Here is a 227,553-nt window from a genome sequence, read left to right as displayed (position 1 = left end):
AGGCCGCCCGGGTCACGGCCCGGGAGGAGGATCTTCGCGACCGCTCCTGCCAGGAGGCCGAGGATGATCCAGCTGATGATGCCCATGTGCGTCCCACTCCTGATCGTTTTGCTTTCGGGGGGCTCTACCCACAGGGACGTACGTGATCACCTGCGAGGTTGACGCGAAGGTGTCACGGTCGTGTCACTGCCCGCGCGGCCGCTTCCCGATCGCGCAACAAAGCAGGCGCACGGCGCTTGGCGGCGTCCTCCGGGTTGGTAGAGGTGGGGGGACGAACCCCGGCCTCGGGACCCGGAACGGATGCGGCACGGACGCGTCACCGATCGAAAGGCACAAGGCGACCTCGTGAAACTGATCAATCTCGTGCTCAACCTGCTGTGGCTGATCTTCTGCGGAATCTGGATGGCCCTCGGCTATCTGCTCGCGGGCATCATCTGCTGCGTCTTCATCGTCACGATCCCGTTCGGGATCGCTTCCTTCCGCATCGCGGGCTATGTGCTCTGGCCCTTCGGGCGCACCACGGTCGAGCGCCGGGACGCGGGGGCGCCGTCCTTCATCGGCAACGTGATCTGGGTGATCTTCGCCGGCTGGTGGCTCGCGCTCGGGCACCTGCTGACGAGCATCCCGCTCTTCCTCTCGATCATCGGCATCCCCTTCGGCTGGGCGAACCTCAAGCTCATCCCGATCTCGCTCATGCCGCTCGGACGCGAGATCGTCTCGACCGACCAGCCGTTCGCCGCGCGCCCCGGCGAGGCGCGGAGCTGGTGACACCTCCGGGTGGGGCGGCGCTCAGGACTGCCCGCCCCCGCCCGCCATCCGCTCCAGTCGCGCGATGCGCTCCGCCATCGGCGGGTGTGTGGAGAACATGTTCGTCAGCCCCTGACCTGGGCGGAAGGGGTTGGCGATCATCATGTGGCTCGCCGTCTCGATGCGTGGCTCGGAGGGCAGCGGGAGCTGCTTCGTCCCCGCGTCGAGCTTGCGGAGCGCGGAGGCGAGGGCGAGCGGGTCGCCGGTGAGCTGGGCCCCCGAGGCGTCCGCCTGGTACTCGCGTGAGCGGCTGATGGCGAGCTGGATGAGCGAGGCGGCGAGCGGGCCGAGGAGCATCGTCAGGAGCAGGCCGATCAGGCCGGGGCCCTCGTCGTCGTCCGAGCGGCCGATCGGAATGAGCCACGCGAAGTTGACGAGGAACATGATCACGGAGGCGAGGGCCCCCGCGACCGAGGAGATGAGGATGTCCCGGTTGTAGACGTGGCTCAGCTCGTGCCCGAGCACACCGCGCAGCTCGCGCTCGTCGAGGATGCGCAGGATGCCGTCGGTGCAGCACACGGCGGCGTTGCGCGGATTGCGCCCGGTGGCGAAGGCGTTGGGGGCCTCGGTGGGCGAGATGTACAGGCGCGGCATGGGCTGGCGGGCCTCGGTGGACAGCTCCCGGACGATCCGGTAGAGCCCGGGGGCCTCGAACTCGCTGACGGCCCTGGCCCGCATGGCGCGCAGTGCGAGCTTGTCGCTGTTCCAGTACGCGTAGGCGTTGGTGCCGACGGCGACGAGGAGCGCGATGATCAGCCCCATCCGGCCGAAGAAGGAGCCGATGACGAGGATGAGCGCGGAAAGACCCCCGAGGAGTACAGCGGTCTTCAAGCCATTGTGCCGGCGGTGCACAGTACGCCCTCCAAGTCGTGCGGCGGGGAACCCTTCCTGACGCCTTCCGCGGTCAGCGTCCGGTGGACCTGGGTCAAGTGGACCCTTCGTTACTGGTCAACGCCAGGCGAGCGCCTCAGGTTCCCCGTCCGGCCGGGGTGCGGCTGCCCTCCGTACGGGTGAGGCGGCTCAGAAGAGCGTGGCGTCAGCGAGGCGGAGGATCAGCTGCGGTGCCGCGGAGAGGGCGACGGCGAGGAGGCCGCAGACGGTCAGCACGGTGAGGAGGGCGAGGGGGCGCCCTGCCGCGGTGACGGGCGCGGCTGCCCGTACGGGGGCCTTCTCGCGTACGGGGGCCTTCTCGCGTACGGCCGTGGCGGTGCCGCCTCCCGCGGTCGGGACGTCGGCCGCTTCCGTGGCCGGTTCCGGTGTCGCACGGAAGAGGGACGCCGTCCAGCGGAGGTAGTAGACGAGGGCGATCGCGACGTTGACGGCCGTGACGACGGCGAGCCAGCCGAGGCCCGCGTCGATCGCGGCCTCGAAGACGGCGAGCTTCGCGAAGAGTCCGGCGAGGCCCGGCGGGAGCCCCGCGAGGCAGAGCAGGAAGAAGGCGAGGAGGAGGGCGAGGGCCGGGTGGCGCGCGTACAGGCCCCGGAAGTCGGCGAGGCGGCCGCGCGCGAGGAGGGCCACGGCGGCGAAGGAGCCGAGGTTGACAGCGGCGTACATGAGCGCGTACGCGAGCGTCGCGCCGATCGCGTGCTCCGGGCGGTCCGTGTACGCGGCGGAGGCGAGCGGGACGAGGAGGTACCCGGCCTGTCCAACCGAGGACCACGCGAGGAGGCGCACGGCGCTGAAGGGGCGCGTGGGGTCCTGGCGCAGCGCCGCGGCGTTGCCGAGCGTCATCGTGAGCGCGGCGAGGACCGCGAGCGCGGGGCCCCACACGTTCCCGTACGAGGGGAAGGCGCGCACCGTGACGAGCGCGAGGCCCGAGAAGCCGACCGCCTTGCCGACGACGGAGAGGTAGGCGGCGACCGGGAGCGGGGCGCCCGTGTAGGTGTCGGGGACCCAGAAGTGGAAGGGGACGGCCGCGGTCTTGAAGGCGAAGCCGACGAGCGTGAGGACGACGCCGACGCGCGCGAGGGTGCGGAGCTGGGGGTCGACGTCGCCGAGGGCGGCGGCGACGGCGTCGAGGTGGACGCTGCCGGTGCTCGCGTACACGAAGGCGGTGCCGAGGAGGGTCACGGCGGTCGCGGTGACCGAGGAGAGGAAGAACTTGAGGGCCGCTTCGGCGGAGCGGCGGGCGCCGTGGCGCAGGCCGACGAGCGCGAAGGACGGGAGCGTCGCGACCTCCAGGGCGACGACGAGCGTCGCGAGGTCGCGCGCCGCCGGGAGGAGCGCCGCTCCGGCGGCGGAGGACAGGAGCAGGAACCAGTACTCGCCCGCGGGGAGGCGCTGTTCGCGTACGGCGGTGAAGGAGAGGAGCGCGGCGAGGAGCGCGCCGCCGAGGACGAGGAGCTGGACGGTCAGCGCGAAGTGGTCGGCGCGGTAGCTGCACCCCGCCTCGGCGACGCAGAAGGTCGCGCGGTCGCCGTCCAGGAGCGGGAGGAGGCTCAGGAGGGCGAGGGCGAGGCCCGCGACGGCGCCGATGCCGAGGAGGGGTTTGCGGGCCTCGGGGGTGAAGAGGTCGGCGACGAGCACGGCGAGCGCGACGAGCGCGGTGAGGGCGGGCGGGGCGACGGCGAGCCAGTCGACGGACTGCACGAGGGTGGTCATGCCGCGCCTCCGGTGAGCAGCTTGTGGACGGCCGGGTCGCTCAGGCCGATGAGGAGCGCGGGCCACAGCCCGGCGAGGACGGTGAGGGCGACGAGCGGCGTCCAGGCGACCGCCTCGGGGGCGCTCAGCTCGGGGAAGGGACGCTCGGCGAGGGCGGGCGGCTCGTAGGGCGCGGCGGGCGTCGGCGGGGCGTCGAGGAGGAGGGGGGCGGGGTCGGCGGCGGAGGGCGCGGAGGTGGTGCCGGGGGTGGTGGCGGAGGTGGTGGCGGAGGTGGCGACGGGGTGCGGGGACTCGGGGGTTTCCCCTAGGGGGGAATTCACTGGAAGGAGTGAATTGTCCCGGAGGGGGGCCGGGCCCATGCACAGGCGGCGGACGACGAGCAGGAGGTACGCGGCGGTGAGGAGCGTGCCGAGGCCGGCGACGGCCATGCAGCTCAGGAACGTGGCGCGGTGGAGGCCGCCCGCCGGGTCGAAGGCCCCGTACATCGTAAGCATTTCGCCCCAGAAGCCCGCGAGGCCCGGGAGGCCGAGCGAGGCGACGGCGGCGAAGGCGAGCAGCACGGCGTAGCGCGGGGCGCGGCCGTAGAGCGCCGCTCCCGCGGAGCCGCTGAGGCGGTCCAGGACGGAGGTGCCCGCGCGGTCCTTGACGCCGCCGACGAGGAAGAAGAGCAGCCCCGTGATGAGGCCGTGGGCGATGTTCGCGAAGAGCGCGCCGTTGAGGCCCTGCGGGGTCATGCTCGCGATACCGAGCAGCACGAAGCCCATGTGCCCTACGGAGGAGTACGCGACGAGGCGCTTGAGGTCGCCGCCGGAGCCGCGCCGTACGAGCTGGAGGCACGCGAGCGAGCCCCACAGGATGCCCGCGGCGGCGAAGACCGCGAGCCAGGGCGCGAAGACCTTCATGCCCTCGGGCGCGACCGGGATGGCGACGCGGACGAAGCCGTACGTGCCCATCTTGAGCAGGACCCCGGCGAGCAGCACGGAGCCGGCCGTGGGCGCCGCGGTGTGCGCGGCGGGCAGCCAGCTGTGGAGCGGCCACATCGGGGACTTGACCGCGAGGCCGAGACCGATCGCCAGAACGGCCGTGACCTGCACGGATTTACTGAGCCCTGAGCCGTTGTCAGTGGCGAGTGCCACCATGTCGAACGTGCCCGCCCTCAGGCCGATCAGGAGCAGCCCGAGGAGCATGACGGCGGAGCCGACCAGGGTGAAGAGGATGAACTTCCAGGCGGCCTGTTCCCGCTTGGCGCCGCCCCAGCGGGCGATGAGGAAGTACATCGGGATCAGGACGGTCTCGAAGGCGACGAAGAAGAGCACCAGGTCGAGCACGGCGAAGGCGGCGAGCGCGCCGCCTTCGAGCAGGAGCAGGAGCGCCACGAAGGCGCGCGGGGTGCCGCCCTTGGGCGGCCGGAAGTAGCTGTGCAGGGCACAGAGGAAGGTGAGGAGGGCGGTGAGGACGAGGAGGGGGAGCGAGATGCCGTCGACACCGAGGTGGAAGCGGATGTCGTACGCGGCGATCCAGCTGACGTCCGTGCTCGCCTGGATGTGGGCGGCGTGGCCGCGGTCGAAGCCGAGGGCGAGGAGCAGCGCGGCGGCGAGGATCGCGGCGCTGACGGTGACGCCGTGGCGCAGTACCGCCTGCTCGGGGTTGCGGCCGCGCAGTCCGGGCGGGGCGGGGAGGAGGGCGGCGAGCGCGCCCAGGAGGGGGCCGAGTACGACGATCAGGAGCAGCACGGACCGGGTGGTCTCGCCGAGGCCGATGAGGGCGCCGCTCGCGAGGTGGTCCGCGGGCGCGGGGAGCGGGGCGGGCGGGGTCCCCGCGATACCGGGGGCGCTCGTGCCGGTCGCGAGTGCGTGCGCCGTGAGGGCGCCGAGGATGTGGGCCACGGTTCAGGCTCCCGCCGCGTAGAGGACGACCGCGCAGGTCAGGAGGGCGGCCGCGGCGATCAGCGCGCCCAGGTACGTCTGGATGTTGCCGGTCTGGGCGCGCCGGACGGCCGTGCCCAGGAGCTTGGGGAGGGCGGCGGCGCCGCGTACGTAGGTGTCGACGACGGCCGCGTCGAGGAAGCGGACGAGCCGGGCGCCCGCGCGGACGGGGGTGACGGCGAGGGCCGCGTAGAGCCTGTCGACGTGGAAACCCGTGGCCGCGTGCCGGTGGAGGCCGCCGAGGAGGAGGCGGCCCGGGTCGGCCGGGTCCTCGGTGCCGCCGGGGGCGCCGTAGGCGGCGGGACGGCTCGCGATGGCCTGGGCCTCGGTGCGGCCCGCGTCGCCGTCGGGCCCCGCGGCGACCGCGCCGAGCGGGTAGCGGGCGGCGAGGGCCTTGGTGTGGCGCCAGGCGCCGTAGGTGAGGACGGCGCCGACGAGGGCGACGCCTGTGCCGAGGACGGAGGTGGTGAGCGTCGGCGCGAGTTCACGGCCGTCGAACCAGTCGGGGAGCGTCCAGGCGGTGAGGCCGAAGAGGAAGGTGGGGATCGCGAGGAGCCAGAGGACGGCGTTCATGACGCGGGGGGTCGCGGGGTGGTCGTGGGCGGAGGTCTCGTCGGCGGCCTGCGCGCGGGCTGCCGGGGCAGCCGGGGCCTCGCGGGTGCCGAGGAGGAGCCAGAGGCGGGTCGCGTAGGCGCCGGTGAGGAGGGCGGTGGCGAGACCGGCGACGAGGACGAGCCAGCCGGCGGCGGTGGGGATGCCGTGGGCGTGTCCTGTGGCGGCGTGCTCGGCCGCGCCGAGGACGGCTTCCTTGGAGAAGAAGCCGGTGAACGGGGGGATGGCGGCGAGTGCGAGGAGCGCGACCGTCATCGTCCAGTAGGCGTCGGGGACCGCGCGGCGCAGGCCGGGCATACGGGACATGGCCGCGAGCGAGTTCGTACCGGCCGCGTGGATGACGACACCCGCGGCGAGGAAGAGGAGCGCCTTGAAGGCGCCGTGCGAGAGGAGGTGGAAGACGGCGGCGCCCCGGTCGCCGACGGCGAGGGCGCCGGTCATGTAGCCGAGCTGGCCTGCGGTCGAGTAGGCGAGGACGCGCTTGATGTCGTCCTGGGCGAGCGCGGCGAGCCCGGAGCCGACCATCGTGACGGCGGCGAGGACGGCGAGGACGACGAGCGCGGCGGCCGACGCGGTGAAGACGGGCAGGAGGCGCGCGACGAGGTAGACCCCGGCAGCGACCATCGTCGCCGCGTGGATGAGCGCGGAGACGGGCGTGGGCCCGGCCATCGCGTCGGGCAGCCACGTGTGCAGCGGGAACTGCGCGGACTTGCCGACGACGCCGCACAGCAGGAGCAGTGCGATGAGCGTGGGGTGGTCGAGTCCGCCGTGCGTGACGGTGTGCAGGACCTCGGTGATGCGGAAGGACCCGGTGTCGGCGGCGAGGGCGAAGAGACCGAAGAGGAAGGGGACGTCGCCGAGCTTCGTGACGAGGAACGCCTTGAGCGAGGCGGAGCGGGCCTCGGGGGTCTCCCAGTAGTGCCCGATGAGGAAGTACGAGCAGATGCCCATGACCTCCCAGCCGACGAGCAGCACCATGAGGTCGCCGGAGTAGACGACGAGGAGCATCGCGGAGGTGAAGAGCGAGACGAGCGCGGCGTACGAGGAGTAGCGGGGGTCCTCGCGGAGGTAGCCGGTCGAGTAGAGCTGGACGCACGTCGAGACGACGGTGACCAGGACGGCGACGAGGGCGGCGAAGCCGTCGATGTGGAGCGCGAGGTCGACGGGTGCCGCGCCTGTCGGGGTGAGGCGGGTCGCCGCGTCGATCGTCGCGCCGCCGCCCTGGCGCACGGCGACGAGGACGGCGAGGACGGCGCTCGCGAGGGCGGGGAGCACCGCGAGCGGGCGGACGAAGCGGGGCGCGCCGCGACCGGTGAACAGCCCGGCGATCCCGGCGAGGAACGGCAGGAGGGGGACGAGGACGGCGAGGGTCGTGGTGTTCACGCGGCTGCTCCGGGGGTGCGCGTGCCGGGGGCGGCCGGGTCCGTGCTGCCGGGGCCTTCGAGGGCTTCCGGGTCCTCGGGGCCGTACGGGGGTTCGGCGGTGTCGCGCAGGGCGTCGACGGCGATCGTGCCCCTGGCCCGGTACACGGCGAGGACGACCGCGAGGCCGATACCGATCTCGGCGGCGGCGATCGCGATGGTGAAGAGGGTGAGCGCCTGCCCGGCGTGGACGGTGTCGCGCAGCCAGACGTCGAAGGCGACGAGGTCGAGGTTGACGGCGTTGAGCATCAGCTCGACGGACATGAGCACGAGGATCGCGTTGCGCCGCGCGAGCACCCCGTAGATCCCGGTGCAGAAGAGGAGGGCCGACAGCACGGCCGGATAGACGAGATGCATCAGCGCGGGTCCTCCGGGTGCGGGGCCTCACCGGTGGCGGCGTCGGCGGCGGGGCGGGGAGCCTCGGCGGCGGGGCGGGCCTCGGCGGTGGCGCGGCGGGCGTCGCTGGCCTCGGTGGCGGGGCGGGCGTCCGTGGCCTCGGTGGCGGGGCGGGCCTCGGCGGCGGGGCGGGCCTCGCCGGTGACGCGGCGGGCGTCGGTGACGTCGGCGGCGGGACGGGCCTCGGCGGCGCGGCGGGCGTCGGTGACGTCGGTGGCGCGGCGGGCCTCGGTGGCGGGACGGGCGTCCGTGGCCTCAGCGGCGGGACGGGCCTCGGTGACGCGGCGGGCGTCGGTGACGTCGGCGGCGGGGCGGGCCTCGGTGGCGCAGCGGGCGTCAGTGGCGCGGCGGGCGTCGCTGGCCTCGGTGGCGCGGCGGGCGTCGGTGACGTCGGCGGCGGGGCCGGCCTCGGCGGCGGGGCGGGCGTCGGCGGCGGGGCGGGCGTCGCTGGCCTCGGTGGCGGGACGGGCCTCGGCGGCGCGGCGGGCGTCCGTGGCCTCGGCGGCGGGACGGGCCTCGGTGACGCGGCGGGCGTCGGTGACATCGGTGGAGGGGCCGACCTCGGTGGCGAGGCGGGCCTCGGTCGCGCGGCGGGCCTCGGTGGCGGGGCGGGGGGCATCGTCCGTATTCGGCGCGCCGGTGCGTGCGCTCGCGCGGGTACGTGCATCCGCGCCGGTACGTGCGACCGCGCCCGGGCGCCCGGCCGTGCCTGTGCCCGTGCGCGGGCGGGGCTTGGGCCTGGGCCCGGGGGTGTTGCCTCCGTTCCGCCTGCGGGAGAGGACGATCGCGCCGACCAGGGCGGCGAGGAGGAGGACCGAGAGGGCTTCGAAGGGGAGGACCCAGTGGCGGAAGAGGAAGGCGCCCGTGACGGCCGTCGTGCCCTGCGGGTGGTCGCCGTCGAGGTGGATGTACGTCGTGCGGAACGCGTCCGTGACGACCCAGACGAGTCCGGCTGCCGCCACGACGGCGACCGCCGCGGCGAGGGGGCGGCCCGGGGAGTCGGCGTCGTCGGAGCGGCCGATCGGGGCGCGCGTCAGCATGAGGCCGAAGAGGAGCAGGACGACGACCGAGCCCACGTAGATGAGGACCTGCACCCATGCGATGAACTCCGCCGTGAGCAGCAGGTACTCGACCGCGAGGGCGCCGAGCGTCACGACGAGCCAGAGCGCCGCGTGCACGAGCTGCTTCGTGGTGACGGTGACGAGCGCGGCCCCGAAGGCCAGGAGGCCGAAGAGGACGAAGGCGATCTCGACGCCGGTCGGCGAGAGGAAGCCCTGCGGCGCTGTGCCGGTCGCCGGGGCGGCGGCCAGGAGCGTGATCACGACTGCGGCTCCTCACCGGCGGCGGGGTGCGCGCCTGCGGCGGGGGACTGCCTGTCCGTGGCGGAGGACTGCCCACCGGTGGCAGAGGACTGCCCACCCGTGGCAGAAGGCTGCCCACCCGTGGCAGAGGACTGCCCACCCGTGGCAGAAGGCTGCCCACCGGTGGCAGAAGGCTGCCCGCCCGTGGCAGAGGACTGCCCACCCGTGGTCCGTACCGCCGCTGCCGACCCCGCTGCCGACCCCGCTGCCGCCGCGGCTGCCGCCGCCTCCGCTTCCGCCTTGTCGGCGGCCTTCCGTGCCGACGCCAGTTCCTTCGGCTCCTCCGCCGCCGGGTCCACCGCGGGGGGCTCGGGCACCGTCCACATCCACTCGCGGAGCTTGTCGCGCTCGTGCGTGAGGTCGTGGATGTCCGTCTCGGCGTACTCGAACTCGGGGGACCAGAACAGCGCGTCGAAGGGGCAGACCTCGATGCAGATGCCGCAGTACATGCAGAGCGAGAAGTCGATGGCGAAGCGGTCGAGCACGTTGCGGCTGCGCTCGCGGCCGCCGGGCGCGGCCGGGGGCACCGTCTCCTTGTGCGAGTCGATGTAGATGCACCAGTCGGGGCACTCGCGCGCGCACAGCATGCAGACCGTGCAGTTCTCCTCGAAGAGCCCGATGACACCGCGACTGCGCGGGGGCAGCGGCGGGAGCGTGTCGGGGTACTGCGCGGTGACGGACTTGCGCGTCATCGTGCGGAGCGTGACGGCGAGGCCCTTGGCCAGACCCGTGCCGGGAATCGGGGGCATCTAGGAGATCACCACTTTGACGACGCCGGTGAGGGCGATCTGGGCGAGGGCGAGCGGGACGAGCAGCGTCCAGGAGAGCTTCTGGAGCTGGTCTTCGCGGAGGCGGGGGTAGCTGACGCGGAGCCAGATGACGACGAAGGCGAGCAGCGCCGTCTTCAGGAGCGTCCACAGCCAGCCGAGCCCGTCGCCACCGAAGGGGCCGTGCCAGCCGCCGAGGAAGAGGACGGTGGTGAGGCCGCACAGGATGACGATCCCGGCGTACTCGGCGAGCAGGAAGAGCGCGAAGCGCAGCCCCGTGTACTCCGTGTACGCGCCGAAGATGATCTCCGAGTCGGCGACCGGCATGTCGAACGGCGGGCGTTGCAGCTCGGCGAGCCCGGCGACGAAGAAGACGAAGCCGCCGACGATCTGCCACGGGACCCACCACCAGTGGAACGCGCCGAGGATGCCGGGCAGCGAGACCGTACCTGCCGCCATCGCGACGGAGGCGGCGGCGAGGAGCATCGGGAGTTCGTAGGCGAGGAGCTGGGCCGCGGTACGGAGGCCGCCGAGCAGCGAGAACTTGTTCGCGGAGGCCCACCCGGCCATGAGCGAGCCGAGCACGCCGACGCCCATGACGGCGAGCGCGAAGAAGATCCCCGCGTCGACGACGGTCCCGACCGCGCTGTCCCCCGGGCCGACCGGGATGACGAGCAGTACGAGGAGGTACGGGATCAGCGCGACGGCGGGCGCGAGCCGGAAGATCCGCCGGTCGGCGTCGGCCGGGACGATGTCTTCCTTCTGCGCGAACTTGACGCCGTCGGCCATGAGCTGCGCCCAGCCGTGGAACCCACCGGCGAACATGGGCCCGAGCCGCCCCTGCATGTGCGCCATGACCTTGTGCTCGGCCTGCCCGACGGCGAGCGGCAGCACGAGGAACCCGACGAAGACGAGCACGAGTCGCAGGGCGTCACCGAGGACGTCATTCACGCGGGCTCGCCTCCGGCGGGGTTCTCGGGACGGTGGATCGGTCGGTGGGTCGGTTCGGTATCGGGCACGGGGCCGCTACGTGGCGGCCGGTCGGCCGGGGAGTCCGGGTCGGCACGCGGCACAGGGTCGGCACCGGAGTCCGGGTCGGTACGCGAGGGCCGTTCGGCCGGGGCGGCCGGATCGGCACGCGGCGCCGGGTCAGCCCCGGGGACCCGCCTCGCCCCGGGCCCGGGCGCCTGGTCGGCCTCGGAGGCCGGGGCCGTACGCGGCGCCGGATCGGCGTCGGGGGCCGGATCGGCGTCGGGGGCCGGATCGGCGTCGGAGGCCGGATCGGCGTCGGGGGCCGGAGCAGTACAAGAGGACTGGCCAGCCCCTGACGTCGGGTCCGTGCGCGGGGACCGGTCCGCCCCGGCGGCCGGATCGGCACGCGGCGCCCGGTCGGCCCCAGAAACCTGCCTGGCCTCAGGCGCCCGGTCGGCCCCGGGTGCAGGGTCGGCGCCGGAGGACGGGTCGGCCTGAGACGGCGGGTCCGCTTCGGGTGTCTGGTCGGCCTCGGGCGGCTCGGCGGACCGGGGTTCCTGCTGGTCGGGCGTGTCTTCGGGGGTCTCGGCGGGGGCGGCGCCGCGCGCGGTGCGCTGCGGGGCCGAGCCGTCGGAAGCGGTACGGAAGCGGCGCGCAGGGTCGGCTTCGGCCTCGGCACGGCCCGGAACGGGCTCCGGCTCCGGGCGCGCCGAGACGGCGTCGGACTCCGCAGGCACCGGAGCGGCTTCGCCCTCCGCACGGCTCGGAGCGGCCTCCGACTCCGCCTGCGCAGGGGCAGCCTCGGACTCCGTACGGGCCGGAGCGGGCCCCGGCTTCCCTTGCCGCGTCGCCGAACCCTCCGGCGTCGCAGGGGGCGCGTCGGCACCAAGGGTCTCCTCGGCCCGGGGCTCCCGCTGGTCCCGCGTGCCCTCGGGGGCCCGGCGACTCGCGTCCTCCGGGGCGGGTGCGGGGGGTGACGTCGCTTCCTGGTCGTCGAAGGCCGGGCGGGCGTGGTGCCAGGGGGCGTCGGAGCTGCCCGCCCGGGTCGCGCGCCCCTCGGGGGCCTCGCGCCGCGAGGCGCGCTGCGAGGCCGAGCCCTCAGAGGCGGTACGGGAGCGGCGGGCCGAAGCCGCACCCGGCTCCGCACCCGCCGAAGCAGCCTCGGCCCCCGGGCGCACCGAAGCGCCACCCGACCCCGAGCCCGCCTCCGACTCCGACTCCGCACCATCCCCGGCGCCACCCGACCCCGAGCCCACCGGACCCGCCTCCGACTCCGCACCGTCCCCGGCGCCGCCAGGCGCCCGGCGCACCGAAGCCGCGCCCGGCTCTCGGCGCGCGGAGGTGGCCTCGGCCTCCGGGCCCCCAGAAGCCGCATCCGGCGCCGTACCCCCCGGGCCCGTCTCCCGCTCCGTGGCCCGCGCGGGCGCTTCGGGCGTGCGTTGTGTCGCCGAGCCTTCCGAGGCTGTGCGGGCGCGGCGCGGGCGGGTGGGGCCCGGCTCCTCGCGTTGCGATGCCGAGCCGGCCGAGGCCGCGCGGGTGCGGCGGGCCGGGGCGCCTTCCGCCGCGCCCGTACCCGTACCCGCGCCCGTACCCGTACCCGCCGCCCCCGCCGTTCGTGTGCGGCGGGCCGGGCGGGCCGGGGCCTCGGGGAGTTGGCCCTTCAGGGGGCCCCACTCGTTGGGGTCGGGGACGCCGGGAGGAAGCATCTGGCGGCGTTTGGGGGTGCCGTGGCCCGATTCGCCCGGTTCCTTCGCGCCCGGCCATGCCTTCGCGACGCGGGCGGCGAGGACGAAGTCCTTGCGCAGCGGGTGGCCCTCGAAGGTCTCCGGGAGGAGGAGCGGGGTCAGGTTCGGGTGGCCGTCGAAGCGCAGGCCGAACATCTCGTGCGTCTCGCGCTCGTGCCAGGCGGCGCCCGCGTAGACCCCGATCGCCGAGGCGAGTACGGGCGACTCGTGCGGCACGGTCGTACGGAGCAGCAGGCGCCGTACGGGCGCGAGCGCGACGACGTGCGCGCAGACGCGGAAGCCCGTGCCGGGCTCGTCGACGGCGGAGAGCCAGTCGAAGTACGTGCAGCCGAGGACGCGGCGGGCCGTGTCGAGCGAGGCCGTCCACGTGTCCGCGGGGACGTCGACGGTCAGCAGCCCGTACGCCTCCTCGGCGCTCGCGCCCGTACCGAAGACCTCTTCGGCCGCTCCCGGAAGCCAGCCGGTCACCGCTCCCCCTCCGGGGGCTTGACCAGGCCGCTGCGGAGCGCGGCGGTCGGGGTGCGCCGTCCGTGCGCGTACCGCTCGGCGGGCGACTCGTGCGCGATCTTCTCCTGGAGCTTGAGGATGCCCTGGAGCAGCGCCTCGGGGCGCGGCGGGCAGCCGGGGACGTAGACGTCGACGGGGATGATCTGGTCGACGCCCTTCGTGACGGAGTACGAGTCCCAGTACGGGCCGCCGCAGTTGGAGCAGGCGCCGAAGGAGATGACGTACTTCGGCTCGGGCATCTGCTCGTACAGGCGCTTGACGGCGGGGGCCATCTTGTCCGTCACCGTGCCCGACACGACCATCAGATCGGCCTGCCGGGGGCCGGGCGCGAAGGGGATGACGCCGAGGCGGATGAAGTCGTGGCGGGACATCGAGGCGGCGATGAACTCGATCGCGCAGCAGGCGAGGCCGAAGTTGAAGACCCACAGGCTGTAGCGGCGGCCCCAGTTGAGGACGACCTTCATGGGCTGCGGGGCGAGGCGCGAGAGCACGCCCGTCGTCCCGGCGGGCGGCGCGGTGGGGTCGGGGAGGTCCACGGGGGCCGGAACGGCGGTGGTGGGCACGGGGGTCACGTCCATTCCAGGACGCCCTTCTTCCAGGCGTAGAGGAGTCCGATGGCGAGGAAGCCGAGGAAGACGAACATCTCGACGAGCGTCGTCGCCCCGTAGCCGGGCGCGGCGAAGACCGTGGCCCAGGGGAAGAGGAAGATCGAGTCCACGGCGAAGATGACGTAGAGGAACGCGTAGACGTAGTAGCGGACCTGGGTGTGCGCCCAGCCCTCGCCGACCGGGTCGACCCCGCACTCGTACGTCAGGAACTTCTCGCGCGTCGGCACGACGGGCCGCAGCAGGCGCCCGGCGGCGAAGGCGAAGGCCACGAAGAGCACGCCCGCGGCGGTGATGACGCCGACGAGGGTGTACGCGTGGAAGTAGCCGGAAGCGGCGAGCGGGACGACGTCCCCGGGGAGGCCCTCGGGACTCAGGGGTTCCGCCACGTCCGTCCTCCGCTCCGCCGGGTCTCGCCTTGCTCGGTCTGGCTCACGCCGTCCTGCGCCGTGCCCGCACGGGCACCCACGGGAGTCTAGGGCCTGCTAAAGAAACGGTAAGCAGTGAGGTCCGGGGCGGAGCCGCGCGGGCGCGGGGGACGGTGGGGACGACGGTGGGGATTTCCCCCCTGCCTCAGTCAGGGCGACCTCATGGCGTCGGCCACGCCGAACGGGCAGGCTGGGGCCATGACCGCATCGGTGACCCCTCAGGACCAGCGCGCCCCCGGCGCTCCGCCCCCCGTGGGCCTCGCCTTTCCGGGGGCGACGTGGAAGGAGTTCGCCCATCTTCTTTCCAACTTTCCGGCCACCCTCATCGGTTTCGTCTACAGCGTCCTGTTCGTCTCGCTCGGCGTCGGCCTCGCCGTGACCGTCATCGGGCTGCCGGTGCTCGTACTCGGGCTGCGCGGGGCGCGGCTCCTCGGACGGTTCGAACGGGGCAGGGCGCGCCGGTTGCTCGGCGTGCGGATCGACGAGCCGAGCCCGATCCCGCGCGGCGACGGGGGCGGCGGCGGGGTGCTCGGGCGGCTGTGGGACGGCGTGAAGGACCCGGTGGGATGGCGCACGGCGCTGTACTCCGTGATCCGGCTGCCGTGGGGCATCGTGACGTTCACGGTGTCGCTGGTGTCGTTCTTCGTGCTGTGGCCGGTGCTCGGTTATCTCGTACGGGGGCTGGCGAACGCGGACCGGGCGATGGTCAGGGGGCTGCTCTCGCCCTCGGACGAGCTGGAGCGCCGTATCGCCGAACTGGAGTCCGGGCGCGGGGTCGTGGTCGACACGGCGGCGGCCGACCTGCGGCGCATCGAGCGGGATCTGCACGACGGGGCGCAGGCGCGGCTCGTGGCGCTCGCGATGGGGCTCGGGCTCGCGAAGGAGAAGGTCATCGAGGACCCGGAGGCGGCCGCGCTCATGGTGGAGGAGGCGCACGGCGAGGTGAAGCTCGCGCTCCAGGAGCTGCGCGACCTCGCGCGCGGCATCCACCCCGCCGTCCTCACCGACCGGGGGCTCGACGCGGCGCTGTCCGCCGTCGCGGCGCGGTGCACGGTGCCGGTACGGGTCGAGGTGGACCTGCGACAGCGGCCCGCCGAGGCGATCGAGGGCATCGCGTACTTCACCGTCTCCGAGCTGCTCCAGAACGTGAGCAAGCACAGCGGGGCCCGGACGGCGGCCGTCGAGGTGTGGCGCGCGGGCGACCGGCTGCTCCTCCAGGTGCACGACGACGGGCACGGGGGCGCTTCGCTCGACGGCGGTACGGGCATGGCGGGCCTCGCCGAACGCCTCGGCGCGGTCGACGGCCTCTTCGTCATCGATTCCCCTGCGGGCGGCCCGACCACGATCACGGCCGAACTCCCCTGGCGGGACCGGGGCGACGACCGCGCCGGACGGAGGGTGACGGGGAAGCGGGGCGGTATGTGAGGAGGGAGCGGCGTGTGCGGAGGGGGCGGTACGTGAAGAGGGGGCGGTAAGAGAACCGCGAAGGTCCCCATGCGCCTGCCCTTCCTCACCCTCCTCCCTCGCCGCCCTCGTCACGGCGGCCGCCGTGAGTCGCCGCCGCGGGGGGACCGTCACCGGGCGGGACGTCCTCGCCGCTGACGGGCCGCGGCTGGTCGCCGTGCGGGCGCGGGCGGACGGTGGCGCCGACGCCAAGCACCCCGCCGCGTCCGGCGCCCTCTCCCCCACCCGGCTCTCCGGGGTCGCGCGCCCGGCGGGCGTGCGCGAGGTCGTGCCGGACCACGTGGCGGCCCTCCGCCCCGCCGATGGCGGCTACCGCCTCACGAGCCACACCCTCACGCCCGCCGAGGCCCCGCCTCTCACCGGCGGCGGCCTCCCCGCGCGCCTCGGCCCGCGCGAGTCGTGCTCCCCGAGCGCGCCGGTGGCACGGACTTCAGGCGGCACGCGGGCCACGGCCTCGCCTTCCGCGAGACGCCCGCGCTGCGCGCCGTCGCCGTCGACGACCCGCGCCGACGCCCGAAGGGCCCGGGGGCGGCCTCCCGCGCCGGACACGGGCGGCCTTCCTCGCGCCGGGCACGGTGGTCGGCCTCGCGGCGGCGGCCTCGCCGCTCCCGGGGGCGCGCGGCGCCGTCGTCGTGGTCGACGGCGACGGGCCCGGGCGGGTGGACCCCGTGACGCGGAAGCCGCGCGCCGAGGGCTTCGCGGCCGCGCCCGCGACGGACCGGACCGGGCGCGGGAGCTGCCGGGGCTCTTCGCCGGGGCGGGTCCGCTCGTGCCGATCGGGCTCGTGGTGCTGACGTCCGCCGCCGCGGCGATCGCGGCGATCGGCGGGGCGCGCGCGGCGGAGGGCGGGCAGGCGCGGCGCGGCGACTTCGTGGTGCCGCGACCGCCGGGGCGCCCCGCCCGGCGCTGCTCGGGGCCGGGTCACGGAGGCGGTGGCGGGGCTCGTGGGCTTCGGGGCCGGTGCGGGGATCGCGTGCGCGCCCGCCGGGGCGCCCGGCGACGGGCCCTGGCTGCCCGTGGCGGCGGGGCGGAACGGGGTGCCAGGGGCCGCTGTGGGCGGCGCTGACCGTGCTCCTGCCGGTCCTCGGGCGCGCGCTCGGCACGGTGCTCGCGCGCCGTGACCTGCTGGGCGGGGAACCCGCGAGCGGCCGAGCGGCCCCCGGGGTGGGGATAACCCCCCTCCCGAGAGACCGATCCCCCACATGTCACCGGACGCCTCCGCTCGCCATTCTGGAAGGGAGCGAGAGGAGGCGTCCGGATGACGGCAGGGACGTGGTACGACAAGGGCGGGCCGGGCGGAACCCGCGAGGCGCACGGCACGGGCCCGCACGCAGGCGGCCCCGGCACATCCGCACGCGGCACGGGCGCGCCCGCGGGCCGCCCCGGCACGTACACCCGTGGCCCCGGCACGTACGCCCGCCCGGGCGGCCCGCAGGCGCGCGGTTCCGGTACATCCGCACGCGGCGGCGCCCCGTACGGCCCCGTCGACCGCTACGACCGCGACGGCTGGCCCCTCGTGCCGCCGCCCGCCCCCCGCCCGGACGACCGCTCGCCCCTCGCCCGTGTCCTGCTCGCCCCCGTGAGCCCCCGGTTCTGGCGCGAGCTGCTGTACCTCGCCGTGAGCCTGCCGCTCTCGATCGCCGTCTTCACGTGGTCCGTGGTGATGTTCTGGCTCGGCGCGGGGCTGATCGTGACGTTCATCGGGGTGCCCGTGCTCGCGGGGCTGCTCGCGTCGGCGCGCGGGCTGGCGCGGGTGCAGCGGGGGCTCGCCCGGGGGCTGCTGGGGACCGAGGTGCCCGAGGCGCGGCCCGTACGGCACAAGCGGCACTCGCCGTTCGGGTGGATGGGCGCGCTGCTCAAGAGCGGCGAGTCCTGGCGCAACCTCCTCTTCGCCTTCCTGCACTTCCCGTGGAGCGTCTTCGCGAGCGTCCTCGGGCTCGCCGTGTGGAGCAACGGCCTGCTGATGCTCACGTACCCGCTGTGGATGTGGTGCGTGCCGAACGACGTCGGCCGCGACGGCATCCAGATCTACGGGGACACGCACCGCACCGAGTACCTCGACCGCCCCTGGGAGATCGCTCTGACCTGCGCGGCCGGGCTCGCGCTCACGGTGCTCGCGCCGTGGCTCGTACGCGGCCTGACGGCCGTCGGCAGTCTCCTCGTACGCGGGCTGCTCGGGCCCTCGCGCCTGGAGAGCCGCGTCGACGAGCTGGAGTCGGACCGGGGCGTCGTGGTCGACACGGCGGCGGCCGACCTGCGGCGCATCGAGCGGGATCTGCACGACGGGGCGCAGGCGCGGCTCGTGGCGCTCGCGATGGACCTCGGAATCGCGAAGGAGAAGATGCTGGAGGACCCGGAGGCGGGGGCGCGGCTGGTCGCCGACGCGCACGGCGAGGTGAAGACGGCGCTCCAGGAGCTGCGCGACCTCGCGCGCGGCATCCACCCCGCCGTCCTCACCGACCGGGGGCTCGACGCGGCGCTCTCCGCGGTCGCCGCGCGCTGCACGGTCCCCGTGTCCGTCGAGGTGGACCTGCGGGAGCGGCCCGCCGAGGCGATCGAGGGCATCGCGTACTTCACCGTCTCCGAGCTGCTCCAGAACGTGAGCAAGCACAGCGGGGCCCGCATGGCGGCCGTCGAGGTGTGGCGCGCGGAGGGGCGGCTGCTCGTGCAGGTGCGCGACGACGGTACGGGGGGTGCCTCGCTCGACGGGGGTACGGGGCTCGCCGGGCTCTCGGACCGGCTCGACGCGGTCGACGGCGTCCTCCTGGTCGACTCGCCACCCGGCGGTCCCACGACCGTGACGGCCGAGCTGCCGTGGACGGCGAGAACGGGCCCGGCCCCCCACAAAGCCGCCCGTTCCTGAAATGCTGTCCCCGGCAGCAGTGACACCGATTCCGGGGGAACGTGGCAGACGTGACAGAGACAGAGGCGGCGAAGGTGCGGGTCGTCATCGCGGAGGACTCGGTCCTCCTGCGGGAGGGCCTGACCCGCCTGCTCACCGACGCCAGGCACGAGGTCGTGGACGGGGTCGGGGACGGGGACGCGCTCGTGAAGACGGTGCGGGACCTCGCGGAGCAGTCCCAGCTCCCCGACGTCGTCGTCGCGGACGTACGGATGCCCCCGACGCACACGGACGAGGGCGTGCGCGCCGCCGTCGCGCTCCGCAAGGCGTACCCGGCGCTCGGGGTGCTCGTGCTCTCGCAGTACGTCGAGGAGCAGTACGCGACCGAACTGCTGGCGGGGTCGAGCCGGGGGGTCGGCTATCTGCTCAAGGACCGGGTCGCCGACGTGCGGGAGTTCGTGGACGCCGTGGACCGGGTCGCGAGCGGCGGCACCGCGCTCGACCCGGAGGTCGTCGCCCAGCTCCTCGGCCGCTCCCGCAAGCAGGACGTCCTGGCGAACCTGACCCCGCGTGAGCGGGAGGTGCTCGCGCTGATGGCGGAGGGGCGGACGAACTCGGCGGTCGCGAAGGCGCTCGTGGTGAGCGACGGGGCGGTCGAGAAGCACGTGAGCAACATCTTCATGAAGCTGGGGCTCTCGCCGAGCGAGGGCGACCATCGCAGGGTGCTCGCGGTCCTCACGTACCTGCGGTCGTAGCGGCCGACCGGCGGCCGGGGGCGGACGGGCGGCCCACGTGGCGCGACGGGCGGCCCGCGTGGCGCGACGGGCGGCCCGAGCGGCATGACGGGCGGTCCGGGCGGCATGACGGGTGGTCCGGGCGGCCGAGCGGCGGTCCGGGTGACCCGGGTGGTCCCGGTGGCCGAGCGGTTCGGGCGGCTGCCCAGTCCTTCGGGCGGGTGCCTAGGCCAAAAGAACCAGACATTTCCGCCTCGCGTCCCCCGCCGGGAGCGGAACCCCGGAAAACAGCCATGAAACGGGCAGATTTGGCCGCGCCATGATCGGAAGAGGGCTCCTCGGGGTGCTCCCCCGGCCTCCGCGAGGTGTTCGGGATATGACCCGTCCCGGGAAGGGGACCCTTACCGACGTAGGCTGTTCCGCAGGAGACAAGGCACAGAAGCAACGGCCACGAAACGCCCCCGCCGGCCCCCGGCGGGAGCCGCCACCGCCTCGACGGGAGGTCCACTTCCAGTGACCAGCCAGGTCAGCAGCCCAGCCGGGCCGTCCGACGGTGCGGTCGTCGGCGAGCCGCGCCCCACGGACGCGCCCCAGGCCGCCGCAGCCGCCACCAGCACGGACGCGTCGCAGGCCCCCGCCCCCGTGACGGACGTACTCGAAGGCCCCGCGCCCGACACCGAGCGTCTCGCGGCGCCCGCGCAGTCCGGCGCGAAGGAGGTCCGCAAACTCGACCGGGTCATCATCCGTTTCGCGGGTGACTCCGGGGACGGTATGCAGCTCACCGGTGACCGTTTCACCTCCGAGACCGCCTCCTTCGGCAACGACCTCTCGACGCTGCCGAACTTCCCCGCCGAGATCCGTGCCCCCGCAGGCACCCTGCCCGGCGTCTCGTCCTTCCAGCTCCACTTCGCCGACCACGACATCCTCACGCCCGGCGACGCCCCTGACGTCCTGGTCGCGATGAACCCCGCGGCGCTCAAGGCGAACCTGTCGGACGTGCCGCGCGGCGCGGAGATCATCGTCAACACGGACGAGTTCACCAAGCGCGCGATGCAGAAGGTCGGCTGGGACGCCTCGCCGCTCGATGACGGCACGCTCGACGGCTACAGCGTCCACCCCGTGCCGCTCACGACGCTGACGGTCGAGGCGCTCAAGGAGTACGACCTCTCGCGCAAGGACGCCGGGCGCAGCAAGAACATGTTCGCGCTCGGCCTGCTGAGCTGGATGTACCACCGGCCCACCGAGGGCACGGAGAAGTTCCTGCGCGCCAAGTTCGCGAAGCGCCCCGAGATCGCCGAGGCGAACCTCACGGCCTTCCGCGCGGGCTGGAACTTCGGCGAGACGACGGAGGACTTCGCGGTCAGTTACGAGGTCGCCCCCGCCACGACCGCGTTCCCCACCGGCACCTACCGCAACATCTCGGGGAACCTGGCGCTCGCGTACGGGCTCATCGCGGCATCCCGGCAGGCGGACCTGCCGCTCTACCTGGGCTCGTACCCGATCACCCCGGCCTCCGACATCCTGCACGAGCTGAGCAAGCACAAGAACTTCGGCGTGCGCAGCTTCCAGGCGGAGGACGAGATCGCGGGGATCGGCGCGGCGCTCGGCGCGGCCTTCGGCGGCAGCCTCGCGGTCACGACGACGTCCGGGCCGGGGGTGGCGCTCAAGTCGGAGACGATCGGGCTGGCGGTGTCGCTCGAACTGCCGCTCCTCATCGTCGACATCCAGCGCGGCGGCCCCTCCACGGGACTGCCGACGAAGACCGAGCAGGCCGACCTGCTCCAGGCGATGTACGGGCGCAACGGCGAGGCCCCGGTGCCGATCGTGGCGCCCCGTACCCCCGCCGACTGCTTCGACGCGGCGATCGACGCGGCGCGCATCGCGCTCACGTACCGCACGCCCGTCTTCCTCCTCTCGGACGGCTACCTCGCCAACGGCTCCGAGCCCTGGCGCATCCCCGAGGCCGAGGAGCTGCCCGACCTGACGACCCCGTTCGCGACCGGGTTCAACCACGAACTCGCGGACGGCACCGAGGTGTTCTGGCCCTACAAGCGCGACCCCGAGACGCTCGCGCGCCCGTGGGCCGTGCCGGGCACGCCCGGTCTCGAACACCGCATCGGCGGCATCGAGAAGCAGGACGGCACGGGCAACATCTCCTACGACCCGGCCAACCACGAGTTCATGGTCCGCACCCGCCAGGCGAAGATCGACGGCGTGCGCGTCCCGGACATCGAGGTGGACGACCCCGGGGACGAGGCGCGCACGCTCGTGCTCGGCTGGGGCTCCACGTACGGGCCGATCACGGCGGCGGTACGGCGGCTGCGCGTCGCGGGCGAGAGCATCGCGCAGGCCCACCTGCGCCACCTCAACCCCTTCCCCGCGAACCTCGGCGAGGTCCTGCGCTCGTACGAGAAGGTCGTCGTGCCCGAGATGAACCTCGGCCAGCTCGCGACCCTCCTGCGCGCCAAGTACCTCGTGGACGCGCGGTCCTACAACCAGGTCAACGGAATGCCGTTCAAGGCGGAACAGCTCGCGACGGCGCTCAAGGAGGTCATCGATGACTGAGACCACGCAGGCGCCCGCGGGTCCGCTCTCGCTCTCGCTCGTGCCCAAGGCCGAGGCGAAGCAGTCGATGAAGGACTTCAAGTCGGACCAGGAGGTCCGCTGGTGCCCCGGTTGCGGGGACTACGCGGTGCTCGCGGCCGTGCAGGGCTTCATGCCCTCGCTCGGGCTCGCGAAGGAGAACATCGTGTTCGTCTCCGGGATCGGCTGCTCCAGCCGCTTCCCGTACTACATGAACACGTACGGGATGCACTCGATCCACGGCCGTGCCCCGGCCATCGCGACCGGGCTCGCCTCCTCGCGGCAGGACCTGAGCGTGTGGGTCGTCACGGGGGACGGCGACGCCCTCTCGATCGGCGGCAACCACCTCATCCACGCGCTGCGCCGCAACGTGAACCTGAAGATCCTGCTCTTCAACAACCGGATCTACGGGCTCACCAAGGGCCAGTACTCGCCGACCTCCGAGATCGGCAAGATCACCAAGTCGACGCCGATGGGCTCGCTCGACAACCCCTTCAACCCCGTCTCGCTCGCCCTCGGCGCCGAGGCGACCTTCGTCGCGCGCACGGTCGACTCCGACCGCCAGCACCTGACGAGCGTCCTGAAGGCGGCCGCCGAGCACCCGGGCACGGCGCTCGTGGAGATCTACCAGAACTGCAACATCTTCAACGACGGCGCCTTCGAGGTCCTCAAGGACAAGGAGCAGGCGGCGGAGGCGGTGATCCGCCTGGAGCACGGGCAGCCGATCCGCTTCGGCACCAAGGGCGTCGTACGGGACCACGCGTCCGGCGACCTGCGCGTGGTCGACGTGACGCCCGGGAACGAGGCGGACGTCCTCGTCCACGACGCCCACCGCGAGACGGCCACGACGGCGTACGCGCTGTCGCGCCTGGCGGACCCGACGACGCTCCACCAGACCCCGATCGGGATCTTCCGGGACGTCGAACGCCCGGTCTACGACACGCTGATGGCCGAGCAGCTCGACGCGGCCGTCTCCGAGCAGGGCAAGGGCGACCTGTCCGCGCTGCTCGCGGGGAAGGACACCTGGACCGTCGTGGGCTGAGCCGTCCACGGAGCCGATCGCCAAAGGGGCTGAATTTCTTCAGCCCCTTTGGCGTTTGAGGGGCGGAGGACGGGGCCGGTGCCGGGTGCTGGGGCCGGAGGCCGGTGCTGGGTGCCGGTGCCGGGTGCTGGGGCCGGAGGCCGGTGCCGGGGCGGTGCCGGGGGGAGGAGCCTCCCGAGGGGCTCCCGAGGGGCTCCCGGGCGGCGGCTGCTCCGCGTCAGGAGGGCTCGGCTTTCCGCAGGTCGTAAGCCCGCCTGGCCTCCTCCACGGCGGACACCTGCCGCTCGCTCCACCTCGCCAGGTCGAAGACCTGCCTGGCCGCCTCCTCGCCCGCCTCCGTCAGCGAGTACTCCACGTGCGGCGGCACGACCGCCTTCGCGTCCCGCAGGACGAACCCGTCCCGCTCCAGCGTCTGAAGCGTCTGCGCGAGCATCTTCTCGCTCACGCCGCCCACCGTCCGCCGCAGCTCGCTGAACCGGAACGTCCGCGTGAGCAGCGCGGCGAGCACGAGCACCGCCCAGCGCGAGGTCACGTGCTCCAGGATTCCCCGCGAGGGGCACATCGCCCGGTTCACGTCGGGCGTGCCCTCCTCGGTCCCCTCGCTCCCGAGCAGCCTCGCCATCTCCACACTCACCGTCATGCCAGTACCTTACGCCAAAGTGGGTACTTTCCTCTGGTTAGTGTGCAGCCTAGGGTGGTCTTCGTGCACAGACGGCACAAGCACCCCATGCAGCGCGAAAGGCACATTTCATGAGCATCGTCGTCACCGGCGCCACCGGGCAGCTCGGCCGCCTCGTCGTCGCGGGCCTCCTGGAGAAGGTCCCCGCGCGCGAGATCGCCGCCGTGGTCCGCAGCGCGGAGAAGGGCGCGGAGTTCGCCGCGCAGGGCGTCGAGCTGCGGATCGCCGACTACGACAAGCCCGCGACGCTGGAGGACGCCTTCCACGCGGGCGACCGGGTGCTCCTCATCTCGGGCAGCGACATAGGCAGGCGAGGGCCGCAGCACACCGCCGTCGTCGAGGCGGCGAAGGCGGCGGGCGTGGCGCAGCTCGCGTACACGGGCGTGCTCGGCGGCCCCCAGGCCGACTTCACGCTGGCCGACGAGCACAAGATCACCGAGCAGGCGATCCTCGACTCCGGCCTCCCGTACACCTTCCTGCGCAACGGCTGGTACGCGGAGATGTACACCGGGCGCGTCCCGCAGCTCTTCGAGCACGGCGCGCTGATCGGCAGCTCCGGCGAGGGCGGTCTCGCCGCGGCGCCGCGCGCGGACTACGCGGCGGCGGCCGTCGCCGTGCTCACGGACGAGGGCCACGAGAACAAGGTCTACGAGCTGAGCGGCGACGTCGCGTGGACGATGAGCGAGTTCGTGGCAGAGGTGACGCGCCAGTCGGGCAAGCAGGTCACGTTCCAGAACGTCTCCCCCGAGGAGCACAAGCAGGCGCTGCTCGGCGCGGGCCTCCCCGAGTTCCTGGCGGACATCCTGGTGGACGTCGACGCGGCCATCGCACGCGGCTCCCTCGCCCACACCCCCGGCGACCTCGCCCGCCTCATCGGCCGCCCGACGACCCCGGTCGCGGACACGATCGCGGCGGCCCTGAAGGACCTGGAGGGCTGAGCGGACCCGCACCCGGCCACCGGCGGCCGTTCCCGCACCGGGCGGCGCCCGGTGGCAGGGCCCGTACCGTCCCCCAGCGGCCCTGTCCGCACCTGCGCCCGGTGCCTGGCCGGGAGCCGTCAGGACCGTAGGGCGATACGGGAATGACAAGCCGCGCCGCTCCCGTTACCTTCCCGGACGGGGGCGGCGGCAGGTCGTCGGCCCGTGACGACCGAACGGGGACCGCGATGGCCGCACCGCAGGACACCACTCCAGCCGCCCAGGGCACGTCACGTGCCGGGCTCTCGTACGGCTTCGGCGCCTACGGCATCTGGGGTCTCGTCCCCCTCTTCTGGCCGCTGCTCAAGCCGGCCGGGGCGGGCGAGATCCTGGCGCACCGCATGGTGTGGTCGCTCGGCGTCGTCGCGATCCTGCTCCTGTGCATACGCCGGTGGGCCTGGATGGGCGAGTTGCTGCGCGACCCGCGCCGTCTCGGGCTCGTGACGGTCGCCGCGGCCGTGATCACGGTCAACTGGGGCGTCTACATCTGGGCGGTCAACGCGGGCCACGTCGTGGAGGCCTCGCTCGGGTACTTCATCAACCCGCTCGTGAGCATCGCGCTCGGCGTGCTGCTCCTCGGGGAACGCCTGCGGCCCGTGCAGTGGGTCGCCGTCGCGACGGGCGTGGCCTCGGTGCTCGTCCTCGCGATCGGCTACGGGAAGCCGCCGTGGATCTCGCTGGCGCTCGCGTTCTCGTTCGGCGCGTACGGGCTGGCGAAGAAGAAGGTCAACCTGGGCGGGATCGAGTCGCTGGCCGCGGAGACCGCGCTCCAGTTCCTGCCCGCGCTCGGCTTCCTGATCTGGCTCTCGGCGCGGGGCGAGGCGACGTTCACGGGCGAGGGCGCGGGACACGCGGCGCTCCTCGCGTCGACGGGGATCGTCACCGCGGTGCCGCTCGTCTTCTTCGGCGCGGCGGCGATCCGCGTGCCGCTCTCGACGCTGGGCCTGCTCCAGTACCTCGCCCCGGTCTTCCAGTTCGCCCTGGGCATCTTCTACTTCCACGAGGAGATGCCGCCCGCGCGCTGGGCGGGCTTCGCGCTCGTGTGGATCGCGCTCGTCCTCCTGACCTGGGACGCGCTGCGCACGGCGCGCACCAACCGCCGCACGGCCGACCGCCTGCGCACGGCGGTCCGCGAGGCGGAGGCGGTACGGGACCCGGCGGGCGCGGAGGCGCGGGTACGGGACGGGGCCGAAGCGCCCGTACGGGAGGCGTGAGACGGCGCCGCGCGGGAGGCGTGAGACGGCGCCGCGCGGGATGAGCGGCCCGAAGCCGGGAAGACTCGACGTCATGGCTGATCACGACATCGACGCGGCGCACGCGAACGGCACCGCCCACGACACCGTCCCGGCCCCCGCCGCGGACCCGGCCCGCGGCATCGACACCCGCGGCATCGACGCCCTCGTCTTCGACGTCCTCGGCACGCTCGTCGACGACACGGCGGGAATCCGCGCGGGCATCGGCGAGCTGACGGCCGACCCGGCGGAGGCGGAGCGGCTCTTCGCGCTGTGGCAGGAGCACACGGACACGGAGCAGCGCCGGATGATGGCGGGCCAGCGGCCCTACCTTCCCGCCGACGCGCTGGACATCGAGACGGCGGGCGTGGTCGCCGCGGCGGCCGGGGTGGACGACGACGCGGCCGCGGTGGCCGCGCTCGCGCGCGCGGCGCACACGCTCGCGCCGTTCCCGGACAGTGTCGCGGGCCTCGACCGGCTCGCGCGCCGCTTCCCGGTCATCGCGCTGTCGAACGCGAGCCGCGCGGAACTGCTCGGCATCACGGTGCGGGCGGGGCTGCGCTGGCACCTGGCCCTCTCCACGGAGGAGGCCCGCACCTTCAAGCCCGACCCGCCCGCGTACGAGCTCGCGCTGGCCGCCGCGGGCCGTCCCCCTGAGCGGGTCCTGATGGTCGCGGCGCACGCCTGGGACCTGCGCGGCGCGCAGAGCCTCGGCATGCGCACGGCGTACGTGCACCGCGAGGACCGCGAGGCGCCCGGCCCCGAGGACCGCTTCGACTTCACCGCGCCGGACTTCGGTGACCTGGTGACGCGGCTGACGGGCGTCGCGGAAACCCCCTGAGAGACATCCGCGAAGTCCGGTACGGACACGGGGCCAGCGACACCGGCGGGCACGCACGCGGGCCAACGGCGCGAGCGGGCACGACCACGGGCCAGCGGCGCGGGCGGGTACGGACACAGGCCAGCGGCGCGGGCGGGCACGACCACGGGCCAGCGGCGCGGGCGGGTACGGACGCGGGCTAGCGGCCCGGGCGGGTACGGTCCCGGGCGGCGCCCCCGCCGTCCTGCCCCCCGCCCCCCACCGCCCAGCTGTGTCCCTCGTCCCCCAGCCAGGCCCGCGCCCCCTCGGGGCCCACGGTGAGCCCGAACTCCCCGTACCCGGGGCGGCCCGCCGACTGCCACCACCGGTAGGCGGCCTCCACCTCGTGCCACAGCTTCCGCTCCCCGTACTGGAGGACGGTCGACTCCGCGTCGGGCCGCAGCACCAGGCACGCCCACGAGCCCGTGCCGCCCGTGTCGTGGAACCACACCGGGCGGCTGCCGTCGAGCTGCACCGTCGGCGCCACGGCGGTCGCGCAGCGCGGCACCCGCAGGCCCAGCGCGAAGCGGGCACTGCCGAGCAGGTCCGAGTCGAGGATGTCGGTGCCGATCCACGCCGAGGAACGCTGCGCCTTGGCGCCCGTCTCGCGCAGGTACTCGGCCCGCGCCCCGAGGCGCCACCGCTGCCCGCGCGCCCGCGTGCACTCCAGGGGCCGCAGAAAACGTCCGCTCGCCGAGCGCCCGTCCTGGCTCACGCGCAGCGCCACGAGCACGTCGGCGGAACAGAAGTGCGTGCCCCACGGCAGCACGATCAGCGCCCCCGGCGCGCTCTGCTCGATCCACGCGTACGGGACCTCCCGCAGGCCGCAACAGGCCACGATCCTGTCGTACGGGGCCTGCACGGTGTAGCCGGAGAGACCGTCGCCCACGCGCACCTCCGGCGTGAGGCCGAAGCGGCGCAGCCGCTGGCGGGCGAGCGCGGCCACGGATTCGTCGATCTCGAAGCTCGTCACCGCGGGCACGCTCAGCCGGTGCGCGAGCAGCGCCGTCGTCCACCCCGTCCCCGTACCGACCTCCAGGACCCTGCCCACCCCTTCGCTCAGGCGGAGGTCACCGAGCAGTCCGAAGACGACCGAGGGCCCGAGCGCGGTCGAGGTCGCGAAGCGGCCGGGAGTCAGCCCCGTGTGGTCCCCGTCATCCCACTGGGTGACAATCGGCGCATCGCTGTCGGCGTACGCGTACCACGTGGCAGGGTCCCTGCTGCGCGACACCGGTACGTGCGACCGCTGTTCGGCGTCCCACGGCCACATGAGCGGCGGCAGGAAGGCCGCGCGCGGCACCTCCTCGTACGCCGCCCGCCAGTCCGGCGCGAGCGCGCCCGCCGCGCTCATCCGCCGCCCGAGCCGCAGTCTCGCGTCCCGCTCCGCGCTGCCCCGCTCGCTCGTCACCACGTCTGCTCATCCTCCTGCTTCTCGTACGGGCCGTTCACACCGCCGCGCGGCGTACAACGCCCGGGACCGCGGTACGGGCACGGGGGCCGCCGCTCGCCGTACGTCACCCGGGTCCCGTGCGCCCCGGGGCGCTCCGGGGAATCATGCGCACCCCGCGCGCCCCCCATGCGGACGACCTGCGCGCGTCCGGGCGCTTCCGCCAAGCGCGGGACCTGCGCGGACGACTCCCTCCCTGCGCGGCGAAGGACGGGGGGTGGGGGCATGACGGCACCTCTGTCTCTGGCTGAAGGGCACCCGTGGGGGATGTGAGTCAAACGCCGGAAAGGGCTTCCGGGGCACGGCACGGCCGAGGAACCACCCACCCCGGGGGCCGTTGACACGCGGCCCGGGATTTCACCCGGGGAACGGACGTACGGAGGCGGGGTGGCGGGGCGGTAGTGGCGCGCCCCGTGGGCCACCCCCGCGCGGCCCCCGCGCGGAAAGTCACAGCCGTACGGGCCGCACATACCCAACCCCGTGCGGAGGCAGAGGCGTTCGGCACCGTGCCCGCATCCCACCGGGGCCCCGACCTGCGCGACTCACCGCCGCGAGAACCCGTGCGGGTGCCGTGCGACGAGGACGCGGCAGTCGACGGCACGGGAGTGGTCACCGGCGGCGACGGCCTCCCGCTCCTCGGCGCGGAGGCGGTCGCAGAGGCGGCAGGGGAGGTCGGGTTCGGGGGACGCGGGCGGGCGTTCGTGGACGAGGTGCAGGGGCATGACGGTTCCTCTCCGTGTCGGTTTGGCTACCGGGGAGGTACACGGTGGCCTAGCGTGGAGAACTACTCAACGTTGTGCCAACGGGTGGAAGGTGGAGGGGAACGCCCCTTGAACATCAAGAAGTTGAACCCGGACGCGGGGCCTTACGCGGCCTACGGAGCGCGTTTGCGCAAGGTACGGCAGGAGTTGGGGCTGCGACAGAAGGACGTGGCGCAGCGAGTGGGGTACGCCGAGTCGCACATGTCCGGCGTGGAAATCGCCGCGAAGAAACCAACACTCAATTTCTCAGTGGCGCTTGACACCGCACTGGGGCTGACGAACACCGAGCGGTCGTTCGAGCGCGAGTGGCGCAACATCACGTTCGGGGCGCTCCTGGAGGGGTTCCCCGAGTACTTGAAACTCGAAGCGCGAGCAGTGGAGATCCGGGTCTTCGAGAACGGCGTCCTCCCGGGCCTCCTCCAGACGCCCGAATACGCACGGGCCCTCGCTGAAGCCGCAGTTCAGCGCGGAGCCATCACAGAGGAACTGGCCGAGCAGCGCCTTCGCGCGCTTGCCGAGCGACAGCAGGCCGTGCGGCGCGAAAGCGCTCCGATGATCTTCGCCGTACTCGACGAGAGCTGCATCCGCCGTTCTATCGGGGGTTCGGCAACGATGAAGGCTCAGCTGGGTCATCTGGTCGACTTCGCGGCACTGCCCAACACCGTCCTCCAGGTCGCCCCCTTCGCCATAGGAGAACGGCGGCCGCTCAACATGCTCACCAACCTGCTCACGCTTCCGGATCGCGGCATCGTCTCCTACGTTGAGTCACAGACGCAGGGACACCTTGATCGAGAAATCACGTCTGTCGCCGCGCTGATGACCGCCTACCATCAGGCGCAGGCCGAATCGCTTTCCCAAGCGGAGACTGTGGCCTTGATCGAACAGGCTGAAAGGGAACACCCGTGAGTAACGCGCCCCGCTGGTTCAAGTCCTCGTACAGCGACAACGGCGGCAGCTGCGTCGAGGTCGCCACCAACCTCGTCCCCGCACACGGCATCGTCCCGGTCCGCGACTCCAAGAACCCCGGCGGCCCCACCCTCACCCTCAACACCACCGCCTTCACCGGCTTCGTCACCGGCGTGAAGCACGGCGAGTTCGACGTCTGAGCCAACATTCCGCGTCCCGAAGCCCCGTCCAGCAGACGGGGCTTCGCGCTGTTCGGGTCCGGGCATACCTCCGGAACAGACAGCACGGTACGCGGTCGGCGGGGACCCGCAGGTCCCGCAGCTTCCCGGCCGAGGGCCCAGTATCGAACAGGATGAAAGGGAACACCCGTGAGCAACGCGCCCCGCTGGTTCACGTCCTCGTACAGCAACAACGGCGGCAGCTGCGTCGAGGTCGCCACCAACCTCGTCCCCGCACACGGCATCGTCCCGGTCCGCGACTCCAAGAACCCCGGCGGCCCCACCCTCACCCTCAACACCACCGCCTTCACCGGCTTCGTCACCGGCGTGAAGCACGGCGAGTTCGACGTCTGAGCCAACCTCCGCGCCCCGAAGCCCCGCCACCCACCCGACGGGGCCTCGCTCTGCCCAGGGCGGGCATACCTCCCGGCAGGGGCACAACTCAGCGAGGGGACGGACGAGATGGCGGAATGGCGCGACTCCAGATACAGCGAAAACGGGGGCATCTGCATGGAGGCCGCCGCCACCTGGCGCAAGTCCTCGTACAGCAACAACGACGGTACCTGCGTCGAAGTCGCCACCGGAATCCCCCGCACCATCCCCGTCCGCGACTCGAAGAACCCCACAGGCCCCCAGCTCCACCTCACTCCCACGGCCTTCACGGCGTTCGTGGCGGCGGTGAAACAGGACGGGCCCGGGGCCCCGCTCGGGACAGCGCGCCGAAGCCCTTGTACGGGCGCCCCCGTTCCTAGAGGGTGTGGAGCCATGACGGACACAACTGGCAGCCCCTCATGGCCCACTGGCATCAGCGCGATCACCCTGTTCGTGGAGGATCTGGACGCCACGAAGACGTTCTACCGGGAGGTCTTCGGGCTGCCGGTGGAGTTCGAGGACGAGGCCTCGGCGGTCTTCGGGTTCGGCAATACCCTTATCAACCTGCTGCGGAGCACGGCGGCGACCGGGCTGATCGATCCTGCCCCCGTCGCCCGGCCCGACTCCGGCTCCCGCGTCCAGCTGACGCTGCCGGTGGACGATGTGGACGCGATGTGCGAGGAACTCACCGCGCGCGGCGTGACACTGCTCAACGGCCCGATGGACCGCCCCTGGGGCATCCGCACCGCGAGCTTCCGCGACCCCGGCGGCCACATCTGGGAAATCGCCAAGTGAGACGCGGGCAACGGCGGGCCCGGCACGTCCGATGCGTTCAGGACCGGTGTGAGGGTCCGGCCGCAGCGTGGCCCGCCTGACCCCTCGACCGGGCTTCGGCCTCATCGGCCTCGCCGTCACCGGCATGGCGGCCTCGCTCGCGTTCCACCGGCGGCTCGGGGCCGGCATCCCGCCGGAGGGGGACGGCGAGGGGCCCGTCGCTGTCGTGCCGCCCGGGGCGCTTCGGCTCACCTGGGACACCGTCGAGACCATCCACCTCTTCGAGCCGGAGTGGGCGCCGCCGGTGGGTGGGCACCGTGTGGCCCTCGCCGTCGCGCGCGGGCGCCCGGCGAGGGCGACGAGACGTACACGGCGCTCCTCGCGGACGGTCGCACGGGTCACCTGGCGCCGTGGGACGCCGACCGGGGCATGCGCTCAGCGGTCCTTCTGGACCCGGACGGCAACACCGTGGAGCTGTTCGCCCGGCTGTCCGGCTGACTCCTCGGCGAGCAGGCGGCCGAGCGACACCCCTGTCAAGGCCCGTACGTCGCGGGTGAGATGGGCTTGGTCGGCATAGCCCGTACGGTGTGCCACCTCGGCGAACGGGAGCCCGGCGCGGGCACGGGTGGGTCGGCTCGAACCGGCCGATCTTGACCAGGGTGCGCCCGTACCGTTCCGCTTTGTACTCCAGCATGTGCACGAACGCCGACCATCCGGCGTCGTGCACGGACTTCGCCAGCCTGGTGCGCGCCAGTCCCGCCACGGACAGGTCTTCCACGGAGATCCCTTGGTTCTCGGAGATCAGCCTGGTGGAGAGCTGGTGGTGGAACTCACGGCGGGCGTCGGCGACCTTGGCGTGGACGCGAGCGACCTTGCGGCGGGCCTTCTCCCGGTTCTTCGATCCCCTCTGTGTGCGGGACAGCTCGCGCTGGGTCTTCTTCAGCTTCTTCTCCGCCCGGCGCAGGAACCTGGGGGAGGTGATCTTCTCGCCGGTGGACAGGACGGCGAAGGAGGTCAAGCCGGGATCGATGCCGATGGTCTGGTCGGTTTCGGGCATCCGGGCCCTGTCGGTGGCGGGGTCGGTGGTGATGACGAAGGAAGCGAAGTACCGGCCCGCGCTGTCCTTGACGACGGTGACCGAGGTGGGGGTGGCGGGCAGGGTGCGGGACCATTTCACCTTCACCGCCCCGATCTTCGGCAGGTTCAGCCGGCCGCTGCCGGTGAGGTGCCAACGGGCGTTGGCGGTGAACCGGATCGACTGCCGCCTGTCCTTACGCGACTTCAAGCGCGGCGGGCCGGTCCTGGGACCCTTGCGGGTGCCCTTGAGGGAGGCGAAGAAATTGCGGTACGCGGCCTCGGCGTCGCGCAGGGACTGCTGGAGGACGACGGAGACCTCGCCCCCCGCCAGGACCGGGCCTCGGTCAGCTCGCCCGGGTGATCAGCCTCTTCGACAGCTCCCCGGCCCCGGGGAAGGGTGCTGATCACCGATGCCCCGTTGAGGCGCATTGAGGAGACCACGCGACCCGTGAGCACGGACTTCGAGCGCGAACTGATGAAGCTCCACGGCGAGGACAACCACGTCCACCTGCTGGCGGACTTCCCGCCCGAGGTCGCCGTCACCAAGCTGGTCAACTCCCTCAAAGGCGTCTCCTCACGCCGCCTGCGCCAGGAATTCCCCGACCTGGCACGCCACTACTGGCGAGCCAACAAGCCGTGGCCCGGTCCGGCTCCTCCTTCGCCAAAACCGTCGGCGGCACCCCGCTCTCCAAAATCAGGCAGTACATCGAAGCGCAGAACCGGCCGGCATGAGCGTTCCCCGGCTCCGCCGCCGCGAGCCGTCATGACGCTTCACGCCATGAACAACGCACGCGCCATCTCCGGCTCCGCCGGAGCAGACGCGACGACACTCCGCGTCGCCACCATCAGACTCGCTTCACCCCCGGCGTAAACGCCGGAGCACTGCGAATGAAGCCCGGTAGCCGAAGGCGTCCACGCAGCGGCGGTGCAACTGGCGTTCGCTGATGTGGATTTCGCCCGCGATCCCGCGTACCGCGAGGCCGCGCCGAGCACCCGCGAGCACCGCCGCCGTGTCGCGGTCGCGCGTGCTCGGTCCGTACGCGGCTGCCATCGCTTCCCGTTCGGCTGTCCGGTCCGCCGACTCGGCCACCCGCTCGGCCAGTTCCCGCTCCCTGCGCTGGGGCCACGACTCCGCCAACGGCACCCGCAGGTCCCGCAACTCCCTTGCGGGGACGCCCAGTACGGACGGCGCCGTCCCGGGAGGGAACCGTACGGCCGCGTACTCCTCGCCAGCCCGTACCGCCGTGACGTGCGCCGTCGTGTCCGGGCCCGCGACGAGCAGGCGGCCACCGGTCCACATCAGGTCCATGCACGCGTCCGGCGGCACACGGACGTGCGCGCCGAGGGGCGCCCCCCTGCCGCCGCGTCCACAACACGACGCCCGGCACGACCGACGACTTCCGCTCCTCGTACACGCCCCAGTATCGGCCGGGGGAACGGCGGACGGTGGAGACGATGCTCGACGGCCGGCCCGTCCTCGTCGACCTCGGACGCCGGGACATCTCGGTTCGGTGGAAGCCGCCTGGCTGACACGCCCGCGGCCGGGCCCTTAAGCTGCGCGGAATGACCGACTTCATTTCCCAAGTCCCCGACATACGCGCCGTGTTGTTTGACTCCGGCGGAGTGCTCATGCGGCCGGTCGGCGGGCGGTGGAATCCGCGAGCCGACTTCGAGGAAACCGTGTCGCGGCACATGCCCTCGATCACGCCCGAGCGGTTCGCGGAAGCCATAGCCGTGGGGGACCGATTCCTCGCCGAGGCGGCGGGAACACCCGATCGCGACGACTACCACCGCGTACTTCTCGGCGAGTTGGGCGTACGTCCGGCCCCCGAGCTGCTCGCGGCGCTGCGCCGGGAGGTGCCTCCGGCGGTGATGCTGGAGCTGTATCCGGACGTGCTGCCGACGCTCGCGGAGCTGAAGCGGCGCGGGATTCGGCTCGCGGTGGTCTCGGACGCGTGGCCGGACCTGCCCGAGCTGCACGAAGGGCTGGGCATCCGGGGCTACTTCGAGGTGTACGCGATCTCGGCGGTGCTCGGCCGCGAGAAGCCCGATCCCCGCATGTACCACCACGCGAGCGAGGGCCTGGGCCTGGACCCCGCACACTGCCTTTTCGTGGACGACACCCCGGCTCTCGTCACGGCGGCGCTCGCGCTCGGCTACGAGGGCCGCTTCCTGGACCGTGAAGGAACGGGGAGTACGGTCCCGTCGATCAGCTCGCTCCGCGAACTCAGCGCGCTCGTCTGACATGTGGGCCACGCGCGGTCACTGCGGCGCCGCAACCAGCCCCACTTCGTAGGCGAGTATCACCAACTGCACACGGTCACGCGCGTCGAGCTTGGCGAGGAGGCGCGTCAGGTACGTCTTGGCGGTGGCGACGCTGATGCACAGCTCCGCCGCGATCTCCGTATTGGTCAGGCCCCTGCCGACCAGCGTCAGCACCTCGCGCTCCCTCGCGGTGATGCCGGTGAGTCCCTCCCGGCGGGGCGAGGGCCTGGCGCCCCGGGCGGTGAAGTCCCCGATCAGGCGGCGGGTGACGGCCGGGGCGAGGAGAGCGTCCCCCGCCGCCACGACCCGGATGGCGGCGAGGATGTCGTCCAGGGCCATGTCCTTGACGAGAAAGCCGGACGCCCCGGCGTGCAGGGCCCCGTAGACGTACTCGTCGTCGTCGAATGTCGTCAGGACGACGACGCGCGCCGACCCCGCACCGGTGGTGATGAGGCGCGTGGCCTCGATTCCGTCCATGCCGGGCATCCGCAGGTCCATCACGACGACATCGGGGGCGAGTCGGCCCGTGAGCCGTACCGCTTCCGCGCCGTCCCCCGCCTCGCCCACCACGTCGATCCCGGCGGTCTCGGCGAGGACCATGCGCAACGCGGCCCGGACCAGGGGCTGGTCGTCGGTGAGCAGGACGCGGATGGTCATCGGGCAGCCGCCACGGCCGGTGCGGGCAGCGGCAGTACGGCCGCGACGCGGAAGCCGCCCCCGGGACGGGGTCCGGCGGTGAACGTGCCGTGCAGCAGCGCGACACGCTCGCCCATGCCGAGGAGGCCGTACCCCTCGCCCGTACCGGCGCCGGTACCGCCGCTCGTGGCCCCGGCGCCGCCCCGCCCCCGGTCGGCGACCTCGATCGCGAGGGCGTCCTCGCGGTGGTCGAGGCGCACGCGGCAGGCGGCCACCCCCGCGTGCCGTACGACGTTGGTGACCGACTCCTGGACGATCCGGAACGCCGCGAGGTCGATGTCCGTGGGCAGGCGGCGGGGCGTGCCGTGCCAGGACACGTCGACGCGGACGCCCGCGGCCTCGGCCGTCGCGGCGAGTCCCGGCACGTCCGCCAGACCGGGAGCCGGTCGCGACGGCGGGGGCGCGGCGTCCGGGCGCGGGGACGCCGCGCCAGGCGCGGACACCCGCTCCTCGTACGTGCCGCGCCCGCGCTCTTGCGACCCGAACACGCCCTCCCTGTCCGCCTGTTCCCCGTCGTCCTGGCGCAGTGCGCCGAGCGTGCGCCGGAGGCCGGCGAGGGTCTCGCGTCCCGCTTGCTCCACGACGAGCATGGCTTCTCTGGCGCTGTCCGGCCTGCTTCCGACGACCCGTGCCGCCGCTCCGGCCTGGAGGGCGATGATGCCGATGCTGTGGGCGACGGTGTCGTGCATCTCGCGGGCGATGCGCAGCCGTTCGGCCGTGACGGCCTGCACGGCGGCGCGCGCGTACAACTCCTCGCGGTGCGCGCGGGCTTGGTGGACCGTGTGCCCGATGAGCCAGGCGAGGGCGGCGGTCAGGGCCAGGAAGGGTTCGGGGGCGACCCCGGAGTCGTCCCCGAGGAGCGGCCGCAGGAGGTAGTAGCAGGCGAGCACGGCGAGTGTCCCCGTGGCGGCCGTGAGCGAGGCCCGCCGGGAGCGCACGGCGGCCACGTAGGCGAGGACCGCGCCCGTCGCGAGGAACTGGAGCGGCGGGATCTCGTCCTGGCGCCAGGCAGCCGTCGAGACGACCGTACCGGCGAGCACGAGCGCGTACGCGGGCGAGGGGGCGCGGCGCAGCAGCGCACTGCCCGTCAGGGCCAGCGCGAAGGCGAGCGCGAGCAGCGCCTTCGCGAGGGACGCGTCGAGACCGTCCTCGGGGTAACTGAGCGAGTACTCGGGGCCGTGCGGCAGCACGACGTACTCGACGAGGGGATACACGGCCGCGACGAGCCACGCCCCCGCCGTCCACAGACCTGGCGGGAGGCGCTTGAGCAACGGCGAGGACACGGAGACGGACACACGGCGAGCGTAGCCAAGCACGACCGTAGGGGCATCAACCCTCGGTTGTACGACTGGGGTTGGAGTCCGCCCCGGATGATTGTCGGCCCCGGTCCGACGACCGGCGGGGGCCCCGGCCCGCACCGTGGTCCTCGTGATCGAAGTCAACGCACTCACCAAGCGATACGGCGGCGCGACCGCCGTCGACGACCTGACCTTCACCGTACGGCCCGGCCGCGTGACCGGCTTCCTCGGGCCGAACGGCGCGGGCAAGAGCACGACGCTGCGGCTCATCCTCGGCCTGCACGCGCCGAGCGGCGGCACCGTCACGGTCGAAGGACGCCCCTTCCGCGAGCGCCCGCGCGGGCTCCGCCACGTCGGCGCGCTCCTCGACGCGCACGACGTGCACGGCGGGCGCAGCGCGCGGGCGCACCTCTCGGCCCTCGCGCGGAGCAACCGCCTCGCACGGCGCAGGGTGGACGAAGTACTGGACGAGGTCGGCCTCGCCGGGGCCGCCCACCGCCGTATCGAGGGCTACTCGCTCGGCATGAAACAGCGGCTCGGCATCGCGGCGGCCCTCCTCGGCGATCCGCCCGTACTGCTCTTCGACGAACCCCTCAACGGCCTCGACCCGGAAGGCGTGCGCTGGGTGCGCGCCCTGTTCCGGCGGCTCGCGGGCGAGGGGCGCACAGTGTTCGTCTCCAGCCACCTCATGTCGGAAACGGAGCACACGGCCGAGGAGTTGGTCGTCGTCGGGCGCGGCCGTCTCATCGCGGCGGAGAGTCTCGCGGCGTTCTCCGCACGCGGCACCGGCGGGTGCGTCCTGGTGGGCACGACCGCCACCGAGGCCCTGCGCGAACTCCTCACGGCGAACGGCGCAGTCGTGCGCGCGGAGGGCGAATCGCTCGCCGTGACCGGGACGGACGCGGAACGCCTCGCGGCACTGGCCCTCGAACACGGCATCCCGCTGCACCATCTCAGCACCCGCACCGCGTCGCTGGAGGAAGCATTCATGCAACTCACCGCTGACAGTGTGCAGTTCCAGGCGGGAGAGGGCCGATGACGGCGGGAGAGGCCAGGGCGGCCAGGGCGGCGGGGGAGGCCAGGGCGGCAGGGGAGGCCAGGGCGGCGGGGAGGCGCGAGGCGCGGACGCCAAAGGGGCTGCGCAACACACTCGTCGCCCCGGAACCCCGCGCCCGGTTCGCCGACGTCGTGGCCGCCGAGTGGATCAAGCTCCGCTCGCTGCGCTCGTCCTGGATCTCGTACGGGGCCACCGCGCTCGCCGTCCTCGCGCTCAACATCGGCACGGCGTACGACACCTACGCCAACTGGAGCGAGCGCGGCGCGGAGAGCCGGGCGAGGTACGTACGCGAGGGACTGCCCCTCCAGGTCGCGTTCACGGCGAACGCCACACTCGTCATGATGCTCGCCCTCGGGGCCATCGGGGCGGTCGCGCTGGTCGGCGAGCACAGTACGGGCACGATCCGTACGACCTTCGCCGCCGTCCCCGCGCGCGGGACCGTCCTGGCCGCCAAGACGGTCGTGGTGGCGGCGTTCGCCACGGTCTTCGGGGCGGTCCTCGCGGTGGTCTCGTTCGCGGTGACGCAGGCGGTGCTCGGCGGGCGGGGCGCGGGCATGTCGATCGGCGACCCGGCCGCCGCGCGGCTCGTCCTCGCCTCCGCCCTCCTCGCGCCCCTGAGCGCGCTCGCGGGACTGGCGGCCGGCGCCCTCGTACGGCGCACCTCGGCGACCCTGGTCCTCACGGTCGTGGTGCTCCTCGTCCTCCCCGTCGCCCTCAGCGACGGCCGCCACTGGTCCGCCGTGGCCGGGCACGCCACGCTCTTCCAGGCATGGTCGCGGCTCACGGAGATCGCCCCCTCGCGGACGGCCTTCCCGTGGACGACCGGCGGCGCATGGACGGTCTACGCGGCCTGGGGACTCCTCGCGGGGTCGCTGGCCGTGGTCGCGGGACGGGGGCGGGATGTGTGAACGGGACCGGCTCCGGGGTGTTGTCGAGGCCCGGCGTTTCGGCCGCGGCATCGCGGGGCGAGTGGGCGGAAATCCCCTTGCGCGGTACCGGGGTTGCTGAGAGGTTCCCCCGGTGGACGAAAACGTGATCACGCTGCGCAGGGCCGGGGAGCCGGACGCGCGAGGGGCGGCGGAGGTGTGGCTGCGGTCCTTCGCCGCGGCGCTGCCGGGGGTGCGGCGGGCGCACTCGGACGACGAGGTGCGGGAGTGGTTCACGCACGTCGTGGTGCCGGATCTGGAGACGTGGGTCGCGGTGACGGGAGCGGGCGCGATCGTCGGCGTACTCGCGCTCTCCGACGACGAGTTGGAGCAGCTCTACCTCTCCCCCGAGGCGCGCGGGCAGGGGCTCGGGGACCGCTTCGTGGCGCTCGCCAAGGAGCGGCGTCCGGCCGGGCTCGACCTGTGGACGTTCCAGGTGAACGCGCCCGCGCGCCGCTTCTACGCACGGCACGGCTTCGCCGTGGCCGAGGAGACGGACGGGGCACGGAACGAGGAGAAGGAGCCGGACGTGCGGTACGTGTGGCGGCCGTGAGCGGACGGCTCCCGCCGGACGGCGTCCCGATGGACGAGGAGCGGATCGACGCCGGGTGGGCGGAGCCCTGGCGGCCCGCGCAGGCGGCGGAGCGCTTGCGGGGCCTCGCGGCGCCGTGGTGCGTCGCCGCCGGGTGGGCGCTCGACCTGTTCAGGGGCGGGGAGCCGTCGCGGCCGCACGGGGACCTCGAAATCGCCGTGCCCGAGGCGGGCTTCGCCGAACTCGCCGCGCGCTTCCCCGCGTACGTGTGGGACGGCGTCGGGGACGGATGGGTCCGGCCGGGTGCGGGGCCGCTCCCCGGCTCCCACCAGACGTGGCTGCGCGATCCCGCGCAGGACCGGTGGCTCCTCGACGTCTTCAGGGAGCCGCACGAGGGCGGCACGTGGATCTGCCGCAGGGACCCGGCCATCCGCCTCCCGTACGGCGAGATCATCGCGCACACGGCGGACGGCATCCCGTACCTCGTACCCGAACTGGTGCTGCTCTTCAAGGCGAAGGCGGCACGGCCGAAGGACGAAGCGGACTTCGCGCGGGTGCTGCCGCTGCTCGACGAGGCGCGGCGGGAGCGGTTGCGGGGGTGGCTGGAGCGCGTCCACCCGGGACACGCGTGGCGGGAACGGCTCGGCTGAGGCGGCGTCGGCGGCTGGGGGGACGGGGGGCGTGGGGGCACGGTGGGGGTGGGGCGCCGCGTGGCTCGGGTGGGCGGCGCGGCTCGGGTGGGGCGCCGCGTGGCTCGGGGCGGGGTCAATCCCCGCGTGACACCTCCACCTTCGAGTGAAAGATCACCCGTCGGGAGCAAAAGTCGGGTTACCGGGCATTGTCTCGGTAGCACTGTCCGTAGCCATTCGATGGCACCGAGCTACCACAAGGGACCCCGTGGGACTGTCACGCGCGTACGGAGGCCCCCTCACCGAGGGCCCCACACCCGCCTCCGCATCGGCCGAAGCGCCACCGCTCCCGTACCCGAGCGGCTGGGCCGCGCTCGCCTTCTCGGAGGAGCTTCCGGTCGGCAAGGTCCTCACCCGGCCCCTCGCGGGCGAGGACGTCGTCCTCTACCGCCTGCGCTCGGGCGAGCTGCGCGCGATCCGCCCCTACTGCCCGCACCTCGGCGCACACCTCGGGCTCGCGAAGCTCGAAGGCGACGACCTCGTCTGCCCTTTCCACGCCTTCGCCTTCGGCCCGGACGGCACCTGCGTGCGTACGGGGTACGACACCCCGCCACCCCGCTCCCCGCTCAGCTCCCGCCCCGTCCTTGAGGCGAACGGCGCGATCTTCGTGTGGCGCCACCACGAGGACCGCGAGCCGTACTGGACGATCCCCGACTGGCACGAGATCGGCCACCGCCCCGCCAAGTACGCGGCCTTCGAGTTCTCGGGGCACGCGCAGGAGGTCATCGAGAACTCGGTGGACTACGGGCACTTCGCGACGCTCCACGGCTGGAAGAAGGCGGAGGTCCTGGAACCCCTGACCTACGAGGGCGACACCTTCCACCTGACGATGCGCGCGACCGAATCGGCCCCTCTCCTCGGCGACTTCACGGTCGACGTGGACGTGCACGGGTACGGGCTCGCCTGTCTGCACGCCGACATGTACACCCCCCGCATGGGCATGCGCATGTGCACGATGATCCTGCCGACGGCGATCGGCCCGAACCGCATGCAGTTCCGCCAGCGCAACCGCCTCGCCTTCTCCGAGCCCGCCCACCTTCCGGCCCCCGTGGCGAAGGCGGTGAGCCGCACGGCCGCGCGGCTCTTCGACGGCCTGCTCTTCAAGTCCAACATCGAGTTCACCGCCGCCGACTTCCCCATCTGGGACACGAAGAAGTACGTGCAGCCGCCGAAGCTCGGCCAGGGCGACGGCCCCATCGGTCCCTTCCGGCGCTGGGCCAAGCGCTTCTACCCACCCGAGCCCGCCTCCACGGTCGTCGCCGCGCGGGAGCCGGGCACGCGCGAGGAGGCGGGCCGCGTGATGCGGTAGGCGTCCCGTACGCAGAGGTTGAGCAGCGTCGCGAGCAGGATCAGGCCCGCGCACACGCACAGGACGACACCCTCGCTCCACAGGTGGGCGGCGAGCGCGACAAGGAGGTAGCCGAAGGGGATCGCGAGGCGTTCGCCGATGTTGTTGAAGGCGGACATGCGGCCGATCTCGTCCTCGGGCACGTGGCTCTGGAAGGCCGTCGTCCAGGTCACGACACCGATGTCGAGCGCCACGCCCGCGAGCACCGTCGCCCCGAGTACGCACCCGAGCGGAAGCCCGGCGGCGAGCGCGGCGAGCGGGACGGCGAGTCCCGCGCTCGTGACGATCGCGACGACGAGCGGCCGCCGGGGCCGCCACCGCAGGCACACGAGCGTCCCCGCGAGCAGCCCGCCCGCGAGCGCCGCCTGCACGAGCCCCCAGTCCCTCGCCCCTTCGTAGCGCGCGGCGGCGACGAGGGGCCCGAGCAGCTGGAACCCCGCGAGCCAGGCCGCGACGACGACCGTCCCCGAGAGCGTGTACGTCCACAGCCACGTACGGTCACGGAAGGCGCGCCAGCCCGCTCGCAGTGCGGCGAGCGGGGGCCCGGCCGCGAGCGGCGCGGGGAGGCGGAGCCCGCGCAGCAGTACGGCGGCGAGGGCGAAGCTCACCGCGTCCCAGCCGAGCGCCCACGCGGGCCCGCCGGCGGCGACGAGCAGCCCGGCGGCGACGGGGCCGACGAAGCGTACGGCGTTGGTGGGGAGGCGGAGCAGGGCGTTGGCACGCTGCCGCTGCCCGGGCGGCACGAGCTGCGGTACGGCTCCCTGGGCGGCGGGCACGCGCAGCGCGGTGGCCGTACCGGAGACGAGCCCGCACACCGCGACGGTCGCCGTCGTGGCGTACCCCGCCCCGACGAGCACAGCGACCACGCCCTGCGCGGCGGCGGCGAGCGCGTTCCCCGCGAAGAGCAGCCGGCTGCGCGACATCCGGTCGGCGAGCACACCGCCGAGCAGCACGAACACGATCGTGGGAGCGGAGTTCGTCACCAGTACGGCCCCGAGCGACCCGGCCCCTCCTCCCTGCCCGATGACGGCGTACGCGAGCGCGAGCGGCGCCATCGCCGTACCGGTGGCGGAGACGATTTGCGCGAGGAGGAAGCGGCGGAAGGGAGCGAGACGGAGGGGCGAGCCGGAGGTGGTGGGCATGTCCTCGGAAGACGGGCGGCGGAGGCGAGAGGGCGGACTGCGGGGGCGTGCGGGCAGGGGCGACGTGGCGTGCTCGGGTGTGTGCGTCACGTATGCGGGGCGCACCTTACCCGCCCCCCGCGCTCCACACCCGTTCCGGATGCCGCTCCCGCCCCCGCGTGCTCCCCTGGAAGCGGGGTACCCGGCGCACAGGACCCTCGGCCTCAGGGAAGGAGCCTTGTCATGGGCGAGCCCGACGAGACCCGCGAGCGGCTCGACGCGATGCGCGAGAAGGCACGCGAGCTGCACGACAGCGCGGAACAGGCGAGCGACCCGCAGGAGCGCGAGCGGCTGGCGAAGAAGGCCCAGCGCCTGGAATCGCTGAGCGAGCAGGAGAGCGACATGCGCAGCGGAGACATCTACCCCATCGAGTGAGCCCCGACCTCGCCGAGCCGAGCACCGGCCCAGCCCCCCGACCGGGCCGAACCGGGCCGAGCCGGGCCGGGCCGGGCCGGGCCGGACGATGCGCCGACGGCCGGTGGTCACGAGCTGTTCCGGACCGGCGGAGAGGCGGAGCCGCCGTCGGCGGGGCTCCCGGAGCCGCGCGGCAGGGGAGGCGGGCCGCGCGCGCCGGTGGCCCGGGCAGCGCGGATGCGGTCCTTCGGCCCGGGCCCGCGGCCGTGCCGTGCCGGAGCTGGAGCTGGAGTCCGGCGATCGGCCGGCCCAGGGTCTCGGTGGCGAAACAGACTGGCCCCGTACGCAACGGGAGCGGCTGTGCGGAACGTCGCCGGTGAGTCCAGCGGCCCGGGCGCCGTCCCGGGTCCCGCCGTGCGTCTCGACGGGGGCAGTCCGCGCCGGGTCCGGAACCTTCGGTCCATGCCGGTCGGCCGCGTGGGTGATCACCGTGCCGACCGGGGCGGGACAGCCACCGTCCCGCCGGACGAACGCGCGGCGAAGTCGCGGGTGCCGCCCGCGGAATCGCCGCGCTGCGCTGGTGCCGACGAAGCGGGAGGCCCCGGGGCGGAAGTCACCGGCCCGGACACAGCCGGATCGGCCCGCACGCGGCCGGATCAGTCCGCACGCAGCCGGATCGGCCCGCACGCAGCCGGACCGGCCCGCACGCAGCCGGATCGGCCCGCACGCAACCGGTTCGCCCCTCACCATGCCGACGGCCGAGGTCAGTCCCCGCCCAGGTGACCGCCGGGGCCACGTCTCGCAGGATCGTGCCGGGAGCGGGAACCGGCGAGGGCGCAGCCCTGCGGGAGCGGGAACCGGCACGGCGCAAACCGGCGGGAGCCGGAACCGGCCGGGGTCGGCGCTCCGGGGTGCGGTCCCCGTCGGCCTCCGGGCACGAGCTTCCGACGCCTATCCCCTGCGCCCCGCCCCCTGCGGCGCCAGCAGCCACCGCGCCTTGGGGCTGGTCAGGGGGCGGACGAGGCTCCGGACCGGGGGTGAGGCCAGGAGCATGGTGAGCAGGACACCGGCCAGGAGGAGGGCGATCAGTTCCGTCGTCGTGTTCGCCCGGGCTATGAGGCCCTTCTCGCGCAGCGGCATGATGACCAGGGGGTGCAGGAGGTAGACCGTGAAACCGGCCGCCCCCATCGACGAGATCATCGGGAGGCGGCGCTTCGGGATCAGGCGGAGCAGGCACAGGACCAGGAACGCCGCCACGACCAGGACCCCGAGCCGCACGAGCCACGCGCCCTCCATGCCCAGCGGGGTGTCCGCCTTGTACGGGTGCCGCATCGACAGCCACGTACCGGGGATGTCCCTGTGCCAGCGCCAGGCCGCGAGGCACGCGCCGAGCACGCCCGCGACCGCCACCGGCAGGCTCCAGCGCGCCTCCATCCACTCGCGGCCCAGGCCCTGTCCGAGGCGCCAGCCGAAGTAGAAGAGCGGCAGGTAGACGAGGGTCCTGCTCGCCGAGAACATCATGCCGAACTCGTGGAAGTAGCCGAGCGAGAGCGAGATCGCCGACGTGACGAGGAGCGGGTACCGCAGTTGCACCACGAGCGGCAGCAGGAGCCGCCAGCAGAACAGCGACATGAGGAACCACAGCGTCCACGGGAGCTGGGCGATGTGGAGCTTGAAGGGCGCGCCGAGCGCGTACGACTCCAGCGAGAACAGCAGGCTGAACGTGAGCGCGGGCAGCGCGATGGTGCGCAGGAGGTTGCGCAGGCGGCGCGGGTCGAGCGGGCCCGGGCTGCTGAAGACCCCGGCGAGCACGACGAAGGCGGGGACGCGGAAGGCCCACGCGGCCACGTTGAAGGCGTGCAGCACCCCGTGGTGGCTCATGATGCTGCCGATCGTGTGCAGGACCACGATGAGCGTCGCGGCGACGAACCGCGTGTTGTCGTACCAGGGGTTGCGGGGCTTGGCCCCGGCCGCTGCCGCGGGGGACGCGGCGGGGGCGGCCGTGGCCGCGGGTACGGGTCTCGCCGGGTCGGTGAGGCTCGGCGGGGCGCTCTTCATCGTGTGCGTCTCCTGCGGCCGGTGGTGGCGGCGGGGTGCGGCCACCGGAGAGGAAACCTTTTCGATTCCTGTGGAGCACCGGGTGAGGAGGAACGGGGCGGCGAGTGAACTTCCGGTGTCCGGCAGGGTGTTGAAGCGGGTGTGAGGGCGGGGGTCGCACGGGGGCCGGGGATCTCCGGCAGAGGGCTCGGGCGGGCGTTCGGGCGGGGACCGCTCAGGTCGTGATGTCCTTCGTGCTCAGCCGCGCCCAGGCGAGCGTGCCGAAGAGCGCCACGTAGACGGCCTGGAGGCCGAGGTTCTTCACGACGCCGTCCCACAGGAGCGGATCGCGGACGAGGTCGGCGAAGGAGAGCCAGTGGTGCGAGAAGAAGTACGGCTGGAGCGCGGAGAGTTGCGGGATCACATCGAGGATCTGAACGGTGATGACGAGCCCGACGGTCGTCGCCATCGCCGCGATGCCGCTGTTCGTCAGCGTCGAGACGAAGAGGCCGAGCGCGGCGACACCGAGCAGTGAGGCGGCCACGACGAGCGCGATGAGCAGCGCGCGTTCCAGGCCCTCGCCGAAGCCGATGCGCGTGCCCGAGATCGTCGTGAGGTCACCGGCGGGGAAGAGCGCGAGCCCGGTGAGCAGCGCGGCGAGGGTCACGACGCCGGTCGCCGCCGCGCAGAACACCGCGACGGCCCCGTACTTCGTGAGGAGGAGCCGCGTACGGCCCGCCGGGGCGACGAGGAGGTACCGCAGCGTCCCCGCGCTCGCCTCGCCCGCCACCGCGTCGCCGGCGACGACCCCGACCGCCATCGGCAGGAAGACGGGCAGCGTCGCCGCGAGCGCGGTGAAGACGAGGAAGAGGCCGTTGTTCGTGATCTGCGCCGCGAACGCCGGTCCCCCGCCGTGCGGGCCCGCGCCGCCCCCGCCGCCCGTCTCGATACGTACCGCGATCCCGATGAGCACGGGGATCGCGGCGAGCACCCCGAGCAGCGCGAGCGTACGGCCCCGGCGGAAGGTCGTCCGCAGTTCGCCCGCGAGGAAGCCGGAGCCGGGGAAGGCCGTACGGGTCCGGGCGGCGCCCCCGCGCCCGGCTTCCCCGCGCCCCACCTTCGCCCCGGCCTCCGCCTCCGCCTCCGCGTCCGCCCCGACCTCCGCCCCGACCTCCGCCTCCGCCTCCGCCCGCTCAGCGTCCGCCATCGAAGCCCTCACCCGTCAGTTCCATGAACCTCTCCTCCAGCGTGATCGCCTCCGTCCCGAAGGCCCGCACCCGCACCCCCGCGCCGACGAGCGCCGCGTTGAGCGCGGCGGGGTCGAGTCCGGCGGGCGGTTCACCGCTCAGCCGCCCGGGCCCCTCGGGGCGTACGTCCCTGACGCCGTGGGCCGCCAGGACCCGTACGGCCTCCTCGGTGTCCCACGTCGTCACCGTCACGCGGGCCGCGCGCGCGGCGAGCAGTTCGGCGACCCGGCCCTGCGCGCGCAGGCGGCCGGCCGCCATGACGGCGACGTGGTCGCAGACCTGCTCGATCTCGTCGAGCAGGTGCGAGGAGAGGAAGACGGTGGTGCCGTCGGCGGCGAGCGCGCGGACGAGGGCGCGGATCTCGCGCATCCCCTGCGGGTCCAGGCCGTTGGTCGGCTCGTCGAGTACGAGGAGGCGGCGCGGGCGGAGCAGCGCGGCGGCCAGGCCGAGGCGCTGCTTCATGCCGAGCGAGTACGTACGCGCCTTGCGGTGCGCGGCGGGGGCGAGCCCGACGCGCTCCAGGGCCTCGGCGACGCGCCGCTCGCGGTCGGCGCGGGACGCGGTGGGGTCGGCGGCGTCCATGCGGCGCAGATTGTCGCGGCCCGAGAGGAAGCCGTAGAGGGCGGGGCCCTCGATGAGCGCGCCGACGTGCGGCAGCACGCGCCGCTCGGCGCCCGGCATCTCACCGCCGAGCAGGCGCGCGCGGCCCGCGCTCGGCGCGATGAGCCCGAGCAGCATCCGGATCGTCGTCGTCTTGCCCGAGCCGTTGGGCCCGAGGAAGCCGAAGACGCTGCCCTCGGGCACGCGCAGGTCGAGCCCGTCGACGGCGAGCCTGTCGCCCGGGTACCGCTTGGTCAGGCCCTCGGTCTCGATGACGAAGGGCCCGGCCGCCGCCGGGGCGGTGATCCCGGCGGCGACCGCTCGCGCTTCCTCAGGTCGTGCGCTCACTTCTGCGACTCGGCCGCCTTCACGAGCGTGTCCTTCGTCACCGCGCCCGCGTAGACGTGGCCGTCCTCGGTGAGGAGGACGTTGACGAGGCGGGTGGAGAAGAGCCGCCCGGTGCCGAAGGAGCCCTTGACCTCCTTGGCGAGGCTGTCGACGAGCTGCCCGGCCTGCCCGGACCGTCCGCCGTCCGCCTTCGAGGAGGCGAGCCCGCCCGCTTCGGCGGGAAGGTCCAGGCGCGCGACGGTGGTCCAGCCCTCGCCGTACGTACGGGCCCCGCCGAACGCGTCCTTGAGCGCCCCCGCGTCGGGCGTGGCCGCGCCGTCCTCCGGCGCCCGCTTCTTCGGCCCGGTGACCTCGGTGCCCTTCGGCGGCGTGAACGAGAAGGTCTTCGCGTCCGGCGCGGTGAAGCTCACCTTCGTGAAACCCGCCTCGACGACCGGCTTGCCGCCGTCGCGCGCGGTGAGCGTGGCCCGCAGCGGGGTGCCCGTCTTCGCGTCGACGAGGACGCGTACCGCCTTGACCGTCGAGCCGGACTGCTTCGGCTCGATGAGGAGCTGGTAGGCGTCCCTGCCCGCGACGCGCGCGGTGCCGTCCACGCGGACCGAGGTGTGCGCGTCGACCGCCTTGAGCGCGCGGTCCGCCAGCTCCTGCGGCGTCAGGGCCGTGTACGGCGCCTGCTCCTGGTGCCGCTCCGCCGGTACGTCGAGCCGGACGGCCTTGTCGCTCGCGCTGTCGTAGGCCCACGCGTGCGCACCGTCGCGGATGATGCTGTACTCGGCCGCGTCCTCCAGGATCGAGAGGCGCTGGCGCTCGGGCCCGTCGGCGGCCACGCGCAGCGTGTGGGTGCCGCTCGCCAGCTCCGTGAGCCTGGCCTGCGGGTCGGCGTCGCCCTCGTTGCCGCCGCTGCCCCGGGAGGCTCCGCCGAGGCCGCCGACGGCGGCGCCGCCGAAGCCGGGGAGACCCAGGTCCGTACTGACGCGGACCGTGCCCGAGAAGTGCTCCTCGTGCGCGCCGGCGAGCTTCGCCACGAGCTGATACGCGGTCAGCTCGGGGAGGTCGGGGTCGCCGCTGTCCGCGAGGGCGGGGACGAGGCCGACCGCGAGCGCGGTCACCCCCACGACCGCGGCGGGGACCGCGTACCTGGCCGCCTTGCGGCGTGCCGCCCGGTACCGGCTGTCCTCCGGCCGGTCGTCCTTCAGCAGATCGTCTTCCGCGTGTGCCGTCATCCGTGCCACCTCCGTCGCCATTCTCCCCCGGGGGCTCCCCTCCGGTCTGTACCCATCTGACCAGAACGGGGGCGGCGAAGCGTCAGTCCTGGGGACCGAAGTGACGTACCCCTGTGGGATGACGGGCTCGGGGTTGTCCCCTACGACGCCGGGTGGAGGGCTCCCCCCAGCGGCTCACCCGACCCGGTGGACCACCGCGTCACACAGGTCGGCGAGCGAGGTGCGGGCCGGGGTGTCGGGGAGGGCCTGGAGCGTGGCGCGCGCGTCGTGGGCGTAGCGGGCCGTGTCCTCGCGGGCCTGGGCGAGGGCCGGGTGGACGCGCATGCGGGCCACCGCTTCGGCGAGTTTCGAGTCATCCGTGAGGTCGCCGCGCAGGAGTGCGTCCAGCTCGGTGTCCTCCGCGAGGCCGAGCCGCGCGATCCGCTCGCGCAGCCGCAGCACCGGCAGCGTCGCGATGCCCTCGCGCAGGTCCGTGCCGGGCGTCTTGCCCGACTCGTGGCTGTCGGACGCGATGTCGAGCACGTCGTCGGCGAGCTGGAAGGCGACACCGAGCCGCTCCCCGTACTGCGCCAGGACCTCCACGACCTCGTCGCCCGCGCCGGACATCATCGCCCCGTACCGCGTCGCGACGGCGACGAGCGAGCCGGTCTTGCCGCTGAGCACGTCGAGGTAGTGGTCGACAGGGTCGCGGCCGTCCTGCGGCCCCGCCGTCTCCAGGATCTGGCCCGTGACCAGCCGTTCGAACGCCTCGGCCTGGATGCGTACCGCCTCGGGGCCGAGCCCGGCGAGGATCTGCGAGGCGCGCGAGAAGAGGAAGTCGCCCGTGAGGACGGCGACGGAGTTGTCCCAGCGCGCGTTGGCGCTGTCCACGCCGCGCCGCACGGTCGCCTCGTCCATCACGTCGTCGTGGTACAGCGTCGCGAGATGCGTCAGCTCCACGACGACCGCCGAGGGGACGATGCCCGGTGCCTCCGGGTCGCCGAACTGCGCCGCGAGCATCACCAGGAGCGGGCGGAACCTCTTGCCCCCGGCGAGTACGAGGTGCTGCGCCGCTTCGGTGATGAAGGGCACCCCGCTCTTGGTCGCGTCCAGCAAGCCTTCCTCGACAGCCGTCAACCCGGCCTGGACATCGGCTTCGAGAGCCTGGTCCCGCACGCTCAGCCCAAACGGCCCGACGACGGTCACGAAGGGTTCTCCTGTCTGCTGACGATCACACGGTGTGTCGATGTGTCGCTGCTGCCTCTCAAGGCAGCGTATCCGGTCCCCTTTCGATCACAGAGAGCGCCTGCCCGACCAGCACAGGCGGTATGCGACCGACGCCGGTATGTTCGTGATCAACTCATATGAGCCGAAAGCGTTCCGTACCCGCACGGACCCGCGCGGATGCGGCGGACCCGCGCGCAGTGACAGCTGTCGACCCTATCCGCCCACGGCCCCATCCCCTCCGTACCCCCGTACGGGTGCGCCACCCCCACCCGCGCGGGCCCGCGTCCCCGCCCCCCTCACGCCCCGTACAGGCGCTCCAGGACCACGGCGACCCCGTCCTCCGTGTTGGCGTGCGTCACCTCGTCCGCGACGGCGAGCAGCTCCGCGTGCGCGTTCGCCATCGCGACGCCGTGCCGCGCCCAGCCGAACATCGGGATGTCGTTGGGCATGTCGCCGAAGGCGATCGTGTCGGCCCCCGTGAGCCCGAGCAGTCCGGCGGCCCGTTCCAGGCCGTACGCCTTCGAGAGGCCGCGCGGCTGCAGCTCGACGGCGCCGGGGCCCGCCATCACGACGTTCACGAGGTCCCCGACGACCGCGCGCGCGACCTCGGCGAGCGCGTCCTCGGTGCGCCCTCGCGCCATCAGGAGCACCTTGCAGATCGGCCGCGACCACAACGCGGCGCGCCCCCGCACCCGTACGGAGGGCAGCGTCGGCGGCGGCGTGACGAAACCGGGTTCCATGAGCATGAGGCCGTCGCTGCCGTCCTGGTTGACGCCCGCGTACACCTGCCCCAGCTCCGCCTCGATCTTGCCGAGCGCCGTCTCGGCCAGCTCGCGCTCCATGCGGACGGAGTGCACGAGGCGGTCCGAGTCCGCGTCGTAGACCTGCGCGCCCTGGGCGCACACGGCGAGGCCCCGGTAGCCGATCGCGTGCAGGAGGGCGCGGGTCTGGGGGGCGGGGCGGCCCGTCACGACGATGTGCCGCGCGCCCGCGCGCCCGGCCCGCGCGAGCGCGGCTCTCGTGCGCGCGGTGACCGTGTCCCGCTGGTCCCGCAGGAGGGTGCCGTCCAGATCGGTGGCGACGAGGGAGTACGGGGACGCTGCGGCCATGCGGCACAGGATAAGGAGGTGGAAGGTGTGACGGGAGGGGCGTGCCGAATGTGACGGGGGCATGAGCGGTGGCCTCGCGGGGGCGGCGGGGGTGCCCGGCCCGCCCTCGCGGTCGGGGCCGCGCGGGGCTCGTGCCTCCGCCGCCCTCAGCCGTGCGCCCGCCGGAGGTGCGCCGCCAGCCGCGGCGAGGCGTAGGCGGTGCCGCAGACGAACCGCATGACGGGGCCGTACGAGGCCGCCGCGGGGAGCCCGGTGAAGTAGAGGCCCGGGAGCGAGGAGACGAATCCGGCACCGAGACGGGGGGCGCCCCTGCTCGTGTCGAGCGCCGCGCGCAGGCCCGCGTCGAGGAAGCCGAGCGCGGCGACGTCGACGCGGTAGCCCGTCGCCGCGAGCACATGATCGGCCCGGACCTCCTCCGTACGGCCGTTCAGACCCCTCACCCTCACGACGAGTTCTTCGTCCTTCCGGGTGACCCCCTCAACGGCCCGTACTTCCTGAGTCGTCACTCTTCCCTCGTACCGCTCGCGCAGCCACCAGGCGCCGAGCGGGCCGAGGACGCGCCGCACACCGAAGTGGCGGGCGCCTGCGGGCAGCGCGCGGTAGAAGCCGGGGTGGTAGCTGAGGACGTGCAGCGACCAGGCGTTGCCGAAGGGCGAGGAAGGGCGCAGGCGCGGCTGCCGCCACGGGGGCGCGCCGAAGGCGACGGCCCCCCTGCCGCGCGCCACGAGCCGTACCCGCGCCCCCGCCTCCGCCGCGAGGACGGCGCTCTCCAGGGCCGACTGGCCCGCGCCGACGACGAGCAGGTCCCGGCCGGCGAAGGCCGAGAGGTCGGCGTGCCGCGAGGCGTGCGTGACGGGCGCGGGCGGACCCGCCGCGGGGGCGTCGGCGGCGGCTTCGGCGAGCGCGGGCGGGAGGTGCGCGAAACCGGTCAGCCCGGTCGCGACGACGACCGCCCGCGCCGTGAACCGCTCCCCCGAACCGAGCTTCAGCGCGAAGCCGCCCCCGCTCGCCGTCGCCACGGACACGACCCGTTCGCGTTCGAGTCCGGGGACGAGGCGACGCTGGAACCATGCGCCGTAGCGGACGAACGTCTCGATCGGCACGAGGTCCTCGTCCGTGACGAGAGGCCGGAGACCGGCCGCCTCGCAGTAGTCGACGAGCGTGTGTCCCTGCTCCGGGGCGTCGAGATCCGAGGCCGCGGGCGTGGACTTGAGGACCATTCCGGCGGGCATGTGCTCCCGCCAGCTCACCATCGGCTCCCCGAAGACCCGCACGGGAAGCCCCCGCGCCCGCAGGTGCGCGGCGGTGGACAGGCCGTAGGGACCGGCCCCGATGACTGCGACGGGCTGTATCACGTGGGTCCTCCCGGGACGGGGGTGCGGGTGCGGGGGGGTACGGGTGCGGGGTACGGGTGCGGCGGGGGCGGGGTGCGGGTCCTGGGGCGTGCGGGTCCGTCCGCGGTCGTACGGATCGTTCGCACGTCGTACGGAGGGGGCCGGGCCGGGGCGCCCCGCGTGCGGAGGTCCCCTCACGCCCGCCCGAGTCACCCCCGCCCGAGGCGGCGCGCGCGCCACAGCGCGTGGCCGTGGCGGAGCGCGGGGCGCAGGGAGCGGGCGAGCATCGCGGCGAAGGGGGCGGGGTCGTCGGCGGCGAACCAGGCGAGTTCGGTGCCGCGTGCGCGGCGCGGGGCGTGCGGGGTCGTGTAGCCGCTGCGGTGGTAGGCGAGCAGGGCGGGCAGGTCGATGTTCTCGACGACGTAGCGGTGGCCCGCGCGGGGTACGCCCGGCGGGACCGGGCGGCCCGTGAGGTGGAGGTGCTGGGCGCGGACGACGTCGATGCCCGCCGTGTTCTCGAAGAGGCGGAACTGCGCGCCCGCACGGGGGTTGAAGTCGAGAAGTTTGTAGCGGCGGTCGCGGCGGTCGAAGCGCAGGTCGAGGTCGATGATGCCGGTGAAGCCGAGTTGCTTGACGAAGTCGGAAGCGAGGGCGGCGAGTTCGGGGTTGTCGACCACGTACGCCTGGGCGGTCATGCCCGCGTGCGGGGGCCAGGAGCGGACCTTGACGCCGGTGAAGAGGGCGAGGGGCCTGGACGCCTCGTCGAAGTAGCCGTGCACGATCCAGTCCTCGGCGCTCTCCCTGGGGAGGTACTCCTGAAGAATGACGCCGGGTCTGTCGCCCCACTCGCGGGCCAGGCTCCTCAGCCCCTGGGCGGAGGCGACCCGTGTCGTGCCCCCGACGGCGGGACGGCTCCTGCGCACGAACGCCTCGCGGTTCTTGACGATGACGGGGAAGCGCGCGTGGGCGGCGAACTCCTCGACGTCGGCGGCGCTTTCGGGGAAGGACGTCTCGGGTGTGTCGACACCGTGGGCGCGGCACGCCTCGTACAGGCCCTGCTTGCTGGCGAGCGAGCGGGGCAGCGCGGGGTCGACGGGCGGGACGAGGAAATGCCCGCCCAGTTCCTCGCGGTGCTCCGCGAGGAGGACGGCGGCCTCCTCGTCCGTCGGGAGGAGGACGGCCGGGCGGCCGATACGGGCGCCGATCCGGAGCAGGCCCGCCACGAGCCTGGCCGGTTCCTCCGTGCCGGTCGTGGGCCACACGAAGGCGCGGCGCAGGTAGCGGGAGTGCGCGGCGGGCGTGTGGCGGTCCTCGGTGATCGCGTGCACGGGCACGCCGAGACGGCCGAGACTGCGGATCACGCCGACGCCGCCGTGGTGGAGCGGGTAGTCGCCGAACTTCACGACGAGGGCGGGGACGGAGGTGTCGAGCGCGGGGCGGGCGGCGGAGACGGGGGTGGGCACGGGGGTGGAGACGCTGACGGGGGTGGGGACGCTGACGGGCGCGGGGCCGCGTGCGCGGGGAGGCCGCCCCGCGCCCGTACCGCCGCTCTCCCGCCCCCTCCCGCCGCCGTCTCTCCCCGTACCGGCCGTACCGGCATGTCCGACGTCCTCGCTGGCCACGGGCCCCCCACGCGTCCGGTCCTCGGGCCCGCGCCCCCGAACCGGGCGGCGACCCCCGAGGGACGCTAAGCCGGAATGCCCCGCTCCAGCAATAACTTTCCGGACATTGCGAACTCTTTAGGCATACCACGTGAACCAGACGCCCCGCCTGCCCCCAGGAGCCCCTCATGCCGCCCATGTCCGTTGCTCACTGGCGGGCTCGGGCGGCCTCCGCGAACCGCGCGGCGAGCGCGGCGACCTCCGCGCGCAGCTCCTCGCCGCCCTCGACGCGGAAACCGTAAGGGACCCTCGCGAGCCATTCGCGCGCGTACATACCGGGGTTGCGGGTGCTGCCGACGAGGACGCAGCTGGTGTCGTCGAGCGCTTCGACGCGGCCCATGTGCGGCCGCAGCCAGGGCGCGACGTCGGCGAGCGGCGCGTCGAAGACGACGCGGGTCGCGAACTCCCAGCCGAGGCCGAGGTGTTCTTCGAGGGCGGCGACCGGGTCGAGGTCCGGGGGCGGGGTGAAGCGCCTGCTCAGCCTGCGGACCGCGCGTATGCGGTCGACGCGGTACGTACGGACCGCGCCCGCGCGGTGCGAGTGGCACAGCAGGTACCAGCGGCCCTGGCGGACGACGAGCGCCCAGGGGTCGACCTCGCGCTCCCCCTCGGGGTAGCCGATCAGCACGCGGCTGCGGGTCGCCACGGCCCCGGCGAGTTCGGCCGTGAGGACGGGGTCGGGACGGGTCGCGTACGGATCGGGCGCGGCCGCCGCGTACGCGCTGAGCAGCGCGGCCTGCCGCCCCACATCGGCGGGCAGCGCCCGCACGACCTTCCCGAGCGCGGTCGCGACCAGCTCGGGCCGCCCGCCGAGCACCGCCATGACGAGCCCGAGCGCCTCCCCCTCCGTGAACCGCACGGGCGCGAGCCGCGCCCCGCGCCCCAGCCGGTACCCGCCCCCTGGCCCCGGCACCGACTCCACGGGCACCCCCGCCTCGCGCAGCATCCCCACGTACCGCCGCACGGCCCGTTCCGTCACCCCGAGCCGCCCCGCCAGCTCCCCGGCCCCGATGCCGGGCCGGTCCCAGAGGAGATCGAGCGTGCGCAGGGCGCGGGCGGTGGGGGTGAGGTCGGCGGGCACGAGGGGGAGGGTAGCGGGGCAGCGGGCGAGTGGGGGCGGGCGGCTTCGGGCCCGGCGCTCACCGGGACGCCCCGCAGGTCTCACGGAGTGCAGGGGCCCGGCCGGGCCCGCTCCGGCCACCGCCACCCGGAGCGACCCCCTCCAGCTGGTCGGCCACCTCCTCGAAGAAGGCGGACAACGAGGCCGGTTCCTCCACGCGCCGCGTGCGGAGGCGGACGCGCTCGCCGTCCGTGCGGTCCAGCAGGGGCCCACCTCCGGGAATGACGTCCTGGTGCCTCCGCTCCACCGGCGGCGACCCGGCGGACGGGTGCCGTTCCGGGGGGCGGGGAATCGCGGCAGGGAAACGTCCGGATCTGCTTCTACGGTGGGGGCTCGGCCGCGCGGGCGCTCGGCCGCACGGAAGGGGATCGGCATGGACGTGGTGCTCATCGGTGGGCTGTGGCTCGACGGGGCGGCGTGGGAGCGGGTGGTGCCCGAGGTGGCGGCGCTCGGGCACCGGGCCGTGCCCGTGGCCTTGCCGGGGCAGGGGGACGGGAACGCCGCCGCCACGCTCGACGACCAGCTCGACGCCGTACTCGCCGCCGTGGACGCGGCGCGGGGGCCCGTCCTCGTCGTGGGGCACTCCGCCGCCTGCGGGCTCGCCTGGCTCGCGGCCGACCGGCGGCCCGAGAAGGTCGCGAAGGTCGCGCTGGTCGGCGGGATTCCGGTCGCCGACGGCAAGCCGTACGCGGACTTCTTCGAGGTACGCGACGGAGCGATGCCCTTCCCCGGCTGGGAGCCCTTCGCCGGGCCCGAGTCCGACGACCTCGGCGAGGAGGGCCGCAGCGCCCTCGCGGCCGCCGCGATCCCCGTCCCCGAGGGTGTCGCGCGCGGCACGGTCCGCCTCACCGACCCCCGCCGCTACGACGTTCCCGTCCTCATGGTCTGCCCCGAGTTCACCCCCGCCCAGGCCCGCGCCTGGACCGCGGCGGGCGACATCCCCGAACTCCCCCTCGCCAAGGACGTCGACTACGCCGACATCGACGCGGGCCACTGGCCGATGTTCACCCAGCCGGCCGCCCTGGGCCGCATCCTCGCGGAGGCGGCCGACGCGTTGGGATGAGGACAGGGCGCGGGGCGGAGACGGATACGGGGGGCGGCGCGGGGACGGCCTCCGCCCCGGTGACGCCTCCGCCCCGGTGACGCCTCCGCCCCTGTGACACCTCGGCCCCTGTGACGCCTCCGCCGGAGTGCCGGGTCTCAGCGGGCGCTCCGGCGGAGGTCCCGGACGTACCGGTCGAAGGGGCCGCCCTCCTCGCCGGGCGCCCGTTCCCCGGTGATGAACCCCGCTCGGCGCGCGACCGCCACGGACGCATGGTTGTCCGGCTCCACCTGGATCACCGCCTCCACCGCGCCCTCCGCCGCCGCGTACCCGCACACGAGCCGCACCGCCCGGGTGGCGAGGCCGCGCCCCCGCCGGGCCGGGTAGAGGCCGTAGGCGACGTTCACCTGCCCGGCTCCCGGCCCGTCCCCCGCGAACCTCAGATCGGCCGTCCCCGCGAGCACCCCGCCCGCCCGGATGCCGAACGCGCGGAGCGGCCCGGCCGTCTCCCACTGCTCCCTGCAGTGGCGGACGTACGCCGCGACGCCCTCCCGGGTCCCCGGGCCGCCGTTGAGCCGCCGTACGAGCGCTTCGTCCTCGCCCGCGAGGTGGGGTTCCACGTCCTCGGGCCGCAGGGGCGACAACGTCACGGTTCCGTCCGTCAGCTCCGTCAGCCTCGTTTCACGCATCCCGCGATGATGCGGCGCCCAGCCCCTCCCCCACCGCCCCGTTCACCCGTTCATAAGCGCTTTCCGGGCATCCGGCCGATACGCTGGCGAAAGTCGTCCAGACTCCGGCGCATGGGAGCCCTGATGAGCATCGACCCGATCGAGCCCCCGGCGGCGCGAAACGCGTGGCCGGTGCCTCCGCGCGGCGGGTGGACCGCCGACGACCTCGACACACTCCCGGACCTGCCTCCGCACACGGAGCTGATCGACGGGAGCCTCGTCTTCATGAGCCCGCAAACCCGCTTTCACGTCTGGGCTGTGGACTTCTTCAACCGGCATCTGGTGGACGCTCTCCCGGAGGGACTGGACGTCCTGCGGGAGTTCACCATCGACATCGACGAGCAGAACCGTCCGGAACCGGACGTGATCGTCTTCCGGACGGACGGCGTGGAGGAGCACACCGACACGAGGCTGCCCGCTTCGTCCGTCCTCCTCGCGGTCGAGGTCGTGTCACGGGAATCGCTGACACGCGACCGCGAGACCAAACCGCTCAAGTACGCGCGCGCGGGCATCCCGCACTACTGGCGCGTGGAGGACACCGGGGATCACGCCGTCGTCTACACCTTCGAGCGCGAGCCCGCGACGGGCGCCTACGTCAGCACGGGCATCTTCCACGAGCGGATGAAAGTGACCGAGCCCTTCGCGCTCGACCCGGATCTCGGCCGGATCATGCGCAACCGGCGCGGGAAGCCCTCGGAGAGCTGAGCCCAGGGGACGGCTCGCTCAAGCCCCCCCACCCCCTCACCCCTCCCGCGCCGCCTTCAACGCCGCGACCACCCCTTCCCCGTACGTCGCCCGCTTCTTCTCGCCCACGCCGCTCACGCCGACCAGGCCCTCCACCGAGTCCGGGCGGGCCGCGACGATCGCGCGCAGGGTCGCGTCGGTGAAGACGATGTAGGCGGGGACCGCCTGTTCACGGGCCTGTTCGGCGCGCCAGGCGCGCAGCGCCTCGAAGAGGGGGACGTCGGCCTCGGGGAGATCCACGGGCGGCTTCTTCGCGCCGCCGCGCCCGCCACCGCCGCCGCCCGAGGCGCGCGGGGCCTTCTTCGGCTCCTTGCGGAGCATCACCTGCCGCTCCCCGCGCAGCACCGCGCCCGCCTCCTCCGTGACGGACAGCGTGTTGTACTCGCCCCCCACCTCCAGGAGCCGCTGCGCGAGCAACTGCCGGACAATGCCCCGCCATTCGGTCTCGCTCAGGTCCTCGCCCACCCCGAAGACCGAGAGCTGATCGTGGTCGAAGCGGATGACCTTCGCCGTGCGCCTGCCGAGCAGGATGTCGATGATCTGGCCCGTGCCGAAGCTCTGGCCGCGCTCGCGGCGCAGCCGGATCACCGTGGACAGGGCCTTCTGCGCGGGCACCGTGCCGTCGAAGGCGTCGGGGCTGCCGTGCAGGCAGTTGTCGCAGTTCCCGCACTTCTCGCCGGTCTGCTCCTGCCCGAAGTAGGCGAGGAGCTGGGCGCGGCGGCAGCCCACCGTCTCGCACAGCGCGAGCATCGCGTCCAGGTGCGCGCCCGCGCGGCGGCGGAACGCCTCGTCGCCCTCGCCGCCCTGGAGCATCTTCCGCTGCTGCACGACGTCCTGGATGCCGTAGGCGAGCCACGCCGTCGACGGCTGCCCGTCACGGCCCGCACGGCCCGTCTCCTGGTAGTAGCCCTCGACCGACTTCGGCAGGTCCAGGTGGGCCACGAAACGGACGTCCGGCTTGTCGATGCCCATGCCGAAGGCGATGGTCGCGACGACGACGAGGCCGTCCTCGCGCAGGAAGCGGGACTGGTGCAGCGCGCGCGTACGGCCGTCGAGACCGGCGTGGTACGGGACGGCCTTGACGCCGTTGTCGTTGAGGAAGGCCGCGACGCGCTCGACGCTGTTGCGCGAGAGGCAGTACACGATGCCCGCGTCCCCGGCGTGCTCCTCCGTGAGGAAGCGGAGGAGCTGGCGGTTCGGGTTGTCCTTCGGGACGATCCGGTACTGGATGTTCGGGCGGTCGAAGCTCGCCTCGAAGTGCTTGGCCCGGTCCATGCCGAGCCGCTCGGTGATCTCCTTGTGCGTCGCCCGCGTCGCCGTCGCGGTCAGCGCGATGCGCGGGACGTCCGGCCAGCGCTCGCCGAGCACCGCCAGGTTCAGGTAGTCGGGGCGGAAGTCGTGGCCCCACTGGGCGACGCAGTGCGCCTCGTCGATCGCGAAGAGCGAGACCGTGCCGCGCGCGAGGAGGTCCAGGGTCGCCGGGACGCGCAGGCGCTCGGGGGCGAGGTAGAGGAGGTCCAGCTCGCCCGCGAGGAACTCCGCCTCGACGGTGCGGCGCTCGTCGAGGTCGAGCGTCGAGTTGATGAAGCCCGCGCGGACGCCGAGCGCGCGCAGCGCGTCCACCTGGTCCTGCATGAGCGCGATGAGCGGCGAGATGACGACGCCCGTGCCGGAGCGGGCGAGCGCGGGGATCTGGTAGCAGAGGGACTTGCCGCCGCCCGTCGGCATGAGGACGACCGCGTCGCCACCCGAGACGACCTGCTCGATGATCGCCTGCTGCTCGCCCCGGAACGAGTCGTACCCGAAGACGCGCTTGAGGATCTCGGCCGGCTCCCCCTGCGGGGCGCGGGCGGCCCCCGAGGAGGCGCCCGCCGCCGGTGGCGCGTCCTCCTCGAAGCTCTCCGGGGCGTTGTCCCAGCCGCCCCAGAGGTCGGGGTCGTCGAAGGCGGTGTCGCTCTCGGTCACGCCGTTCGGCTCGTCCATCGTTCACGTCCCGCTCGTCCGGTCGTTCCTGTCCCAGCAACCATAGGCATAACGGGGGACAGGTCGCGGAGGGTTATCCACAGGTGACACCGTGCGGTATGACAAACGGGCCCCGGGGCTGCGCCCCAGGACCCGCTTCGTGGGGCTCCGCCCCACACCCCGCTCCTCAATCTCCCCCAGCCTTCGGCCGGGGGGACCCCCAGCGGGCTGGATTCTTGGGTGCTGGGTACTACCTGACGAACACCCCCGCCGACCCCGCCAGGTCCAGGAAGTACTGCGGTGCCACACCGAGCACCACCGTCACGGCGACCCCCAGCGCGATCGCCGTCGTCGTCAGCACCGACGGCACGGCGACCGCAGGGCCGTCCGGCTTCGGCTCGCTGAAGAACATCAGCACGATGACGCGGATGTAGAAGAAGGCCGCGATCGCCGAGGAGAGCACGCCGACGATCACCAGCGGGATCGCGCCGCCCTCGGCCGCCGCCTTGAACACCGCGAACTTGCCCGCGAACCCGCTGGTCAGCGGGATGCCGGCGAAGGCCAGGAGGAAGATGCCGAAGACGGCGGCGAGCAGGGGCGACCTGCGGCCCAGGCCCGCCCACTTCGACAGGTGCGTGGCCTCGCCGCCCGCGTCCCGTACCAGCGTGACCACGGCGAAGGCGCCGATCGTCACGAAGGAGTAGCCGCCCAGGTAGAAGAGGACGGACGAGACGCCGTCCGGGTTCGTCGCGATGACACCCGCGAGGATGAACCCGGCGTGCGCGACCGAGGAGTACGCGAGCAGCCGCTTGATGTCGGTCTGCGTGATCGCGATGATCGCGCCGCCCAGCATCGTGACGATGGCCACGCCCCACATCACGGGGCGCCAGTCCCAGCGCAGCCCCGGCAGGACCACGTACAGGAGTCGGAGCAGGGCGCCGAACGCGGCGACCTTCGTAGCCGCCGCCATGAAGCCCGTGACCGGGGTCGGGGCGCCCTGGTAGACGTCCGGGGTCCACATGTGGAAGGGGACGGCGCCGACCTTGAAGAGCAGGCCCATCACGATCAGCGCGCCGCCGATGAGGAGGAGCGCGTCGTTGCCCATCGTGTCGGCGAGCGCCGGGTTGATGGAGGTGAGGTCGCCCTCGACGACGCGCGCGATGACCCCGTACGACATCGAGCCCGCGTACCCGTACAGGAGCGCGATGCCGAAGAGGAGGAACGCGGAGGAGAAGGCGCCGAGGAGGAAGTACTTGACCGCCGCCTCCTGCGAGAGCAGCCGCTTGCGGCGCGCGAGGGCGCACAGCAGGTAGAGCGGCAGCGACAGGACCTCCAGGGCCACGAAGAGGGTCAGCAGGTCGTTCGCGGCCGGGAAGACGAGCATCCCCGCGAGCGCGAAGAGCGAGAGCGGGAACACCTCCGTCGTCGTGAACCCGGCCTTCACCGCGGCCTGTTCGGACTCGGAGCCCGGTACGGCGGCGGGCTGGGCGGCGAAGGAGTCGACGGGCTCGCCGTGCGGGGAGGGGTCGAGTCCCCGTTCCGCGAAGGTGAACACGGCGACGAGTCCCACGAGCAAGATCGTGCCCTGGAGGAAGAGCGCCGGCCCGTCGACGGCGAGCGCGCCCATCGCCGCGATGTGCGCCTTCGTCGTCCCGTACCCCTGGGCGGCGAGGACGACGACGGCGGCGAAGGCCCCCGCCAGCGCCACGACGGACAGGAGGAGCTGGGTCGTGCGCCGGGCGCGGCGCGGGACGAAGGCCTCGACGAGGATGCCGAGGATCGCCGCGCCGAGCACGACGATCACGGGCGAGATCTGCGCGTACTCGATGTGCGGGGTGCTGATCTTGTCGATCGGCCCCGCCGCGCTCGTCAAGGCGCCGGATGTCCACAGGCTGTGGACGGCCGTGGCTGTCATTTCACTGCCTCCACGTGCGGTTGCGGGTCCTTCTCGTGTACGTCGGACATCGTCTGCTTGACCGCCGGGTCGATGACCTCGGTGACCGGCTTCGGGTAGACGCCGAGGACGACGAGCAGCACGATCAGCGGTACGGCGACGACGAGTTCGCGTGCGCGCAGGTCACCCATCGCGGAGACCTCCGGCTTCACGGGGCCCGTCATCGTGCGCTGGTAGAGCACGAGCACGTACAGCGCGGCGAGGACGATGCCGACGGTCGCGACGATGCCGAGCGCCTTGTGGCGTTCGAAGGTGCCGACGAGGACGAGGAACTCGCTGACGAACGGAGCCAGTCCCGGCAGCGAGAGCGTCGCGAGCCCGCCGATGAGGAACGTCCCCGCGAGGACCGGGGCGACCTTCTGCACCCCCCCGTAGTCGGAGATGAGCCGCGAGCCGCGCCGCGAGATGAGGAACCCGGCGACGAGCATCAACGCGGCCGTAGAAATACCGTGGTTGACCATGTAGAGCGTCGCGCCGGACTGGCCCTGCGAGGTCATCGCGAAGATGCCCAGGATGATGAAGCCGAAGTGCGACAGCGAGGCGTACGCGATGAGGCGCTTGATGTCGCGCTGGCCGACCGCGAGCAGCGCCCCGTACAGGATGCTGATGACGGCCAGGACCAGGATCACGGGCGTCGCCCACTTGCTGGCCTCGGGGAAGAGCTGGAGGCAGAAGCGCAGCATCGCGAAGGTGCCGACCTTGTCGACAACTGCCGTGATGAGTACGGCGACCGGCGTGGACGCCTCGCCCATCGCGTTCGGCAGCCAGGTGTGGACGGGCCACAGCGGGGCCTTGACCGCGAAGGCGAAGAAGAAGCCCAGGAACAGCCAGCGTTCGGTGGACGTGGCCATCGAAAGAGAGCCGTCCGCACGGGCGCTGAGGATCTCGGTGAGCGAGAACGTGTGCGTGACGGTGTACAGGCCGATCACCGCGGCGAGCATGACGAGTCCGCCCGCGAGGTTGTACAGGAGGAACTTCACCGCCGCGTACGAGCGCTGGGTCGCCTCCTCCTGCGCGTCCCGGCCGCTCGCGCGGTCCCCGAAGCCCCCGATGAGGAAGTACATCGGGATGAGCATCGCTTCGAAGAAGAGGTAGAAGAGGAAGACGTCGGTGGCCTCGAAGGAGAGCACCACCATCGCCTCGACGAGGAGGATCAGCGCGAAGAAGCCCTGAGTGGGACGCCAGCGGCGGCTGTTGGTCTCCAGGCCGTCCGGCTCGTGCCAGCCGGCGAGCATGACGAACGGGATGAGCAGCGCCGTGAGCGCGATCAGGACCGTACCGATGCCGTCGACGCCGAGTTCGTAGCGGACCCCGAAATCGGCGATCCAGCTGTGGGACTCCGTCAGTTGGTAGCGGCCGCCGTCCGGGTCGAAGCGGACGAGCACGGCGAGCGCGAGAGCGAGCGTGGCGAGCGAGAAGAGCAGCGCCAGCCACTTCGCCGCCGTGCGCCGGGCGGCCGGGACCGCCGCGGTGAGCACGGCGCCCACCGCGGGCACCGCGGCCGTCACGGTCAGCAGGGGGAAGGACATGTCACACCGCCCTCATGAGTAGGGTCGCGGCGATCAGCACCGCCGTACCTCCGAACATCGAGAACGCATACGAGCGGACCTTGCCGTTCTGCACCCGGCGCAGCCTGCCCGAGAGCCCGCCGAAGGCGGCGGCGGTGCCGTTGACGACACCGTCCACGAGGGAGTGGTCGACGTAGACGAGCGAGCGGGTCAGGTGCGCGCCGCCCGAGACGAGGACGACGTGGTTGACGTCGTCCTGGAGCAGGTCGCGGCGGGCCGCGCGGGTGAGCAGCGAGCCGCGCGGGGCCGCCGCGGGGACCGGGCGCCTGCCGTACTGGAGCCAGGCGACGCCGACGCCGACGAGGAGCAGCACGATCGTGGCCCCCGTCACCGCGCCCGCGCTCACGGGCGAGTCGCCGTGGCTGTGGTGCGTCACCGGTTCGAGCCAGTGCAGGAAGCGGTCGCCGATCCCGAAGATCCCGCCCGCGAAGACCGAGCCGAAGGCGAGCACGATCATGGGGATCGTCATGGACTTCGGGGACTCGTGCGGGTGCGGCAGCTCTCCGTTGGCGTCCGGCTTCCAGCGCCGCTCGCCGAAGAAGGTCATGAGCATCACACGCGTCATGTAGTACGCGGTGATCGCGGCGCCGAGCAGGGTCACCGCGCCGAGAATCCAGCCCTCGGTGCCGCCCTTCGCGAACGCCGCCTCGATGATCTTGTCCTTCGAGAAGAAGCCCGACAGGCCGGGGAACCCGATGATCGCGAGGTAGCCGAGGCCGAACGTCACGAAGGTGACCGGCATCTTCCGCCAGAGCCCCCCGTAGTGGCGCATGTTGACCTCGTCGTTCATGCCGTGCATGACCGAACCGGCGCCGAGGAAGAGCCCGGCCTTGAAGAAGCCGTGCGTCACGAGGTGCATGATCGCGAAGACGTAGCCGATCGGGCCGAGCCCGGCGGCGAGGATCATGTACCCGATCTGCGACATCGTCGAGCCCGCGAGGGCCTTCTTGATGTCGTCCTTCGCGCAACCGACGATCGCCCCGAACAGGAGCGTGACGGCGCCGACGACCACGACGACGAGCTGCGCGTCGGGGGCGGCGTCGAAGATGTTCGCGGAGCGCACGATGAGGTACACGCCCGCGGTGACCATCGTCGCCGCGTGGATGAGCGCGGAGACCGGCGTCGGGCCCTCCATCGCGTCGCCCAGCCATGACTGGAGCGGCACTTGGGCGGACTTGCCGCACGCCGCGAGGAGCAGCATGAGCGCGATCCCGTTGAGCGTGCCCTGGCTGACGCCGGCGTCCCCGGCCCGCGGGAGGACGTCCCCGAAGGCGAAGCCGCCGAAGGTCGTGAACATCAGCATGATGGCGACCGAGAGGCCGATGTCCCCGACGCGGTTGACGAGGAAGGCCTTCTTCGCCGCCGTCGCCGCGCTCGGGCGGTCCTGCCAGAAGCCGATGAGCAGGTACGAGGCGAGCCCCACGCCCTCCCACCCCGCGTACAGCAGGAGGTAGTTGTCCGCGAGGACGAGCAGGAGCATCGCCGCGAGGAACAGGTTGAGGTAGCCGAAGAAGCGGCGGCGGCGCGGGTCGTGCGCCATGTAGCCGATCGAGTAGACGTGGATGAGCGTGCCCACGCCGGTGATCAGGAGCACGAAGGTCATCGACAACTGGTCGAGACCGAAGGCCACGTCCGCCTGGAACCTCTCCACCGGCACCCACGTGAACAGGTGCTGGTGCAGGCCACGTTCGTCGGCGCTCTTGCCGAGCATGTCGACGAAGAGGACGGCGCCGATCACGAACGAGGCGAGGGCCAGGGCCGTGCCGAGCAGGTGCCCGGCCCGGTCGAGGAGACGGCCGCCGCACAGCAGCACGACCGCTCCGAGCAAGGGCGCAGCGATGAGCAGCGCGATCAGGTTGTTCACTGTCAACGACCCCTCAGAGCTTCATCAGGTCGGCGTCGTCGACCGAGGCGGAGTGCCGGGCCCTGAAGACCGACACGATGATCGCGAGCCCCACCACGACCTCGGCGGCGGCGACGACCATCGTGAAGAACGCGATGATCTGCCCGTCGAGATTGCCGTGCATACGGGAGAAGACGACGAACGCCAGGTTGCACGCGTTGAGCATGAGTTCCACGCACATGAACACGACGATCGCGTTGCGCCGGACGAGCACACCGGTCGCGCCGATGGTGAAGAGGATCGCCGCGAGATACAGGTAGTAGACCGGGTTCACTTCGCTCCCTCCTCCTCACGTGTGCGGCCGTCCTCACGTGTGCGGCCGAGACGTTCGGTCGAGCGCTGCTCCAGTGCCTTGAGGTCGGCGAGCGCCTCGCTCGACACGTCCCTGATCTGGCCCCGCTGCCGCAGCGTCGGGTTGACCGTCAGCTCGGAGGGGGTGCCGTCGGGGAGCAGCCCGGGGATGTCCACCGCGTTGTGCCTGGCGTAGACGCCCGGCGCGGGCAGCGGCGGCAGGTGCTTGCCCTCACGGACCCGCTTCTCCGCCATCTCACGCTGGTTCAGGGCGCGTTCGGTGCGCTCGCGGTGCGTGAGCACCATCGCGCCGACCGTCGCGGTGATGAGCAGCGCCCCGGTGATCTCGAAGGCGAAGACGTACGTCGTGAAGATCTCGCGCGCGAGGCCCTGCACGTTCCCGCCCGCGTTGGCGCGCCCGGTGCCCTGGAACTGGCTGACCGAGGCGTTGCCGATGCCGCCGACGAGGAGCGCCCCGAAGCCGAGGAAGCACAGCACGGCGAGCCAGCGCTGTCCCTTGATCGTCTCCTTGAGCGAGTCGGCGGCCGTGACACCGACGAGCATCACGACGAAGAGGAAGAGCATCATGACGGCGCCGGTGTAGACGACGATCTGCACGATGCCGAGGAAGTACGCGCCGTTGGCGAGGTAGAAGACCGCGAGGACGATCATCGTGCCCGCGAGGCACAGCGCGCTGTGCACGGCCTTCGGCATGAGCACCGTGCACAGGGCCCCGATGACCGCGACGACGCCGAGAATCCAGAACTGGACGGCCTCGCCCGTGGAGGTGTGGTACGCGGCGAGCGTGTCCCACTGCCCGCTCGCGGCAAGAGCGTTGAGGCCGCTCATTCGGCCGCCCCCCTGTCCATCGGGGTGGCCTCGTGCGGAGCGCCCGAGGAGACGGCGGCCGCCGTGTGCTCGACGGTGACCGGCTCCTCGTCCGTCTTCTCGCCCTTGGACGTGGCGACCTGGCGTACGGTCCCCGGTGCCGCCTCGGTGACGAGCCCGCGGTAGTAGTCGCCCTCGTCCATGCCGGGGAAGATCGCGTGCGGCGAGTCGACCATGCCCTCGGTGAGCCCGGCGAGCAGCTGGTCCTTCGTGTAGATCAGGTTCTCGCGCGTGGAGTCGGCGAGTTCGAACTCGCTCGTCATCGTGAGCGCCCTCGTGGGGCACGCCTCGATGCACAGCCCGCACAGGATGCAGCGCGCGTAGTTGATCTGGTAGACGCGGCCGTAGCGCTCGCCCGGCGAGTACCGCTCCTGCTCGGTGTTGTCGGCGCCCTCGACGTAGATCGCGTCGGCGGGACAGGCCCAGGCGCACAGCTCGCAGCCGACGCACTTCTCCAGGCCGTCCGGGTGCCTGTTGAGCTGGTGCCTGCCGTGGAAACGGGGGGCCGTGACCTTGGGCTGCTCCGGGTACTGCTCGGTGAGCCGCTTCTTGAACATGGCCTTGAAGGTCACGCCGAAGCCGGCCACCGGGTTCTGGAAGCCGGGGGCGACCGGGTGCTCGCCGTCCTCCCGTGCTTCCCTGCGTGCGGGCTCCGCGCCCGCGCGGGCGGCGAGTTCACCGTCCCCGCCGCGCGTGAGCCGCTTCTTGCGCTCAGCCATCGGACCCCTCCTTTCCTTCGGTGTGCTCGCTGTGCGAGGTCTGTGCCGTCTGTGAGGTCTCCGGCGGCGGCCCGCCGCTGCCGACCAGCTCCCGCTCCCCGCGCGGCTTCCTGCGCGGTACGGGGGGCAGGGTCTGCCCCGGCAGCGGGGGTACGGGGTAGCCGCCCGCCATCGGGTCGAAGGCGGCCCCGTCGGGCTCGGCCGGTTCGGGCTCGGGTGGTGGCGCGCCCCGGTCCCTGTACATGTCCACGAGGAACGTCACGAGCAGGATCACGACGACGGCCGCGACGACCCACAGCAGGATCTGCGCGTAGTCGTAGTTCTCGTTGCGCAGGACCCGCACGGTGGCGACGAGCATGAGCCACACGACCGAGACGGGGATGAGCACCTTCCAGCCGAGCTTCATCAGCTGGTCGTACCTGACGCGGGGCAGCGAGCCGCGCAGCCAGATGAAGAAGAACAGCAGGAGCTGCACCTTCACGACGAGCCAGAGGAGCGGCCACCAGCCGTGGTTGGCGCCCTCCCAGAAGGTGCTGATGGGCCAGGGGGCCCGCCAGCCGCCGAGGAAGAGCGTCGCGGCGACCGAGGAGACCGTCACCATGTTCACGTACTCGGCGAGCATGAACATCGCGAACTTGATGGACGAGTACTCGGTGTTGAAGCCGCCGACGAGGTCGCCCTCGGACTCCGGCATGTCGAAGGGCGCGCGGTTCGTCTCGCCGACCATCGTCACGATGTAGAGGAGGAAGGAGACGGGCAGCAGCACGATGTACCAGCGGCCGTTCTGCGCGTCCACGATCGCGGACGTCGACATCGACCCCGAGTAGAGGAACACCGAGGCGAAGGCGGCGCCCATCGCGATCTCGTAGGAGATCATCTGCGCGCAGGACCGCAGCCCGCCGAGCAGCGGGTACGTCGAGCCCGAGGACCAGCCGGCGAGGACGATGCCGTAGATCCCGACCGAGGCCGTCGCGAGGATGTAGAGCATCGCGATCGGGAGGTCGGTGAGCTGCATCGCCGTGCGGTGCCCGAAGACCGAGATCTCGTTGCCGGAGGGCCCGAAGGGGATGACCGCGATCGCCATGAAGGCGGGGATGGCGGCGACGACGGGGGCGAGGATGTAGACCGCCTTGTCGGCCCGCTTGACGAGCAGGTCCTCCTTCAGCATGAGCTTCACGCCGTCCGCGAGGGACTGGAGCATTCCCCAGGGCCCCGTGCGGTTGGGACCGACGCGCAGCTGCATCCAGCCGACCACCTTGCGCTCCCAGACGATCGCGAAGAGCACCGAGATCATCAGGAAGGCGAAGCAGAAGACCGCCTTGACGACCACGAGCCACCACGGGTCGGTCCCGAAGACGCTGAGGTCCTCGGCGGCGAGCGGGGTGAGCGGGCCGAGCGGTACGGAGCCCACCGTCCCGAGTGCGGGACTCATACCGTCACCCCCGCCCCGAAGCCGGGACCCACAGGCACCTGACTCACGCGCGCACCTCCGGTGTGCTGACAGTTCACGAAGCGGCCGGTCACGCGGCCGCCCGACGCCTTGCGGCCGGTCACGACGTGGCCTCCGGTTCCGCATCGGGTACGGGCCGCGGCGGCCCGATCCGTACGAGCGAGCCCACGGCCGCGCCCGTGTCGGCGGCGACGCCCTCGCCCACCGAGTTGAGCGGCAGCCACACGACGCGGTCGGGCATCCCCTCGGTCACGACGAGCGGCAGCGCCGTCGTGCCCGCGGGACCGGCGACCTCCAGGGCCTCGCCCTCGCCGACACCCGCCTCGATCGCGGTCGCGGCCGAGAGCCTGGCGACGGCGGCGTGCCGCGTCGCGGCGAGCGCCTGGTCGCCCTCCTGGAGCCGCCCGTGGTCCAGGAGCAGCCGGTGCCCGGCGAGCACGGCCTCCCCTGCCGCGGGCCGCGGCTGCGGTACGGGCGTACCGGTCGGACGGGCGTCGAAGCGGGCGCGGGCCGGGATCTCGGCGGCGCCGAGCGCGTCGAGTTCGCGGCGCGCGGCAGCCAGGTCGGGCAGCCCGAGGTGGACGTCCATGACGTCCGCGATCATCTGGAGGACACGCGCGTCCGCCGGGGCGAGGCGCCTGGTCATCTGGTCGGGCTTGAGCGCGGCCTCGAACATCCGCGCCCTGCCCTCCCAGTTGAGGAAGGTGCCCGCCTTCTCGGCGACGGCGGCGACGGGGAGGACGACGTCGGCGCGGCGCGTCACGTCGCTCGGGCGCTGCTCCAGGCTGACGACGAAGCCGACCCGGTCGAGCGCTTCGGCGGCGACGGCGGGCTCGGGCAGGTCGCCGAGTTCGACACCGGCGACGAGCAGGGCACCGATCTCGCCCTCGCGGGCCGCGCGGAGGATCTGCGCGGTGTCGCGCCCGTACCGCGAGGGCAGTTCGGCGAGCCCCCACGTACGCGCGACCTCGGCGCGGGCGCGCGGGTCGGTCGCGGGGCGGCCGCCGGGGAGGAGAGAGGGCAGCGCCCCGGCCTCCAGGGCGCCGCGCTCCCCCGACCTGCGCGGAATCCACACGAGGTCGGCGCCCGTCGCCGTCGCGGTCCGTACGGCGGCGGTGAGCGCGCCCGGCACGGTCGCGAGGCGCTCGCCCACGACGATCACGGCGCCTTCGGCGCGGAGCGCGTCGAGCGCCTCGCGGCCGGGTTCTTCGAGGCCCACGCCGCCCGCGAGCGCGTCGAGCCACTCGGTCTCGGTGCCGGGCGCGGCGGGGAGCAGCGTGCCGCCCGCCTTGCTCAGCCCGCGCGTCGCGTGCGTGGCGAGCGAGAAGACGCGCTGGCCGCGCTTGCGCCACGCCTTGCGCAGCCGCAGGAAGACCCCGGGGGCCTCCTCCTCGGCCTCGATCCCGGCGAGGAGCACGGCGGGCGCCTCTTCCAGGAGGCGGTACGTCACACCCGTACCGTCCAGGTCGACGCCGCGGCCCGCGACGTGCGCGGCGAGGAAGTCGGCCTCCTCCGCGCTGTGCGCGCGGGCGCGGAAGTCGATGTCGTTGGTGCCGAGCGCGACACGCGCGAACTTGCTGTACGCGTACGCGTCCTCGACGGTCAGCCGGCCCCCGGTGAGGACCCCGGCGCGCCCCCGCGCGCCCGCGAGCCCCGCTGCCGCCGCCTCCAGGGCCTCCGGCCAGGAGACGACCCGCAGTTCACCGGATTCCGGGTCGCGCACGAGCGGGTTGGTGAGGCGGTCGCTCTGCTGCGCGTACCGGAAGCCGAAGCGGCCCTTGTCGCACAGCCATTCCTCGTTGACCTCGGGGTCGTTCGCCGCGAGCCGCCGCATGACCTTGCCGCGCCTGTGGTCGGTACGGGTCGCGCAGCCGCCCGCGCAGTGCTCGCACACGCTCGGGCTCGACGTGAGGTCGAAGGGCCGGGAGCGGAAGCGGTAGGCGGCCGAGGTGAGCGCGCCGACCGGGCAGATCTGGATCGTGTTGCCCGAGAAGTACGACTCGAAGGGGTCGCCCTCGCCCGTGCCGACCTGCTGGAGCGCGCCGCGCTCGATCAGCTCGATCATCGGGTCTCCCGCGATCTGGTTCGAGAACCGCGTGCACCGCGCGCACAGCACGCACCGTTCGCGGTCCAGGAGCACCTGCGCCGAGATCGGCACGGGCTTCTCGTACGTGCGCTTCCTGCCCTCGAAGCGGGACTCCGCGTTGCCGTGCGAGAGCGCCTGGTTCTGGAGCGGGCACTCGCCGCCCTTGTCGCACACGGGGCAGTCGAGCGGGTGGTTGATGAGGAGCAGTTCCATCACGCCGTGCTGCGCCTTGGTGGCGACGGGCGAGGTGAGCTGCGTCTTCACGACCATGCCCTCGGTGCACGTGATGGTGCACGAGGCCATCGGCTTGCGCTGGCCCTCGACCTCCACGATGCACTGGCGGCAGGCCCCGGCGGGGTCGAGCAGCGGGTGATCGCAGAAGCGCGGGATCTCGATGCCGAGTTCCTCGGCCGCGCGGATCACGAGGGTGCCCTTGGGCACGGAGATCTCGGCGCCGTCGATGGTCAGGGTGACCAGGTCCTCCGGCGGGGGCGCGGCGGGGGCACCCGAAGCGGGCGCGCCTGTCGTCACGGTCATGCGGTCACCTCCAGGTGCGTGTCACGCTTGTCCGCCCAGAGCGTGGACTTGGCGGGGTCGAAGGGGCAGCCCTTGCCGTCGATGTGGGCCTCGTACTCCTCGCGGAAGTACTTGAGCGAGGACGCGATCGGCGAGGCGGCACCGTCGCCGAGTGCGCAGAAGGACTTGCCGTTGATGTTGTCCGCGATGTCGAGGAGCTTGTCGAGATCGTCGGCGCGGCCCTTGCCCGCCTCGATGTCGCGGAGCAACTGCACGAGCCAGTACGTGCCTTCGCGGCACGGGGTGCACTTGCCGCAGGACTCGTGGGCGTAGAACTCGGTCCAGCGCGTCACGGCGCGCACGACGCAGGTCGTCTCGTCGAAGCACTGGAGCGCCTTGGTGCCGAGCATGGACCCGGCGGCGCCGACGCCCTCGTAGTCGAGGGGTACGTCGAGGTGTTCCTCGGTGAACATCGGCGTCGAACTGCCGCCCGGGGTCCAGAACTTGAGCCGGTGGCCGGGGCGCATCCCGCCGCTGAGGTCGAGGAGTTGCCGCAGCGTGATGCCGAGCGGCGCCTCGTACTGACCGGGGCTCGCGACGTGCCCGCTGAGCGAGTACAGCGTGAAGCCGGGGGACTTCTCGCTGCCCATCGAGCGGAACCACTCCTTGCCCCGGTGCAGGATCGCGGGAACCGAGGCGATGGACTCGACGTTGTTCACGACGGTGGGGCAGGCGTACAGGCCCTCGACGGCCGGGAAGGGCGGCCGGAGCCTGGGCTGTCCGCGCCTGCCTTCGAGCGAGTCGAGCAGCGCGGTCTCCTCGCCGCAGATGTACGCGCCCGCGCCCGCGTGCACGGTCAGGTCGAGGTCGATCCCGCTGCCGAGGATGTTCTCGCCGAGGTACCCGGCGGCGTACGCCTCGCGCACGGCCTCGTGCAGGCGCCGCAGCACGGGGACGACCTCACCGCGGAGGTAGATGAAGGCGTGCGAGGAGCGGATGGCGTAGCAGGCGATGACGATGCCCTCGATGAGGGCGTGCGGATTGGCGAACAGGAGCGGGATGTCCTTGCACGTGCCCGGTTCCGACTCGTCCGCGTTGACGACGAGGTAGTGCGGCTTGCCGTCGCCCTGCGGGATGAACTGCCACTTCATCCCGGTCGGGAACCCGGCGCCGCCCCTGCCCCGCAGGCCCGCGTCCTTGACGTAGGCGATGAGGTCGTCGGGGCTCATCGCGAGCGCCTTCTTGAGGCCCTCGTAGCCGTCGTTCCCGCGGTAGGTGTCGAGCGTCCACGACTCGGGCTGGTCCCACGTGGCGGAGAGGACGGGTGCGAGGAAGTCGCCGGGTGCGGCACTCCCCTTGCTCCCCGCCTCGCCCGCGTTGCCCGCGTCTTCGGCTGCCACGGTCATCACTCCCCCTCCTCTGCGGCGGGTCCCGCCGGGTGGGCGGGATCGGACGCCGAGGTCTCCTGCGGCGCGTCGTGCGAACTGGGGTGGGCGCTGGGCGACTGGCCGCCCGTGCCCGGCGCGGGCGCGTCGTCCTCCGGCTGCCCGCTCACCGGGCGCGGGTGGACGACGCGCGGGTGCGGGTTCTCGCCCTTCGCGTACCGCAGCCCGACGAGCGAGGCCGGTCCCGCGCCGCCGCTCGCGGCGACCGCGCCCTCGCGCTGGTCGGGGAAGCCCGCGAGGATGCGCGCGGTCTCCTTGAAGGTGCAGACCGGCGCGCCCCTGGTCGGCTCGACCTCGCGCCCCGCGCGCAGGTCGTCGACGAGCTGGACGGCGGACTCGGGTGTCTGGTTGTCGAAGAACTCCCAGTTCACCATCACGACGGGCGCGAAGTCGCAGGCCGCGTTGCACTCGATGTGCTCCAGCGTGACCTTGCCGTCCTCGGTCGTCTCGTCGTTGCCGACGCCCAGGTGCTCCTGGAGCGTCTCGAAGATCGCGTCGCCGCCCATCACCGCGCACAGCGTGTTGGTGCAGACCCCGACCTGGTAGTCGCCCGAGGGCTTGCGCCGGTACATCGTGTAGAAGGTCGCGACGGCGTTCACCTCGGCGGTGGTGAGGCCCAGCTGCTGTGCGCAGAAGGCCATTCCGGTCCGTGTGACGTGCCCTTCCTCGGACTGCACGAGGTGCAGCAGCGGAAGGAGCGCCGAACGGGCTCCCGGATAGCGCGAGATGATCTCGGCCGCGTCCGCCTCCAGGCGCGCGCGGACCTCGGGCGGGTAGTCGGGCGCGGGGAGCTGCGGCATCCCCAGACTGACGTCGGTCACCGGTCGACTCCTCCCATCACGGGGTCGATGGAGGCGACGGCCACGATGACGTCGGCGACCTGGCCGCCCTCGCACATCGCGGCCATCGCCTGAAGGTTGGTGAAGGACGGGTCGCGGAAGTGGACCCTGAAGGGGCGGGTGCCGCCGTCGGACACGACGTGCGCGCCGAGTTCGCCCTTCGCGGACTCGACGGCCGCGTACGCCTGCCCCGGCGGGACCCTGAAGCCCTCGGTGACGAGCTTGAAGTGGTGGATCAGGGCCTCCATCGAGGTGCCCATGATCTCCCTGATGTGGTCGAGCGAGTTGCCGATCCCGTCGGGGCCCTGGGCGAGCTGGGCGGGCCAGGCGATCTTCTTGTCGGCGACCATGACGGGCCCGGGCTGCCGCAGGCGCTCCGCGCACTGCTCGATGATGCGCAGCGACTCGCGCATCTCGGCCATGCGGATGAGGAAGCGCCCGTAGGAGTCGCAGCCGTCGTCGGTCGGGATGTCGAAGTCGTACGTCTCGTAGCCGCAGTACGGCTGCGCCTTGCGCAGGTCGTGCGGGAGCCCGGCCGAGCGCAGGATGGGCCCGGTCGCGCCGAGCGCCATGCAGCCGGTGAGGTCGAGGTGGCCGACGTCCTTCATGCGGGCACGGAAGATCGGGTTGCCCGTGGCGAGCTTGTCGTACTCGGTGAGGTTGTGCCGCATCGTCTTCACGAACTCGGCGAGTGCGTCGAGCGAGCCTGCGGGGAGGTCCTGGGCGAGCCCGCCGGGCCTGACGAAGGCGTGGTTCATGCGCAGGCCGGTGAACAACTCGAAGAGATCGAGGCAGAGTTCGCGGTCGCGGAAGCCGTAGATCATGATCGTCGTGGAGCCCAGCTCCATGCCGCCCGTCGCGATGGCGACGAGGTGCGAGGAGATGCGGTTCAGCTCCATGAGCAGGACGCGGACGATGTTCGCGCGGTCGGGGACGTCGTCCTCGATGCCGAGGAGGCGTTCGACGCCGAGGCAGTACGCGGTCTCGTTGAAGAACGGCGTGAGGTAGTCCATCCGCGTCACGAACGTCGTGCCCTGGGTCCAGGTGCGGAACTCCAGGTTCTTCTCGATGCCCGTGTGCAGGTAGCCGATGCCGCAGCGGGCCTCGGTGACGGTCTCGCCGTCGATCTCCAGGATGAGCCGCAACACCCCGTGCGTGGAGGGGTGCTGGGGGCCCATGTTGACGATGATGCGTTCGTCGTCGGCCTTCGCCGCCGCCTCGACGACCTCGTCCCAGTCGCCGCCGGTGACGGTGTAGACCGTGCCCTCGGTGGTCCTGCGGGACCCCGGCGTGGTGGTGCTGCTCATGTGTACGACCTCCGCTGGTCGGGAGCCGGGATCTGGGCGCCCTTGTACTCCACGGGGATGCCGCCCAGGGGGTAGTCCTTGCGCTGCGGGAAGCCCTGCCAGTCGTCGGGCATCATGATCCGCGTGAGGGCCGGGTGGCCGTCGAAGATCAGCCCGAAGAAGTCGTAGGTCTCGCGCTCGTGCCAGTCGTTGGTCGGGTAGAGCGCGACGAGCGAGGGCAGGTGCCGGTCGGCGTCGGGCACGCTCACCTCGATCCGGATCAGCCGGTTGTGGGTGATCGAGCGCAGGTGGTAGACGGCGTGCAGCTCCCGGCCCTTGTCGCCCGGGTAGTGCACCCCGCTCACGCCGGTGCACAGCTCGAAGCGCAGCGCCGGGTCGTCGCGGAGCGTCCGCGCGACCTGTACGAGGTGCTCGCGCTCGACGTGGAAGGTCAGCTCGCCGCGGTCGACGACGGTCTTCCACAGCGCCTGCTCGGGCACGAGGCCCTGTTCTTCGAGCGCGCCCTCCAGTTCGTCGGCGACCTCGTCGAACCAGCCGCCGTACGGGCGGCTGGAGGCCCCCGGCAGCCGTACGGTGCGCACGAGCCCGCCGTAGCCGCTCGTGTCCCCGCCGGGCGAGCCGCCGAACATCCCCCTGCGCACCGCGATGACCTCGTCGGCCTGCACGCGGGGCGCGGGCAACTGACCCTCGGCGCCCGGGCTTTCGGGCCCGGCACCGGGGGGCACGTCCCCGGGCGCCGGCGCGCTCGCGGGCGCGGGGTCGGCGGGCGCGGGGGTGGCGCCCGTACGGGGCTCCTCGGGCGTACGGTCACGGGGCGCCGCGTCCTCGGGCGTACGCCCCGCGGGCGCCGGGCTCTGCGGCGTACCGCTCACCGGCTCACCGCCGCCCGCCGGATCGTTCCGCCGCTCCTCGCTCATCGCAGCAGCCCCTTCATCTCGATGAGGGGCAGCGCCTTGAGCGCGGCCTCCTCGGCCTCGCGGGCCGCTTCTTCCGCGTTCACGCCGAGCTTGGTGCCCTGCACCTTCTGGTGCAGCTTGAGGATCGCGTCGATCAGCATCTCGGGGCGGGGCGGGCAGCCGGGCAGGTAGATGTCGACCGGGACGACGTGGTCCACGCCCTGCACGATCGCGTAGTTGTTGAACATGCCGCCCGAGGAGGCGCACACGCCCATCGAGATGACCCACTTGGGATTCGGCATCTGGTCGTAGACCTGCCGCAGGACGGGGGCCATCTTCTGGCTCACCCGGCCCGCGACGATCATCAGGTCGGCCTGCCGGGGGGAGCCCCGGAAGACCTCCATGCCGAAGCGCGCGAGGTCGTAGCGGCCCGCGCCCGTCGTCATCATCTCGATGGCGCAGCACGCCAGCCCGAACGTGGCCGGGAACATGGACGACTTGCGCACCCAGCCCGCGGCCTGTTCGACGGTGGTGAGCAGAAAACCGCTCGGAAGTTTCTCTTCGAGTCCCATTGATGGCCCCTTAGACCGTTTCGTCCCCTGCGGGTCTCAGTCCCATTCCAGGCCGCCGCGCCGCCATACGTACGCATAGGCGACGAAGACGGTGAGCACGAAGAGCAACATCTCCACGAGCCCGAAAACCCCCAGGGCGTCGAAGGTCACGGCCCAGGGGTAGAGAAAGACGATCTCGATGTCGAAGACGATGAAGAGCATCGCCGTCAGGTAGTACTTGATGGGGAATCGCCCGCCGCCGGCCGGCGTGGGGGTCGGTTCGATTCCGCATTCATATGCTTCGAGCTTCGCCCTGTTGTAACGCTTTGGACCGATAAGCGTGGCCATGACCACGGAGAAGATCGCAAAGCCTGCCCCGAGGGCTCCCAGTACGAGGATGGGCGCATAAGCGTTCACCGCTCCTCGCTCCTCTCAGTCGGCACTGACTGCGTACACGGGTCCCCCCGGGCCGCCGCTGTGCCGCCCGGGGCCGCCGGGCCCGTTCCCCACCCGCCCTTCTCCGCGCCCTCATGACGAAGATCGCGAATATGTGAGGCAGTTCACAAGCCTGACTGCCCCGCATCCTATGCCCGCCCCTCTGTGATCTGCGACACGGGGTACACCCCCGCGTTTGTGATCTACGACACCTGACGGCCGATCATGCGCCCGCATATGCCGGGGCTTTCGTACAGCGCGCGGCGGAATGATCACTTCCGGTGAGCCTTGCGCGCGGTTTCCGCAGGTGGGGACGGGGTCGCTCTATCAAGAGGATGTAGGCTCAAGCAAATTGGCGCTGGACTCGATCTCTTGATATAGGAGCTGTCGCCGTCAAGAGCCCGAAAAGTCCCCACAACACCGCTCTTGCGCGGGGGAATTCGCCTTCCCCTCCTCCGTCCCCCTTTCCGCGCGCGTTTCCCTTCCTCCGAACGGCCCCCGCGCGTGCACGTGTTCACGAGGGACGGATCACCCGCAACGGGGAGGGGGAGAGGGCCGTTCAGGGGGCGGTGCCGACGGGGGCGGGCTCAGCCCGCTCCGGACCCCGCACGGAACGTCCGCCGGTACGCCGACGGGGTCACTCCCGCCTCCGCCGCCAGGTGCCGCCGCAAGGACGTCGCCGTCGCGAAGCCCACCTCGTGGGCCACGCGCTCCACCGGCAGATCGCTCGACTCCAGCAAGTGACGCGCGCGGCGCAGGCGTTGCCGCGTCAGCCAGCGGCCCGGGCTCAGGCCGGTCTCCTCCTGGAAGCGCCGCGCGAAGGTGCGGGGGCTCATCGCCGCGTGGGCGGCCAGGGCGTCGAGCGACAGCGGGCGGTCGAGCCTGCCGAGCGCCCAGTCCCGCGTCGGCCCCGTACCGGCCTCGCTCGCCGGGGGCAGCGGGCGCTCCACGTACTGGGCCTGCCCGCCGTCCCGGTACGGCGGTACGACGCAGCAGCGGGCCACGTGGTTCGCCACCTCGGTGCCGTGGTCCCGCCGCACCAGGTGCAGGCACACGTCCACGCCGCTCGCCGCGCCCGCCGACGTCAGCACGTCCCCGTGGTCGACGAAGAGCACCCCCGCGTCGAACTCCACCCGCGGGAAGAGCCGCTGGAAGTGCTCGGCGAGCGCCCAGTGCGTCGTGGCCCTGCGCCCGTCCAGGAGCCCGGCGGCGGCGAGGAGGAAGGCCCCCGTGCAGATGGAGACGAGCCGCGTCCCGGGGCGCACGCGCGCCAGGGCGGCGAGGGCGGCGGGCCCGGGCTCCGTCTGCCCGGCCGCGAGCGCGTGCGGCGGGATGATCACCGTGCCCGCCTCCGCGAGGACCTCGGGACCGTGTCCCGGCGTCACGGTCAGGTCCGCGTCGGTCCGTACGGGACCGCCGTCGACGCTCGCCGAGAGCACCTCGTACCTGCCGCCCGCCGAGCCCAGGACCCGGTGCGGGATGCCGAGTTCGAAGGGGTAGACGCCGTCGAGCGCGAGGACGACGACCTTGTGCGCGCCGGGGCGCGGCGCCGGGCGGAGCCACCCGTCCAGGTCGGAGGACATGGCACGAATGTATCGGAGGCTGACTTTCCCGCCATCGCCCCGCCCGGGTCCGCACCGCCAGGATCGGGGCATGACCACCACGGACACCCCGGACACCCCCGGGAGCACCACGATGCTCGCCCTGCGCCAGACCGCCCTCGGCGGCCCCGAGGTCCTGCGCCCCACCACACTCCCCCGCCCCGCCCCCGGGCCCGGGCACCTCCTCGTCGCCGTGCACGCGGCCGGGCTCAACCCGACGGACTTCAAGCACCGCGCCCAGCGCCTCTTCCTGCCGCCCCCGCCCTTCACCCTCGGCTGGGACGTCTCGGGGACCGTCGTGGCGACGGGTTACGGCGTGACCCTCTTCCAGCCGGGCGACGAGGTGTTCGGGATGCTGCCGTACCCGTACGGGGCCGGCTCCCACGCCGAGTACGTGGCCGGGCCCGCGCGCGCCTTCGCGGCGAAGCCCGCCGGCATCGACCACGTCCAGGCCGCCGCGCTGCCGCTCGCCGCGCTCACCGCCTGGCAGTCCCTCGTCGACACCGCCGGTCTCCGCGCCGGGCAGCGGGTCCTGATCCACGCCGCCGCCGGGGGCGTGGGGCACCTCGCCGTCCAGCTCGCCAAGGAGCGCGGCGCGCACGTCACGGGCACGGCGAGCGCCCCCAAGCACGCCTTCCTGCGCGAACTCGGCGCGGACGCCTGCGTCGACTACCGCACGGAGGACTTCGCCGTCACGGAGGAGCCCTACGACGTCGTGCTCGACCCGATCGGGGGCGAGACGGCGACGCGCTCCGTGGCCGCGCTCCGCCCGGGGGGCGTGCTCGTCTCGCTCGTCCCCGGCGCGCCGGACACGCGGGCCGCCGCCGAGAAGGCGGGCGTCCGCGCCGTCACGCTCCTCGTCGAGCACGACCACGCGGGCATGAACGCCCTCGCCGCCCTCGCGGCGAGCGGCCGCCTGCGCGCCCACGTCTCCGGCACCTTCCCGCTCGCCGACGGCGCCCGCGCGCACGCGCTGGCCGAGACGGGCCGCACGACGGGGAAGCTCGTCCTGACCGTGCGCTGAACAAGCGCGGCGACCCGGCCGCCCCGCCTCGCGGACGCCCCACCAGGCCCCTCGCCCCGCCCCACCGCGCCCCCTCGCGGACGACCCGCCGCGCCCTCTCGCGGACGCACCGCCCGCCTACACCGTTCCGTGACCTGCGCCACTCCCGGCCCGTGACCTGGGACGACGGGCTTGGCCACGGAGCGGGGGCGATGGTAGGCGCGGGGCAATTGGGACGTATCGCGGAAACAGCGGGATCACGGCCATGATCACCACAGACAGGGCCTGCCCCTTTCGCCCCCTATGGGCGATCAGACCGAAAAACAGTCCGCGCCTTTCGTCCGTTTTGCGGTCAACAGTGGCGCATCCCACGTTTGTTGAACCTGTGGGCGGCCTCTTGATAGCGATAGGTCCCATGCCCCACACCGCTCAGATACCCAGCCACCGGAAGCCCCGCCGGAGCGCGTCCCGCATGGCGCTGCGCGCCGGTGTCGCCAGTGGCGTGCTCGGCACGCTCGCGGTGGCCGGCGCTTCGGGTTCGGCCTCGGCCGCCGAACCGGTGACCGAGACCATCGAGATGCCGACCCTCACCGCCAACCTGTCCGCCGCCATGCTCGCCGCAGCCGACTCGACGCAGCAGATGGCCACGAGCTACGAGCTCCAGGCCGAGCAGGACGCCGCGGTCGCCAAGGCCGCCAAGGAGGCGAAGGCCGACCGCGAGAAGGCGGAGAAGAAGGCCGCGGCGAAGGCGGCGGCGAAGGCCGAGGCCAAGCGGAAGGCCGCGGAGAAGGCCGCGGCCGAGCGCGCCGCCGAGCAGGAGGCCGCCTCGCGCTCCACCGCCCGTACGACGCTCGCCCCGCAGTCGACGGGCACGAGCACCGCTTCCGCGGGTACGGCCCAAGTCGCGAGCGCCCCCGCGAGCGGTTCCGCCGCGAGCGTCATCGCCTTCCTCAAGTCGCACCTCGGCGACGCGTACGTCATGGGCGGCACCGGCCCCCACTCGTGGGACTGCTCGGGCCTGACGCAGGCCGCGTTCCGCACCGTCGGCATCGACCTCCCGCGCACCTCGCAGGAGCAGTCCACGGCCGGTACCCAGGTCCCCGTCTCCTCGGCGCAGCCCGGCGACCTCCTCTACTGGGGCGGTGCGGGCTCCGCGTACCACGTCGGCGTCTACATCGGGAACGGCCAGTACCTCGACGCCGCCAACCCCGGCAAGGGCGTCGTCGTCCAGGACCTCTCCGGCTACCCGGCCTCGGGAGCGATCCGCCTCCTCTGACACCCCGGTACGTCCGTACGCCGGGCGGGGCCCCTTCGCGGGGTCCCGCCCGGCGTACGTGTTCAGGACCTGGTCGCCGTGGCGCAGGACGTGCCGTCCTCGCCCGTGCGCGTGTGCCCGTCCACCGACCGCGCGCGGTCGTACGGGTCGATGACGGTCCCGTGGCCGGGCGCCACCGTGGCGCGTTCCGCGCCGAACTCCGGGACGAAGTACCCCTCGCGGTCCCCGCAACCGCCGTTGGTGACGTCCGAGGCGTACGAGAGGAGCGCGAAGGTGCCGCGCGGGGCGCCGGACCTCGCCGGGTCCTCCCAGCGCGCCACCACCTCGCGGCGCACGATCGTGCGCGCCACCTCGTCGTCGCCCGCCACCGCGCGCACGACCGGGTAGACGTAGGTGACGTCCGTCGACACGTCGAGCGCGCCGTCCTCGCCCTCCCGGTACGTCATCGTTCCCCTGGTCCTGACGACGTCCCCGGCGAAGCGCACCCGCGTCTGGTCGAAGCGGCTGAAGAGGCGCAGCGGGTCGCTCCCCGGGCCCGGCTCCCTGAAGGCCCTCGTCACGTAGTCGCGCACCTGGCGCTGCCGGGGGTCGATGAGGCCGAGCGCCTCGTCGGGGCGGGCGCCGCGCAGTACACCGGGGTCCAGGTTCGACGCGACGAGGAAGTCCTTGGTCCTGGCGAGCGCCCGCCCGACCTCGGCCTCGCTCAGGCCGCCCGTCGCGTGCGCCGCGGGCACCTCGATGCCGTCCGCGCCCTCGGCCCAGCCCTCCGCGGGCGAGCCCCGGAACGGCTCGCGGACCGTGGGCCCCTGCGCGGACACCGCCGCGGGGCCCGGTCCCGCGGCGGGCCCGAACCGGAACCAGCCGGTGAGCGGCCCCGGCACGAACGCCACGATCGCCAGGACGACGACGGCCGCCACGACGATCGCGAACCAGGGCGCCCGGCGGCGCGCGGGAGCGGGCGGGTGGTGGGCACGCCGGGCCGGACCGGCGGGCGGCGGCTGCTCGCGGAGCCTGCGGGCCACCATGCGGGCCCGCGCCGAGGGTTCCCTGGGCGCTTCGGCGGCCCCGGTCCCCGCCACGGCGTCCCGCAGGAAGCGGTCCCACTCCTCGTCGGGAACGGGGGCTTCGCTCCTGTTCACGGCGGTGTCTCCGTTCTGGCCCGCCGCACGCGGCGACAGGGCGGGTGGGTACGGGCACGCGCGGCGCGGGACGGGAGGTTCCCCGCCCCGCACCGCGCGGCCCCTGCTCAGCGCGGCGCGCGTACGTGGCGCGCCGCGCACATCCGGCTCAGCGTGCGGCGGAGCCGAACGCCTTGCCCGCGGCGGGCAGGCCGCCGGTGCCGGGCTGGTACGTCGTCACCGCTGCCTTGGTGCCGCCGGGGACGACGTTCCCGATCGGCAGGGCGTGCAGCGCCCCGTACGCGCTCGGCCCGTTGGGCATACCGACGTACAGGTGGGTGCCGGTGAAGTGGATGCTCTCGCCGACCCGCTGGTTCGCCGCGTACGGTCCCGGCAGGCCGGGAGCGTTTCCCGCCTCGACCCACACGTCGTTGTCACCGGCCGCGCCGAGCGCCGAGAAGACCTGCACGGCACCGGCCTTGGCCTCCGTGCCGAGCGCCTCGCCCGGGATGCCGACGGCGACGAGCAGCGTCGCCGTGGTGGCGACCTCGTGCGGCGCCGTGTTGATGATGCTCAGCGTCTCCGCCATCCGGTCGCCGACCTCCGACGTGCCGCTCACGGCGTCGTCGGGCTCGCCCTGGCGCAGTTCGTGGATGTAGGTCCACGTCTTGTCGGGGTTGAGCCGGATCAGGATCGCGCGACCGGCCTGGGCGCGCTGGGTGCCGTTGGCCGCCGTCATCTCGCCCGGCGAGCCGATGGCCAGCATCGAGGTGCCGGTCCCCGAGGTGGCGGAGGTGCGGTACGGGGTCATGGCGAGCGAGGCGCCGAACTCGTCGTCCTTCTCGGCCGCGCCGCTCACCGCGCTGTTGTCCTGGTCCATGCCGCCGACGACGGTGGGACGGCCGTCCGCGTCCAGGGTGTGGCTGAAGAGGGCCACCGTGCCGGAGTTGGTCTTCGTGCCGATCGCCTCGCCGGGCGCGCCGATGGCGAAGTAGTTCTCGTCGCCCGCCACGGCCGCGCCGAACTTGTCACCGGCCTCGGCGGCGCCGGGGACGTTGGTCGGCAGGTCCTGGGAGAGGGAACGGCTGGTGTTGCCGTAGACGTAGACCGCCATGCCCGCCGCCGCGAGCTTGCCGATCGACTCGCCGGGGACGCCGATGAGTATCCAGGGGCGCCCCTCGGCCGTGGTCCCCGCGGCGAGGGCCTGGCCCATGTGGTCGTTCGTCTCGGGCGTCGAGGAGAGCAGGGCGCCCGTGCCCGCGCCCTGCTCCAGGTGCGTGGCCTTGACCGAACCGGTGCCGAGGCCCCCGGGGGCGCCGTAGAGGATGTCGACGAAGCCCGCGCCCGCGACGCTGCCCACGGCTTCGTCGGGGGTGCTCACGACGAGGTCGGTGTAACCGTCCTCGTTGTAGTCGACGGTGGCGAGTGCCCCGCCGAAGCCGTCGTTCGCCTCGGCGCCGCCCGGCACCCAGTCGAGGTCCTGGTCGATCTGCGCGATGCCCTTGTCGGCGCCGTACACGACCCGTACCAGACCGGCTCCGGCGTCACCGCCCACGGCGGCCTTCGGGTCGGCGACGGCGATGTCCTCGACGCCGTCGCCGTTGAAGTCGGTGATCCGGGGGGCGCCGGTCGTCGCGTCGACCCAGGACTTCAGGTCGTCGACGCGCGCGGTGACGCCCACCGTGCTCGTCTGCTCCTCGTCGATGCCGAAGCAACCGCCCTGGAAGGACTGGCTGGTGAGGGCGAGGAGCTGCGCCGACGCGCCGGTGCCGCGCAGCACGGGGCCGCCGGAGTCGCCCGCGCAGGCGGCGGCGCCGTCCTTGCCGGTGACCGCGGCGCTCGTGGCGGCCACGGAGTCGACGGTGTAGGCGGCGGTGTGCAGCCGCAGCGGGGCCCACTCGTCCTGGGTACGGCCGTAACCGGCGAACGTCAGCTCCTCGCCCGCGGCCGGGGCCGTCGTGGCGAGGGGCGCGGGGACGACGTCCTTCACGGGCCTGTCGAGGCGCGCGAGGACGACGTCGCGGTCGGTACGGGGCACCAGCTCGACGATCTTGCGCGCGGCACCGTCCGAGGAGGTGAGGTCGGTGCGGCCGATCGTCGCCGTCACCGGCTCCTGGGGCACACCGGCGGGCACCGAGAGGCCCTGGGCCGGGTCGTCCACGAAGCAACTCGCCGCGGTGAGCAGCCAGTCGGCGTCGACGAGGACGCCGGAGCAACCGCGGTCGTGGGAGCCGACGATGAGCTGCGCGGTGTACGCGTAGGTCGTGTCGGAGGGCTCGGACGCCGGGCCTGTGACGGCGGCCGCGGGCACGGCGCTCAGCGCGAGGGGAAGGGCCAGGAGGGCTGCCGCTCCCTGGGCGAGAAGACGGGTGCGTCTGCCGACGCGTGGGGTTCTGTCTGTCATGGGTGAGTCGATTCCTTCAGCGAGGACCGCGTACGGACGTGCCGGACCGCGGCGAGGTTCACGGGCAGCTGCCGGGGACTACGGGAACGTCCTGGTCCCGGCGAGCGGGACGTCGCGGTTCTCCGGGTCGGCGGACTCGCCCACCGGGTTCCAGGTGTTCTCGGCGAGGGGGAAGGAGTTCCCCTCGCCGCCGGCCGTCATGCCGACCCCAGAATTCGCCGTATGCCCCGTTTTCTTCGCACCCTCACATCTGGCACGCCGTAATTCCGCATTGCACTCCCCGTCTCGGATCGGAATATGCCAGCAGGTCGATCAGGCCTGCGGCCGTCGTGAGCGTGGTCATGGCAGCACGACGAAGAAGCCCCGATCAAGCTCAATGTCCGTACCAAAGAGGGGCATTGACGGACCCTCAGGTGTGACGTTCACCACCCCGGCGAAAGGTTGTACGCAGCACGATGACGATCCGGTAACTCCTCGCACGTCCGCTTCTTCTTCTCCCGATCTTTTCGCCGCATCCACCCTGTGGAGTCGAAAGGGAGAACCGCGTGGCAGCCAAGACGGCCGCGGGGGGCGGGACGCCGTACGGGGTCTGCGGGACGGGGGCGCGGGTGCCCGCAGCGAGACGGAACGCGCGCGAGCGGCAAGGGTGTGGGAACGGAGGAGGCGAATCGCGGCGCCTGCCTGCCGTACGCGGGGCGCGCGGCGCCTGCCTGCCGTACGCGGGGCGGGGGGCGCCTGCCTGCCGTACGCGGGGCGCGTGGCCGCGCGACGGTGGGGGCCCTCGGCCACCGTCGCGCCGCCCCGGGGGGGGGCTCAGGCCCTCGGCGCCACCTTCGTCAGGCCGTTGATGACGCGGTCCATCGCGTCGCCGTGGGTCGGGTCGGTCAGGTTGGCGAGGAGCTTCAGGGTGAACTTCATCAGGACCGGGTGCGTGAGGCCCCGCTCCGTCGCGAGCTTCATGATCTTCGGGTTGCCGATGAGCTTCACGAAGGCGCGGCCCAGGCTGTAGTAGCCGCCGTACGTGTCCTTGAGGACCTTCGGGTAGCGCTGGAGGGTCAGCTCCCGCAGCTGCGGGGTGCGGCGGCCGTGGGCCTGGACGATGACGTCGGCCGCGATCGCGCCGGACTCCATCGCGTACGCGATGCCCTCGCCGTTGAAGGGGTTGACCAGGCCGCCCGCGTCGCCGACGAGCAGCAGCCCCTTCGTGTAGTGCGGCTGGCGGTTGAAGGCCATCGGGAGGGCCGCGCCGCGGATCGGGATCGTCATGTTGTCCGGCGTGTAGCCCCACTCCTCGGGCATCGAGGCGCACCACGCCTTCAGGACCTCGCGCCAGTCCAGCTCCTTGAAGGAGGCGGACGTGTTGAGGACGCCCAGGCCCACGTTCGACGTGCCGTCGCCCATGCCGAAGACCCAGCCGTAGCCGGGCAGCAGCTTGTCCTCGCCGGGCCCGCGCCTGTCCCACAGCTCCAGCCACGACTCCAGATAGTCGTCGTCGTGGCGCGGCGAGGTGAAGTACGTGCGGACGGCGACGCCCATCGGGCGGTCCTCGCGCCGGTGCAGGCCCATCGCGAGCGAGAGCCGCGTCGAGTTGCCGTCGGCGGCGACGACGAGCGGGGCGTGGAAGGTGACGGGGGTCTTCTCCTCGCCGAGCTTCGCGTGCACGCCCGTGATGCGGCCGCTCGCGTCCGTGATCGGCGCGCCCACGTTGCACCGCTCGTACAGGCGCGCGCCCGCCTTCTGCGCGTTGCGCGCGAGCTGCTCGTCGAAGTCGTCGCGCTTGCGGACGAGGCCGTAGTCGGGGAAGGAGGCGAGTTCCGGCCAGTCGAGCTGGAGGCGGTTGCCACCGGCGATGATGCGCAGGCCCTTGTTGCGGAGCCAGCCCGCCTCCTCGGAGATGTCGATCCCCATCGCGATCAGCTGTTTCGTGGCGCGCGGGGTGAGCCCGTCGCCGCACACCTTCTCGCGCGGGAACGCCGTCTTCTCCAGGAGCAGGACGTCGAGTCCGGCCTTCGCCAGGTGGTAAGCGGTCGCCGACCCGGCGGGTCCGGCGCCCACCACGATCACATCCGCGCTGTGTTCGGACAGGGCCTCGGCCACGACACTTCTCCCGACGACTTGAAATCACGTGCCGAGCGGCACCGGACACGGGCAGTCTATTCAGGCGTCGTCTCCCCCCGACCGAAGGGCTGACCGGAATTGACCACCTCGCCCCCCGCCTCCGGCCTCGTACGCCCCGCTCCCGTTCTCGCCCTCCGTGTCCCCACCGACGAGGACGCCTACCACTGGCACCGCGCCTTCGCCGACCCCGAGGTCATGGAGTTCGACGGTGGCCGCCCCGCCGAACTCTCCGTCTACCAGGAGCTGACCGCGCGCCAGCGCCGCCACGACGCCGAACTGGGCTACTGCCTGTGGACACTGACCGACGCCGACGGCGAGGTCGTCGGCTTCACGGGCGCCCAGCCCGGGCCGCACCCGCACTTCGGCACGGGCGGCGCCGTCGAGATCGGCTGGCGCCTCGCCCGTACCGCCTGGGGCCGCGGCTACGCGACGGCGGCGGCCCGTACGACCCTGGACCGCCTGCGCGCGGCCGGGGTGCCCTCGGTCGTGGCGATGGTCAGGGAGCGCGACACGCGCTCCCTCGCGGTCGCCGAGCGGCTCGGGATGCGGCAGGCGGAGACGTTCGTCCTGCCGGACGGCCCGGAGCGGGGGCTGCGGTACGAGCTGGCGCTGTGAGGGGAGGGGCCGGGCCCCGCGAGGCGAGCCCGATCCGGGGTACACGCTCCGCACCACCGCGTACGTACCGCCCGCCCTTCGGGCGGAGCGCTACCGTTCGGGTACGCCTGACCTGGGGAGTTGAGAGCATGTCCTCGCTCGTGCCGGAGCCGACCGACTTCGTCCTCGTGCCGCGTCTGCTCGGCCTCATGGCCATCGACGCGGTGACGGCCGCGCAGGAAGCGGGGCTCGTGACGGAGTCCCCCGACGATCCCGAGGTGCTGGAGGGCGGCCTCGACTACGTCGTACGGCAGTACCCGCAGCCGGGCACGCGCGTCCCGCACGGCGCCGTCGTCACGCTGTGGTTCGACACGTGGCCGGACGAGGGCGACGAGGGCGGCGGCGGTACGGGAGTGCGCGAACCGCTCGACCCGGGGCCCGGCGCGAGCGGCCTGGAGCGCGAGAAGCCGGAGCCGGACGCGGACGGGCCGGAAGGGGTCGCCGTCTCGGGCTGAGGCGGCCCGGGCGCCCGCCGCTCCCGTGGGCCCTCCGGCACGCTCAGCGCTCCTGCGGCTTGAACCCCCGGTGCAGCGCCACGATGCCGCCCGTCAGGTTGCGCCACGCGACCTTCGACCAGCCCGCGTCCTGGAGCAGCGAGGCGAGGGCCGGCTGGTCGGGCCAGTCGCGGATGGACTCGGCGAGGTAGACGTACGCGTCGGGGTTGGACGAGACGGCGCGGGCCACGGGGGGCAGGGCGCGCATGAGGTACTCGGTGTAGACGGTGCGGAAGGGCGTCCAGGTCGGCGAGGAGAACTCGCAGATCACGACGCGCCCGCCCGGCTTCGTCACGCGGTACAGCTCGCGCAGCGCGGCCTTCGTGTCGCTCACGTTGCGCAGCCCGAAGGAGATCGTGACCGCGTCGAAGACGTCGTCGCGGAACGGCAGCCCGGTGGCGTCCCCCGCCGTGAACGGCAGCCAGCCGTGGCGCTGCTTGCCGACCCGGAGCATGCCGAGCGAGAAGTCGCAGGGCACGACGTAGGCGCCGGTGCGGGTGAAGGGCAGCGAGGAGGTCGCGGTACCTGCCGCGAGGTCGAGCACCTTCTGCGCCGGGCGCGCGTCCACGGCCTTCGCCACCTCCGCGCGCCAGGCGCGGTCCTGGCCGAAGGAGAGGATGTCGTTGGTGAGGTCGTAGCGCTTGGCCACACCGTCGAACATCGAAGCGACTTCTTGCGGCTGCTTGTCCAGGGATGCGCGTGTCGTCACCGCCTCATTGTGGCAGGCGCGGATAAAGGCGGCGTACGGGGCCGGGGGCGGGACCGGCCGGTGGGACGCCGTGCGGCGCGGGACCAGCGACCCGGGCCGCACCCGACCAGCGACGCAGGCGCGGACGATCATTCGCCACCTGTTTCGACCGGACCACGCTCCTTCCGGTCGTCCTACGACGGAAAGCGGCCCCATGCCGATCAGTGTCACGTCACCTGTCCGCATCGCCCGTCCCTCGCTCGATCTGCGCGCGGCGGAGGAGTTCTCCGTCACGGGCCTCGGCCTCGGCGCCTGGGCGAACCGGTCCCTGACGCCCTTGTCGCACGGCTCGTGGCGCACGGGGGTACGCGGGTGCCCGCGCACAAGCCGTACGGGGACGAGTGGGGCGTGACGTGCGGGACCCGGCGGTGCGGGGGCAGGGGCGGGCGCCGGGCGGAGTGTGACAGCGGGCTGCCAGAAGTCGGAAGTTGTCTGCCACATACGGTGGAAAACGCCCCATGAGGCGCGGCGGTGTGGGACGTTCGAGGGGTCCCACACACCCGTTCCCCGCCCAGGGAGAGTCCCCCCTCGTGCCCCTGTCGTCCCGCCGTCCCCCGTCGCTCGCCCTCGCGTGCGTGCTGCTGCCGCTGGTGCTGCTCCTCGCGGGCTGCTCCGGCGCGGCGGGCGGTTCCACCGACGGCGCGGCTCCCCCGCGCCGCGTCGGCTTCGCCCCGTACGTGAGCGCCGAGTCCGCGTCAACGCTCGATACGACGGCTCACCCGGACGAGTACCGGCTCGCGTTCGCCGTCGCGGACGGGCGGCGGCGGTGCGTGCCGGTGTGGGGCGGTACGGAGCCGGTCGACGACCCGGCGGTACGGAAGCGGATCGCGCGGCTGGGGACCGTCCGCGTCTCCTTCGGCGGCGAGGCCGGTACAGAACTCGCGCGGGCGTGCGGCTCCGTGGACGCGCTGGCCGCCGCGTACCGCGGCGCGCTCGACGCGGCCGGTACGGACCGTGCCGACTTCGACATCGAGGGCACGGCGCTCGGCGACACGGCGGCGAACGCCCGCCGCGCCGAGGCGATCGCGCGCCTGCGATCCGGCGCCGGGCTCGACGTCTCCGTCACGCTGCCCGTCATGCCGGAGGGCCTGGAGGCGGACGCGCGGGCGATGCTGCGGGGACTGCGCGCGGCGGGCGTCCGCGTGGGCGAGGTCAACCTCATGACGATGAGTTACGGCTCCGCGTACCCGGACGCGAAAGGCCCGATGAGCGCGTACGGGGAACGGGCGGCGCGCGCCGCGCACGGGCAGCTGCGCGAGCTGTTCGGCTGGTCGTCGCGTACCGCCTGGCAGCGGCTCCGTATGACGGTCATGCCAGGCGTCAACGACGTGCCGCACGAGACGTTCACGCGCGCGGACGCGCGGCGCACGCACGCGTTCGCGGTACGCGTGGGGCTCGGCGGGCTGTCGCTGTGGGCGTCCTTCCGGGACCGGCCCTGCGCGGCGGGCGAGTCCTCGCGGGAGCGGTGCACGGGGGTCGCGCAGAAGAAGGGCGATTTCGCGCGGCTGCTCGCGGACGGGGGCGCCGCGGGCTGAGACCCCCGCCTCCGCAGGGAGCCCCGAGCCCAGCACCCACGTCCTCGCCGTCGCCCCCGTCACCGACCACGAGGCGGCCGTCGCCTGGTACACGCGCCTCCTCGGCCACCCCGCCGACGCGCACCCCACGCCGGGCCCCCGCGGGGACTGGTGGAGTCTCGCGGCCTTGGCCTTCGGGCTGAGCATCCCCTTCGTCGGCCTGTACCGGCTGCCGCGACAGGCACGACCGCACCCGGGTACGCCCGCGCCGCCCGACGCGGGGGCGCCACGAAGGTGAGGGACCGGCGGCCGGCCGCGGCTCAGCGCCGCCGGTGGACCAGCCGTCCCGCGCACACCGTGGCCACGCACTCGCCGTCGTCCGTCGTCACGCACAGGTCGGCGCGCGCCTGCGGGGCGAGCGGGGTCGGGGCCGCGCTCGCGACGAGGCGGAGTCCGCCGCGTACCGCCGCTTCGCGCAGCGCGGGGCCGAGCGGGCCCTCCACGAGCAGCGCCGTCGCGCCCGCGGCGAAGAGGGCGTGGACCGTTTCGCGGGGGCTCGGGGCCGGAGGGAGCGGGCCCGTGTGGACGCGGGCGGGCGCGAGGCGGCCCGGCCACTCCCGTACCCGCGCCCCGGGGTACGTGGCGCGCAGGGCCGCGAGCGGGCCGAGCGCCGTGATCCGGTCGCCCGACACGGCGACGGCACCCCCGGCCGTCGCGGGGGTGCCGTCGCCCGCGTCCAGGAGCGGCGCGGTGTGCAGCGTCAGCACGTACGCGTTCCGCTCAGCTCGCCGGGATGAGCTTCAGCTCGGGGTGCGCGGTGCCGCCGTCGATCGCCGTCGAGGAGATGTGCGAGGCCACGCGGTCGTCGACCGGGTCGTTCGCCGGGTCGTCGTGGATGACGAGGTGTTCGTACGTCGTCGCGCGCTGCGCGGGGACGCGGCCCGCCGTGCGGATGAGGTCGATCAGCTCCTGGCGGTTGGAGCGGTGCTTGGCACCGGCGGAGGAGACGACGTTCTCCTCCAGCATCACCGAGCCGAGGTCGTCGGCCCCGTAGTGCAGCGAGAGCTGGCCGATCTCCTTGCCCGTCGTGAGCCAGGAGCCCTGGATGTGGGCGACGTTGTCGAGGTAGATGCGCGCGATCGCGATCATCCGCAGGTACTCGAACATCGTGGCCTGCGTACGGCCCTTGAGATGGTTGTTCTCGGGCTGGTACGTGTACGGGATGAAGGCGCGGAAGCCGCCGGTGCGGTCCTGGACCTCGCGGATCATGCGCAGGTGCTCGATGCGCTCGGCGTTCGTCTCGCCCGTGCCCATGAGCATCGTGACGGTCGACTCGACCCCCAGGTTGTGGGCCGTCTCCATGATCTCCAGCCAGCGCTCGCCGGACTCCTTGAGCGGCGCGATGGCCTTGCGGGGGCGCTCGGGGAGCAGTTCGGCGCCCGCGCCGGCGAAGGAGTCGAGCCCGGCGGCGTGGATGCGGCGGATCGCCTCCTCGGCGGTGACGCCCGAGATGCGCGCCATGTGGTCGACCTCGGAGGCGCCGAGGGAGTGGATGACCAGCTGCGGGAACGCCTTCTTGATCGCCGAGAAGTGCTCCTCGTAGTACTCGACACCGTAGTCCGGGTGGTGCCCGCCCTGGAACATGATCTGCGTGCCGCCCAGCTCGACGGTCTCCGCGCAGCGGCGCAGGATGTCGTCGAGGTCGCGGCTCCAGCCCTTCTTGGTGTCCTTGGGGGCGGCGTAGAAGGCGCAGAACTTGCAGGCCGTGACGCAGACGTTCGTGTAGTTGATGTTGCGCTCGATGATGTACGTCGCGATGTGCTCCGTACCGGCGTAGCGGCGGCGCCTGATCGCGTCGGCGGCCGCGCCGAGCGCGTGCAGCGGCGCGTCGCGGTAGAGCGCGAGCGCTTCCTCCGCGGTGATGCGGCCGCCTGCGGCGGCACGGTCGAGGACGGACTGAAGGTCGGCCTGCTCGGTCACCGGCTGTCACCTTTCGGGGGCGGGTCGCTGCGCAGCGGTCGGGGGTTACGGACCGATTCAGCCTACGCCCCCGGGGTGGGGGCGCCTCGGCGGCGGGGGGCGCGAGGGGTGTGCCCGGGGCGGAACCGCCCTCGTGCCCACCGCACCCGCACCCCGCCCGGCCGTCGCCCTCACCGGGCCGCGCGGTCCCCGCCGGTCACAGATTGACGACGACGGCCTTGGTCTCGGTGTACGAGTCGATGACGTCCGGGCCGTGCTCGCGCCCGATACCGGACTGCTTCATGCCGCCGAAGGGCAGCGGTCCCGTGCTCATGTCGTTGACGGTGTTGACCCAGACCGTGCCCGCCTGGAGGCGCTCGGCCGTGTCGTGGGCGCGGGTGAGGTCCCTGGTGAAGACCGTCGCCGCGAGTCCGTACGGGGTGTCGTTGGCGATGCGGACGGCCTCGTCGGCCTCCGTGAATCCGGTGAGCAGGGAGACGGGGCCGAAGATCTCCTCCTGGGCGATGCGCGAGGAGTTGTCGAGCCCCGTCACGAGGGCGGGCGCGACGAACAAGCCGTCGGCGTCGCGGGGGTCGGGGCCCGAGACGGTGCCGCCGAGTTCCCGCGCGAGGTCGATGTATCCGGTGACCTTCTCGTAGTGGCCGCGCGAGGCGAGCGGGCCCATGACCGTGGCGGGGTCGAAGGGGTCTCCCATCGTCTGTGCGTAGGCCTCCAGCTGGGCGGTGAGCAGGCGGGTGAACTCCTCGCGGACGTTCTCCTGGACCAGGATGCGCGTACTCGCCACGCAGCCCTGGCCGCTGCCGGCGCAGAAGCCGAGGGCGGCGGCAGCGGCCGCCGCGTCCAGGTCGGCGTCATCGAAGACGATGAAGGGCGATTTGCCGCCCAGCTCCAGGGTGACCCGCTTGAGGTTGCCCGTGGACGCCTCCAGGACGTGCTTCCCGACGGCCGTGGAGCCGGTGAAGCTGACCTTGTCGACGTCCGGGTGCGTGATGAGCAGTTCACCGGTCGACGCGCCCGGACCGGTCACGACGTTGAGTACGCCGTCGGGCAGATCCGTGTGGGCGTGCACGAGTTCGGCGAGGCGCAGCAGGCTGAGCGAGGTCTGCTCCGAGGGCTTGGCGACGACCGTGTTGCCGGTGGCCAGCGCCGGGGCGAGCTTGTACCCCATCTGGAGGAGCGGGCCGTTCCAGCCCGCGATCGCGACCACGACGCCGAGCGGCCGGCGGGTCGTGTACTTGAACTGGGCGGGAGTGGAAGGAGCCGTGGTCCCGTAGATACGGGTGGGCCAGCCCGCGTAGTGCCGGAAGACCTCCACGGTGTGCTCGACCATCCAGCGGGTGCCCGAGATCGGGCCGCCCATGTCGAGCGAGTCCAGGGTGGCGAGTTCCTCGGCGTGGGCCTCGATGACCTCGGCGATCTGGTGGAGAACCCGGCTGCGCCGCTCGGGTGCGAGAGCCGCCCACGAGGGGGCTTCGAAGGCGCGGCGGGCCGCCGCGACGGCCCGGTCGACATCGGTACGGCCGCCGACGGCGATGTCCGTCAGCTTCTGCTCGGTCGTCGGGTCGATGGTGGGCAGCGAGGTGCCGTCCGCGGGGGCCTCCTCCCGGCCGTCGATGAAGTGGCCGCGGGGGGAGTCGAGGAAGGCGGGAGCGGGGCGGCCGGTGGTGCGGATGGTGCGGGGTGTGGTCATGGTGCCGTGGTGCTTTCTCTAGGGCGCGGTGAGGCGCTGATCGGGGGGCGTACGGAGGTACGCCGGTTCGTGGGGGCTCGTGGGCGTGTGCCGACGGGGACGCGCTCGCGTACGAGGGAGTACGAGGGGCCGCGCGCCGCCACGCTTCGTGCGGTGGGTGGCGGGCGGCGGGGCGGAACCGCGTGCGGCGGGCGGACGGCCCGAGGAGTTCCGGCCGGTTCACCGCGTTCCGGCCGAAGCGTCCGAGCCTGCTCTGTCACGGTAAGCCAACTTGTCAGTGATTGCCAACCAGACCGTGAGGGACTTTCTGGCAGCAGGTACTGTGGGGGGATGAGTGGAGACAGCAACCGCCCCTCGGTGTGGACGCGCTCGCGCGAGCTGGCGAGCCGGGAGATCCACGAGACCGCGATCCGGCTGTTCCTCACACAGGGTTACGAGCAGACCACTACGGAGCAGATCGCGCGCGAGGTAGGGGTGTCCCAGCGGACCCTCTTCCGCTACTTCGGCACCAAGGAGGACCTGGTGTGCGGAGAACAGGACGCCCTGGGCGTGCTGCTGCGCGAGACGGTCGAGCGGCAGCCCGCGGGGGTCTCGGCCTGGCAGGCGCTGCGTACGGGGTTCATGGCGCTCACGACCGCCCGTCACACGGCGGACGAGGCGCTTGTCATCTCCACCCTGATCTTCCGGACGCCCGCGCTGCGGGCCCGCTACGAGGAGAAGCGCATCGCGTGGCAGTACGCCCTGCTGCCCGTCGTGCGGGCGCGGGTGGAGCGGCCGGGGCAGTCCGCCGACGTCACAGGCCACATCGCGCGGACGGTCATCGCCGTCTCCTTCGCGTGCGCGGACGCGGCCACGGGCACCTGGATCGCCGGGGAGGGACGGGACGACATGAGCGCGCTGTACGACGAAGCGCTGAGGATCGCCGGGCAGGCGGACCTCAGCGCGTGACGCGGCGCGGCGCGGACCGCAGGGCGTGACGCGGTGGGAAGCGGGCCCCAGCGCGTGACGCGGCGGGAAGCGGGCCCCAGCGCGTGACGCGGTGGGAAGCGGGCCCCAGGGCAGGGGGAGCGCGGGCCTCGCGGCGTGTCGGGGCGGGCGGGAGAACGCGTCGGGGGGCGTGCGAGCGGAGCGCGCGGGGAGGTGATGCGGGCGGTACGCGCACGGGGTGCAGCCCCCCGTACCCCGGCCCCGTACCCGCTCCCCTCCCCCGCCGCGCCCCCTTACCCCGCCCCGTTCTCAGACGGTCTCCGGGATCTCGATGTCGCGCTTCTGGATCTTGCCCGTGGGGCCCTTCGGGAGTTCCGGCAGGAACCAGACGCGGCGCGGGTACTTGTAGGCCGCCACGCGCTCCTTCATCCAAGCGCGCAGCGCCTCGGGGGTCTCGTCCGCGCCGGGGCGCAGGACGACGGCGGCGCCGACCTCCTCGCCGAGGCGTTCGTCGGGGACGGGGAGGACCGCCGCCTCCAGGACAGCCGGGTGCTCGTAGAGGACCTCTTCCAGCTCGCGCGGGTAGACGTTGTAGCCGCCCCGGATGATGAGGTCCTTCTTGCGGTCGACGATGGAGTAGAAGCCGTCCTCGTCGCGGCGCGCGAGGTCGCCCGTGCGCAGCCAGCCGTTCGGGAGCAGGACCTCCGCCGTCGCCTCGGGGCGCTGCCAGTAGCCCTTCATGACGTTCGGGCCGCGCACGGCCAGTTCGCCGATCTCGCCGTCGGCGAGTTCCGTGCCCCCGGGGTCGAGGATGCTCAGTTCGACGCCCGCGACGGGGGTGCCGATCGAGCCGGGCTTGCGCGGGCGGTCGAGGTGGTTGAAGGCCGCGACGGGGGACGTCTCCGAGAGGCCGTAGCCCTCCAGTACGTCGCAGCCGAACGCCTTCTCGAAGGCGTGCAGGACCTCGACGGGCATCGCGGCGCCGCCGCTGATGCACAGCCGCAGCGAGGAGGCGTCGGCCCGCGCGGCATCGGGGTGGTGGAGGAGCCCGGCGAACATCGTGGGGACGCCCTCGAAGACGGTGGCGCGCGTCGCGGTGAGCGTCCGGAGCACGGCGGCGGGGTCGAAGCGCGGGACGAGCGCGAGCGCGGCGCCGGAGAGAACGGCCGCGTTGAGCCCGGTGAGCTGGCCGAAGGCGTGGAAGAGGGGCAGGCAGCCGAGGATCGTGTCGGCGCCCGTGAGGCGCGCGAGGGCGACCGTCGTCGCGGTGTTGCTCGCGAGGTTGCGGTGGGTGAGCTGGGCGCCCTTGGGGTGGCCCGTGGTGCCCGAGGTGTAGAGGATGACGGCGTCGTCGTCGGGGGCGCGCTCGGTGAGCGCGTCAGGGGCTTCGAGGTCCTCGCTGCCCGTCGGCGTGAACTGGCCGAGGCTCACCGGGTGGTGCGGTACGTCCGCCTTCGCCGCGCCCTCGGCGGGCTCGCCCGGGACGCCGTCCCAGGCGTACAGGGCACGGGCGCCGCTGTCGGCGAGGTGGAAGGCGACCTCACGTTCCTTGAGCAGCGGGTTGAGCGGGACGACGACACCCCCGGCGCGCAGGACCCCGTAGTAGAGGACGGCGAACTCGGGGACGTTCGGGAGCATGAGCCCGATCCGTTCGCCCGGCGTGAGCCCTTCGGCGCGCAGCCGGGCGGCGACGACGGCGGACGAGCGCTCCAGGGTGCGGTGGTCGAGCGTGTACGGGCCGAGGAGGAGGGCCGGGGCCTCGGGGGTGCGGCGGGCGGTGTCCAGGAGGTGGTGGACAAGGCTCCCCGTGGACTCCCGGGGGGCTTCCGGTTCCGAGGGGGCCGGTCGCCGGGCCACGTCGCTCATGGTGCTGCTCCGCTTCGTCGCGCTCGCCCGGGCCCCCCGGCACATACCCGCCGAGGACCTCCGGGCCGCCCGGCCACGATGCCGGGCGCCACCGGCCATCGTGCGCCCCGCGCCGCGTACGGAGCCATGTCGCCCACCACAATGCGAGGCGTCTCACGTTGTTCCCGTGAACAACGCCACAGCGCCCCGCACCGGGACGACCTGCGGGGTTACCGTGCGTCGCATGCCCGCCGCGCCCTTCGCCCCGCCGCCCCTGACGCCGCCGCCCGGCACGATCCCGCTCGCGCGCACGCTCCTCGCACGCGAGGAGGAGCTGGCCGACAAGCTCGACGAGAGCATCCGGGCCGAGGCGGAGGCGTACCGCGCCGAGGAGCCCGTCCCACGCGCCGCGCTGCACGCCTCGACGCTCGGCAACGCCCGGCAGGTACTCGGCTTCCTCGCGGGCGAGTCCGTGCCGGACGTCTCCGCCGCCGCGGCCACGGGCCGCGAGCGCGCGGCGCAGGGCGTCTCGGTCGCGGACATGACGCGCGCCTTCCGCATCGGCTTCGAGTCGCTGTGGCACCGGCTCGTCCGCGAGGCCGCCCACCGCGACGAGGTCTCCGCCGACGACCTCGTGACACTGTCCGCCACGCTGTGGCAGCTCGCGGGGCTGTACGCGGACGCCGCGGCCGAGGCGCACCGCGCGGCGACGGCCGACCGGCTGCTGGCACGCGAACGTGAACGCTCGGCGCTCGTCGAGGCGTTGTTCACGGGGGTGCTCGCGGAGCGCTCGGGGCTGCGCGAGGGGGCGCGGGCGCTGGGACTCGCGCTCGACGGGCCCTTCGTCGTGGCAGTCGCGCGCGCGGTGGGTGGCGGCACACTGCCAGGGCGCGAGGCACTGCCAGGGATCGAGGCGGCATTGCTGTCAGCCGGGCTGCGCTCGGCGTGGCGGTTGCTGCCCGACGAGCAGATCGGGGTGGTGGGGGTGCCGGGCACGGGGGCCGTGCAGGCGCTCGGGGAGGCGCTGCGGCGGGTCGCGCCCGCGCGGATCGGTGTGAGCCCTCCGTACGACTCGCTGCGCGAGACCCCGCGCGCCCTCTACTTCGCGCGCCTCGCGCTGCGCGGCCTGACCCGCGAGGGAGTCGCACGCTTCGACGACAACCCGCTGACGGTCGTCGCCGCGGCCGCGCCCGAGGAGGCGGGCCGGGTGGCCCGGCTGGTCCTCGGGCCGGTGCTCGCGCTGGGCGTCACCGAGCGGGACCGGCTCATCGACACGCTGGAGACGTGGTTCGCCGCGGGCGGCTCGGCCGCCGAGGCGGGACGGCTCCTGTACTGCCACCCGAACACGGTGCGGTACCGGCTGCGGAAGGTCGAGGCGCTGACGGGCAAGTCTCTGCACGCGCCGCAAGCGGTGGCGGAGCTGGGCCTTGCGGTACGGGCCATCCGGCTGGAGGCGGCGGAGAAATAGGCGAGGCCGGGACGGGGGCGGCCCGGCACGGGGACAGCCCGGCACAGGGGCGGCCCGGCACGGGGGCAGCCTGACGGGTTGGGCCCCGGGACGGGCCGGACGGGGGCCGGAGCCCCCGGGCCGTACCGGAGCCACCGTCCGTACCCGTTCTCCTCGCGTCAGAGCCCCGCCGTCCACTCCCCCACCGTCGCGACGGCGCCCCGCTTCGCCAGCAGGTTCCTCAGCAGCACCTCGTGGAGCTGCGGGTCCGGGTCGGCGCACGCGTCCGACAGGGCGGTGAACGTGTAGTCCAGGTCGATCGCCTGAAGCGCGGTCGACAGCACGATGCCGCTGGTCGCGATGCCCGCGAGCGCGAGGTGTCCGATGCCCTGGGCGCGCAGGATCTGGTCGAGATTGGTCCCGGCGAAGGCACTGACGCGATTCTTGTGGAGGACGATCTCGCCGGGCGCGGGGGCGACGTCCGGGTGGATCTCGGCGTCGGGGTCGCCCGGCACGAAGCGGTCGTGCGGGAGCGCGCCGAACGCCTTGTTGCCCGGGTGCACGTCAACGTGCCCCTCGCGCAGGAGAAGTGCCGCGTGGATGACGACGACTCCCTTCTCCCGCGCGGTCTTCAGAGCCGTGGCGGCCTGGGCGAGGACGTGCGGGTCCACGCGGCCGGCGTGGGCGTTCTGGAAGTCCATGAGGAGCAGGGCGGAACGGGACACGGGGCGGCGCCTTTCACTGTCGTGCGATTCGCTGAGGTAGCAGGGGAGTTGGGGAGGCGGGAGGCGGGAGGGGGGGGAGGGGGGAGGCGGGAGGGGGGAGGCGGGAGGCGGGCGTTACCGGCTCCTCCCGACCCGGCCCAGCGAGCGGTCGAGGAGCGTCATGAGCAGGAACACCGCGCCCGCGCCGAGCATGACCCACGCCAGTGCGTGCATCCCGCCGGTGTCGGCACGCTCCCCGAAGGAGGCGGCGCTCGCCGAGGAGGCGACCATCGAGCCGATGTAGGCGAAGGTGCGCAGGAGTCCCGCGGAGGAGGCGGTGCGCTCCGGATCGGACTGGAAGTAGACGGAGTTCTGGAGGGCGAGGTTGTTGAGGCCCTGGGGGACACCGAAGACGACGGCGACGAGGAGCAGGGTCCACAGCGGGCTGGAACCGGAGAGCGTGAGGAGGATCAGGCAGGCGGCGATCTGCCCGAGCGCGCCGACAAGGAGCTTGCTCCGTACGCCCTTTCGCCGCCCGGACGAGATCGAGACGCCGATGGCGAGCAGGAACATGGGGATCTGTACGAGCCCCGCGTGGAACGGCGAGAGCCCGTACCCCTCCTCGGTCCACTGGCTGAAGCCGTAGAGGAAGGCGTACGCGACGACGTAGGCGACGAGCGCGCGCCCGTACGTGGCGAGGAGCGGCGTGTTGCCGCCGAGCACGCGCAGGTCGATGAAGGGCGTGGTGGCGCGCAACTCCCGTATCGCGAAGCCGCATCCGGCAGCCGCCGTGATGACGACGAGGTACCAGTCCCGCAGGTGCAGGTTCATGAGGAAGAGGAGCAGCGAGGTGAGGGTCGCGGCGAAGAGCGCCATGCCGGGCAGGTCGAGCTGTGCGGCGACCCGCCCGCGCTGCGGACTCCCGCCCGTGCCCGCCGACTTGGGCAACCGCCACCAGCCGAGCAGCACGGCGGCGACGGCGAGCGGGATGTTGAGCGCGAAGGTCGCGCGCCAGCCGCCCAGGCCGATGAGCAGGCCGCCGAGGAGCGGGCCGACGACGGCGATGGTCTGGTTGGCGACGGCGAGCGCGGTGAGCACGCCGCCCGGGCTGTCGCGCCCCGTCCGCTTCGCCTCGCTGCGTACGAGCGCCATCGCCGCCGGGTAACCGCCGCAGGTGCCGAAACCGAGCAGCACGCGGGCCGCGACGAGGACGCCGAGGCCGGGTGCCAGGGTGCCGAGGATTCCGGCGAGCCCGACGATCGTCGTGCTGATGAGGAAGAGCCTGCGGGGCCCGAAGATGTCGATGAGCCGCCCGACGACGGGCTGCCCGAGCGAGGTCGCGAGGTAGAGCGCGGAGACGAGCCACGCGGTCTGCGAGGGCGGTGCGCCGAGCGCGTCGCCGATGGGGACGAGGGCGACCGAGATGATCGTCGAGTTGATCGGGTTGAGGACGGAGCCGAGCATCATCGGCGGCAGCAACCGCCGGTCGAAGCGCGGCGGTTGCTCCTCGGGCGCGCGCTCGCGCGTGCCGGTGCCCGTCTCCTGCTCAGTCATGGGTCAGCCGCTCCAGTACGGACATCGCGGCGATCACCGACCGCAGTTCCTCCTCGCTGCACTCGGCCTGGAGCCGCGCGGCGAGCCATTCGGTACGGGCCTGGCGCCCCTCGCGGACGCGGCGGTGGCCCTCGGGCGTGAGCGTGATGAGCAGCCGGCGGCCGTCCTCGGGGTCCGGCGTGCGCACGACGAGCCCGCGCGCGGCGAGGACGCCGACGGTCGCGGTCATCGACTGGTGCCGGACGCCTTCGGCGGCGGCGAGCACGCTGGTCGTGACCCCGCCCGCGGTAGCGGGCGACTCGGTCTCGCGAGCGAGCCGCGCGAGCACGGTGGACTGCCCGAGCGTGAGGTCCTCCGCCTCGGAGGCCCCCAGAATCCGCCGCCGCAACCGGCTGATGACCGCCCGCACATCCCGGGAAGCCCGCACGGCGGCGTCCGAGGGAGGCACGGCCGCCCCACCACTCCCCCCTGCGACGGAATCAGCACGCCCCACAGAATCGATGGACATGCCACTTACCGTAACTCGTACAGCCTGAGCTGTACAGCCTTGCCTGCATATATCGGTGACCACTCCCGCCCGGCGGGCGCCCCCCGGCCGCGTGGCGGCGGGACATGCCCGGGCCCGGTGCGCACCGGCGCCGCGAGGGGCGGTGCGAGCGCCTTCAGGCCACGGCGCCGGAGGGGGGTCCCACCCCCTCCTCGACACGCCAATCACCGACGCGCCCGATCGGCACAGACGCACCCGATCACCACAGGCGAGGGCACGCGGAGAGGGGGGCGCGGACGTGGCGGAGTGCCGCGGTCCGGCACGAGCACCAGCGCGTACCGGACCGGGCGACGCAGGGCGACAGCGCCGACAGGCGCACGAGCCGCGCGACGAGCGCGAGCCCGGCACCACGGCGAACACCGCCGCCGGTCGCCGACCACGCCGATCCGGGCGCCGAGCGGCAGGCCGAAGCACCCTCGCCGAAGACAGCCCGCATGACGAGCACGAGCACCCGGGCGACGAGCGACAGGGCGGGGCCCGCCCCCAGGGCGGCGACACCCGCTCACCCCTCACCCCGACCGGCGTCGCGCCCGGCGCCGGACGCACGGCCCGGGGATCGCCTTCCGCGGGACGGGGCCGGGATGCGGGCGCACGCTTTTTTATCCCCGACGGAATAGAATCCGAACGACCGAAGTTCTATACCTTGCCGTACAGAAATGGCCGTGGTCAGCGGCCCGGAAGGAACCTCAGGGATGACGAAGCAACTGGCAGGGAAGATCGCGCTCGTGACCGGGGCCGGCCGCGGGATCGGCGCGGCGATCGCGCGGGCGCTGGCGGATGAGGGGGCGGACGTGGCGATCAGCTACTCCAGCTCCTCGGAGGCGGCGGAGAAGGTCGTCGCCGAACTCCGGGCCACGGGGGTCCGCGCGAAGGCGTTCAAGGCCGACCAGTCGAAGACGGAGGAGGCGACCGGCCTCATCGCGGATGTCGTCGCGGAGTTCGGCAGGATCGACGTCCTCGTGAACAACGCGGGCGTGCTCTACTGGGGCGCCGTCGGCGCGGAGGGCGAGGACCTGGAGGCATTCGAGCGGCAGCTGTCGATCAACTACATCAACGTGGTCGCCGCCATTCGGGCCGCACTGCCCCACATGCCCGAGGGCGGCCGGATCATCAGCCTCGGCTCCGGCGTCTCGACACGGGTCGGCGCGAGCACGATGACCGACTACGCGGGCACGAAGGCCGCCGTTGTCGGCTTCAGCAAGGGCCTGGCGCGAGACCTCGCGCCGCGTGGGATCACGGTGAACGTCGTGCAGTGCGGCCACATCGACACTGACATGAACCCCTCGGACGCGCCCTGGGCGGAGGCGAACGCGGCGACCTCCGCGCTCGGCCGCTACGGCAGGCCCGACGAGGTCGCCTACGGCGTCACCGCTCTCGCGAGCCCCCGGGCCTCCTACATCACGGGATCGGTGCTCACGGTCGACGGCGGCTACCTCGCCTGAGCGGCGCACCGGGTGGGGCCGGCGGCCTTGGGCGCCGGCCCCTCTCGCGTCGGGCGGCTCAGGCCGAACCGGCGCCGCGGGGGAAGGCGGACAGCGCGCGATCGGCGACGCGGGAGAGTGCGGCACGAGAGGTTCCCGCGGCCGCCTGGACGGCGAGCCCGCTGGTGACCACATTGAGGTACTTCGCCAGATCGGCAGGGCTCTCGTCCTCCGGCAGGTCGCCCTCGGCGACCGCTCGCCGGAAGCGCTCGGCGAACCGCGCCTCGACCGCGGCACGGCTGGAGCTGAGGAAGTCGACGACATGCTGGTCCGTCCGTGAGCCGGAGACACCACCCTGGATGGACAGGCAACCCGGCGGGCGGGCGGGGTTGGTTATCGCCCGCACGTTGTGCCGCAGGAAGTGGGCCGCGACGCCGAAGGCGGTCGGCTGGGCGAGCGAGTCCTCGACGTAGTGCATGTCGACCTCGGAATAGCGCCGCACGGCTTGTCTGAAGGTCGACTCCCGGTCGCCGAACGCGGCGTAGAGACTGGGACGGCTGATGCCCATCGCCGTGGTCAGGTCATGGAGGGTCGTGCCTTCGTAGCCCTGGCGCCAGAACACGTCGACCGCCGCGTCCAGCGCCTCATCCAGATCGAACTCGCGCGGCCTTCCCCTGCCCGCCATGCCGATCACCCAGCCTTTCTAACCCGTCCGGAACATATTTTACGGGCCCGGGAATCCTGGCAGCTGTGGCGTCGCTCATAGCCTCAAGAGGGCACAAACGGGCGGCTGAGCGGCCGGAACGGCGGGAGTCACGCGCGCGAGCGCGTCGGCCACCCCGAGAACGACCGCCGGGGCGGTGCCGACGACATCGCACGCCGTGTCGCCGGACACCTCCCGGAAGGCGGCGCCCCGGTCACACGCGGTACTCGGCCTCGTCATCCCGCTCGTGTCACCCCGCTCGTCATCCCGCTCCGAAGGCTCCCGCCAGCAGTCCGAGGTACGTCCCCGCGAGGAGGGCCGGGCCGAAGGGGATCGCCGTGCGGCGGGTGGCGCGGCGGAGGGCGATGAGGGTGAGGCCGTACAGGGCGGCGAGGAGGAAACCGGCGAAGACGCCCAGGAAGAGGGCGCCCCAGCCGTACCAGGTGAGGGCGAGGCCGAGGACGAGGGCGAGTTTCACGTCGCCGAAGCCGAGGCCCGAGGGGCTGATCAGGAAGAGGACGAAGAAGGCGCCGGCGAGGACCACCGCGCCGAGCAGGGCGCGCGGCCAGCTTCCCGCGTGCTCGGGGTGGAGGGCGGCGAGGCCGAGGAGGGCGGCGGCGAGCGGGGCCGTCGTGAGCGTGAGGGGGTCGGGGAGGCGCTGGACGCGCAGGTCGGTGCGGAAGAGGAGGACGCCGGGGGGCGCGAGCAGGAGCCACACGAGCAGTTCGGGGCGGGGGCCCGTCGCCGCCGCGAGCAGCGCGCACACGAGCGCGGTGCCGAGCGCGTACGGGTACGGGGAGGGGCCGTGCCCCGCCGCACAGGCGCGGACGCCCACCCACCCGCGTACCGGGTCGCCCTCCGTGCACACCGTGCTCCACGGCTCGCCCGCCGGGACGGCGAAGCGGTGCGCCGCGCGCGGCAGGAACACGCCTGCGAGCGCGCCCCACCCGGCCGCGCACAGCGCCAGGAACGGGGCCGAGGAGGCGAGTTCGGCGGCGGAGGTCATACGGGACCCGCCCCGCACGCACCCGCGCGCGTGCCCCGCGCCCTCACCGCACCCCGCGCCCTCACCGCACCCCGCACGGCACCGCTCCCCGCACCCCGCACGGCACCGCTCCCCACCACATCCCGCAAGGCACCGCTCGACGCGCCCCTCACCGCACCGCTCACGCCGTCCCCGCCCCGCCCGAGGTGCCCGCCCCCGGCAGCAGTTCGTCGAGCAGGGCCGCCGTGCGGGGAGGCAGGCCCCTCGCACCCGAGCGGTTCGCGAACTCGGCGGCCAGGGCGCGCAGCCGGGGTTCGTCGCCCGTCGCGTGGACGGCGCGCAGGAGTTCGTTCCACAGGCGTTCGTCCGTGCCCGCGCTCACGAGGGCGCGTTCCAGGGCTTCGGCCGCCTGCGGGGCGCGGTCGCGTTCGAGGTGGAAGGCGGCGAGGGCGAGTCCTATGTCGGCAACGAGAAGCGGGAGTTGGGCGTCGACGATCTCGTGGGCGAGCCAGCCGTAGCGGCCTGCGGGGCGTTCGGCGAGGAGCGGGCCCCGTACGAGGCCGAGCGCGTCGGTGAGGAGGCGGCCGCGCACCGCGCGGTCGTCGGCGCCCCGGCCGCTCGTCGCCTCGTGGTAGAGGGAGCGCAGCACGTCGAGGTCGGAGACGACGGAGGCGTCGAGCACGAGGCGGCCGGTGGCGTCCTCGCGCAGGCGCGGGGCGCCGTCCTCGCCCGTGCCGAGCCAGTCGCGCAGCCGCGCGACGGTCGCCTCGCGCACGTCGTCGCCGACGCCGCGCGGCCACAGCGCCGAGGCGAGGACGCGCGGGTGGACGCCTTCGCGGTGCAGGAGGAGCAGCGCGAGTGCCTCGCGCAGGAGCGGGCCGCGCTCGTCGTCGGGTGCGTCCAGGCCCATGAGTTCGTACCGGCCCACCAGGCGCGCGTACACCGAGGGGCGACCCTGTTCGCTGATGTCGACGAGGAAGGGCGGGCGGTGCGCGACGGCGGGGCCCGCCGGGTCGTCGTCGCCCCCGCCGCCGAAGGCGTCCGCTGCCGCGAAGAGGCGTGCGACGGCGGCGTGCTGGGGGGCGGGGAGGAGCTGTGCTTCGAGTTCGAGACCGAGGAGGGGTGCGAGGAGACGGCCCTCCGGGGTGACCTCCAGCTCCCAAGCGGCCCCGGGGAGTGCCCGGTTGTCGGTGCCGATGAGGTAGCCGATGCCCAGGCGGGCGGCGTCGGCGGCGAGTTCGGTGAGCCGCGCGGCCTGGCCCGCGTCGGGTTCGGCGGCGAGGAGGACCAGATGGGCGGCCCAGCCGGCGCCGTGGGCGGGTCCCGTACGGCCCGTGAGGACGGAGTCGGCGCCCGCGGCGCCGAGCCCGGCGCGGCGGCTCGCGGTCTCGGCCTCCATGACGTCCAGGAGCGCGGCGATGTCGTCGAGCGGGCGCAGCCGCGAGGGGGCGAGCGGGACGAGGTCGGCGCCGAAGCCGACGAGGGTCACGGTCATCCGGTCCGACCAGCCGTTGGTGGCGAGTTCGGCGGCGACCGAGGAGAGCACGGCCTGCCGGTCGGCGGGCGCGCCCGAGAGCGAGACGAGACCGGGGACGGCCTCCAGGTTGAGGAGCAGGCGCGCACCGTCGTGCGTGCCGAGGCTCACGAGGCCGGGGTACGGGGCGGCCTGGGGCTCCTCGTCGGCGGGACCCGAGGCGGCGGGACCCGAAGGGAGGGGGCCCGAAGCGGCGGGGCCGGTACCGGCCGCCTCCCCCACCGCGTCCGCGAGTGCGCGGCCTTCGAGGCGCCAGAACGTCTCGTCGTCGCCGTGGACCCAGGGGGCGGGCGGCGCGCCCGCGGGTTCGGCGAGCTGGAGGTGGAGTTCCTCGTCGCCGAGCCAGGCCGCGTAGACGAGGGGCAGCGGGCGGCCCTCGGCGGCGAGGGCGCGGGCGAGGGAGCGCAGCGCCCGGTCGAGGAAGCGGACGGCGCCGGGGTCGGCGCCCGCGAGGAGGGCGTCCTGCACGTCGGCCTCGTCGCCGCTCGGCGTGGGCAGCTCCATGCCCCTGCGGCGGCCTGCGACGGCCGTCGCCGCCTGCCAGAGCGCGGCCCGGCGGCGGCGCCCGAGCGCGGCGAGGACACCGGCGGCGAGCAGCGGGGCGCCCAGGAGAGCCTCGGGGAGGCCCGGGGTGTGCGAGGAGGGGGCGAAGGCGGCGGGAGGGGGCGCGGTCCCGCCGCCGGGCGCGGCCTCTTCGGCCGCCGCGTGCTCGTGGTGGGCGGGGACGGTGAAGTGCCCGGTCGTGGTGTCGCCGTCGCGCGCCGCCGGGCTCTGCCGCTCCCGCGCCGCACCCTGCGAGCCCTTCGCGTACGCGTCGAGTTCCTGCTGCTGCCCCTTGCTCAACTCCGGGTTCTGACCGGGGGTTTCGACGAGTTCGCCGCCATGTGCGTCGGCGGGCATCTCCATGATCCAGCCGGGCCTGATGAGACTCGCCTCGGACAGCCGGGAGCCGTCGGGCTGTACGCGGTCCTTGTTGAGCGCGTAGATCTCCTTGTAGCGGCGGCCGTCGTCGAGGTGGCGCTGCGCGATCTCCCAGAGCGAGTCGTGGTGGCGGCCCTCGGGGGGCTGGATGCGGTAGAACTTCGTGCTCTGCTGGTGGGCCTGGCCGGTGTCGGCCTGCTGCGCGAGCTGCTCGGCCTGGCGCGCGACGCCGTCGGCCGCGGCCTGCGGCCGGCCGCCGACGAGGCCACCGGGGGTCTGCTGAGCGGCGGCGACGGTGGGCCGGTGCGTATCGGGGGCCTGCTGACCGAATCCGCCGATGCCGGGCGTGAAGCCGGCCGCCGTGGCACCCAGGAGGAGGACGGCGGCGACGAGCTGGCGGGCGAGCAGCTGGCTCGGGCCCGCGCCGGGTACGCGCGCGGGCAGTCCCACGCCCGAGACCGCGGCCTTCACCTCGACGAGCACGCAGGCGGTGAACTGCGCCCAGGCGATCCACACGACGAGCATGAGGATGCGTATGAGCGTCTCGGCGTCGATGGCGGAGCTGAGCCACTCGCCCGGCGGCCCGTCCGGCACCGGCCGCCCCACCTGGATGAGCCCGAACGGCACCCCGAGGACGAGCACGAGCAGCGCGACGACGGCGAGCAGCGCCTTCATCACGTCCCCGAACGTCCGCCGTGGGCGCGGCGGTACGGGCATCGGGCTCGCGGACCGAGCGGAACTACGTGCCATGAAAGCCTTCCCGGGCGACCGGTGCGGAACTGCGGTACGGGGCGCAGCGCGTGTGCGGTACGGGGCACAGCGCGCGTACGGGGCAGAGCCTAACGGCCGGTAAGTGCCCACCGCAGGGGTCGCCACCCGAAGTGCGGGGCGCTTTGGGCGGGTTGCGCCGGGTGGTGCGGTACGTCCCTCACCGGCGCCCCCGGGCCGCCGCCCGGCCGCTCCCGCTACCCCGCCTGCGTCGCGATCTGGATCAGGTTGCCGCAGGTGTCGTCGAAGATCGCGGTGGTGACCGGCCCCGTCGTCAGGGGCTCGCGGGCGAAGCGCACGCCGAGGGCGGTCAGGCGCGCGTACTCGGCCGCCACGTCGCCGACGGCGAACTGGGCGAGGGGGATGCCGTCCCGTACGAGCGCCTCGCGGTAGGGCCGTACGGCCGGGTGGCCCGCGGGCTCCAGCAGCAGCTCCGTGCCCTCCGGGTCCTCGGGGGCGACGACGGTGAGCCAGCGGTCCTCGCCGCCCAGCGGGACGTCGTGCTTCTTCACGAAGCCGAGCACCTCCGTGTAGAAGCGCTCGGCCTTCGCCTGGTCGTCGACGAAGACGCTCGTGAGGTGGATCTTCACAGGTGCTCTCCTCCGGTCCTGGGGGCGGCGCGCGGGGCCCGCGTGAAGGGCGCGCGCGGGGCCCACGACGCGAAGGGCCCGCCCCCGCACATCATCCCGGGGACGGGCCCACGCATCCGCGGGGAAACGCCCGCTACTTCAGCGCCTTCGCGAACTGCGGCACCACGTGGTCGATCGCGTACTGGATCGACAGGACCGAGCCCGTCGAGAACGCCTTGCTGGAGTTCTCGTCGAGGATCAGCGAGTGGCCCGCCTTGACGGAAGGAACGGCCTTGTACAGCGGGTCGTTCGAGATCTTCGACTCGGGGACGCCGATGCCCGTCATGACGGTGAGGTCGGAGTCGAGGAGGTCCAGGTTCTCCTTCGAGACGGGGATGAAGAAGGAGTCCTTCTTCTTCGCCTCGACCTCCGGGTTGTTCGTGAAGCCGAGGTTCGTGGCGAAGTCCACGCGGCCGTCGCCGTTGATGTAGGCGCCGTAGCCGTCCGAGGAGAGCGCGCCGACCGTGATGGTCTTGCCCTTGAACTCCGGGTGCGCCTTCGCGGCGGCGGCGAACTTGTCGTTCGTGTCGGAGATCAGCTTCTCGCCCTTGTCCGGCACGCCGAGCGCCTGGGCGATCATGAGCGTCTGCTGCTTCCACGACGTGAGGTACGCGTCGCCGCCCTTGGGCACGTCCACCGTCGGCGCGATCTTGCTCAGCGTCTCGTAACGCGTCTTGTCGCCGCTGGACTTGGTGTCGAGGATCAGGTCCGGCTTGAGCGCCGCGATCTTCTCGTACTCGGGCTCCAGGGTGCCGATCAGCTCGGGCTTCTTCTCGTACATGCCCTTCGCCCACGGGCCCACGCCCTCGCCGCCGAACGGCAGCCAGTCGCTCGCCCCGACCGGCTGCGCGCCGAGCGCGAGCGCGGTCTCCGCGTCGCCCCAGCCGAGCGCCACGACGCGCTGCGGCTTCTTGTCGATCGTGACCGTGCCGAACTTCGTCGCGACCTTCGCGGGGAACGCGGCGCCCGACGCCGCCGAGTCCTTCGCCCCCGAACCGGAGCCGCTGCCCGCGTCCTTGCCGGAGCTGTCGTCGTCGGAACCGCAGGCGGTGGCGGTCACGAGGAGCGCCGCGACACCGGCGGAGAGCAGCGCGACCGTACGGGTGCGACGGCGGCGCCGGGAGGGAGCGGAGGAGGCGGAATCGTTCATACCCATGAGGTTAGCCTGCCCTTACCGGACTGCTGTACGGGAGGGGCCGCCCACAGCCGTCGCATACGTCACACCAGCGCGGGACGCGGCGTTCAGGACCGCCCGCCCAGGTGGTGCCGCCCGCCCACGTGGTGCCGTCCGAGCGGCACCACCATCGGCGTCCCCGACGCCGGGTCGTCGATCACCGAGCACCGCATCCCGAAGGTCTCGGTCACCAGTTCCTCCGTCACCACGTCCCCGGGCGCCCCCTCGGCGACGACCCGCCCGTCCGCCATCGCGATGAGGTGATCGGCGTAGCGGCAGGCGAGGTTCAGCTCATGGAGCACGGCGACCATCGTCACGCCCCGTTCCCTGTTCAGGTCGGTGAGCAGGTCGAGCACGTCGAGTTGATGGCTCAGGTCGAGGTACGTCGTCGGCTCGTCCAGGAGCAGCAGTTCGGTGCGCTGCGCGAGCGCCATCGCGATCCACACGCGCTGCCGCTGCCCGCCCGACAGCTCGTCGACGGGGCGGTCGGCGAGGTCGAGCACGTCGGTCGAGAGCAGCGCCTCCGCGACGGCGGTGTCGTCCTCGTCGGTCCAGCGCCGGAAGAAGCCCTGGTGCGGGTAGCGGCCGCGCCCGACGAGGTCGGCGACGGTGATGCCCTCGGGCGCCACCGGCGACTGCGGCAGGATGCCGAGCACCGAGGCGACCTCGCGCGTCGGCATCTCCTGCACCGACTTCCCGTCGAGCAGCACGGCCCCGGAGAGCGGCGGCAGCAGCCGCGCCATCGCCCGCAGCAGCGTCGACTTGCCGCACGCGTTCGGCCCCACGATGACCGTGAAACGTCCGGTCGGTATCGACACGCTGAGCCCCGGCACGATCTCGCGGCCGTCGTAGCCGAGACGCACGTCGCGGGTTTCGAGACGGGACGGCGCGGCCGCGCCCGTCGGCAGGGCCGCTTCGCTCGTCGGCAGGGCTGCTTCGCTCTTCACGGGCGCGGCTCCTTCAAGGACAGGGACGGTCGAGCGATGACGGGGACGGGGGCGGGGACGGGGACAGGGACGGGTACAGGGCCGGACGCGCCCGTACGGTCCCGGCGGCGGTACGTACTCACCCGCCCCTCCCCACCCGGTTCGCGCGCGCCAGCAGCCACAGCAGGTACGGCGCGCCCACCAGGCTCGTCACGATCCCGACGGGGAACTGGGTGCCGGGGAGCGCGTGCTGCGCGGCGAAGTCGGCGAGCAGGACGAGGAGCGCGCCGGTCAGCGCCGCGTGCGGCAGCACGGCACCGCGCCCAGGGAGCAGCATCCGCGCGACGGGCGCGGCCACGAAGGCGACGAAGGCGACGGGCCCGGCGGCCGCCGTCGCCGCGCCGGCGAGGACGGTCCCGCAGGCGAGGAGCGCGAGCCGCTGCCGCCCGACGCGCGAGCCGAGCCCGGCGGCGGTGTCGTCGCCGAGCGAGAGCGCGGGCAGCGAGCGCGCGGCGCCGAGCGTGAGCGGGACGAGCACGACGAGGAGCCACAGGAGCGGCCAGAACTGCGACCAGGAGCGCCCGTTGAGGCTCCCGGTCATCCACAGGAACGCCTCCTGCGCCTCGCTCACGTCGGCGGTCGTCATGAGGTACGAGATGACGCTCAGCAGCCCCGTACCGACCCCGATCCCGATGAGCACGAACCGCGCCCCGACGACGCCGCCGCGCCACGAGAGCGCGTAGATGAGCGTCCCGGCGGCGAGCGCGCCGACGAGCGCGGCGCCGGAGAGCGCGAGGCCGCTGAGCGAGAACACGAGCGAGCCGAGCACGGCGGCGGCCGAGGCGCCGCCGCTGATGCCGATGACGTCGGGACTCGCGAGCGGGTTGCGCAGGACGGTCTGGAAGACGCCGCCCGCCATGCCGAAGGCGGCGCCGACGAGCAGCGCGAGGAGCGCGCGCGGCAGCCGCAGCTCGACGACGACGAAGTGGGCGCCCGCGTCCCCGCCGCCGAAGAGCGCGCCGAGCACGTCGCCGAGCGGCAGCACGTAGTCCCCGACGCACAGCGAGAGGCACAGGAGCGCGAAGACGAGGACGGCGAGCACGCCCCCCGTCCACAGCGCGCGGGCCCGCCCCCTGCGCCGTACGCCCGCGACGGCCTTGCGCGCCGCGGCGAGGCGCGCGGGATCGGGGTCGGTGCGTACGGAGCCGGGGCCGGTGCGTACGGAGCCGGGGCCGGTGCGTACGGAGGCGGGCGGCGTCCTCACAGTTCCACCAGCTTCCTGCGCCGGACCAGGATGATGAACGGCACGCAGCCGATCGCCGCCGTGATGACCCCGACCTGCACCTCGCCGGGGCGGGCGACGAGCCGCCCGACGATGTCCGCGAGGAGCAGGAGCACGGGGGCGAGCACGGCGGAGTACGGGAGAATCCAGCGGTAGTCGGGGCCCGTGACGAGACGGGCGGCGTGCGGCACGGCGAGGCCGACGAAGGCGAGGGGCCCGACGATCGCGGTCGCCGCTCCGCACAGGAGCACGACGACGAGCGCGGACCCGGCGCGGATGCGGCCGACCTTCTGGCCGAGGCCGCGCGCGAGGTCGTCGCCGAGCGAGAGCGCGTTGAGCGCGGGCCCGAGCGCGAGCGCGAGCACCGCGCCGACGGCGATGAACGGCAGCGCCTGCCACAGGTCCGCGCCCTCGCGCCCGGTGAGCGAACCGACCTGCCAGAAGCGGTACTGGTCGTAGCTGCCGCGGTCCCTGAGGAGGATCGCGCTGGTCAGGGCGACGAGGACGGCTTGGGTCGCGGTGCCGGCGAGGGCGAGTTTGACGGGTGTCGCGCCCTCGCGGCCGAGCGAGCCGATCCCGTACACGAGCAGCGCCGCGAGGAGCGCGCCGAGGAAGCCGAACCAGATGTACTGCGAGGGCGAGGCGAAGCCGAGGAGGCTGATCGCCGCGACGACGGCGACACCCGAACCTGCGTTGATGCCGAGGAGTCCCGGATCGGCGATCGGGTTGCGCGCGACGCCCTGCATGACGCAGCCCGCGAGCCCGAGCGCGATCCCGGCGAGTACACCGGCGGCGGTGCGGGGGACGCGGACCTCGCGGACGACGAGCTGCCCCTTGTCTCCGAGGTCGGCGTCGAAGAGCGCGTGGAAGACGTCGCCGCCCGACACGTCGTGGCCGGAGCCGATGAAGAGGCTCGCGAGGACGGCGGCGACGAGGAGGAGGAAGCAGAGGAGGAGGCCGAGCGCGAGCGTCGAGCGGGCGCGCGCGGGGCGCAGGCGGGCCTTCGCCTCGGCGGGGGTCTCGGGCGCGGGCAGGGCGCGGGGGTCGTCGACGAGCGCGGCGGTCGTCGTGCCGCTCGCGGCGCGGGCGGCCTGGATGTCCGCGGCCTTGGCGCGCAGGCGGCGCGCGTAGGCGGACTCGGTGGCCGGCTCCGGGTGATCCTCCCGGGGGCCGCCGCTCACGGCTCGTGCCTCACTGCGCTGATCCCTTGCTGTACGAAGTAAGGCAAGGCTAACAGTCGCTTCCGGCCAGACCCGCCCTCGTCCCGCGCCCGCATGGACGCGGAAGAGGCGACGTACCGACATGAATCGGTCAAGACTGATCGTCATGAACGAGCCCCACCGCGAAGCACCGCAGCCGGCCCCCCGCGTGGCACCGCGGCCGGCCCGCCGCGCACGCCGCGGCCCCCGCCGCGCCCTCTCCCTCGCCACCGCCCTGGCGGGCACGCTCGCGGTCGGGGTCGCGGGGCTGACACTGCCCGGCGCGGACGAGATACCAGGGGCGGGAACGGGCCCGGGACTCCTCGCGGGCCCGAGCGCGGGGACGGGGCCGGACGCGGCGGCGGGTGCGGGCGCGCAGGGGCACGGGGCCGCGGGGCCCGAGGCGCTACGGGGCTGGGCGAGGCCGGCCGCGAGCCCCGCGCCGGGCACGTCACCGGGCGCCTCGCCCGCGAGGGCGGACCGTGCGCCGGACGGCAGCCCGCTCCGCATCCCCGGGCTGGGCCCGAAGACCCTGGCCCGGGTCCCGGCGCACGCGCGGCAGGTCCTCGTCGTGACGGGCGCGGGCCCGGACGCGAACCGCGGCACGGCCCGCCTCTACACCCGTACGAAGGCCGGGGGCTGGCTTCCCGGCCGCGCGCGCCCGGCGCGCAACGCGCTGCGCGGCTGGACGGACGACCACCGTGCGGGCGACCTGCGCTCCCCCGCGGGCGTCTACCGCATCGGTGACGCGGGCGGCCGCCTGCCGAACCCGGGCACGCGCCTCCCGTACGACAGGTCCGACGACTTCGCCGAGGACGGCACGGGCTTCACGGGCGAGTCCCTGACGACCGCGTTCGACCACGTCCTCGCTATCGACTACAACCGTGTCGCCGGTGTGAGCCCCCTCGACCGCACCCGGCCCCTGGGCGAGTCCCGGGGCGGCGGCATCTGGCTCCACGTCGATCACGGAGGCCCCACGCACGGCTGCGTGAGCCTGGCCCGCGCGGACCTGGTGGCGCTCCTCAAGGAGCTGCGGCCCGAGCTGCGCCCGGTGATCGCGATGGGGGACGGGGAACGGCTGGCGAGGTGAGCGAAGCGGTACGGGCCCGCCCCCGCCGACCGGGGAAGGCGGGCCCGTACCGCTGACCGGGGAAGGCGGGCCCGTACCGGGTTCCGCTCGCGCTCGCTCAGGCGCGCGGCAGCGTGAAGCTCCCTTCGCCCGCGGCGAGCGGCACCGTGTACTGCCGCAGGTAGCTGTCGAGGAACGGCGAGCGCGCCCCCGCCGTGGCCACGTCCCGGGCCGGGTCGTCCAGCGCCAGCGCGAGCCGCGCGTCCGAGACGGCGATGGTCTCGCCGCTCGGTGTGTCCCGCCACGAGCCGCTCTGGATCGAACCGATCTCGACCCCGAGCACGTGCCCCGCCCCAAGCGTCCAGTCCGTCGCCTTGAGATCGACGGAGACGCGCCCGCTCTTCACGAGGGACACCTGCTCGTCGAACATGACGGCCTTGCCGTCCGGGCCCACGTCGTAGAGCTTGAGCATCACGTTGCCCGAGCCCTTCGCCTTGAAGGAGACGTTCGGCGTCCCGGTGAGCCGGGTGTCACGGGCGAGCGGCCGCGACCACGTGAAGTAGCTCGACGTGGTGGCGCCCGCCTCCTGGATCTTCGCGAGCCCCTTCGCGAGCCCCTGCGGGGCCGCCGGATCGAGCGCGGGCGCGTGCTCCATGTCGAAGTCGCCGCTCTTCGGGGCGGATTGGGGACTCGGTGCGAGGCCCGCACCGGCGGAAGCGCCGCCGTCGTCGACGTACGCGCCGTCGCCGAGCCGCACGGTGGTGGTACGGGACGTGGTGGGCCAGGTGCGCTCGGCGCGCCAGGCGCCGGTCGAGTCCTCGATCGCGAAGGCGGGGTAACTCACCTTCGGGCGCTTGCCCTTGAGGTACTGGTCATAGAAGGAGAGGGTCTCCGCGTACCAGCCCTCACGCCCCATCGCGAGGCGCCCGTCACCCACGCGGTCGCCACCGCGCACGTGGTCCCACTGCCCGAGCCAGCCGCGCTCGGGGCCGTGGTGGTTGTCCAAGTACTCCTGCATCTCCTCGGGTTTGGTGTTGTTCTCGACGAAACCCTGGGTGACGAAGAGGGGTGTGTCAGTGCCCTTGGCCTTGGCGGCGAGGTCGCGCGCCTTCCAGTGCGCGGACTTCTGGTCAGCGATCTTGTAGCCGTCGGCGTTCCGGGTGAGGCACTCGGGGTGCTGCTCCTCGTACGTGGCGTTGGCGAGGTAGTGCGGGTCGTCGTCGGCCAACTGGGGCAGCGTGGCGATGGAGTTGTAGGCGTTCGCGGTGCCTGTCACGTTGGGCCGGGGGACGCCGTTGGAGTAGATGTACTGGTAGAGGTCCCACACGGGTTCCTGCGCGACGACGGCCTTGAGCGGCTTCTGGTCGAGGTCGTTGCCGATGAGCCCGGTGACGGCGTCGTAGGACTTCCCGTACATGCCGACCTTGCCGGTGGACCAGGACTGCTTGCCCGCCCAGTCCACGGCGGCCTTGACGTCGGCCTGCTCGCCCGGGCCGCCCCAGTCGAGGCAGCCGGTGGAGCCGCCGAAGCCGCGCAGGTCGACCATGACGAAGGCGTAGCCCTGCGCGAAGAGGTCGCTGCCCTCGATGAAGTCGTTGAAGCGGGCGGAGGGCCCGGTGTGCGTGAAGCCCTCGTCGTCGGTCTGTCCCGAGTGCCCGAAGTAGGGCCCGACGGAGAGGATGACGGGGACCTTCTGGCCCTTCTTGATGCCTTCGGGGAGGAGCACGTCGGCGTGGAGCTGGGTGCCGGAGCGGTCGGACGAGGGGAAGTACGACTGGGTCCAGGCGGACCCGGCGGGCACGCGGTCGTTCTCGGCGTGGGTGACGCCGCCGAGCGGGGCGCCGGGGTGCGGGGCTCCGTGGCGGGGTGACGAGGCGACGGCGGGCCCGGCGAGTGCGAGTCCTGCGACTACGGCGGAGGCGGCGGCCAGGGCGACCGCGGGACGTCTGATCACGTGCAACTCCCTCTGTGGCGTGAAGCGCGGGGCGTGCAGGTGGTGCGGTGGTACGGGTGGCGCGGGTGGGGCAGTGGTACGGGTGGCGCGGCGGTACGGGTGGCGCGGGCGTCGCTCCGGTGGGCGCGGGGAGCGCGCCGGGACCGACGATCACGCAGCCTAGAAGCGGGACGCCCGAGCCTCAAGAGGGCCTTGTGACAGCGGGGTCAAGCCCGCGGTGCAGCCTGGCGGCGGCCGCACAGGGGAGCGCGGTCGCCAGGGCCATCGCGAGGCAGACGCCGGGCAGCCCGTACCCGGACAGGGCGTACGCGAGGGCGAGTTGAAGCACCTGCCCGTACGCCGTGAGCCGTACGAGCACGGCGGCGCGCCCGCTGCCCTCGAAGACCCCGCCCAGCGCGATGTAGCAGGCGAGCAGCAGCAAGTACGGCCCCACGCACCGCAGATAGAGCGTCCCTGCGACGGCCACGGCGCCCCCGGCGCCGAGCCCGCCCACGATCCAGGGCCCGGCGGCGAGGAGGAAGGCGGAGGCGAGCACGGCGATCCCGCCGGAGAGCCGCAGCGCCTCGCGTCCCACCGCAGCCCGCTCCTCGCGCCCCGCGCCGATGAGGTGAGCGGTGTGGATGGCGGTGGCCTGGCGCACCGCGTAGAAGGACATGGTCGCCACGTACAGCGCCTTCGTCGCGATCCCGTACGCGGCGACCTCGGCCACGCCGATACGGGCGACGACGCCGACGAGCGCGAGCGTGCCGGCCATGCGGATCACGAAGTCGGCCGACATGGGCAGGCCCGTCGCGGCGACGCCGCGCGCGTCCGCGACGAGCCCGCCACCCGCCAACCAGCCCTTCCCGCGCGGGAGTCGGCGCCGCAACAGGACCAGACCGCACAGCAGAGCGACCGAGCGGCCCAGCACGGTGGACAGGGCCGCGCCGCGCACGCCGAGGTGCAGGGCGAGGACGAGGAGGGGGTCGAGGGCGAGAATGAGGCCGTTCGCGAGCAGCGAGAGCCGCATCGGGGTCCGCGTGTCGCCGAGCCCCTTGAGGACGCCGCCCACGACGTTGCTCGCGAAGAGCACCGCGATGCCCGGCAGCGCGAGCGCGAAGTACGCGCGGGTGAGCGCGAGCGCGCCCGGGTCGGCCCCGCCGCCGAGCACGAGCGCGGCGAGCGGCGCCCTGCCCGCGTAGCCGCCGATCGCCACGAGCGGCGTGACGAGCGCCCACAGCACCCAGCCGCCGCGCACCGCCCCGCGCATCGCCTCCGCGTCACCCGCGCCCCGCGCCCGCGCGAGCAGCACGGTCGTGCCGGAACCGGCCACGAGGACGACGCCGAGCAACACGTTCTCGACGTTCGTGGCGACCGCGACGGCCGCGACGGCGTCCCCGCCGAGCCGCGCGACCCACACGGTGTTGATGATCCCCGCCGCGACCCCGGCGAGCAGCTCGGCGTACACCGGGCCGGCGAGCGCGAGTAACCGCCGTCGATGCTCCCCCATACTTCCCCCTCTTTTCGTGGCACCTCGAATAGAGGTACCGCGAAAAGAGATAGCATGACGGTCCGCGCCCGGCAAGAGACGGGCAAGACACGAGGGGAGCGGGCGTGCTGGAGCTGCCGATCCTGGGATTCCTCTACGAAGAGCCCCTGCACGGCTACGAGTTGAAGGCGCGCATCCACGCGCTGCACGGCCACGTCAGGCCGGTGAGCGACGGCGCGCTCTACCCCGCGATCACCCGCCTTGTCACGGCGGGCCTCATCGCCCAGCACACCGAACCCGGCAACGGCGGGGCCCAGCGCCGCGTGCTCTCCCTGACCGAGGAGGGCCGCGCCGCCCTGCTCAGGCGCCTGAGCGCCCCGAAGGACGCGGACATCACCGACGGCCAGCGCTTCTTCACACTCCTGGCCTTCCTCCGCCACCTCCCCGACCCCGCCACCCAGGCAGCGGTACTCCGCCGCCGCCTGGCCTTCCTGGAGACCCCGTCGAGCTTCTTCTACCGCGACGGCGAACCGGTCACCGCCGAAACGGCGAAGGACCCCTTCCGACGCGGAATGCTGCGGATCGCACGCGCGACGGGGACGGAGGAACGGGCATGGCTGGTCGAGGTGTTGGGGGAACTGGAGGGGTGAGGCGCGGGGCGGGAGCGCCGCCGGGAGCGAGGGGCCGCGGAGTGCGGCGCGCGGGCTACGGCGTGCGGGGGCTACGGCATGCGGGGGTACGGCGTGCGCGGGCTACGGCGTGCGGGGGTACGGCGTGCGCGGCTTGCGGTCCCCTGGGCGCGGTTCACCCGGTCGACTCCCCGCGCATACGGGCCGGTGGCCCGGCCCGGCCCGTACGGCGGGCGCCGCGCCTCATGGCGGCGGGGCCGCCTTCGCCTCCGCGTCGAGCAGGTCCCCGTAGCCCCCCGCCGTCCACACCAGGTGCCGGAACTGCGCGGCGCTCAGCGGCGCTTCGTTCCCGGGGACGTAGACCTTCCCGCACGGCCCGCACCACCGGGCGCCCTCCGCGGCCGCCCGGGCCCGCGAGGCCCCGGCCCGTACCCGCTCCGCTCCCCGCAGTGCGGACCGTACGAGCGCCACGACGCCCGCCAGCACCAGCACGCACCCGGCCGCACCCGCCGCCTTCAGCCACGCCAGGTCCCACTTCCCCGCGCCCCACCAGCCGGCGGCGGCGACGAGGCCCGCGACGACCACGCCTTCCAGGCCGTCCGTCCACGCGTCGAAGCCCGACGTCCCCGGGCCGAGCACCGTCTCCCCTGTGCCCACCGGGGCGGTCCCCGCCCCGCATCCCGGGCAGTCCTCCGCCACCTCAGCCCACCTCGTTCTCGGCGACGGCGGTGCCCGAGACGTGGATCGAGCCCCCGTAGAAGATGCCCGTGAAGACCGGCCGGTACGTGAGCTGGATGCGCACCTCCACGTGCTCCGCGTCCGCCTCCAGGCATCCCGAAGCGGCCGCGTCCGCGCCCGACATGCCGCTCTCCGCCACGAACGCGGCGACTCTCGCGGGGCAGTTGCCCGCGTTGATCGGCGCCTCGCCCTCGTTCCCGTACAGGGCCTCGCGGTCGATGTCCTGGGCCGCGTACCGCGCCGCCTGCTCCGCGAGGTCCGCCGCGCGCTCGCGCTGCGAGATCGAGAGACCGCCGTCCACGACGAAGGCGGCGAGCGAGAGGAAGACGAGCGCGAAGAGGATCACGGCTCCCGCGCCCGAGCCACGATCCTCGGCCACGGCCGCACACCGCTCCCGCACAAGGGCCTTGAGGCGCACGGTCACCCCGCCTTCCGCTTGTACGGATCGAGCGGCGATGTGGCCTTCCCCGTCAGGGTCTTCGGTACGTCCAGCCCGAGCATCGCGAGTCCCCGCACCTGGCAACTCACCTCCACCGAGAAGAAGTCGGCGTTCTCGAAGCCCGTGCTCGTCTTGCGCACCTCGACGGGCCCCGCGCACACGTCGCTCAGGTCCGCCTCCGCCGCGCGCCGCGCCTCCGCCATCGCCGTACCGGCCTCCCACTGGAGCGAGCCCGACCGCGCGGCGTCCCGCGCCGCGCCGTCCACCGCGCCGCGCCCGTCGACGAGCTGGCCCATCGCGACGAGCACAAGGATGAAGAGGATCATCACGGGCGCGAGGATCACGACCTCGACGGTGGAGATCCCCCGGTCGTCCGCGCCGAGGGCGACCCCGCGACGGCGCTCCGCGAGAGCGACCGCACGGACCCGCTCCACGAGAGCGACCCCCCGGCCGCGCTCCACGAGGGACCACACCCCCCGGACCGTGCGCCTCACTCCTCCCCCTCCCGCACGAACCGCTCCACGGGCCCCACCGACTGCGCGTGCACGGTGAGGTCGAGCCCGGGGAAGACGGAGGGCACGCGCGCGGTGATCACGACGCCGACCGTGTGCGCGCGCGGCGCGACGAGCTTCACGTCGGGGCGCAGGACGAGGGTCGGACCGAGCTGCTCGATGTACGTGTTCGCGACCCCGCGCGCCGCGCCCCGCCACTCGCCCGGGTGCTCGTCGGCCGTCGCGCGCGCCTTGCGCGCCCCGGCCTGCGCCGCCGCCTGCGCGACATGGTCGGCGAAGAAGTACAGCGCGAACTGCACCGTCGCGAAGATCATGAAGAACAGGATCGGGGTGAGGACGACGAACTCGATGGCGGTCATGCCGGAGTCGGCACCGCGGCCGCTCGCGCCGGGGCGCGCACCGCCCGGGGACACGCCGGAGCCGGAGGCGTCCCCGCGACACCTCCGCAGCACCCCGCGCCCCCGCCCCACGTCCGCCCCCTCGCCCGTACGCCCGAACACCCCTTCGCTCAGCAGGTCTTGTCGGCGCTCGCCCCTTCGATGCACTTGCCGACCTTGTCCGCACCGCCCTTGAGCGCCGCGTTGAGGATCGCGGCGACGACGCCGACGATCGCGACGACGACGGCCGAGATGATGACCCACTCCACCGCCGAAGCGCCCCGGTCGAGTTCGCCGGACGTGGCGCGGCGGTAGCGGGTCTGGAGGAAGGCCGCGAGGAAGGCGACGGCGGGGTGCGCGGAGCCGACGAGGCGCCGTGCGTAGAAGCTCTCGGTGGGGCTCTGTGCGTCGTGTTCGTTCATGGTGTCCGGGTCCTCTCCGGTCGGTACTGAGGTCGTTCGGTCCGGTGGACTCGCGCGCGGACGGGCCCGGGACGTCCCCGCCCCCTCCGCGCGCGGCGGCGGGCGCTCACATCTGGAACACCCGCATCGCCGCGGGGAAGATCAGGAAGACCAGGAATCCCGCGCAGAGCAGGAGCTGGGCGATGAGCATGGACTGCGACTTCTCGCCCGCGCTGCCCTCGATCTCGGCGAGTTCGCGGTGCCGCATCGTCTCGGCGCGCGAGGCGAGGGAGTCCCTCACCTTCGCGCCGTCGTCGGCGACGAGCGCCAACGAGGAGGAGAGTTCCTTGAGTTCCTCGATGCCGAGTTCGTCACCGAGGCGCCCGAGCGCGTACCACTGCGTGTGCCCCGTGATGCGCGCGTCCTGGAGGGCGTCGCGGATGCGGCGCGAGGCCCAGCCGTCGCTCACCTCGGCGGCCGCGAGCAGCGCCTCGGGCAGCCCGCGCCCGCCCGCGAGGCTCATCGCGACGAGGTCGAGGTAGGCGCCGATGACGCGCCGCAGGTCACGGCGCTTGTCCTGCGCGTCGCGGCGGATCTCCAGATCGGGCAGGAAGAAGAAGAGGATGCCGCACAGGAGCGCGAGCCACACGGGGATGAGCGGGCTGCGCCCGATACCGAGCACGGCGACGATCGCGAAGACCGCGGGCCCGAAGACGAGCCCGGCGACCCCGAGCAGCACCTTCGTCGCGAGGAACCTCTCCCAGCTCCGGTCCAGCACCGCGAGGTCGGCGCGCAGCGAGCGCAGTTCCCAGCCCTGCTGCCGGTAGAAGGCGGCGAGCCTGAGGCCGAGCGAGGCGCGCGCGGAGGCGAACCTGCCGTCGTCCTCCTCGTGCGTGCCGCCCCGGTGCACGGGGGGTTCGTACGCGCCCCTGGCCCGCAGCGCGTCGACGCGGGCCACGGTCTGGAGCGGGCTGCGCGCCCCGGGCAGCAGGGCCCGTACGAGCACGTACAGGCCGAGTCCTACGACGGCGCCCGCGACGAGGGGCCCGATCCACTGGGTGCTCACCGGCGCACCGTCCCCTCGTGCTCGCCGCCGCGGCGCGGCGCCGTCCTGCCCCCGCCCGGGCGCGGTGCGCTCAGGTCGGGGCGTGCGGCCTGGGTCTGGGTGTCCCGTACGAGGAAACGCTCGGGGGTCTCGATGGTGGAGAGCTTGCGCATCCACCAGAAGCCGAGGGCGAAGAGCCCGCAGACCCCGGCGAGCACGACCTGCCCGACGGGCGAGTTGTACGGCGAGACGAAGTCCTTGTTGAAGATGGCGAGTCCGAGGACGAAGAGCACGGAGACCGCCACCACGATCTGCACACTGCGGCGGGTGGAAGCCCGCTGCGACATGACGCGCTGGCGCATGTCGACCTCTTCGCGCGCGGACTTCGCGAGGGCGCCCAGCACGTGGCGGAGGCCGGGGCCGCGCAGGCGGGCGTTGAGGATGAGCGCGGCGACGATGATGTCGGCGGAGGCGTCGTCGATCTCGTCGGCGAGGAACTGGAGCGCGTCCGGGAGCGGGGTGCGGGCGCGGAGCCGGTCGACGAGCGCTTCGAGGTGGGGGCGCAGCGCGGGCGCGGCGGCGCGCGCGGAGGCGGGGATGGCCTGTTCGAGCCCCACGGCGCCCGCGATCGTGTCGCGCAGGGACTCCGTCCACGCGGCGAGGGCTTCGACGCGTCGCATCTGGGTGCGTTCCTCGCGGGCGCCGCCGAAGAGGCGGTCCCAGGCGAGGACGAGGATTCCGGCGCCGAGCCCCGCGATGACCCACCCGGTCGCGACGAGTACGAGGACGCCGACGAGCACGGCGGCCGAGGCGCGGCGGCTGAGCAGCCGCGCGAGTTCGGCACCGCGCTTCTTACCGCCCGCGCTCCCCGCCCCTTCGGGCTTCGCGGGGAGCCCGTACAGCGCGACGACGAGCAGCGCGCAGCCGCCGCCCGCGAGCAGCCCGGCCCCGAGCGCGCCGAGGACGCTCGGCGAGAGCAGCCCGCCGAAGTCGCCGAACGCGTCGAGCCCGGCGGCGAGTTGGTGCCCACCGGACGACTGTCCCCGGCCCATGCCGGCGAGGTCGTCGCTCATTGCCGTGACGCCGTGCTGCACGGCGCTGACGCCGTGGTGCACGGCACTGACGCCGTGGTGCGTGGCCGTGACGTCGTGGTTCATCCCCAAGCCCCCCGATACCCCTGCGCGACGAGGTCTTCGAGGCAGGAGACGGGCGCGTGCGGGACGACGCGGCCGTCGGGGGCCTCGGTGAAGATCTCGCTGGACAGGACGCGGCCGTCGACACCGTTGACCTCGCGGATGGAAGTGACGAGGCGCTGGAGGCCGCCGCCGAGGTGGAAGGTGTTGCGGCGCTCGATGAAGACGACGAAGTTGATGGCGCCCGCGACGAGCATCTGGCTCGCTTCGACGGGCAGGTGCTCGGCGGCCTGGAGCGCGTACGTGGACACGCGGTTGAAGACCTCGGCCGAGCTGTTGGCGTGGATCGTGGAGAGCGAGCCGTCATTGCCCTGCGACATCGCGTTGAGCATCGTGACGATCTCGTCGCCGAGCACCTCACCCACGATGACGCGCGAGGGGTTCATGCGCAGCGAGCGGCGGACGAGTTCCGCCATCGTGATAGCGCCCTGGCCCTCGGAGTTGGGGAGCCTTTCCTCGAACGCGACGACGTTCGGGTGGAGTTCGGGGAAGGCGTCGAGGCCGAGTTCGAGTGCGCGCTCGACCGTGATGAGGCGTTCGGGCGGGGGTATCTCGTTGGCGAGCGCGCGCAGCAGCGTCGTCTTGCCCGCGTTGGTCGCCCCGGCGATCATGATGTTCTTGCGGGCACGCACGGCGCAGGCGAGGAAGTGGCCGATCTCCGGGGTGAGGGTGCCGTTGCCGACGAGGTCGGACATGAAGACCTTGCCCATGCGGGCGCGGCGGATGGAGAGCGCGGGGCGGCGCGTGACGTCCATGACGGCGGAGAGCCTGGAGCCGTCCGGGAGCCGCAGGTCGAGCTGGGGGTTCGCCGAGTCGAAGGGGCGCGAGGAGAGCCCGGAGTAGGCGCCGAGCACCTGGATCAGCTCGATGAGTTCCTCGTCGTTCTCCGCGACGGGCTCGCCCATGACCTCGTGGCCGTCCGCGTAGCCGATGAAGACCTGGTCGTGCCCGTTGATGTCGATGTTCTCGACCTCGGGGTCGTCCAGGAGGGGCTGGAGCCGCCCGACACCGAAGAGTGCCGCGTGCACGGCGGAGGCGTACCCCTCCTCGGTCTCGGCGTCGAAGGGGGTGCGGCCGGCGTTGATCTCGCCGCGGGCGTGGTCCTCCAGTATTTGCGCGATGACGGCGCGCGCGTACTGCCGCTCATCCTCGCCGGACATCGCCGCGACGCCGTCGGCCTGGTCCTGACGCCGCTGCTCGGCGATCCGGTCCCCGGCCTCCTGCCGGAACCGCTTGACGAGCTGGTGATCGACCCCGCTCACCGGGGGGCTCCGGGCGCGGAGCCGCCCCGCGCGGGAGCGGGACCCGGCCGGGTCCCGGGCGCGGGCTGCGGTCCGGGGGCCTGCTGCGGTACGGGGGCGGGGGCGCCGGGCGTGAAGGGGGCGGGGCCCTGGCCGGGGGCGGCTTGGCCGGGAGCGGCTTGGCCGGGGGCGCCGGGGGCGGTCGGGGCGCCGGGGGCGGTCGGGGCGCCGGGGGCGGTCGGGGTGCCGGGGGCGGTCGGGGTGCCGGGGGCGCCCGACGCGGGGCCGGGCGCGGCGGCCCACAGGCTCCCGTACCGCTGCTGGATGTCCGCCGAGACCTTCCGCGCGGACCGCACGAGGAGCGACTTGTCGAGGCGCCCCCTGCGGCGCCCGGCGAGCTGTTCGGCGCCGGACGCGTCCTCGGCGAGGGTGCCGACGACACGCGCCCCCGACTGCGTGGCGTGAAGCATCTCGTCGACCTGGTGGACGAGCTTGCCCGCGCCGCCGCTCTCCGCCACGAGGACGACGCCGATGAGCGGGGTGCCGAGCTGCGCCGCGCCGCGCCGCTCGCCGTGCAGGTGCCGGGCGAGGTGGCTCGCACGGTCGCGGACACGGGCGAGGGACTCGGGTGTGGTGCGGGCGAGGAGGAGGACGAGCGCCGCGTGCGGGAGCAGGTCGAGCACGGGGCTGTCGCCGTTGACGCGGCCGCAGTCGGCGATGACGTCGGCGGGGGCGTGCGGCGAGTCCTGGAGCTGGGCGAAGGCGCGGCCGAGGAGCGGCCACGTACCGCTGAGCCCGGCGGCCTGTTCCGAGCCGCCGAGTCCGACGAGTACGTCGAGTCCCCCGGCGAGCGCCTGGGCGTGGTCCCACAGCTGGTCCGGGGCGAGCCCGCGACGGGCGGTCGCCGCGATCGACAGCAGCCCGAGGTTCGGGTCGAGCTGGCCCCCGTGCGCGGCGGCGCTGCGGTAGACGAGGTCGCCCCCCGCGGGGTCGGTCTCGGCGAGCAGGACACGCCGGGGCCAGATCGCCGCGAGGGCGACGGCCGCGGTGGTGACCCCGGGTGAGCCCTTGTCCGCGGCGAGTGCGATGAGCGCCATGTCTCGTACCTCCTGGTGAACCGGCTCAGTCGCGGGAGCGGCCGGGCACGAGAACGACGGCGACCTCGCCCACGGAGGACGCCTGGGCGAGTGCCTGGGCCTCGCTCGCCGGGACCGAGACGGTGAGGGTGAGGTCCCCGGTGGACAGGGCCTCACCCCCCTTGGAGCTGCCGCCCAAGTCCTTCACGTCGGCGGCGGCGCTCAACAGGGTGCGGTCGCCCGCCGAGGAGCCGGACTCCCCCGAGGGAGCGCCCGCGTCCTTGCCGACGTGGTAGACAGCGACGGTGTCACCGGGCTTGAGGCCGCCCGGGTACTGGCCCTCCTTGAGGGCGAGCCCGACGAGCGCCTTGCCCTCCTCCACCACCGACTTGTCCTTGCCGATCAGCATCTCGCCCACGACGGGCGCACCCTTGGGCAGAGCGGCCTTCAGCTTGTACTTGTCCTTCGCCAGGTCGATCTGGTCCCAGCGCAGGTAGTGGATGGACTCGTCCTTGGCGACGAGGACATCGGTGGTGTTGCTCCGGGAGAGCGCACCACCGGCCGGGATCTCCTGCGTGGTCCGTACGACGGAGACACGGTCCCCGGCGTTCATGACGAGGAGCGTCGCGGCGAGGGCACCGGCGAGGATCAGGAGGACAGCGAGCGCGGCGAGCGCGGGCTTGCGCTCACGGGGCGGGCTGGGCAGCCGTTCACCAGCGGTGGGCTGCTGGGCGGGCGTGGACGCACGGCCCGACACCCTCTCCTGGACCTTCACGCGCGTGCTCCCCGTATCCCCGCCGACGCCCGCGCGCTTCGGCAGGCATCGGTACGTTCCGTGACTCGCTCGCGGCCCCGGACCCCGGCGCGCGCACGTCACGTTGTCGCGTGCGAATCCCCCGCCGGTCCGTCTCTCACGGGCCATGTCAAGCCCCCGCACCGTACCAGTGGCACGGAGACCACTCAAGGCTCCCCGGACCGCACGCACTTGACCGAAAACGACCCGAACACCCCCCTAACAGTCCTAGTCGCTTCGCCTGTTCACCCGATCTCCACGCCCGCCCAACCGGAATCACCCCCTCCGCTTCACTCCCCCCGAAGGAGTGAGCGCCCGCCCCCCGCCACCCCCGTCACCCCCACGGGCCCCCGCCTCACCTCCCCCTACGCTCCCCACCACCGACATCACCGCCGAAGGGAGCCCTCATGGCCAAGGACGCCGAACTCACCTACGCCGAGATGCGCCGCGCCGCGGGCCGCCTCACCGACGCCAGGGCCACGATCGACGAGGACCTCGAAGCCCTGGAGCGCTACATCGAGCAACTGGTCCGCGACGGCTACACGACCCGCCGCAGCAGCGTCGCCTTCGAGGACTCCTTCAAGGAGTTCAAGCGCGGCGTCAAGGAGACGATCCAGGGCCTCGACGGCATGGGCGCCTTCCTCACCCAGGCCGCCCAGTCCTACGAGGACCTGGACACGGAGCTGGCGCGGGGGGTGGGGAGGTGAGGGGAGCGGGGGCCGGGGGGCCGGTTGCCGTGGGCGCCCGGGCCGTGGGCGCGGGAGCCGTGGGCGCGGGCGCGGGAGCCGTGGGCGCGGGGGCGGGAGCCGTGGGCGCGGGGGCGGGAGGGCGCCTCGGGGCCGTGGGTTGCCGGGGGCCGATGGTGCCGAGGGGCGGGGAGGGCGCCGGAGAGGTCGTGGGCACGGGCACCGTGGGCGCCGGGGACGAGGGCGCCCGGGCGGGCACGTACACCCCCCACGTCAAGCGCCCCACCTCCCCTAACGGGTGATCTCCGCTTCTCCTCCTCTTCCGGCCCCGCCCCGTCCCCATTCCCATCCCTCCACACCCCACCCCCGTCCCCTTCCCCCGTCCCCCCTCGCCGAAGGAGAACCCATGCGGGTCGCCCTCACCGTCGTGGACCCCCGCCTCGGCCGTACGGCGGACGTCCTCCTTGTGGCGGACGACGGGGCCGGTGCCGCCGAGGTCGTCGCCGCGCTCGCACGGCACACCGGCTCGCCGCCCGACGCCGCCGCCTTCGTCGAGGGGCGGCCGCTCCGGCTGCCGCTGCGGGACGGCTGCGTGGTCAGTCTCGGCGGGCCCGGCGGGTGCACGGGAGGCGAGCCGACGGGACTCGTGGAGGTACGGGTCGCCGGCGGCCCCGACGCGGGCGGCGTGCACCGCCTGATCGCAGGCCGGTACGTACTCGGCTCCGGGCCGCACGCCCGCCCCCGCATCGCCGACCCCGACCTCCCGCCCCACGCCCTCACCCTGCGCGTCGCGACCGACGGCACGTGCGCCTACGAGACGACGGCCTCCGGCGTCCACATCGACGGCGCCCCGGCGCCGGAAACCGGGACCTGGCCGCACGGCTCCCACCTCGCCCTCGCGAACTCCCTCCTCGTCGTGGACCGTTACCTCCCGCCCGATGCCTCCCTCACCCCCACCGAGGACGGCTCGGCGCTCGCCCTCAACCGACCGCCCCGCCTGCACCCGCCCGCTCCCACGCACCGCTTCCGCCTCCCCTCACCCGTCCCGCCGCACGAGCCCCGCCCGCTCCCCTGGCTCATGGCGGTGGCCCCACTGCTCTGCGCGCTCGTCTCCGTCGCCGTCTTCGGCCGCTGGTACTACCTCGCCCTCGCCGCGCTCAGCCCCCTGCTCCTCCTCGCGACCCACTACCTCGACAAACGCCACGGCCGCACCTCGCACGCCGTCCGCCTCAAGAAGTACGCGGCCCACAAGGCCCGCATCGAGGCCGCCGCACAGGACGCCCTCGCGGCCGAACGCCGGACCCGAATCCGTACCTCCCCCGACCCCGCCACCGTGCTCGGCCTCGCGACCGGACCCCGCGCCCGCCTGTGGGAGCGCCGCCGCACCGATCCCGACCACCTCCTCCTCCGCTTCGGCACCGGCACGCTGCCCTCCACCGTCGTGGTCGACGACCCGGCCACGGACGAGCACGAACGCGCCGCCCCGCAAGCGCTCACCGACGTGCCCGTCACGCTCCCCCTCGCCGCACTCGGCGTCATCGGCGTCGCGGGGCCACGGGCCCGGGCAATCGCCCGCTGGTCCGTCGCCCAACTCGCCGCCCTGCACAGCCCCCTCGACGTCCGTGTCCTCGTCCTGACGGAGCCGGCCGCACGCCCCGACTGGGACTGGCTCCGCCACCTCCCCCACGCGCGCCCCCTCGTTCCCACCGGACCCCACACCCTCATCGGCACCGGCCCCGAGACCGTCACCGCCCGCGTCAAGGAACTCACCCGGCTGCTCGACGCCAGGCTCGAAGCCGTCAAGGAACACCCAAGTCCGGCCCAGCGCCCCGCTCCCGACCTCGTCGTCGTCTGGGACGGCGCCCGGCGACTGCGGGAGTACGCGGGCGCGGTACGGCTCCTGCGCGAGGGCCCGCCCGTCGGCATCCACGCGCTGTGCCTCGACACCGAGGAGACCGGCCTCCCCGCCGAGTGCCAGGGCCTCGTCGCCCCCGACCCCCGCGGCCCCCACCGCCTGCGCGTGAGCCGCTCCGGGTCCGCGCGGGTCGATTCCGTACGCCCTGACCTCGTACGTACCGCCTGGAGCGAACGCCTCTCCCGCTCCCTGGCGCCACTGCGCGACCCGGGCCCCGGCAGCCCCGACTCCGCCCTCCCCACCACGTCACGCCTCCTCCCCCTGCTCGCCCTCGATCCCCCCACCTCCTCGGCCGTACAGGCCCGTTGGCGCACCACCGCGCCCTCCACCGCGGCCGTCATCGGCGAGTCGTACGAGGGTCCCTTCGCCGTCGACCTGTGCGGCGACGGGCCGCACGGGCTCGTCGCAGGCACGACCGGCTCGGGCAAGTCCGAACTGCTCCAGACCCTCGTGGCCTCGCTCGCGGCCGGAAACACCCCCGAACACCTCACCTTCGTCCTCGTCGACTACAAGGGCGGCGCCGCCTTCCGCGACTGCGACGACCTCCCCCACACCGTCGGCACCGTCACCGACCTGGACACCCACCTCACCGAACGCGCCCTCGTCTCCCTGCGCGCCGAACTCCACCGCAGAGAAGGCATCCTGGCCGCCGCGGGCGCGAAGGACATCGAGGAGTACGGAGCCGGGGCGCCCAGCGCCGCCGCCCCCGGCGTCCGCGCCACCGAGCGCCGCCCGCCCCTGCCCCGTCTCCTCCTCGTCATCGACGAGTTCGCCTCGCTCGCCCGCGAACTCCCCGACTTCGTCTCGGGCCTCGTCGACCTCGCCCAGCGCGGGCGCAGCCTCGGCATCCACCTGCTCCTCGCGACCCAGCGACCGGCCGGGGTCGTCTCGCCCGAGATCCGCGCCAACACCACCCTCCGGATCGCGCTCCGCGTCACCGACCCCGGCGAGTCCAGCGACGTCATCGACTCACCCGAGGCCGCCCACCTCCCGAAGACGACACCCGGGCGCGCCCTGGCCCGCCTCGGCCACACCTCCCTCACTCCCTTCCAGACCGCCCGCATCGCGGGCGCCACCCCCCGCGCCATCGCACCCCGCACCCTGTGGACCCACCCCCTGACCTGGGACGACCTCGGTCTTCCCACCCCCGTACCGCCACCGCCGAAGCCCCTGGAACACGAGGGCCCGACCGACCTGAAAGCGCTCGTCACCGCGATCCGCGAGGCGAGCTGCGCCCTCGCCATCCCGCCGCCGCACGCCCCCTGGCTCCCCGCGCTCCCCGACCGCATCCCCCTCGGCGCCCTCACGGCGCCTGATTCCCCGCCCGGACCGGCGCCGTACGGCATCGAGGACCACCCGGCCACCCAGTCCCGCCGCCACCTCACCCTGACACTCGACACCTTCACCCACCTCCTCATCGCGGGCTCGCCCCGCTCCGGTCGTTCCCAGGCCCTGCGCACCCTCGCCGCCTCCCTCGCCCGCAGCCACTCCTGCGCCGACGTCCACCTCTACGGAATCGACTGCGGCGACGGCGCCCTCGCGGCGCTCACCTCGCTGCCCCACTGCGGAGCCGTCGTGACCCGCCACGAGACCGACCGCGCCGCCCGCCTCCTCACCCGACTGACGGAGGAACTGACCCGCCGACAGGCCCTCTTCACCCGCCTCGGCCACGCGGGCATCACCGAGCAACGTGCCACGGCCGCCGCGCCCGACCGTCTCCCCCACCTCCTCGTCCTCCTCGACCGCTGGGAAGGCTGGCTCCCCACACTCGGTGCCCACGACCACGGCGAACTCACCGAGCAGCTTCAGGCGCTGCTCCGCGAGGGCGCGAGCGCCGGCCTGCACTTCGCCCTCACCGGAGACCGCCAACTCCTCCTCGGCCGCCTGGCCTCGCTCACCGAGGAGAAGTACGCGCTGCGGCTCGCCGACCGCTCCGACTACAGCCTCATCGGCATCCCGCCCCGCTCCCTGCCCGCCCATATCCCGCCCGGCAGGGCCTTCCGCGCCGAGTCGGGTACGGAGACGCAGTTCGCCCTCATCGACGCACCCCCCGAGGGCCGCGCGCAGGCGGCCGCACTGACAGCGATCGGCGCCGCGACCACCGTGCGCGACAAGGCTGTTCCCGCCGCACGCCGCCCCTTCCGGCTCGACGCCCTGCCGTCCCGTATCCCCTTCGCCGATGCCTGGGAGCTGCGTCCCCAGGACCTGAGCCCGCTGTGGGCCCTCGCCGGAGTCGGCGGCGACACCCTCACCGCGCTCGGCCCCGATCTCACCACCGCACCACCCGCCTTCGTCGTGGCCGGCCCCGCCCGCTCCGGACGCAGCACGGCCCTGTGTTCCCTCGCCCGCTCCCTCCTCGCCACCGGCACCCGCCTCGTCCTCGTCACACCCCGCCCCTCCCCACTGCGCGACCTCGCCGCGCGGGCCGAGGCGCTCTTCACCGGCCCCGACCTCAAGGCCGCCGACCTCGAAGCGGTCCTCACCCGCGCCGAGGGCCCCACCGCCGTCCTCGTGGACGACGCCGAGGACCTGAGGGACTGCGACGCGTCCCCCGTCCTCACCCGCCTCCTGCGCGAGGGCAGCACCCACGGCCGGGCCCTCCTCCTCGCCGGGGACGAGGAGGAGATCTGCGCGGGCTTCTCCGGCTGGCAGACCGAGGCCCGCACAGCCCGCCGAGGACTGCTCCTCTCCCCCCGCTCCACCACGGCGGGCGACCTCGCCGGCCTCCGCCTCACCCGCGCCGAGACCGGCGGTCCCGTGACCCCCGGGCGCGGCCTGCTGCACCTGGGCGACGGAGAGGCGGTACGGATCACGGTGCCGCACTGAACACCCGCCCCGCCCCGCCCCGCCCCACGGGAGAGCGACGGCTGGCGGGTGGGCCGCGAGCGACCCGGCGCCGACTTGTGCGGAACCGTAGCGGAAACCGCGTGACGGTGCGGCGGACGGAAAAATCGCCTCACTCGGTCGAGTGAGGCGATTTATGAGTTTCCCGAAGTTATCCACAGATGTGGGGTGGTGGGGGTGGGAGGGGGTGCGGGCGCGAAAGAATGGTTGCAGGGGCGCCCCCCGGGTGGGTGGGGGTCTGCCCTGAGTGGGTGGGTCTGCCCTGAGTGGGTGGGGGTCTGCCCTGAGCCGGACGCGCGTTCACGGAACCGTGGGGGCCGGTGAGTGCGGCGTCGGGGACGGGCGAGACCTGGCGCGGATGCCTGCCCGGCCCACGTGAGCGGGCAGACCCATGCAGGCGGGGCAGACCAGGCGAGGGCCCCGGCATGGCGCCACCGCCCCCGGCCGCGACGACGCCGAGCCGCCGCCGTTCAGGGTGAGGCATGTCGCGGCGATTCGGGGAGAGTTGGCGAGTACGGCGGGGGAACGGACACCGCCTCCGCTTCCCCTGGCCGACGGGCGTACGCGGCCGTGGCAGGACATCACCAGGCGGGCGGCGGGGATGCCACGGCGACGTACGGGCGCGCCGGAGCGCCGGAACGCCCGTACGCGTACGTGACCGCCCCAGCCTGCCGCCTGCCGCCTGCCGCCTGCCGCCTGCCGCCTGCCGCCTGCCGCCTGCCGCCTGCCGCCTGCCGCCTGCCGCCTGCGCCACGATGCCCCACCCGCCCCCTCCCCCACGCACAGGCGCACGCGCCGCCACCCCCCACCGCCCCGCCCCGAGCGCGGCCTTCGAATTCCGTCCCGCAATTCCTCGCCGCACCCTTCCCCCGCTCCCCCTTTCCCCAGCCCTCGACCCCATTCGGAAACGTACGCCGTACGAGGTCGCCACCCACCCCATCCCACCGCCCCGAGCGCGGGCAGAAAGGGCCACGAAAGAGAGCGGGCATTCCCCTCGCGCCCGCCGCCGTATCGGACGCGTATCGCACGTATCGGGCCCACACCTATCGCCCAGCACCCCGGGCTAACCCTCCGCTCTATCCCCGCCCTAACGGCCCGCCCTATCCCGCCGCGTATCGACCGAGGGAATGCACCCGGAGGAGTGAACGCATTCATGACGACAAGCCGCAAATAGGGAAAGCGGAGCGAGTACCGCACGACCGTACGTACGGCGCAGACACCCCGGGACCGACCGCCGACGGCCGACAGATCCGGCCGTCGCACCTTCCTCGGCCACCAGGGCCCGCCTCACTCACCGCATCCAAGGCCCCGCAAGGGCACACGACATCACCCCACCCCGCCAGACCCCTCGCGCCCCACCGGGCACGCCAGGGCCTCACGCCCCACCGGCCTGCCAAGCACGTCAGGGCCTCCCGCCCCGCCCGGCCCGCCAGGCCGTTCCCAGCCCTCGCGGTTCGCCGGGCCTCCGTGCCCCGCCCCCCGCCTCAGGGCTCCCGCACGTCCACCCGCACGTCTGCCGGGAAGCCCGTCGTCGGGCCGACGCGGCGGGCGAACTCGCGGACTCCTCCGAGTTGCGGGGCCGCGAAGCGGAAGTCGAGGGTGCGGAAGTAGCGCTCCAGGATCTCCGCGTCGAAGCTCTCCCAGCGCGCCGCCTGCTCGGCGACCTTGGTGACCTCGACGAGCGACAGGTCGCGCGACTCCAGGAAGGCGCGGTGCACCTCGGCGACGACCTCGGGCTCCCGCTCCAGGTAGTCGCGGCGCGCGGCGAAGACCGCGAAGACGAAGGGGAGGCCCGTCCAGTCCTTCCACATCTGACCGAGGTCGTGGACCTGGAGGCCGAGCCGGGGCCCGTCGTGGAGGTTGGCGCGCAGCGCGGCGTCGCCGATGAGGACGGCGGCATCGGCCTCCTGCATCATCAGGCCGAGGTCGGGCGGGCACGTGTAGTACTCGGGCGTGACGCCGTAGCGGTCCGCGAGGAGGAGTTGCGCGAGGCGTACGGAGGTACGGGAGGTGGAGCCGAGCGCGACGCGGGCGCCGTCCAGCTCCTCCAGCGGGCCCTTCGAGACGATGACGCAGGACATGACGGGGCCGTCGCAGCCCACCGCGATGTCCTGGAGCGCGACGAGGTCGTCGCTCGCCTTGAGGAACTCGACGAGCGTGATGGGGCCGATGTCGAGCGAGCCGCCGACGAGCTGCTCGCTCAGCTTCTCCGGCGTGTCCTTGGTCAGCTCCAGGTCGAGGAGGGTGCCGGTGCGGGCGAGGCCCCAGTAGAGAGGGAGGCAGTTGAGGAACTGGATGTGCCCGACGCGGGGGCGGGCGGTGCCGGGGCGCGCGGGGAAGTCAGAATGGTCCACATCGCGAGACTAGACCTCTAAAGGGGGAAGGAATCGGGTGGGGCCGCGACCTCGGGTGAACCTTGTGTTTTCGCGTATGTCAAGATGCCTTCACCCGGTTTCAGACATCCGGGTGAAGTGATCTTGCCCTCTATCGCTTTCGGGCGGCCCCATGCTAGGCTCGCCCGCAAGTTGCAGTTTGGTTTCCCTTGCAGTACAGAGCCTGCGGAGCATGTGACCGCGGGCTCTCGTCGTTTTCAGGGTATGCATTTGTTTATCGCACGTGCAGGTTCTGGAGCAGGGCAACCCTTTGGCCCAAGGAGGGCTTATGGCTACCGGAACCGTGAAGTGGTTCAACGCCGAAAAGGGCTTCGGATTCATCGCCCAGGAGGGCGGCGGCCCCGACGTCTTCGTCCACTACTCCGCGATCAACGCCAACGGCTTCCGCTCCCTTGAGGAGAACCAGGCCGTGACCTTCGACGTCACCCAGGGCCCCAAGGGCCCGCAGGCGGAGAACGTCAGCGCGCTCTGACGCCGGTCTCGCGGAGCCCATTCGCGAGCGGTGGACCGGATTCCCGGTCCCGGACCTAGTACGCAGTATCAAGAGGCCCTGTCTCTGCCCGGCGGCGGAGGCGGGGCCTCTGCTTTTCCGGGCCCGTGCTGCCGCCCCCCCGTACCCCGGCCCCGTGGCCCGCCCCCTTCCGCGTGCTCCGCCGCCTTCCGCGCGCCCCACCCCCACCCCCGTCCCCGACGCCTACCGGCTTCAGCCGCCGTCCCCTGCCCACCGTTCCCCCGCCACCAGCCCCCCGAGCCCCGTCCACGCGAAGTCCATCAGGGTGCGGGCCGAGGCGGTCGGGGTGAGGGCGGGGTCGTCGGCCGCGCGGGTGGCCAGGGACTCGGCGGCGCCGACCAGGGCGTGGGCGAGGCCGGTGATTTCGTGGTCCCCGAGGTCCCTCGTACCGTCGGCCGCCCGGGCCGCGCGCGTCAGGAGGACCGTCACGAAGCCGAGGACGCGGGTGCGCATCGTGTCGGCGAGGTGGGCGAAGGGCTCGCCGTGAGTACGGGACTGGACGTGCAGGACGCGCCAGCCGTCGGCCCGTTCGTCCGCGTACCGGAAGAAGGCGAGCAAGCCGCTCCACAACTGCCGGTCCGACGGGTCCTGTTGGCCGACCGCCTCACTGATCGCCGCGATCAGCGTGCGCGCCTCGCGCTCGATGCACGCGGTGAACAGCGCTTCTTTCGAGTGGAGATAGAGGTACACGAGGGGTTTGGAGACCCCGGCGGCCTCGGCGATCTCGTCCATCGAGGCCGCCTGGTAACCGAGCCGCCCGATCACCCGTACCCCGGCGTCGAGCATCTCCCGCTCGCGCTCGGCGCGCGGCTTCCGCCGTGCCCGCCCCTTGGCCTTCCCGCTCACTTCACGGTCACTTCCCCTGCACCGTCCACCGCCCAAGCCTACGTGGGACGACGCGGCGGCCGACCCCACGAGGGGGCAGGGAAAAGGGGGTACGGGTGCGGGGCCGCGTCCTTGCCGAACGCGGCCCCGCACCCGTACCCCCGTGACGTCCTGACGTCCTGACGTCCTGACGCCGTGACGCCGTCAGACCCCGACGGGCTGCTTGTCCTCGGCGGCCTGCTCCACCGGGGCGGAGACGGGCTCCTCGTCGAGGGGCGAGGCGTGGGCGTGGTCGTAGGCGACGCGGTCGAGGATCTTCTCGCGCGCGGCGACGATGATCGGCACGACGGACTGACCGGCGACGTTGGTCGCGGTGCGCATCATGTCGAGGATCGGGTCGATCGCGAGGAGGAGGCCGACGCCCTCCATCGGGAGGCCGAGGGTGGAGAGGGTCAGCGTCAGCATGACCGTCGCGCCGGTGAGACCGGCGGTCGCGGCGGAGCCGATGACCGAGACGAAGGCGATGAGCAGGTAGTCGCCCACGCCGAGGTGGATGTCGAAGATCTGCGCGACGAAGATCGCGGCGATCGACGGGTAGATGGCGGCGCAACCGTCCATCTTCGTCGTCGCGCCGAAGGGCACGGCGAAGCTCGTGTACTCCTTCGGGACACCGAGCCGCTCGGTGACGCGCTGCGTCACGGGCATCGTGCCGACCGAGGAGCGCGAGACGAAGGCGAGCTGGATCGCCGGCCAGGCGCCCTTGAAGAACTGGAGCGGGTTGACCTTCGCGACGGTCGAGAGGAGCAGCGGGTAGACCCCGAAGAGGACGAGCGCGCAGCCCACGTAGACGTCGGCGGTGAAGGTCGCGTACTTGCTGATGAGGTCCCAGCCGTACGAGTTGATCGCGTTGCCGATGAGGCCGACCGTGCCGAGCGGGGCGAGGCGGATGACCCACCACAGCGCCTTCTGGAGCAGTTCGAGCACCGACTCGCTGAGCGTGAGGATCGGCTGGGCCTTCTCGCCGATCTTGAGGATCGCGATGCCCACCACGACCGCCATGAAGACGATCTGGAGAACCTGGAGCTGCGAGAACGGCGTGATGATGTCGGTCGGGACGATCCCCGTGAGGAAGTCGATCCACGAGCCGGTGTGCTGCGGCTTCTCACCGTCGGCCGGTGTGAGGCCCGTACCCGAACCGGGGTTCGTCACGAGGCCGATGACGAGGCCGATCGCCACCGCGATGAGCGAGGTGATCATGAACCAGAGCAGGGTGCGCACGGCGAGCCTGGCCGCGTTGTTGACCTTGCGCAGGTTGGTGATCGACACCAGGATCGCGAAGAAGACGAGCGGCGCGACGGCGAGCTTCAGGAGCTGGACGAAGATCCCGCCGATCTTCTCCAGCGTGGTGCCGAGCCAGGAGATGTCCTGGCCCCTGGCGAGCCAGCCGAGCAGGGCGCCGAGGACGAGACCACCGAGGATCTGCGCCCAGAACGGGATCTTGGGAAGACGGGGGCGAGCGGACTGCGGGCGGTCGCTCTGCGCGGCGGCGGCAGACCGATCACCCGAAGGTATGTTCGCGGACACGGACACACTCCGGTGAGGCGTGGGTGAAAGGAGGGGACGGGGGCGGTACGGGGGAGGTGCTCAGCCGCGGGCTCGCGCGGCCTCGCTCAGCCGCGCCGACAGGCCGCGCTGACCCGGCGACACAGATCGACATGCAGCCGCGCCACGAGCAGCAGGCTGCTCCTGGGCTGGCGGGGTGTCGTCGCACGAGTCATGTCGAGCACGTTAACACCCGCGCTTTGGGGCAATCAAAGCTCTTCTTTGGGACAAGGCTGGGGAACGGCGCGTTCACGGGGGTACGGGGACGGGCGCGCTTGCGTGCGGGGGGACGGGCGCGCGCGGGCACCGACATGCGAAATCGCCGCACCCCGGGGGGATACGGCGACGTGGCACGGAAGTTGAGGGGGCGTCAGGCGGTGGGTACGCCGATTGGCGTGAACCGGTTCCAGAGGATCAGGTGATTCGCGTCACAGCCGGGAGGGGGCGAGGGGACCGCACCCCTTTCGGGGCTTTCGTTCAGGCCGCGCGGGTCTCGCCTTTCGGGGCCTTCGTTCAGGCCGCGCGGGTCTCGCCGCTCGTCGCGCCGCTCGCCGAGCGGGCCTCGTCGTCGGCCGCGTCCTCCGCCTCCTGGCTCGCGTGCAGGTTCGCCTTGGCGCGGTCGACGCGCTCGACGATCTTGCGCGAGGCCTCGTCCCGTACCCCGCGCAGCAGGACGAAGCTGAGTGGCGCGGAGATGACGAGCGCGAGGAGGATGACCCACAGGTAGTTGGAGTCGCCGAGCCCCTTCGGCAGGACACCGCTGTAGACAAGGGCCCAGACGACCACGAAGCAGCCGGCGAAGACGCCGAAACGCATCAGGGTGTAACGGAGCATGTCACTTCACTCTTCCGTCGCGAATGGGCCCATTGCGGGGGCAGGACGCATCCCCCAGTGAAGCACGCGGGCCTGACCCGGCTGTCAAGGGGGTGGCGGCGCGCCCCATAGCTCAGGTCGGCGGCGGGAGCATGTCGCTCAGGTCAGCGGCAGGAGCATGAAGACGTCGTCGCGGTCGTCGCCCGGAGCGACGCGGATGGCGTCGGGAATCCGCCCGACCTCCTTGTACCCGCAGCGCTCGTAGAACCTTTCGAGCCCTTGCCCGCCCCGGCACGTGAGCCGGATCGCCTCGATTCCTTCGAGCGAGCGCGCCGCGTCGGCGGCGGCCGCCATGAGCGCCCGTCCCTCGCCCCGCCCCTGAAGGTCCGGATCGACCATGACGGTGTACAGCCACAGCCAGTGCCGCATGAGGCGGTGCGTATTGAGCGTGAGGAAGGCGGTGGCCCGTACGACCCCGTCCTCGTCCTTGCCGACGAGCAGGCGGCTGCCGCCCTCGGTCATGGTGACGAGCTGCTTCACGAGCTGCGGCCGGATCTCCTCCGGGGTCACGGGTGGCACGAACCCGACGGACCCACCGGCATTGGTGACCTTGGCCCAGAGATCGAGAACCTCGTCGCGAAGCCTGAAGTCGACAGCGGGATCAAGGGTGAAGGTAAGGGACATACCCCGATGGTAGTCCTTACCCCTTCCCACCCATCCCCCACCACGCCCCGGCCCGCGCCACGCCCTCCCGGCCCGCGCCACGCCCCCGGCCCGCGCCATGCCCTCCGACGTGCACCCCGGCCCCGACCCGCACCCCGGCCCCGGACCAGCGCCACACTCCCCGGCCCCGACCCGCCCCGCACAGGAACTCAGCCCGCACCACGATCCAGCCCCTCCGGCGTTTGAGGAGCGGGGCCCGGGGCGGAGCCCCGAAATCCGGGCGGAGCCCCGCACGGGGCCCGGGGCGCAGCCCCGCACGGGGCCCGGGGCGCAGCCCCGCACGGGGGCGAGGGGCGCAGCCCCGCCCCCTCCCGCCCCCCTCAGACCCGCATGGCCTGCGGCTCGTCCCGCCGCCCCCGCTCAGGACCCTCGTACTCCCGCAGGATCTCGTACCGCGTGTTCCGTTCCACCGGCCGGAACCCCGCGTCGCGGATCAGGTCGAGCAGGTCCTCGCGGGTCAGCTTGTTCGGCGTGCCGAAGTCGTCCGCGTCGTGCGTGATCTTGTACTCGACGACCGAGCCGTCCATGTCGTCGGCGCCGAACTGGAGGGCGAGCTGGGCGGTCTGGAGGCCGTGCATGACCCAGAACACCTTGACGTGCGGCACGTTGTCGAAGAGGAGGCGCGAGACGGCGAAGGTCTTGAGCGCTTCGGCGCCGGAGGCCATCGTGGTGCGGGCCTGGAGCCTGTTGCGCACCTTGCCGTCCTTCATGTCGACGAAGTCGTGCTGGTAGCGCAGCGGGATGAAGACCTGGAAGCCGCCGGTCTCGTCCTGGAGTTCACGCAGCCGCAGCACGTGGTCGACGCGGTGCCGGGGCTCCTCGATGTGCCCGTAGAGCATCGTCGCGGGGGTCTTGAGCCCCTTCTCGTGCGCGAGCCGGTGGATGCGGGACCAGTCCTCCCAGTGGGTGTTGTGGTCCACGATGTGCTGCCTGACCTCCCAGTCGAAGATCTCGGCGCCGCCGCCGGTGAGCGATTCGAGCCCGGCGTCGATCAATTCGTCGAGGATCTCGGAGGCGGGCAGCCCGGAGATGGTCTCGAAGTGGTGGATCTCGGTCGCGGTGAACGCCTTGAGCGCCACGTTCGCGGGGAGCGCCTTCTTCAGCTCGCTCAGCGAACGGGGGTAGTAGCGCCAGGGCAGCGTGGGGTGCAGGCCGTTGACGATGTGCAGCTCGGTGAGGCCGTCGCCCTCCATCGCCTTGGCGAGCCTGACCGCCTCCTCGATGCGCATCGTGTACGCGTCCTTCTCGCCCGGCTTGCGCTGGAAGGAGCAGTACGCGCAGGAGGCGGTGCACACGTTCGTCATGTTGAGGTGACGGTTGACGTTGAAGTGCGTGACGTCGCCGTTCTTGGCGGTGCGCACCTCGTGGGCGAGGCCGCCGAGCCAGGCGAGATCGTCGGAGGCGTAGAGGGCGATGCCGTCCTCGCGGGTCAGCCGCTCACCGGCGCGCACCTTCTGCTCCAGCTCGCGCTTCCGTCCCGCGTCCATGCGGCCGCCTCCCAAATGTCGTGATTCCGTGCCCTGCCACGCTACCCCGCGCCCGCCGCTCCCCCACGGGCACCCGCTCACTCCTCCTCGGGCAGCTCTCCCACGCGGTTCTCCCACTTCGTGGAGAGCACGACGGTGGTACGGGTGCGGGAGACACCCTTCGTACCGGAGAGCCTGCGGATGGTCCGTTCCAGGCCGTCGACGTCGCCCGCGCGGACCTTGAGCATGTAGGAGTCGTCGCCCGCGATGAACCAGCAGTCCTCGATCTCGTGCAGACCGCGCAGCCGCTGGGCGACGTCCTCGTGGTCGGCGGCGTCGCTGAGCGAGATGCCGATGAGCGCGACGACGCCGAGGCCGAGCGCGGCGGAGTCGACGGTGGCGCGGTAGCCGGTGATGACACCGGCCGCCTCCAGGCGGTTGATGCGGTCCGTGACACTCGGCCCGGAGAGCCCGACGAGCCGCCCCAGCTCGGCGTAGGAGGCGCGCCCGTTCTCCCGCAGGGCCTGGATGAGCTTCCTGTCCACGGCGTCCATATCCCCGATACCTTTCATTATTCGCGTCCCGGCGAGCTTATACATAAAGAATCGAAGGCCCTCACGGCAAGTTCCCTGCGAAATGCGCGTGGCGCGCGGGTGCGCGTGAGGCTTTTACGGCGGTACGGGCGGCGGCACGGGGCGGCGAGGGCGACGGTACGGCCCCGGGGGCGCCGGCACGGCGGCGAGGGCGACGGTACGGCCCCGGGGGCGGCCGTACCGGGAGCAGCCCCCCCCTGTGAGCCTCACCCCTCCCGTACGGCCCGCGCCTCGCCCAGCTCGCCGCGCCACCTGCGGTAGAGCCCGTGCCCGACCCCCACCGCGTCGAGCACGCGGCCCGCGACGAAGTCCACGGCGTCCTGGAGGCGCGTGGCTCCCGCGTAGAAGGCGGGGGACGCGGGGAGGACGACGGCGCCTGCCTCGTCGAGGGCGAGGAGGTGTTGCAGCGTGGGGCGGCTGAGGGGGGTCTCGCGCAGGGCGACGACGAGGGGGCGGCGCTCCTTGAGGGTGACGCTCGCGGTGCGCTGGAGCAGGTCCTTGGAGAGCCCGAGCGCGATGCCCGCGGCGCTGGCGGTCGACGCGGGCACGACGAGCATGCCCTTCGCGGGGTACGAGCCCGAGCTGGGCCCGGCGCCGAGATCGCCCGCCGCCCAGTGCCGTACGTCGTCGAGCCGCGGCACGGGGAAGGTCCCCGGCTTCCCGTCGGCGCCACGGGCGAGCCAGGCGGCGAGATCCTCGCGCCAGTGGGCGTCGCGGAAGGAGATCCCGGTCTCGTCGAGCAGTGTGAGCCGCGCGGCCCGGCTCACGACGAGGTCCACGCTCTCCCCCGCGTCGAGCAGCGCGCGCAGCACGGCGGCCGCGTAGGGCGTACCGGAGGCCCCGGAGACACCCACGACCCAGGGGCGGCGCGGCGAAGCGGAGGGGTTGGCAGGACGGTCCGGCTGGGCATGCTCCACGGCGTCGAGCCTAATGGGTGGGGGGTGACGCAGGCCGGGGGACAGCCCCCACCCGCCCTGGGGGGCGACCCCAACACCAGTATTTCGCACCCCCACCCCCACCCCCCGCCCCTCCGCCGCATCTGTGGACAACTCCCGGGAAGTCGCACAACGCCTCACTCTCAAGGGTGAGAGTTTTTCTCGCGGCGGCCCGCCCCTGTGGATGAACAGGCCGACGACACGCCCGGGATGCCGGATTTCGGGGAAAGTGCGGAGGAGCGGAACCGGGGGCGCCGCTCGGGCGTTCGGACAGTCAACAGGGGGAGGACTTCATGACGGCAGGCACCACTCCGGCCCGCACCGGCGCCGCTCGCGGGGGCCGCTTCAAAACGGCGGCGCTGCTCGCGGGCGGCTGGCTCGCGCTCCTGTGGCTCCTTGAGTTCTACGACCAGTCGAACGGGAACGTGCTCGACACGTACGGCATCAGCCCGCGCGACGTCTCCGAGCTGCGCGACCTGATCCCGGCCGCCTTCCTGCACTTCGGGTACGACCACCTGGCGGCGAACAGCGTCCCGCTCTTCGTGCTCGCGTTCCTGACCGCGCTCTCGGGCGCGGGCCGCCTCATAGCCGTCTCCGCGGTCGTGATCATCGTGAGCGGCGCGGGCGTCTGGCTCCTCGCCCCGCCCCACTCCGTCACGGCCGGCGCATCGGGCGTCGTCTTCGGCCTCTTCGGCTATCTGCTGGTACGGGGCTTCGTCGACCGCCGCGTCGTCGACGTCGTCCTCGGCCTCATCGTCGCCGCGGTGTACGGGTCGATCCTGTGGGGCGCGCTGCCCAACCAGTCCGGCGTCTCCTGGCAGGCCCACCTCTTCGGCCTCATAGGCGGGGTCCTGGCAGCCTTCGCCTTCCGCACCCCACGACCAGCGAAATGATCAGGCGCCGGGATCCACTGGAAGGCTGTCCCTCGGCACCCGCACCTCACCAAGAACGGGGCTGTCGACCTTCACGACGGTCCCGTAGGGAAAGCGACGTCGCTGGTCGGACCCCACTCGGAGGAAAGGCCGCGCTCCAAGGAAACCCACACCCCCGGCCATCGTCCGGTTGTGGTGCGGCCGGATCGGACTCATCACGATGCTGCCCTCGACAATTCCCGTGCGGTAGCCGGGGAACGCGTCTTCGAGCCGGCTGAGCTGCGAGGGCAGGCGATCGGCATCAGTCAGAGACATGAATGAGCCTCCCTCCTACCTACCCCTCACGGTAGGCGTGAAGCCACCGCTACGGCTTGCCAGGGGGAATACGAGCAGAGGACGGCCCACACACGCGAAGGGATGAGGCGCCGCCCCCATCTGCTGACGCCCCCTAGACCGTCAGCCCCCGCACCGCCAGGTCCGCCAGCGCGCATACGAACAGCGCGATGCCGATGAACCCGTTGACCGAGAAGAAGGCGCGGTTCAGGCGGCTGAGGTCGTGCGGGCGCACGATCGAGTGCTCGTAGACGAAGGCGACCGCGACGATCAGGAGGCCCAGCCAGAACAGGACACCCGCGTCGGTGAGGAGGCCGAACCACACGAGCAGACCCGTCGTGACGACGGCCGAGGCGCGCGCGCCCCACAGCGCGGCCGGGATACCGAAGCGCGCGGGGACCGACTTCACGCCGTGGGCGCGGTCCGCCGCGACGTCCTGGCAGGCGAAGATCAGGTCGAAGCCACCAATCCACACGCCGACCGCGATCCCCAGCACGACCGCGTGCCACGACCACTCCCCCGTGATCGCGACCCACGCGCCGATCGGCCCGATCGCCTGCGCGAGGCCGAGGATCGCGTGCGGGAAGTTCGTGAACCGCTTCCCGTACGGGTACACGACCATCGGGATCACCGCGAGCGGCGAGAGCGCGAGGCACAGCGGGTTGAGCAGCGCCGCCGCGCCGAAGTAGAAGGCGAGCGCGACGATCGCGCCGGTCCAGGCGGAACGCACGGAGACCGCCCCGGTGACCAGCTCGCGCCCCGCCGTACGGGGGTTGCGGGCGTCGATCTCGCGGTCGATGATCCGGTTCGCCGCCATCGCGAAGGTCCGCATGCCGACCATCGCGACGGTCACGAGGAGCAGATCGCCCCAGTGGACGTTCTCGTCCAGCCGGAACATCGCGGTGAGCGCCGCGATGTAGGCGAAGGGCAGCGCGAACACCGAGTGCTCGATCATGACGAGCCGCAGGAACGCCGAGACGCCCCCGCGCGACTGCGGCGGTCGTGCCGCCGCTCCCCCGCCCACCGTGGCCTCGCTGCTCACAGCCCGTACTCCTTCCACCGCTTCGTGACCCGCTCGACGATCTCCGGATCAGAAGTGATCATCTCCGGCCAGCCGCCGTCTCGCGTGTAGCCCTCCTCGGGCCATTTGCGCGTCGCGTCGATCCCGGCCTTGCCGCCCCAGAACTGCTGGTACGAGGCGTGGTCGAGGTGGTCGACGGGACCTTCGACGACGGTGAGGTCACGCGAGTAGTCCGTGTTCCCGAGGGCACGCCAGGCGACCTCGTGGAGGTCGTGGACGTCGCAGTCGGAGTCCACCACGACGACGAGCTTGGTCAGCGACATCATGTGGGCACCCCACACCGCGTGCATGACCTTCTGTGCGTGCTTCGGGTACTTCTTGTCGATGGAAACGATCGCACAGTTGTGGAATCCGCCCGCCTCCGGCAAGTGGTAGTCCACGATGTCCGGCACGATGACCTTCAGGAGGGGCAGGAAGAAGCGTTCCGTGGCGCGCGCGAGCGGCCCGTCCTCGGTCGGCGGGCGGCCGACCACGACGGACTGGAGCAGCGGACGGCGGCGCATCGTGACCGTGTCGATCGTGAGCGCGGGGAAGGGTTCCTGGGGCGTGTAGAAACCGGTGTGGTCGCCGAAAGGCCCCTCCGGCAGCGTCTTCCCCGGCTCCAGCCACCCTTCGAGCACGACCTCCGCGCGCGCGGGTACCTGGAGCGGGACGCTCACGCAGTCCACCATGTCGACCCGCTTGCCCTGCACGAAACCGGCGAGCAGGTACTCGTCCATGCCCCCGGGCAGCGGCGCGGTCGCCGCGTACGTCACGGCGGGCGGGCAGCCGAACGCGATCGCGACGGGCAGCCGCTCGCCCCTGCGGGCGGCGACCTGGTAGTGGTTGCGGCTGTCCTTGTGGATCTGCCAGTGCATCCCGATCGTGCGGGAGTCGTGGCGCTGGAGCCGGTAGAGGCCGAGGTTGCGCACCCCGGACTCGGGGTCCTTCGTGTGCGTGAGGCCCAGGTTGAAGAAGGAGCCGCCGTCCTCGGGCCACGTGAAGAGCGCGGGCAGCGCGTCCAGATCCACGTCGTCGCCGCGCAGGACGACCTCCTGCACCGGCGCTTCCTTCACCTTGCGCGGTGGTACGTGCGCCATCGCGCCGAGCTTGCCGAAGGCGTCCCGTACCCCCGTGAACCCGTGCGGCAGCTCGGGCTTGAGGAGACCGCCGATCATCCCGGAGATGTCCTCGTACGACGTCAGGCCGAGGGCCTTCAGGAGGCGGCGGTCGGTCCCGTACACGTTCATCGCCAGAGGCATCGACGAGCCCTTGACGTTCTCGAAGAGGAGAGCGGGGCCGCCGGCCTTGTTGACCCGGTCGACGATCTCACCGACCTCCAGGTGGGGGTCGACTTCGGCTTTGATGCGCGTGAGGTCGCCGTCGCGCTCCAGTGCGCGCAGCAGCGAGCGGAGATCGTCGTAAGCCATGCCGACCAGTATCGGGCACCCGTTAACCTGAGCCGGTAACGGGGCCCGGACGGGGCTCACGCCGCGAAGCACGCGACCGCCACGGCGAGCGCTGCCGCCACGACCGCCGCGACCCGCGAAGGAGAGCGACATGCTCCGGGTGCTCCTGATCCTGCTGCCGCTGGCGCTGTGCGTCTTCGCCTTCATCGACTGCGTGACGACCGCCGAGGAGGACGTCCGCTGGCTGCCGAAGCCGCTGTGGGCGATCCTCATCCTGCTCTTCCAGATCGTCGGGCCCGTCTGCTGGCTGATCATCGGCAGGGAGCGCGGGTACGCGGCCGGGGCGGCCTCGCGCGCGGGCGGCGGGCGCGGCGGCTGGGTCGCCCCCGACGACAACCCCGACTTCCTCAACTCGCTGCGCAAGGAAGACGGCCAGGGCCGCCAGGACGACCGGCCGTCCTCGCCCGCCCCCGAAGCGCCCCAGGCTCCCGAGTCCCCCCAGGCCGACATCCCCGCCCCCACCGAGAGCGAGGACGACGCGGCCCGCCTCCGCGCCTGGGAGGAGGACCTCCGCCGCAGGGAGGACGAACTGAAGCGGCGGGACGCGGACGAGGACCAGGGCAACGGCAAGGGGAACGGGAAGGGCTGAGACCCGCCGCGCGACGCCGGGACCGGTAAGGACGCCGGGACCGGGTAAGGACGCGGGAGGCCGGTAAGGACGAAGGGGCCGGTGCGGGACGAAGCCGCCGATACGGACGAACGGGCCGACGGTGGCCTGTACGGCCCCCGGGGTCACCCCCACCCGCGCTCCGCCCACCCCGCGCCGCCCCCGCACCACCCCCCGCCTTCGTGCGATCCTCCCAACCACCCGACGCACATCACACCTTTCCGCCCCACCTTCTTGTACGAAGCACCCACCTCCGTGCGCGAAACTGGACGACGGCCCCCGCCAGGACCACGCGGCCACGCGACCACGCCCCCGGATCGTCCGCTCGTCCGCCCGGCGAAGCCGCTCTCCCCGTCGCCGCGGACCCGCCCCGCCGGTGTGTCCGCACGTCCGCTCACCGAGGCCATGACCAGCACCCCCGCGCCCGCCACCCCCACGCCCGGCAGCCCCACGCCCGGCACCCCCGCCCCGGTGCCCGGCAGCCCCGCGGCGCCGCCCCGCGCCGCGGATCCCGCCGCCACGAAAGCCGCCGGGGTCGTCGAGACCTCGGGGGCCGAGCCGATACCCGATGCCGAACGGCACGGCCACCCTCGTCAGCTCCTGTGGACCTGGGCGGCGCCGCAGGTCGGCTGGGCGACCGCGTACATCGGTGTCCTCGCCGTCGCCGCCTTCGGCCTCGGTTTCCGGGAGGCCGTCGCCGCGCTCGTCCTCGGCGCGGCCTTCGGCGCCCTCGCGCACGGTTTCCTCTCCGCCGACGGCCCGCGCTTCGGCGTCCCGCAGATGGTTCTCGGGCGCCTCTCCTTCGGCCACAAGGGCAACGCGCTCCCCTCCGCCGTCAACGCGCTCGTGTCCGGCATCGGCTGGTTCGCGATGAACACGCTCGGCGGCGCCTTCGCGCTCAACTCGCTCACCGGCCTGCCGCCGCTCGCGTGTCTCCTGATCCTCGTCGTCCTCGAAGTCGTCGTCGGGTACGTGGGCCACGACCTCGTGCACCGCTTCGAGCGGTACGCGCTCCCCGTGCTCGCGGTGATCTTCCTGCTCGCGGGCGTGTGGATCTTCAAGGGCGCGCACCTCGGGCAGGCGGGTTCCGGGGGCGGTTTCGGCGCGTTCCTGCTCGCGTTCAGCGCCTCGTTCGGCTTCACCGCTGGGTGGAACCCCTGCGCGTCGGACTACGCGCGCTACCTGCCCCGTACGACATCCGCCCGCGCCACCGGGTGGTACTCGGGCCTCGGCCTGTTCCTCTCCGTGTCCGTCGTCTCCGTCGTCGGCGCGGCCTCCGGTACGGTCCTGGCGCCCGAGGGCGCGAGCCCCACCGACGCCTTTACGGGCCAACTGCCGGGCTGGCTCGCGAACCTGACGCTCCTCGCGATCATCATCGGCGGCATGGCGGCCTCGACGCTCAACGTGTACTCGGCGTCCGTCTCGCTCGCCTCGCTCGCCGTACGCAGGCTGCCGCGCGGCCTCAACCGCGCGACGCTCACCGCGCTGACGGGCGCGGTCGGCACGCTCGCCGCGTGGGCCTCGCTCGACGACGCGGGGCACGCCTTCGAATCGTTCCTCCTCGTCATCGCGTACTGGACGGCGCCGTGGCTCGGCGTCGTGCTCGTCGAGCAGTGGCGCCGCCGCCGTACCCCCGGCACGCTCATCTCCCGTCGCCTCGCCGACCCCCGCCACACGAACGCGGCCGGGCTGATCGCCCTGCTCGCGGGCGTCGCCGTCTCGGTCCCGCTCTTCTCCAACCAGGAGATGTACGTGGGCCCGCTGCCCTCGCACTGGCCGGGCATCGGCGACCTCACCTGCCCCGTCGGCTTCGCGGTGAGCGCCCTGCTCTACGCGCTGGCGGCCCGTCCCTCGAAGGAGTCCTGATGACCATCCCGCTGACGCCCGAACTCGCGGCGGAGTGGCTGCGCCCCGCGATCGAGGAGGCCCGCCAGGGCCTCTCCGAGGGCGGCGTCCCGATCGGCGCGGCGCTCTACGGCGCCGACGGCGCCCTCCTCGGCCGGGGCCACAACCGCCGCGTCCAGGACGCCGACCCGTCCTCGCACGGCGAGACGGACGCCTTCCGCAAGGCGGGCCGCCAGCGCACGTACCGGGGCACGACGATGGTCACGACGCTCTCGCCGTGCTGGTACTGCTCGGGCCTGATCAAGCAGTTCGGCATCACGCGCGTCGTGATCGGCGAGTCGACGACGTTCAAGGGCGGCGAGGACTGGCTGGAGGAGCAGGGCGTCGAGATCGTCCGCCTGACGGACCCGGAGTGTGTCGACCTGATGACGGAGTTCATCGAGAAGTACCCGGACGTGTGGAACGAGGACATCGGGGAGGAGTGACATCCTCCCGGGGGGGGCGGTGGTCGGTTCGGGCCGAGCGGGGCGGTACGTCGCTCCGGGGGCGGGCGCGGCCGGGGGCGGGCGCGCGCGGGGCGCCGATACGCGTCGGCCACTCCCGGTGCGCCCGTCCCCGCCCCTCAATGTCCCTCCGGGTGCCGCCGCAGCAGGATGTTCGCGTCCGTGATCGTCGTGAAGTCCCCGCCGCGGCGCGCCCATTCCCGTACGCGGGCCAACTCCACACATCCCGGGCAGTCGAGCACCGGCTCGGGCTCCTCCTCCGGCGGCTGCCACGGCAGTTCGAGCGGGGGTGTGCTGTACCTGGTCGGCTCGTCGTTCATGGCAGCGATCCTGGTGGGACCACAAGGACGGGTGAACCTCCCGCGTTTGCCGTACGGGGACGTCCCGCCACCGGTAAAACGTCCCCACGGACGTCTACTCGCCAGGGGGCTCGGATGCGCAACGAGAGGCTGGCTGCGGCTCTCGTCGAGAAGGGGCTGCGGCAGCAGGATCTGGCGGAGGCGGCTCGCGTCGATCCCAAGACCGTCGAGCGTTGGGTGAGTCTGGGCCGCATCCCGCACCGGAAGACCGCCGCCCGCGCCGCGGAGGCCCTCGGCGCCGATCCCTTCGCCCTGTGGCCCGGGCTTGGGCAGCCGCGTTCCGGGCGGGCCGTCAGCGCTGAACTACTCGCCCTGTGGGAATGCCGGGCGGACGTGCCCGTCTCCATGTACGCGGAACTGTTCGCGCAGGCCCGCGAGTGGATCGACATCCTGGTCTACGCGGGGCTGTTCCTGCACGAGAGTTTTCCGCGCCTGAACGAACTGCTGGCGGAGCGGGCGGAGAACGGCTGCACGGTGCGGATGCTGCTGGGCCAGGCCGACCACCCCCGCGTCCGGGACCGCGGAGCGGAGGAGCGCTTCGGGCACGGCATCGAGTCCCGCTGCCGCCTCGCCCTGCTGCACAGCCGTCCCCTGCTCGCCGTGCCGAACATCTCTGTCCGCACGCACGGGACGGTGCTGTACAACAGCCTCTACCGCGGAGACGACCACCTCCTCGTCAACTCCCACCTGTGGGGCGTCAACGCCTACGCCGCCCCCGTCTGGCACCTCCGGCGTCACGCCCCCGGGGGACCGTTCGACGCGTACGCGGGCAGCTTCGGCGAGGTGTGGCGGACGGCCGCACCCGTATCCGAGGAGCAGTCATGAGCCGCACCGAGTACTACGACGACCCCGCCGCCCCGCGCCCCAACTCCCTCGTCGTCGCCGCCTCCGCCTTCGTCTCCGACGGGGAGGGGCGGGTGTTGTTGCAACGGCGGGCCGACAGCGGGTTGTGGGCCTTGCCGGGCGGGGGGATGGAGGCCGGGGAGTCGCTGCCCGAGGCGGCCGTGCGGGAAGTGCGGGAGGAGACGGGGCTCGTGGTGGAGGTGACGGGGATCGTGGGGACGTACAGCGATCCCCGGCATGTCATCGCGTACGACGACGGAGAGGTGCGGCGGCAGTTCAACGTGTGCTTCCGGGCGCGGCTCGTCGGCGGGAAGCTCGCCGTGTCGGCGGAGAGCACGGACGTGCGGTTCGTCGCGCCGGGGGAGATCGGGACGCTGGACATGCACCACACGCAGCGGTTGCGGATCGGGCACGGGCTCGACGCGGAGCGGGCCCCCTACGCGGGGTGAAGGGCGCTCGTACGACTCCTCCCACAGGTCCCCCGCCGTCACGCCCACCTCGCACACCAGCGCCGCGCCCGCCGCGTCGCGCGCGACGTGCAGGACCGTGACGACGGTTGCCGGGAGGGGGAGGGCCAGGACCTCGGCCTCGGAGGCGGTGGCGAGGCGGGCGGTGGTGCGGTCCTTCGCCGCCACGGGGGCGCGGCCGGTCAGGCGGGTGACGTAGGAGGTCGTGCCCTCGATCAGGGGGGGCGGGCTCGGCGAGGCGCGGGCAGCGGGCCGTCACGGCGGGCGGGAACCAGGCGTCGACGAGCGTGTACGGGCTGCCGTCGGGCAGGAGGAGCAAGCGCGTACGGCGCAGGGCGCGTTCATCCGTCGTGAGGTCGAGCGCCGCGGCGACCAGGCCGGGCGGCACCTCCTTCGCCGGGGCGCCGAGGAGGTGATACGCGGCGGCCCCCGTCACCCGCGAGGTGTCGCGCCGCCCCGCCGGGCGGGCCACCGCGTGCTCCACGACCCTGTACCCCTCGCCCTCGCGCGCCCGCACCACCCCGTCCGCGCGCAGCACGTCCATCGCCCGCAGCCCGATCCCCTGCCCGGCCCCCCAACGCTCCGCGAGCGCCTGCATCGAGGGCATCAACTCCCCTGCACGGTAATCGCCTTCGGTCACCGAAGCCCGCACGGCATCGGCGATCTGCTGCGGGGTGAGGAGCGGCACAGCGGCCTCCTGAGGTCATGGCGTCGGGCACGTCGCGTAACCCGCCACGGAACCGACAAGTCACGCGAGAAGTTCACACGTTCCCGCCAATCTCACTCTTTGCTTCCGCTTGATTGCTTTGCGATTGCTTCGTGCAGCGTTCACGTAATTCGCCTGATCCGCTTTCCCCGCGCCCCGGTTCAGTGGCTCCGGCTCGTACGGAGTCGTAAGTGCCCACGTCAGCAAGGGGAGTGGAAACGCATGGCTGGAACGGGAATGTCCCGGCGGAGACTTCTGGGCTCGGCAGGGGCCGTGGCCGGTGGCGCGGCGGCGCTCAGTCTGCTGCCGCCGAGCGTGCAGGAGGCGGTGGCGGCGGGACCGTCGCACGGGGGTTCGCTCGACGATGTCGAGCACGTCGTGCTGCTCATGCAGGAGAACAGGAGCTTCGACCACTACTTCGGCACCATGCGCGGCGTACGCGGTTTCGACGACCCGCGCGCGCAACGGCTTTCGACGGGCAAGTCCGTCTTCTTCCAGCCCGACGCCGAGAACCCCGACGGCTACACGCTCCCCTTCCACCTGGACACGCACTCCACGAGCGCCCAGGCCATCCCCTCCACGAGTCACGCCTGGGCCGTGCAGCACGAGGCGTGGAACAACGGGAAGATGGACGCCTGGCTGCCCGCGCACCGCAAGGCGGACGGCGCGAACGGCCCGTACGTCATGGGCTACTACACGCGCGAGGACATCCCCTTCCAGTTCGCCCTCGCCGAGGCGTTCACCGTCTGCGACAACTACTTCTGTTCCGTGTTCGGGCCCACCTGGCCCAACCGCATGTACTGGATGACGGGGACGCTCGACCCGAACGGTGAGCACGGCGGCCCGATCCTCAACAACACCGCCCCCGCGGGGGGTTACACCTGGACCACCTACGCCGAGCGCCTGGAGGCGGCCGGGGTGAGCTGGAAGGTGTACCAGGAGGACGACGACTACGGCTGCAACATGCTGGAGAACTTCGCGAACTTCCGGAACGCGAAGCCCGGCGACCCGCTGTACGAGAAGGGCGTCCGCCCGCAGCCCCAGGGCACCTTCGAGGCCGACGCGCGCGCGGGCAAGCTCCCCACCGTCTCCTGGATCATCTGCACGAGCGAGCAGTCCGAGCACCCGGACTACCTCCCGGCCGCCGGCGCCGACTACGTCGCCTCGAAGATCGAGGCCATCGCCTCCAACCCGGAGTTGTGGCGCAAGACCGCGTTCATCCTCAACTACGACGAGAACGACGGGCTCTTCGACCACGTCGTGCCGCCCACGCCCCGTCCCGGCACCCCCGACGAGTTCGTGCAGGGGCTGCCGATCGGGGGCGGGTTCCGGGTGCCGTGCGTCATCGTCTCGCCGTGGACCGTCGGCGGGTACGCGGCGGGCGAGGCCTTCGACCACACCTCCGTGCTCCAGTTCCTGGAGCGCGTGACCGGGGTGCGCGAGCCCAACATCAGCCAGTGGCGCCGCCGTACCTTCGGCGACCTCACCTCCGCCTTCGGCTTCCGCTCCCCCGCCCACCGTCCCCCGCACCTGCCCGACGACACCGCCGAGCAGCTGGCGGAGGCGAAGCACGAGGTGGAGACACTGCCGAAGCCGACCCTGCCGGGCACCTCGCGGCAGAAGCTGCCGCGCCAGGAGCCGGGGCGCAGGCCGCGCCGCTGACCCACCCGCACACCACCGTCAGGCCGCACAGACCAGAGCGCCCGCCCCGTACACGTGCTCCACGTACGTACGGCGGCGGGCGCTCCTGTACCGCGGGGCTCACACGCCCGCGTACGAGTGCTTCCCCGTCACGAAGATGTTGACCCCGTAGTAGTTGAAGAGCCAGCACGCGAAGGCGAGCAGCGCCAGGTACGCGGCCTTGCGGCCCTTCCACCCGGCCGTCGCGCGCGCGTGCAGGTACATCGCGTAGGCGACCCACGTGATGAAGGACCACGTCTCCTTCGGGTCCCAGCCCCAGTAGCGGCCCCAGGCGTCGCCCGCCCAGATCGCGCCCGCGATGATCGTGAACGTCCACAGCGGGAAGATCGCCGCGTTGATGCGGTACGAGAACTTGTCGAGCGAGGCGGCGGCGGGCAGCCGCGACAGGACCGACTGCGCGAACTTGCCGGGCGTGCCGCCTGCCGCGATCTTCGCCTCGTAGTGGTCGCGGAACAGGTAGATGATCGTGGCGACGGCGGCGACGTAGAACGCGGCACCGCAGAAGATCGCCGTCGAGACGTGAATCCACAGCCAGTACGAGTGCAGCGCGGGCACGAGCTGGTCGCTCGCCGTGTACAGGACCGTCGTCGCGAGGCCGAGGTCGAGCAGGACCGTGAGCGTCAGCGGCAGCGTCAGCCAGCGCACGTTCTTCTTCGCGACCATGAGCCCGATGAACACCGCGACGGCCACGGCCGAGAAGGTGATCGAGAACTCGTACATGTTGCCCCACGGCGCCCGCCGCACCGACAGGGCGCGGGTGAGGACGCCGCCCACGTGGATGAGGAAGGCGAGCGAGATGAACGAGACCGAGATACGGCCCCAGATGTCGCCCTTCTCGCTGCCGTTCGCCACGCCGGGCCCGTCCGGGACGTCCCTGCTGCCGGACGCCGCGCGCGTGACGACCTCCGGGCGTTCGAGGACCGCCGTGCTGCCGCCCTTGCGGACCGCGACGGCGGGGGCGGCGGCGCGCGCGGCGGCTCCGGCCTGCTGCGCGGTCCTGCCGACCTTGCTGCGGCTGCCGAAGATCCACTCCAGGATGCTCGCGAAGAACGCGAGCAGGTAGACGGCCATAGCCGAGTAGATGAGGACGTTACTGGTGTGCGCCAGGGTCTCGTTGGTTCCGGCGGCGAGATTCACTTCTGCGCCCCTTCGGCGTCGGCGGGAGAATCGGTACCGGTCTCGTCACTGTGCGAGGAGTGCGACGGGGCGGGATCGGCCGGGGTATCGGGGGACGGTACGGAGTCCTGCGGGTGCTTCGGGTCCTGCGGGGCCCGGCTCTGCGGGTCCTGCGGGGTCTCCTGGCTCCGCGGGGTGTCCTGGCTCCGCGGGGTGTCCTGCGGGGTCTTCTGGTCGGGTACGGGAGCGGGCTCCGGGACGCCGGGCGCCTTCGCGTGCACCGTGTCCACGAGCGCCGCCAGCTCCTCGGGCACCTTCGCCGACTCGCTGCGCCCGAGCCCCGCCAGCTCCACGACGGTCACCCCGTCGGGGCCCGTCGTGGCGCGCGCCCACACGCGGCGGCGCTGGATGAAGAGCGAGCCCGCCAGGCCGAGGATCGCGGCGATCGCGCCGCCGAGGGCGAGCCCGCCGCCCGGCTGGTGCGAGATCTGGAAGCTCGCCCACTCCTTGACGTCCTTCTCGAACGTCACCGAGCCCGCGCCGTTCGGGAGCTTCATCGTCTCGCCGGGCAGCAGCAGCTTCGCGAACTTCTTGCCGTCCGCGTCCTTGAACTGCTTCATCTTCGCGGTGTCGAGCTGATACACGTTCTGCGGGACGCCGCCGTCGATGCCGAGGTCCCCGTGCCACGCGTTGAGCGCGAGCACCGGGTAGTCGAGCCCGGGGAAAGAGGACGTCATCGTCGTACGGTCGAGAGTGGGCAGGAAGCGGGCCTCGAAACCGAGCTGCTCCTGCTTGCCCTTCGCGTTCGTGTAGCCGTCGGCGACCTTCACGACGCCGGTCGCCGTTCCCATGCCGTCCTGCGGCAGCATCGGCACCGCGCCCTTGTAGACGACCTTGCCCTTGCCGTCGCGCACGGTGAACTGCGGCGCGTAGCCGTGCCCGTTGAGGAAGACCTTCGTGCCGTCCACGACGAGCGGGTGGTTCGGCTCGATCGCCTTGTGGCCCGTCCCGCCGTCCGCGCCCTCCTGGTACGAGACGTCGGCCCGGTACACGCGGGGCGTGCCGCGCTGGGGGCCCTCCTTCTCGTACGTGCCCGTGAACGAGTCCAGCGTGAAGCTGAAGCGGTCCAGGTCGTCGTCCGTGAAGAGGCTGCCGCTCTTGAAGTCGTCGTACTGCGTCTTCGTGTTCGCGAAGCCGTCGCCCTCGACGATGAGCTTGCCGCCCTCGTACTTCAGGAGCGAGCCGCTCGCGAAGGCGACGAGCATGACGATGAGCGCGACGTGGAAGATCAGGTTCCCGGCCTCGCGCAGGTAGCCCTTCTCGGCCGTGACGACGGTGGTGCCCTCGGCTCCGTACGTGTCCGTACGGAAGCGACGGCGCCGCAGCGCGCCGCGCGCCCACTCCCGCACCTCCTCCGGGCTCGCCTCGGTGCGCCAGGTCGCGTACGCGGGGAGCCGGTCGAGGCGGCGCGGGGCGCGGGGCGGGCGGCCGCGGAGCTGGCCGACGAACTGCCAGGTGCGCGGGACGATGCAGCCGATGAGCGAGACGAACAGCAGGATGTAGATCGCGGAGAACCACACCGAGCTGTAGACGTGGAAGAGACCGAGTTTGTCGTAGACCTGCGCGAGCGTGTCGTGGGTCTGCTTGAACTCGGCGACCTTCAGCTCGTCGGTGCCCTGCTGCGGGATGAGCGAGCCGGGAACGGCGCCGAGCGAGAGCAGGAAGAGCAGGATCAGCGCGACGCGCATCGAGGTGAGCTGCCGCCACATCCACCGCACCCAGCCGGTGACCTCGCGGCCGAGCCACGCCACGTACCCCGCGAAGCCGGGCTTCCGCATCCCGCCGAAGGAGCCGGGGACGGCGTGCTCGACGGGGGCGGTGGAGAGCTGGGCACCGGCGGCTTCGAGATCGCTCTCGGGGGGCGCGGGGGCCTGGGGGTCGGTGTCGGGGGTGGTGCTCATGGGGTTCAGGTCTCCTCAGATCCCTGTCTGGAAGTTCGAGACCCAGCTCTGCATGTGCTGCATCCAGTCGTCCCAGATGCCGGTGACCATGAGGAGCCCGGTCACGATCATCATCGTGCCGCCGATCCGGAGGACCCACTGGTAGTGGCGCTTGACCCAGGAGAAGGCGCCCAGGGCCTTGCGGAAGACGAGCGCGGCGACGACGAAGGGGACGCCGAGGCCGAGGCAGTAGGCCAAGGTGATGAGGGCGCCGCGGCCGGCACTGGCCTCGTTGTACGAGAGCGCGATGGCCGAGGTGAGCGTGGGACCGATGCAGGGGGCCCAGCCCACCCCGAAGGCGGCTCCGAGGAGGGGCGCGCTCACGAGTCCTGCGGTCGGGCGCAGATGGAAGCGGAATTCGCGTTGCGTGACCCCTGGCATGAGCCCCATGAAGAAGAGCCCGAGCAGGATCATCGCCACACCCAGCAGGTGGGAGATGAGCGACTTGTGCTCCTGGAGGTTCTGTCCGAAGTACCCGAACAGGGCTCCCGTCGAGACGAACACCGCGCTGAACCCGAGCACGAACAGAGAGGCGCCCGCGAGCATCCGGCCGCGCTTCTTCTCGGCCATGTCCACGCCGCTGATGCCCGTGACGTACGACAGGTAACCCGGGACGAGCGGCAGCACGCACGGCGAGAAGAACGAGACGAGGCCGCCGAGGACCGCGACGGGGACGGCGAGCAGCAACGCCCCCGTGAGCACGGTCTCGTTGGGCTCCGGCACGGCCCCCGCCAGCGCGTACAGCCCCGCCGTGTCAAGCGCACCCGCGCTCATCACTTCTCCGCAAGCAGGGGGTCGATCATCTTCCGCATCTTCGTGTAGTTGAGCGGGGTCAGCGCGCGGGCCGCGATCCGGCCCTCGCGGTCGATGACGAGTGTGGAGGGGATCGCCTGGGGGTTGAGGCTGCCCTTGGGGAAGCGCAGCATCAGCTTCCCGCTCGGGTCGTAGAAGCTCGGGTACTCCACGCCGAAGCGCTTCTCGAAGGCTTTCGCGGGGCTGCGGTCGGGGTCGCGCGTGTTGATGCCGAGGAACTCGACGCCGTCGGCCTTCGTCTCCTTGGCGACCTTCGCGAGGTACGGGGCCTCTTCGCGGCAGGGGGCGCACCAGGAGCCCCATACGTTCACGACGACGATCTTGCCCTTGTAGTCGGCGAGGTCGAGGGCCTCGCCCTCCAGCGTCTTGCCGGTGAGGGCGGGGGCGTCCTTGCGGTCGGCGGCCTTGACGGTCGCGATGCCGCCCTTGCCCGCGACGAATCCCGTACCGCCCGAGCCGCCCGAGCTGCCGGAGCCGCAGGCCGACAGGAGCAGCGCCGCTGCCGCCGCCCCCGCGGCGCCTGTCGCGAGGGTGCGCGAACGGCGACGGGACGAACGGTGCGGGGCCTGGTCGGCCCGGGCGGAACGAGCACTCATGTGAAAAGTTTCGCATGTCGCCCGCCAGGATCTTCGACGCCCCCCTCGGAGGGGGAAAATCGCACGTCAGGGGCTATGTCCGAAGTGCGGGAACGGTCGCTGTCGGGGTGCTTTGCGGGGGCTGTGGGGCGCCGCGCGCGGGGGCGCCCCACCGCCGTCAAGGGCCGTCAGGCCCCGAAGGCCTTGCCCTGCTGCCCGCTCCCCGTCTTCGCCGGCTTCGCGCCCGCCCGCAGGTGCGCGGGGACGAGGTCGAGCGCGGGTTCCGAGTAGCCGACCGAGACGAGGCGGTCGCCCCGGTAGGTGAGCGTCGTGAGCGAGGCGAGGGTGCACTGCCGCTTGCGCGGGTCGTGCCACAGGCGGCGGCGCTCCAGGTAGCTGCGGAGAATCCAGATCGGCAGCTGGTGGCTGACCACCACGGCCTCGTGCCCGCGCGCCCGGTCGCGCGCCGCCTCGACGGCGCTGACCATGCGTACCGCCTGGTCGACGTAGGGCTCGCCCCAGGACGGCTTGAAGGGGTTGACGAGGTATTTCCAGTTGTCCGGGTTCTTCAGGGCGCCGTCGCCGACGCCGAAGGTCTTGCCCTCGAAGATGTTCGCCGCCTCGATGAGGCGGCTGTCGGTCGCGAGGTCGCGCCCGTGGCTCTTGGCGACCGGGGTCGCCGTCTCCTGGGCGCGCTCCAGTGGGGAAGCGACGACGTACGTGATGTCGCGCGGCGCCAGGTGCTCGGCGACGCGTTCGGCCATCTCGCGGCCGAGCGCCGAGAGGTGGTAGCCGGGCTTGCGCCCGTAGAGCACGCCCTCGGGGTTCTCGACCTCGCCGTGCCGCATGACGTGGACGACGGTGAGTTCCGTACCGTCGCCGCCGTTGTCCGCCGAAGCGTTGTTCACCGAAGCCACGGGGCCCCGCCTTCCGTGTGTGCCTGTTCCGCCGTACGCATGGTTCTCACGCATTCTCCGGGGTGGCCCGCGCGGCGGCGCGAGCGGCCCCGGGGAGGGCGGCGGCGATGTGCTCGATCGCGCGGTCGTCGTGCGCGGTCGAGACGAACCAGCACTCGAAGGCGGAGGGCGGCAGGTAGACGCCCTGCGCGAGCATCGCGTGGAAGAAGGCGGTGTAGCGGTAGGCGTCCTGGGCCTTGGCGTCGTCGAAGTTCCGTACCGGCTTGTCGGTGAAGAAGACGGAGAACATGTTCGACGCGGTCTGCACCCGGTGCGCGACGCCCTCCTTGCTCAGGGCCTCGGTGACGAGGGCCTGGAGGCGCGCGGAGGTGGCGTCGATCCGCTCGTACGCGCCGGGGTCGAGCAGGCGGAGCTGGGCGAGCCCGGCGGCGGTCGCGACGGGGTTCCCGGAGAGGGTTCCGGCCTGGTAGACGGGGCCGACGGGGGCGAGGTGGGCCATGACGTCGGCGCGGCCGCCGAAGGCGGCGGCGGGGAAGCCGCCGCCCATGACCTTGCCGAAGGTCATGAGGTCGGGGACGACGCCCTCGACGCCGTACCAGCCCGCGCGGCTCGTGCGGAAGCCGGTCATGACCTCGTCGGAGACGAAGAGCGCGCCGTTGGCGGCGCACAGTTCCTTGAGGCCCGCGTTGAAACCGGGCGCGGGCGGGACGATGCCCATGTTGCCGGGGGACGCCTCGGTGATGACGCAGGCGATCTCGCCGGGGTGCGCGGCGAAGGCGGCGCGGACGGCCTCGATGTCGTTGTACGGCAGGACGAGCGTGTCGCCCGTCTGGGCGCCGGTGACGCCGGGGGTGTCGGGGAGGCCGAAGGTGACGAGACCGGAACCGGCGGCGGCGAGGAGCGCGTCCACGTGACCGTGGTAGCAGCCGGCGAACTTCACGACCTTGGCGCGGCCCGTGAAGCCGCGGGCGAGCCGGATCGCGGACATCGTCGCCTCGGTGCCGGAGGAGACGAGCCGCACCTGCTCGGCGGGGGCGATACGGGCGGTGATCTCCTCGGCGAGCGCGACCTCGCCCTCGACCGGGGTGCCGAAGGAGGTGCCGCGCGCGACGGCGGCCTGGACGGCGTCGACGACCTCGGGGTGGGCGTGGCCGAGGATCATCGGCCCCCAGGAGCACACGAGGTCGACGTACGTGCGGCCGTCGGCGTCGGTGAGCCAGGCGCCCTGCCCGGAGGCCATGAAGCGGGGCGTGCCGCCCACCGCGCCGAAGGCCCGCACCGGCGAGTTCACGCCGCCCGGGGTGACCTGGAGCGCGCGGTCGAAGAGGCGCTGCGAGACGGGGGCTTCGTAGGGGTAAGGCTGGGTCACGGCGGTCTCTCAGGGGCTCGGCGGCGGGACGGGTGGCGGCTGTCCCCCCGGCCGGGGCCCCCAGCGGGTCTCCCGTCGGTCTCGGCGGGCCCGGCTTCGGGACGGTCCCCGCGCGCGTCTGCGAAACTGGGGCCCGTACGGAACAGCTCACTCCCGTCATGGTGTCAGAGCCGCGTGCGATCTCCCGACCAGGGACCTGTGGCGGCCGTGACACGTCGGGGGCCCGCGGTGTCCCGCGGGTGTTCCGGCCGATCCTGCGGGGCACGTTTCGGCGGGCTGGTGCGGGGGAGGTCAACGACACGATGATCGGGTTGTACGGCGGGACCGTGCGACGCTGAGGGCAGTCGGGTGGACATATGCAACGCGGTGGCGGACTGGGCGAGGGGACCGGTGACCTCGGTCCTCGGCGTGCCAGGCGGGGACGGCACCGGCGCGACGACACGGAGGAGCGCCGCGAATTGCCCACAGGGGGGAGCGGGCGCATGGGGGTGACCTACAAGTACTTCGGCGCGCCCGACGGCGCGACGGCGGCCCGGGTCCCTGTCTCGATGCGGCCCGAGGAGCTGGGCGGCGACGAGCTGGGCATGAACGGGATGTTCACGAAGATCAAGCCGGAGACGATGGCGGCGATGGTCCTCACCGGCATCCAGGGCATACCCCTCTACCGCGTCCCGCCCCTCGAACTCGTCGTCCTCCACCCCGACTACGCGGTCGTCAAGCTCCCCATGACCGCCGTCGACCCGCTCCGCGGCATCGGCGAGGAGTCGGTCGGCGCCGCCGCCTTCATCTGGTCGACGGTCCCCGACCGCGGCGGCCCCCGCGACGCCTTCGACATCTACCGGCTCCTCCACGAGTGGCAGGACTTCAGCCAGCGCCTCCACGAGGCGGGACACCAGCCGTACTGCCTGGTGTGGCCGTGATCCCCGCCGCGTGAGGCGCCGCAGCGCGAAAGGCCCGTCCCGTCCTCCCTCGCGCCGTTCCGGTCACGCCGTTCCGGTCGGTGGTTCCTGGGGGGTGGAAAGAGGGGGCTGGGGGGTGGAGGTGAGGGCTTGGGGCTCCTCGGCCGGGGGGCGGGCGTTGTCGGCGGCCTCGGCCATCGAGACCGTCAGGAGGATGACCGCGTCGTTGACCGCGCGCAGGCCGTGGAAGGTGCGCGGGACAAGGAGGATCTCGCCCATGTCGACGACCGCTTCGGCGAGGGTGTCGGACTGGGGGCGGGTGATCCTGACGCGGCCCTTGAGGACCTGGAGGGTGGCCTCGTCGGGTCCCTCGTGGTCGGAGAGGTCGGTGCCCGCGCACAGTGCGATGACCGTCTGGCGCAGGGCGTGACCCGTACCGCCCTGGAGGGTGCGCGCCGCGCGCTTCGAGGGGGACGCCATCGCTTCGAGGTGCAGTTCGTTCGCGACGGTGTCGAGCGAGATCGGTTCCATCAGCTCCATGCCCCCAGCCTCGCCCAGCTCTCCGCCGCGCGCTACTCGTCGCCCCGCAGCGCCGCCAGCTGCTCGGCGAACGGCACGACCTCGTCGAAGGCGTCCCGCGGCGGCCCCGGGCGGCTGCCCGTGCCGCAGGTGAGGGACGCCAGCTCGCCCGCCGCCCGGGCCATCCGGCTCGCCAGCGGGCCGTCGGCGGCGCCCTCGCTCCCCCAGTCCTCCGACGCCGCGTAGACGCCGGTCGGCACGACGACGGCGCGGAGGTAGGCGAAGAGGGGGCGCAGGGCGTGTTCCAGGGCCAGGGAGTGGCGCGGGGAGCCGCCCGTCGCCGCGATCACGACCGGTTTGCCGGTGAGGGCGTCCTGGTCGAGCACGTCGAAGAAGGACTTGAACAGGCCGCTGTACGAGGCCGAGAAGATCGGCGTGACGACGATCAGGCCGTCGGCGCGCGTCACGTGTTCCAGGGCCTCTTCGAGCTTCGGCGGCGGGAAGCCGGTCACGAAGGTGTTCGCGATGTCCTTGGCGTGGTCGCGCAGTTCGATGCTCTCGGTCTCGACGCGCTCATCGGGGTCCCGCTCGGCGACCGCGAGGCGCGTGGCCTCGGCGAGCCGGTCGGCGAGCAGCCGGGTCGACGAGGGGACGCTGAGTCCGGCCGAGACGACGACGAGTTTCATCGGGCACCTGCCTCTTCCTTGCCGGCTTCCGTACCGGCTTCGTTGTCGGCCCTCTTGTCGGCCTTCTTGCCGGCGTCGAGGGCGGCCGCCGCCACCCGCGACGCGTGGGTCGGCGCGTCCGGCACGTCCGCCGGGCGGCCCTTCGCGAACTCCTCGCGCAGTACGGGGACGACCTCCTCGCCGAGGAGGTCGAGCTGTTCGAGGACCGTCTTGAGCGGGAGCCCCGCGTGGTCCATGAGGAACAGCTGCCGCTGGTAGTCGCCGATCTCGTCGCGGAAGGAGAGCGTGCGCTCGATGACCTGCTGCGGAGAGCCGACGGTGAGCGGGGTCTGCGCGGTGAACTCCTCCAGCGTCGGACCGCCTCCGTAGACGGGCGCGTGGTCGAAGTACGGGCGGAACTCCCGCACCGCGTCCTGCGAGTTCTTCCGCATGAACGCCTGCCCGCCGAGCCCCACGATCGCCTGCGCCTCGGTGCCGTGGCCGTAGTGCGCGTAGCGGTTGCGGTACAGGCGCACCATGCGCTTGGTGTGGGACATCGGCCAGAAGATGTTGTTGTGGAAGAAGCCGTCCCCGTAGTACGCGGCCTCCTCGGCGATCTCGGGCGAGCGGATCGAGCCGTGCCACACGAAGGGCGCGACGCCGTCGAGCGGGCGCGGGGTCGAGGTGAAGGATTCGAGCGGGGTGCGGAACTTGCCCGCCCAGTTGACGACGTCCTCGTGCCACAGCTTGTGCAGCAGCGCGTAGTTCTCGATCGCGAGCGGGATGCCCTGGCGGATGTCCTTGCCGAACCACGGGTAGACCGGGCCCGTGTTGCCGCGCCCGAGCATGAGGTCCATGCGCCCGTCGGCGATGTGCTGGAGCATCGCGAAGTCCTCGGCGATCTTCACCGGGTCGTTCGTGGTGATGAGCGTCGTGGAGGTGGAGAGGACGAGGTGCTCCGTCTTCGCGGCGAGGTAGCCGAGCATCGTCGTGGGCGAGGACGGCACGAAGGGCGGGTTGTGGTGCTCGCCGGTCGCGAAGACGTCGAGCCCGGCCTCCTCCGCCTTCTGGGCGATCGTGAGCATCGCCTTGATCCGCTCCGCCTCGCTCGGCGTACGGCCGTTCGTGGGGTCGGTGGTGACGTCACCGACGCTGAAGATGCCGAACTGCATGCCCATGACTCTCGTCCGCCTCTCGACTGCCCATTTAGTTTACGGTTCAACTATACGGTGCGTCCGCGACAACGGGGAGGGGCCCGGGCTTATTCCACGGCCCGCGCCGGGCGCGCGGACCGGCCGTCGCCGCACGCGAACCGGCCCCTTCCAGGGCAGCACAGGGTGCGGAAGGGTGCAGGGGGAAGGCGCTGAGCTGCGCATTCACGCGCGAGCGGCCGCACACGGACAGGTACGGGACGGACGCGGGGCGTCGGCGGAGCGGGGAGAGGAGCCCACGGGACGGGACGGGACGGGCGGCCGCGGGACGGGTACGGAGGGCCGCGGGACGGGTACGGACGGGCACAGGACGGGCACGGGACGGGCACGGGACGGGCACGGGACGGGCACGGGACGGGCACGGGAGCCGCTCAGCCCGTGCGGACGAAGCCGCTGCTCGCGCCGACGACCCGGTAGCCGCGCCGCGCGTACCAGGCGCGGGGCCAGTCGGCCGCGTCCGCGACGAGGAAGCGCACGCCGCAGCCCGCGGCGGCCGCGAGGTGCAGGGCGGTCGCGACCACCGCGTCGCCGTGGCCGCGCCGCACGTGCGCCTCGGCGGTCACGACGTCCTCGGTCTGCGCGATCCCCGCGGCCCGGTCGACGTAGAGGTCCGCCCACGCGGCGACCTCGCCGCCCCGCACGCCAGGGGCGCCGTCCGCCGCCGGTGCCCCTTCCGTGTACGAGGCGAGGAAGCGCACGTCGTCGGCACCCGCGCGCCTGCGCGGCCTGCGCGCGACGAGCTGCCCGAGCACCTCGGGCCCGGCGTCGGGCATCCACGTACGGAGCTGAAGGGCGTACGGGGCAGCGAGCGCCGCCGCGCCGACCTCGCGCACCGAGGCGGCGGGCGCGGGGGCCGGGCCCTCGTGGACCATGACGACCTCGTCCTCGCGCGCGTACCCGGCGCGGGTGAGGACGGCCGCGTACGCCGCGGTGAGGGTGCCGTCGAGCAGGGCGATCCTGCGGTGCGGAAGGTGGGCGAACAGCTCGTCGGCGAGCGCGGGCAGGTCGTCGGGCGCGGGGCCCGGCTCGGTGAGCAGGAGCTGGTTGTGCTCGTGCGAGAGCGGGAACTCGTCGTCGAACACGGCGAGACCGCCGGGGACATCGGCGACACGGCGCGCCTGGCGCCGGGCGACGGAGGCACGGAAGCGCCCGAGGCGCGCGGCAAGGGTGAGGTCGTCCACGGTCGAGAGGGTACGGGCGGGCACGGCGACCGGGCGCCCGCCCGCCCCGCCGGGGCGCGTGCCACGATGCCCGCGTGACAGTCCTGCGCTCCGTCCTCCTCTTCGTCCTCGCCGCCCTCTTCGAGATCGGCGGCGCCTGGCTCGTCTGGCAGGGGGTGCGCGAGCACAGGGGCTGGGTGTGGATCGGCGCCGGGATCATCGCCCTCGGCCTGTACGGCTTCGCCGCCACGCTCCAGCCCGACGGCGAGTTCGGCCGCATCCTCGCCGCGTACGGCGGTGTCTTCGTCGCCGGTTCGATCGCCTGGGGCGTCGTGGCGGACGGCTACCGCCCCGACCGCTGGGACGTGACGGGCGCGCTCGTCTGCCTGGCGGGTATGGCGGTCATCATGTACGCGCCCCGGGGCCACTGAAACCTCCGCGCCTATGCTGGAAAGCGCCCGTATCCGCACCCCCGCCCCAGGAGCCCGCCCATGAGCGCCGCCCCCCGTACCGCCGTCGTCACCGGAGCCAGCGGCGGCATCGGTGCCGCGAGCGCCGAACGGCTCGCCGAGGCCGGTTTCCGCGTCGTCCTGACCGCGCGCCGCGCCGACCGCGTCGAGGCGCTCGCCGCGCGGCTGCGCGAGGCGGGGCACCTGGCCGACGCGTACGCCCTCGACGTCACCGACCGCGACGCCGTGGACGCCTTCGCCCGCACGCTCGGCGAGGCGCACGTCCTCGTCAACAACGCGGGCGGCGCGCTCGGCGCCGACCCGGTCGCGAGCGGCGACCCGGAGGAGTGGCGGCGGATGTACGAGGTCAACGTCCTCGGCACGCTGCACATGACGCAGGCCCTGCTCCCCGCGCTCACCGCGAGCGGTGACGGAACCGTGGTCGTCCTCACGTCCACGGCCGGGCACGGCACGTACGAGGGCGGCGCCGGGTACGTCGCGGCGAAGCACGCGGAGCACGTGCTCGCCGAGACGCTGCGCCTGGAGATCGTCGGCACACCCGTGCGCGTCATCGAGATCGCGCCCGGGATGGTCCGCACCGAGGGCTTCGCCCTCACCCGCTTCCACGGCGACGAGCAGAAGGCGGCGAACGTCTACAAGGGCGTCGCCGAGCCGCTCACCGCCGAGGACATCGCGGACACCGTGGCCTTCGCGGTGACGCGTCCGAGCCACGTCAACATCGATTTGCTGGTCGTGCGGCCCCGCGCCCAGGCCAGCAACACGAAGGTGCACCGTGAGTCCTGAACAGAACGACACCGAATCGGCCGGCACCCCCGACGACCCGCTCACGCGCCTGGAGCAGGAGTACGACGAGGAGTACGACCGGCGCAGGCTCGCCGAGGAGAAGCGCAACGAGCGGTACCTGTGGTGGTACCTGGCCTACTTCCTCTTCGGCATCCACCTCGTCGCCTTCGTGATGATCTTCGCGATCAAGCACGCGGGCTGAGGCACGCGGGCTCAAGCACGCGGGCTCAAGCACGCGGGCTCAGGCACGCGGGCTCAGGCACGCGGGCCGAGGGCGGACGCGCGGGGCGGGGCGCGGCGTACCCCCGTACCGCCGCGCCCCGCCCCGCCGCCCGCCCCGCTCCCCGCGGTTGCTCACCCCTTCACGCACACCACCTGCTTGAGCTTCGCGACGACCTCCACGAGGTCCCGCTGCCGCTCCATGACCTGCTCGATCGGCTTGTACGCGGCCGGGATCTCGTCGATGATGCCCGCGTCCTTGCGGCACTCGACGCCCCGCGTCTGCTCCTGAAGGTCCTTCAGCGTGAAGCGCCGCTTCGCCGCGTTGCGGCTCATGCGGCGGCCCGCGCCGTGCGAGGCCGAGTTGAACGCCGCCTCGTTGCCGAGGCCCTTCACGATGTACGAGGACGTCCCCATCGAACCCGGGATGATCCCGTACTCGCCGCTGCCCGCGCGGATCGCGCCCTTGCGGGTCACGAGGAGGTCCACGCCCTCGTAGCGCTCCTCCGCCACGTAGTTGTGGTGGCAGCTGATCTCCTGCTCGAAGACCGGCTTCGCCTTCTTGAACTCCTTGCGGACGACGTCCTTGAAGAGGCCCATCATGACGGCGCGGTTGTGCTTCGCGTACTCCTGCGCCCAGTAGAGGTCCTTGCGGTACGCGGCCATCTGCGGCGTGTGCGCGAGGAACACCGCGAGGTCGCGATCGACGAGACCCTTGTTGTGCGGGAGGGCCTGCGCGACGCCGATGTGGTGCTCGGCCAGCTCCTTGCCGATGTTGCGGGACCCGGAGTGGAGCATGAGCCACACCTGGCCCTCGGAGTCGAGGCAGAACTCGATCATGTGGTTGCCCGAGCCGAGCGTCCCCATCTGCTGCCCCGCCCGCTCGCGGCGGAAGCGCACGGCCTCGGCGACCGTGCCGAAACGCGCCCAGAAGTCGTCCCACCCGGCCGTCGGGTAGCCGTGCAGGCGCCCCGGGTCGACGGGGGAGCTGTGCATCCCGCGCCCGACCGGGATCGCCTGCTCGATGCGGGAGCGCAGGTGGGAGAGGTCGCCCGGGAGGTCGTTCGCCGTCAGGGACGTACGGACCGCGGACATGCCGCAGCCGATGTCCACGCCGACGGCCGCCGGGCACACCGCGTCGCGCATCGCGATCACCGAGCCGACCGTCGCGCCCTTGCCGTAGTGCACGTCGGGCATGACGGCGAGGCCCGCGATCCACGGGAGCGTCGCGGTGTTGCGGAGCTGGTCGAGCGCGCCGGGGTCGACCTCGGCGGGGTCGGCCCACATACGGATCGGTACCCGCGCTCCGGGCAGTTCGGTGTACGACATGGTTCCCCCTCGGAACACCCGGGCAGACACCCGTCAGGGCGTACGAACACGCCACGAAGGGAAAAGCCGGGAATCGGCACAAATGATCATGTGACGGGCGGAACTGCGCCCGTACTGCATCTCGTTCACACAAAAATGCGGTCACACATACCGCAGCCAGGGGCACCAAAAGGGACAAGCGACCGGCGTGCTCCTCGGCTCGTGCGGTACACATTGTCTCCATCGGCCGCGTACCCGCGGCAAGTGAATAACCGGCACGAGACCCCGCCCCCAGCCGCGCCGCGCGCGCCGCGGGACGGCGCGGGTCGTGACGAGGGGAGCTGCACACATGCGCGGGAAGGCGTGGGCGCCCGGCGTCGCGGTCCTCCTTACGGTGGCGCTCGCCGGGTGCACGGGCGGCGGGAACGCCGGGGACCCGGACGCCAAGCGCGGCGCGACGGACACCACGACGGCCGCGGCCCCGCGCCCCGGGCGTTTCGACACCCTCCCGCAGCCCTGCAAGGCGGTCGACCGCGCGACGCTCGACTCCCTGCTCCCCGGGCTGCGCGAACAGGCCGCGGACGAGGGCGAGGACGCCTACGCGGGCACACTGGCCCCGACCTTCGACAACGAGCGCAAGGTCGGCTGCGCCTGGAAGGCCGAGAGCACCGAGGCAGCCGACGGGGCGGGCCGCACCGACTCGCTCACCCTCGACCTGGAGCGGGTCGTCTCCTACGACGCCGCGAAGAGCGACGACGACAGGGCGCGCGAGACCTTCGAGAAGCGCCTCACGGCCGCGCACATCCCCGACCCGTCCCCGAGCGGGTCGCCCAGCGGCTCGGCGAGCGGCCAGGCGGGCGGGACGGCATCGCCCGGCAGCTCCGGCTCCCCCGCGGGCAGCCCGTCCCCCGGGAGCGGCGAAAGCGGCAAGAGCGGGCAATCCGCCAGCAGCAGCCCTTCGTCGTCCTCTTCGGCCGATACCGCCACGACTCCGCCCGAACTCCTCCCCCGTATGCTCTCGGGCCTCGGCAACGACGCCTTCCTGAACGACTCCCTGAGCGCCCCGTCGGCAGGCGGCGCGCACCGCACCGTCACTGTGGTGTTCCGCACGTCGAACGTCGTCGTGGGCGTCGTCTACCAGCAGCGGCCGAACGACGCGGACGACGTGCCCGACAGCAAGGAAATGCAGGACAAGGCGCGGAAACTGGCGGACCGGATCGCGGGCTCCTTCGAGGGGTGATCAAGCGCGGCGGCCGCCCCGGTCGCGTGCCGGGTGACGCGCACGGGACGTACGGGGGTCTTTGTCCGGCGTACGGTGACTCACCGGACCTGCCGGCCGGGCCCCCGTGGCCCCGGTCGCACGACCTGAGCGAAGGAACCATGCACCGACCAGTACAGCGCCTCTCCCGCATACTCGCCTGCGCGGCCGTTCCCGTGATCCTCGTGGCGGCGGGCTGCTCCTCCGACGACGGCGACAGCGGCACGGCGAAGGACGACGCCAAGCAGTCGGCGGCGGCCGGGAGCGGCGAGAGCGCGAAGAAGAGCGACAGCGCCTCGCCGGGCGCCACCGGTACGGCGACCGTCAGGGCGAAGTACGCGAAGCTCCCCGAGCCCTGCGCGGCGCTGAGCGCCAAGACCCTCAAGGCACTCGTGCCCGCGGCGAAGGACAAGAAGGGCAGCCAGGGCAGCTCCGACGACCTCGACGCGCGCGGCACCTGCTCGTGGAACAGCCTCGACAGCAACGGCGTGCACGGTTCGCAGTACCGGTGGCTGAGCCTCGCCCTCGTCCGCTTCGACTCGGACGCGACGCTCGGCACGGGTGACGAGCGCGCCGCCTCGTACCTCGCCAAGCAGGTCACCGCGACGCGGGCGACGGCGGACGCGAAGGGCCTCAAGAGCGAGAAGGTCGCCGGGCTCGGCGACGAGGCGACCGCGGTGACGTACTCGCTGAAGAAGAAGGAGGGGGACTTCCAGCAGCAGACGGTGCTCGTGCGCACGGCGAACGCGGTCCTCACCCTCGACTACAACGGCGCGGGCCTCGCGGGCGAGAAGGACCCCGACCAGGCGAAGCTCCTCAAGGACGCCGAGCGCGCAGCGGGCGACGCGGTCGCGGCCATCGCGAAGGCGAACGGCGCGGGGGGCACCGGCGCGGACACGGGCTCGGACGACGACTCCGGGAAGGGAGCGAGCGCGTCCCCGAAGAAGGGCGACGACGGCGCGAAGCCGGACACGGACGCGTCGAAGTCCCCGTCCGCGAGCCCGTCCGGCTCCGCCTCGAAGTCCGCGGGCAAGTCCGGCGACACGTCCGCCGACGACTCCGGCGACGCGTCCGGCGGCAAGGACGCGGGCAAGGACGCGGGCAAGGACGCCGATACGGAGGAGACGGCCGGCTGAGCCCCGTACACCCCGTACACCCCGTACACCCCGTCACCCCCGTACCCCGGCCCTCTCCCAGGACCGGCCGGTACGGGGGTTTCGCTTCCCCCCGCCGTAACGATCGGGATACGCCCCGCCCCCGCTCCCGCTTGGGCGAACCCCTCCCCGGGGCCGTGCGCGGGGCCGCCCGGTGGCCTCACCCGCCGAACGCGTGTGCCAACCTGTGGGGGCGCACGTCGGAAGGCGCCTGGTAAGCGAGAGGGAGGGATCGCGGGTGGCCGCGACGCAGTTGACACGGACTCACCGCATCCTCGTGGGTGTGGTCGTCGCGGGCGCGGTGATCATCGCGGGGATCGGCTTCGCCGGTTCGTACGCGGCCGTGCGCGAACTGGCCCTGGAGAAGGGCTTCGGGAACTTCAGCTACGTCCTGCCGATCGGCATCGACGCGGGCATCTGCGTCCTGCTCGCGCTCGACCTGCTCCTGACCTGGATTCGCATCCCCTTCCCGCTGCTCCGTCAGACGGCCTGGCTGCTCACGGCGGCGACGATCGCCTTCAACGGCGCCGCCGCCTGGCCCGACCCGCTCGGCGTCGGGATGCACGCCGTCATCCCCGTCCTCTTCGTCGTCTCGGTCGAGGCCGCGCGGCACGCGATCGGGCGCATCGCCGACATCACGGCCGACCGGCACATGGAGGGCGTGCGCATCACGCGCTGGCTCCTCTCGCCCGTGCCGACCTTCCTGCTGTGGCGGCGCATGAAGCTGTGGGAGCTGCGCAGCTACGAGGAGGTCATCAAGCTGGAGCAGGAACGGCTCGTCTACCGGGCCCGCCTGCGCTCCCGCTTCGGGCGCGCGTGGCGCCGCAAGGCGCCCGTCGAATCGCTCATGCCGCTGCGCCTCGCGCGCTACGGGGTCCCGCTCGCCGAGACCGCGCCCGACGGGCTCGCGGCCGCCGGGATCGACCCGAGCGGCCCCGCGGCGGCGGCACGCGCGCAGGCGGCGGCCCTGCCGGAGGCGGAGCGGAGGGCCCAGCTCACGGCGCAGGCCGCGCAGCCGCAGGCCGTACCGGCCCGGTCCGTACCGGGGTCCGCACCGGGGTCCGTACCGCCCCGGCACCCGCAGGCGGCTCCCGTCCACGAGCAGCCCGCCGCGCAGGACCCGACGAGCCCGTGGTTCAAGGGCCACCCGCAGGCCGTCGCCTACCAGGGCGGCTACGACCCCGCCTTCGACCCCGAGCCGTACGGGCCCGAGCAGTACGCATCCGAGCAGTACGCGCCGGGGAACGAAGCGGACGGGCCGTACGCGCCGCCCGAGGACCCCGAGTACCCGGAGCCCCCGGCCGACGAGGAGGACCCGCGCTTCGCGCCGCGCTTCCACGCCCCGTACCAGCCCCAGCACTGGTACGAGGGCGAGCAGGGGCAGCAGGGGCAGGAGCCCATCCAGGTCCCCAACGGCCCGCACCGCACCCGTCCCCTCGCCGAGCGGGCCGACACCGGCGAGCCCGGCCCGCACATCCCGGGCCCGCGCCAGGAATCCCCCGCCGACGACGCAGGGGCCGCTGACGCCCGCGGCGACGAGGCCACCGCCGGAGAGGCGGCGCCCGCGGAGAAGGACGACTGGCTCCCCGACGACATCTCGCGCGAGGAGGCGTTCTACGGCGTCTTCCGGCAGTACGTGCGCGAGATGGGCGGCTTCCCGAACCCGCGCCAGTTCGGCAAGTACCTCCTGGAGAACTACAACGTCCGCACCCCCGAGGGCGGCCCGCTCCCGGAGCAGGAGCTCACCGCGTGGCTCGCGGAGTTCGAGCCGCGCCACACCGGCGAGCTGGACGCCGACGCACCCGCCTGAGCCGGCCCGCCCGCGCCCCCGCACCGGCCGCACGCCGAAGGGCCGGACCCCCGCGAGGAGGTCCGGCCCTTCGGCGTGCGCGGGCGGCTCAGTGGCCCAGCAGGAACCGCACCCGCTCCGCGCCCACGGCGAGCAGCAGCGTGGGCAGGCGGGGGCCCGTGTCGCGGCCGACGAGGAGGCGGTACAGGAGCGCGAAGAAGGTGCGCTGCGCGGCCTTCAGCTCCGGCGTCGGCTTCGCCTCCGGGTCGAGCCCGGCCATGATCTTCGGCACGCCGTAGACGAGCGTCGTCAGCCCGTCGAGGGACCAGTGCGAGTCCAGGCCGTCGACGAGGAGCCGCAGCGACTCGCGGTCCGTCTCGCCGAGCGAGGCGAGCAGTTCCGCGTCGGGCTCGGTCCGCACCACCGTGCGCTGGTCGGCGGCGACGTACGTGGAGATCCACGCCTCGGCGCGGTCGAGCCGGGGCCGTACCTCGTCGAGCGAGGTCAGCGGGTGCGCCGGGTCCAGCTCGCTCAGGATGCGCAGCGTCTGGTCCTCGGCGCCCGCCGTGATGTCCGCGACGGAGGCGAGGGTGCGGTACGGGAGCGGGCGCGGCGTCGCGGGCAGCGGCCCGGCCGCCGTACCGACCGCGCGCGTGTACGCGGCGACGTCGGCCGGGAGCGCGGTGCCGTCCGCGACCTTCGCGGCGAGCTTGTCCCACTCGTCGTAGAGCCGCTGGATCTCCTGGTCGAAGGCGATCTTGAACGACTGGTTCGGGCGGCGGCGCGCGTACAGCCAGCGCAGGAGCGGCGCCTCCATGATGCGCAGCGCGTCGGCCGGGGTCGGGACCCCGCCCTTGGAGCTGGACATCTTCGCCGTGCCGCTGTTCCCGACGAACGCGTACATCGGCCCGATGGGCTGCGTACCGCCGAAGATCTCGCGGACGATCTGCCCGCCGACGACGTACGAGGAGCCCGGCGAGGAGTGGTCCACGCCGGACGGCTCGAAGATCACGCCCTCGAAGGCCCAGCGCATCGGCCAGTCGACCTTCCACACGAGCTTGCCGCGGTTGAACTCGGAGAGCTTCACCGTCTCCGTGAAGCCGCAGTCGGCGCACGTGTAGGACAGCTCGGTCGTCTCGTCGTCGTAGGCCGTGACCGTCGTGAGGTCCTTCGCGCAGTTCCCGCAGTACGGCTTGTACGGGTAGTAGCCGCCCGCGCCGCCGCTGCCGTCGTCCTCGCTCGCGGCGCCCGAGCCCTCCGCGGCCTCGACCTCCGCCTCGTCGAGCGGCTTCTGGCTCTGCTTGGCCGGCTTCTTCTTCGTGCGGTACTGGTCGAGGATCGCGTCGATACGGCCCCGCTCACGCATCGCGTGCAGGATCTGCTCGCGGTAGACGCCCGCCGTGTACTGCGCGGTCTGGCTGATGCCGTCGAACGCGATGCCGAGGTCGGCGAGCGAGGCGGCCATCGCGGCCTTGAAGTGCTCCGCCCAGTTCGGGTACGCGGAGCCCTTCGGGGCCGGGACGGAGGTGAGCGGCTTGCCGATGTGCTCGGCCCAGGACGCGTCGACGCCCTCGATGCCGTTCGGGACCTTGCGGTAGCGGTCGTAGTCGTCCCACGAGATGAGGTGCCTGACCTCGTACCCCCGCCTGCGGATCTCGTCGGCGACGAGGTGCGGGGTCATGACCTCGCGCAGGTTGCCGAGGTGGATGGGGCCCGAGGGCGAGAGCCCGGAGGCGACGACGACCGGTTTGCCCGGGGCACGACGCTCGGACTCGGCGATGACCTCGTCGGCGTAACGGGAGACCCAGTCTGCGGTCTCTGTGCTCTGAGCCACGATCGGCACGTCCTTCTTCCGGGGAGAACGGGGATGGTCGTCGCCCATTGTCCCAGGAGCGGGGCCGTGGGGGGAAACGGGAGGGGGAGCACGCCCGGGATAACCGTTCGATGGGCATCCCTGCCTGGTGGGATACTGGCCGGAGTATCTGCACCCCCGAGGAGAACGGCTCCCCTTCTTATGGCTTCGGTCACGTCCCTCACCGCTTCCGTCGAACAGCAGCTCAAGGACGCTCTCGCCACCGCCCTCCAGGGCGCCGGGGACGCCGACCCGCTGCTGCGCCGAAGCGACCGGGCCGACTTCCAGGCCAACGGGGTCCTCGCCCTCGCGAAGAAGGCCAAGGCCAACCCGCGGGAACTGGCGACGCGGGTCGTCGCCGCGCTCCCGGACAGTGCGGTCATCAAGGAGGCCGAGGTCTCGGGCCCCGGCTTCCTCAACATCACCGTCTCGGACGAGGCGATCCTGCGGAACCTCGCGGAGCGGTCCGCCGCCGGTGAGCGGCTCGGCGTCCCGTACGCGGAGCACCCCGGCCGGACCGTGATCGACTACGCGCAGCCGAACGTGGCCAAGGAGATGCACGTCGGGCACCTGCGCTCGGCGGTCATCGGCGACGCCGTGATGCGGATGCTGGAGTTCACGGGCGAGACCGTGATCAGGCGGCACCACATCGGCGACTGGGGCACCCAGTTCGGGATGCTCATCCAGTACCTCATCGAGCACCCGGCCGAGCTGGACCGCTCGGGCGCGGCCTCCGGCGAGGCCACCGAGGCCGCCGGTGAAGCGGCCATGTCCAATCTGAACCGGGTCTACAAGGCGTCCAAGGCGCTCTTCGACGAGGACGAGGGCTTCAAGGACAGGGCCAGGCGCAGGGTCGTCGACCTCCAGGCGGGCGACGAGGAGACCCTGGCCTTCTGGCACCAGTTCGTGGACGAGTCGAAGGTCTACTTCAACGCGATCTTCGGCAAGCTCGACATGGACATCCGCGACGCGGACATCGTCGGCGAGTCCGGTTACAACGACATGCTCGCCGAGACCTGCGACCTCCTGGAGCAGTCCGGGGTCGCGGTGCGCTCCGAGGGCGCGCTGTGCGTCTTCTTCGACGACGTGAAGGGCCCGGACGGCAAGCCGGTCCCGCTCATCGTGCGCAAGTCCAACGGCGGCTTCGGGTACGCGGCGACCGACCTCTCCGCGATCCGCAACCGCGTCTTCGACCTCAAGGCGGACACCCTCTTGTACGTCGTGGACGCGCGGCAGGCCCTGCACTTCAAGATGGTCTTCGAGACCGCGCGGCGTGCGGGCTGGCTGAGCGAGGACGTCCAGGCCGTGCAGCTCGCCTTCGGCACCGTGCTCGGCCCGGACGGCAAGCCGTTCAAGACGCGGGCGGGCGAGTCGACCCGGCTCGTGGACCTCCTCGACGAGGCCGTCACGCGGGCGACCGCGGTCGTGCGCGAGAAGGACGTCAAGGGGCAGCTGAGCGAGGACGAGATCGCGGAGCGGGGCGCGCAGGTCGGCATCGGCGCGGTCAAGTACGCGGACCTGTCGACGTCGGCGAGCCGCGACTACAAGTTCGACCTGGACCAGATGGTCTCGCTCAACGGCGACACGAGCGTGTACATCCAGTACGCGTACGCCCGTATCCAGTCGATCCTGCGGCGCGCCGTCGCCTCCGGCGCCCCCGCCCCCGCCGCGCACCCGGAGCTGGCGCTCGCCCCCGCCGAGCGCGCCCTCGGCCTCCACCTGGACGCCTTCGGGGACCAGGTGCTCGAAGCCGCAGGGGAGTACGCCCCGCACAAGCTGGCCGCGTACCTCTACCAGACGGCCTCGCTGTACACGACGTTCTACGACCAGTGCCATGTCCTGTCGGACGAGAATTCGCCGGAGGTCGTCGCGAACCGGCTCTTCCTGTGCGCGCTGACGGGGGAGACGCTGGCGGCGGGGCTGGGACTGCTGGGGATCAGGGCGCCGAAGAGTCTGTGACGCGGCAGGGGGCGGGGGCCGGTGGCGGAGCACGGTGAGCCTGTGCGCGGGGGCACGGGCGAGCCGCTGGTGGGCGGCACGGCGAACGCCGGGGCGGTCCACCGCGAAGGCGATACCGTGAACCGGCCTGCCCCGCCCGCCGCTTCGTCCCTCCACGCCCAGCTCCACGCCCAGCTCCGCGCCCTCCGCGCGGCCGGATTCGAGGGCGCCCCGCTCCCCCTCGCGCCCGTCGCGGACGGCCGCGAACAGCTGACGTACATCGCGAGCGACGTCCCGCTGCCCCCTTCCCCGCCTGGTCGATGACCGACGAGGCGCTGCGCTCGGTGGGCGTACTGCTGCGGTCCCCGCACGATGCCTCCCTGGGCATCCCGCGCCCCGAAGACGCGAGATGGTCAAGGGAGTTGAGCGACCCGGAGGCCGATGGCCCCGTCCTGTGCCACAACGACGTGTGCCCCGAGAACGTCGTCTTCCGCGCGGGCCGCGCGCACGCCCTCATCGACTTCGACCTCGCGGCGCCGGGCCGCCGCGTGGGGGACCTCGCGGTGACGGCCCGCTCCTGGGCACCGCTGACGGGCGTCCCGTCACGCCACCATCCGCCGGGGCTCAACCCTTGGCCCGGCTGCGGGTCCTGGCCGACGCGTACGGTCTCGACGCCGCCGGACGCGCGGAGTTCGCCACCGTCTCGCTCCACGTGGCGGCGTCCTGCCGCGCGTTCGTCGCCGCGCGGGTCGCACGCGGCGACGAGGCGTACGCACGGGGCCTCACGGAGGGCGGCGGGTGGGCGCGTTTCGACCGGACGGAGGCGTGGCCGCGGGCCTCGGCCCGGACCCTCACCCGTACGCCGGCGGCGAGTTGACCTCATGCGCGCAGTGCGGCGCCGAGCCGCGCCAGCCCCTCCCCGATCGTCGCCTCGTCCTGCGTGACGAAGCACAACCGCAGGGTGCGCGGGTCGGGTTCGGCCGCGTAGAACGGCGCGCCGGGCACGTAGGCCACGTCGTACGTGATCACCTCGCGCAGCAGCTCGGCCGCGTCCGCGCCCTCCGGGAGCCGCACCCACACGAACATGCCGCCCGCGGGCCGCGCGAACTCCGCGCCGTCCGGGAGGGCTTGGGGCAGCGCGGCGAGCATCGCGTCCCTGCGGCGGCCGTAGGCGGCGGCGACGGAGGCGACGTGCGCGTCGAGGTCGCGGTCGGCCAGGTAGCGTGCGGCGGCGAGCTGGTTGAGGGTCGGGGTGTGCAGGTCGGTGGACTGCTTGACGACCGCGCAGGCGCGCCGCAGCACTTCGGGCGCCCGCAGCCAGCCGAGCCGCAGCCCGGGCGCCATGACCTTCGAGAAGCTCCCGAGCAGCACCGTGCGGTCCTCGGCCCCGGGGTACCCGGCGAGCCAGGGCACGCGCTCGCCCTCGTACCTCAACTCCCCGTAGGGGTCGTCCTCCAGGAGCCAGAAGCCGCGGCGCGCGGCGACGGCGGCGACGGCGGCGCGGCGTGCGGCGGTCGTCGTGCGGCCCGTGGGGTTCTGGAAGGTGGGGACCGAGTAGAAGAACGTGGGCCGCTCGCGCGCGGCGAGGGCGTCGAGCGCGTCCGGGTCGACGCCGTCCTCGTCGCACGGCACGGGCACGACGCGCGCCCCGGCGAAGGCGAAGACCTGGAGCGCGGCGAGGTAGCACGGGCTCTCGACGAGCACCGTGTCCCCGGGCTCGACGAGCGCGCTCGTCACGAGGTGCAGGCCCTGTTGCGACCCGGTCGTGACGAGCAGGTCGTCGGCGCCGGTGGGGAGTCCGCGCGCGGTGGTACGGGCGGCGAGCGCGGCCCGCAGCGTCGGCTCGCCCTCGGTCGTCGCGTACTGGAGCGCCTTGCCCCCGCTCTCCCCGAGCACGGCGGCGAAGGCGGCGGCGACCCCCGCCACGTCGAAGAACTCCGGCGCGGGCAGCCCACCCGCGAAGTTGATGACCTCGGGCCGCGCGGTGACGGCGAGAATGTCCCGCACGGGCGAGGACTTGACGGAGGCGGCACGGGCGGCGAGCGGAGCGAGATCCTGCCGGGGGCCCCGGTGAGGCCCCCGGGAGGACCCCTGGCGGGCGGCGGCCTGAGCGGGCAACGGTGCGGGTGTCATGCCTGCGCAGCTTAGAACGAGACCGCGGGAAGGGATACGGCACGCACCACTCCCCCGATCGGGTGATCACCTCACTGGAGTAACGTTCCGCCCCGGGATCGTCACTTACTGTAGCTACATGGTCACCTCGCAGCACGAGGCATCGCACCGCGTCTTCCAGGACCGGCCCGAACTGCTCGGCCCCGTCTTCCGGATACTCGGTGTCCCGCTGCCCCCGAAGCTCGCCGTCGACGTGCTCAACTCCGACGTCACGGAGATGCGCCCCGTCGAACGGCGCATCGACAGCGTCCTGCACATCACGCCATCGGAGGGGAAGCCCTTCCTGCTCGGCATCGAGGCACAGGGCAGGAAGTCAGCGGAGAAGGCCGCCAGCTGGACCTACTACCTGGGCTACCTGACGGCCAAGTACCAGTGCCCGGCCAATCTCCTGGTCGTCTGCAACGACGAACACACGGCCCGCTGGGCCGAGGGCCCCTTCGAGCTGGGCGGGGCGGGCTGGCCCAGCCTGACCCTGCGCCCACTCGTGGCGGGCCCGCACAACATCCCGCTCATCACCGACCCGGCCGAGGCCGCCGACGACCTCGCCCTCGCGGTCTTCTCGATCCTCACCCACGCGAGCCACACACTGACTCCCGAGACACTGCGGGCAGTGGGTGCCGCGCTGCGCAGGGCCGATCCGCAGTCCGGTGAGTACTTTTTCGATATCGTCAGCATCGGGCTGGCAGGCACCAGCCACCGCGCACTCTGGGAGGACATCATGAGGGCCAGCTACTTCCCCGGAAGCGGCACTCTCCTTGAGCGGACTTTCCTGGAAGGGAAGGCCGAGGGCGAGGCCGAGGGCAAGACCAGGGGCAAAGCGGAGGGCAAGGCGGAGGGCGAGGCCGAGGGAAGGATCGCCTCTCTCCTCAAGCTCCTCACCGCCCGCGGCATCCCCTTCGCCGAGGTGTCCGAGGCCCGCATCCGCGCCTGCACCGACACCGACACCCTCGACACCTGGTTCGACCGCGCCCTCACCGCCCGCACCATCGCGGAAGTCCTCGACCCAACCGTCGACTGACCTCCTATCCCTTCACCTCCGGCCCCCACTGGGTCTCCCCCGGCGGCCATTGCCACGTCGGGCGGTCCTTGGCGGGGGCCGTGCGGAAGGGGGTGCCCGCGTCGTCGACGCGCAGCGTGCCGTGGCGGTCGCCGCTGGACCAGTCGATCTCCAGGTACCACGTGACGTCGTGCGCGCTCGTGTTCGCCGTCACGTAGAAGACCTCGGGGTCGCTCGCGCTCACCTTGTACGGGAAGTCCCGCTGCCCCGACAGCGGCTTCAGCGCGGGCCTGGGCGCGTCGAGGTCGGTCGTGAAGCCCTCGGCGGGCACGTTGCCGCCGCAGCCCACGCCCATGATGTACGCGTCCCAGGCGAGCGGCGGCCCGCTCCGTACCGCGCGCACCCGCATCGCGTTGAGGACCACCGTCTCGCTGCTCCGCCCCTGGAGTGTCACCGCGATCCGCTGTTTCCCGGCCGGGACCGCGCCGAACGTCCGCGCCCACCCCGGCGCGTCGCTCTCCGAAGGCGGTGGGGGCATCTCCTCGTGGTCGGTGTGCACGAGGTAGCGGGGGCTGCACGGGTCCTCCCACGCGTGCGCGTTGACGTGAGCCGTGACCGGGGTGCCCGCGGGGACGGCCTTCCCTGCCGGGCTCGGCGGCGCGCTCGTGGGGCTCGTGCGGGTGGCAGGGCCGGACGAGGGCGTGTGCGAAGGGCCGCTCTTCGACGGTGCGGGGCTCGTCGCCTCGCGCGTACTGCTCGGGGTCACCGCCCGGCCCGCCGCCGCGTGTCCCGCCCGCGCCGCCCCGTCGTCCCCCGCTCCCCCGCCGCCGTCCCCACCGGCGAGCCGCCCCGCCAGGATGCCGCCCCCGGCCACGAGGACCACGAGTGCGGCGGCGGAGGCGAGGAGGACGCGGGGACGGCGGGGCCGGGACGGGGGCGTGCCGCTGACGGTGTGGCCGGCGGGGCCGGTCGGTTCCCCGCCCGCGGTGGGCGCGGGCCGGGGCGTCTCCGGCACGGGGGCCTCGGCGACCGCTTCCGGCACGGGCGCCTCGTGCACGGGCGCCTCCGGCGTGGGCGCCTCGCGTGCGGGCTCCGTCTCCGCCGGTTGCGCCGCCTCGCCCCGTAGCGCCTCCTGCTGCTCCTTCGCCGCCGCCCTCGCCGCGTCGGCGAGCAGCCAGCGGCGGTGCAGGTCCATCAGTTCGGCGCGGTCCGCTCCGCAGAGGCGGGCGAGGCGGTCGACGGGCGTGAACTCCGCCGGGAGCGCGTCCCCGTTGCAGTAGCGGTGCAAGGTCGACGTGCTCAGGTGCAGACGCTTGGCGAGCTGCCCGTAGCTCAGCCCGGACCGCTCCTTCAGCTCCTTCAACCGCGCGGCGAACGCCTCGCTCTCGGCTCCCGTGGCCACCCCGTACCGCCTTCCCTCAGTCCTTCTCACCCCCGTCCCCGTCCCGCCCGGCCGTTCCAGGCGCCCCTCGTTCGCGCAGGTCGGAGGGGGTGGAATCGTTCCGGCGTCCCGTCAGGGGCCGCCGCGCTGGCGGCCGGGACGAGGGCGGGGCCAAGCTCAGGACATCAAAGCACGCCGCCGGCTCACGACCGGCCGCACCACCGGGCACACCGCCGGTGGCCGTGCGACACCACGTACTGCCCGAGAGGCTTCGCCATGCGCACCTTCACCCGTACCCGCTCCCTCCGTACCCTCGCCGCCGCGCTCGTCGCGGCGGGCGCCCTGTCGCTCACCGCCTGCTCCGGCGAAGCGAGCGGGGGTGTCGGCGAGGCGAAGGACGCGGGGCCCGCGACCACCGTTTCCCAGGCGAGCGGGCACGGGAAGGCGGCGGAGCGGAACACCGAGAAGGCGGCCGCCGCCCAGGGCGGCGCGGGCAAGGCGTCCGACGCGCCGGACGCGTCCTCCGGCTCGGCCGGTCCGGCCGCCGGTTCGGCCGGTTCCGCGGGTTCCGGTACGGCCGCGGCGGGCGGCACGGCGAAGGGCTCGGCGGGCGCCGCGAGCGGCGGCGGCGCGCAGGCGTCGGGCGGCAAGGCCGCCGCGGGCCGCCCCACCGACACGGCGTGCACCACGGTCAACAGCAAGGTCCAGGTCTCCGCGGTCTCCCGCCCCATCAACCACCTCCTCGTCACCCTCACCAACACCTCGGGCGCCACGTGCAACGCCTACTACGCCCCGTACGTCGGCTTCGACGGCGACCAGGCGGCGACGCAGCGGATCGAGGACTCGAAGCCGCAGGCGGTCGTGACGCTCGCGCCCGGCGAGCACGCCTACGCCTCGATCGCGCTGGGCGGCGACGGCGACCACTCCCGTACCTCGCGCAAGGTCACCGTCTCGATGGCGGGCAAGAACGACGCGGGCACGGTCGGCGGCGTCGCGACGCTGAACGTCCCCGGCGGCAAGGTGTACCTGGACGACAACGCCTCGGTCAGCTACTGGCAGCGCGAGATGAGCGACGCGCTGACCTGGTGAACGCCCTGCCCCGTGAACGCGCCGACCTGGTGAACGCGGCGCACCGGTGACCATCCCCGCCCGGTGCCCGGCCCTCCCTCCCCGCACGCGCGGCGGCCCGTACCCCACCCGAGGGGGTACGGGCCGCAGGGCGTGCGGGCCCGGCGCCGGGGCTCAGCGCCAGCGGCTCACCTGCACGTTCTCCAGGACCCCGAGCGCGTCAGGGACGAGAACGGCCGCCGAGTAGTAGGCGGTGACGAGGTAGGAGATGATCGCCTGCTCGTCGATGCCCATGAAGCGGCAGGACAGGCTCGCCTCCAGCTCGTCGGGGAGGCCCGGCTGGTGCAGGCCGATGACGCCCTGCTCCTCCTCGCCCGTACGCATGCAGATGATCGAGGTCGTGCGGTCCTCGCCGACCGGGATCTTGTTGCACGGGTAGATCGGGACGCCGCGCCAGGTCGGGATGCGGTGGCCGCCGACGTCGATCGACTCGGGGACGAGACCGCGCTTGTTGCACTCGCGGCCGAAGGCGGCGATGGCGCGCGGGTGGGCGAGGAACACCTTCGATCCCCGGCGACGGGACAAAAGTTCGTCCATGTCGTCGGGGCTCGGTACCTCGTCGTGGGGCTGGAGGCGCTGGTCGTAGGCGGCGTTGGCGAGGAGCCCGAAGTCGCGGTTGTTGACCAGTTCGTGCTCCTGTCGCTCGCGCAGGGCCTCGACCGTGAGCCTGAGCTGGTGCTCGGTCTGGTTCATCGGCTGGTTGTAGAGGTCGGCGACGCGCGTGTGGACCTTCAGCACCGTCTGGGCGACGGAGAGTTCGTACTCGCGCGGGCTCGCCTCGTAGTCGACGAACGTGTGCGGGATGACCGGTTCGCCGCTGTGCCCTGCGGCGAGGTCGATCGCGGCCTCGCCGTACTTGTTGGTGCGCTGCTCGGGCACGAGGGCCGCGCGGCGCAGGTGTTCGGCGAGGGCGGGGGCGCGCTCGGCGAGGTTGAGGACGTCGGCGCGGGAGAGGACGAGCACGGTGCACTCGGTCTCCGCGCGGGCCGTGGTCTCCCAGACGGCGTCGCCGGACAGGAGGGCCTGTTCGCCGAAGTAGGAGCCGTCGCCGATGACGCCGAGGCTCGTCTCATCGCCGTACGAGCCCGTGCCGAGGCGCGCGATACGGCCGTGGGCGAGGAGGTGGACGCTGTCGGCCGCTTCCCCTGCCGTCGTGATGACCGTACCGGCGGGGTAGACGCGCTGCTCGCAGCGCCCGGCGAGTTCGCGGAGCGCCTCGGCGTCGTCGAAGTCCCGCAGCGGCGGCAGTTCGCGCAGTTCGTCGGGGATGACACTGACCTGTGAGCCGGTCTGGACGAAGGTGACGCGGCCGTCGCCCACAGAGTAGGACAGGCGGCGGTTGACCCGGTAGGTGCCGCCCTGCACAGAGACCCACGGCAGCGCCTTGAGCAGCCAGCGGGAGGTGATCTCCTGCATCTGCGGCGCGGACTTCGTGGTGGTGGCGAGATTGCGCGCCGCCGCCGCCCCAAGCGCCTGCTGGGGCGTTTCCTGTGCTTCGTTTTCAGCGCGGACGGACAAATGAATACCTCCGTGTCGGGGAAATGCCGAGCCATTTTTACAGCCGATCGCATTTCCCCGCACCCATCTGCGGAGTGAATCGCCGTACGTCCGTACGAGTGAAGTGCGCGGACGGGACCGTGCCCGTGAAATTCCGGGCGCACCCTCGTCGAGCTGCACGAATATCCGCGCTGGTCAAGTCCTTCTGTCAGTGATCACCCGTGCGGGGCACACGTACGAAAAACGGCGTCCGGGGCGTACGAAATGTGCGCATGCCCACGTTTCCCCGGGTGTATTCGGTGCCGCTTTGCGGAAAAGCCGAATGTATTGCGGGACCTCGGGCGATTCGCGGATACTCCATGCGTCCGTATTCCCGACGCGTATTGGCGTTGATCCATGCCCCAGCCCTTCACGCTCCCCGATTTCTACGTCCCGTACCCGGCCCGCCTGAACCCGCACCTCGAAGCCGCCCGTGTCCACGCGCGCGCGTGGGCCGGGTCGATGGGGATGCTGGAGGGTTCGGGGGTGTGGGAGCAACGCGACCTCGACGCGCACGACTACGCGCTGCTGTGCGCCTACACGCACCCGGACTGCGACGAGGAGGCGCTGAACCTCGTCACGGACTGGTACGTGTGGGTCTTCTTCTTCGACGACCACTTCCTGGAGCTGTTCAAGCGCGGCCAGGACCGCGAGGGCGGCAAGGCGTACCTGGACCGGCTGCCCGCCTTCATGCCCGCGGACCTCGCGGACGGCTTCCCCGAGCCGGAGAACCCGGTGGAAGCGGGGCTCGCCGACCTGTGGCGGCGCACGGTCCCCGCGATGTCGGCCGACTGGCGCGAGCGCTTCTCGGCCTCGACGCGCAACCTCCTCAACGAGTCGCTGTGGGAGCTGTCCAACATCAACGCGGGCCGCGTCTCCAACCCGGTCGAGTACATCGAGATGCGGCGCAAGGTCGGCGGCGCGCCGTGGTCGGCGGGGCTCGTCGAGTACGCGGCAGGGGCCGAACTCCCCGCCAGGGTCGCGGGCACCCGCCCCCTGCGGGTCCTCACGGACGCCTTCTCGGACGCCGTACACCTGCGCAACGACCTCTTCTCGTACCAGCGGGAGGTCGAGGACGAGGGCGAACTCAGCAACGGTGTCCTGGTGTTGGAGCACTTCCTCGGCTGCTCGACACCGGAGGCCGCGGAGGCGGTCAACGACCTGCTGACTTCGCGACTCCAGCAGTTCGAGAACACCGCGCTCGTCGAACTCCCCGCGCTGAGCGCGGAATACGGTCTCGACCCGGCCGAGAACGCGGCACTCGCCCTGTACGTCAAGGGACTTCAGGACTGGCAGTCCGGCGGCCACGAGTGGCACCTGCGCTCCAGCCGCTACATGAACGAGGGCGCGGTCTCGGGCGTGGCCTCCGGTCTCACGGGGGTGCTCGGCACGAGCGCGGCGCACCTCGCCGCCGCGCTCGGCAAACCCGCCAGGGCCCGGCTGCGCTCCCACACCCGCCCTCCGCACACCCACGAAGGCCCGTCCCTGCTCCCCGACTTCACGCTGAGCTACCCGCTGAGCCTGAGCCCGCACCACGAGCGGGCGCGCACCGCGTCGGTCGACTGGGCCGAGCGGATGGGGCTGCTCCACGACATCTGGGACCGCGAGAAGCTGGAGGGCTACGACTTCGCGCTCTGCTCGGCGGGGCTCGACCCGGACGCGAGCCCGGAGGAGCTGGAGCTGAGCGCGGAGTGGCTGACGTGGGGCACGTACGGGGACGACTACTACCCGCTCGTCTTCGGCCGCCCGCGCGACCTCCCGGCGGCGCGGGTGCTGCATGAACGGCTGCTCGCCTGCATGCCGTTGGCGGAGCCCGCACTCGCCGCGGGCTTCGCCCAGGCACCGATCGAGCGTGCGCTCGCCGACCTGTGGACCCGTACCGCTTCCCCGATGGACCCGGCGACACGCGCCGCGTTCCGCGACGGCGTGGAGCACATGCTGGAGAGCTGGCTGTGGGAGCTGGGCAACCAGGCGCAGCACCGCGTGCCCGACCCGGTGGACTACCTGGAGATGCGCCGCCACACCTTCGGCTCCGAACTCACCATGAGCCTCAGCCGGATGCGGCACGCGGCCGCGCTGCCGCCCGGGGTGCTCGACAGCGGCACGGTGCGCGCGCTGGAGAACGCGGTGGCGGACTACGGCTGCCTGATCAACGACGTGTTCTCGTACCAGAAGGAGGTGCAGTACGAAGGTGAGCTGCACAACCTGGTCCTGGTCGTGGAGAACTTCTTCGGCTGCGACTACCCGACGGCGTTCCGCATGGTGGAGCACCTGATGGCGGCGAGGCTCGACCAGTTCGAGCACGCGGTCGCGCACGAACTGCCGGTGCTGTACGAGGACTTCGGCCTCACGCGCGAGCAGATCGCCACGATGGAGACGTATCTGGGCGAACTGCGGGACTGGCTGGCGGGAATCCTCAACTGGCACCGGGGCGTGCGACGTTACGACGCCTCGTTCCTGCCGGGGTGCCTGCCGTACGGGGCGGTGCCGGATACGGCGGTACGGGGGGCGGGGACGCCGGGGGCGCCGGGGACGGTGGGTGTGCCGGGTACGCCGGGTGTGCCGGTGCCCGGGCCGGGGGCGGCGCCGGGGTCCGGGGGCGTGCCCGCCGCCGTTCCCGCGTGGCAGTACCCGTCGGGGATCGGGACGAGCGCGGCACGGGTGGTGCCGACGAGGTAACGGGGGGCTCGGGCGGGAGCTTCGGGCGGGAGCTTCGGGCGGGGGCGTCGGGGCGGGGCGGGGAGTCGGGCGGGGGGGGCCGGGGGCCGGGGCCGCCATCGCGCTGGAGAACCTGTTCCCGCCCCTGCCCAGTGAGGTGGTCCTGCCCCTCACGGGCTTCGCGGCGGGGCGCTCGCGCAGGGCCACACCCGCGCGCGCCCCGGCGGCCCCAAGACCCCCGCCCTTTCGGACCCCGTACTCTGCCCCGGAGTCCGCTCCCCGCTGGACCCCCCGCCCGCTACTGTCGGACCGGCCGGTCCGGCGTCCGGAACCCGGGCGGACCGGCGCCAGGCCCCGGCGGCCCCGGAGTCCGGCACGCCCGTTCCGCAGCAAGGCGACAGAAGGCGGCGGCCCCGCATGAGCACCCCCGTCCACGGCACCCCCGCCCGGCCCCGCGGCGAGGTCCCCGTACGGCGGCCGCCCGGCGCCACGCGGCGCGAATCCGCGCACCCGCTGCACGCCCTTCAGGCCCGCGCGGGCAACGCCGCGACGTACGCGGCCGTGCAGCGCGCGCGGGGCAAGGCCGCCGGCGTGCCCGCCACCGACGTACCCGCCACCGTGCCCGCCGTCGCCGTCACGAAGGAGCGGAAGCCGCTGCGCGAGCGGATCGCCGCCGCGCTCGCCCGGGCGAAGAAGTCGTTCGACATCTCCGACACGTTCGTCAGCCGTGGCCAGATCCCCGCCAACGCGGGCGTCAACAACCTCGGCGCCACGAGCGGCGAGAGCGCCATCGGTCACGCGGCCGCGGCCTCCGGCTTCGCCGTCGGCGTGGAGAACTTCCTCGCGGACGGCGTCAACGCCTCGCTCGACGTGATCGAGGCCCGCAAGGCGCGCAAGGACCGGGCGGCGCACCCGACGGGCCCGGCCTCGCACCAGCCGCGCAAGAAGACGGGCGTGAAGCCTGCCGACGCGCTCAGCAACGCGGCGACCACGGGCGGCGACGCGCTCAGCGCCGTCAAGGACATGCTGAAGCACCAGGCGCTGGACCAGGCGCTCGCCGTCGGCGAGGCGAGCGGCGCCGTCTCGGGCGTGCTCGGCGTCGCGAAGGCGGGCCGCCACACGCGTCGCCTCGCTCTCACGCAGCGCAAGTACAGCGCGCTGAAGGGCCTCGACAAGCCCGCGCGTACCGCCGACGACGCCCTCGCGCGGCTCGGCGAGGCCAACAGCGCGGGGCACCTCGCCCTCGGCCGCGCCTACGTCGCGCTCGACCGGCTGTGGGACGAGGACGGCGAGGGCTTCGCCGGTCTCTCCGGCGCCGTGGACACGGCGCTCGAAGCGGTCGGCGAGGTGCGCGAGGCGGCTGCCGGGCTGAGACACGCGGAGGACGCCAACGCGCTGGCCGACGCGCAGGAGTACGCGCTCGGCAAGCAGCGCCACAAGATGGGCAAGCTCGCCGTCAGCGCGGCGGGCGAGAGCCTGAAGGCGGCGGGCGGCGCCGCGACGATCGCCACCGCCGTGACGGCCGGGCTCGCCGCCACACCGGTCGGCTGGGGCCTCGCCGCGGGCGCCGCCGGGCTCCTCCTCGGCGGCGCGCTCTACAAGGCGGGCCGCGCGGGCAGGAAGCGGTACGAAGACGCGAGGGACCCGCAGCGCTACGCCCCTGAGGACGCCCCTCACCGCGAGCCCGCGAGCAAGGAGGACGCGCTCAAGGAGGCACTGCGCTTCTGGCGCGGCGTCGAACACGGCAAGCGGCAGGCCGTCGCGCGCGAGATCTACCGGCGCGCGGCGGGCGAGGCGGTCCCCGGCAGCGAGCACACCGCGCCCGATATGCGCGCCTCGGCCCGCGCCCTCCTCGTCGCCCTCAAGGCGGGCCCGGCGCAGCACGGCCTGAGCGAGCAGGAGTGGGCCGCGACCCTCGACGACCCGGAGCGCACCGCCTCCTGGCACGCGGAGATCGCGGCGCAGCTCTCCTCGGGGTGAGGGACCACGGGCGGGCCCTCAGACGTCCCCCTTCCGCCCACCCGGCAGCAGCAGCGACAGCGGCAGCGCCACCGCCGTCGCGCCCAGCGCCCACCAGAAGGCCGTCGCGTACCCCTGCGCGGTCGTGTCGGCGTGCGCGGTCGTGTGCTGGAGGACGACGGCGAGTACGGCGGTGCCGACCGAGCCGCCGATCTGCTGCGAGACGCGCGAGATGATGCTCGCGTCCGGGATCTCGTGGTGGGCGAGGCCGATGAAGGCGGCCCCGTTGAGCGGGACCATCGCGGCGCCGAGACCGAGTCCGCGCAGGAAGAGCGCGGCCAGGAGCAGGACCGTGGGCGTGTGCGCGCCCGCGAGCGCGAAGGGCAGCGTGCCGAGCGTCACGAGGGCGAACCCGGCGAGCGCGACGGGGCGCGGCCCGAGCCGGTCGGTGAGATGCCCCGCGCGGGTCCGCGCGGCGAGCGCGCCGAGGCCCTGCGGGATGAGGAGCAGCCCCGCGCCGAGCGCGTCCTGGCCCCGTACCTGCTGCCAGTAGAGCGGGAGCAGCAGCATCGCGCCGTACAGGCTCGTCCCGCCGAGGAAGAGCAGGGCGGCCGACGCGGCGGGGGCGCGGTGGCGCAGGAGGCCCAGGTTGATGAGGGCCTGCGCGCGCGGCAGCGAGCGGGCGACGAAGGCGAGGACGAGCACGAGCCCGGCGAGCAGCGGTACGAGCACGACGGGGCTCGTGAAGCCCGCGCTGCCCTCGACCCGCGAGAGCCCGTACAGGAGCGCGGCGACGCCCGGCGAGAGCAGGAGCAGCCCGACGGCGTCGAGGCGGGGGCGCGGGGCGCCGGGCGCCGGGCGGTCGTCGGGCAGGTGGCGGTGCGCGAGGAAGGCGCCGACGAGGCAGAACGGGACGTTGACGAGGAAGAGCCAGCGCCAATTCGCGACGCTGAGGATGAGGCCGCCGAGCACGGGCCCGAGGATGGGCCCGAGCGCGGTGGGCAGCGTCACCGTCGCCATGACACGGCCGATCTCGCGGCCCTGCGCCGCCTGCATGATCAGCGTCGCCATGAGCGGCATCATGATGCCGCCGCCGATGCCCTGCACGACGCGGAAGGCGATGAGCGCGGGCGCGTCCCAGGCGAGCGCGCTGAGCACGGAGCCCAGCAGGAACACGGTGAGCGCGCCGATCCACAGGCGTTTGCCGCCGAAGCGTGCCTGCGCCCATTTGGCGAGCGGGATCGTCACGAAGACGGCGAGCAGGTAGCCGGTGCTGACCCACTGGACCGTGGCGAGCGAGGCGTGCAGGGAGCGGGTGAGGTCGTCGAGGGCGACGGTGACGATCGTCGTGTCGAAGACGACGGCGAGGGCGCCGACGACGACGGTGAAGGCGAGCCGCCAGACGGCGGGGTCGACGGGGGCGGGACCGGAGGGACCGGCTCCTCCGGCGGGACGGGCTCCTCCGGCGGAACCAGGGGGGCTGGAGGGATCGGCGGGCCCGGCGGGGCCGCGAGCGGTGGGCGCGGGGTCCGGCGGGACGGGGAGCGTGGGGTGGGAGGGCTGGGAGGGGTGGGAGGGCATGACGAAGGGCCTCCTTAAGATATAGAGTCCTATCTAGAGCTTCCGACAGCGAGAGTAAGGGCCGATTCTTAGATAGGCAAATCTATCTAAACGGCGGAGAGGTACGTGGATGGCTGAGCGGCGACGACGCGGGGCGGCCCTGGAGCGCGCGCTCCTGGACGCGGCGTGGGAGGAGCTGTCGGCCCACGGGTACGCGGGCTTCACGATGGACGCGGTGGTACGGCGTGCCGGGACGAGCCCGCCGGTCCTCTACCGCCGCTGGCCGGACCGCGACACGCTCGTCCGGGCCGCCCTCACGCACGCGCTGGAGGGCGCCCACCTCGACGTCCCCGACACGGGCAGCCTGCGCGGCGACCTGCTGACCCTGATGCGGACGATCAACGAGACGCGCGTGCGGCTCATCACGGTCATGAACGCGCACCTCGCGGGCTACTACCAGGAGACCGGCACGAACCCGGCCCACCTCCTCACGGAGGCCCGCGAGGCGAACAGCGACGTGATCTGGGAGCGCGCACTGGCACGCGGCGAGACCACGGAGGACCGCCTCACGGAGCGGATCAAGCGCCTCCCGTTCGACCTCCTGCGCCACGAGATCCTGATCTCGTTCGCACCGGTGCCCGACGAGGTGCTCGAAGAGATCCTCGACACGATTCTGCTGCCGCTGCTCGGATAGCCGGGGGACGCGAGCGGTTCGCGGGGGGTACACGGGCCGTACGGGGGCCGCCGGTCCGGCGAGGGGTACACGGGCCGTACGGGGGACGCCGGTCCGGCGAGGGGTACGAAGCGTGCGGGAACCGCCGGTCCGGGGAGGGGTACGGGCCGTACGGGCGTTCCGCGCGGTGGCAGCGAGAATGCTCAGCGGGCCGCGCCGCCTCGCGTCGCCCCCGTACCGCCCCCTTCGCCGTCTTCAGGAAGGCGCCCGCCATGACACACCCCACCCCGGTCCCCCGCCTCCTCGCGGACTTCGCAGCGGTGCTGCGCGAGGCGCCGGCGGAGGCGCGCGGGGCCCTGTGGCGGCTCCCCGACGAAGGGCGTCAGCTCGACGCGAATCTGGTGCGGCTGGGGCCGGGCGAGGAGGTGGCGGCGCACCGCGAGGAGGCGCTGGACGTGCTGCTCGTCGTCGTGGCGGGCACGGGGGTGGCGAGCGGGACGGAGCTGCGCCCGGGCAGCGCGGTGTGGCTGCCGCGCGGGGCGGAGCGGGAACTGCGGGCGGGCGCGCGCGGGCTCGCGTACGTGACGGCCCACCGGCGCAGGGCGGGGCTGACGATCGCGGGCAGGCGGCAGGACGCGGCGGGCGAGGGCGGCGAGGCCGCGTGCCTGCTGCCGCTCGTGTGCCCGGAGTGCGGGCGCGTATCGGCGGACACGCGCCCGGTGTTCTGCTCACAATGCGGGGAGCGCTGGCCCACCGACTGAGCCGGCCCACCGACTGAGAGAGGCGGCCGCCGATGGTCTCCGTACGCCGCGTCGTCCCCGTACTCCGCACCCGGTCCCCCGCCCGCAGCGGCGAGTTCTTCGCCCTGCTCGGCATGGACCAGGTGATGGACCACGGCTGGATCACCACCCACGCCTCGCCCGCGACCCCGAGCGCCCAGCTCAGCACGACGACGGGCGACGCGACGGGCCCCGTCACCCCGGCCCTGAGCATCGAGGTCGACGACGTGGACGCGGCGTACGAGACGCTGCGCGCGAGCGGCGCCGAGGTGCTCTTCGCGCCGCGGGACGAGGAGTGGGGCGTGCGGCGCTTCTTCGTCAGGGAGCCGGGGAGCGGCGCCGTGCTCAATGTGCTGGCGCACGGGGGGCGGGCGCGCGGCTCGGCGTGCTGACGCGCGGGGGCAGGGGCGCGGCTCGGCGTGCTGACACGCGGGGGGGGCAGGCGCGCGGCTCGGCGTGCTGACACGCGGGGGGGGGCAGGCGCGCGGCTCGGCGTGCTGACACGCGGGGGGGGCAGGGGCGCGGTGCAATGTGCTGGCGCACGGGGGACAGCCTGGGGCACCGGAGCCGTCCCCGCCCCGCGAACCGCCCCCTTCACCCGTCCCTCGCGATTCGTCGTGAGAACCGGTGAACCGGATCGGGTCCCGTTCCGTACACCCGGTCGGCCAAGGCGCCGCGGGTGCCGAGCCGGGAGCGAGGAGGAAGGTCTGTGACGGCACCCACGCCGGACGAGCAGTTGATGACGGCACTGCACCGCGATCACTACGCCGTGCTCCTCGCCTTCGCCTCCCGGTACACCGGCTCGCGGGAGCAGGCCGAGGACGCCGTCCAGGAGACGCTGCTGCGCGCCTGGCAGCGGATCGACCGGCTGGAGGGCGCCTCGGTGCGCTCGTACCTCTTCACCGTGGTCCGCAACGTCCTGACCGACACCTGGCGGGCGCAGCAGGCGAGGCCGCGCCTGGTGCACGACGAGGTGGCGCTCAGGTCCGCCACGTCCGGGGACGACATCGAACTCGCCCTGGAGAGCCAGCTCGTGGCGACCGCCCTCGGCCGCCTCACCGAGGACCACAGGGCGGTGGTGCGCTTGCTGTACTACGAGGGGCTGAGCGTCGCGGAGGCGGCGGCCCGGCTCACCGTGCCCGAGGGAACCGTGAAGTCCAGGGCGTACTACGCCGTGCGCGCCCTGCGTGCGGCCTTCGAGGAGATGGGGGTGCTCCAGTGAGCGAGACCGACGTCCACAAACTGCTGGGCGCCTACGTGCTCGGCGGCCTCTCCGGCGAGGACCGCGCGCGTTTCCAGGCCCACCTGTCCACGTGCGGCGAGTGCACCCGGGAGCTGGCCCGCTCGGCCGGACTGCCCGCCCTGCTCCGCCGCGCCGCCGGCACCTTCCCCGCCTTTCCGGGCCCGGCGGACGAGTCCGGACCGCCGTCCACCGGAACCGGACCTGCGACGGACCCGGAGCCCGCGGCCGCCCGCGCCGGGCACTCCCCCGAGGCGGACGCCTCGCTCGACCGCCTCCTCGCCCAGCTCCGTACCCGCCGCGCGGAGGAGCACCACCGCGCCGAGCCGGCGAACGGTACGGGGGAGGTACGCGGCACGCGCGAGTCCCACCCCGCGCCGCCGCCCCGTAGCACCCATGACGTACCCGGGGAGCCGGACTCCTCCGCCGGACCTCCCACCCCGTCCGCCACCGCACCGGCCGCGTCCGCCCCGGCCACCGCGCCGACCGTCCCGCCCGCGCCCGAGTCCGCCCGCCCCTCCCGCCCCGCCCGGGGCTTCCGCAGGCTCCGTCCGTGGAACTGGTTCGTGCTGGCCGCCGCCTTCGTGGTGATCGCGGGGCTCGGCCTCACGCCCCACCTCACCGGCTCGTCCGGCCCGGACAAGGGGCCCGGCTACGAGGCGGGCGCGAAGGCCGCCTTCACGCCGTCGACCGGTTCGGCGGTCGCCGGGGACGCCCACCTCACGACGAAGGCGTGGGGCACCGCGCTGAGCATGGACATGCGGCACCTCCCCACGGACGGCTCCTTCGTCCTGCGCGTCTCCTCGGCCGACGGCCGCGAGGAGCAGGTCGCCGCGTGGAGCGCGACGACGCACACGAGGGCCACCGTCGCGGGCGCGAGTTCCGTACGGGCGGACGAGATCACCGCGCTGACCGTCGTGGACCAGTCGGGCAGGGTCCTCGCCGTCTGCCATCCCTCCTGACCCACCGCCCACGAACCAGCACCGCCCCACCACCACCCCGCGAGCCACCCGCACCCCCACCGCCCCGGCCTCCCCGCCAGGGGCGCGGCCCGGTGCGCCCCGAACAGGCCCGGCGAAATCCCCCGGACCACACCAGAAGACCGCTCTCCACCACTCCGGAAGGACCCACCATGTCCCGTCGCCTGCGCGCCGCTTCCCTCCTCGCCTCGGCCCTCGCCGTCGCCGCGTTCGCCACCGCGTGCTCCTCGGACGACGGGGGCGGCTCCGGCGCCCGGGCCTCCGCGTCCGCGCCGGACTCGGACACGGGCTCCGGGTCCGGCTCCGGCTCCGGCTCCGGCTCCGGCTCCGGTGCGATGGACGACCCGTACGCCGCGCCCTCCACGTCCTCGGCCGGTGCGGACGCGTCGGGCTCCCCGGACAGCGCGGCGGGCGCGGGCATCGGCACCTCCCGCACGGCCGGTCTCGGCACCGTGATCGCCGACGCCAAGGGCCGCACCGTCTACGTCTACGACCCGGACAAGGGCGTCAAGAACGGCTCGGCCTGCTACGGCGAGTGCGCGAGCACCTGGCCGCCGGTCCCCGCCACCACCGAGGCGAAGGGCGTCGATCGCGGCCTCCTGGGCTCGGTCACCCGCAAGGACGGGACGCGGCAGCTCACCGTCAAGGGCAAGCCGGTCTACCTCTTCGCGGGTGACGCGGCCGCGGGCGACACCAAGGGCCAGAACCTCATGAACGTCTGGCACGTCGTCTCGCCCGAGGGCGCCGTGGTCACGACGAAGCCCACGAGCTGACCGCTCCTCGTTCCCGGCCCGGCGGCCGGGGCCCCGCACTCCGGAACGGGGCCCCGGCCGCGCCCCGCGGCACCGCCCGGGAAGCCCCGCCCGCGCAAGCGGGGCTCCGCGCCCCGGCCCGCCCGGTCATCGGCCCGGACCGCTCCGACCGCTCCGCCCGCCCCGACCGCTCCGACCGCTCCGACCGCCCGACAGAACGCGCAGGTGCCCCATGACCGAACCGTCCCGGCCCCCGCTGCCCGCCCAGCCCGGCCCCGCCATCACGCTCGCGCCCGGTCCCTCCGCCCCGGCCCGCTTCGACGCCCTGACCCGCTGGCTCCACTGGATCATGGCGCTCCTGGTCACGGCCGCGCTCTTCACCGGCATCGCCCTGACGCGGTGGCTGAGCGACTACGACGTCCTGTCCCGCGTCCACCAGCCGCTGGGCGCCGCGGTCCTGGTCCTCGCCGTCGTCCGCCTCGTCAACCGCCTCGTCCGCCGCACTCCGCCGTACCCGCCCGCCATGCCCCGCGCCGAACGCCTCGCCGCCACGGCCTCCGAGTGCGCGCTCTACGCGCTGCTCCTCGCCCAGCCGCTGGCCGGCTGGGCCATGCAGTCCGCCGCGGGCATCCCCGTTCCCCTCTACGGCTCGGCGCACCTGCCGGCCCTCATCGGCCAGGACTACGGGCTCTACTCGACCCTGCACACCGTGCACGAGGTCCTCGGCTACACGCTCCTCGGCCTCTTCGTCGCCCACGTGACCGGCACGCTGACCCACACCCTCGTCACCCGCGACAAGCTCCTGCGCCGCGTCTCCCTCCGCCGCTGACACTCCCGCCACCACCCCATCCCCCGGCCCCCGCCCCGGTCCCTGCCCCGCGTCGTAGCCTGACCCCATGCCCACGCAGCCGCAGCCCCACCAGCCCCCCGGCTCCGCGCCCCGGACGCCCGCGGCCCCCGCCACCGGCGCACCCGGCACCTCCCTCGCCTCCCCCGCCTACGACGCCCTCGCCCGCCTCCTCGCCACCGCCCCCGCCCCTCTCACCGTGCTCACCGGCGCCGGTATCTCCACCGAGTCCGGCATCCCCGACTACCGGGGCCCCGCCGGGAGCCTCCGGCACCACACGCCGATGACCTACGAGGAGTTCACCGGCAGCGAGGAGGGCCGCCGCAGGTACTGGGCGCGCAGTCACGCCGGGTGGCGGCGGATCTGGCGGGCCGCGCCGAACGCGGGGCACTACGCCGTCGAGGCGCTGCGCCGCGCGGGCTTCGTCTCCGGCGTCATCACGCAGAACGTCGACGGGCTGCACCGCGCGGCGGGCACCCGCGAGGCGATCGAGCTGCACGGCGGCCTCGACCGCGTGATCTGCCTCGACTGCGGCCGCGTCACCGCGCGCGAGGAGCTGGACGGGCGCCTGCGCGCGCTCAACGGCGACTTCACCGGGACCGAGGGCGCGCGGATCAACCCGGACGGGGACGTCGAACTGCCCGCGGCGCTCGTCCGCGACTTCCGCGTCGCCCCCTGCGCGGCCTGTGGCGGCGTCCTCAAACCGGACGTCGTCTTCTTCGGCGAGACCGTCCCGAAGCCGCGCGTGCGGCGCTGCTTCGACCTCGTCGACGCCGGGCACGGGGTCCTCGTACTCGGCTCCTCGCTCACGGTCATGTCGGGGCTCAGGTTCGTACGGCACGCGGCGCGCGCGGGCAAACCGGTCGCGATCGTCAACCAGGGCCCCACCCGCGGCGACGACCGCGCGACCCTCCGCCTCGACCTCCCTCTCGGCACCGTGCTCACCGACCTGGCCCACCGACTGGGCGCACCGCTGCCACCCCACTGACACCACCGACACCTCTGCCACCTCTGGCACTCCCGGCGCTTTTGGCACTTTTGGCACTTTTGGCACCCCGCTGACAAGCCCCCAGCCATTTCTGCCGCCACCGCTGCCACTGCCGCGAGCTGCCACCACTGCCACTGCCACCACTGCCGCCCCCGCCATCTCTGCCGCCGCCACTGCCACTTCCGCAGCTGCCACCACTGCCGCCACCCGCGCCGTCTCTGCCACCGCCACACCACCGCCGCCACGGCCGCCATCTCTGCCGCCACTGCCACCTCTGCCACTGCCTCGACTGCCACCGCCACCCCTGCCATCTCTGCCACTGCCACAGCCACCGCCACCTCCGCCATCTCTGCCGCCACCGCCACCCCTGCCACTGCCTCGACTGCCACCACCGCCCCTGCCATCTCTGCCACCGCCTCTGCCACCGCCACCTCCGCCATCTCTGCCGCCACCGCCACCCCTGCCACTGCCTCGACTGCCACCACCGCCCCTGCCATCTCTGCCACTGCCACAGCCGCCACCTCTGCCACTGCCATCTCCGCCGTTGCCTCGGCTGCCACCGCCGCCACTTCTGCCGCCACTTCTGCCGCCACCACTGCCACTGCCACTGCGACCACCATCACCACCCAGGAGGCCCCTCCCGCCATGCCCGCCACCGCGCTCGCCGCGCTCGATGACGCCGCGCTCGCCCGCCTCCTGGCCACGAGCACTCCTCTGGCCGCCGGGATCGGCGGCCGCACGGCACGGCTCGATGTCGCGGGGACGCCGGTCTTCATCAAGCGCGTGCCACTGCCCGCACGCGAGGCGGCGGAGCGGTCGACCGCCGACCCGTACGGGCTGCCGCTCGTCTGCCACTACGGGATGGGCGCGAGCCCGGCGGGCGGGGCATGGCGCGAGCTGGAGGCGCACCGGGCCGCCGCGGAGTGGGGGCTCGCGCCGCGGCTGTACCACTGGCGGGTCCTGCGGGAGAGCGAGCCGCCACCCCTTCCCCAGGAACTCGCCGATCAGGACGCCGTGTTGAAGAGCTGGGGCCCTGAAGCGGCCCGCCGCACAGAAGACGTGAGCAAGGCCCGCGCGAGCCTCGCCCTCTTCATGGAGTACGTGCCGCAGACCCTCCACGACTGGCTCGCCCCCCGGGTCCGAGGCGAGTCCGGTGCCCGCGACGTGGCGCGCGTGGCCGCCCAACTCGACGACGCCGCGCGGACGATGAGCGCCAAGGGACTCGTGCACTTCGACGGGCACTGGGGCAACGTCCTCACCGACGGCCACCGTGTCCTCTACACCGACTTCGGCCTCGCTCTCGCGGACACCTTCACACTCACGCCGCAGGAGACCGCGTTCCTCGCCGCGCACCGCGACCACGACCTCGGCTACGCGCGCAGCTTCCTCGTCAACTGGCTCCTCACCCAGGTGCACGGGCTGACGGGCGAGGAACGGCACGCCTTCGTCCGCGCGCCCCGCCCCCTCGCCGAGCCGGGCCCCGGTGCCGCCCTCCTCGCGCGCGACGCCCCGCTCACCGCCGTCCTGACGCCGTTCCTCGTCGCGGTGGCCAAGGGAGCCAGGGACACCCCGTACCCGACGGCCGATGTGGCCCGTACGCTGCGCCCATGAGCGCCAGAGACGCAGCCGCAGACGGGCCGGGACCCGCGACCGCCCCTGTCACCCTCCGCCTCAACCACGCCGTCCCGATACCGGTGGGCCATCGCGTCGAGATCATCGAGTACGCGGACACGCGCCCCGAGAAGAAGCGCCAACGGCACCGCTTCGACGGCGCGGAGCCCTTCCGTCACCCCGTCGTCACGGACCTCGACACGGGCATCCGCTGGATGAACCACGTCCACGTGAGCCCGTTCGGCAACGGCGGCAACTCCTTCACGGCGAACAACTATCCGCTCGTTCCGCGCACCAACGGCCTGGAGATCGAACGGACATGGCGGGGCCGCGTCATCGCCTGCACGCTCGTCCACGTGGAGGGCCTGAGCACGCAGCACACGGCGCTGGTCATCGCGCCGGAGTAGCCCCGGGTGCCGTCAGGCCCGCCAGGACGAAGGCGACCACCGTCTCCGTCTCGGGGAAGACGGTCCGCTCGGCCGGCTGCCGCACGAGCGGCCGCCCGTACGTGTACATCACGAGGGAGAAGGCGAGCGCGCACCGCTCGGCGACCTCCTGCGGTGTCAGCTCCGGGAGCGCGCGACCGATCCGCACCTCGAAGGGCGCGGGCGTGAACGGCGTGGCGACGTTGGGGAGTTGGCCCGAAGGCAGGGCGGTACGGGCCAGGAGGTGGACCAGGACGCGGCCGTCGCGCGTAGCGACCAGCCCGGCGAACGGCTCCACGAGACCGGCGACCAGCTCGGCGACCGAGGCCCCCTCCCCCGGCACCCGTTCCCACCACGCCCGCCACACCGGGCCGAGTTCGCGTTCGAGGAGCGCCGAGACGAGGCCCTCGCGCGAGCCGAAGTGATAGTGGACGGCACCCGGGTTCAGCCCGGCCGCCGCGTTCACCGCGCGCAGCGAGACCTGCTCGGCCCCCTTCTCCAGGAACAGCTCCTTCGCGGCGTCGAGCAGCCGCTGCCGGGTCGAGACCTCCGTGTCACTCACGTCGGCCATTGCACCACATTCGCGACACGGACCGCTCCCACCAGCCCCTTCCCGTCCAATCACTGATTGGACTATGGTCGAATCGGAAGCGGAAATTCCGCACGCCACCCAGGGCGCGGCTCCGGACCCGCACCCCGGGACCCCTACCCCCGCGACCCCTACCCCCGCGACCCGCACCCCCGCGACCCGCACCCTCCAACCCGAACCCCGCACCCCGGACCCCGCACCGCCACCACCACCACCGCCACCGCCGCCCCACCCCACGAAGGAGAACCACCATGAGCACCTACGCCGTCACCGGCTCCGCCTCCGGCATGGGCGCGGCGAGCGCCGCACGACTGCGCGCGGCGGGACACCAGGTCATCGGCGTGGACCTGCGGGACGCTGACGTCGTCGCCGACCTCGGCACCGCCGAGGGCAGGGCGCACGCGGTGCGCGAGATCATCCGGCTCGCGGACGGCAGGCTCGACGGGGTCGCGGCCGTGGCGGGCGTGGGCCCCCAGCTGCGGGACGCGGGGGCGGTCGTCTCGATCAACTACCACGGCCCGGTGGCGCTCCTGGGTGGCCTGCGCCCGGCGCTCGCGGCCTCCGGCGCGGGTCGCGCCGTCGTGATCAGCTCCAACTCGTCGACGACCGTGCCGATGATCGACGAGGAACTGGTACGGCTCCTGCTCGCGGGCGACGAGGAGGCGGCCAGGGCCCGTGCCCGCGCGGCGACGGCGGCACTGCCCGAGGAGATCGCCGCCAACAGCCCGAGCATCAGCGCCTACGCCAGCTCGAAGTTCGCCCTCTCGCGCTGGGTCCGGGCCACCGCCGTCACGCCCGCGTGGGCCCGCGCGTCCGTCACACTCAACGCGATCGCGCCCGGCGCGGTCGTCACCCCGCTCATGACGGGCTCGACGATGAAGGAGGAGGACCTCGACGCGGACCGCTTCCCGACCCCGATGCCGCTCGGGATCTTCGGCCGCCCCGAGGACATCGCCTTCTGGGTCGAGCAGTTCCTGCGCCCCGAGGCCCGCTTCACGACGGGTTCCGTACTCTTCGTGGACGGCGGCACGGACGCGGCCATGCGCCCCCGGGCCCAGCCCACCGCGATGACGCGCTGAGCCGGACCCCTCCCACCACCGAGTCCGGCCCCCCACCCCGCCGCAGCACACACCCCGGCAGCCCTCCCCGCCCCCCGGCCCCGCCGCAGCACGCACCCCCGCAGCCGTCCCCGCTCCGCCCCCGCCCCCGATCCCGCCGCAACGCGCCCCCGCCCCCCCAATCCCGCCGCAGCGCGCCGCCGCCCGCCGCCCTCCCCGCCCCGGCGCCCGCTCACGCCCCGTCCGCCGCCGCCTCCCCGCGCGCGGGTCCCGACCCCCCGCCCCGCACCTGCCTGTGGTCCCCCCGGAAGAAGGCCGCGGCGCGGGCGCGGAAGTCCTCGGCCCGTTCGCGTGCCTCCGCCCGCCGCTCCTCGCGCACCTTCGCGCGGGCGTTGCGCGCCGCCTCGTCGGCGGCCTCCTGCGCGGCCCGTACCTCCTCGTCGACGACCCCGGCCGGCACCCGCAGGACGCGGCCCCGGTAGCGGGCGGCGAGTGCGTCGGCGACGGCGGGGTCCCGCTCGTCGTTGATCGCGACGATGAGGACGTTGGAGCCGTCGGGCAGGCCCTGGCTGAGGACCGTGAGGGCGTCCAGGTCGCCCGCCTCCTGCTCGCCGGTGGCGGCGAGCCCGAAGAGGGTCCCCGCCGTCCAGCCGAAGAGGACACCGACCGGGCCCGCGAGGACGCCGAGGAGCGCGCCGACGGCGCCGCCCGCGCCGGTCGTGAGGAACTCGGACGGCGCGTAGGTCTCGGTGACGGAGAGGGTGCCGTCGTTCGCGCGCTCCAGGACGGCGGCGCGGCTCACCTCCTCGGTCTCCTCGGCGTCGTGGAAGGCGGCGTAGGTGTCGCTGGGGTCGGGGAAGCTGAAGAAGAGGACGTTCGCGTTCCAGGCCATGAGCGGGGGCTCCTTGTCGTCCGCGGGGACAGCCGTACGCAGCACGCGCCGCCGGTACGCACCACCGCACCGACGCTAACCAGCCCGCCCCGCGCCCGCACGCCCGTACGGCGCCCGCACCACCCGCCCTCTTCGCGCGTTTCATCCCGGTACACACCCCAATGACCGTCATAGTGGGCTCCCATGAGCACCCCGCACGAGGAGTCCGCACCCCCCGAAGCCGCCCGGGACAACTCCCCCGACCGGGTGGTCGTCGCGCTCGGCGCCCTCGGCGTCATCGGCGTCGTGCTGTGGGCCTCGCTCGCGAAGGGCTCCTTCGACACCGCGTCGGACGCGGCACTGCCGTGGGTGCTCGACAACTTCGCGTGGCTCTTCGTCATCGCCGCCGACGTCTTCCTGATCCTCAGCCTGTACCTCGCCTTCGGCCGCTACGGCCGCATCCGGCTCGGCGGTGACGAGGCGGAGCCCGAGTTCAGGAATTTCTCGTGGATCGCGATGATGTTCAGCGCGGGGATGGGCATCGGGCTGATCTTCTACGGGGTCGGCGAGCCCGTCGCGCACTACCTCAGCCCGCCCCCGGGCAGCGGCGCGGCACCGCGCACGAACGCGGCGGCGAGCGCGGCGATGCGGTACTCGTTCTTCCACTGGACGCTGACGCCGTGGGCGATCTACGGGATCGCGGGGCTCGCGCTCGCGTACACGACGTTCCGCAAGGGGCGCGGCAACCGCCTCAGCGCCGTCTTCGTGCCGCTCATCGGGGAGCGTGCGGCGAACGGGGTGCTCGGCCGCGTGCTCGACCTGCTCGCGGTCTTCGCGACGGTGTTCGGCACGGCGACGAGCCTCGGCATCGGCGCGCTCCAGATCGCGACCGGGCTCGACCTGACGGCGGGTCTCGACACGAGCAAGACCGTGGAACTGCTGATCATCGTGGTGCTGAGCGCGGCGTTCGTGGTCTCCGCGTTCACGGGGCTGCACGGCGGCGTGAAGTGGCTCAGCTCGGTCAACCTGGTGATCGCGGCCGCGCTGATGGTCTTCGTGTTCGTGGCCGGGCCCACGGTGTTCCTGCTCGACGCGCTGCCGTCGAGCGCGGGCGGCTACCTCGACCGGCTCGTGACGATGGCGTCGAGCACGGGGGCCTTCGGGGACGAGAAGTGGCTCGGCATGTGGACGATCTTCTACTGGGCGTGGTGGCTGTCGTGGGCGCCGTTCGTGGGGACGTTCATCGCGCGGATCTCGCGCGGCCGCACGATCCGCGAGTTCCTCCTCGCCGTGCTCCTCGTGCCGAGCGGGGCGACGGCCCTGTGGTTCGTCGTGCTGGGCGGTACGGGCATCCGCCTCGACCGCACGGGCGCCGTGGACATGGCGGCGAAGGCGAAGGAGGGCACGGAGGCGACGCTCTTCGCGATGCTCGACGCGTTGCCGGTCCCGACGGTGACGGCGTGGGTCGCGATGGTCCTGATCATGATGTATTTCGTGACGAGCGCGGACTCGGCCTCGCTCGTGATGGGCTCGCTCACGAGCCGGGGCGCCCTGCACCCGCGCCGCTGGCTCGTCATCACGTGGGGCGTCCTGATGGCGGCGGTCGCCGCGGCCCTGCTCCTCGCGGGCGGCCTGGACTCGCTCCAGTCCGCGACGATCCTCGTCGCGCTCCCCTTCGTCGTGGTGATGCTCTTCCTCTGCTGGTCGCTCCTGCGCGAACTGCGCACGGACCCGGGCGCGGGGCCCAAGCGCTCGGAGGGCGCGCACGGGCTGCGGGACGCGGTACGGGCGCTGGTCGGCGAGGAGCTGAGGTCCCGCCCCGTACGCACCCACCGGCTGCCGCCGGAGAAGCCGGACGGGCCCCGGTCCTGAGAGAACCGCGCCGCCCCGGAGGGACCGGACGGCTCCCGGGCCCGAGCGCACCGTGCCGCTCCTCTGGACACCCGCCCGCGCGAGTGCTGTCATACCGCCGACCGCTCTTTTTTCCAACGTTGTAAGGGAGGTGAGGGAAAAACCGCACCCTCCGGAACCCTCTGCCGAGCCGACAGGAGCACCACCCCCCATGCACCTGAACCGCAGACAGTTCGCCTCCGCCTCGCTCGCCTCCGCCTCCGCCCTCGTCATCGGCGGCCGCTTCTCCGGCCTCGCGACGGCCGCGGAGCACCGCGCCGCGCCCGCCAGGGGCGGGCACTACACCCCCAGCAGGGCCCCGCTGCGCCCCACCGCCTTCCTCCGCCTGCCGCCCACCGCCGTCACCCCGCGCGGCTGGCTCGCGACCCAGCTCACGCTCCAGCTGCGGGGCCTGTGCGGCCAGTACGCCGAGACCTCGCACTTCCTCGACCGCGCCACGAGCGGCTGGGCCCACCCGGAGCGCGAGGGCTGGGAGGAACTCCCGTACTGGCTGCGGGGATACACCGATCTCGCGATCGTCACGCGCGACACCGAAGCGCTCGCGGCCGTGCGCGACTGGATGGACGCGATCCTCGCGACCCGGCAGCCCGACGGCTTCTTCGGGCCGACGCGGCTGCGCACCTCGCTCGGCGGCGGCCCCGACTTCTGGCCGTACCTGCCGCTGCTCCAGGCGCTGCGCTCGTGGTACGAGTACGACGGCGACGCCCGTGTGCTGCCCACCCTCACCGCCTTCCTCCGCTACATGAACGCGCAGGGCCCGAGCGCTTTCGACCAGAGCTGGGTGTCGGTGCGCTGGGGCGACGGCCTCGACACCGTGTACTGGCTCCACAACCGCACCGGCGACGCCTTCCTCCTCGACCTCGCCGACAAGATCCACGCGAACGGGGCCGACTGGCGCGCCCGTCTGGCGAGCCCGCACAACGTGAACATCGCGCAGGGCTTCCGCGAACCGGCCCAGTACGCGCTGCGCAGCGGCGCGGCCGCGGACACGCGGGCGACGTACGAGACGTACGCACTCGCCATGCGGCACGGCCAGTTCCCCGGCGGTGGCTTCGCGGGCGACGAGAACGTACGGGACGGGCACGACGACCCGCGCCAGGGCTTCGAGACGTGCGGCGTCGTGGAGTTCATGGCGAGCCACGAACTGCTGACCCGGATCACCGGGGACCCGCTGTGGGCCGACCGCTGCGAGGAGCTGGCGTTCAACGCGCTGCCCCCCGCGCTCGCCCCGGACGGCAAGGCCGTCCACTACGTCACGAGCGCGAACAGCGTCGATCTCGACGACACCCCGAAGTCCGACCGGCAGTTCCAGAACGACTTCGCGATGCAGGCGTACCTGCCCGGTGTCGACCAGTACCGCTGCTGCCCGCACAACTACGGCATGGGCTGGCCCTGGTTCACGCAGGAACTGTGGCTCGCGACACCGGACAACGGACTCGCCGCGCTGATGTACGCGCCGAACGAGGTCCGCGCGAAGGTCGGCGCGGACGCGACCGAGGTGGCCGTCACCACCGACACGGCCTACCCCTTCGGCGACACCCTCACCTTCACCGTCCGCACCCCGCGTCCCGTCGCCTTCCCGCTGCGGCTCCGCGTCCCCGCGTGGTGCGCGGCACCCGAACTCACCGTGAACGGGTCGGAGTCGGCTGCCCCCGCGGGCCCCGCCCTCACCACGGTGAGCCGTACGTGGCAGGACGGCGACACGGTACGGCTCCGCCTCCCGCAACGCGTCACCGTGCGCACGTGGGCGGCGCAGCACGACGCGGTGAGCGTGTACCGCGGCCCGCTCGCGTACGCGCTGCGCGTCGGGGAGCGGTACGAACGCCTCGGCGGCAGCGACCGGTTCCCCGAGTACGCCGTCCACGCGACGGGCGCCTGGAACTACGCCCTGCTGCCGAACGGCCCGGCGCCGACGGTCCGTTCCACGGGCGCCGCCCCGGACGCGAACCCGTTCACGCTCGACGGCACCCCGCTCGCGCTCACCGCGCGGGCCCGCCGCCTGCCCGAGTGGAGCGCCGACGCCCAGCACGTCGTGTGGCCGCTGCAACAGAGCCCGGCCCGGAGCACGGAACCCGAGCAGGACGTGACCCTCGTGCCGCTCGGCGCCGCCCGGCTCCGCGTCGCCGTACTGCCCACGGCGGACGCGGACGGCACGCCGTGGCTCGCGCAGCGCTGGTACCGGCTGCGCAACAGGCACTCGGGGAAGGTCCTCGCCGTGGACGGCATGTCGCACGCGGACTCGGCGCGCGTCGTGCAGTTCGCCGACAGCGGCACCGCCGACCACCTGTGGGAACTCGTCCCCGAGGGCGACGGCTGGTACCGGGTGCGCAACCGCGAGTCGGGCAAGGTGCTCGGCGTCGACCTCATGTCGACCGCCGACTCGGCGCCCGTCGTGCAGTTCGCGGACAACGGCACGGACGACCACCTGTGGCAGTTCCTGCCCGCCCCGGGCGGCGGCCACCGCCTCAAGGTGCGGCACTCGGGCAAGGTCCTCGGCGTCGACGGCATGTCCACGGCCGACTCCGCGCAGGTCGTCCAGTTCACCGACAACGGCACGGACGACCACGTGTGGGAGCTGCTGACCTGACCCCTAGAGCCCGACCCCGTAGTACCGCACCCCGTCCTCCTCGCGCTCGAAGACGAAACCGGCCGCGAGGAGGACGCGCTGCGAGGCGATGTTGGCGACGTCGGTGTCGGCGGCGACCCCGCACACGCCCTGCTCGCGGGCGAACACGAGCAGCCCCCGTACCGCCTCGGACGCGAAGCCCTGCCCCCGCACGGCGGGCACCAGGTCGTACCCCAGCTCGACCCACCCGCGCTCGTCGGGCGGCCCGTGGAACCCGATCCCGCCCACGGCGGCCCCGTCCGCCCGCCGCCGTATCTCGTACGCGGGGAACTCCGCCGGGTACCCGTACTTCTCCAGCATCTCCAGGTAGTGCAAGGCGCCGACCCGCGAGGTGTGCCCCGGGTACCCCTCCCCCCACGGCACGGCCCCGGGGCCCACCCCCGGCACCCCCGCCGCGATCTGCTCGGCCTCCGCCACGGTCAGGGGATGCAGCACCAGTCGCCTCGTCGCGAGATCAGCAGCCATGACTATGGGCATACCAGGTGCGGTCGTGCCGCGCAGCCTTTTACCGCAATCGCGGGCGGCGGGCCGTGCCCCGGCAGGAACAGCGTGGTCCCCGCCCGGCGAAAGCCGGACGAGGACCACGACGAGCCCTGCCCCCGCGGACGCTCAGCGCCATTGGGCGGGAATCCGCGCCAACTGCTCTTCCAGGTTCCAGTGGGCGGGCCGGTATTCAGGCTCCTTCCACTCCGCGCCGGACGCCAGCCACTGCGCCCGGCTCGCCTGGACACGCGCGTAGGTCTCGTCCTCCACTCCGGACTCCACGCCGCAGCAGGGGCAGATGAGGTACTGAGGGACCCCGTACTCGTTCCACAACGCGCCCTCCCCGCCGAGACCGCACACGCGGCAGGTCTCCTCGACGGGGACCGTGGGCCAGTCCTCTTCCTCAGCCATCGGATCAGCGTATCTCCGTGCCGCGGCCGGGTTGGCTGAGCCAGTCCTCAAGCGTTCCCTCGTAACCGTTCGGGTTGCCGGGGCTTTTCGGCTGGGGCTTGTACATCGTCTGCGGTATCCCGTCCTTCGTGAAGGCGGCCCAGGCCCCGTTGCTCTCGTCGAAGATCGCGAGCGATCCGCCACCTTGCTTGTAGACGCGGTAGCCGCTCGCCGGCTTTCCCTTGAGGGCGATGTCCCCGTAGGTGCGCGCGAGCTTGACGTACTCCTGCGCGTTGTTCAGCTCGGAGAACTCGGACCGGTGCTTCTTCCAGTGGTTGAAGGCGTTCTGGGCGTTGCTGAGGTTCTTCCTCGGGTTCGCCGACCATATGTGCGGGACCTTCCCCTCCGCACGCATGGCCTTGTTGAACGCCTCGATCGCGTCGACACCGCGCTTGCCCCACTTCCCGCCGGTCGCGCCCCAGCCGACGAACGGGATCATCGCCGCGCAGGAGAGGCCCGCGTTCAGGCTGTCGCCCTCGGCCCCGTACCAGCCGCAGTTGATGCCGTCGGCGATCTCCCCGAAGCCGGGCACCAGCCCCGCCGTGTCCAGGACCGTGTGCCCGAGGGTGGCGAGGTCCCACCAGTCGGTGTCGCCGCTCTCCTGCTGCTTGGCCAGGTCGGCGAAGTACTCCTCCAGCTCCTGGAGGGACGCCTGGTCGGCCCGGTCCTGCTCGTCCTCCAGGGCCTTGCGGATCTCCGCCCACTGCTTCTCGGCGGCGACGTTCAGGGCTTCGTTCATCGCCTCGGCCGCGGCGTCGGCGTCCTTGCCCGCCGCCTCGGCGGAGGCGCGTGCCTCACCGGCGGCGGCCCAGGCCGAGTTGGCGGAGCCGTGCGCGGAGGCGGCGGACGCCTCGGCGCGGGCGACGGAGTGGTCCGCGTCGCGGGCGGCGGCATGGGCGTCGGCCTCGGCTGCCCGGGCCGTCTTCGCCGACTGCGCCGCCTGGTCGGCGGACTTCTGCGCCGCGTCGGCGGAGGCGTCGGCGTCCTTGCTGTAGGACGCGGCCTGCTCGGCGGACGCCTTCGCCTGGTCCGCGTACTTCTTCGCCTCGTCGGCGGCCTTGCGCGCCTTCGCCGCCGTCTCACCGGCGAGCGCCGCGTTCTGCTGGGCGACGGCCGCCACCTTGGCGGCGCTGGCGATCAGGCCCTGGACCCGCGCCGTGTGGGTCGCGGTGAGCAGGTCCTGCCGCTTGGCCTTGAAGCGGCCGGTCTCGGTGAAGGCGTGGAGGACCTGCGGCGGCCCCTCCAGGGCGATGCGCGCGGCGGCCTTCTCCTCCGGCGTTCCGGAACCGACGAGGCGCGTCGCCTGGACACGCTCGTCGTTGGCGCGCTGCACGTAGTAGCCGCTGTCGACGAAGTCCCGTAGTTTCGCCGGGGAACCGTCGTTGAGCGCGGCCTGGCCCGCCTCCCTGACGCCGGGCCCGGCGCCGTTCATCAACTGGGTGATGCGCACGCGGAGGTCGTTGGAGACCGCCTGGAACTGCCCTGTCTCCAGGAACTCCTCGATCGGCGCGTCACCCGCCTCCACGACGGCGGTGGCGGCTGTCCGCACGTCCGCCGACGTCGAGTCGGTGGCGAGCGTCTCGGCACGCGCGCGCCGGTCGAGAGCGGCGGCCTCCTCGCGCCCCTGGGCCACGTACCGCACCACGTCGTCCGCGGAGCCCGCGAGAGCGACCTCGGCCGCGGTGACACTCCACGGACCGCGCGTCTTGACGGTGTTGAGCGCGACCTTGCGTGCCTTGGGCGCGAGGGCGTCGGTGTCCTCGCCCGACGCGGATATCTCCTCGGCCAGCTCCGTGGCCTCGGAGTCGAGAGCGGCGGCCGCCGCGGCCTGCTTCTTGCCCTCGGCGATGCGCTCGTCGTCCTGGTCCCGCAGCGAACGCGCCTGCTCGACGGCCCCCGCCGTGCGGGAGGCCAGCTCCTCGGCCTCGACCTCACGGGCGAGCGTGAACGTGTCCTCGGCCTTCTGCACCGCGGCGCTCGCCGCGTCCGCCGCGGTCTTCGCGGCAGCGGCGTGCTTGGTGGACTCGGCCGCGGCGGTGGCAGCCTCGCCCGCGTGCTCCGCGGCCTCCTTGGCGGCGGCGGCCGCCTTTTCGGCGTGCTCGGCCGCGGCGTTGGCGGCGTCCCTCGCCTCACGGGCCGCCTTGGCCGACTTCGCCGCGAGCGCGTCGGCCCTGTTGGCGGCGGCCGTCGCCTCGGCGGCGTGCCGGTGCGCCTCGGCGGCCGCGGCCCTGGCCCGGGCGGCCTGCGCGTCGGAGACCCCGGCCTGGCCGCTCGCCTCGGACGCGGCCGACGCCGCGGCGTCGGCGTTCTGCCCGGCACTGGCGGCCGCCTGGGCCGCGCCTGCCGCCTCGACGACGGCCGTGGCGGCGAAGTCGGCGGCCTGGGCGGCCTTCTTCGCGCCCTTGGCTGCGTCCAGGGCGTCCTCGGCCGCTGAACGGGCGGCGGACGCCTTCCCCGCGTCGGTGGCCGCCGCGGCGGCGGCGTTCCGCGCCCGGGCGGCGGCGTTGGCCGCGGCGGCCGCCGCGGAGGCGGCCTGGGCCGCGGCGTTGGCCGCGACGCGGGCGGCCCGGTTGGCGGCGCTGGCGGCGTCGATGGCCACCTGCGCGGCGCGTGCGGCTCCGCGCGCCGCGTCGGCGGCGCGACCCGCCGCGTTCGACGCCTTGACGGCGTCGTCCTTCGCCGCCGCGGTCTCCTTGGCGGCCTTCTGCGCCGCCTCCTTGGCGAGCTTCGTCGCCTCGATCGCGCGGTCGGACGCCTCCTTGGCGCGGTCGGTCTCCACCCGCGCCTGCCGCCCGGCCTCGGTGGCCTGCGTGGCGAGATCCGCCACCGTGGCCTGCTCCTGGTCGCGGGCACGGGCAGTGTGCTGCCCGACCTCCAGGAACTCCCGGATGTCGTTGATGTCGCCGTCGAGCGCGACGCGGGCGGCCTCCTTGGTGGCCTCCCCGCCGGTGCTCATGATCTGGACGACCTGCACCCTGGCGTCGTTGTCGGCAGCGGTGTACTGCCCCTCGGAGAGGAACTTCCGTATCTCCTCCATCCCCCCGTTGAGCGCTTTGCGCCCGTCGGCCGCCACCTGCGGTCCGGCCGCGGAGGAGATGATCCGGGTGACCTGGACGCGCTGGTCCTCTTCCAGCGGCGCCTTCCAGCCGTCCTTCAGGAAGTCGGCGAGGCCCTCCTCGGGGCCCGCGAGGGCCTCCTGGGCCGCCTCGCGGACGGCACGTCCGCCGAGCGAGAGGATCTGCACCGTGGCGACGCGGTCGTCCGCCGTCCGCGCGAGCGCTTCCTCCCCGTCCAGGAACGTCCGTACGTCGGCGTCGGAGCCGAGCAACGCGGCCTCGGCGGCCGCCTTGACGCCCGGTCCGCCCTCCTCCCACGCCGTGAGCACCTTCCCCCGGTCGGTCGCCGGGAGGTACGCGACGGGCGTGTAGTCGTCCTCGTCCGGGTCGGGGTCGAGCGCGGAGGCGGGCGCAGGACCGAGCATCCCGGCCGTCAGGGCGAGCAGCAGGGCGACACCCACCGACGCGAGCCTCGTCCTGCCGCGCGCCGCCGCGGTCGGGCCTCGCCCGGGTCTCGCCCTTCCACTCCCTGTACGTTCACGAACGATCCTCACCGCTGCTCCTCTTTCGGGCAAAGCCCTTGTCTTTGCTCACTCTTGACGTCGCATCAGCTTAGGTTTGAAGTTCTCGTGAGAATAGAAGATAAGTTCTTTACGCCTGTGATACTTTCCGATCACTTCAGGCACACCAGGAGCATCGGCACCCCCACTCGCCACGCGGTTGACGGTTCGTCGGCAGCCGGGGCGCGCGCCTGCGTGTGAGAACCACGGGGGCACGGCGGGGGCCGGGCGCTGTGTCCGTGACGACTACGGATGCACAGATGACTCTGAACTCGCGCGCACGCACACTTCTCGCGGTCGCGGCCGCCGCGGTCTCGCTGGCCGGCGTCTCCACGCTGGCCTTCGCCGACGGGAAGGACTCCCCGTCCGTCCAGGCGGCAGCGGCGGAGCAGCCCGGCTACGCGGTCGAGACCTTCGACTATCCCGGCGCCGACCGCATAGCCGCCGAGCAGGGCGTCACGCTGCGCCGCGGTGACGGCCACATCGTCCTCGCGGAGTGCGACGACTCCAGCCCCATGATCAAGGTGTGGACCCGGGAGAGCGCGGCGGGGAGGTTCTGCTTCCTCAGCACCTCGTCCACCGGGTTCCTCACTCTGGAGGTCCCCGACGTCTACGCCATCGAGACCGTCCAGCGGGCCGTGCACGCGGAGTTGGAGGCCGAGGGCACCTCAGTGGAAGTGGACGTGAGGAAGGACGAGTTCAAGGGGGTGGGCGAGGGAGTGGGCGACGCCCCCACGGTGCTCCTCGAACTCCGCGTCACCGGCTGACCCGCCCGCACGCCTCCGAGGACGTCCCTCCGCGCGCCGATCGCGACCTCGTCCTCGCCCGGCTCGACCGGGCCGTCACCGGCATCGCCCCTGTCCGCCTCGCCACCACCCCGGTCGCGCCCGGCACCGCGCTCACCGTGGCGGGCTTCGGGCGCACGAAGGACGAGTGGTCCCCGCTCACGCTCCACACGGCGGACTTCCTCGCCGGAGGCGTCACCGCGGTGGACCTCCCGCTCACCGGCAGGACCGCCGACGACGCGGTCTGCGCGGGCGACACGGGCGGCCCCGTCCTGCGCACCACCTCCGGCACGCCCGCACTGGTCGGCGTCAACAGCCGTTCCTGGCGCGGTGGTCGCTTCGGGAGCGACAGCACGCGCAACGACGCGATCGCCACGCGTACCGGCAACACCGCGCACGGCGCCGCACTCGCCGCCGGTGCCGTGCGGCTCCCCGGCGACACCCTCGCGTCGCACGCGGCCCGCCTCACGATGCGCGAGGACGGCGACCTCGCCCTCGTCACGCACTCAGGCGCCACCGTGTGGTCCGGCGGCACGGCGGGCCACCCCGGTGCCACCGCCCGCTGCACCGAGGCCGGCGACCTGAGCGTCACCGGCCCCGGCGGCACCGTGTGCTCTGGCACGCGGGCACCGCGGCGGCAGGGGGGAACCCACCGCCTCCAGGACCGCGGCAACCTCGTCATCGAGGACAGCGGGAGGGCCACCGGCCGGGCCACGGGTTCCGAGGTCCGGCACGACTACGACGGCGACGGCCGCGACGAGGTCGCCGCCTGGTACGACTACGGGGACGGCCGCGACGACCTCGCGACGCTCTACGGCTACGCGGACGGCCGGGCCGCCACCGTCACCCGGACGGCCAGGGCGGACGGCACCCTCAACGGCCCCGCCCACGGCTGGGAGACCCCGGCGGGCAATGGGACCTTCGACAGGGTCCACGTCATCGGCCGCTGCACGGCCAACGATTCCTGACGGCAAGGCCACGACGACGGCCCCCGCACCCCCGCGCGACGAGCACGGGGGTGCGGGGGCCGTCGCGGTACGGGCGCACCGGCCGGGCGGCGCGTCACCGCAGCGCCCGTGCCACCTCCACCGCCCAGTACGTCAGGACGCTCCGCGCGCCCGCGCGGCGGATGCCGAGCAGGGATTCGCGGATGGCGGCCTCGCGGTCGATCCAGCCGCGCTGCGCGGCGGCCTCGATCATCGCGTACTCGCCGGAGATCTGGTACGCGACGACGGGGACGTCGACCGACTCGGCGACCTTCGCGAGGACGTCGAGGTAGGGCCCCGCGGGCTTGACCATGACCAGGTCCGCGCCCTCCTGGAGGTCGAGGGCGAGTTCGCGGAAGGACTCGCGGAGGTTCGCCGGGTCCTGCTGGTACGTCTTGCGGTCGCCGGTGAGCGAGGAGCCGACGGCCTCACGGAAGGGGCCGTAGAACGCGGAGGCGTACTTCGCCGTGTAGGCGAGGATCGCGACGTCCTCGTGCCCGGTCTGGTCGAGCGCGTCGCGGATGACGCCGACCTGGCCGTCCATCATGCCGCTCGGGCCCACGACGTGCGCGCCCGCGTCGGCCTGGACCTGCGCCATCTCCGCGTACCGCTCCAGCGTCGCGTCGTTGTCGATGCGCCCCCGCGCGTCGAGGACGCCGCAGTGCCCGTGGTCGGTGAACTCGTCGAGGCACAGGTCGGACATGACGAGCAGCTCGTCCCCGACCTCGGCGCGTACGTCGCGCAGCGCCTGCTGGAGGATGCCGTCCGGGTCGGTGCCCGCCGTGCCCACCGCGTCCTTCTTCGCCTCCTCGGGCACACCGAAGAGCATGATCCCGGAGATCCCCGCCTCGGCCGCCTCCGCGGCCGCCTTGCGGAGCGTGTCACGCGTGTGCTGCACGACCCCCGGCATCGTCTCGATCGCGACGGGCTCGCTGATGCCCTCCCGCACGAACACGGGAAGGATGAAGTCCGCCGGGTCGAGCCGCGTCTCCGCGACCATGCGGCGCATCGTCGCGTTCGTACGGAGCCGACGCGGCCTGACGCCAGGGAAACCGTCGCCGTACTCGCTCATGTTCGAACCGCCTTTACGAGAGGTCATGACGTGGTGCTGCGCCGCCTGCGCGAGCCGGGGCGCCGCTCGCTCGGCCGGGTCACCTGCTCGCCCGCGTCGAGCGCGGCGAGCCTGCGCCGGGTGCCGAAGTCGGCGAGCGCGGCGGCGAGCTTGAGCGCGGACGGCTCGGGGGCCATGACGTCCACGCGCAGCCCGTGCTCCTCGGCCGTCTTCGCCGTCGCCGGGCCGATGCACGCGATGACGGTGACGTTGTGCGGCTTGCCCGCGATGCCGACGAGGTTGCGCACGGTGCTCGACGAGGTGAACAGGACCGCGTCGAAACCGCCGCCCTTGATCGCCTCGCGCGTCTCGGCCGGGGGCGGCGAGGCGCGCACGGTGCGGTACGCGGTGACGTCGTCCACCTCCCAGCCCAGCTCGATGAGCCCGGCGACAAGGGTCTCCGTGGCGATGTCGGCGCGCGGCAGGAACACACGGTCGATCGGGTCGAAGACCGGGTCGTACGGCGGCCAGTCCTCCAGGAGACCGGCGGCCGACTGCTCGCCGCTCGGCGTCAGGTCGGGCTTCACGCCGAAGGCGATGAGCGCCTTCGCCGTCTGCTCGCCGACCGCGGCGACCTTGATGCCCGCGAAGGCACGCGCGTCGAGCCCGTACTCCTCGAACTTCTCCCGCACCGCCTTGACGGCGTTGACGGACGTGAACGCGATCCACTCGTAGCGCCCCGTGACGAGACCCTTGACGGCACGTTCCATCTGCTGCGGGGTACGCGGCGGCTCGACGGCGATCGTCGGGACCTCGTGCGGCACGGCGCCGTAGGAGCGGAGCTGGTCGGAGAGCGCGCGGGACTGCTCCTTGGTGCGCGGCACCAGGACCTTCCAGCCGAAGAGCGGCTTCGACTCGAACCAGGCGAGCTGATCGCGCAGCGCAGGGGCGGAACGCTCCCCGACCACCGCTATGACCGGCTGCGCGCCCTCGGGCGAGGGCAGCACCTTCGCCTGCTTGAGCACCTGCCCCACGGAGGCGAGCGTCGCCGTCCAGGTCCGCTGCCGGGTCGTGGTGCCCGCGACGGTCAGCGAGATGGGGGTGTCGGGCTTGCGCCCGGCGCTCACCAGCTCACCGGCCGCGCGCGCGACGCTCTCCAGCGTCGTCGTGACGACGACGGTGCCGTCGCTCTGCCCGACCTCGGTCCAGCAGCGCTCGGAGGCGGACGCGGCGTCGACGAACCGTACGTCGGTGCCCTGCGCGTCCCGCAGCGGCACCCCGGCGTAGGCCGGGACCCCGACGGCGGCGGCGATGCCGGGCACGACCTCGAAGGGAATGCCCTCGGCGGCGCAGGCGAGCATCTCGGCGGCGGTGTCCGTGTCGAGACCCGGGTCACCGGAGACGGCTCGCACGACCCGCCTGCCGCCCCGCGCGGCCTCCATGACAAGATTGACCGCGTCACCGACTCCCGGAGTTCCGGGCTCGGTTGACGCCTCGTCGGTCAGCAGGGGTGCGTCCGCGTCGCCGCGCGCGTGCGCCCGGACGACGTCGAGCACCCGTGGCTCGGCGATCAGGACATCGGCGGCGGCCAGCGCCTCCACGGCCCGCAGGGTGAGCAGGCCGGGATCGCCCGGACCCGCGCCGAGGAAGGTGACATGCCCGTGGACCGCCTCGGTGGCGACGGCGGCAAGGGCGGAGGTGGTGGGGCTCATCGTGCTCGCTCCCCCATCAGACCGGCCGCGCCCTTCGCCAGCATCTCGGCGGCGAGTTCCGCGCCGAGCGCCTCGGCCTCCGCTTGCGTGGAGGGCACGTGACCGGTGGTGGTCAGCTGCACCAGCGCGGCGCCGTCGGTCGAGCCGACGACCCCCCGCAGGCGCATTTCGGTGGTCTGCCGCGCCAAGTCGTTCGGCTGGGCGGCCTGGTCCTGCGTGACGGTGCCTTCGGGGAAGTCGGCGAGCGCGCCCACGGGTGCGCTGCACCCGGCTTCGAGCGCCGCGAGCAGCGCCCGTTCGGCGGTCACAGCGGCCCGCGTGTACGGGTCGTCGAGCCGCCCGAGCGCCTCGGCGATGCCGAGCCCGTCGACGGTGTGCCCGGTGGCGCACTCGACGGCGAGCGCACCCTGCCCCGGAGCGGGCAGGACGGTGCAGGGCGCGAGGTACTCGCTGACCTCACCGCCCCTGCCGAGCCGGTTGAGCCCGGCCGCGGCGAGAACCACGGCGTCCAGCTCACCGTCCCGCACGAAATTGATCCTCGTGTCGACGTTGCCGCGGATCGGCACCGTCTCGATGCCGAGCCCGTGCGCCCGGGCGTGCGCGTTGAGCTGCGCCATGCGGCGCGGCGAACCGGTCCCGATCCGCGCGCCCCGGGGCAGCCGCTCCAGGGTGAGCCCGTCGCGCGCGATGAGCGCGTCACGGGGGTCCTCGCGCCGCGGGATCGCGGCGAGCGCGAGCCCATCGGGCTGTGCGGTCGGCAGGTCCTTCAGGGAGTGCACGGCGAAGTCCACGTCACCGCGCAGCAGCGCGTCGCGCAGCGCGGTGACGAAGACCCCCGTACCTCCGATCCGCGCGAGGTGCTCGCGCGAGGTGTCGCCGTACGTCGTGATCTCCACGAGTTCGACGGGACGGCCCGTCGCCTCGCGCACGGCATCGGCCACGAGCCCGGACTGCGCCAGGGCGAGCTTGCTGCGCCTGGTGCCGAGCCGGAGTGGCTTGTCGGTCATGACCGCCCTCGATTCGGGTCGTCTGTACTGCTCGCGTCGGCCCGGCTGACGGCGGCCACCGTCTGCGGGTCGAGGTCGAAGAGGGTGCGCAGCGCGTCCGCGTACCCGGCACCGCCGGGCTCGCTGGCGAGCTGCTTCACCCGCACCGTCGGCGCGTGCAGGAGCTTGTCCACGACGCGGCGCACGGTCTGGGTGATCTCGGCGAACTCGCGCTCGCCGAGGCCGGGGAGGCGCCCGTGCAGGCGCGCCGTCTCGGCGGCCACCACGTCGGCGGCCATAGTGCGCAGAGCCACCACGGTGGGCGTGATGTGCGCGGCCCGCTGGGCGGCGCCGAAGGCGTCCACCTCCTGGGCGACGATGTGCTGCACGCGCTCCACGTCGGCGGCCATCGGCGCGTCGGCACTGGCGGCGGCGAGCGACTCGATGTCGACGAGGTGGACGTGGTCCAGGCGGTGCGCCGCCGCGTCGATGTCGCGCGGCATGGCGAGGTCGAGGAGGGCGAGCGGGCGTGCCGCGCGCCCGCGGCACGCTTCCTCGACGGCCCGGGCGGGCAGGACGAGCCCGGTCGCGCCCGTGCACGAGACGACGATGTCCGCGCGGGGCAGCTCGTCGGTGGCCTCGGCGATGGGCAGGGCCCGCGCGGCGACGCCCGTACCGCCCGGCTGGGTGAGGATCTCGACGAGCCGGTCCGCGCGCTCACGGGTGCGGTTGGCGACGACGATCTCGGCGACACCGGCGCGCGCGAGCGTGGCGGCGGCGAGCGAGGACATCGAGCCCGCGCCGATGACGAGGGCGCGCTTGCCCTTCGCCCAGTCCTCGACGCTGTCGTCCCCGGCGAGCTGCGCGAGACCGAAGCTCACGAGGGACTGGCCCGCGCGGTCGATCCCGGTCTCGCTGTGGGCGCGCTTGCCGACGCGCAGCGCGGACTGGAAGAGGTCGTTGAGGAGGCGGCCTGCGGTGTGCAGCTCCTGGGAGCGCGCGAGCGCGTCCTTGATCTGCCCGAGGATCTGCCCCTCGCCCACGACCATCGAGTCCAGCCCGCAGGCCACCGAGAAGAGGTGGTGGACGGCGCGGTCCTCGTAGTGGACGTAGAGGTACGGGGTGAGTTCTTCGAGCCCGACGCCCGCGTGCTGCGCGAGGAGCGTGGAGAGTTCGGCGACGCCCGCGTGGAACTTGTCGACGTCCGCGTACAGCTCGATGCGGTTGCACGTCGCGAGGACGGCGGCCTCGGTGGCAGGTTCGGCCGCGAGGGTGTCCTGGAGGAGCTTGGCCTGCGCGTCCGCGGTGAGGGCCGCGCGTTCCAGGACGCTCACGGGGGCGCTGCGGTGGCTGAGCCCGACGACGAGGAGACTCATGCCGGCATCACGGCGGGAAGATCCCCGTCCGGTCCCTTGCCGTCCCCGGCGCGCGCGGCGCGCTCGGCGGGGGTCTCCTTCGCGGCGACCCCGCTCACGGCCGTGGTCGGCGCGTTCCGCACGGCGCTCTCCTCGGCGACGCTCTCCTCACCGGCCTTGCGCTGCTCGTGGAAGGCGAGGATCTGGAGTTCGATGGAGAGATCGACCTTGCGCACGTCGACGCCGTCGGGCACGGCGAGGACCGTGGGGGCGAAGTTGAGGATCGAGGTGACCCCGGCCCCGACGAGCCGGTCGCAGACCTGCTGCGCGGCTCCCGCGGGCGTCGCGATGACCCCGATCGAGACGTGCTGCTCGCGCACCACGGTCTCCAGCGCGTCGATGTGCTGCACGGGGATGCCGGCGACGGGCTTGCCCGTGAGCGCGGGGTCGGCGTCGACGAGCGCGGCGACCCGGAAGCCGCGCGAGGCGAAGCCGCCGTAATTGGCGAGCGCCGCGCCGAGGTTACCGATACCGACCAGGACGATCGGCCAGTCCTGGGTGAGGCCCAGCTCGCGCGAGATCTGGTAGACGAGGTACTCGACGTCGTAGCCCACACCCCGGGTCCCGTAGGAGCCGAGGTACGAGAAGTCCTTGCGCAGCTTCGCCGAGTTGACCCCGGCGGCGGCGGCGAGTTCCTCGGAGGAGACCGTGGGAACCGAGCGCTCGGAGAGTGCGTTGAGTGCGCGGAGGTACAGCGGAAGACGGGCGACGGTGGCCTCGGGAATGCCTCGGCTGCGGGTCGCCGGTCGGTGAGTTCGGCCAGTTGCCACGGTGCTCCTGCGGGTAGAGCGGGGCTCTGGGCGGTCAGTTGTCCCAGGACCGCCCCGTCGCCAGCAGGCTATGTCTTTGTGAACGCGTGCACAAAGATGGTGTCCGTTTTGTCCGGCCAAAGTGACCGGGGTCACGTGGCCGAATCCCCACCTCGGGGAACCAATTCGCGCGGGGCGCGAGCAACCGTGCGGGGACAACCCCGACACCTCTTTCCGAATGCCCAGTGCCCCCGCAGCCTGCGATTCGATGGTAATCGAAGAAATCCAACCCCCCAGCGAGCGAGGAGCGGGGCCCGGGACGGAGCCCCGCGACACCTCACCGCAGCGCTTTGCGCAACCGCTCGGGGTCCACCTTCCAGAAGGTGTGCTGCTCCCCGTCCACCAGGACGACAGGCACCTGCTCCCAGTACTCCCGGTACAGCGCCTCGTCCCGCGTGATGTCCTTCGCCTCCCACGTGACGCCCAACTCCCCGCAGACGGCGTCCACGACGCGCTCGGCGTCCTCGCACAGGTGGCAGTCGGGCTTGGCGATGAGCGTCACGGTCCGCCCGGCGGCGGGCCTGCGACGGCCGAAGAGTCGTCCAGTCATACGGACCATTCTCCGCCCCGCCCCGCACCGCACCGCCGCCCGCCCGGCGCCCCGCACCGCCCGCCGCCCGCCCGGTCACGCCCCGGCGCACCCGCCCGCCGCCCGCCCGGTCACGTCCCGGCGCACCCGCCCGGTCACGGCCCGGCCCGCCCGCAGCCGGGCCGCCGCCCGCCCGCCGCCCGGGCGTCCGCTTCCCGTACGCCACCGTTCGCGCCGACTCGTTATGCTCAACCGCATGGCCGCTCCCGGATGGCTCACCCCCCGCAGGCGCCCCGCCACCGCGCGCAGCGTACTGGCGGGCGAGGCGGCTGCCGAGGCCGCGCGGAAGAGCGAGAGCGAATCCGTACGGGACGTTCCCGAGCCCGAGTTCCCCGTCGCCGGGGACACCCGCGCCGCCGCCTTCTTCGACCTCGACAACACCGTCATGCAGGGCGCCGCGCTCTTCCACTTCGGCAAGGGCCTCTACAAGCGGCACTTCTTCGAGCGCCGCGAACTCGCGCGCTTCGCCTGGCAGCAGGCGTGGTTCAGGATCGCCGGCGTCGAGGACCCGGCCCACATGCAGGACGCGCAGGACAGCGCGCTCTCCATCGTCAAGGGCCGCCGCGTGGCGGAACTCACCTCGATCGGCGAGGAGATCTACGACGAATACCTCGCCGACCGCATCTGGCCGGGCACCCGCGCTCTCGCGCAGGCCCATATCGACGCGGGCCAGAAGGTGTGGCTGGTGACGGCCGCGCCCATCGAGACGGCGACGATCATCGCCCGCCGCCTCGGCCTGACCGGGGCGCTCGGCACGGTCGCCGAGTCGGTCGGCGGCGTCTACACGGGCCGCCTCGTCGGCGAGCCGCTGCACGGCCCGGCGAAGGCGGAGGCGGTACGGGCCCTGGCGGCAGCCGAGGGGCTCGACCTCGCGCGCTGCGCGGCGTACAGCGACTCGTACAACGACGTCCCGATGCTCTCGCTCGTCGGGCATCCGTACGCGATCAATCCTGATGCGAAACTGCGCAAATATGCCCGCGCCCATGAGTGGCGGCTGCGCGATTACCGGACCGGCCGCAAGGCGGCCAGGATCGGCGTCCCCGCGGCCGCGGGACTCGGCGCGGTGGCGGGCGGCACGGCCGCCGCTGTGGCGATCCACCGCCGCCGTCACTGACCGCGCACACGGCGAAGCGCCACGTCAGGCCCCCTCACCTCACTCTGCGTGAAGCTTCACGCGAGGGCCCGAGGTTCAGCCATACCCCACGGAGACACCCGGTAGTCCCGATTCCGGGCAGCCGTGTCCCCGCGACACGCACTCGGAACTCTTCGCGCAAAAACAGTCGTCGACTGGGCTTTTGAGCGATCACCAATGCGCGCGACTCCATACAGGAAGCGACGCAAGCGATGATTTAGGCAACTCGGTGTAGTGCCGCCTGCACGAAGCGTTATTCTCCTCAAACGCATGACGGCCCCCTGCCTCCAGTACGCCGAGTGAACATGAGCCCGAGCGGGACGGGGACGAGGAGCCGGAGTGCACGTGATGGAAGCTCTGCCTCTGGGAGTCCCGTGTACCCACACGTCGGGGTTGACGCCGCGGGCCTGGCCGCTCTCCGCGCCTCGGTAGTCGACCGCCTGCGCGGTTTCGTCCCCACCGCGTACGCCACACCCGTGTTCGCCACGCCCGCGCCCGCTCGACCGTGCTACGCCCTGGCCGAGTCGAGTACGGCCGTCGGCAGACGCGGCAGGTCCGCCGCGGCCACCACCACCCACCGCCGGCCTGCCGCCGACAGCGACAGCGCCCGCATGATGGACCTCGTCGAGCGGGCGCAGAGCGGCGAGGCCGACGCCTTCGGCCGCCTCTACGACCAGTACAGCGACACGGTCTACCGCTACATCTACTACCGCGTCGGCGGGAAGGCGACGGCCGAGGACCTCACGAGCGAGACCTTCCTGCGCGCCCTGCGCCGGATCGGCACCTTCACCTGGCAGGGCCGCGACTTCGGCGCCTGGCTCGTGACGATCGCCCGCAACCTCGTCGCCGACCACTTCAAGTCCAGCCGCTTCCGCCTCGAAGTGACGACGGGCGAGATGCTCGACGCCAACGAGGTCGAGCGCAGCCCGGAGGACTCCGTCCTCGAATCCCTCTCCAACGCGGCCCTCCTCGACGCCGTCCGCCGACTCAACCCCCAGCAGCAGGAGTGCGTCACGCTCCGCTTCCTCCAGGGCCTCTCCGTCGCGGAGACGGCCCGCGTCATGGGCAAGAACGAGGGCGCGATCAAAACCCTCCAGTACCGAGCCGTCCGCACCCTCGCCCGCCTCCTCCCCGAAGACGCCCGCTGACACCCGCCCGGCCCGCCCGCCCCGGGCCGCCCGCCCCGCACCCCCGGTCCCGGCCCGGCCCGGCCGCCCCCCCGGCGACCCTCACGCTCAGCGCCCGCTCAGCCACGTACCGCCATACTCCCCGCATCTTCGTCACCCGTCCGTAACCCCGCCCCCAAGCCCGTCGTTGTCCCGAACGCAGGCTCCCTGCGGTCACGCCGCCCCCGCCCTGGCGGCGGCCCCCACCAGGACCTTCCGGGGAGCCGATCGTCATGACGAGAGGAGGTGCCGCCAGTGATCGCGAACGTCTCGGCGCACCGGCGGGCGAACGCCTTCGCCCAGGCCCTGGACGAGCGGCCCGGGCAGGGCCTCGCGGCACAGCAGGGCACCGCACAGGAGCGACAGGACCGCACCGACGAGCCGAGCCGGATGCTCGCGCTCGCCGCCGGACTCGGCGCCCTGCCACCGCCCGTGCTGGACCCCGAGGTGAAGGTGGTCCAGCGGGCCCAGCTGGTCGCCGCGATGGAGACCATGCTCCGCGAGGGCACCGTGCCGGGCCTGGACAGCCCCCGCCCTTCGGTGCCCGGTCAGCGCTCCCGCAAGGGCGCCCACCGGGCGAACCCGCTCAGCAAGCTCAAACCCCGCACCCGCCTCTCCAAGCGGCTCGCCGCCGGCGGCCTCACGGTGAGTGTCGCCGCGGGGGCCTTCGGCGGGGTCGCGGCGGCGAGCGGCGACGCCCTGCCGGGTGACTCGCTCTACGGGCTCAAGCGCGGGATGGAGGACCTCAGGCTCGGCATGGCAGGGGACGACGCCGACCGCGGGCAACTCCTCCTCGACCAGGCAGGGACCAGGCTCTCCGAGGCCCGCAGACTCATGGACAGGGGCAGCGGCGGCCGCCTCGACCACGAGCACCTCGGCGAGGTCCGCCGCGCGCTCAACGGCGTCAAGTACGACGCGGGCGAGGGCCACCGGCTGCTCAGCAAGGCCTACGAGGCCGACCACTCCCTCGGTCACCTCCAGGCCCTCTCCTCCTTCGCCGGCACCCACCGCGAAGCCTGGGACCAGCTGCGCGACCGGCTCCCCGTCCAGTTCGTCGACGTGAGCGACGAGGTCACCTCGGTGTTCGACGCGATGGAGAGCGAGGTCACCCCGCTGCTGCCGCACACCCCGGCCGCGGCGCCCGGCACCCCCGAGCAGCCGGGCTCCCCGACCACGGGTGACCGCGACAGCGGGTCCCCGCACGCCCGCGAGCGGGACGCGCACGCGGGCGAAGGCAAGGACAAGGACGCGCGCGAGACACCCGCCAGGGGCGAGGAGCACGGCACCCCGCCCGCGCCCTCCGGACAGGCCGAGGACGACGGCGGCCTCCTCGGCGACGCGGGCAGGCTCCTCGACCCCCTCAAGCCCTCCACCGGCGCCCCCTCCTCGGACGGCGCGGGCAGCGGGACCCCGAAGGGCGAGCAGGGCGGCACGGGCGGCGACCAGGACCGCGCACCCGGCCCGGTCCCCGACATCACCCTGCCCCCGCTCCTGCCAGGAGTCCTCCCCGGCCTCGGCCTCGGCGTGGAGGACGACTCGTAGGACGGAGCCGGCGGTACGGAAGCGGGGCCGCGCCTCCCAGGAGGCGCGGCCCCGTCCCCGTACCGTCGCCGCACGACACGGCGTCAGAAGAAGACCGAGCGGCGCCGCACCAGCGCCTCGTAGAGCATGTGCTGAATCCGCTCCCGCACCTGGTCCGTGAGGTTGAAGACGAGCAGGGGGTCCTCGGCCGCGCCGGGCGCGTGGCCGGAGGTGTCGAGCGGCTCACCGAATTCGATGGTCCACTTCGTCGGCAGTGGCAGCGCGCCGAGCGGGCCGAGCCACGGGAAGGTCGGCGTCACGGGGAAGTACGGCAGGTTGAAGAGACGCGCCAGGGTCTTCGCGTTGCCGACCATCGGATAGATCTCCTCGGCGCCGACGATCGCGCACGGCACGATCGGGGCCCCGGCGCGCAACGCGGTCGCGACGAAACCGCCGCGCCCGAAGCGCTGGAGCTTGTACCGCTCGGCGAACGGCTTCCCGAGCCCCTTGAATCCCTCGGGCATCACCCCGACCAGTTCGCCCGCGGTGAGCAGCCGTTCGGCGTCCTCGGCGCAGGCGAGCGTGTGCCCCGCCTTGCGGGCCAGCTCGCCGACGACGGGGAGCCGGAAGACGAGGTCGGCGGCGAGCAGCCGCAGCCGCCGGGCCGCCGGGTGCTCGTCGTGGAGCGCGACCTGGAGCATGAGCCCGTCGAGCGGCAGCGTCCCCGAGTGGTTCGCGACGAGGAGCGCCGCCCCGTCGGCGGGCACGTGCTCCAGGCCCTTCACCTCGACGCGGAAGTACTTCTCGTACAGCGGCCGCAGCGCCTCCAGGAGCACACCCTCGGTCAGCTCCGCGTCGTACCCGAAGTCGTCGACCTCGTACGCGCCGGTGAGCCGCCGCCGCAGGAAGGCGAGCCCTCCGGCGAGCCGCCGCTCCCACTCCGGCGTCTCGTCCGGCACCTCCTCGCGGGCGGCGCCAGGCAGCTCCCGCACCTCGGCGTCGCCGCCGTCCCGACGCCCACCGCGCCGCTCGCGGGCGCGATCGTCGTCGAACGGGATCACTTTCGCGTCGGCCATGTGGAAGGACTCCTTCGGGTGCGGCGGGGCGGTGGTTCAGGGCGTACGGAGCGGGGCGAGGCGGTCGACGAGGGCGCCCACGAGCGCGGGCGGGAGCAGCCCGGGGCCGTGGGCGCGCGCGTAGTCGGCGAACGTCTCGGCCGTCCCGTGGGCGGGCGTGAAGCCGAGGTCCTCGCGGAGCCTGTCGGTGGCCACGACCCTGCCGTGGGTGAGCATCCGCCACTGCTCGGGCGAGAAGTCCCCGAGCCCCGCGCCGCGCAGCGCGGCACCCGCCCAGCGCGCGACGGGCGGCAGCAGCGCCACCGTGGGCCGCCCGAGCCGCCGCGCGCACTGCGAGAGCAGCAGCACACCGGCACCCGCGACGTTGTACGTGCCGTTGCCGCGCGCCGAGGCGCTCTCGGGCAGGCAGGCGAGCAACCGCAGGACGGCGAGCGCGTCGTCCTCGTGAACGAACTGGAGCCGGGGATCATGCCCGAGCACGGTCGGCAGGACGGGCAGTGCGAAGTAGGCGGCGAAGGGGGACTCCGCGCCGGGCCCGAGGATGCCGGCGAAGCGGAGCACGCCCACCGCGACATCGGGGCGGCGGCGGGCGAAGCCCCGTACGTAGTTCTCGACTTCGCCGACGTCCTTCGCGAAGCCGCTGTGCGGCGGGGCGTGGTGCGGGCCCGCCTCGTCGACGACGGCGGGATCGCGCGCGGCCGAACCGTACACGGCGGTCGAGGACTTCACGACGAGGCGGCGCACCCACGGGGACTTCTGGCAGGCGCCGAGGAGCTGGAGACTGCCGATGACGTTGGTCTCCTTGACCCCGGCGCGCGGCACTCCGGGCGCGGTGCCGGTCACGTCGAGGTGCACGACGGTGTCGACGGCGTGCTCGGCGAGCACCCGCGCGATGACGGGCTGCCGCAGATCGGCGCGGACGAACTGCGCCCGCCCCAGCGGCTGCCCGGGCGGCACCGCGTCCACCGCGATCACCCGCTCCACCGCCGGGTCCTCCTGCACGGCCCGCACGAACCGCGCCCCGAGCCTGCGCCCGGCCCCCGTCACCAGCACGACACTGCCCACGCGATCCGCCCGCCCTTCCGTGGCGTACGCCGATGGGGGCCACGGTAGCGGGCCGGGAGACGGGGCGGGGCGCGACGGGGGGACCGGCCCGGCGGAGCGGGAGCGAGAGACCGGCCCGGCCCGGTCCGGCGGAGCGGGAACGAGGGACCGGCCCGGCGGAGCGGGAGCGGGGGCGATCCGGCCGCGCGGGGAGGTGAGGCCCGGCGCGGAGGGTCCATTCGGCGGGGCGGGGGCTCATTCCCGTACGGGGAAGAGCCCCGTACACAGAACCGCGGCCCTTCCCCGGAACGAACCGGGGAAGGGCCGCGGTGGAGCGCCCCGCTCGCGCGGGGAACGGCTCACTTCTTGTTGCGACGCTGGACGCGCGTACGCTTCAGCAGCTTGCGGTGCTTCTTCTTGGCCATCCGCTTGCGCCGCTTCTTGATGACAGAGCCCACAACAACCCTCGCTCACTACTCGGAACACCCCCGCAACTGGCGGGGGTACTTGGTGCGGGGCTGCATGGGCCCACACGACCTACGTCGGCCCAGCCTACCCGCCACCCGCTCCGAGCCCTAAATCGAGGGCATCCCCCCTGCCCGGGACCCCGCCAGGGCCCCGGCCGGGAGCCGGTCCCCTGGCGGGCGAACAGCGGGATCAGGCGGTCTCCACCCCCACGTAGGACTCGCGGAGGTACTCGTGCACCGCCTGCTCGGGGACCCGGAAGGACCTTCCGACCCGGATGGCGGGCAGATGACCGCTGTGCACCAGGCGGTACACGGTCATCTTCGACACTCGCATCACCGAGGCGACCTCGGCGACGGTCAGGAACTGGACCTCGTGGAGAGGACGCTCGTCAGCAGTGGCCATCACTACACCTGTACCTTCCGCTCGGACGCGCACCGGCTTCCCCTCCGGTGACTCCTCGTCGCTGAGCGCTCACTCCCCAGATTAGGGGCGGGTGATGCGAGTGGGGAAGAGGAGCAGGCATCCTCTGTTTACCGTGACAGACACGCCGGATTGAGTACATAACGAGTAATCGGCCGGTAGTACCCAGTCCGCACAGCACCACCAAGCGGAACGCGGAAAACCACCCGCCCCTCCCCCTCCCCGCCACCAGGCCCGGGCCACGCGCGCCCTCCTGACCGACCACCCCACGACCGAGCTGACCTGCACCTCGGCCCCGCCCCTCCCCCCACACCCCACCACGGCCCCCACCCCGCCCGCCCCCCGTCGGCCACCCCACCCCAGGCGACCCCGCCGGGGGGCTCACGCCCGGCTCACACGCGGCGCGAGCGGAGGGCGCCGGAGAGACGGGGAGCGACGCGGGAACGTAGTCGGCGGGGACGGACGTAGGGGGAAGCGGGTCGTTTTGTCGACACATCGGTGCGGGGGTGTGGGGAGGGTGGTGGGGCGGGGCGGCCAGGGGCGGGTCGGGCGTTGGGCGTAGGGGGGGTGCGCTTGGGGGGTGGGGGGAGGGGGAGGGGCGGGGACAGGGGGTTGGCGACGGGGGGGTTGGCGACGGGGGGGGTTGGCGACGGGGGGGGTGGGGGTGAGGCCGGGGGCGGCTCGGGGAGGGGGCTGGCGGGGCGGCTTGGGGGCGAGAGAGGACTTGGTGGGCTGGGGCGGGAAGGTCGGGGGCTTGGGGAGGCGGCTCGGGGGGGCTGCCCGAGAGCCGGGGGGCGGCTCGTGGGCGACTTGGAGGGATGGGAGGGATAGGGATCTGGAGGGCTGGGGCGCGAGGGGGTGCGGGCTTGGGGTGGTAGGAGCGGGAGGTCAACGGCTGGGGGCTTTGGCCTGGCTGCTTGGCGACCGCCGGGTGGGGGCTGGCCGCTGCGGCGGGTGGCTGGGGGTCCGCCGGGGGCTCGGGGTCCGCCGGGGGGCTCGGGGTCCGCCGGGGGCTTGGTGGCGCGGTGTCTCGGGAGGCACGGTTTGGTGACACGGTGTCTCGGGAGGGGGAGGAGGCGTCGTGGGACACGGTGCCCTGGGGGGCTTGATGGCACGGCGTCCGTGGGAGCAGCGCGGTGGTACAGCACGCCGCGCAAGCGTCCGGCGTCCGGCGTCCGGCGTCCGGCGTCCGTGCGAACGGCGTGGTGGCGCGGAAGGCCGCGCAAGTGTCCGGCGTCCGTGGGAGCGGCATGGTGGCACGGAAGGCCGCGCAAGCACTCGGCACCCAGCACCCAGCAGGGCCTACCCCCGGACACACCCCCGCCCTCCCAGGGGGCGGCCCCAACACCATTCTTTCGCGTCTCCCCCGCCCCCCACCCCCCTCCGCCCGAATCTGTGGACAACTCCGAGGAACCCGTACAACTCCTCACCCTTCCAGGTGAGTCCCGTGACGTCTTCCTCGAAGTTATCCACAGATCCGCCGAGATGGCCGCCCCCTGTGCTCCCACCGTGCCAGGCTCTTCACAAGGCGCCGCAACGCCCGCCCGGCGCCCCGCCACCCACCCCCTGTACGTCTACGGAAGGAGACCCCGCAACGGGAAAACGGACTTCCGCGTCGCGATGATCGCCTGGTCGATGCGGTCCGCCGGGTCGTAGCCCTCCTCCCAGGGCTGCCACCGCACGGGCCAGCGGCCGTCCGTCATCCGGTACGGCGCCTGCTGCCGCGTCTCGGCGTACACCTGCCGCCGCCACTCCTCCGGTACGGCCGCGAGCGGCTCGACCGGACGGTGCGCGGCGATCGCCGTGAGATGCGTCCACGAGCGCGGCACGACATCGGCGACCGCGTAACCCCCGCCGCCGAGGGCGAGCCAGCGGCCGTCCGCGTACGTGTGCGCGAAGTCGTGGCACGCGGACTGCACGGCGCGCTGCGCGTCGAGCGAGACGGCGAGGTGCGCGAGCGGGTCCTCGAAGTGTGTGTCAGTACCGTGCTGCGTGACGAGGAACTGCGGCTCGAAGCCCGAGAGCAGCTCGGGCACGACGGCGTGGAAGGCACGCAACCACCCGGCGTCCCCGGTCCCCGCGGGCAGGGGGAGGTTCGCCGCCGAGCCCTCCGCGTCCTCGGCACCCGTCTCCTGCGGCCAGCCGGAGTGGGGGAAGAGAGTGCGGGGGTGCTCGTGGACCGAGATGGTCAGGACACGCGGATCGGACCAGAACGCTGCTTCGACGCCGTCCCCGTGGTGCACGTCCGTATCGACGTACGCGACCCGCTCGGCGCCCAGTTCGAGGAGCCGGGCGATCGCGAGCGCCGCGTCGTTGTAGACGCAGAACCCGGAGGCGGCGGCCGGCATCGCGTGGTGGAGGCCGCCGGTGAAGTTCACCGCGTGCGCGGTGTCCCCGTGCCACAGCGCCTCGGCGGCGGCGACGGACTGCCCGGCGATGAGCGCGGACACCTCGTGCATCCCGGCGAACGCCCAGTCGTCGGTGGTGCCGAGGCCGTACCGCTGATCGGCCTGCTCCGGGTCGGCCGAAGCCGCCTTCACGGCCGCGATGTAGTCCTCGCGATGGACGAGCCGCAGCGTCGACTCCCCGGCGGGCGGAGCCGCGACGACCTTGAGCGCGGCATCGATGCCGAGACCCGCGACGAGCTTGCGGGTCAGGTCCAGCCGTACGGGGTCCATCGGATGACCGTCGCCGAAGTCGTACGCGGTGACGCCGTCATCCCACATCAAGTGCGCGAGGCCGCTCATGCCCGTCACCGTACCGGGCGGGCGCGGGCGCGAAGGAACGCGCGTACCCCAGCGTCACGAGGACGAGGACGAGCGGCACGATCATCGCGCCCCGGTAGTTCCAGGCGTCTCCGAGCGCTCCGACGAGCGGGGAGCCGACGAGGAAACCGACGTAGTTGAAGATGTTGAGCCGCGCGACGGCCGCGTCCGAAGCGTGCGGGAACATCCGCCCTGCGGCCGCGAAGGTCTGCGGTACGAGGACGCACAGCCCGAGTCCGAGAAGCGTGAACCCCAGCATCCCGACCCACGCACCGGGCGCGAGCGCCACGATCCCGAATCCGGCCGCGGCGACCAAGGCCCCTGCCCGTACCACCACGACGGGACCGAAGCGCCGCACCCCGAAGTCACCCGCCGCCCGGCCGATCAGCGTCGTGACCATGTACACGTTGTAGGGCACGGTCGAGAGCTGCTCCGAACTGCCGAGGACGTCCTGGAGGTACTTCGCGCTCCAGTTGGAGACGGTCGAGTCACCGATGTACGCGAACGTCATGACGAGGCAGAGCGGGAGAAGCATCCGGAAGACGATCCCGGACCCCTGCCCCTGCTCAAGCCCCGCCTGACCTGCGGCGGCTTCCTTCTCTTCCCCGGCCCGCGCGTCCGCGTACCAGCGGCTGCCGACGAGCACGGCGGGGACGGTGAGGGCGACCAGCGGGAGGTAGGAGACACCGAGCGAGAGATGCCAGTGCGCGCCGACCCAGGCGAGCGAGGCGCCGAGAATGCCGCCGAGGCTGTAGACGGCGTGGAAGCCGAGCATGATGCTGCGGCCGTACGCGCGCTGGAGGCTGACGCCGAGCATGTTCATCGACGCGTCGAGCGCGCCCACGCCGAGCCCGAAGACGGCGAGCACGAGACCCAGGACCACCATGCCGTCCCCGTACCCGACACCGAGGAGGGCGAGGAGCGCGAGCGGCTGCGACCAGCGCAGCACCCTGCTGGGTCGCACCCGCTTGACCAGTTGTTCGGTGACGACGCTCCCGACACCGGCGAGTACGGGGACCGCGGCGAGGAAAACGGGCAGCAACCCGTCGGATATCCCGTACTTGTCCTGGACGGCAGGTATGCGGGTCACGAGCAGCGCGAAGGCCGCGCCCTGCACGAAGAAACTCAGGGCGAGCGCGACACGGCCGTGCCGGAGGCGTGCGTCGATGGTGGCGGGAGCGGTCATGGCGGGAGCGTAGGCGCCCTCGCTACCAGTCGGTAGGCCAATCAGCCCAGCAAATCCGGGAGTTCGGCCATGCTCCCGAAGCCCGCAGTCACGGGCCCAAGCTTCGCCGCCGGAGTCATGGCGGTAAATCCGTACACGTCCATCCCCGCCGCCCGTGCGGCCTCGACGCCGAGCGGGCTGTCCTCCACGACCGCGCACCGCTCCGGGGCCACGTTCATGGCGGCGGCCGCATGCAGGAAGAGATCGGGCGCCGGCTTTCCGCGGCCGACATCCTCGGCGCTGAAGACGCGGTCCTCGGGGAACCAACGGTCGAGCCCTGTGACGCCGTGCCCGAAGCGGATGCGCTCGTGGCTGCCGGACGAGGCGACGCAGTACGGGGTCGCGCTCTCCTTCAACCAGGCGAGGACGTCACCCACGCCGTCGACGGGTTTCAGCTCACGCGCGAACGCCGCGAAGACACGCGCGTGGAAGTCCGCGTCGAAGGTCTCGGGCAACCGCTGCCCGGTTCGTTCGAGGATGGTGTCGTGCACCCGGTGCAGGGCGCCACCCATGTAGTCCCGGAGGGAGTCCTCGTACGTGGTGGGGTGGCCGAGTTCCGTGAGGTACGTGGCCAGCACCGTGTTGGACAGCGGCTCGCTGTCCACGAGGACGCCGTCGTTGTCGAAGATGACCAGGTCGTAGCGCATGGCTTCGACAATAGCCGGGTCCTGAATAACTTCCCGTGAATGCAGAAAAGCCCCGCACCATTAAGGTGCGGGGCAATCCCACAATAATTGTTCGGCGGCGTCCTACTCTCCCACAAGGTCCCCCTTGCAGTACCATCGGCGCTACGCAGCTTAGCTTCCGGGTTCGGAATGTAACCGGGCGTTTCCCACGCGCTATGACCACCGAAACACTATAAAACCCACAACCACCCCGCCCCTCAAAAGGACGTGATCCGGTTGTTCGTGGTTTCAGAACCAACACAGTGGACGCGAGCAACTGAGGACAAGCCCTCGGCCTATTAGTACCGGTCAACTCCACCCCTCACAGGGCTTCCATATCCGGCCTATCAACCCAGTCGTCTACTGGGAGCCTTACCCTCTCAAAGGAGGTGGGAACACTCATCTCGAAGCAGGCTTCCCGCTTAGATGCTTTCAGCGGTTATCCCTCCCGAACGTAGCCAACCAGCCATGCCCTTGGCAGAACAACTGGCACACCAGAGGTTCGTCCGTCCCGGTCCTCTCGTACTAGGGACAGCCCTTCTCAATATTCCTACGCGCACAGCGGATAGGGACCGAACTGTCTCACGACGTTCTAAACCCAGCTCGCGTACCGCTTTAATGGGCGAACAGCCCAACCCTTGGGACCGACTCCAGCCCCAGGATGCGACGAGCCGACATCGAGGTGCCAAACCATCCCGTCGATATGGACTCTTGGGGAAGATCAGCCTGTTATCCCCGGGGTACCTTTTATCCGTTGAGCGACGGCGCTTCCACAAGCCACCGCCGGATCACTAGTCCCGACTTTCGTCCCTGCTCGACCCGTCGGTCTCACAGTCAAGCTCCCTTGTGCACTTACACTCACCACCTGATTACCAACCAGGCTGAGGGAACCTTTGGGCGCCTCCGTTACTCTTTAGGAGGCAACCGCCCCAGTTAAACTACCCATCAGACACTGTCCCCGATCCGGATCACGGACCCGGGTTAGACATCCAGCACGACCAGAGTGGTATTTCAACAACGACTCCACAACCACTGGCGTGGCCGCTTCACAGTCTCCCACCTATCCTACACAAGCCGAACCGAACACCAATATCAAACTGTAGTAAAGGTCCCGGGGTCTTTCCGTCCTGCTGCGCGAAACGAGCATCTTTACTCGTAATGCAATTTCACCGGGCCTATGGTTGAGACAGTCGAGAAGTCGTTACGCCATTCGTGCAGGTCGGAACTTACCCGACAAGGAATTTCGCTACCTTAGGATGGTTATAGTTACCACCGCCGTTTACTGGCGCTTAAGTTCTCAGCTTCGCCAACCCGAAAGTCAGCTAACCGGTCCCCTTAACGTTCCAGCACCGGGCAGGCGTCAGTCCGTATACATCGCCTTACGGCTTCGCACGGACCTGTGTTTTTAGTAAACAGTCGCTTCTCGCTGGTCTCTGCGGCCACCCCCAGCTCACACTGCAAGAGTGATCACCAGGTGTGGCCCCCCTTCTCCCGAAGTTACGGGGGCATTTTGCCGAGTTCCTTAACCATAGTTCACCCGAACGCCTCGGTATTCTCTACCAGACCACCTGAGTCGGTTTAGGGTACGGGCCGCCATGAAACTCGCTAGAGGCTTTTCTCGACAGCATAGGATCATCCACTTCACCACAATCGGCTCGGCATCAGGTCTCAGGCACAAGCTACGCGGATTTACCTACGCAACGCCCTACACCCTTACCCCGGGACAACCACCGCCCGGGATGGACTACCTTCCTGCGTCACCCCATCACTCACCTACTACCAGCCTGGGTCACCGGCTCCACCACTCCCCTCAACTCCGAAGAGATCAGGGCGGCTTCACGGGCTTAGCATCACTGGATTCAATGTTTGACGCTTCACAGCGGGTACCGGAATATCAACCGGTTATCCATCGACTACGCCTGTCGGCCTCGCCTTAGGTCCCGACTTACCCTGGGCAGATCAGCTTGACCCAGGAACCCTTAGTCAATCGGCGCACACGTTTCTCACGTGTGAATCGCTACTCATGCCTGCATTCTCACTCGTGAACCGTCCACCACTCGCTTACACGGCAGCTTCACCCGGCACACGACGCTCCCCTACCCATCACAGCCTCCGTTGGGAGTATTGCTGCAATGACACGACTTCGGCGGTACGCTTGAGCCCCGCTACATTGTCGGCGCGGAATCACTAGACCAGTGAGCTATTACGCACTCTTTCAAGGGTGGCTGCTTCTAAGCCAACCTCCTGGTTGTCTCTGCGACTCCACATCCTTTCCCACTTAGCGTACGCTTAGGGGCCTTAGTCGATGCTCTGGGCTGTTTCCCTCTCGACCATGGAGCTTATCCCCCACAGTCTCACTGCCGTGCTCTCACTTACCGGCATTCGGAGTTTGGCTAAGGTCAGTAACCCGGTAAGGCCCATCGCCTATCCAGTGCTCTACCTCCGGCAAGAAACACACGACGCTGCACCTAAATGCATTTCGGGGAGAACCAGCTATCACGGAGTTTGATTGGCCTTTCACCCCTAACCACAGGTCATCCCCCAGGTTTTCAACCCTGGTGGGTTCGGTCCTCCACGACCTCTTACAGCCGC

The 227,553-nt window shown here is 73.0% G+C and carries 196 protein-coding genes, 2 rRNA genes and 7 pseudogenes (2 of these 205 running past the window's edge); 77 read left to right on the top strand and 128 right to left on the bottom strand.

Going from position 1 to position 227,553, the window contains the following annotated elements; translation table 11 throughout:
* Positions 1-86: the start of a GlsB/YeaQ/YmgE family stress response membrane protein gene (locus ACQYWQ_RS18625; protein WP_007823195.1), read on the bottom strand. The gene continues 181 nt to the left of window position 1, outside the view; only the first 86 of its 267 coding nucleotides appear in the window; it begins with the start codon at positions 84-86; its stop codon lies beyond the left edge, outside the window.
* A gap of 259 nt (positions 87-345) precedes the next feature.
* Between ACQYWQ_RS18625 and ACQYWQ_RS18620 the strand changes: the two genes are divergently transcribed.
* Positions 346-768: a YccF domain-containing protein gene (locus ACQYWQ_RS18620; RefSeq protein WP_431035991.1), complete on the top strand. Its 423-nt coding sequence runs from the start codon at positions 346-348 to the stop codon at positions 766-768.
* 21 nt (positions 769-789) lie between these two features.
* On the opposite strand, the gene htpX is transcribed toward ACQYWQ_RS18620, so the two are convergent.
* The 11 genes and pseudogenes from htpX to ACQYWQ_RS18565 form a co-directional block, all read right to left on the bottom strand.
* A complete protein-coding gene (gene htpX / locus ACQYWQ_RS18615) occupies positions 790-1,659 on the bottom strand; it encodes a zinc metalloprotease HtpX (protein WP_431035990.1) in 870 nt (289 codons plus the stop codon).
* 168 nt (positions 1,660-1,827) lie between these two features.
* Positions 1,828-3,408: an NADH-quinone oxidoreductase subunit N gene (locus tag ACQYWQ_RS18610; protein WP_431035988.1), complete on the bottom strand. Its 1,581-nt coding sequence runs from the start codon at positions 3,406-3,408 to the stop codon at positions 1,828-1,830.
* Positions 3,405-5,294, bottom strand: a complete 1,890-nt coding sequence (locus tag ACQYWQ_RS18605; RefSeq protein ID WP_431035987.1) for a complex I subunit 4 family protein — start codon at positions 5,292-5,294, stop codon at positions 3,405-3,407. Before ACQYWQ_RS18605 ends, ACQYWQ_RS18610 begins: the two co-directional genes overlap by 4 nt.
* A gap of 3 nt (positions 5,295-5,297) precedes the next feature.
* The gene (locus tag ACQYWQ_RS18600) at positions 5,298-7,328 is read right to left on the bottom strand and encodes an NADH-quinone oxidoreductase subunit 5 family protein (protein ID WP_431035985.1); all 2,031 of its coding nucleotides are present in this window, start codon (positions 7,326-7,328) and stop codon (positions 5,298-5,300) included.
* Positions 7,325-7,723, bottom strand: a complete 399-nt coding sequence (gene nuoK / locus ACQYWQ_RS18595; protein ID WP_431035983.1) for an NADH-quinone oxidoreductase subunit NuoK — start codon at positions 7,721-7,723, stop codon at positions 7,325-7,327. The genes ACQYWQ_RS18600 and nuoK (ACQYWQ_RS18595) overlap by 4 nt, the downstream gene beginning before the upstream one ends.
* 739 nt (positions 7,724-8,462) lie before the next feature.
* Positions 8,463-9,084: pseudogene (locus tag ACQYWQ_RS18590) on the bottom strand (NADH-quinone oxidoreductase subunit J family protein); the annotation flags it as partial.
* Positions 9,081-9,872 carry a 4Fe-4S binding protein gene (locus ACQYWQ_RS18585; RefSeq protein WP_431035981.1) on the bottom strand — a complete coding sequence of 264 codons (792 nt, stop codon included), beginning with the start codon at positions 9,870-9,872 and terminating at the stop codon, positions 9,081-9,083. The gene ACQYWQ_RS18585 and the pseudogene ACQYWQ_RS18590, both read right to left, overlap by 4 nt.
* The gene (locus ACQYWQ_RS18580) at positions 9,873-10,841 is read right to left on the bottom strand and encodes a complex I subunit 1/NuoH family protein (RefSeq protein WP_431035979.1); all 969 of its coding nucleotides are present in this window, start codon (positions 10,839-10,841) and stop codon (positions 9,873-9,875) included.
* Positions 10,838-13,075, bottom strand: a complete 2,238-nt coding sequence (locus tag ACQYWQ_RS18575) for an NADH-quinone oxidoreductase subunit C (protein ID WP_431035977.1) — start codon at positions 13,073-13,075, stop codon at positions 10,838-10,840. The genes ACQYWQ_RS18580 and ACQYWQ_RS18575 overlap by 4 nt, the downstream gene beginning before the upstream one ends.
* On the bottom strand, positions 13,072-13,692 hold the full coding sequence (locus ACQYWQ_RS18570) for an NADH-quinone oxidoreductase subunit B (protein ID WP_431035975.1): 621 nt from the start codon (positions 13,690-13,692) through the stop codon (positions 13,072-13,074). The genes ACQYWQ_RS18575 and ACQYWQ_RS18570 overlap by 4 nt, the downstream gene beginning before the upstream one ends.
* A complete protein-coding gene (locus ACQYWQ_RS18565; RefSeq protein ID WP_431035973.1) occupies positions 13,683-14,108 on the bottom strand; it encodes an NADH-quinone oxidoreductase subunit A in 426 nt (141 codons plus the stop codon). Before ACQYWQ_RS18565 ends, ACQYWQ_RS18570 begins: the two co-directional genes overlap by 10 nt.
* A 237-nt stretch (positions 14,109-14,345) precedes the next feature.
* Between ACQYWQ_RS18565 and ACQYWQ_RS18560 the strand changes: the two genes are divergently transcribed.
* From ACQYWQ_RS18560 to ACQYWQ_RS18540, 5 genes are all read left to right on the top strand, one after another.
* The gene (locus tag ACQYWQ_RS18560) at positions 14,346-15,572 is read left to right on the top strand and encodes a sensor histidine kinase (protein WP_431035971.1); all 1,227 of its coding nucleotides are present in this window, start codon (positions 14,346-14,348) and stop codon (positions 15,570-15,572) included.
* Positions 15,573-16,869: 1,297 nt separating this feature from the next.
* Positions 16,870-18,474: a sensor histidine kinase gene (locus ACQYWQ_RS18555; protein ID WP_431035969.1), complete on the top strand. Its 1,605-nt coding sequence runs from the start codon at positions 16,870-16,872 to the stop codon at positions 18,472-18,474.
* Between the two features lie 74 nt (positions 18,475-18,548).
* On the top strand, positions 18,549-19,208 hold the full coding sequence (locus tag ACQYWQ_RS18550; RefSeq protein WP_431039248.1) for a response regulator transcription factor: 660 nt from the start codon (positions 18,549-18,551) through the stop codon (positions 19,206-19,208).
* A 492-nt stretch (positions 19,209-19,700) separates the two neighbouring features.
* A complete protein-coding gene (locus ACQYWQ_RS18545; RefSeq protein ID WP_431035967.1) occupies positions 19,701-21,752 on the top strand; it encodes a 2-oxoacid:acceptor oxidoreductase subunit alpha in 2,052 nt (683 codons plus the stop codon).
* Complete coding sequence (locus ACQYWQ_RS18540; protein ID WP_431035965.1) at positions 21,745-22,812, top strand: 2-oxoacid:ferredoxin oxidoreductase subunit beta; 1,068 nt, start codon at positions 21,745-21,747, stop codon at positions 22,810-22,812. The genes ACQYWQ_RS18545 and ACQYWQ_RS18540 overlap by 8 nt, the downstream gene beginning before the upstream one ends.
* A gap of 217 nt (positions 22,813-23,029) precedes the next feature.
* Here ACQYWQ_RS18540 and ACQYWQ_RS18535 read toward each other — a convergent pair whose 3' ends face one another.
* The gene (locus tag ACQYWQ_RS18535; protein WP_431035963.1) at positions 23,030-23,452 is read right to left on the bottom strand and encodes a winged helix-turn-helix transcriptional regulator; all 423 of its coding nucleotides are present in this window, start codon (positions 23,450-23,452) and stop codon (positions 23,030-23,032) included.
* A gap of 110 nt (positions 23,453-23,562) precedes the next feature.
* Here ACQYWQ_RS18535 and ACQYWQ_RS18530 point away from each other — a divergent pair, with 110 nt between their 5' ends.
* The 3 genes from ACQYWQ_RS18530 (at position 23,563) to ACQYWQ_RS18520 (ending at position 26,541) form a co-directional block, all read left to right on the top strand.
* A complete protein-coding gene (locus ACQYWQ_RS18530) occupies positions 23,563-24,429 on the top strand; it encodes an SDR family oxidoreductase (protein WP_431035961.1) in 867 nt (288 codons plus the stop codon).
* 227 nt (positions 24,430-24,656) lie between these two features.
* The gene (rarD, locus tag ACQYWQ_RS18525; RefSeq protein WP_431035959.1) at positions 24,657-25,682 is read left to right on the top strand and encodes an EamA family transporter RarD; all 1,026 of its coding nucleotides are present in this window, start codon (positions 24,657-24,659) and stop codon (positions 25,680-25,682) included.
* 73 nt (positions 25,683-25,755) lie between these two features.
* Positions 25,756-26,541, top strand: coding sequence for a haloacid dehalogenase type II (locus tag ACQYWQ_RS18520; protein ID WP_431035957.1), 786 nt, complete (start codon positions 25,756-25,758; stop codon positions 26,539-26,541).
* 178 nt (positions 26,542-26,719) lie between these two features.
* On the opposite strand, the gene ACQYWQ_RS18515 is transcribed toward ACQYWQ_RS18520, so the two are convergent.
* Both ACQYWQ_RS18515 and ACQYWQ_RS18510 read right to left on the bottom strand, forming a co-directional pair.
* Positions 26,720-27,970 carry a methyltransferase domain-containing protein gene (locus ACQYWQ_RS18515; RefSeq protein WP_431035956.1) on the bottom strand — a complete coding sequence of 417 codons (1,251 nt, stop codon included), beginning with the start codon at positions 27,968-27,970 and terminating at the stop codon, positions 26,720-26,722.
* A gap of 578 nt (positions 27,971-28,548) precedes the next feature.
* Positions 28,549-28,728 carry a hypothetical protein gene (locus ACQYWQ_RS18510; RefSeq protein ID WP_431035954.1) on the bottom strand — a complete coding sequence of 60 codons (180 nt, stop codon included), beginning with the start codon at positions 28,726-28,728 and terminating at the stop codon, positions 28,549-28,551.
* A gap of 108 nt (positions 28,729-28,836) precedes the next feature.
* Here ACQYWQ_RS18510 and ACQYWQ_RS18505 point away from each other — a divergent pair, with 108 nt between their 5' ends.
* The 5 genes and pseudogenes from ACQYWQ_RS18505 (at position 28,837) to ACQYWQ_RS18485 (ending at position 31,058) form a co-directional block, all read left to right on the top strand.
* Positions 28,837-29,673 carry a helix-turn-helix domain-containing protein gene (locus tag ACQYWQ_RS18505; protein ID WP_431035952.1) on the top strand — a complete coding sequence of 279 codons (837 nt, stop codon included), beginning with the start codon at positions 28,837-28,839 and terminating at the stop codon, positions 29,671-29,673.
* Positions 29,670-29,873: a DUF397 domain-containing protein gene (locus ACQYWQ_RS18500; protein WP_431035951.1), complete on the top strand. Its 204-nt coding sequence runs from the start codon at positions 29,670-29,672 to the stop codon at positions 29,871-29,873. The genes ACQYWQ_RS18505 and ACQYWQ_RS18500 overlap by 4 nt, the downstream gene beginning before the upstream one ends.
* 168 nt (positions 29,874-30,041) lie before the next feature.
* On the top strand, positions 30,042-30,245 hold the full coding sequence (locus tag ACQYWQ_RS18495; RefSeq protein WP_431035950.1) for a DUF397 domain-containing protein: 204 nt from the start codon (positions 30,042-30,044) through the stop codon (positions 30,243-30,245).
* Positions 30,246-30,353: 108 nt separating this feature from the next.
* Positions 30,354-30,578 (top strand): annotated as a pseudogene (locus ACQYWQ_RS18490) (DUF397 domain-containing protein); the annotation flags it as partial.
* Positions 30,579-30,656: 78 nt separating this feature from the next.
* Positions 30,657-31,058: a VOC family protein gene (locus ACQYWQ_RS18485; protein ID WP_431039247.1), complete on the top strand. Its 402-nt coding sequence runs from the start codon at positions 30,657-30,659 to the stop codon at positions 31,056-31,058.
* A gap of 414 nt (positions 31,059-31,472) precedes the next feature.
* Here the strand turns inward: ACQYWQ_RS18485 and ACQYWQ_RS18480 are convergent.
* Both ACQYWQ_RS18480 and ACQYWQ_RS18475 read right to left on the bottom strand, forming a co-directional pair.
* A pseudogene (locus tag ACQYWQ_RS18480) lies at positions 31,473-31,658 on the bottom strand (hypothetical protein); the annotation flags it as partial.
* A gap of 52 nt (positions 31,659-31,710) precedes the next feature.
* Positions 31,711-32,406 (bottom strand): annotated as a pseudogene (locus tag ACQYWQ_RS18475) (RNA-guided endonuclease InsQ/TnpB family protein); the annotation flags it as partial.
* Between the two features lie 105 nt (positions 32,407-32,511).
* Here ACQYWQ_RS18475 and tnpA point away from each other — a divergent pair.
* Positions 32,512-32,985: an IS200/IS605 family transposase gene (gene tnpA / locus ACQYWQ_RS18470; protein ID WP_431035949.1), complete on the top strand. Its 474-nt coding sequence runs from the start codon at positions 32,512-32,514 to the stop codon at positions 32,983-32,985.
* On the opposite strand, the gene ACQYWQ_RS18465 is transcribed toward tnpA, so the two are convergent.
* The gene (locus ACQYWQ_RS18465) at positions 32,971-33,423 is read right to left on the bottom strand and encodes an AraC family transcriptional regulator (RefSeq protein WP_431035948.1); all 453 of its coding nucleotides are present in this window, start codon (positions 33,421-33,423) and stop codon (positions 32,971-32,973) included. The genes tnpA and ACQYWQ_RS18465 overlap by 15 nt on opposite strands.
* A gap of 254 nt (positions 33,424-33,677) precedes the next feature.
* Here ACQYWQ_RS18465 and ACQYWQ_RS18460 point away from each other — a divergent pair, with 254 nt between their 5' ends.
* Positions 33,678-34,358, top strand: a complete 681-nt coding sequence (locus tag ACQYWQ_RS18460) for an HAD family hydrolase (protein ID WP_431035946.1) — start codon at positions 33,678-33,680, stop codon at positions 34,356-34,358.
* An 18-nt stretch (positions 34,359-34,376) separates the two neighbouring features.
* Here the strand turns inward: ACQYWQ_RS18460 and ACQYWQ_RS18455 are convergent, their stop codons facing one another.
* Positions 34,377-35,036, bottom strand: a complete 660-nt coding sequence (locus tag ACQYWQ_RS18455) for a response regulator (protein WP_431035944.1) — start codon at positions 35,034-35,036, stop codon at positions 34,377-34,379.
* On the bottom strand, positions 35,033-36,370 hold the full coding sequence (locus ACQYWQ_RS18450) for a sensor histidine kinase (protein WP_431035943.1): 1,338 nt from the start codon (positions 36,368-36,370) through the stop codon (positions 35,033-35,035). The genes ACQYWQ_RS18455 and ACQYWQ_RS18450 overlap by 4 nt, the downstream gene beginning before the upstream one ends.
* 133 nt (positions 36,371-36,503) lie before the next feature.
* On the opposite strand from ACQYWQ_RS18450, the gene ACQYWQ_RS18445 reads away from it, so the two are divergent.
* The 5 genes from ACQYWQ_RS18445 to ACQYWQ_RS18425 all read left to right on the top strand — a co-directional run bounded on the left by ACQYWQ_RS18445 (position 36,504) and on the right by ACQYWQ_RS18425 (position 40,886).
* Positions 36,504-37,412: an ABC transporter ATP-binding protein gene (locus tag ACQYWQ_RS18445; RefSeq protein ID WP_431035941.1), complete on the top strand. Its 909-nt coding sequence runs from the start codon at positions 36,504-36,506 to the stop codon at positions 37,410-37,412.
* A complete protein-coding gene (locus ACQYWQ_RS18440) occupies positions 37,409-38,338 on the top strand; it encodes an ABC transporter permease (RefSeq protein ID WP_431035939.1) in 930 nt (309 codons plus the stop codon). Before ACQYWQ_RS18445 ends, ACQYWQ_RS18440 begins: the two co-directional genes overlap by 4 nt.
* Positions 38,339-38,450: 112 nt before the next feature.
* Positions 38,451-38,909 (top strand): GNAT family N-acetyltransferase, encoded by a 459-nt coding sequence (locus ACQYWQ_RS18435; RefSeq protein ID WP_431035937.1) that lies wholly within the window; start codon positions 38,451-38,453, stop codon positions 38,907-38,909.
* On the top strand, positions 38,897-39,538 hold the full coding sequence (locus ACQYWQ_RS18430) for a hypothetical protein (RefSeq protein WP_431035936.1): 642 nt from the start codon (positions 38,897-38,899) through the stop codon (positions 39,536-39,538). Before ACQYWQ_RS18435 ends, ACQYWQ_RS18430 begins: the two co-directional genes overlap by 13 nt.
* 247 nt (positions 39,539-39,785) lie before the next feature.
* Entirely contained in the window at positions 39,786-40,886 is a 1,101-nt protein-coding gene (locus tag ACQYWQ_RS18425; protein ID WP_431035935.1) for a Rieske 2Fe-2S domain-containing protein, read from the top strand.
* Here the strand turns inward: ACQYWQ_RS18425 and ACQYWQ_RS18420 are convergent.
* Complete coding sequence (locus ACQYWQ_RS18420) at positions 40,805-42,067, bottom strand: MFS transporter (protein WP_431035933.1); 1,263 nt, start codon at positions 42,065-42,067, stop codon at positions 40,805-40,807. The two genes, ACQYWQ_RS18425 and ACQYWQ_RS18420, sit on opposite strands and share 82 nt — an antisense overlap.
* Positions 42,068-42,289: 222 nt before the next feature.
* Here ACQYWQ_RS18420 and ACQYWQ_RS18415 point away from each other — a divergent pair, with 222 nt between their 5' ends.
* Entirely contained in the window at positions 42,290-42,481 is a 192-nt protein-coding gene (locus ACQYWQ_RS18415) for a DUF6381 family protein (protein ID WP_431035932.1), read from the top strand.
* Positions 42,482-43,411: 930 nt separating this feature from the next.
* Here ACQYWQ_RS18415 and ACQYWQ_RS18410 read toward each other — a convergent pair.
* From ACQYWQ_RS18410 to ACQYWQ_RS18370, 9 genes are all read right to left on the bottom strand, one after another.
* Positions 43,412-44,563 carry an acyltransferase family protein gene (locus ACQYWQ_RS18410; protein WP_431035930.1) on the bottom strand — a complete coding sequence of 384 codons (1,152 nt, stop codon included), beginning with the start codon at positions 44,561-44,563 and terminating at the stop codon, positions 43,412-43,414.
* Positions 44,564-44,732: 169 nt separating this feature from the next.
* Positions 44,733-45,704: an ABC transporter permease gene (locus ACQYWQ_RS18405; protein WP_431035928.1), complete on the bottom strand. Its 972-nt coding sequence runs from the start codon at positions 45,702-45,704 to the stop codon at positions 44,733-44,735.
* Positions 45,691-46,692 (bottom strand): ABC transporter ATP-binding protein, encoded by a 1,002-nt coding sequence (locus ACQYWQ_RS18400; protein WP_431035926.1) that lies wholly within the window; start codon positions 46,690-46,692, stop codon positions 45,691-45,693. Before ACQYWQ_RS18400 ends, ACQYWQ_RS18405 begins: the two co-directional genes overlap by 14 nt.
* A complete protein-coding gene (locus ACQYWQ_RS18395) occupies positions 46,689-47,936 on the bottom strand; it encodes a LolA family protein (protein ID WP_431035924.1) in 1,248 nt (415 codons plus the stop codon). Before ACQYWQ_RS18395 ends, ACQYWQ_RS18400 begins: the two co-directional genes overlap by 4 nt.
* Positions 47,937-48,089: 153 nt before the next feature.
* Positions 48,090-49,100, bottom strand: a complete 1,011-nt coding sequence (locus ACQYWQ_RS18390; RefSeq protein WP_431035923.1) for a polyprenyl synthetase family protein — start codon at positions 49,098-49,100, stop codon at positions 48,090-48,092.
* Positions 49,101-49,417: 317 nt separating this feature from the next.
* A complete protein-coding gene (locus ACQYWQ_RS18385) occupies positions 49,418-50,230 on the bottom strand; it encodes an HAD family hydrolase (protein WP_431035921.1) in 813 nt (270 codons plus the stop codon).
* Positions 50,231-50,376: 146 nt separating this feature from the next.
* Entirely contained in the window at positions 50,377-51,585 is a 1,209-nt protein-coding gene (locus ACQYWQ_RS18380) for an FAD-dependent oxidoreductase (RefSeq protein WP_431035919.1), read from the bottom strand.
* A 188-nt stretch (positions 51,586-51,773) separates the two neighbouring features.
* Positions 51,774-53,027 (bottom strand): ATP-grasp domain-containing protein, encoded by a 1,254-nt coding sequence (locus ACQYWQ_RS18375; RefSeq protein WP_431035918.1) that lies wholly within the window; start codon positions 53,025-53,027, stop codon positions 51,774-51,776.
* Between the two features lie 346 nt (positions 53,028-53,373).
* A complete protein-coding gene (locus ACQYWQ_RS18370; protein ID WP_431035917.1) occupies positions 53,374-54,306 on the bottom strand; it encodes a helix-turn-helix transcriptional regulator in 933 nt (310 codons plus the stop codon).
* A gap of 412 nt (positions 54,307-54,718) precedes the next feature.
* On the opposite strand from ACQYWQ_RS18370, the gene ACQYWQ_RS18365 reads away from it, so the two are divergent.
* A complete protein-coding gene (locus ACQYWQ_RS18365; RefSeq protein ID WP_431035916.1) occupies positions 54,719-55,408 on the top strand; it encodes an alpha/beta fold hydrolase in 690 nt (229 codons plus the stop codon).
* 137 nt (positions 55,409-55,545) lie between these two features.
* Here the strand turns inward: ACQYWQ_RS18365 and ACQYWQ_RS18360 are convergent, their stop codons facing one another.
* On the bottom strand, positions 55,546-56,076 hold the full coding sequence (locus ACQYWQ_RS18360) for a GNAT family N-acetyltransferase (protein ID WP_431035915.1): 531 nt from the start codon (positions 56,074-56,076) through the stop codon (positions 55,546-55,548).
* Between the two features lie 111 nt (positions 56,077-56,187).
* Between ACQYWQ_RS18360 and ACQYWQ_RS18355 the strand changes: the two genes are divergently transcribed.
* Positions 56,188-56,820, top strand: a complete 633-nt coding sequence (locus ACQYWQ_RS18355; protein ID WP_431035914.1) for a Uma2 family endonuclease — start codon at positions 56,188-56,190, stop codon at positions 56,818-56,820.
* 36 nt (positions 56,821-56,856) lie between these two features.
* On the opposite strand, the gene recQ is transcribed toward ACQYWQ_RS18355, so the two are convergent.
* The 16 genes from recQ to ACQYWQ_RS18275 form a co-directional block, all read right to left on the bottom strand.
* Positions 56,857-58,842, bottom strand: a complete 1,986-nt coding sequence (gene recQ / locus ACQYWQ_RS18350) for a DNA helicase RecQ (RefSeq protein ID WP_431035913.1) — start codon at positions 58,840-58,842, stop codon at positions 56,857-56,859.
* A 229-nt stretch (positions 58,843-59,071) separates the two neighbouring features.
* Positions 59,072-60,736 carry an NADH-quinone oxidoreductase subunit NuoN gene (gene nuoN, locus ACQYWQ_RS18345; protein WP_431035911.1) on the bottom strand — a complete coding sequence of 555 codons (1,665 nt, stop codon included), beginning with the start codon at positions 60,734-60,736 and terminating at the stop codon, positions 59,072-59,074.
* Entirely contained in the window at positions 60,733-62,304 is a 1,572-nt protein-coding gene (locus tag ACQYWQ_RS18340) for an NADH-quinone oxidoreductase subunit M (RefSeq protein ID WP_431035910.1), read from the bottom strand. The genes nuoN and ACQYWQ_RS18340 overlap by 4 nt, the downstream gene beginning before the upstream one ends.
* 1 nt (position 62,305) lies before the next feature.
* Positions 62,306-64,207, bottom strand: a complete 1,902-nt coding sequence (gene nuoL, locus ACQYWQ_RS18335; protein WP_431035908.1) for an NADH-quinone oxidoreductase subunit L — start codon at positions 64,205-64,207, stop codon at positions 62,306-62,308.
* A 13-nt stretch (positions 64,208-64,220) separates the two neighbouring features.
* On the bottom strand, positions 64,221-64,520 hold the full coding sequence (gene nuoK / locus ACQYWQ_RS18330; RefSeq protein ID WP_008746219.1) for an NADH-quinone oxidoreductase subunit NuoK: 300 nt from the start codon (positions 64,518-64,520) through the stop codon (positions 64,221-64,223).
* A complete protein-coding gene (locus ACQYWQ_RS18325; RefSeq protein WP_431035906.1) occupies positions 64,517-65,386 on the bottom strand; it encodes an NADH-quinone oxidoreductase subunit J in 870 nt (289 codons plus the stop codon). Before ACQYWQ_RS18325 ends, nuoK (ACQYWQ_RS18330) begins: the two co-directional genes overlap by 4 nt.
* Entirely contained in the window at positions 65,383-66,144 is a 762-nt protein-coding gene (gene nuoI / locus ACQYWQ_RS18320; RefSeq protein WP_431035905.1) for an NADH-quinone oxidoreductase subunit NuoI, read from the bottom strand. The genes ACQYWQ_RS18325 and nuoI overlap by 4 nt, the downstream gene beginning before the upstream one ends.
* The gene (gene nuoH, locus ACQYWQ_RS18315; RefSeq protein WP_431035904.1) at positions 66,137-67,576 is read right to left on the bottom strand and encodes an NADH-quinone oxidoreductase subunit NuoH; all 1,440 of its coding nucleotides are present in this window, start codon (positions 67,574-67,576) and stop codon (positions 66,137-66,139) included. The genes nuoI and nuoH overlap by 8 nt, the downstream gene beginning before the upstream one ends.
* Positions 67,577-67,694: 118 nt before the next feature.
* The gene (locus ACQYWQ_RS18310; RefSeq protein WP_431035903.1) at positions 67,695-70,217 is read right to left on the bottom strand and encodes an NADH-quinone oxidoreductase subunit G; all 2,523 of its coding nucleotides are present in this window, start codon (positions 70,215-70,217) and stop codon (positions 67,695-67,697) included.
* Complete coding sequence (nuoF, locus tag ACQYWQ_RS18305; protein ID WP_431035901.1) at positions 70,214-71,602, bottom strand: NADH-quinone oxidoreductase subunit NuoF; 1,389 nt, start codon at positions 71,600-71,602, stop codon at positions 70,214-70,216. Before nuoF ends, ACQYWQ_RS18310 begins: the two co-directional genes overlap by 4 nt.
* Positions 71,602-72,462 (bottom strand): NADH-quinone oxidoreductase subunit NuoE, encoded by an 861-nt coding sequence (gene nuoE, locus ACQYWQ_RS18300; RefSeq protein ID WP_431035899.1) that lies wholly within the window; start codon positions 72,460-72,462, stop codon positions 71,602-71,604. The genes nuoF and nuoE overlap by 1 nt, the downstream gene beginning before the upstream one ends.
* The gene (locus ACQYWQ_RS18295; RefSeq protein ID WP_431035898.1) at positions 72,459-73,787 is read right to left on the bottom strand and encodes an NADH-quinone oxidoreductase subunit D; all 1,329 of its coding nucleotides are present in this window, start codon (positions 73,785-73,787) and stop codon (positions 72,459-72,461) included. The genes nuoE and ACQYWQ_RS18295 overlap by 4 nt, the downstream gene beginning before the upstream one ends.
* On the bottom strand, positions 73,784-74,704 hold the full coding sequence (locus ACQYWQ_RS18290) for an NADH-quinone oxidoreductase subunit C (RefSeq protein ID WP_431035897.1): 921 nt from the start codon (positions 74,702-74,704) through the stop codon (positions 73,784-73,786). The genes ACQYWQ_RS18295 and ACQYWQ_RS18290 overlap by 4 nt, the downstream gene beginning before the upstream one ends.
* A complete protein-coding gene (locus ACQYWQ_RS18285; RefSeq protein WP_007823336.1) occupies positions 74,701-75,255 on the bottom strand; it encodes a NuoB/complex I 20 kDa subunit family protein in 555 nt (184 codons plus the stop codon). The genes ACQYWQ_RS18290 and ACQYWQ_RS18285 overlap by 4 nt, the downstream gene beginning before the upstream one ends.
* Before the next feature lie 36 nt (positions 75,256-75,291).
* Positions 75,292-75,651, bottom strand: a complete 360-nt coding sequence (locus tag ACQYWQ_RS18280) for an NADH-quinone oxidoreductase subunit A (protein WP_007383963.1) — start codon at positions 75,649-75,651, stop codon at positions 75,292-75,294.
* Positions 75,652-76,256: 605 nt separating this feature from the next.
* Positions 76,257-77,252, bottom strand: a complete 996-nt coding sequence (locus tag ACQYWQ_RS18275) for a GlxA family transcriptional regulator (protein WP_431035895.1) — start codon at positions 77,250-77,252, stop codon at positions 76,257-76,259.
* Positions 77,253-77,322: 70 nt separating this feature from the next.
* Here ACQYWQ_RS18275 and ACQYWQ_RS18270 point away from each other — a divergent pair, with 70 nt between their 5' ends.
* Both ACQYWQ_RS18270 and ACQYWQ_RS18265 read left to right on the top strand, forming a co-directional pair.
* Positions 77,323-78,294 (top strand): NADP-dependent oxidoreductase, encoded by a 972-nt coding sequence (locus ACQYWQ_RS18270; RefSeq protein WP_431035893.1) that lies wholly within the window; start codon positions 77,323-77,325, stop codon positions 78,292-78,294.
* A 394-nt stretch (positions 78,295-78,688) separates the two neighbouring features.
* Complete coding sequence (locus tag ACQYWQ_RS18265; protein WP_431035892.1) at positions 78,689-79,549, top strand: C40 family peptidase; 861 nt, start codon at positions 78,689-78,691, stop codon at positions 79,547-79,549.
* Between the two features lie 62 nt (positions 79,550-79,611).
* Here ACQYWQ_RS18265 and ACQYWQ_RS18260 read toward each other — a convergent pair whose 3' ends face one another.
* The 4 genes from ACQYWQ_RS18260 to ACQYWQ_RS18245 all read right to left on the bottom strand — a co-directional run bounded on the left by ACQYWQ_RS18260 (position 79,612) and on the right by ACQYWQ_RS18245 (position 85,168).
* Entirely contained in the window at positions 79,612-80,688 is a 1,077-nt protein-coding gene (locus ACQYWQ_RS18260) for a hypothetical protein (protein ID WP_431035891.1), read from the bottom strand.
* 148 nt (positions 80,689-80,836) lie between these two features.
* Positions 80,837-83,071: a trypsin-like serine protease gene (locus ACQYWQ_RS18255; RefSeq protein WP_431035889.1), complete on the bottom strand. Its 2,235-nt coding sequence runs from the start codon at positions 83,069-83,071 to the stop codon at positions 80,837-80,839.
* 78 nt (positions 83,072-83,149) lie between these two features.
* A complete protein-coding gene (locus ACQYWQ_RS18250; RefSeq protein ID WP_431035887.1) occupies positions 83,150-83,272 on the bottom strand; it encodes a hypothetical protein in 123 nt (40 codons plus the stop codon).
* 612 nt (positions 83,273-83,884) lie between these two features.
* Positions 83,885-85,168, bottom strand: a complete 1,284-nt coding sequence (locus tag ACQYWQ_RS18245) for a geranylgeranyl reductase family protein (RefSeq protein ID WP_431035886.1) — start codon at positions 85,166-85,168, stop codon at positions 83,885-83,887.
* A 99-nt stretch (positions 85,169-85,267) separates the two neighbouring features.
* Between ACQYWQ_RS18245 and ACQYWQ_RS18240 the strand changes: the two genes are divergently transcribed.
* Positions 85,268-85,804 carry a GNAT family N-acetyltransferase gene (locus tag ACQYWQ_RS18240; RefSeq protein ID WP_431035885.1) on the top strand — a complete coding sequence of 179 codons (537 nt, stop codon included), beginning with the start codon at positions 85,268-85,270 and terminating at the stop codon, positions 85,802-85,804.
* 128 nt (positions 85,805-85,932) lie between these two features.
* The gene (locus ACQYWQ_RS18235) at positions 85,933-86,298 is read left to right on the top strand and encodes a PASTA domain-containing protein (protein WP_431035884.1); all 366 of its coding nucleotides are present in this window, start codon (positions 85,933-85,935) and stop codon (positions 86,296-86,298) included.
* Between the two features lie 43 nt (positions 86,299-86,341).
* On the opposite strand, the gene ACQYWQ_RS18230 is transcribed toward ACQYWQ_RS18235, so the two are convergent.
* A complete protein-coding gene (locus ACQYWQ_RS18230) occupies positions 86,342-87,046 on the bottom strand; it encodes a demethylmenaquinone methyltransferase (protein ID WP_431035882.1) in 705 nt (234 codons plus the stop codon).
* A gap of 193 nt (positions 87,047-87,239) precedes the next feature.
* Here ACQYWQ_RS18230 and ACQYWQ_RS18225 point away from each other — a divergent pair, with 193 nt between their 5' ends.
* The gene (locus tag ACQYWQ_RS18225; RefSeq protein ID WP_431035881.1) at positions 87,240-87,437 is read left to right on the top strand and encodes a hypothetical protein; all 198 of its coding nucleotides are present in this window, start codon (positions 87,240-87,242) and stop codon (positions 87,435-87,437) included.
* 178 nt (positions 87,438-87,615) lie between these two features.
* Positions 87,616-88,620 (top strand): chitinase, encoded by a 1,005-nt coding sequence (locus tag ACQYWQ_RS18220; RefSeq protein WP_431035879.1) that lies wholly within the window; start codon positions 87,616-87,618, stop codon positions 88,618-88,620.
* 299 nt (positions 88,621-88,919) lie between these two features.
* Here ACQYWQ_RS18220 and ACQYWQ_RS18215 read toward each other — a convergent pair whose 3' ends face one another.
* The 3 genes from ACQYWQ_RS18215 to ACQYWQ_RS18205 form a co-directional block, all read right to left on the bottom strand.
* Positions 88,920-89,366: an imidazolonepropionase-like domain-containing protein gene (locus ACQYWQ_RS18215; RefSeq protein ID WP_431035877.1), complete on the bottom strand. Its 447-nt coding sequence runs from the start codon at positions 89,364-89,366 to the stop codon at positions 88,920-88,922.
* Between the two features lie 13 nt (positions 89,367-89,379).
* Entirely contained in the window at positions 89,380-90,579 is a 1,200-nt protein-coding gene (gene mqnC / locus ACQYWQ_RS18210; RefSeq protein ID WP_431035876.1) for a cyclic dehypoxanthinyl futalosine synthase, read from the bottom strand.
* A gap of 196 nt (positions 90,580-90,775) precedes the next feature.
* Entirely contained in the window at positions 90,776-92,269 is a 1,494-nt protein-coding gene (locus ACQYWQ_RS18205; RefSeq protein ID WP_431035874.1) for an aldehyde dehydrogenase family protein, read from the bottom strand.
* Positions 92,270-92,599: 330 nt separating this feature from the next.
* On the opposite strand from ACQYWQ_RS18205, the gene ACQYWQ_RS18200 reads away from it, so the two are divergent.
* On the top strand, positions 92,600-93,217 hold the full coding sequence (locus ACQYWQ_RS18200; protein WP_431035873.1) for a TetR/AcrR family transcriptional regulator: 618 nt from the start codon (positions 92,600-92,602) through the stop codon (positions 93,215-93,217).
* A 288-nt stretch (positions 93,218-93,505) separates the two neighbouring features.
* Here the strand turns inward: ACQYWQ_RS18200 and ACQYWQ_RS18195 are convergent, their stop codons facing one another.
* A complete protein-coding gene (locus tag ACQYWQ_RS18195; RefSeq protein WP_431035871.1) occupies positions 93,506-95,062 on the bottom strand; it encodes a long-chain-fatty-acid--CoA ligase in 1,557 nt (518 codons plus the stop codon).
* 223 nt (positions 95,063-95,285) lie between these two features.
* On the opposite strand from ACQYWQ_RS18195, the gene ACQYWQ_RS18190 reads away from it, so the two are divergent.
* Positions 95,286-96,509: a PucR family transcriptional regulator gene (locus tag ACQYWQ_RS18190; RefSeq protein ID WP_431035870.1), complete on the top strand. Its 1,224-nt coding sequence runs from the start codon at positions 95,286-95,288 to the stop codon at positions 96,507-96,509.
* Between the two features lie 158 nt (positions 96,510-96,667).
* Here the strand turns inward: ACQYWQ_RS18190 and ACQYWQ_RS18185 are convergent, their stop codons facing one another.
* From ACQYWQ_RS18185 to ACQYWQ_RS18175, 3 genes are all read right to left on the bottom strand, one after another.
* On the bottom strand, positions 96,668-97,213 hold the full coding sequence (locus ACQYWQ_RS18185) for a cysteine hydrolase family protein (protein ID WP_431035868.1): 546 nt from the start codon (positions 97,211-97,213) through the stop codon (positions 96,668-96,670).
* 114 nt (positions 97,214-97,327) lie between these two features.
* Positions 97,328-98,746 carry an MFS transporter gene (locus ACQYWQ_RS18180; RefSeq protein ID WP_431035867.1) on the bottom strand — a complete coding sequence of 473 codons (1,419 nt, stop codon included), beginning with the start codon at positions 98,744-98,746 and terminating at the stop codon, positions 97,328-97,330.
* Positions 98,739-99,254, bottom strand: coding sequence for a MarR family winged helix-turn-helix transcriptional regulator (locus tag ACQYWQ_RS18175; protein WP_431035866.1), 516 nt, complete (start codon positions 99,252-99,254; stop codon positions 98,739-98,741). Before ACQYWQ_RS18175 ends, ACQYWQ_RS18180 begins: the two co-directional genes overlap by 8 nt.
* Positions 99,255-99,985: 731 nt before the next feature.
* Here ACQYWQ_RS18175 and ACQYWQ_RS18170 point away from each other — a divergent pair.
* Positions 99,986-100,735, top strand: coding sequence for an SDR family NAD(P)-dependent oxidoreductase (locus tag ACQYWQ_RS18170; RefSeq protein WP_431035865.1), 750 nt, complete (start codon positions 99,986-99,988; stop codon positions 100,733-100,735).
* A 58-nt stretch (positions 100,736-100,793) separates the two neighbouring features.
* Here the strand turns inward: ACQYWQ_RS18170 and ACQYWQ_RS18165 are convergent, their stop codons facing one another.
* From ACQYWQ_RS18165 to ACQYWQ_RS18130, 8 genes are all read right to left on the bottom strand, one after another.
* The gene (locus ACQYWQ_RS18165; protein WP_431039246.1) at positions 100,794-101,399 is read right to left on the bottom strand and encodes a TetR/AcrR family transcriptional regulator; all 606 of its coding nucleotides are present in this window, start codon (positions 101,397-101,399) and stop codon (positions 100,794-100,796) included.
* A gap of 280 nt (positions 101,400-101,679) precedes the next feature.
* A complete protein-coding gene (locus ACQYWQ_RS18160; protein ID WP_431035863.1) occupies positions 101,680-102,423 on the bottom strand; it encodes a prepilin peptidase in 744 nt (247 codons plus the stop codon).
* A 160-nt stretch (positions 102,424-102,583) separates the two neighbouring features.
* The gene (locus ACQYWQ_RS18155; protein ID WP_431035862.1) at positions 102,584-105,607 is read right to left on the bottom strand and encodes a BTAD domain-containing putative transcriptional regulator; all 3,024 of its coding nucleotides are present in this window, start codon (positions 105,605-105,607) and stop codon (positions 102,584-102,586) included.
* A 215-nt stretch (positions 105,608-105,822) separates the two neighbouring features.
* Positions 105,823-106,215 carry a VOC family protein gene (locus ACQYWQ_RS18150; protein ID WP_431035860.1) on the bottom strand — a complete coding sequence of 131 codons (393 nt, stop codon included), beginning with the start codon at positions 106,213-106,215 and terminating at the stop codon, positions 105,823-105,825.
* A gap of 133 nt (positions 106,216-106,348) precedes the next feature.
* Positions 106,349-107,404 carry an iron-siderophore ABC transporter substrate-binding protein gene (locus ACQYWQ_RS18145; protein WP_431035859.1) on the bottom strand — a complete coding sequence of 352 codons (1,056 nt, stop codon included), beginning with the start codon at positions 107,402-107,404 and terminating at the stop codon, positions 106,349-106,351.
* Positions 107,405-107,496: 92 nt separating this feature from the next.
* Complete coding sequence (locus ACQYWQ_RS18140) at positions 107,497-108,357, bottom strand: ABC transporter ATP-binding protein (RefSeq protein WP_431039245.1); 861 nt, start codon at positions 108,355-108,357, stop codon at positions 107,497-107,499.
* A gap of 136 nt (positions 108,358-108,493) precedes the next feature.
* Positions 108,494-109,618, bottom strand: a complete 1,125-nt coding sequence (locus ACQYWQ_RS18135) for a FecCD family ABC transporter permease (RefSeq protein WP_431035857.1) — start codon at positions 109,616-109,618, stop codon at positions 108,494-108,496.
* The gene (locus ACQYWQ_RS18130; RefSeq protein WP_431039244.1) at positions 109,615-110,670 is read right to left on the bottom strand and encodes a FecCD family ABC transporter permease; all 1,056 of its coding nucleotides are present in this window, start codon (positions 110,668-110,670) and stop codon (positions 109,615-109,617) included. The genes ACQYWQ_RS18135 and ACQYWQ_RS18130 overlap by 4 nt, the downstream gene beginning before the upstream one ends.
* A gap of 292 nt (positions 110,671-110,962) precedes the next feature.
* Between ACQYWQ_RS18130 and ACQYWQ_RS18125 the strand changes: the two genes are divergently transcribed.
* Positions 110,963-111,925 (top strand): L,D-transpeptidase family protein, encoded by a 963-nt coding sequence (locus tag ACQYWQ_RS18125; protein WP_431035856.1) that lies wholly within the window; start codon positions 110,963-110,965, stop codon positions 111,923-111,925.
* 97 nt (positions 111,926-112,022) lie between these two features.
* Here ACQYWQ_RS18125 and ACQYWQ_RS18120 read toward each other — a convergent pair whose 3' ends face one another.
* Together ACQYWQ_RS18120 and ACQYWQ_RS18115 are read right to left on the bottom strand one after the other, a co-directional pair.
* Positions 112,023-113,858: a CocE/NonD family hydrolase gene (locus tag ACQYWQ_RS18120; protein ID WP_431035854.1), complete on the bottom strand. Its 1,836-nt coding sequence runs from the start codon at positions 113,856-113,858 to the stop codon at positions 112,023-112,025.
* A 181-nt stretch (positions 113,859-114,039) separates the two neighbouring features.
* Positions 114,040-115,347 (bottom strand): MATE family efflux transporter, encoded by a 1,308-nt coding sequence (locus ACQYWQ_RS18115; protein WP_431035853.1) that lies wholly within the window; start codon positions 115,345-115,347, stop codon positions 114,040-114,042.
* Positions 115,348-115,451: 104 nt separating this feature from the next.
* On the opposite strand from ACQYWQ_RS18115, the gene ACQYWQ_RS18110 reads away from it, so the two are divergent.
* Entirely contained in the window at positions 115,452-115,976 is a 525-nt protein-coding gene (locus ACQYWQ_RS18110; RefSeq protein ID WP_431035852.1) for a PadR family transcriptional regulator, read from the top strand.
* Between the two features lie 222 nt (positions 115,977-116,198).
* Here the strand turns inward: ACQYWQ_RS18110 and ACQYWQ_RS18105 are convergent, their stop codons facing one another.
* From ACQYWQ_RS18105 to ACQYWQ_RS18060, 10 genes are all read right to left on the bottom strand, one after another.
* Positions 116,199-116,612, bottom strand: a complete 414-nt coding sequence (locus tag ACQYWQ_RS18105; RefSeq protein ID WP_431035851.1) for a hypothetical protein — start codon at positions 116,610-116,612, stop codon at positions 116,199-116,201.
* 43 nt (positions 116,613-116,655) lie between these two features.
* Positions 116,656-117,072 carry a pilus assembly protein TadG-related protein gene (locus ACQYWQ_RS18100; protein WP_431035850.1) on the bottom strand — a complete coding sequence of 139 codons (417 nt, stop codon included), beginning with the start codon at positions 117,070-117,072 and terminating at the stop codon, positions 116,656-116,658.
* Between the two features lie 41 nt (positions 117,073-117,113).
* Positions 117,114-117,566: a TadE family protein gene (locus ACQYWQ_RS18095; RefSeq protein ID WP_431039243.1), complete on the bottom strand. Its 453-nt coding sequence runs from the start codon at positions 117,564-117,566 to the stop codon at positions 117,114-117,116.
* Between the two features lie 56 nt (positions 117,567-117,622).
* A complete protein-coding gene (locus ACQYWQ_RS18090) occupies positions 117,623-118,114 on the bottom strand; it encodes a TadE family protein (protein WP_431039242.1) in 492 nt (163 codons plus the stop codon).
* A gap of 38 nt (positions 118,115-118,152) precedes the next feature.
* Positions 118,153-118,443 carry a hypothetical protein gene (locus ACQYWQ_RS18085; RefSeq protein ID WP_431035848.1) on the bottom strand — a complete coding sequence of 97 codons (291 nt, stop codon included), beginning with the start codon at positions 118,441-118,443 and terminating at the stop codon, positions 118,153-118,155.
* A 106-nt stretch (positions 118,444-118,549) separates the two neighbouring features.
* Positions 118,550-119,488: a type II secretion system F family protein gene (locus ACQYWQ_RS18080; RefSeq protein WP_431035847.1), complete on the bottom strand. Its 939-nt coding sequence runs from the start codon at positions 119,486-119,488 to the stop codon at positions 118,550-118,552.
* Positions 119,485-120,519: a type II secretion system F family protein gene (locus ACQYWQ_RS18075; protein WP_431039241.1), complete on the bottom strand. Its 1,035-nt coding sequence runs from the start codon at positions 120,517-120,519 to the stop codon at positions 119,485-119,487. Before ACQYWQ_RS18075 ends, ACQYWQ_RS18080 begins: the two co-directional genes overlap by 4 nt.
* A gap of 101 nt (positions 120,520-120,620) precedes the next feature.
* Positions 120,621-121,922, bottom strand: coding sequence for a CpaF family protein (locus ACQYWQ_RS18070; protein ID WP_431035846.1), 1,302 nt, complete (start codon positions 121,920-121,922; stop codon positions 120,621-120,623).
* Complete coding sequence (locus ACQYWQ_RS18065) at positions 121,919-122,998, bottom strand: hypothetical protein (protein WP_431035845.1); 1,080 nt, start codon at positions 122,996-122,998, stop codon at positions 121,919-121,921. The genes ACQYWQ_RS18070 and ACQYWQ_RS18065 overlap by 4 nt, the downstream gene beginning before the upstream one ends.
* 25 nt (positions 122,999-123,023) lie before the next feature.
* Positions 123,024-123,752, bottom strand: coding sequence for a hypothetical protein (locus ACQYWQ_RS18060; RefSeq protein WP_431035843.1), 729 nt, complete (start codon positions 123,750-123,752; stop codon positions 123,024-123,026).
* 425 nt (positions 123,753-124,177) lie between these two features.
* On the opposite strand from ACQYWQ_RS18060, the gene ACQYWQ_RS18055 reads away from it, so the two are divergent.
* Both ACQYWQ_RS18055 and ACQYWQ_RS18050 read left to right on the top strand, forming a co-directional pair.
* Positions 124,178-124,477 (top strand): WXG100 family type VII secretion target, encoded by a 300-nt coding sequence (locus tag ACQYWQ_RS18055; protein ID WP_431035842.1) that lies wholly within the window; start codon positions 124,178-124,180, stop codon positions 124,475-124,477.
* Between the two features lie 385 nt (positions 124,478-124,862).
* Entirely contained in the window at positions 124,863-129,197 is a 4,335-nt protein-coding gene (locus ACQYWQ_RS18050; protein ID WP_431035841.1) for an FtsK/SpoIIIE domain-containing protein, read from the top strand.
* A gap of 1,502 nt (positions 129,198-130,699) precedes the next feature.
* On the opposite strand, the gene ACQYWQ_RS18045 is transcribed toward ACQYWQ_RS18050, so the two are convergent.
* Positions 130,700-131,569 (bottom strand): menaquinone biosynthetic enzyme MqnA/MqnD family protein, encoded by an 870-nt coding sequence (locus ACQYWQ_RS18045; RefSeq protein ID WP_431035839.1) that lies wholly within the window; start codon positions 131,567-131,569, stop codon positions 130,700-130,702.
* Positions 131,570-131,876: 307 nt separating this feature from the next.
* Between ACQYWQ_RS18045 and ACQYWQ_RS18040 the strand changes: the two genes are divergently transcribed.
* Positions 131,877-132,080, top strand: a complete 204-nt coding sequence (locus ACQYWQ_RS18040) for a cold-shock protein (RefSeq protein ID WP_008746266.1) — start codon at positions 131,877-131,879, stop codon at positions 132,078-132,080.
* A 231-nt stretch (positions 132,081-132,311) separates the two neighbouring features.
* Here the strand turns inward: ACQYWQ_RS18040 and ACQYWQ_RS18035 are convergent, their stop codons facing one another.
* From ACQYWQ_RS18035 to ACQYWQ_RS18005, 7 genes are all read right to left on the bottom strand, one after another.
* On the bottom strand, positions 132,312-132,965 hold the full coding sequence (locus ACQYWQ_RS18035) for a TetR/AcrR family transcriptional regulator (RefSeq protein WP_431035838.1): 654 nt from the start codon (positions 132,963-132,965) through the stop codon (positions 132,312-132,314).
* Between the two features lie 183 nt (positions 132,966-133,148).
* A complete protein-coding gene (locus ACQYWQ_RS18030) occupies positions 133,149-134,441 on the bottom strand; it encodes a dicarboxylate/amino acid:cation symporter (RefSeq protein ID WP_431039240.1) in 1,293 nt (430 codons plus the stop codon).
* Positions 134,442-135,059: 618 nt separating this feature from the next.
* Entirely contained in the window at positions 135,060-135,380 is a 321-nt protein-coding gene (locus ACQYWQ_RS18025) for a DUF4229 domain-containing protein (RefSeq protein WP_431035837.1), read from the bottom strand.
* Between the two features lie 138 nt (positions 135,381-135,518).
* Positions 135,519-136,043, bottom strand: coding sequence for a GNAT family N-acetyltransferase (locus tag ACQYWQ_RS18020; RefSeq protein ID WP_431035836.1), 525 nt, complete (start codon positions 136,041-136,043; stop codon positions 135,519-135,521).
* 359 nt (positions 136,044-136,402) lie between these two features.
* Positions 136,403-137,569 carry an aminofutalosine synthase MqnE gene (gene mqnE / locus ACQYWQ_RS18015; protein WP_431035835.1) on the bottom strand — a complete coding sequence of 389 codons (1,167 nt, stop codon included), beginning with the start codon at positions 137,567-137,569 and terminating at the stop codon, positions 136,403-136,405.
* Positions 137,570-137,646: 77 nt separating this feature from the next.
* Positions 137,647-138,102 (bottom strand): Lrp/AsnC family transcriptional regulator, encoded by a 456-nt coding sequence (locus tag ACQYWQ_RS18010; RefSeq protein WP_431035834.1) that lies wholly within the window; start codon positions 138,100-138,102, stop codon positions 137,647-137,649.
* 245 nt (positions 138,103-138,347) lie between these two features.
* On the bottom strand, positions 138,348-139,058 hold the full coding sequence (locus ACQYWQ_RS18005; RefSeq protein WP_431035832.1) for a UbiX family flavin prenyltransferase: 711 nt from the start codon (positions 139,056-139,058) through the stop codon (positions 138,348-138,350).
* Between the two features lie 311 nt (positions 139,059-139,369).
* Between ACQYWQ_RS18005 and ACQYWQ_RS18000 the strand changes: the two genes are divergently transcribed.
* Positions 139,370-139,969: a rhomboid family intramembrane serine protease gene (locus ACQYWQ_RS18000; RefSeq protein ID WP_431035831.1), complete on the top strand. Its 600-nt coding sequence runs from the start codon at positions 139,370-139,372 to the stop codon at positions 139,967-139,969.
* Here the strand turns inward: ACQYWQ_RS18000 and ACQYWQ_RS17995 are convergent, their stop codons facing one another.
* The 3 genes from ACQYWQ_RS17995 to ACQYWQ_RS17985 all read right to left on the bottom strand — a co-directional run bounded on the left by ACQYWQ_RS17995 (position 139,970) and on the right by ACQYWQ_RS17985 (position 142,771).
* The gene (locus ACQYWQ_RS17995) at positions 139,970-140,263 is read right to left on the bottom strand and encodes a hypothetical protein (protein WP_431035830.1); all 294 of its coding nucleotides are present in this window, start codon (positions 140,261-140,263) and stop codon (positions 139,970-139,972) included.
* A gap of 133 nt (positions 140,264-140,396) precedes the next feature.
* On the bottom strand, positions 140,397-141,323 hold the full coding sequence (gene mqnP / locus ACQYWQ_RS17990; protein ID WP_431035829.1) for a menaquinone biosynthesis prenyltransferase MqnP: 927 nt from the start codon (positions 141,321-141,323) through the stop codon (positions 140,397-140,399).
* Positions 141,320-142,771 carry a menaquinone biosynthesis decarboxylase gene (locus ACQYWQ_RS17985; protein ID WP_431035828.1) on the bottom strand — a complete coding sequence of 484 codons (1,452 nt, stop codon included), beginning with the start codon at positions 142,769-142,771 and terminating at the stop codon, positions 141,320-141,322. Before ACQYWQ_RS17985 ends, mqnP begins: the two co-directional genes overlap by 4 nt.
* Before the next feature lie 130 nt (positions 142,772-142,901).
* Between ACQYWQ_RS17985 and ACQYWQ_RS17980 the strand changes: the two genes are divergently transcribed.
* The 3 genes from ACQYWQ_RS17980 to ACQYWQ_RS17970 all read left to right on the top strand — a co-directional run bounded on the left by ACQYWQ_RS17980 (position 142,902) and on the right by ACQYWQ_RS17970 (position 145,747).
* Positions 142,902-143,399, top strand: coding sequence for a PLD nuclease N-terminal domain-containing protein (locus ACQYWQ_RS17980; protein WP_431035827.1), 498 nt, complete (start codon positions 142,902-142,904; stop codon positions 143,397-143,399).
* Between the two features lie 396 nt (positions 143,400-143,795).
* The gene (locus ACQYWQ_RS17975; protein ID WP_431035826.1) at positions 143,796-145,283 is read left to right on the top strand and encodes a purine-cytosine permease family protein; all 1,488 of its coding nucleotides are present in this window, start codon (positions 143,796-143,798) and stop codon (positions 145,281-145,283) included.
* Entirely contained in the window at positions 145,283-145,747 is a 465-nt protein-coding gene (locus tag ACQYWQ_RS17970; RefSeq protein WP_431035825.1) for a nucleoside deaminase, read from the top strand. Before ACQYWQ_RS17975 ends, ACQYWQ_RS17970 begins: the two co-directional genes overlap by 1 nt.
* A 137-nt stretch (positions 145,748-145,884) precedes the next feature.
* Here ACQYWQ_RS17970 and ACQYWQ_RS17965 read toward each other — a convergent pair whose 3' ends face one another.
* Entirely contained in the window at positions 145,885-146,085 is a 201-nt protein-coding gene (locus ACQYWQ_RS17965) for a hypothetical protein (RefSeq protein ID WP_431035824.1), read from the bottom strand.
* Between the two features lie 114 nt (positions 146,086-146,199).
* On the opposite strand from ACQYWQ_RS17965, the gene ACQYWQ_RS17960 reads away from it, so the two are divergent.
* Complete coding sequence (locus ACQYWQ_RS17960) at positions 146,200-146,949, top strand: helix-turn-helix domain-containing protein (protein ID WP_431035823.1); 750 nt, start codon at positions 146,200-146,202, stop codon at positions 146,947-146,949.
* Positions 146,946-147,416, top strand: coding sequence for an NUDIX domain-containing protein (locus ACQYWQ_RS17955; RefSeq protein WP_431035822.1), 471 nt, complete (start codon positions 146,946-146,948; stop codon positions 147,414-147,416). The genes ACQYWQ_RS17960 and ACQYWQ_RS17955 overlap by 4 nt, the downstream gene beginning before the upstream one ends.
* Positions 147,417-147,978: 562 nt before the next feature.
* Here the strand turns inward: ACQYWQ_RS17955 and ACQYWQ_RS17950 are convergent.
* Positions 147,979-148,074 (bottom strand): annotated as a pseudogene (locus ACQYWQ_RS17950) (hypothetical protein); the annotation flags it as partial.
* A 303-nt stretch (positions 148,075-148,377) separates the two neighbouring features.
* Between ACQYWQ_RS17950 and ACQYWQ_RS17945 the strand changes: the two are divergent.
* Positions 148,378-149,802 (top strand): alkaline phosphatase family protein, encoded by a 1,425-nt coding sequence (locus ACQYWQ_RS17945; protein WP_431039239.1) that lies wholly within the window; start codon positions 148,378-148,380, stop codon positions 149,800-149,802.
* Between the two features lie 99 nt (positions 149,803-149,901).
* On the opposite strand, the gene ccsB is transcribed toward ACQYWQ_RS17945, so the two are convergent.
* The 6 genes from ccsB to hemL form a co-directional block, all read right to left on the bottom strand.
* A complete protein-coding gene (gene ccsB, locus ACQYWQ_RS17940) occupies positions 149,902-150,978 on the bottom strand; it encodes a c-type cytochrome biogenesis protein CcsB (protein ID WP_431035820.1) in 1,077 nt (358 codons plus the stop codon).
* A complete protein-coding gene (locus ACQYWQ_RS17935; RefSeq protein WP_431035819.1) occupies positions 150,975-152,918 on the bottom strand; it encodes a cytochrome c biogenesis protein ResB in 1,944 nt (647 codons plus the stop codon). Before ACQYWQ_RS17935 ends, ccsB begins: the two co-directional genes overlap by 4 nt.
* 15 nt (positions 152,919-152,933) lie before the next feature.
* Positions 152,934-153,731: a cytochrome c biogenesis CcdA family protein gene (locus tag ACQYWQ_RS17930; RefSeq protein WP_431035817.1), complete on the bottom strand. Its 798-nt coding sequence runs from the start codon at positions 153,729-153,731 to the stop codon at positions 152,934-152,936.
* Positions 153,731-154,366, bottom strand: a complete 636-nt coding sequence (locus tag ACQYWQ_RS17925; protein WP_431035816.1) for a TlpA family protein disulfide reductase — start codon at positions 154,364-154,366, stop codon at positions 153,731-153,733. The genes ACQYWQ_RS17930 and ACQYWQ_RS17925 overlap by 1 nt, the downstream gene beginning before the upstream one ends.
* A gap of 167 nt (positions 154,367-154,533) precedes the next feature.
* The gene (locus ACQYWQ_RS17920) at positions 154,534-155,193 is read right to left on the bottom strand and encodes a histidine phosphatase family protein (RefSeq protein ID WP_431039238.1); all 660 of its coding nucleotides are present in this window, start codon (positions 155,191-155,193) and stop codon (positions 154,534-154,536) included.
* 115 nt (positions 155,194-155,308) lie between these two features.
* Positions 155,309-156,631: a glutamate-1-semialdehyde 2,1-aminomutase gene (gene hemL, locus ACQYWQ_RS17915; protein WP_431035815.1), complete on the bottom strand. Its 1,323-nt coding sequence runs from the start codon at positions 156,629-156,631 to the stop codon at positions 155,309-155,311.
* A gap of 356 nt (positions 156,632-156,987) precedes the next feature.
* Here hemL and ACQYWQ_RS17910 point away from each other — a divergent pair, with 356 nt between their 5' ends.
* Positions 156,988-157,551 (top strand): hypothetical protein, encoded by a 564-nt coding sequence (locus ACQYWQ_RS17910; RefSeq protein ID WP_078489968.1) that lies wholly within the window; start codon positions 156,988-156,990, stop codon positions 157,549-157,551.
* A 63-nt stretch (positions 157,552-157,614) separates the two neighbouring features.
* Here ACQYWQ_RS17910 and ACQYWQ_RS17905 read toward each other — a convergent pair whose 3' ends face one another.
* From ACQYWQ_RS17905 to ACQYWQ_RS17890, 4 genes are all read right to left on the bottom strand, one after another.
* On the bottom strand, positions 157,615-158,070 hold the full coding sequence (locus tag ACQYWQ_RS17905) for a cupin (protein ID WP_431035814.1): 456 nt from the start codon (positions 158,068-158,070) through the stop codon (positions 157,615-157,617).
* Positions 158,071-158,102: 32 nt separating this feature from the next.
* Complete coding sequence (locus ACQYWQ_RS17900) at positions 158,103-158,735, bottom strand: FMN reductase (RefSeq protein ID WP_431035813.1); 633 nt, start codon at positions 158,733-158,735, stop codon at positions 158,103-158,105.
* Positions 158,732-159,886, bottom strand: a complete 1,155-nt coding sequence (locus ACQYWQ_RS17895) for an LLM class flavin-dependent oxidoreductase (RefSeq protein WP_431035811.1) — start codon at positions 159,884-159,886, stop codon at positions 158,732-158,734. The genes ACQYWQ_RS17900 and ACQYWQ_RS17895 overlap by 4 nt, the downstream gene beginning before the upstream one ends.
* A gap of 410 nt (positions 159,887-160,296) precedes the next feature.
* Positions 160,297-161,106 (bottom strand): GNAT family N-acetyltransferase, encoded by an 810-nt coding sequence (locus tag ACQYWQ_RS17890; protein WP_431035810.1) that lies wholly within the window; start codon positions 161,104-161,106, stop codon positions 160,297-160,299.
* A 74-nt stretch (positions 161,107-161,180) separates the two neighbouring features.
* Here ACQYWQ_RS17890 and ACQYWQ_RS17885 point away from each other — a divergent pair, with 74 nt between their 5' ends.
* From ACQYWQ_RS17885 to ACQYWQ_RS17875, 3 genes are read left to right on the top strand one after another with little or no spacing between them, the layout of a single operon-like run.
* Positions 161,181-161,516, top strand: coding sequence for a YnfA family protein (locus ACQYWQ_RS17885; protein WP_431035809.1), 336 nt, complete (start codon positions 161,181-161,183; stop codon positions 161,514-161,516).
* A gap of 60 nt (positions 161,517-161,576) precedes the next feature.
* On the top strand, positions 161,577-162,338 hold the full coding sequence (locus ACQYWQ_RS17880; protein ID WP_431035808.1) for an SDR family NAD(P)-dependent oxidoreductase: 762 nt from the start codon (positions 161,577-161,579) through the stop codon (positions 162,336-162,338).
* Positions 162,328-162,540, top strand: a complete 213-nt coding sequence (locus tag ACQYWQ_RS17875) for a hypothetical protein (protein WP_431039419.1) — start codon at positions 162,328-162,330, stop codon at positions 162,538-162,540. Before ACQYWQ_RS17880 ends, ACQYWQ_RS17875 begins: the two co-directional genes overlap by 11 nt.
* Positions 162,541-162,692: 152 nt before the next feature.
* Here the strand turns inward: ACQYWQ_RS17875 and ACQYWQ_RS17870 are convergent, their stop codons facing one another.
* A complete protein-coding gene (locus ACQYWQ_RS17870; RefSeq protein WP_431035806.1) occupies positions 162,693-163,886 on the bottom strand; it encodes an RtcB family protein in 1,194 nt (397 codons plus the stop codon).
* A gap of 328 nt (positions 163,887-164,214) precedes the next feature.
* Between ACQYWQ_RS17870 and ACQYWQ_RS17865 the strand changes: the two genes are divergently transcribed.
* From ACQYWQ_RS17865 to ACQYWQ_RS17855, 3 genes are all read left to right on the top strand, one after another.
* Complete coding sequence (locus ACQYWQ_RS17865) at positions 164,215-165,105, top strand: hypothetical protein (protein WP_431035805.1); 891 nt, start codon at positions 164,215-164,217, stop codon at positions 165,103-165,105.
* Between the two features lie 140 nt (positions 165,106-165,245).
* Positions 165,246-166,259 carry a DUF3558 domain-containing protein gene (locus ACQYWQ_RS17860; RefSeq protein ID WP_431035804.1) on the top strand — a complete coding sequence of 338 codons (1,014 nt, stop codon included), beginning with the start codon at positions 165,246-165,248 and terminating at the stop codon, positions 166,257-166,259.
* A gap of 256 nt (positions 166,260-166,515) precedes the next feature.
* Positions 166,516-168,087 (top strand): DUF2637 domain-containing protein, encoded by a 1,572-nt coding sequence (locus ACQYWQ_RS17855; RefSeq protein ID WP_431035803.1) that lies wholly within the window; start codon positions 166,516-166,518, stop codon positions 168,085-168,087.
* Positions 168,088-168,175: 88 nt separating this feature from the next.
* Here the strand turns inward: ACQYWQ_RS17855 and lysS are convergent, their stop codons facing one another.
* The gene (gene lysS / locus ACQYWQ_RS17850) at positions 168,176-169,909 is read right to left on the bottom strand and encodes a lysine--tRNA ligase (RefSeq protein ID WP_431035802.1); all 1,734 of its coding nucleotides are present in this window, start codon (positions 169,907-169,909) and stop codon (positions 168,176-168,178) included.
* Between the two features lie 171 nt (positions 169,910-170,080).
* On the opposite strand from lysS, the gene argS reads away from it, so the two are divergent.
* Together argS and ACQYWQ_RS17840 are read left to right on the top strand one after the other, a co-directional pair.
* Positions 170,081-171,877 (top strand): arginine--tRNA ligase, encoded by a 1,797-nt coding sequence (argS, locus tag ACQYWQ_RS17845; protein ID WP_431035800.1) that lies wholly within the window; start codon positions 170,081-170,083, stop codon positions 171,875-171,877.
* A gap of 42 nt (positions 171,878-171,919) precedes the next feature.
* Positions 171,920-172,733: pseudogene (locus ACQYWQ_RS17840) on the top strand (phosphotransferase).
* A 2-nt stretch (positions 172,734-172,735) separates the two neighbouring features.
* Here the strand turns inward: ACQYWQ_RS17840 and ACQYWQ_RS17835 are convergent.
* A complete protein-coding gene (locus ACQYWQ_RS17835; protein ID WP_431035799.1) occupies positions 172,736-173,989 on the bottom strand; it encodes a PLP-dependent aminotransferase family protein in 1,254 nt (417 codons plus the stop codon).
* Positions 173,990-174,107: 118 nt separating this feature from the next.
* Here ACQYWQ_RS17835 and ACQYWQ_RS17830 point away from each other — a divergent pair, with 118 nt between their 5' ends.
* A complete protein-coding gene (locus tag ACQYWQ_RS17830; protein ID WP_431035798.1) occupies positions 174,108-175,046 on the top strand; it encodes a hypothetical protein in 939 nt (312 codons plus the stop codon).
* A gap of 4 nt (positions 175,047-175,050) precedes the next feature.
* Here ACQYWQ_RS17830 and ACQYWQ_RS17825 read toward each other — a convergent pair whose 3' ends face one another.
* Positions 175,051-176,427 (bottom strand): helix-turn-helix domain-containing protein, encoded by a 1,377-nt coding sequence (locus tag ACQYWQ_RS17825; protein WP_431035797.1) that lies wholly within the window; start codon positions 176,425-176,427, stop codon positions 175,051-175,053.
* Positions 176,428-176,682: 255 nt separating this feature from the next.
* On the opposite strand from ACQYWQ_RS17825, the gene ACQYWQ_RS17820 reads away from it, so the two are divergent.
* Entirely contained in the window at positions 176,683-177,495 is an 813-nt protein-coding gene (locus ACQYWQ_RS17820; protein WP_431035796.1) for a DUF4232 domain-containing protein, read from the top strand.
* Positions 177,496-177,648: 153 nt separating this feature from the next.
* Here the strand turns inward: ACQYWQ_RS17820 and ACQYWQ_RS17815 are convergent, their stop codons facing one another.
* Positions 177,649-179,052, bottom strand: a complete 1,404-nt coding sequence (locus ACQYWQ_RS17815; RefSeq protein WP_431035794.1) for a family 2B encapsulin nanocompartment shell protein — start codon at positions 179,050-179,052, stop codon at positions 177,649-177,651.
* Positions 179,053-179,427: 375 nt separating this feature from the next.
* Here ACQYWQ_RS17815 and ACQYWQ_RS17810 point away from each other — a divergent pair, with 375 nt between their 5' ends.
* The 3 genes and pseudogenes from ACQYWQ_RS17810 to ACQYWQ_RS17800 all read left to right on the top strand — a co-directional run bounded on the left by ACQYWQ_RS17810 (position 179,428) and on the right by ACQYWQ_RS17800 (position 183,708).
* Positions 179,428-181,749: a terpene synthase family protein gene (locus tag ACQYWQ_RS17810; protein ID WP_431035793.1), complete on the top strand. Its 2,322-nt coding sequence runs from the start codon at positions 179,428-179,430 to the stop codon at positions 181,747-181,749.
* A gap of 73 nt (positions 181,750-181,822) precedes the next feature.
* Positions 181,823-181,921 (top strand): annotated as a pseudogene (locus ACQYWQ_RS17805) (DedA family protein); the annotation flags it as partial.
* A 224-nt stretch (positions 181,922-182,145) separates the two neighbouring features.
* Positions 182,146-183,708 carry a hypothetical protein gene (locus tag ACQYWQ_RS17800; protein WP_431035791.1) on the top strand — a complete coding sequence of 521 codons (1,563 nt, stop codon included), beginning with the start codon at positions 182,146-182,148 and terminating at the stop codon, positions 183,706-183,708.
* Positions 183,709-183,726: 18 nt separating this feature from the next.
* On the opposite strand, the gene ACQYWQ_RS17795 is transcribed toward ACQYWQ_RS17800, so the two are convergent.
* Complete coding sequence (locus ACQYWQ_RS17795) at positions 183,727-185,268, bottom strand: MDR family MFS transporter (RefSeq protein ID WP_431035790.1); 1,542 nt, start codon at positions 185,266-185,268, stop codon at positions 183,727-183,729.
* Between the two features lie 109 nt (positions 185,269-185,377).
* On the opposite strand from ACQYWQ_RS17795, the gene ACQYWQ_RS17790 reads away from it, so the two are divergent.
* From ACQYWQ_RS17790 to ACQYWQ_RS17745, 10 genes are all read left to right on the top strand, one after another.
* A complete protein-coding gene (locus ACQYWQ_RS17790; protein WP_431035789.1) occupies positions 185,378-185,941 on the top strand; it encodes a TetR/AcrR family transcriptional regulator in 564 nt (187 codons plus the stop codon).
* Positions 185,942-186,192: 251 nt separating this feature from the next.
* A complete protein-coding gene (locus ACQYWQ_RS17785) occupies positions 186,193-186,681 on the top strand; it encodes a cupin domain-containing protein (protein ID WP_431035788.1) in 489 nt (162 codons plus the stop codon).
* A gap of 32 nt (positions 186,682-186,713) precedes the next feature.
* Positions 186,714-187,091: a VOC family protein gene (locus tag ACQYWQ_RS17780; RefSeq protein ID WP_431035787.1), complete on the top strand. Its 378-nt coding sequence runs from the start codon at positions 186,714-186,716 to the stop codon at positions 187,089-187,091.
* 317 nt (positions 187,092-187,408) lie between these two features.
* A complete protein-coding gene (locus ACQYWQ_RS17775) occupies positions 187,409-187,921 on the top strand; it encodes a sigma-70 family RNA polymerase sigma factor (protein WP_431035785.1) in 513 nt (170 codons plus the stop codon).
* Entirely contained in the window at positions 187,918-188,901 is a 984-nt protein-coding gene (locus ACQYWQ_RS17770; RefSeq protein WP_431035783.1) for an anti-sigma factor family protein, read from the top strand. Before ACQYWQ_RS17775 ends, ACQYWQ_RS17770 begins: the two co-directional genes overlap by 4 nt.
* 170 nt (positions 188,902-189,071) lie before the next feature.
* Positions 189,072-189,692, top strand: coding sequence for a COG4315 family predicted lipoprotein (locus ACQYWQ_RS17765; RefSeq protein ID WP_431035782.1), 621 nt, complete (start codon positions 189,072-189,074; stop codon positions 189,690-189,692).
* Between the two features lie 211 nt (positions 189,693-189,903).
* Entirely contained in the window at positions 189,904-190,500 is a 597-nt protein-coding gene (locus ACQYWQ_RS17760; protein WP_431035781.1) for a cytochrome b, read from the top strand.
* Between the two features lie 67 nt (positions 190,501-190,567).
* Positions 190,568-191,506 carry an NAD-dependent protein deacetylase gene (locus tag ACQYWQ_RS17755; RefSeq protein ID WP_431035779.1) on the top strand — a complete coding sequence of 313 codons (939 nt, stop codon included), beginning with the start codon at positions 190,568-190,570 and terminating at the stop codon, positions 191,504-191,506.
* Between the two features lie 645 nt (positions 191,507-192,151).
* Complete coding sequence (locus ACQYWQ_RS17750) at positions 192,152-193,117, top strand: hypothetical protein (protein WP_431035777.1); 966 nt, start codon at positions 192,152-192,154, stop codon at positions 193,115-193,117.
* Positions 193,114-193,524, top strand: coding sequence for a hypothetical protein (locus ACQYWQ_RS17745; RefSeq protein WP_431035775.1), 411 nt, complete (start codon positions 193,114-193,116; stop codon positions 193,522-193,524). The genes ACQYWQ_RS17750 and ACQYWQ_RS17745 overlap by 4 nt, the downstream gene beginning before the upstream one ends.
* Here the strand turns inward: ACQYWQ_RS17745 and ACQYWQ_RS17740 are convergent.
* The gene (locus ACQYWQ_RS17740) at positions 193,508-194,104 is read right to left on the bottom strand and encodes a TetR/AcrR family transcriptional regulator (protein ID WP_431035773.1); all 597 of its coding nucleotides are present in this window, start codon (positions 194,102-194,104) and stop codon (positions 193,508-193,510) included. The genes ACQYWQ_RS17745 and ACQYWQ_RS17740 overlap by 17 nt on opposite strands.
* A 278-nt stretch (positions 194,105-194,382) precedes the next feature.
* Here ACQYWQ_RS17740 and ACQYWQ_RS17735 point away from each other — a divergent pair, with 278 nt between their 5' ends.
* A complete protein-coding gene (locus ACQYWQ_RS17735; RefSeq protein ID WP_431035772.1) occupies positions 194,383-195,210 on the top strand; it encodes an SDR family oxidoreductase in 828 nt (275 codons plus the stop codon).
* Positions 195,211-195,421: 211 nt separating this feature from the next.
* On the opposite strand, the gene ACQYWQ_RS17730 is transcribed toward ACQYWQ_RS17735, so the two are convergent.
* Positions 195,422-196,126, bottom strand: a complete 705-nt coding sequence (locus ACQYWQ_RS17730; RefSeq protein ID WP_431035770.1) for a histidine kinase — start codon at positions 196,124-196,126, stop codon at positions 195,422-195,424.
* 138 nt (positions 196,127-196,264) lie between these two features.
* On the opposite strand from ACQYWQ_RS17730, the gene ACQYWQ_RS17725 reads away from it, so the two are divergent.
* Both ACQYWQ_RS17725 and ACQYWQ_RS17720 read left to right on the top strand, forming a co-directional pair.
* Positions 196,265-197,932, top strand: coding sequence for a BCCT family transporter (locus tag ACQYWQ_RS17725; RefSeq protein ID WP_431035768.1), 1,668 nt, complete (start codon positions 196,265-196,267; stop codon positions 197,930-197,932).
* 190 nt (positions 197,933-198,122) lie between these two features.
* On the top strand, positions 198,123-200,558 hold the full coding sequence (locus ACQYWQ_RS17720; protein WP_431035766.1) for a beta-L-arabinofuranosidase domain-containing protein: 2,436 nt from the start codon (positions 198,123-198,125) through the stop codon (positions 200,556-200,558).
* 3 nt (positions 200,559-200,561) lie between these two features.
* Here the strand turns inward: ACQYWQ_RS17720 and ACQYWQ_RS17715 are convergent, their stop codons facing one another.
* The 3 genes from ACQYWQ_RS17715 to ACQYWQ_RS17705 form a co-directional block, all read right to left on the bottom strand.
* A complete protein-coding gene (locus ACQYWQ_RS17715; protein ID WP_431035765.1) occupies positions 200,562-201,074 on the bottom strand; it encodes a GNAT family N-acetyltransferase in 513 nt (170 codons plus the stop codon).
* Between the two features lie 132 nt (positions 201,075-201,206).
* The gene (locus tag ACQYWQ_RS17710; RefSeq protein WP_431035763.1) at positions 201,207-201,491 is read right to left on the bottom strand and encodes a hypothetical protein; all 285 of its coding nucleotides are present in this window, start codon (positions 201,489-201,491) and stop codon (positions 201,207-201,209) included.
* A 4-nt stretch (positions 201,492-201,495) separates the two neighbouring features.
* On the bottom strand, positions 201,496-205,047 hold the full coding sequence (locus ACQYWQ_RS17705) for a hypothetical protein (protein ID WP_431035762.1): 3,552 nt from the start codon (positions 205,045-205,047) through the stop codon (positions 201,496-201,498).
* A gap of 359 nt (positions 205,048-205,406) precedes the next feature.
* Between ACQYWQ_RS17705 and ACQYWQ_RS17700 the strand changes: the two genes are divergently transcribed.
* Positions 205,407-205,913, top strand: coding sequence for a hypothetical protein (locus ACQYWQ_RS17700; protein ID WP_431035760.1), 507 nt, complete (start codon positions 205,407-205,409; stop codon positions 205,911-205,913).
* Positions 205,910-206,899: a trypsin-like serine protease gene (locus ACQYWQ_RS17695; RefSeq protein WP_431039237.1), complete on the top strand. Its 990-nt coding sequence runs from the start codon at positions 205,910-205,912 to the stop codon at positions 206,897-206,899. Before ACQYWQ_RS17700 ends, ACQYWQ_RS17695 begins: the two co-directional genes overlap by 4 nt.
* A gap of 94 nt (positions 206,900-206,993) precedes the next feature.
* On the opposite strand, the gene hemB is transcribed toward ACQYWQ_RS17695, so the two are convergent.
* From hemB to ACQYWQ_RS17665, 6 genes are all read right to left on the bottom strand, one after another.
* Complete coding sequence (gene hemB / locus ACQYWQ_RS17690; RefSeq protein WP_431039236.1) at positions 206,994-207,989, bottom strand: porphobilinogen synthase; 996 nt, start codon at positions 207,987-207,989, stop codon at positions 206,994-206,996.
* A 23-nt stretch (positions 207,990-208,012) separates the two neighbouring features.
* Positions 208,013-209,680, bottom strand: coding sequence for a uroporphyrinogen-III synthase (locus ACQYWQ_RS17685; RefSeq protein ID WP_431035759.1), 1,668 nt, complete (start codon positions 209,678-209,680; stop codon positions 208,013-208,015).
* Entirely contained in the window at positions 209,677-210,687 is a 1,011-nt protein-coding gene (gene hemC, locus ACQYWQ_RS17680) for a hydroxymethylbilane synthase (RefSeq protein ID WP_431035758.1), read from the bottom strand. Before hemC ends, ACQYWQ_RS17685 begins: the two co-directional genes overlap by 4 nt.
* Positions 210,684-212,042, bottom strand: coding sequence for a glutamyl-tRNA reductase (locus ACQYWQ_RS17675; protein WP_431035757.1), 1,359 nt, complete (start codon positions 212,040-212,042; stop codon positions 210,684-210,686). Before ACQYWQ_RS17675 ends, hemC begins: the two co-directional genes overlap by 4 nt.
* The gene (locus tag ACQYWQ_RS17670) at positions 212,039-212,851 is read right to left on the bottom strand and encodes a redox-sensing transcriptional repressor Rex (RefSeq protein ID WP_431035756.1); all 813 of its coding nucleotides are present in this window, start codon (positions 212,849-212,851) and stop codon (positions 212,039-212,041) included. Before ACQYWQ_RS17670 ends, ACQYWQ_RS17675 begins: the two co-directional genes overlap by 4 nt.
* Positions 212,852-213,167: 316 nt before the next feature.
* Positions 213,168-213,440: a glutaredoxin family protein gene (locus ACQYWQ_RS17665; protein WP_431035755.1), complete on the bottom strand. Its 273-nt coding sequence runs from the start codon at positions 213,438-213,440 to the stop codon at positions 213,168-213,170.
* A gap of 235 nt (positions 213,441-213,675) precedes the next feature.
* Here ACQYWQ_RS17665 and ACQYWQ_RS17660 point away from each other — a divergent pair, with 235 nt between their 5' ends.
* The 3 genes from ACQYWQ_RS17660 (at position 213,676) to ACQYWQ_RS17650 (ending at position 217,319) form a co-directional block, all read left to right on the top strand.
* Entirely contained in the window at positions 213,676-214,593 is a 918-nt protein-coding gene (locus tag ACQYWQ_RS17660; RefSeq protein ID WP_431035754.1) for an HAD family hydrolase, read from the top strand.
* A 392-nt stretch (positions 214,594-214,985) separates the two neighbouring features.
* The gene (locus tag ACQYWQ_RS17655) at positions 214,986-215,759 is read left to right on the top strand and encodes an ECF subfamily RNA polymerase sigma factor, BldN family (protein WP_009067884.1); all 774 of its coding nucleotides are present in this window, start codon (positions 214,986-214,988) and stop codon (positions 215,757-215,759) included.
* 273 nt (positions 215,760-216,032) lie between these two features.
* Positions 216,033-217,319: a DUF5667 domain-containing protein gene (locus ACQYWQ_RS17650; protein WP_431035753.1), complete on the top strand. Its 1,287-nt coding sequence runs from the start codon at positions 216,033-216,035 to the stop codon at positions 217,317-217,319.
* Positions 217,320-217,402: 83 nt separating this feature from the next.
* Here ACQYWQ_RS17650 and ACQYWQ_RS17645 read toward each other — a convergent pair whose 3' ends face one another.
* The 9 genes from ACQYWQ_RS17645 to ACQYWQ_RS17605 all read right to left on the bottom strand — a co-directional run.
* Entirely contained in the window at positions 217,403-218,374 is a 972-nt protein-coding gene (locus ACQYWQ_RS17645; protein WP_431035752.1) for a lysophospholipid acyltransferase family protein, read from the bottom strand.
* Between the two features lie 36 nt (positions 218,375-218,410).
* Positions 218,411-219,439 carry an NAD-dependent epimerase/dehydratase family protein gene (locus tag ACQYWQ_RS17640; RefSeq protein ID WP_431035750.1) on the bottom strand — a complete coding sequence of 343 codons (1,029 nt, stop codon included), beginning with the start codon at positions 219,437-219,439 and terminating at the stop codon, positions 218,411-218,413.
* Between the two features lie 338 nt (positions 219,440-219,777).
* Positions 219,778-219,876 (bottom strand): 30S ribosomal protein bS22, encoded by a 99-nt coding sequence (locus tag ACQYWQ_RS17635; protein WP_003948845.1) that lies wholly within the window; start codon positions 219,874-219,876, stop codon positions 219,778-219,780.
* 199 nt (positions 219,877-220,075) lie between these two features.
* Positions 220,076-220,288, bottom strand: coding sequence for a helix-turn-helix domain-containing protein (locus tag ACQYWQ_RS17630; RefSeq protein WP_030996959.1), 213 nt, complete (start codon positions 220,286-220,288; stop codon positions 220,076-220,078).
* A 1,592-nt stretch (positions 220,289-221,880) separates the two neighbouring features.
* Positions 221,881-223,053: an acetoin utilization protein AcuC gene (locus ACQYWQ_RS17625; protein ID WP_431035748.1), complete on the bottom strand. Its 1,173-nt coding sequence runs from the start codon at positions 223,051-223,053 to the stop codon at positions 221,881-221,883.
* Complete coding sequence (locus tag ACQYWQ_RS17620; protein ID WP_431035747.1) at positions 223,022-224,257, bottom strand: MFS transporter; 1,236 nt, start codon at positions 224,255-224,257, stop codon at positions 223,022-223,024. The genes ACQYWQ_RS17625 and ACQYWQ_RS17620 overlap by 32 nt, the downstream gene beginning before the upstream one ends.
* 41 nt (positions 224,258-224,298) lie before the next feature.
* On the bottom strand, positions 224,299-224,943 hold the full coding sequence (locus tag ACQYWQ_RS17615; RefSeq protein WP_431035746.1) for an HAD family hydrolase: 645 nt from the start codon (positions 224,941-224,943) through the stop codon (positions 224,299-224,301).
* Positions 224,944-225,032: 89 nt separating this feature from the next.
* A 5S ribosomal RNA gene (gene rrf / locus ACQYWQ_RS17610) occupies positions 225,033-225,149 on the bottom strand.
* Positions 225,150-225,240: 91 nt separating this feature from the next.
* Positions 225,241-227,553 (bottom strand): 23S ribosomal RNA (locus ACQYWQ_RS17605) (it continues 809 nt past the right edge of the window).

Origin of the sequence: Streptomyces sp. P6-2-1, assembly GCF_050613165.1 — a bacterium.
Lineage (GTDB): Bacteria > Actinomycetota > Actinomycetes > Streptomycetales > Streptomycetaceae > Streptomyces.
Note: the sequence above shows the minus strand (reverse complement) of the source record. Positions and strands in the feature narration are given on the sequence as shown.

What these genes read in the sequence shown, in the direction of transcription:
- ACQYWQ_RS18610 (WP_431035988.1), bottom strand. Translation starts at nt 3,408, where the DNA reads ATGACCACCCTCGTGCAGTCCGTCGACTGGCTCGCCGTCGCCCCGCCC.
- nuoK (WP_431035983.1), bottom strand. Translation starts at nt 7,723, where the DNA reads ATGCATCTCGTCTATCCGGCCGTGCTGTCGGCCCTCCTCTTCTGCACC.
- ACQYWQ_RS18585 (WP_431035981.1), bottom strand. Translation starts at nt 9,872, where the DNA reads ATGCCCCCGATTCCCGGCACGGGTCTGGCCAAGGGCCTCGCCGTCACG.
- ACQYWQ_RS18570 (WP_431035975.1), bottom strand. Translation starts at nt 13,692, where the DNA reads ATGGACGTGACCCCCGTGCCCACCACCGCCGTTCCGGCCCCCGTGGAC.
- ACQYWQ_RS18560 (WP_431035971.1), top strand. Translation starts at nt 14,346, where the DNA reads ATGACCGCATCGGTGACCCCTCAGGACCAGCGCGCCCCCGGCGCTCCG.
- ACQYWQ_RS18555 (WP_431035969.1), top strand. Translation starts at nt 16,870, where the DNA reads ATGACGGCAGGGACGTGGTACGACAAGGGCGGGCCGGGCGGAACCCGC.
- ACQYWQ_RS18540 (WP_431035965.1), top strand. Translation starts at nt 21,745, where the DNA reads ATGACTGAGACCACGCAGGCGCCCGCGGGTCCGCTCTCGCTCTCGCTC.
- ACQYWQ_RS18535 (WP_431035963.1), bottom strand. Translation starts at nt 23,452, where the DNA reads ATGACGGTGAGTGTGGAGATGGCGAGGCTGCTCGGGAGCGAGGGGACC.
- ACQYWQ_RS18530 (WP_431035961.1), top strand. Translation starts at nt 23,563, where the DNA reads ATGAGCATCGTCGTCACCGGCGCCACCGGGCAGCTCGGCCGCCTCGTC.
- rarD (WP_431035959.1), top strand. Translation starts at nt 24,657, where the DNA reads ATGGCCGCACCGCAGGACACCACTCCAGCCGCCCAGGGCACGTCACGT.
- ACQYWQ_RS18520 (WP_431035957.1), top strand. Translation starts at nt 25,756, where the DNA reads ATGGCTGATCACGACATCGACGCGGCGCACGCGAACGGCACCGCCCAC.
- ACQYWQ_RS18510 (WP_431035954.1), bottom strand. Translation starts at nt 28,728, where the DNA reads ATGCCCCTGCACCTCGTCCACGAACGCCCGCCCGCGTCCCCCGAACCC.
- ACQYWQ_RS18485 (WP_431039247.1), top strand. Translation starts at nt 30,657, where the DNA reads ATGACGGACACAACTGGCAGCCCCTCATGGCCCACTGGCATCAGCGCG.
- ACQYWQ_RS18465 (WP_431035948.1), bottom strand. Translation starts at nt 33,423, where the DNA reads ATGGACCTGATGTGGACCGGTGGCCGCCTGCTCGTCGCGGGCCCGGAC.
- ACQYWQ_RS18460 (WP_431035946.1), top strand. Translation starts at nt 33,678, where the DNA reads ATGACCGACTTCATTTCCCAAGTCCCCGACATACGCGCCGTGTTGTTT.
- ACQYWQ_RS18455 (WP_431035944.1), bottom strand. Translation starts at nt 35,036, where the DNA reads ATGACCATCCGCGTCCTGCTCACCGACGACCAGCCCCTGGTCCGGGCC.
- ACQYWQ_RS18440 (WP_431035939.1), top strand. Translation starts at nt 37,409, where the DNA reads ATGACGGCGGGAGAGGCCAGGGCGGCCAGGGCGGCGGGGGAGGCCAGG.
- ACQYWQ_RS18420 (WP_431035933.1), bottom strand. Translation starts at nt 42,067, where the DNA reads ATGCCCACCACCTCCGGCTCGCCCCTCCGTCTCGCTCCCTTCCGCCGC.
- ACQYWQ_RS18415 (WP_431035932.1), top strand. Translation starts at nt 42,290, where the DNA reads ATGGGCGAGCCCGACGAGACCCGCGAGCGGCTCGACGCGATGCGCGAG.
- ACQYWQ_RS18405 (WP_431035928.1), bottom strand. Translation starts at nt 45,704, where the DNA reads ATGGCGGACGCTGAGCGGGCGGAGGCGGAGGCGGAGGTCGGGGCGGAG.
- ACQYWQ_RS18395 (WP_431035924.1), bottom strand. Translation starts at nt 47,936, where the DNA reads ATGGCGACGGAGGTGGCACGGATGACGGCACACGCGGAAGACGATCTG.
- ACQYWQ_RS18385 (WP_431035921.1), bottom strand. Translation starts at nt 50,230, where the DNA reads ATGGCCGCAGCGTCCCCGTACTCCCTCGTCGCCACCGATCTGGACGGC.
- ACQYWQ_RS18365 (WP_431035916.1), top strand. Translation starts at nt 54,719, where the DNA reads ATGGACGTGGTGCTCATCGGTGGGCTGTGGCTCGACGGGGCGGCGTGG.
- ACQYWQ_RS18360 (WP_431035915.1), bottom strand. Translation starts at nt 56,076, where the DNA reads ATGCGTGAAACGAGGCTGACGGAGCTGACGGACGGAACCGTGACGTTG.
- ACQYWQ_RS18355 (WP_431035914.1), top strand. Translation starts at nt 56,188, where the DNA reads ATGGGAGCCCTGATGAGCATCGACCCGATCGAGCCCCCGGCGGCGCGA.
- recQ (WP_431035913.1), bottom strand. Translation starts at nt 58,842, where the DNA reads ATGGACGAGCCGAACGGCGTGACCGAGAGCGACACCGCCTTCGACGAC.
- nuoN (WP_431035911.1), bottom strand. Translation starts at nt 60,736, where the DNA reads ATGACAGCCACGGCCGTCCACAGCCTGTGGACATCCGGCGCCTTGACG.
- ACQYWQ_RS18340 (WP_431035910.1), bottom strand. Translation starts at nt 62,304, where the DNA reads ATGTCCTTCCCCCTGCTGACCGTGACGGCCGCGGTGCCCGCGGTGGGC.
- ACQYWQ_RS18325 (WP_431035906.1), bottom strand. Translation starts at nt 65,386, where the DNA reads ATGAGCGGCCTCAACGCTCTTGCCGCGAGCGGGCAGTGGGACACGCTC.
- nuoI (WP_431035905.1), bottom strand. Translation starts at nt 66,144, where the DNA reads ATGGCTGAGCGCAAGAAGCGGCTCACGCGCGGCGGGGACGGTGAACTC.
- nuoH (WP_431035904.1), bottom strand. Translation starts at nt 67,576, where the DNA reads ATGAGTCCCGCACTCGGGACGGTGGGCTCCGTACCGCTCGGCCCGCTC.
- ACQYWQ_RS18310 (WP_431035903.1), bottom strand. Translation starts at nt 70,217, where the DNA reads ATGACCGTGACGACAGGCGCGCCCGCTTCGGGTGCCCCCGCCGCGCCC.
- nuoF (WP_431035901.1), bottom strand. Translation starts at nt 71,602, where the DNA reads ATGACCGTGGCAGCCGAAGACGCGGGCAACGCGGGCGAGGCGGGGAGC.
- ACQYWQ_RS18295 (WP_431035898.1), bottom strand. Translation starts at nt 73,787, where the DNA reads ATGAGCAGCACCACCACGCCGGGGTCCCGCAGGACCACCGAGGGCACG.
- ACQYWQ_RS18290 (WP_431035897.1), bottom strand. Translation starts at nt 74,704, where the DNA reads ATGAGCGAGGAGCGGCGGAACGATCCGGCGGGCGGCGGTGAGCCGGTG.
- ACQYWQ_RS18285 (WP_007823336.1), bottom strand. Translation starts at nt 75,255, where the DNA reads ATGGGACTCGAAGAGAAACTTCCGAGCGGTTTTCTGCTCACCACCGTC.
- ACQYWQ_RS18275 (WP_431035895.1), bottom strand. Translation starts at nt 77,252, where the DNA reads ATGTCCTCCGACCTGGACGGGTGGCTCCGCCCGGCGCCGCGCCCCGGC.
- ACQYWQ_RS18270 (WP_431035893.1), top strand. Translation starts at nt 77,323, where the DNA reads ATGACCACCACGGACACCCCGGACACCCCCGGGAGCACCACGATGCTC.
- ACQYWQ_RS18265 (WP_431035892.1), top strand. Translation starts at nt 78,689, where the DNA reads ATGCCCCACACCGCTCAGATACCCAGCCACCGGAAGCCCCGCCGGAGC.
- ACQYWQ_RS18255 (WP_431035889.1), bottom strand. Translation starts at nt 83,071, where the DNA reads ATGACAGACAGAACCCCACGCGTCGGCAGACGCACCCGTCTTCTCGCC.
- ACQYWQ_RS18250 (WP_431035887.1), bottom strand. Translation starts at nt 83,272, where the DNA reads ATGACGGCCGGCGGCGAGGGGAACTCCTTCCCCCTCGCCGAGAACACC.
- ACQYWQ_RS18235 (WP_431035884.1), top strand. Translation starts at nt 85,933, where the DNA reads ATGTCCTCGCTCGTGCCGGAGCCGACCGACTTCGTCCTCGTGCCGCGT.
- ACQYWQ_RS18225 (WP_431035881.1), top strand. Translation starts at nt 87,240, where the DNA reads ATGCCGATCAGTGTCACGTCACCTGTCCGCATCGCCCGTCCCTCGCTC.
- ACQYWQ_RS18205 (WP_431035874.1), bottom strand. Translation starts at nt 92,269, where the DNA reads ATGACCACACCCCGCACCATCCGCACCACCGGCCGCCCCGCTCCCGCC.
- ACQYWQ_RS18200 (WP_431035873.1), top strand. Translation starts at nt 92,600, where the DNA reads ATGAGTGGAGACAGCAACCGCCCCTCGGTGTGGACGCGCTCGCGCGAG.
- ACQYWQ_RS18195 (WP_431035871.1), bottom strand. Translation starts at nt 95,062, where the DNA reads ATGAGCGACGTGGCCCGGCGACCGGCCCCCTCGGAACCGGAAGCCCCC.
- ACQYWQ_RS18190 (WP_431035870.1), top strand. Translation starts at nt 95,286, where the DNA reads ATGCCCGCCGCGCCCTTCGCCCCGCCGCCCCTGACGCCGCCGCCCGGC.
- ACQYWQ_RS18180 (WP_431035867.1), bottom strand. Translation starts at nt 98,746, where the DNA reads ATGACTGAGCAGGAGACGGGCACCGGCACGCGCGAGCGCGCGCCCGAG.
- ACQYWQ_RS18175 (WP_431035866.1), bottom strand. Translation starts at nt 99,254, where the DNA reads ATGTCCATCGATTCTGTGGGGCGTGCTGATTCCGTCGCAGGGGGGAGT.
- ACQYWQ_RS18170 (WP_431035865.1), top strand. Translation starts at nt 99,986, where the DNA reads ATGACGAAGCAACTGGCAGGGAAGATCGCGCTCGTGACCGGGGCCGGC.
- ACQYWQ_RS18165 (WP_431039246.1), bottom strand. Translation starts at nt 101,399, where the DNA reads ATGGCGGGCAGGGGAAGGCCGCGCGAGTTCGATCTGGATGAGGCGCTG.
- ACQYWQ_RS18160 (WP_431035863.1), bottom strand. Translation starts at nt 102,423, where the DNA reads ATGACCTCCGCCGCCGAACTCGCCTCCTCGGCCCCGTTCCTGGCGCTG.
- ACQYWQ_RS18155 (WP_431035862.1), bottom strand. Translation starts at nt 105,607, where the DNA reads ATGGCACGTAGTTCCGCTCGGTCCGCGAGCCCGATGCCCGTACCGCCG.
- ACQYWQ_RS18145 (WP_431035859.1), bottom strand. Translation starts at nt 107,404, where the DNA reads ATGAACGATTCCGCCTCCTCCGCTCCCTCCCGGCGCCGCCGTCGCACC.
- ACQYWQ_RS18125 (WP_431035856.1), top strand. Translation starts at nt 110,963, where the DNA reads ATGAACGAGCCCCACCGCGAAGCACCGCAGCCGGCCCCCCGCGTGGCA.
- ACQYWQ_RS18115 (WP_431035853.1), bottom strand. Translation starts at nt 115,347, where the DNA reads ATGGGGGAGCATCGACGGCGGTTACTCGCGCTCGCCGGCCCGGTGTAC.
- ACQYWQ_RS18085 (WP_431035848.1), bottom strand. Translation starts at nt 118,443, where the DNA reads ATGAACGAACACGACGCACAGAGCCCCACCGAGAGCTTCTACGCACGG.
- ACQYWQ_RS18075 (WP_431039241.1), bottom strand. Translation starts at nt 120,519, where the DNA reads ATGGGCCGGGGACAGTCGTCCGGTGGGCACCAACTCGCCGCCGGGCTC.
- ACQYWQ_RS18065 (WP_431035845.1), bottom strand. Translation starts at nt 122,998, where the DNA reads ATGGCGCTCATCGCACTCGCCGCGGACAAGGGCTCACCCGGGGTCACC.
- ACQYWQ_RS18055 (WP_431035842.1), top strand. Translation starts at nt 124,178, where the DNA reads ATGGCCAAGGACGCCGAACTCACCTACGCCGAGATGCGCCGCGCCGCG.
- ACQYWQ_RS18050 (WP_431035841.1), top strand. Translation starts at nt 124,863, where the DNA reads ATGCGGGTCGCCCTCACCGTCGTGGACCCCCGCCTCGGCCGTACGGCG.
- ACQYWQ_RS18040 (WP_008746266.1), top strand. Translation starts at nt 131,877, where the DNA reads ATGGCTACCGGAACCGTGAAGTGGTTCAACGCCGAAAAGGGCTTCGGA.
- ACQYWQ_RS18025 (WP_431035837.1), bottom strand. Translation starts at nt 135,380, where the DNA reads ATGCTCCGTTACACCCTGATGCGTTTCGGCGTCTTCGCCGGCTGCTTC.
- ACQYWQ_RS18020 (WP_431035836.1), bottom strand. Translation starts at nt 136,043, where the DNA reads ATGTCCCTTACCTTCACCCTTGATCCCGCTGTCGACTTCAGGCTTCGC.
- mqnE (WP_431035835.1), bottom strand. Translation starts at nt 137,569, where the DNA reads ATGGACGCGGGACGGAAGCGCGAGCTGGAGCAGAAGGTGCGCGCCGGT.
- ACQYWQ_RS18010 (WP_431035834.1), bottom strand. Translation starts at nt 138,102, where the DNA reads ATGGACGCCGTGGACAGGAAGCTCATCCAGGCCCTGCGGGAGAACGGG.
- ACQYWQ_RS18000 (WP_431035831.1), top strand. Translation starts at nt 139,370, where the DNA reads ATGACGGCAGGCACCACTCCGGCCCGCACCGGCGCCGCTCGCGGGGGC.
- ACQYWQ_RS17995 (WP_431035830.1), bottom strand. Translation starts at nt 140,263, where the DNA reads ATGTCTCTGACTGATGCCGATCGCCTGCCCTCGCAGCTCAGCCGGCTC.
- ACQYWQ_RS17985 (WP_431035828.1), bottom strand. Translation starts at nt 142,771, where the DNA reads ATGGCTTACGACGATCTCCGCTCGCTGCTGCGCGCACTGGAGCGCGAC.
- ACQYWQ_RS17980 (WP_431035827.1), top strand. Translation starts at nt 142,902, where the DNA reads ATGCTCCGGGTGCTCCTGATCCTGCTGCCGCTGGCGCTGTGCGTCTTC.
- ACQYWQ_RS17970 (WP_431035825.1), top strand. Translation starts at nt 145,283, where the DNA reads ATGACCATCCCGCTGACGCCCGAACTCGCGGCGGAGTGGCTGCGCCCC.
- ACQYWQ_RS17965 (WP_431035824.1), bottom strand. Translation starts at nt 146,085, where the DNA reads ATGAACGACGAGCCGACCAGGTACAGCACACCCCCGCTCGAACTGCCG.
- ACQYWQ_RS17960 (WP_431035823.1), top strand. Translation starts at nt 146,200, where the DNA reads ATGCGCAACGAGAGGCTGGCTGCGGCTCTCGTCGAGAAGGGGCTGCGG.
- ACQYWQ_RS17955 (WP_431035822.1), top strand. Translation starts at nt 146,946, where the DNA reads ATGAGCCGCACCGAGTACTACGACGACCCCGCCGCCCCGCGCCCCAAC.
- ACQYWQ_RS17945 (WP_431039239.1), top strand. Translation starts at nt 148,378, where the DNA reads ATGTCCCGGCGGAGACTTCTGGGCTCGGCAGGGGCCGTGGCCGGTGGC.
- ACQYWQ_RS17935 (WP_431035819.1), bottom strand. Translation starts at nt 152,918, where the DNA reads ATGAGCACCACCCCCGACACCGACCCCCAGGCCCCCGCGCCCCCCGAG.
- ACQYWQ_RS17930 (WP_431035817.1), bottom strand. Translation starts at nt 153,731, where the DNA reads ATGAGCGCGGGTGCGCTTGACACGGCGGGGCTGTACGCGCTGGCGGGG.
- ACQYWQ_RS17925 (WP_431035816.1), bottom strand. Translation starts at nt 154,366, where the DNA reads ATGAGTGCTCGTTCCGCCCGGGCCGACCAGGCCCCGCACCGTTCGTCC.
- ACQYWQ_RS17920 (WP_431039238.1), bottom strand. Translation starts at nt 155,193, where the DNA reads ATGCGGCACGGCGAGGTCGAGAACCCCGAGGGCGTGCTCTACGGGCGC.
- ACQYWQ_RS17910 (WP_078489968.1), top strand. Translation starts at nt 156,988, where the DNA reads ATGCAACGCGGTGGCGGACTGGGCGAGGGGACCGGTGACCTCGGTCCT.
- ACQYWQ_RS17905 (WP_431035814.1), bottom strand. Translation starts at nt 158,070, where the DNA reads ATGGAGCTGATGGAACCGATCTCGCTCGACACCGTCGCGAACGAACTG.
- ACQYWQ_RS17900 (WP_431035813.1), bottom strand. Translation starts at nt 158,735, where the DNA reads ATGAAACTCGTCGTCGTCTCGGCCGGACTCAGCGTCCCCTCGTCGACC.
- ACQYWQ_RS17895 (WP_431035811.1), bottom strand. Translation starts at nt 159,886, where the DNA reads ATGCAGTTCGGCATCTTCAGCGTCGGTGACGTCACCACCGACCCCACG.
- ACQYWQ_RS17880 (WP_431035808.1), top strand. Translation starts at nt 161,577, where the DNA reads ATGAGCGCCGCCCCCCGTACCGCCGTCGTCACCGGAGCCAGCGGCGGC.
- ACQYWQ_RS17870 (WP_431035806.1), bottom strand. Translation starts at nt 163,886, where the DNA reads ATGTCGTACACCGAACTGCCCGGAGCGCGGGTACCGATCCGTATGTGG.
- ACQYWQ_RS17865 (WP_431035805.1), top strand. Translation starts at nt 164,215, where the DNA reads ATGCGCGGGAAGGCGTGGGCGCCCGGCGTCGCGGTCCTCCTTACGGTG.
- ACQYWQ_RS17860 (WP_431035804.1), top strand. Translation starts at nt 165,246, where the DNA reads ATGCACCGACCAGTACAGCGCCTCTCCCGCATACTCGCCTGCGCGGCC.
- argS (WP_431035800.1), top strand. Translation starts at nt 170,081, where the DNA reads ATGGCTTCGGTCACGTCCCTCACCGCTTCCGTCGAACAGCAGCTCAAG.
- ACQYWQ_RS17835 (WP_431035799.1), bottom strand. Translation starts at nt 173,989, where the DNA reads ATGACACCCGCACCGTTGCCCGCTCAGGCCGCCGCCCGCCAGGGGTCC.
- ACQYWQ_RS17830 (WP_431035798.1), top strand. Translation starts at nt 174,108, where the DNA reads ATGGTCACCTCGCAGCACGAGGCATCGCACCGCGTCTTCCAGGACCGG.
- ACQYWQ_RS17820 (WP_431035796.1), top strand. Translation starts at nt 176,683, where the DNA reads ATGCGCACCTTCACCCGTACCCGCTCCCTCCGTACCCTCGCCGCCGCG.
- ACQYWQ_RS17810 (WP_431035793.1), top strand. Translation starts at nt 179,428, where the DNA reads ATGCCCCAGCCCTTCACGCTCCCCGATTTCTACGTCCCGTACCCGGCC.
- ACQYWQ_RS17800 (WP_431035791.1), top strand. Translation starts at nt 182,146, where the DNA reads ATGAGCACCCCCGTCCACGGCACCCCCGCCCGGCCCCGCGGCGAGGTC.
- ACQYWQ_RS17795 (WP_431035790.1), bottom strand. Translation starts at nt 185,268, where the DNA reads ATGCCCTCCCACCCCTCCCAGCCCTCCCACCCCACGCTCCCCGTCCCG.
- ACQYWQ_RS17790 (WP_431035789.1), top strand. Translation starts at nt 185,378, where the DNA reads ATGGCTGAGCGGCGACGACGCGGGGCGGCCCTGGAGCGCGCGCTCCTG.
- ACQYWQ_RS17785 (WP_431035788.1), top strand. Translation starts at nt 186,193, where the DNA reads ATGACACACCCCACCCCGGTCCCCCGCCTCCTCGCGGACTTCGCAGCG.
- ACQYWQ_RS17780 (WP_431035787.1), top strand. Translation starts at nt 186,714, where the DNA reads ATGGTCTCCGTACGCCGCGTCGTCCCCGTACTCCGCACCCGGTCCCCC.
- ACQYWQ_RS17765 (WP_431035782.1), top strand. Translation starts at nt 189,072, where the DNA reads ATGTCCCGTCGCCTGCGCGCCGCTTCCCTCCTCGCCTCGGCCCTCGCC.
- ACQYWQ_RS17760 (WP_431035781.1), top strand. Translation starts at nt 189,904, where the DNA reads ATGACCGAACCGTCCCGGCCCCCGCTGCCCGCCCAGCCCGGCCCCGCC.
- ACQYWQ_RS17755 (WP_431035779.1), top strand. Translation starts at nt 190,568, where the DNA reads ATGCCCACGCAGCCGCAGCCCCACCAGCCCCCCGGCTCCGCGCCCCGG.
- ACQYWQ_RS17750 (WP_431035777.1), top strand. Translation starts at nt 192,152, where the DNA reads ATGCCCGCCACCGCGCTCGCCGCGCTCGATGACGCCGCGCTCGCCCGC.
- ACQYWQ_RS17745 (WP_431035775.1), top strand. Translation starts at nt 193,114, where the DNA reads ATGAGCGCCAGAGACGCAGCCGCAGACGGGCCGGGACCCGCGACCGCC.
- ACQYWQ_RS17735 (WP_431035772.1), top strand. Translation starts at nt 194,383, where the DNA reads ATGAGCACCTACGCCGTCACCGGCTCCGCCTCCGGCATGGGCGCGGCG.
- ACQYWQ_RS17725 (WP_431035768.1), top strand. Translation starts at nt 196,265, where the DNA reads ATGAGCACCCCGCACGAGGAGTCCGCACCCCCCGAAGCCGCCCGGGAC.
- ACQYWQ_RS17720 (WP_431035766.1), top strand. Translation starts at nt 198,123, where the DNA reads ATGCACCTGAACCGCAGACAGTTCGCCTCCGCCTCGCTCGCCTCCGCC.
- ACQYWQ_RS17715 (WP_431035765.1), bottom strand. Translation starts at nt 201,074, where the DNA reads ATGCCCATAGTCATGGCTGCTGATCTCGCGACGAGGCGACTGGTGCTG.
- ACQYWQ_RS17710 (WP_431035763.1), bottom strand. Translation starts at nt 201,491, where the DNA reads ATGGCTGAGGAAGAGGACTGGCCCACGGTCCCCGTCGAGGAGACCTGC.
- ACQYWQ_RS17700 (WP_431035760.1), top strand. Translation starts at nt 205,407, where the DNA reads ATGACTCTGAACTCGCGCGCACGCACACTTCTCGCGGTCGCGGCCGCC.
- hemB (WP_431039236.1), bottom strand. Translation starts at nt 207,989, where the DNA reads ATGAGCGAGTACGGCGACGGTTTCCCTGGCGTCAGGCCGCGTCGGCTC.
- ACQYWQ_RS17685 (WP_431035759.1), bottom strand. Translation starts at nt 209,680, where the DNA reads ATGAGCCCCACCACCTCCGCCCTTGCCGCCGTCGCCACCGAGGCGGTC.
- hemC (WP_431035758.1), bottom strand. Translation starts at nt 210,687, where the DNA reads ATGACCGACAAGCCACTCCGGCTCGGCACCAGGCGCAGCAAGCTCGCC.
- ACQYWQ_RS17675 (WP_431035757.1), bottom strand. Translation starts at nt 212,042, where the DNA reads ATGAGTCTCCTCGTCGTCGGGCTCAGCCACCGCAGCGCCCCCGTGAGC.
- ACQYWQ_RS17665 (WP_431035755.1), bottom strand. Translation starts at nt 213,440, where the DNA reads ATGACTGGACGACTCTTCGGCCGTCGCAGGCCCGCCGCCGGGCGGACC.
- ACQYWQ_RS17660 (WP_431035754.1), top strand. Translation starts at nt 213,676, where the DNA reads ATGGCCGCTCCCGGATGGCTCACCCCCCGCAGGCGCCCCGCCACCGCG.
- ACQYWQ_RS17645 (WP_431035752.1), bottom strand. Translation starts at nt 218,374, where the DNA reads ATGGCCGACGCGAAAGTGATCCCGTTCGACGACGATCGCGCCCGCGAG.
- ACQYWQ_RS17630 (WP_030996959.1), bottom strand. Translation starts at nt 220,288, where the DNA reads ATGGCCACTGCTGACGAGCGTCCTCTCCACGAGGTCCAGTTCCTGACC.
- ACQYWQ_RS17625 (WP_431035748.1), bottom strand. Translation starts at nt 223,053, where the DNA reads ATGAGCGGCCTCGCGCACTTGATGTGGGATGACGGCGTCACCGCGTAC.
- ACQYWQ_RS17620 (WP_431035747.1), bottom strand. Translation starts at nt 224,257, where the DNA reads ATGACCGCTCCCGCCACCATCGACGCACGCCTCCGGCACGGCCGTGTC.
- ACQYWQ_RS17615 (WP_431035746.1), bottom strand. Translation starts at nt 224,943, where the DNA reads ATGCGCTACGACCTGGTCATCTTCGACAACGACGGCGTCCTCGTGGAC.